At 59.3% G+C, this 227,474-nt stretch carries 206 protein-coding genes, 2 tRNA genes, 1 pseudogene and 2 riboswitches (1 of these 211 running past the window's edge); of the genes and pseudogenes, 130 read left to right on the top strand and 79 right to left on the bottom strand.

The window, feature by feature from the left end:
* From ACYSMN_RS04990 to ACYSMN_RS04970, 5 genes are all read right to left on the bottom strand, one after another.
* A protein-coding gene (locus ACYSMN_RS04990; protein WP_488922743.1) for a hypothetical protein crosses the window boundary here: on the bottom strand, window positions 1-532 show its 5' portion. 332 nt of this gene lie to the left of the window's left edge; only the first 532 of its 864 coding nucleotides appear in the window; it begins with the start codon at window positions 530-532; its stop codon lies off the left edge, out of view.
* A 32-nt stretch (window positions 533-564) separates the two neighbouring features.
* The gene (locus ACYSMN_RS04985) at window positions 565-1,617 is read right to left on the bottom strand and encodes an IPT/TIG domain-containing protein (RefSeq protein ID WP_488922742.1); all 1,053 of its coding nucleotides are present in this window, start codon (window positions 1,615-1,617) and stop codon (window positions 565-567) included.
* A gap of 33 nt (window positions 1,618-1,650) precedes the next feature.
* Window positions 1,651-2,355 carry a DUF1345 domain-containing protein gene (locus ACYSMN_RS04980; protein WP_488922741.1) on the bottom strand — a complete coding sequence of 235 codons (705 nt, stop codon included), beginning with the start codon at window positions 2,353-2,355 and terminating at the stop codon, window positions 1,651-1,653.
* Between the two features lie 15 nt (window positions 2,356-2,370).
* Window positions 2,371-3,174, bottom strand: a complete 804-nt coding sequence (locus tag ACYSMN_RS04975; protein ID WP_488922740.1) for a DUF1223 domain-containing protein — start codon at window positions 3,172-3,174, stop codon at window positions 2,371-2,373.
* Window positions 3,175-3,291: 117 nt separating this feature from the next.
* Window positions 3,292-3,753, bottom strand: coding sequence for an OsmC family protein (locus ACYSMN_RS04970; protein WP_488922739.1), 462 nt, complete (start codon window positions 3,751-3,753; stop codon window positions 3,292-3,294).
* A 308-nt stretch (window positions 3,754-4,061) separates the two neighbouring features.
* Here ACYSMN_RS04970 and msrB point away from each other — a divergent pair, with 308 nt between their 5' ends.
* Entirely contained in the window at window positions 4,062-4,613 is a 552-nt protein-coding gene (msrB, locus tag ACYSMN_RS04965; protein WP_488922738.1) for a peptide-methionine (R)-S-oxide reductase MsrB, read from the top strand.
* Between the two features lie 208 nt (window positions 4,614-4,821).
* Here msrB and ACYSMN_RS04960 read toward each other — a convergent pair whose 3' ends face one another.
* On the bottom strand, window positions 4,822-5,337 hold the full coding sequence (locus tag ACYSMN_RS04960) for a putative immunity protein (RefSeq protein ID WP_488922737.1): 516 nt from the start codon (window positions 5,335-5,337) through the stop codon (window positions 4,822-4,824).
* A gap of 383 nt (window positions 5,338-5,720) precedes the next feature.
* Complete coding sequence (locus tag ACYSMN_RS04955) at window positions 5,721-6,377, bottom strand: DUF2652 domain-containing protein (protein WP_488922736.1); 657 nt, start codon at window positions 6,375-6,377, stop codon at window positions 5,721-5,723.
* Window positions 6,378-6,628: 251 nt separating this feature from the next.
* Here ACYSMN_RS04955 and ACYSMN_RS04950 point away from each other — a divergent pair, with 251 nt between their 5' ends.
* From ACYSMN_RS04950 to ACYSMN_RS04905, 10 genes are all read left to right on the top strand, one after another.
* Window positions 6,629-7,084: a hypothetical protein gene (locus ACYSMN_RS04950; protein ID WP_488922735.1), complete on the top strand. Its 456-nt coding sequence runs from the start codon at window positions 6,629-6,631 to the stop codon at window positions 7,082-7,084.
* A gap of 81 nt (window positions 7,085-7,165) precedes the next feature.
* Entirely contained in the window at window positions 7,166-7,897 is a 732-nt protein-coding gene (locus ACYSMN_RS04945; RefSeq protein WP_488922734.1) for a cytochrome b/b6 domain-containing protein, read from the top strand.
* A 20-nt stretch (window positions 7,898-7,917) separates the two neighbouring features.
* Window positions 7,918-8,781 (top strand): molybdopterin-dependent oxidoreductase, encoded by an 864-nt coding sequence (locus ACYSMN_RS04940; RefSeq protein WP_488922733.1) that lies wholly within the window; start codon window positions 7,918-7,920, stop codon window positions 8,779-8,781.
* Window positions 8,782-9,184: 403 nt separating this feature from the next.
* Window positions 9,185-9,709, top strand: coding sequence for a hypothetical protein (locus ACYSMN_RS04935; protein ID WP_488922732.1), 525 nt, complete (start codon window positions 9,185-9,187; stop codon window positions 9,707-9,709).
* 62 nt (window positions 9,710-9,771) lie between these two features.
* Window positions 9,772-10,359 carry a sigma-70 family RNA polymerase sigma factor gene (locus ACYSMN_RS04930; RefSeq protein WP_488922731.1) on the top strand — a complete coding sequence of 196 codons (588 nt, stop codon included), beginning with the start codon at window positions 9,772-9,774 and terminating at the stop codon, window positions 10,357-10,359.
* 75 nt (window positions 10,360-10,434) lie between these two features.
* On the top strand, window positions 10,435-10,704 hold the full coding sequence (locus tag ACYSMN_RS04925; protein ID WP_488922730.1) for an anti-sigma factor family protein: 270 nt from the start codon (window positions 10,435-10,437) through the stop codon (window positions 10,702-10,704).
* An 80-nt stretch (window positions 10,705-10,784) separates the two neighbouring features.
* A complete protein-coding gene (locus ACYSMN_RS04920) occupies window positions 10,785-11,177 on the top strand; it encodes a hypothetical protein (protein WP_488922729.1) in 393 nt (130 codons plus the stop codon).
* A gap of 275 nt (window positions 11,178-11,452) precedes the next feature.
* Window positions 11,453-11,992 carry a YkgB family protein gene (locus tag ACYSMN_RS04915; RefSeq protein WP_488922728.1) on the top strand — a complete coding sequence of 180 codons (540 nt, stop codon included), beginning with the start codon at window positions 11,453-11,455 and terminating at the stop codon, window positions 11,990-11,992.
* 40 nt (window positions 11,993-12,032) lie between these two features.
* A complete protein-coding gene (gene msrA / locus ACYSMN_RS04910) occupies window positions 12,033-12,713 on the top strand; it encodes a peptide-methionine (S)-S-oxide reductase MsrA (RefSeq protein ID WP_488922727.1) in 681 nt (226 codons plus the stop codon).
* Window positions 12,714-12,797: 84 nt separating this feature from the next.
* Window positions 12,798-13,403 carry a peroxiredoxin-like family protein gene (locus ACYSMN_RS04905; protein WP_488922726.1) on the top strand — a complete coding sequence of 202 codons (606 nt, stop codon included), beginning with the start codon at window positions 12,798-12,800 and terminating at the stop codon, window positions 13,401-13,403.
* 213 nt (window positions 13,404-13,616) lie between these two features.
* Here the strand turns inward: ACYSMN_RS04905 and ACYSMN_RS04900 are convergent, their stop codons facing one another.
* Together ACYSMN_RS04900 and ACYSMN_RS04895 are read right to left on the bottom strand one after the other, a co-directional pair.
* Window positions 13,617-14,297: a class I SAM-dependent methyltransferase gene (locus ACYSMN_RS04900; RefSeq protein WP_488922725.1), complete on the bottom strand. Its 681-nt coding sequence runs from the start codon at window positions 14,295-14,297 to the stop codon at window positions 13,617-13,619.
* Window positions 14,298-14,531: 234 nt separating this feature from the next.
* On the bottom strand, window positions 14,532-14,927 hold the full coding sequence (locus ACYSMN_RS04895) for a winged helix-turn-helix transcriptional regulator (protein ID WP_488922724.1): 396 nt from the start codon (window positions 14,925-14,927) through the stop codon (window positions 14,532-14,534).
* A gap of 166 nt (window positions 14,928-15,093) precedes the next feature.
* On the opposite strand from ACYSMN_RS04895, the gene ACYSMN_RS04890 reads away from it, so the two are divergent.
* Complete coding sequence (locus ACYSMN_RS04890; RefSeq protein WP_488922723.1) at window positions 15,094-15,861, top strand: SDR family NAD(P)-dependent oxidoreductase; 768 nt, start codon at window positions 15,094-15,096, stop codon at window positions 15,859-15,861.
* Between the two features lie 42 nt (window positions 15,862-15,903).
* The gene (locus tag ACYSMN_RS04885; protein ID WP_488922722.1) at window positions 15,904-16,515 is read left to right on the top strand and encodes a Crp/Fnr family transcriptional regulator; all 612 of its coding nucleotides are present in this window, start codon (window positions 15,904-15,906) and stop codon (window positions 16,513-16,515) included.
* A gap of 133 nt (window positions 16,516-16,648) precedes the next feature.
* Here the strand turns inward: ACYSMN_RS04885 and ACYSMN_RS04880 are convergent, their stop codons facing one another.
* The 3 genes from ACYSMN_RS04880 to ACYSMN_RS04870 form a co-directional block, all read right to left on the bottom strand.
* A complete protein-coding gene (locus ACYSMN_RS04880; RefSeq protein ID WP_488922721.1) occupies window positions 16,649-16,897 on the bottom strand; it encodes a zf-HC2 domain-containing protein in 249 nt (82 codons plus the stop codon).
* On the bottom strand, window positions 16,898-17,509 hold the full coding sequence (locus ACYSMN_RS04875; RefSeq protein ID WP_488922720.1) for a sigma-70 family RNA polymerase sigma factor: 612 nt from the start codon (window positions 17,507-17,509) through the stop codon (window positions 16,898-16,900).
* Between the two features lie 377 nt (window positions 17,510-17,886).
* A tRNA-Met gene (locus ACYSMN_RS04870) sits at window positions 17,887-17,960 on the bottom strand.
* A gap of 135 nt (window positions 17,961-18,095) precedes the next feature.
* Here ACYSMN_RS04870 and ACYSMN_RS04865 point away from each other — a divergent pair.
* From ACYSMN_RS04865 to ACYSMN_RS04815, 11 genes are all read left to right on the top strand, one after another.
* Complete coding sequence (locus tag ACYSMN_RS04865) at window positions 18,096-18,509, top strand: START-like domain-containing protein (RefSeq protein WP_488922719.1); 414 nt, start codon at window positions 18,096-18,098, stop codon at window positions 18,507-18,509.
* Window positions 18,510-18,621: 112 nt separating this feature from the next.
* The gene (locus ACYSMN_RS04860) at window positions 18,622-20,055 is read left to right on the top strand and encodes an LptF/LptG family permease (RefSeq protein ID WP_488922718.1); all 1,434 of its coding nucleotides are present in this window, start codon (window positions 18,622-18,624) and stop codon (window positions 20,053-20,055) included.
* Between the two features lie 271 nt (window positions 20,056-20,326).
* The gene (rpsO, locus tag ACYSMN_RS04855) at window positions 20,327-20,602 is read left to right on the top strand and encodes a 30S ribosomal protein S15 (RefSeq protein ID WP_303311492.1); all 276 of its coding nucleotides are present in this window, start codon (window positions 20,327-20,329) and stop codon (window positions 20,600-20,602) included.
* A gap of 185 nt (window positions 20,603-20,787) precedes the next feature.
* Window positions 20,788-22,947 carry a polyribonucleotide nucleotidyltransferase gene (pnp, locus tag ACYSMN_RS04850; protein ID WP_488922717.1) on the top strand — a complete coding sequence of 720 codons (2,160 nt, stop codon included), beginning with the start codon at window positions 20,788-20,790 and terminating at the stop codon, window positions 22,945-22,947.
* Between the two features lie 136 nt (window positions 22,948-23,083).
* Window positions 23,084-23,947 carry a sigma-70 family RNA polymerase sigma factor gene (locus ACYSMN_RS04845; RefSeq protein WP_022823752.1) on the top strand — a complete coding sequence of 288 codons (864 nt, stop codon included), beginning with the start codon at window positions 23,084-23,086 and terminating at the stop codon, window positions 23,945-23,947.
* Between the two features lie 215 nt (window positions 23,948-24,162).
* Entirely contained in the window at window positions 24,163-25,110 is a 948-nt protein-coding gene (trxB, locus tag ACYSMN_RS04840; RefSeq protein ID WP_488922716.1) for a thioredoxin-disulfide reductase, read from the top strand.
* A 125-nt stretch (window positions 25,111-25,235) separates the two neighbouring features.
* Window positions 25,236-26,357 (top strand): peptidoglycan DD-metalloendopeptidase family protein, encoded by a 1,122-nt coding sequence (locus tag ACYSMN_RS04835; RefSeq protein WP_488922715.1) that lies wholly within the window; start codon window positions 25,236-25,238, stop codon window positions 26,355-26,357.
* Between the two features lie 250 nt (window positions 26,358-26,607).
* Window positions 26,608-27,624, top strand: coding sequence for an NAD-dependent epimerase/dehydratase family protein (locus tag ACYSMN_RS04830; RefSeq protein ID WP_488922714.1), 1,017 nt, complete (start codon window positions 26,608-26,610; stop codon window positions 27,622-27,624).
* Window positions 27,625-27,657: 33 nt separating this feature from the next.
* Window positions 27,658-28,020, top strand: coding sequence for a MerR family DNA-binding protein (locus ACYSMN_RS04825; RefSeq protein ID WP_488922713.1), 363 nt, complete (start codon window positions 27,658-27,660; stop codon window positions 28,018-28,020).
* A 164-nt stretch (window positions 28,021-28,184) separates the two neighbouring features.
* Window positions 28,185-28,904 carry a bacillithiol biosynthesis deacetylase BshB1 gene (gene bshB1 / locus ACYSMN_RS04820; protein ID WP_488922712.1) on the top strand — a complete coding sequence of 240 codons (720 nt, stop codon included), beginning with the start codon at window positions 28,185-28,187 and terminating at the stop codon, window positions 28,902-28,904.
* 221 nt (window positions 28,905-29,125) lie between these two features.
* Window positions 29,126-29,572, top strand: coding sequence for a BLUF domain-containing protein (locus tag ACYSMN_RS04815; RefSeq protein ID WP_488922711.1), 447 nt, complete (start codon window positions 29,126-29,128; stop codon window positions 29,570-29,572).
* A gap of 123 nt (window positions 29,573-29,695) precedes the next feature.
* Here ACYSMN_RS04815 and accC read toward each other — a convergent pair whose 3' ends face one another.
* Window positions 29,696-31,204: an acetyl-CoA carboxylase biotin carboxylase subunit gene (gene accC / locus ACYSMN_RS04810; protein ID WP_488922710.1), complete on the bottom strand. Its 1,509-nt coding sequence runs from the start codon at window positions 31,202-31,204 to the stop codon at window positions 29,696-29,698.
* 370 nt (window positions 31,205-31,574) lie between these two features.
* Between accC and ACYSMN_RS04805 the strand changes: the two genes are divergently transcribed.
* Both ACYSMN_RS04805 and ACYSMN_RS04800 read left to right on the top strand, forming a co-directional pair.
* Window positions 31,575-32,825: an aminotransferase class I/II-fold pyridoxal phosphate-dependent enzyme gene (locus ACYSMN_RS04805; RefSeq protein WP_488922709.1), complete on the top strand. Its 1,251-nt coding sequence runs from the start codon at window positions 31,575-31,577 to the stop codon at window positions 32,823-32,825.
* A 242-nt stretch (window positions 32,826-33,067) separates the two neighbouring features.
* Window positions 33,068-33,238: pseudogene (locus ACYSMN_RS04800) on the top strand (histone H1); the annotation flags it as partial.
* A 326-nt stretch (window positions 33,239-33,564) separates the two neighbouring features.
* Here ACYSMN_RS04800 and tyrS read toward each other — a convergent pair.
* Complete coding sequence (gene tyrS, locus ACYSMN_RS04795; protein ID WP_488922708.1) at window positions 33,565-34,881, bottom strand: tyrosine--tRNA ligase; 1,317 nt, start codon at window positions 34,879-34,881, stop codon at window positions 33,565-33,567.
* A 201-nt stretch (window positions 34,882-35,082) separates the two neighbouring features.
* Window positions 35,083-35,862 carry an MBL fold metallo-hydrolase gene (locus ACYSMN_RS04790; protein ID WP_488922707.1) on the bottom strand — a complete coding sequence of 260 codons (780 nt, stop codon included), beginning with the start codon at window positions 35,860-35,862 and terminating at the stop codon, window positions 35,083-35,085.
* Between the two features lie 137 nt (window positions 35,863-35,999).
* Between ACYSMN_RS04790 and ACYSMN_RS04785 the strand changes: the two genes are divergently transcribed.
* The 5 genes from ACYSMN_RS04785 (at window position 36,000) to ACYSMN_RS04765 (ending at window position 39,384) form a co-directional block, all read left to right on the top strand.
* Window positions 36,000-36,341 (top strand): winged helix-turn-helix transcriptional regulator, encoded by a 342-nt coding sequence (locus ACYSMN_RS04785; protein ID WP_488922706.1) that lies wholly within the window; start codon window positions 36,000-36,002, stop codon window positions 36,339-36,341.
* Between the two features lie 186 nt (window positions 36,342-36,527).
* The gene (holA, locus tag ACYSMN_RS04780; protein ID WP_488922705.1) at window positions 36,528-37,604 is read left to right on the top strand and encodes a DNA polymerase III subunit delta; all 1,077 of its coding nucleotides are present in this window, start codon (window positions 36,528-36,530) and stop codon (window positions 37,602-37,604) included.
* Window positions 37,605-38,076: 472 nt separating this feature from the next.
* Complete coding sequence (locus ACYSMN_RS04775) at window positions 38,077-38,538, top strand: Xre family toxin-antitoxin system antitoxin (RefSeq protein ID WP_488922704.1); 462 nt, start codon at window positions 38,077-38,079, stop codon at window positions 38,536-38,538.
* Between the two features lie 2 nt (window positions 38,539-38,540).
* On the top strand, window positions 38,541-39,002 hold the full coding sequence (locus ACYSMN_RS04770; RefSeq protein ID WP_488922703.1) for an RES family NAD+ phosphorylase: 462 nt from the start codon (window positions 38,541-38,543) through the stop codon (window positions 39,000-39,002).
* Window positions 39,003-39,123: 121 nt separating this feature from the next.
* Window positions 39,124-39,384, top strand: a complete 261-nt coding sequence (locus ACYSMN_RS04765; protein WP_488922702.1) for a hypothetical protein — start codon at window positions 39,124-39,126, stop codon at window positions 39,382-39,384.
* A 190-nt stretch (window positions 39,385-39,574) separates the two neighbouring features.
* Here ACYSMN_RS04765 and ACYSMN_RS04760 read toward each other — a convergent pair whose 3' ends face one another.
* The gene (locus tag ACYSMN_RS04760) at window positions 39,575-40,300 is read right to left on the bottom strand and encodes an SH3 domain-containing protein (RefSeq protein ID WP_488922701.1); all 726 of its coding nucleotides are present in this window, start codon (window positions 40,298-40,300) and stop codon (window positions 39,575-39,577) included.
* A 526-nt stretch (window positions 40,301-40,826) separates the two neighbouring features.
* Here ACYSMN_RS04760 and ACYSMN_RS04755 point away from each other — a divergent pair.
* From ACYSMN_RS04755 to ACYSMN_RS04700, 12 genes are all read left to right on the top strand, one after another.
* Window positions 40,827-41,717 (top strand): AraC family transcriptional regulator, encoded by an 891-nt coding sequence (locus tag ACYSMN_RS04755; RefSeq protein ID WP_488922700.1) that lies wholly within the window; start codon window positions 40,827-40,829, stop codon window positions 41,715-41,717.
* Between the two features lie 51 nt (window positions 41,718-41,768).
* On the top strand, window positions 41,769-42,506 hold the full coding sequence (locus ACYSMN_RS04750; RefSeq protein WP_488922699.1) for an SDR family oxidoreductase: 738 nt from the start codon (window positions 41,769-41,771) through the stop codon (window positions 42,504-42,506).
* Between the two features lie 410 nt (window positions 42,507-42,916).
* Window positions 42,917-43,639: a hypothetical protein gene (locus ACYSMN_RS04745; RefSeq protein ID WP_488922698.1), complete on the top strand. Its 723-nt coding sequence runs from the start codon at window positions 42,917-42,919 to the stop codon at window positions 43,637-43,639.
* 385 nt (window positions 43,640-44,024) lie between these two features.
* A complete protein-coding gene (locus tag ACYSMN_RS04740; protein ID WP_488922697.1) occupies window positions 44,025-47,231 on the top strand; it encodes a tetratricopeptide repeat protein in 3,207 nt (1,068 codons plus the stop codon).
* A gap of 234 nt (window positions 47,232-47,465) precedes the next feature.
* Window positions 47,466-49,166: a TonB-dependent receptor gene (locus tag ACYSMN_RS04735; protein ID WP_488922696.1), complete on the top strand. Its 1,701-nt coding sequence runs from the start codon at window positions 47,466-47,468 to the stop codon at window positions 49,164-49,166.
* A gap of 172 nt (window positions 49,167-49,338) precedes the next feature.
* The gene (locus ACYSMN_RS04730) at window positions 49,339-50,469 is read left to right on the top strand and encodes an HU domain-containing protein (RefSeq protein ID WP_488922695.1); all 1,131 of its coding nucleotides are present in this window, start codon (window positions 49,339-49,341) and stop codon (window positions 50,467-50,469) included.
* A 94-nt stretch (window positions 50,470-50,563) separates the two neighbouring features.
* Window positions 50,564-51,295, top strand: a complete 732-nt coding sequence (locus ACYSMN_RS04725; RefSeq protein ID WP_488922694.1) for a MotA/TolQ/ExbB proton channel family protein — start codon at window positions 50,564-50,566, stop codon at window positions 51,293-51,295.
* A gap of 94 nt (window positions 51,296-51,389) precedes the next feature.
* Complete coding sequence (locus ACYSMN_RS04720) at window positions 51,390-51,806, top strand: ExbD/TolR family protein (protein WP_488922693.1); 417 nt, start codon at window positions 51,390-51,392, stop codon at window positions 51,804-51,806.
* Window positions 51,807-51,939: 133 nt separating this feature from the next.
* A complete protein-coding gene (locus tag ACYSMN_RS04715) occupies window positions 51,940-52,824 on the top strand; it encodes a hypothetical protein (protein ID WP_488922692.1) in 885 nt (294 codons plus the stop codon).
* Between the two features lie 213 nt (window positions 52,825-53,037).
* On the top strand, window positions 53,038-54,378 hold the full coding sequence (locus ACYSMN_RS04710) for a bifunctional folylpolyglutamate synthase/dihydrofolate synthase (RefSeq protein WP_488922691.1): 1,341 nt from the start codon (window positions 53,038-53,040) through the stop codon (window positions 54,376-54,378).
* A gap of 95 nt (window positions 54,379-54,473) precedes the next feature.
* Window positions 54,474-55,142 (top strand): tRNA (guanosine(46)-N7)-methyltransferase TrmB, encoded by a 669-nt coding sequence (trmB, locus tag ACYSMN_RS04705; RefSeq protein WP_488922690.1) that lies wholly within the window; start codon window positions 54,474-54,476, stop codon window positions 55,140-55,142.
* A 593-nt stretch (window positions 55,143-55,735) separates the two neighbouring features.
* A complete protein-coding gene (locus tag ACYSMN_RS04700) occupies window positions 55,736-56,560 on the top strand; it encodes a maleylpyruvate isomerase N-terminal domain-containing protein (RefSeq protein WP_488922689.1) in 825 nt (274 codons plus the stop codon).
* A gap of 459 nt (window positions 56,561-57,019) precedes the next feature.
* Here the strand turns inward: ACYSMN_RS04700 and ACYSMN_RS04695 are convergent, their stop codons facing one another.
* Window positions 57,020-57,655 carry a hypothetical protein gene (locus tag ACYSMN_RS04695; RefSeq protein WP_488922688.1) on the bottom strand — a complete coding sequence of 212 codons (636 nt, stop codon included), beginning with the start codon at window positions 57,653-57,655 and terminating at the stop codon, window positions 57,020-57,022.
* Between the two features lie 175 nt (window positions 57,656-57,830).
* Between ACYSMN_RS04695 and mnmA the strand changes: the two genes are divergently transcribed.
* From mnmA to ACYSMN_RS04675, 4 genes are all read left to right on the top strand, one after another.
* The gene (mnmA, locus tag ACYSMN_RS04690; RefSeq protein WP_488922784.1) at window positions 57,831-58,946 is read left to right on the top strand and encodes a tRNA 2-thiouridine(34) synthase MnmA; all 1,116 of its coding nucleotides are present in this window, start codon (window positions 57,831-57,833) and stop codon (window positions 58,944-58,946) included.
* A gap of 14 nt (window positions 58,947-58,960) precedes the next feature.
* Window positions 58,961-59,737 carry a hypothetical protein gene (locus ACYSMN_RS04685; RefSeq protein WP_488922687.1) on the top strand — a complete coding sequence of 259 codons (777 nt, stop codon included), beginning with the start codon at window positions 58,961-58,963 and terminating at the stop codon, window positions 59,735-59,737.
* 172 nt (window positions 59,738-59,909) lie between these two features.
* Window positions 59,910-61,610, top strand: a complete 1,701-nt coding sequence (locus tag ACYSMN_RS04680) for a S8 family serine peptidase (protein WP_488922686.1) — start codon at window positions 59,910-59,912, stop codon at window positions 61,608-61,610.
* A 123-nt stretch (window positions 61,611-61,733) separates the two neighbouring features.
* Window positions 61,734-62,054 carry a hypothetical protein gene (locus ACYSMN_RS04675; protein WP_488922685.1) on the top strand — a complete coding sequence of 107 codons (321 nt, stop codon included), beginning with the start codon at window positions 61,734-61,736 and terminating at the stop codon, window positions 62,052-62,054.
* Window positions 62,055-62,257: 203 nt separating this feature from the next.
* Here ACYSMN_RS04675 and bshB1 (ACYSMN_RS04670) read toward each other — a convergent pair whose 3' ends face one another.
* From bshB1 (ACYSMN_RS04670) to ACYSMN_RS04650, 5 genes are all read right to left on the bottom strand, one after another.
* Window positions 62,258-63,007, bottom strand: coding sequence for a bacillithiol biosynthesis deacetylase BshB1 (gene bshB1, locus ACYSMN_RS04670; RefSeq protein ID WP_488922684.1), 750 nt, complete (start codon window positions 63,005-63,007; stop codon window positions 62,258-62,260).
* 10 nt (window positions 63,008-63,017) lie between these two features.
* Complete coding sequence (locus tag ACYSMN_RS04665; protein ID WP_488922683.1) at window positions 63,018-63,524, bottom strand: beta-class carbonic anhydrase; 507 nt, start codon at window positions 63,522-63,524, stop codon at window positions 63,018-63,020.
* 130 nt (window positions 63,525-63,654) lie between these two features.
* Window positions 63,655-66,288 (bottom strand): M14 family zinc carboxypeptidase, encoded by a 2,634-nt coding sequence (locus ACYSMN_RS04660; RefSeq protein WP_488922682.1) that lies wholly within the window; start codon window positions 66,286-66,288, stop codon window positions 63,655-63,657.
* A 42-nt stretch (window positions 66,289-66,330) separates the two neighbouring features.
* A complete protein-coding gene (locus tag ACYSMN_RS04655; RefSeq protein ID WP_488922681.1) occupies window positions 66,331-67,698 on the bottom strand; it encodes a RagB/SusD family nutrient uptake outer membrane protein in 1,368 nt (455 codons plus the stop codon).
* Between the two features lie 26 nt (window positions 67,699-67,724).
* Window positions 67,725-70,754 (bottom strand): SusC/RagA family TonB-linked outer membrane protein, encoded by a 3,030-nt coding sequence (locus ACYSMN_RS04650; RefSeq protein WP_488922680.1) that lies wholly within the window; start codon window positions 70,752-70,754, stop codon window positions 67,725-67,727.
* Between the two features lie 547 nt (window positions 70,755-71,301).
* Window positions 71,302-71,393, bottom strand: a riboswitch (SAM riboswitch).
* Window positions 71,394-71,893: 500 nt separating this feature from the next.
* On the opposite strand from ACYSMN_RS04650, the gene rpe reads away from it, so the two are divergent.
* Both rpe and ACYSMN_RS04640 read left to right on the top strand, forming a co-directional pair.
* Window positions 71,894-72,601, top strand: a complete 708-nt coding sequence (gene rpe, locus ACYSMN_RS04645; RefSeq protein ID WP_488922679.1) for a ribulose-phosphate 3-epimerase — start codon at window positions 71,894-71,896, stop codon at window positions 72,599-72,601.
* Window position 72,602: 1 nt separating this feature from the next.
* Complete coding sequence (locus ACYSMN_RS04640; protein WP_488922678.1) at window positions 72,603-75,158, top strand: TonB-dependent receptor; 2,556 nt, start codon at window positions 72,603-72,605, stop codon at window positions 75,156-75,158.
* Window positions 75,159-75,180: 22 nt separating this feature from the next.
* On the opposite strand, the gene ACYSMN_RS04635 is transcribed toward ACYSMN_RS04640, so the two are convergent.
* The 5 genes from ACYSMN_RS04635 to ACYSMN_RS04615 form a co-directional block, all read right to left on the bottom strand.
* Window positions 75,181-76,308: a redoxin domain-containing protein gene (locus ACYSMN_RS04635; protein WP_488922677.1), complete on the bottom strand. Its 1,128-nt coding sequence runs from the start codon at window positions 76,306-76,308 to the stop codon at window positions 75,181-75,183.
* A 223-nt stretch (window positions 76,309-76,531) separates the two neighbouring features.
* Complete coding sequence (locus ACYSMN_RS04630) at window positions 76,532-77,815, bottom strand: aminopeptidase P N-terminal domain-containing protein (RefSeq protein WP_488922676.1); 1,284 nt, start codon at window positions 77,813-77,815, stop codon at window positions 76,532-76,534.
* A gap of 94 nt (window positions 77,816-77,909) precedes the next feature.
* The gene (locus ACYSMN_RS04625) at window positions 77,910-78,722 is read right to left on the bottom strand and encodes a DUF6597 domain-containing transcriptional factor (protein ID WP_488922675.1); all 813 of its coding nucleotides are present in this window, start codon (window positions 78,720-78,722) and stop codon (window positions 77,910-77,912) included.
* 136 nt (window positions 78,723-78,858) lie between these two features.
* Window positions 78,859-79,311: an OmpA family protein gene (locus ACYSMN_RS04620; RefSeq protein WP_488922674.1), complete on the bottom strand. Its 453-nt coding sequence runs from the start codon at window positions 79,309-79,311 to the stop codon at window positions 78,859-78,861.
* Window positions 79,200-79,889: a hypothetical protein gene (locus ACYSMN_RS04615; RefSeq protein ID WP_488922673.1), complete on the bottom strand. Its 690-nt coding sequence runs from the start codon at window positions 79,887-79,889 to the stop codon at window positions 79,200-79,202. Before ACYSMN_RS04615 ends, ACYSMN_RS04620 begins: the two co-directional genes overlap by 112 nt.
* A gap of 191 nt (window positions 79,890-80,080) precedes the next feature.
* Here ACYSMN_RS04615 and ACYSMN_RS04610 point away from each other — a divergent pair, with 191 nt between their 5' ends.
* The 4 genes from ACYSMN_RS04610 to ACYSMN_RS04595 all read left to right on the top strand — a co-directional run bounded on the left by ACYSMN_RS04610 (window position 80,081) and on the right by ACYSMN_RS04595 (window position 85,890).
* Window positions 80,081-80,674 carry an RNA polymerase sigma-70 factor gene (locus tag ACYSMN_RS04610; protein ID WP_488922672.1) on the top strand — a complete coding sequence of 198 codons (594 nt, stop codon included), beginning with the start codon at window positions 80,081-80,083 and terminating at the stop codon, window positions 80,672-80,674.
* 442 nt (window positions 80,675-81,116) lie between these two features.
* Window positions 81,117-82,151, top strand: a complete 1,035-nt coding sequence (locus ACYSMN_RS04605; protein ID WP_488922671.1) for a FecR domain-containing protein — start codon at window positions 81,117-81,119, stop codon at window positions 82,149-82,151.
* 34 nt (window positions 82,152-82,185) lie between these two features.
* On the top strand, window positions 82,186-84,885 hold the full coding sequence (locus tag ACYSMN_RS04600) for a TonB-dependent receptor (RefSeq protein ID WP_488922670.1): 2,700 nt from the start codon (window positions 82,186-82,188) through the stop codon (window positions 84,883-84,885).
* A gap of 15 nt (window positions 84,886-84,900) precedes the next feature.
* A complete protein-coding gene (locus tag ACYSMN_RS04595) occupies window positions 84,901-85,890 on the top strand; it encodes a DUF4249 domain-containing protein (protein ID WP_488922669.1) in 990 nt (329 codons plus the stop codon).
* Window positions 85,891-85,900: 10 nt separating this feature from the next.
* On the opposite strand, the gene ACYSMN_RS04590 is transcribed toward ACYSMN_RS04595, so the two are convergent.
* Window positions 85,901-86,845, bottom strand: a complete 945-nt coding sequence (locus tag ACYSMN_RS04590; protein ID WP_488922668.1) for a 2-dehydropantoate 2-reductase — start codon at window positions 86,843-86,845, stop codon at window positions 85,901-85,903.
* 368 nt (window positions 86,846-87,213) lie between these two features.
* Entirely contained in the window at window positions 87,214-88,089 is an 876-nt protein-coding gene (locus ACYSMN_RS04585) for an EamA family transporter (RefSeq protein ID WP_488922667.1), read from the bottom strand.
* Between the two features lie 192 nt (window positions 88,090-88,281).
* Here ACYSMN_RS04585 and ACYSMN_RS04580 point away from each other — a divergent pair, with 192 nt between their 5' ends.
* The 3 genes from ACYSMN_RS04580 (at window position 88,282) to ACYSMN_RS04570 (ending at window position 90,391) form a co-directional block, all read left to right on the top strand.
* Window positions 88,282-88,509 carry a hypothetical protein gene (locus tag ACYSMN_RS04580; RefSeq protein WP_488922666.1) on the top strand — a complete coding sequence of 76 codons (228 nt, stop codon included), beginning with the start codon at window positions 88,282-88,284 and terminating at the stop codon, window positions 88,507-88,509.
* A gap of 39 nt (window positions 88,510-88,548) precedes the next feature.
* Window positions 88,549-89,550 carry a helix-turn-helix transcriptional regulator gene (locus ACYSMN_RS04575; RefSeq protein ID WP_488922665.1) on the top strand — a complete coding sequence of 334 codons (1,002 nt, stop codon included), beginning with the start codon at window positions 88,549-88,551 and terminating at the stop codon, window positions 89,548-89,550.
* A 79-nt stretch (window positions 89,551-89,629) separates the two neighbouring features.
* Window positions 89,630-90,391 (top strand): SDR family oxidoreductase, encoded by a 762-nt coding sequence (locus tag ACYSMN_RS04570; protein WP_488922664.1) that lies wholly within the window; start codon window positions 89,630-89,632, stop codon window positions 90,389-90,391.
* Between the two features lie 300 nt (window positions 90,392-90,691).
* Here the strand turns inward: ACYSMN_RS04570 and ACYSMN_RS04565 are convergent, their stop codons facing one another.
* The 3 genes from ACYSMN_RS04565 to ACYSMN_RS04555 form a co-directional block, all read right to left on the bottom strand.
* A complete protein-coding gene (locus ACYSMN_RS04565) occupies window positions 90,692-91,417 on the bottom strand; it encodes a sterol desaturase family protein (RefSeq protein WP_488922783.1) in 726 nt (241 codons plus the stop codon).
* Between the two features lie 175 nt (window positions 91,418-91,592).
* Complete coding sequence (locus ACYSMN_RS04560; protein ID WP_488922663.1) at window positions 91,593-92,159, bottom strand: Crp/Fnr family transcriptional regulator; 567 nt, start codon at window positions 92,157-92,159, stop codon at window positions 91,593-91,595.
* 84 nt (window positions 92,160-92,243) lie between these two features.
* Window positions 92,244-93,173, bottom strand: coding sequence for a DUF2911 domain-containing protein (locus ACYSMN_RS04555; protein ID WP_488922782.1), 930 nt, complete (start codon window positions 93,171-93,173; stop codon window positions 92,244-92,246).
* 240 nt (window positions 93,174-93,413) lie between these two features.
* On the opposite strand from ACYSMN_RS04555, the gene ACYSMN_RS04550 reads away from it, so the two are divergent.
* The 11 genes from ACYSMN_RS04550 to hisIE all read left to right on the top strand — a co-directional run bounded on the left by ACYSMN_RS04550 (window position 93,414) and on the right by hisIE (window position 102,556).
* Entirely contained in the window at window positions 93,414-93,539 is a 126-nt protein-coding gene (locus tag ACYSMN_RS04550) for a hypothetical protein (protein ID WP_488922662.1), read from the top strand.
* A 187-nt stretch (window positions 93,540-93,726) separates the two neighbouring features.
* On the top strand, window positions 93,727-94,578 hold the full coding sequence (gene hisG, locus ACYSMN_RS04545; RefSeq protein WP_488922661.1) for an ATP phosphoribosyltransferase: 852 nt from the start codon (window positions 93,727-93,729) through the stop codon (window positions 94,576-94,578).
* A 116-nt stretch (window positions 94,579-94,694) separates the two neighbouring features.
* On the top strand, window positions 94,695-95,990 hold the full coding sequence (hisD, locus tag ACYSMN_RS04540; RefSeq protein WP_488922660.1) for a histidinol dehydrogenase: 1,296 nt from the start codon (window positions 94,695-94,697) through the stop codon (window positions 95,988-95,990).
* An 85-nt stretch (window positions 95,991-96,075) separates the two neighbouring features.
* On the top strand, window positions 96,076-97,137 hold the full coding sequence (hisC, locus tag ACYSMN_RS04535; protein ID WP_488922659.1) for a histidinol-phosphate transaminase: 1,062 nt from the start codon (window positions 96,076-96,078) through the stop codon (window positions 97,135-97,137).
* Between the two features lie 8 nt (window positions 97,138-97,145).
* Window positions 97,146-97,595 (top strand): AAA family ATPase, encoded by a 450-nt coding sequence (locus ACYSMN_RS04530; RefSeq protein ID WP_488922658.1) that lies wholly within the window; start codon window positions 97,146-97,148, stop codon window positions 97,593-97,595.
* The gene (locus ACYSMN_RS04525) at window positions 97,585-98,343 is read left to right on the top strand and encodes a tRNA(His) guanylyltransferase Thg1 family protein (RefSeq protein ID WP_488922657.1); all 759 of its coding nucleotides are present in this window, start codon (window positions 97,585-97,587) and stop codon (window positions 98,341-98,343) included. Before ACYSMN_RS04530 ends, ACYSMN_RS04525 begins: the two co-directional genes overlap by 11 nt.
* Before the next feature lie 68 nt (window positions 98,344-98,411).
* A complete protein-coding gene (gene hisB / locus ACYSMN_RS04520; RefSeq protein ID WP_488922656.1) occupies window positions 98,412-99,524 on the top strand; it encodes a bifunctional histidinol-phosphatase/imidazoleglycerol-phosphate dehydratase HisB in 1,113 nt (370 codons plus the stop codon).
* 166 nt (window positions 99,525-99,690) lie between these two features.
* Window positions 99,691-100,278, top strand: a complete 588-nt coding sequence (gene hisH, locus ACYSMN_RS04515; protein WP_488922655.1) for an imidazole glycerol phosphate synthase subunit HisH — start codon at window positions 99,691-99,693, stop codon at window positions 100,276-100,278.
* A 52-nt stretch (window positions 100,279-100,330) separates the two neighbouring features.
* On the top strand, window positions 100,331-101,047 hold the full coding sequence (hisA, locus tag ACYSMN_RS04510; RefSeq protein ID WP_488922654.1) for a 1-(5-phosphoribosyl)-5-[(5-phosphoribosylamino)methylideneamino]imidazole-4-carboxamide isomerase: 717 nt from the start codon (window positions 100,331-100,333) through the stop codon (window positions 101,045-101,047).
* 31 nt (window positions 101,048-101,078) lie between these two features.
* Entirely contained in the window at window positions 101,079-101,837 is a 759-nt protein-coding gene (gene hisF, locus ACYSMN_RS04505) for an imidazole glycerol phosphate synthase subunit HisF (protein ID WP_488922653.1), read from the top strand.
* A gap of 71 nt (window positions 101,838-101,908) precedes the next feature.
* Window positions 101,909-102,556: a bifunctional phosphoribosyl-AMP cyclohydrolase/phosphoribosyl-ATP diphosphatase HisIE gene (hisIE, locus tag ACYSMN_RS04500; protein ID WP_488922652.1), complete on the top strand. Its 648-nt coding sequence runs from the start codon at window positions 101,909-101,911 to the stop codon at window positions 102,554-102,556.
* An 87-nt stretch (window positions 102,557-102,643) separates the two neighbouring features.
* On the opposite strand, the gene ACYSMN_RS04495 is transcribed toward hisIE, so the two are convergent.
* The gene (locus ACYSMN_RS04495; protein ID WP_488922651.1) at window positions 102,644-103,774 is read right to left on the bottom strand and encodes a hypothetical protein; all 1,131 of its coding nucleotides are present in this window, start codon (window positions 103,772-103,774) and stop codon (window positions 102,644-102,646) included.
* A 566-nt stretch (window positions 103,775-104,340) separates the two neighbouring features.
* Between ACYSMN_RS04495 and ACYSMN_RS04490 the strand changes: the two genes are divergently transcribed.
* Entirely contained in the window at window positions 104,341-104,703 is a 363-nt protein-coding gene (locus ACYSMN_RS04490) for a GNAT family N-acetyltransferase (protein WP_488922781.1), read from the top strand.
* 199 nt (window positions 104,704-104,902) lie between these two features.
* On the opposite strand, the gene ACYSMN_RS04485 is transcribed toward ACYSMN_RS04490, so the two are convergent.
* From ACYSMN_RS04485 to ACYSMN_RS04470, 4 genes are all read right to left on the bottom strand, one after another.
* Window positions 104,903-106,048 carry a tetratricopeptide repeat protein gene (locus tag ACYSMN_RS04485; RefSeq protein ID WP_488922650.1) on the bottom strand — a complete coding sequence of 382 codons (1,146 nt, stop codon included), beginning with the start codon at window positions 106,046-106,048 and terminating at the stop codon, window positions 104,903-104,905.
* 153 nt (window positions 106,049-106,201) lie between these two features.
* The gene (gene gyrA, locus ACYSMN_RS04480) at window positions 106,202-108,760 is read right to left on the bottom strand and encodes a DNA gyrase subunit A (protein ID WP_488922649.1); all 2,559 of its coding nucleotides are present in this window, start codon (window positions 108,758-108,760) and stop codon (window positions 106,202-106,204) included.
* 123 nt (window positions 108,761-108,883) lie between these two features.
* Window positions 108,884-109,042 (bottom strand): hypothetical protein, encoded by a 159-nt coding sequence (locus ACYSMN_RS04475; protein ID WP_488922648.1) that lies wholly within the window; start codon window positions 109,040-109,042, stop codon window positions 108,884-108,886.
* 185 nt (window positions 109,043-109,227) lie between these two features.
* The gene (locus ACYSMN_RS04470; RefSeq protein ID WP_488922647.1) at window positions 109,228-109,887 is read right to left on the bottom strand and encodes an HD domain-containing protein; all 660 of its coding nucleotides are present in this window, start codon (window positions 109,885-109,887) and stop codon (window positions 109,228-109,230) included.
* A gap of 392 nt (window positions 109,888-110,279) precedes the next feature.
* On the opposite strand from ACYSMN_RS04470, the gene ACYSMN_RS04465 reads away from it, so the two are divergent.
* Window positions 110,280-110,352 (top strand) — tRNA-Thr (locus ACYSMN_RS04465).
* Window positions 110,353-111,149: 797 nt separating this feature from the next.
* A complete protein-coding gene (locus tag ACYSMN_RS04460) occupies window positions 111,150-111,404 on the top strand; it encodes a hypothetical protein (protein WP_488922646.1) in 255 nt (84 codons plus the stop codon).
* Window positions 111,405-111,520: 116 nt separating this feature from the next.
* On the opposite strand, the gene ACYSMN_RS04455 is transcribed toward ACYSMN_RS04460, so the two are convergent.
* The 3 genes from ACYSMN_RS04455 to ACYSMN_RS04445 all read right to left on the bottom strand — a co-directional run bounded on the left by ACYSMN_RS04455 (window position 111,521) and on the right by ACYSMN_RS04445 (window position 114,956).
* On the bottom strand, window positions 111,521-111,754 hold the full coding sequence (locus ACYSMN_RS04455; protein ID WP_488922645.1) for a DUF551 domain-containing protein: 234 nt from the start codon (window positions 111,752-111,754) through the stop codon (window positions 111,521-111,523).
* Window positions 111,755-111,897: 143 nt separating this feature from the next.
* Window positions 111,898-114,315, bottom strand: a complete 2,418-nt coding sequence (locus ACYSMN_RS04450) for a DUF349 domain-containing protein (RefSeq protein WP_488922644.1) — start codon at window positions 114,313-114,315, stop codon at window positions 111,898-111,900.
* Window positions 114,316-114,383: 68 nt separating this feature from the next.
* Window positions 114,384-114,956 carry a YqgE/AlgH family protein gene (locus tag ACYSMN_RS04445; protein ID WP_488922643.1) on the bottom strand — a complete coding sequence of 191 codons (573 nt, stop codon included), beginning with the start codon at window positions 114,954-114,956 and terminating at the stop codon, window positions 114,384-114,386.
* Window positions 114,957-115,257: 301 nt separating this feature from the next.
* On the opposite strand from ACYSMN_RS04445, the gene pdxH reads away from it, so the two are divergent.
* The 4 genes from pdxH to ACYSMN_RS04425 all read left to right on the top strand — a co-directional run bounded on the left by pdxH (window position 115,258) and on the right by ACYSMN_RS04425 (window position 119,878).
* Window positions 115,258-115,908: a pyridoxamine 5'-phosphate oxidase gene (gene pdxH / locus ACYSMN_RS04440; RefSeq protein WP_488922642.1), complete on the top strand. Its 651-nt coding sequence runs from the start codon at window positions 115,258-115,260 to the stop codon at window positions 115,906-115,908.
* Between the two features lie 180 nt (window positions 115,909-116,088).
* Window positions 116,089-117,423, top strand: coding sequence for a DUF1015 domain-containing protein (locus ACYSMN_RS04435; RefSeq protein WP_488922641.1), 1,335 nt, complete (start codon window positions 116,089-116,091; stop codon window positions 117,421-117,423).
* A gap of 116 nt (window positions 117,424-117,539) precedes the next feature.
* The gene (locus ACYSMN_RS04430) at window positions 117,540-118,127 is read left to right on the top strand and encodes a Maf family nucleotide pyrophosphatase (protein ID WP_488922640.1); all 588 of its coding nucleotides are present in this window, start codon (window positions 117,540-117,542) and stop codon (window positions 118,125-118,127) included.
* Entirely contained in the window at window positions 118,124-119,878 is a 1,755-nt protein-coding gene (locus tag ACYSMN_RS04425) for a hypothetical protein (RefSeq protein WP_488922639.1), read from the top strand. Before ACYSMN_RS04430 ends, ACYSMN_RS04425 begins: the two co-directional genes overlap by 4 nt.
* 121 nt (window positions 119,879-119,999) lie before the next feature.
* Here the strand turns inward: ACYSMN_RS04425 and ACYSMN_RS04420 are convergent, their stop codons facing one another.
* The 7 genes from ACYSMN_RS04420 to sdaAB form a co-directional block, all read right to left on the bottom strand.
* Window positions 120,000-120,434 carry an EamA family transporter gene (locus tag ACYSMN_RS04420; protein ID WP_488922638.1) on the bottom strand — a complete coding sequence of 145 codons (435 nt, stop codon included), beginning with the start codon at window positions 120,432-120,434 and terminating at the stop codon, window positions 120,000-120,002.
* Window positions 120,435-120,439: 5 nt separating this feature from the next.
* Window positions 120,440-120,844, bottom strand: coding sequence for a DUF4259 domain-containing protein (locus ACYSMN_RS04415; RefSeq protein ID WP_488922637.1), 405 nt, complete (start codon window positions 120,842-120,844; stop codon window positions 120,440-120,442).
* A gap of 53 nt (window positions 120,845-120,897) precedes the next feature.
* Window positions 120,898-121,332 carry a hypothetical protein gene (locus tag ACYSMN_RS04410; RefSeq protein WP_488922636.1) on the bottom strand — a complete coding sequence of 145 codons (435 nt, stop codon included), beginning with the start codon at window positions 121,330-121,332 and terminating at the stop codon, window positions 120,898-120,900.
* A gap of 23 nt (window positions 121,333-121,355) precedes the next feature.
* Window positions 121,356-122,345: an NAD(P)H-dependent glycerol-3-phosphate dehydrogenase gene (locus ACYSMN_RS04405; protein ID WP_488922635.1), complete on the bottom strand. Its 990-nt coding sequence runs from the start codon at window positions 122,343-122,345 to the stop codon at window positions 121,356-121,358.
* A gap of 392 nt (window positions 122,346-122,737) precedes the next feature.
* Window positions 122,738-124,135: an efflux RND transporter periplasmic adaptor subunit gene (locus ACYSMN_RS04400; protein ID WP_488922634.1), complete on the bottom strand. Its 1,398-nt coding sequence runs from the start codon at window positions 124,133-124,135 to the stop codon at window positions 122,738-122,740.
* Between the two features lie 99 nt (window positions 124,136-124,234).
* Window positions 124,235-125,773 (bottom strand): TolC family protein, encoded by a 1,539-nt coding sequence (locus ACYSMN_RS04395; protein ID WP_488922633.1) that lies wholly within the window; start codon window positions 125,771-125,773, stop codon window positions 124,235-124,237.
* 92 nt (window positions 125,774-125,865) lie between these two features.
* Window positions 125,866-126,546: an L-serine ammonia-lyase, iron-sulfur-dependent subunit beta gene (gene sdaAB, locus ACYSMN_RS04390; protein ID WP_488922632.1), complete on the bottom strand. Its 681-nt coding sequence runs from the start codon at window positions 126,544-126,546 to the stop codon at window positions 125,866-125,868.
* 201 nt (window positions 126,547-126,747) lie between these two features.
* Between sdaAB and ACYSMN_RS04385 the strand changes: the two genes are divergently transcribed.
* Both ACYSMN_RS04385 and ACYSMN_RS04380 read left to right on the top strand, forming a co-directional pair.
* The gene (locus ACYSMN_RS04385; protein WP_488922631.1) at window positions 126,748-127,728 is read left to right on the top strand and encodes a tryptophan 2,3-dioxygenase family protein; all 981 of its coding nucleotides are present in this window, start codon (window positions 126,748-126,750) and stop codon (window positions 127,726-127,728) included.
* 742 nt (window positions 127,729-128,470) lie between these two features.
* The gene (locus ACYSMN_RS04380; RefSeq protein ID WP_488922630.1) at window positions 128,471-128,833 is read left to right on the top strand and encodes a hypothetical protein; all 363 of its coding nucleotides are present in this window, start codon (window positions 128,471-128,473) and stop codon (window positions 128,831-128,833) included.
* A gap of 109 nt (window positions 128,834-128,942) precedes the next feature.
* Here ACYSMN_RS04380 and ACYSMN_RS04375 read toward each other — a convergent pair whose 3' ends face one another.
* Both ACYSMN_RS04375 and ACYSMN_RS04370 read right to left on the bottom strand, forming a co-directional pair.
* Window positions 128,943-129,512, bottom strand: a complete 570-nt coding sequence (locus ACYSMN_RS04375; protein WP_488922629.1) for a DUF2911 domain-containing protein — start codon at window positions 129,510-129,512, stop codon at window positions 128,943-128,945.
* Window positions 129,513-129,862: 350 nt separating this feature from the next.
* Window positions 129,863-131,182, bottom strand: a complete 1,320-nt coding sequence (locus ACYSMN_RS04370) for an MFS transporter (RefSeq protein ID WP_488922628.1) — start codon at window positions 131,180-131,182, stop codon at window positions 129,863-129,865.
* Window positions 131,183-131,300: 118 nt separating this feature from the next.
* A riboswitch (cobalamin riboswitch) is annotated at window positions 131,301-131,497 on the top strand.
* A gap of 178 nt (window positions 131,498-131,675) precedes the next feature.
* On the opposite strand from ACYSMN_RS04370, the gene ACYSMN_RS04365 reads away from it, so the two are divergent.
* The 9 genes from ACYSMN_RS04365 (at window position 131,676) to ACYSMN_RS04325 (ending at window position 140,975) form a co-directional block, all read left to right on the top strand.
* Window positions 131,676-132,068, top strand: a complete 393-nt coding sequence (locus ACYSMN_RS04365) for an acyl-CoA thioesterase (RefSeq protein ID WP_488922627.1) — start codon at window positions 131,676-131,678, stop codon at window positions 132,066-132,068.
* A gap of 232 nt (window positions 132,069-132,300) precedes the next feature.
* A complete protein-coding gene (locus tag ACYSMN_RS04360) occupies window positions 132,301-132,615 on the top strand; it encodes a hypothetical protein (RefSeq protein ID WP_488922626.1) in 315 nt (104 codons plus the stop codon).
* A gap of 297 nt (window positions 132,616-132,912) precedes the next feature.
* Window positions 132,913-134,490 (top strand): NAD(P)/FAD-dependent oxidoreductase, encoded by a 1,578-nt coding sequence (locus ACYSMN_RS04355; protein WP_488922625.1) that lies wholly within the window; start codon window positions 132,913-132,915, stop codon window positions 134,488-134,490.
* A 126-nt stretch (window positions 134,491-134,616) separates the two neighbouring features.
* Window positions 134,617-134,976: a CoA-binding protein gene (locus ACYSMN_RS04350; RefSeq protein WP_488922624.1), complete on the top strand. Its 360-nt coding sequence runs from the start codon at window positions 134,617-134,619 to the stop codon at window positions 134,974-134,976.
* Between the two features lie 237 nt (window positions 134,977-135,213).
* Window positions 135,214-135,798: an RNA polymerase sigma factor gene (locus ACYSMN_RS04345; protein WP_488922623.1), complete on the top strand. Its 585-nt coding sequence runs from the start codon at window positions 135,214-135,216 to the stop codon at window positions 135,796-135,798.
* Window positions 135,779-136,657: a hypothetical protein gene (locus tag ACYSMN_RS04340; RefSeq protein WP_488922622.1), complete on the top strand. Its 879-nt coding sequence runs from the start codon at window positions 135,779-135,781 to the stop codon at window positions 136,655-136,657. Before ACYSMN_RS04345 ends, ACYSMN_RS04340 begins: the two co-directional genes overlap by 20 nt.
* Window positions 136,658-136,681: 24 nt before the next feature.
* The gene (locus tag ACYSMN_RS04335) at window positions 136,682-137,821 is read left to right on the top strand and encodes an outer membrane beta-barrel protein (RefSeq protein ID WP_488922621.1); all 1,140 of its coding nucleotides are present in this window, start codon (window positions 136,682-136,684) and stop codon (window positions 137,819-137,821) included.
* Window positions 137,822-138,135: 314 nt separating this feature from the next.
* Window positions 138,136-140,484: a PAS domain-containing sensor histidine kinase gene (locus ACYSMN_RS04330; protein WP_488922620.1), complete on the top strand. Its 2,349-nt coding sequence runs from the start codon at window positions 138,136-138,138 to the stop codon at window positions 140,482-140,484.
* A gap of 68 nt (window positions 140,485-140,552) precedes the next feature.
* Entirely contained in the window at window positions 140,553-140,975 is a 423-nt protein-coding gene (locus tag ACYSMN_RS04325) for a response regulator (RefSeq protein ID WP_488922619.1), read from the top strand.
* Window positions 140,976-141,000: 25 nt separating this feature from the next.
* Here the strand turns inward: ACYSMN_RS04325 and ACYSMN_RS04320 are convergent, their stop codons facing one another.
* Window positions 141,001-141,747 carry a TrmH family RNA methyltransferase gene (locus tag ACYSMN_RS04320; protein WP_488922618.1) on the bottom strand — a complete coding sequence of 249 codons (747 nt, stop codon included), beginning with the start codon at window positions 141,745-141,747 and terminating at the stop codon, window positions 141,001-141,003.
* Between the two features lie 35 nt (window positions 141,748-141,782).
* On the opposite strand from ACYSMN_RS04320, the gene tamL reads away from it, so the two are divergent.
* Window positions 141,783-144,302, top strand: coding sequence for a translocation and assembly module lipoprotein TamL (gene tamL / locus ACYSMN_RS04315; RefSeq protein WP_488922617.1), 2,520 nt, complete (start codon window positions 141,783-141,785; stop codon window positions 144,300-144,302).
* 273 nt (window positions 144,303-144,575) lie between these two features.
* Here tamL and ACYSMN_RS04310 read toward each other — a convergent pair whose 3' ends face one another.
* Together ACYSMN_RS04310 and ACYSMN_RS04305 are read right to left on the bottom strand one after the other, a co-directional pair.
* Window positions 144,576-146,768 carry an alpha-ketoacid dehydrogenase subunit alpha/beta gene (locus ACYSMN_RS04310; protein WP_488922616.1) on the bottom strand — a complete coding sequence of 731 codons (2,193 nt, stop codon included), beginning with the start codon at window positions 146,766-146,768 and terminating at the stop codon, window positions 144,576-144,578.
* An 83-nt stretch (window positions 146,769-146,851) separates the two neighbouring features.
* Entirely contained in the window at window positions 146,852-147,091 is a 240-nt protein-coding gene (locus ACYSMN_RS04305; protein ID WP_488922615.1) for a hypothetical protein, read from the bottom strand.
* 483 nt (window positions 147,092-147,574) lie between these two features.
* On the opposite strand from ACYSMN_RS04305, the gene ACYSMN_RS04300 reads away from it, so the two are divergent.
* Window positions 147,575-148,087 (top strand): GNAT family N-acetyltransferase, encoded by a 513-nt coding sequence (locus ACYSMN_RS04300; protein ID WP_488922614.1) that lies wholly within the window; start codon window positions 147,575-147,577, stop codon window positions 148,085-148,087.
* Window positions 148,088-148,097: 10 nt separating this feature from the next.
* Here the strand turns inward: ACYSMN_RS04300 and ACYSMN_RS04295 are convergent, their stop codons facing one another.
* Window positions 148,098-149,126, bottom strand: coding sequence for an MBL fold metallo-hydrolase (locus ACYSMN_RS04295; protein ID WP_488922613.1), 1,029 nt, complete (start codon window positions 149,124-149,126; stop codon window positions 148,098-148,100).
* Window positions 149,127-149,698: 572 nt separating this feature from the next.
* Here ACYSMN_RS04295 and hemF point away from each other — a divergent pair.
* Window positions 149,699-150,655 carry an oxygen-dependent coproporphyrinogen oxidase gene (hemF, locus tag ACYSMN_RS04290; protein ID WP_488922612.1) on the top strand — a complete coding sequence of 319 codons (957 nt, stop codon included), beginning with the start codon at window positions 149,699-149,701 and terminating at the stop codon, window positions 150,653-150,655.
* Between the two features lie 38 nt (window positions 150,656-150,693).
* The gene (locus ACYSMN_RS04285) at window positions 150,694-151,230 is read left to right on the top strand and encodes a phosphatase PAP2 family protein (protein ID WP_488922611.1); all 537 of its coding nucleotides are present in this window, start codon (window positions 150,694-150,696) and stop codon (window positions 151,228-151,230) included.
* 199 nt (window positions 151,231-151,429) lie between these two features.
* Here ACYSMN_RS04285 and ACYSMN_RS04280 read toward each other — a convergent pair whose 3' ends face one another.
* The 3 genes from ACYSMN_RS04280 to ACYSMN_RS04270 all read right to left on the bottom strand — a co-directional run bounded on the left by ACYSMN_RS04280 (window position 151,430) and on the right by ACYSMN_RS04270 (window position 153,182).
* Window positions 151,430-151,636 carry a hypothetical protein gene (locus ACYSMN_RS04280; protein WP_488922610.1) on the bottom strand — a complete coding sequence of 69 codons (207 nt, stop codon included), beginning with the start codon at window positions 151,634-151,636 and terminating at the stop codon, window positions 151,430-151,432.
* Window positions 151,637-151,794: 158 nt separating this feature from the next.
* A complete protein-coding gene (locus ACYSMN_RS04275; RefSeq protein WP_488922609.1) occupies window positions 151,795-152,313 on the bottom strand; it encodes a hypothetical protein in 519 nt (172 codons plus the stop codon).
* A 17-nt stretch (window positions 152,314-152,330) separates the two neighbouring features.
* Complete coding sequence (locus ACYSMN_RS04270) at window positions 152,331-153,182, bottom strand: DUF3108 domain-containing protein (protein ID WP_488922608.1); 852 nt, start codon at window positions 153,180-153,182, stop codon at window positions 152,331-152,333.
* 332 nt (window positions 153,183-153,514) lie between these two features.
* On the opposite strand from ACYSMN_RS04270, the gene ACYSMN_RS04265 reads away from it, so the two are divergent.
* Together ACYSMN_RS04265 and ACYSMN_RS04260 are read left to right on the top strand one after the other, a co-directional pair.
* Window positions 153,515-154,552, top strand: a complete 1,038-nt coding sequence (locus ACYSMN_RS04265) for a sensor histidine kinase (RefSeq protein WP_488922607.1) — start codon at window positions 153,515-153,517, stop codon at window positions 154,550-154,552.
* Complete coding sequence (locus ACYSMN_RS04260) at window positions 154,549-155,280, top strand: LytR/AlgR family response regulator transcription factor (RefSeq protein ID WP_488922606.1); 732 nt, start codon at window positions 154,549-154,551, stop codon at window positions 155,278-155,280. The genes ACYSMN_RS04265 and ACYSMN_RS04260 overlap by 4 nt, the downstream gene beginning before the upstream one ends.
* 20 nt (window positions 155,281-155,300) lie before the next feature.
* On the opposite strand, the gene ACYSMN_RS04255 is transcribed toward ACYSMN_RS04260, so the two are convergent.
* A complete protein-coding gene (locus ACYSMN_RS04255; RefSeq protein ID WP_488922605.1) occupies window positions 155,301-155,891 on the bottom strand; it encodes a riboflavin synthase in 591 nt (196 codons plus the stop codon).
* 158 nt (window positions 155,892-156,049) lie between these two features.
* Complete coding sequence (locus ACYSMN_RS04250; protein ID WP_488922604.1) at window positions 156,050-157,471, bottom strand: sugar transferase; 1,422 nt, start codon at window positions 157,469-157,471, stop codon at window positions 156,050-156,052.
* 201 nt (window positions 157,472-157,672) lie between these two features.
* On the opposite strand from ACYSMN_RS04250, the gene ACYSMN_RS04245 reads away from it, so the two are divergent.
* From ACYSMN_RS04245 to ACYSMN_RS04235, 3 genes are all read left to right on the top strand, one after another.
* Entirely contained in the window at window positions 157,673-158,326 is a 654-nt protein-coding gene (locus ACYSMN_RS04245; protein ID WP_488922603.1) for a protein-L-isoaspartate(D-aspartate) O-methyltransferase, read from the top strand.
* Between the two features lie 115 nt (window positions 158,327-158,441).
* The gene (locus ACYSMN_RS04240) at window positions 158,442-158,960 is read left to right on the top strand and encodes an acyl-CoA thioesterase (RefSeq protein WP_488922780.1); all 519 of its coding nucleotides are present in this window, start codon (window positions 158,442-158,444) and stop codon (window positions 158,958-158,960) included.
* 108 nt (window positions 158,961-159,068) lie between these two features.
* Entirely contained in the window at window positions 159,069-159,899 is an 831-nt protein-coding gene (locus tag ACYSMN_RS04235; RefSeq protein WP_488922602.1) for a hypothetical protein, read from the top strand.
* A 173-nt stretch (window positions 159,900-160,072) separates the two neighbouring features.
* Here ACYSMN_RS04235 and ACYSMN_RS04230 read toward each other — a convergent pair whose 3' ends face one another.
* From ACYSMN_RS04230 to alaS, 5 genes are all read right to left on the bottom strand, one after another.
* Window positions 160,073-161,215, bottom strand: coding sequence for a redoxin family protein (locus tag ACYSMN_RS04230; protein WP_488922601.1), 1,143 nt, complete (start codon window positions 161,213-161,215; stop codon window positions 160,073-160,075).
* Window positions 161,216-161,410: 195 nt separating this feature from the next.
* On the bottom strand, window positions 161,411-162,871 hold the full coding sequence (gene gatB, locus ACYSMN_RS04225; RefSeq protein WP_488922600.1) for an Asp-tRNA(Asn)/Glu-tRNA(Gln) amidotransferase subunit GatB: 1,461 nt from the start codon (window positions 162,869-162,871) through the stop codon (window positions 161,411-161,413).
* Between the two features lie 240 nt (window positions 162,872-163,111).
* The gene (locus ACYSMN_RS04220; protein WP_488922599.1) at window positions 163,112-164,077 is read right to left on the bottom strand and encodes an LIC11966 family surface protein; all 966 of its coding nucleotides are present in this window, start codon (window positions 164,075-164,077) and stop codon (window positions 163,112-163,114) included.
* A gap of 39 nt (window positions 164,078-164,116) precedes the next feature.
* The gene (locus ACYSMN_RS04215; protein WP_488922598.1) at window positions 164,117-164,800 is read right to left on the bottom strand and encodes a DUF1963 domain-containing protein; all 684 of its coding nucleotides are present in this window, start codon (window positions 164,798-164,800) and stop codon (window positions 164,117-164,119) included.
* A gap of 149 nt (window positions 164,801-164,949) precedes the next feature.
* Window positions 164,950-167,835 carry an alanine--tRNA ligase gene (alaS, locus tag ACYSMN_RS04210; protein ID WP_488922597.1) on the bottom strand — a complete coding sequence of 962 codons (2,886 nt, stop codon included), beginning with the start codon at window positions 167,833-167,835 and terminating at the stop codon, window positions 164,950-164,952.
* Window positions 167,836-167,990: 155 nt separating this feature from the next.
* Here alaS and ACYSMN_RS04205 point away from each other — a divergent pair, with 155 nt between their 5' ends.
* From ACYSMN_RS04205 to ACYSMN_RS04195, 3 genes are all read left to right on the top strand, one after another.
* Complete coding sequence (locus ACYSMN_RS04205; protein ID WP_488922596.1) at window positions 167,991-168,464, top strand: MerR family transcriptional regulator; 474 nt, start codon at window positions 167,991-167,993, stop codon at window positions 168,462-168,464.
* Window positions 168,465-168,703: 239 nt separating this feature from the next.
* Entirely contained in the window at window positions 168,704-169,834 is a 1,131-nt protein-coding gene (dprA, locus tag ACYSMN_RS04200) for a DNA-processing protein DprA (RefSeq protein ID WP_488922595.1), read from the top strand.
* Between the two features lie 282 nt (window positions 169,835-170,116).
* Window positions 170,117-170,959, top strand: coding sequence for an aminotransferase class IV (locus ACYSMN_RS04195; protein ID WP_488922594.1), 843 nt, complete (start codon window positions 170,117-170,119; stop codon window positions 170,957-170,959).
* Here the strand turns inward: ACYSMN_RS04195 and ACYSMN_RS04190 are convergent.
* Window positions 170,956-171,156 (bottom strand): hypothetical protein, encoded by a 201-nt coding sequence (locus tag ACYSMN_RS04190; RefSeq protein WP_488922593.1) that lies wholly within the window; start codon window positions 171,154-171,156, stop codon window positions 170,956-170,958. The genes ACYSMN_RS04195 and ACYSMN_RS04190 overlap by 4 nt on opposite strands.
* 135 nt (window positions 171,157-171,291) lie before the next feature.
* Window positions 171,292-172,086 carry a thymidylate synthase gene (locus ACYSMN_RS04185; protein WP_488922592.1) on the bottom strand — a complete coding sequence of 265 codons (795 nt, stop codon included), beginning with the start codon at window positions 172,084-172,086 and terminating at the stop codon, window positions 171,292-171,294.
* Between the two features lie 357 nt (window positions 172,087-172,443).
* Here ACYSMN_RS04185 and ACYSMN_RS04180 point away from each other — a divergent pair, with 357 nt between their 5' ends.
* From ACYSMN_RS04180 to ACYSMN_RS04165, 4 genes are all read left to right on the top strand, one after another.
* Window positions 172,444-172,767, top strand: coding sequence for a hypothetical protein (locus tag ACYSMN_RS04180; protein WP_488922591.1), 324 nt, complete (start codon window positions 172,444-172,446; stop codon window positions 172,765-172,767).
* A gap of 100 nt (window positions 172,768-172,867) precedes the next feature.
* On the top strand, window positions 172,868-174,247 hold the full coding sequence (locus tag ACYSMN_RS04175) for a sensor histidine kinase (RefSeq protein ID WP_488922590.1): 1,380 nt from the start codon (window positions 172,868-172,870) through the stop codon (window positions 174,245-174,247).
* An 84-nt stretch (window positions 174,248-174,331) separates the two neighbouring features.
* Window positions 174,332-174,727 (top strand): response regulator, encoded by a 396-nt coding sequence (locus ACYSMN_RS04170; protein WP_488922589.1) that lies wholly within the window; start codon window positions 174,332-174,334, stop codon window positions 174,725-174,727.
* Window positions 174,717-175,763 carry an adenylate/guanylate cyclase domain-containing protein gene (locus tag ACYSMN_RS04165; RefSeq protein WP_488922588.1) on the top strand — a complete coding sequence of 349 codons (1,047 nt, stop codon included), beginning with the start codon at window positions 174,717-174,719 and terminating at the stop codon, window positions 175,761-175,763. The genes ACYSMN_RS04170 and ACYSMN_RS04165 overlap by 11 nt, the downstream gene beginning before the upstream one ends.
* A 123-nt stretch (window positions 175,764-175,886) precedes the next feature.
* Here the strand turns inward: ACYSMN_RS04165 and ACYSMN_RS04160 are convergent, their stop codons facing one another.
* Window positions 175,887-178,613 (bottom strand): cyclic nucleotide-binding domain-containing protein, encoded by a 2,727-nt coding sequence (locus ACYSMN_RS04160; protein ID WP_488922587.1) that lies wholly within the window; start codon window positions 178,611-178,613, stop codon window positions 175,887-175,889.
* Between the two features lie 98 nt (window positions 178,614-178,711).
* On the opposite strand from ACYSMN_RS04160, the gene ACYSMN_RS04155 reads away from it, so the two are divergent.
* Complete coding sequence (locus ACYSMN_RS04155; protein ID WP_488922586.1) at window positions 178,712-179,311, top strand: HD domain-containing protein; 600 nt, start codon at window positions 178,712-178,714, stop codon at window positions 179,309-179,311.
* Between the two features lie 140 nt (window positions 179,312-179,451).
* On the opposite strand, the gene ACYSMN_RS04150 is transcribed toward ACYSMN_RS04155, so the two are convergent.
* From ACYSMN_RS04150 to ACYSMN_RS04140, 3 genes are all read right to left on the bottom strand, one after another.
* Entirely contained in the window at window positions 179,452-179,688 is a 237-nt protein-coding gene (locus ACYSMN_RS04150) for a DUF2158 domain-containing protein (RefSeq protein WP_488922585.1), read from the bottom strand.
* 320 nt (window positions 179,689-180,008) lie between these two features.
* A complete protein-coding gene (locus ACYSMN_RS04145) occupies window positions 180,009-181,355 on the bottom strand; it encodes a tetratricopeptide repeat protein (protein ID WP_488922584.1) in 1,347 nt (448 codons plus the stop codon).
* A gap of 687 nt (window positions 181,356-182,042) precedes the next feature.
* Window positions 182,043-182,261: a hypothetical protein gene (locus tag ACYSMN_RS04140; protein WP_488922583.1), complete on the bottom strand. Its 219-nt coding sequence runs from the start codon at window positions 182,259-182,261 to the stop codon at window positions 182,043-182,045.
* 265 nt (window positions 182,262-182,526) lie between these two features.
* Here ACYSMN_RS04140 and ACYSMN_RS04135 point away from each other — a divergent pair, with 265 nt between their 5' ends.
* The 9 genes from ACYSMN_RS04135 to ACYSMN_RS04095 all read left to right on the top strand — a co-directional run bounded on the left by ACYSMN_RS04135 (window position 182,527) and on the right by ACYSMN_RS04095 (window position 191,737).
* The gene (locus tag ACYSMN_RS04135) at window positions 182,527-184,827 is read left to right on the top strand and encodes an efflux RND transporter permease subunit (RefSeq protein WP_488922582.1); all 2,301 of its coding nucleotides are present in this window, start codon (window positions 182,527-182,529) and stop codon (window positions 184,825-184,827) included.
* A gap of 62 nt (window positions 184,828-184,889) precedes the next feature.
* Entirely contained in the window at window positions 184,890-185,312 is a 423-nt protein-coding gene (locus ACYSMN_RS04130) for a hypothetical protein (protein ID WP_488922581.1), read from the top strand.
* Between the two features lie 41 nt (window positions 185,313-185,353).
* Window positions 185,354-185,944 carry a hypothetical protein gene (locus tag ACYSMN_RS04125; RefSeq protein WP_488922580.1) on the top strand — a complete coding sequence of 197 codons (591 nt, stop codon included), beginning with the start codon at window positions 185,354-185,356 and terminating at the stop codon, window positions 185,942-185,944.
* A gap of 210 nt (window positions 185,945-186,154) precedes the next feature.
* Window positions 186,155-186,505, top strand: coding sequence for a hypothetical protein (locus tag ACYSMN_RS04120; RefSeq protein WP_488922579.1), 351 nt, complete (start codon window positions 186,155-186,157; stop codon window positions 186,503-186,505).
* Window positions 186,506-186,562: 57 nt separating this feature from the next.
* The gene (locus ACYSMN_RS04115) at window positions 186,563-187,972 is read left to right on the top strand and encodes an SWIM zinc finger family protein (protein WP_488922578.1); all 1,410 of its coding nucleotides are present in this window, start codon (window positions 186,563-186,565) and stop codon (window positions 187,970-187,972) included.
* Window positions 187,969-189,639 (top strand): DUF5691 domain-containing protein, encoded by a 1,671-nt coding sequence (locus ACYSMN_RS04110; protein ID WP_488922577.1) that lies wholly within the window; start codon window positions 187,969-187,971, stop codon window positions 189,637-189,639. The genes ACYSMN_RS04115 and ACYSMN_RS04110 overlap by 4 nt, the downstream gene beginning before the upstream one ends.
* A gap of 134 nt (window positions 189,640-189,773) precedes the next feature.
* The gene (locus ACYSMN_RS04105; RefSeq protein ID WP_488922576.1) at window positions 189,774-190,865 is read left to right on the top strand and encodes an ATP-binding protein; all 1,092 of its coding nucleotides are present in this window, start codon (window positions 189,774-189,776) and stop codon (window positions 190,863-190,865) included.
* Window positions 190,866-190,882: 17 nt separating this feature from the next.
* Window positions 190,883-191,197, top strand: a complete 315-nt coding sequence (locus tag ACYSMN_RS04100; protein ID WP_488922575.1) for a hypothetical protein — start codon at window positions 190,883-190,885, stop codon at window positions 191,195-191,197.
* Between the two features lie 150 nt (window positions 191,198-191,347).
* Entirely contained in the window at window positions 191,348-191,737 is a 390-nt protein-coding gene (locus ACYSMN_RS04095; protein ID WP_488922574.1) for a hypothetical protein, read from the top strand.
* Window positions 191,738-191,820: 83 nt separating this feature from the next.
* On the opposite strand, the gene ACYSMN_RS04090 is transcribed toward ACYSMN_RS04095, so the two are convergent.
* Entirely contained in the window at window positions 191,821-192,948 is a 1,128-nt protein-coding gene (locus tag ACYSMN_RS04090) for an MBL fold metallo-hydrolase (RefSeq protein ID WP_488922573.1), read from the bottom strand.
* 382 nt (window positions 192,949-193,330) lie between these two features.
* On the opposite strand from ACYSMN_RS04090, the gene ACYSMN_RS04085 reads away from it, so the two are divergent.
* The 16 genes from ACYSMN_RS04085 to ACYSMN_RS04010 all read left to right on the top strand — a co-directional run bounded on the left by ACYSMN_RS04085 (window position 193,331) and on the right by ACYSMN_RS04010 (window position 206,746).
* Window positions 193,331-193,906, top strand: coding sequence for an SMI1/KNR4 family protein (locus tag ACYSMN_RS04085; RefSeq protein WP_488922572.1), 576 nt, complete (start codon window positions 193,331-193,333; stop codon window positions 193,904-193,906).
* 94 nt (window positions 193,907-194,000) lie between these two features.
* Window positions 194,001-194,546, top strand: coding sequence for a prolyl hydroxylase family protein (locus ACYSMN_RS04080; protein ID WP_488922571.1), 546 nt, complete (start codon window positions 194,001-194,003; stop codon window positions 194,544-194,546).
* 45 nt (window positions 194,547-194,591) lie between these two features.
* Window positions 194,592-195,227, top strand: coding sequence for an SMI1/KNR4 family protein (locus tag ACYSMN_RS04075; RefSeq protein ID WP_488922570.1), 636 nt, complete (start codon window positions 194,592-194,594; stop codon window positions 195,225-195,227).
* 21 nt (window positions 195,228-195,248) lie between these two features.
* Window positions 195,249-195,731, top strand: coding sequence for a DUF6985 domain-containing protein (locus ACYSMN_RS04070; protein ID WP_488922569.1), 483 nt, complete (start codon window positions 195,249-195,251; stop codon window positions 195,729-195,731).
* A 400-nt stretch (window positions 195,732-196,131) separates the two neighbouring features.
* On the top strand, window positions 196,132-196,950 hold the full coding sequence (locus tag ACYSMN_RS04065; RefSeq protein WP_488922568.1) for an ATP-grasp domain-containing protein: 819 nt from the start codon (window positions 196,132-196,134) through the stop codon (window positions 196,948-196,950).
* Between the two features lie 116 nt (window positions 196,951-197,066).
* Entirely contained in the window at window positions 197,067-199,490 is a 2,424-nt protein-coding gene (locus tag ACYSMN_RS04060) for a DUF5682 family protein (protein ID WP_488922567.1), read from the top strand.
* A gap of 1 nt (window position 199,491) precedes the next feature.
* Complete coding sequence (locus tag ACYSMN_RS04055; RefSeq protein WP_488922566.1) at window positions 199,492-199,986, top strand: hypothetical protein; 495 nt, start codon at window positions 199,492-199,494, stop codon at window positions 199,984-199,986.
* Window positions 199,987-200,066: 80 nt separating this feature from the next.
* On the top strand, window positions 200,067-200,618 hold the full coding sequence (locus tag ACYSMN_RS04050) for a CbrC family protein (protein WP_488922565.1): 552 nt from the start codon (window positions 200,067-200,069) through the stop codon (window positions 200,616-200,618).
* A 130-nt stretch (window positions 200,619-200,748) separates the two neighbouring features.
* Complete coding sequence (locus ACYSMN_RS04045; RefSeq protein WP_488922564.1) at window positions 200,749-201,870, top strand: VWA domain-containing protein; 1,122 nt, start codon at window positions 200,749-200,751, stop codon at window positions 201,868-201,870.
* A 237-nt stretch (window positions 201,871-202,107) separates the two neighbouring features.
* A complete protein-coding gene (locus ACYSMN_RS04040) occupies window positions 202,108-202,983 on the top strand; it encodes an alpha/beta hydrolase family protein (protein ID WP_488922563.1) in 876 nt (291 codons plus the stop codon).
* 166 nt (window positions 202,984-203,149) lie between these two features.
* Window positions 203,150-203,566 carry a nuclear transport factor 2 family protein gene (locus ACYSMN_RS04035; RefSeq protein ID WP_488922562.1) on the top strand — a complete coding sequence of 139 codons (417 nt, stop codon included), beginning with the start codon at window positions 203,150-203,152 and terminating at the stop codon, window positions 203,564-203,566.
* Between the two features lie 88 nt (window positions 203,567-203,654).
* Window positions 203,655-204,293 (top strand): NUDIX hydrolase, encoded by a 639-nt coding sequence (locus ACYSMN_RS04030; RefSeq protein ID WP_488922561.1) that lies wholly within the window; start codon window positions 203,655-203,657, stop codon window positions 204,291-204,293.
* A 79-nt stretch (window positions 204,294-204,372) separates the two neighbouring features.
* Complete coding sequence (locus tag ACYSMN_RS04025; RefSeq protein WP_488922560.1) at window positions 204,373-204,501, top strand: hypothetical protein; 129 nt, start codon at window positions 204,373-204,375, stop codon at window positions 204,499-204,501.
* 33 nt (window positions 204,502-204,534) lie between these two features.
* Window positions 204,535-204,837, top strand: a complete 303-nt coding sequence (locus ACYSMN_RS04020; protein WP_488922559.1) for a hypothetical protein — start codon at window positions 204,535-204,537, stop codon at window positions 204,835-204,837.
* Window positions 204,838-204,998: 161 nt separating this feature from the next.
* Window positions 204,999-205,811: a DUF6597 domain-containing transcriptional factor gene (locus ACYSMN_RS04015; protein WP_488922558.1), complete on the top strand. Its 813-nt coding sequence runs from the start codon at window positions 204,999-205,001 to the stop codon at window positions 205,809-205,811.
* A 77-nt stretch (window positions 205,812-205,888) separates the two neighbouring features.
* Complete coding sequence (locus ACYSMN_RS04010; RefSeq protein WP_488922557.1) at window positions 205,889-206,746, top strand: SDR family oxidoreductase; 858 nt, start codon at window positions 205,889-205,891, stop codon at window positions 206,744-206,746.
* A gap of 46 nt (window positions 206,747-206,792) precedes the next feature.
* Here ACYSMN_RS04010 and ACYSMN_RS04005 read toward each other — a convergent pair whose 3' ends face one another.
* The 8 genes from ACYSMN_RS04005 to ACYSMN_RS03970 form a co-directional block, all read right to left on the bottom strand.
* Complete coding sequence (locus ACYSMN_RS04005; RefSeq protein ID WP_488922556.1) at window positions 206,793-207,791, bottom strand: LacI family DNA-binding transcriptional regulator; 999 nt, start codon at window positions 207,789-207,791, stop codon at window positions 206,793-206,795.
* Between the two features lie 283 nt (window positions 207,792-208,074).
* Window positions 208,075-209,784 (bottom strand): sodium:solute symporter family transporter, encoded by a 1,710-nt coding sequence (locus ACYSMN_RS04000; protein ID WP_488922555.1) that lies wholly within the window; start codon window positions 209,782-209,784, stop codon window positions 208,075-208,077.
* A 119-nt stretch (window positions 209,785-209,903) separates the two neighbouring features.
* On the bottom strand, window positions 209,904-211,103 hold the full coding sequence (locus ACYSMN_RS03995; RefSeq protein ID WP_488922554.1) for an aldose epimerase family protein: 1,200 nt from the start codon (window positions 211,101-211,103) through the stop codon (window positions 209,904-209,906).
* Between the two features lie 307 nt (window positions 211,104-211,410).
* A complete protein-coding gene (locus ACYSMN_RS03990) occupies window positions 211,411-213,051 on the bottom strand; it encodes a family 43 glycosylhydrolase (protein WP_488922553.1) in 1,641 nt (546 codons plus the stop codon).
* Between the two features lie 90 nt (window positions 213,052-213,141).
* The gene (locus tag ACYSMN_RS03985; RefSeq protein ID WP_488922552.1) at window positions 213,142-214,185 is read right to left on the bottom strand and encodes a glycoside hydrolase family 43 protein; all 1,044 of its coding nucleotides are present in this window, start codon (window positions 214,183-214,185) and stop codon (window positions 213,142-213,144) included.
* Between the two features lie 42 nt (window positions 214,186-214,227).
* On the bottom strand, window positions 214,228-215,391 hold the full coding sequence (locus ACYSMN_RS03980) for a glycoside hydrolase family 43 protein (protein ID WP_488922551.1): 1,164 nt from the start codon (window positions 215,389-215,391) through the stop codon (window positions 214,228-214,230).
* Window positions 215,392-215,519: 128 nt separating this feature from the next.
* Complete coding sequence (locus tag ACYSMN_RS03975) at window positions 215,520-217,091, bottom strand: RagB/SusD family nutrient uptake outer membrane protein (RefSeq protein ID WP_488922550.1); 1,572 nt, start codon at window positions 217,089-217,091, stop codon at window positions 215,520-215,522.
* Between the two features lie 36 nt (window positions 217,092-217,127).
* Window positions 217,128-220,250 (bottom strand): SusC/RagA family TonB-linked outer membrane protein, encoded by a 3,123-nt coding sequence (locus tag ACYSMN_RS03970; protein ID WP_488922549.1) that lies wholly within the window; start codon window positions 220,248-220,250, stop codon window positions 217,128-217,130.
* Between the two features lie 855 nt (window positions 220,251-221,105).
* Between ACYSMN_RS03970 and galK the strand changes: the two genes are divergently transcribed.
* The gene (galK, locus tag ACYSMN_RS03965) at window positions 221,106-222,272 is read left to right on the top strand and encodes a galactokinase (protein ID WP_488922548.1); all 1,167 of its coding nucleotides are present in this window, start codon (window positions 221,106-221,108) and stop codon (window positions 222,270-222,272) included.
* A gap of 29 nt (window positions 222,273-222,301) precedes the next feature.
* Window positions 222,302-223,378 carry a UDP-glucose--hexose-1-phosphate uridylyltransferase gene (locus ACYSMN_RS03960; protein ID WP_488922547.1) on the top strand — a complete coding sequence of 359 codons (1,077 nt, stop codon included), beginning with the start codon at window positions 222,302-222,304 and terminating at the stop codon, window positions 223,376-223,378.
* Window positions 223,379-224,479: 1,101 nt separating this feature from the next.
* On the opposite strand, the gene ACYSMN_RS03955 is transcribed toward ACYSMN_RS03960, so the two are convergent.
* Entirely contained in the window at window positions 224,480-225,604 is a 1,125-nt protein-coding gene (locus ACYSMN_RS03955; RefSeq protein WP_488922546.1) for a cellulase family glycosylhydrolase, read from the bottom strand.
* Between the two features lie 308 nt (window positions 225,605-225,912).
* Here ACYSMN_RS03955 and eat point away from each other — a divergent pair, with 308 nt between their 5' ends.
* Window positions 225,913-227,220, top strand: coding sequence for an ethanolamine permease (eat, locus tag ACYSMN_RS03950; RefSeq protein ID WP_488922545.1), 1,308 nt, complete (start codon window positions 225,913-225,915; stop codon window positions 227,218-227,220).
* Window positions 227,221-227,474: the final 254 nt, after the last annotated feature.

Raw genomic sequence — 227,474 nt, 5'->3', positions numbered from 1 at the left:
CGGGTAGCTGGCCCAGGCTGTGCGAGAGAGCGGCGCGCCCCCACACGTTCCATTCGCCGTCGCCGGTGGGCAGGCGCAGAAAAATGTTGGGGTCTTCCTTGTCGCGGCCGAACTTGTTGGGGTCGCCGAGTGGAGCTTCCACGGCCACCCCGACGGCCAGGGGCCACTTACCCGTGAGTACGCCGTAGCGCAAGCCAACTTCCGGGTCGCCGACGCCGCGGCCGGGCGAGAGCGTAGGGAAGGTTGCGCGGCGGTACAGCGGGAAATTCAGGGTGGCCTCGAACCGGTCCGTGAGGCCGTACTCGCCGTAGAGGCTGTACACCTGCTGCCGGAATTGCGCCGTACGAATAGTACCGCCGGTGAGCGGGTGGTAACTATCGGTGCTGACGGTGGTGACGCCGGCTTTCACGTAGCCTTTTTTCTTTTTGCGCGTCCAGCCGCCGCCAGCCATTGCGGGCGCAGTGACCAGAAGCCAAGCGGCCAGGCCAAGTAGCAGCCGGGGGCGCGTACCGAGGGTAGGGGAAGAAAGCATCGGATAAATCAGAGAGGAAGGAGAAAGCTAGCCTACTGTAACTGCGCAGCCCCGAAATTGTACATGGCCGGGTCGCAGTGAATGATGACGTGACTGAAGCCCGTGCTGCTGCTAGGAATGGCCAGCATCTGAGCGCCGTCGCGGGTGATAGTGCCGATGCGTAGCACGCTGCTGGGGTTGGCGGCTCGCTGTACGCGCACTAGCGCATCGGATTGGGCGAGGTACACGCCTAGGGAGCCAGTGTGGAAATCGGTGCGGAAGTTGGCATCGAAGCGCACATATTCAGTACCCGCTGCGTCGCGCTCGATAACCACGGTACCACTGCTAGGCACCCCGCCCTGGGGCATCATGGTGCCAGTGCGCAGCGTCACGGGACCAGCCGGAACCACCGCGAAGGCAGTGGCGCTAGTCGCGGTGCCTGCCGGCGTGGTGACGGCCCAGGGGCCGCTGCCCACCGCAGTACCGGCCGGAATGGTGACTGTAATAACCGAAGCCGACACTACCGTGAAACCGGGCAGGCTACTGCCGCTGAGCGTCACGGCGGTGGCGCCCGTGAAGTTGGCGCCCGTGAGCGTAACCTGGGTGCCTACGGGGCCGCTGGCCGGCTGAAAGCTGGTGAGCGTGGGCAGGACGGAAGCAGGCGGCGCTGTTACAGTCACCGTGCCCGTTACGGCCAGGCTACTTGGGGCACTGCCGGGGCTGCTCACCTCCACATTGCCCGCCACCGTAGCCGGCGCGGTTGCTGCCGCCAGCCGTACGTATATGGCCGTTACAGCACCCGCGGCGGGTGTCAGCGTGACGGTAGCGGTGTAGGCCGCAGTGGGCGACAAAGCCAGCTCGAAGCCCGCGGGGGCCGTGGCGCTGATGCGGCCGGTGAGGGCCGTGCCACTCACGCTGAAGCTTTGCGCCACCGAAGCCGCTCCCACGCTGGCGCTGAAAGCCGGCAGACTAGCCGGAGCCACCGTCAGCGAAGGCGTAGTTGGCGCAACCACTGGATCGGGGTCAATTACTTTTTTATTGCAAGCGCCCAGGCCCAAGACCAGAGCAAGAAAGGTGAGCGGCAGCCAGTGGGTTACAGTACGCATGGGAAATGGAGATAAAGAAGGAAGTCAAAACCGTTACAGCACGCTCACCACGCCGCTAATGCTCACGGCCAGCACGGCGGTGTTGAAAGCAAAAGACAACACGCTGTGCAGCAGCACGGCCCGGCGCAGAGCCCGGCCGCTAATAGTCACGTCGGAGGTCTGGGCCGTCATGCCGATGTTGAAGGCGAAGTAGGCAAAGTCGAGGTAGTCGGGGCGAGGTGAACCGGGCGGGAAGTCCAGCCCGCCCGGCTCGGGGCCATCGTCGTAGTAGAGGTGGGCGTAGCGCAGTGTAAACACCGAATGCAGCAGCAGCCACGCCGATATCACGCCCAGCATGGCCAGGGCCACGTGCACAGTGCGGGTGAAGTCTGGCAAGGTGGGCATCATGCCCGTACTCAGCAGCAAACCCACCGCCGAGAGGCTACAGGCCACGGCCACCGGCACAAACACGAAGGCTACTGCCCGCCCCGGCGACTCAAGAGCGGCTATGGCGCGGGTGTGGCCCGCATCGGCCGTGAATACTATGCACCAAATCAGGGCCAGGGACGTGAGCGCAAAGGCATCCCAGCCCGCCACGGCCCGACCGGCTACGGCCAAATCGTTGGGTGCCAGTAAGTAACCGACTATTCCTAGTGCCAGGGCCGCCCCAAACCGCAGCCGCACCGGCCAGCTGCCGGCCCGCCGCAAAAGGCGAAACGGCAGCGAGCGGCTAGGTGCGTGGGCAACGGACGGCAGCATAGCGAGGAGCAAGGCTTAGTTGCGGGAAGAAAGGCGCTGACCTTCGAGCGGTAAGCTGGCGGCGCCCACAATGTGGTGCGAGGCTTTTTCTTGCACCAGCACCACGGCGCGCAGGTTTTGCGTTTTCCACTGAGCATCCAGATTCAGCGCAGACGAGGCCATGAAGGTGCCATTCGTGATGGTACCCAAAGGGCGCAACGTGCGGACCACGGAGGCATGGCGCAACAAGCGCCCCTCGTTCTCTCCGCGCCCCACCTGGCTCGACAAACCATCTTCGGTCACGGCCAGCAGTACTTCCGCTGACTTAGTGCCGGCCGGCAGATCGGCCACGTTTACAGTTAGCTGGCCGTTGGCGGCACGAGCCAGGCGCACGGTGGCGCGAGGCTCTTTGGCGGCTTTCAGGATGGTTTCGTTGAGCTGCTGGCGGCGGCTGCCCACAAACTCGTAGCGGCCATTTACCACGGCCTGGGGCGTATAAGAGCCTTCACCAAAACCGGCGGCGTAAGTCCGTTGGCGCTCGGTAAAAGCTGCCGAAGAGAACGGGTCTTTCCAGCCCAAACGATTCCAGTAATCCACGTGCTGGCCGAGGGCAATAACCTCCACGCCCGGCAGCGACTGAGTGGATTGTAGCTCGCGCAGAGCGGCGTCGGCGGAGGGGCAACTCGAGCAACCCTCGGAGGTGAAGAGTTCGACTACTACCGGCACAGTAGTGGCGGCCGGGCTAGGCACGATGCCCATGCTGGCCATGCGGGAGCTAATGAGCAAGGCTGCGGAAGCTACGGTAAGGAAAGGCGTGAGGGCGAGGATGATACGTTTCATGGCGAGTGTGTCAGTCAGTGAATGGAAACAGGAGCGTTTCGAGTGGTTAGACGGTGGGAGACGGGCAACCTTACAGCCCAAGTGAAAAATAATGACGTGGCGAAAAGCTTAGGCTTCTTATGCGAGCGTGGTTTCCAGGCTGACGCCCGGCGCCAGAAGTTGCGCTACAGGACAGTTGGCTGCTATTTCAAGCAGGTACTGCCGTTGGTCGCCGTTCAAGTTGCCGAGCAGCTCCAGCCGTAACTCAATACGCTCAAGCAAGCCCCCCGCAGGCGCATCGGACGTGGCTAACACGTGGTGGCTAGCTTGCACGCGCACAAGGTGCAACGGCCAAGCGTGGCGGTTGGCACAGAGGCGTAATGTCATAGCGGCGCAGGTGGTGAGAGCCGCCAGGAGCAGATCATATGGTGCCGGTCCGTGGTTTTGGCCGCCATCCTGCACGGTGGTGTCGGCCCAGAACTCGTGGTGGCCCACTTGCAAGTAGGTTAGGTAGCCGGCGCCGGCTAAGCGGGCCACCACTACAGTGCCCTGGCAAAGTGAGCCGGCCGTAGTGGTGGCGTGAGATGGGGAGAGGAGCATGACAGTTCGAAAAGCAGTGAGTGGAAAGCCGCGCGCCAGCTTAGATTAGGCGTACTCGGTTAACTCAACTGTTCGGTAGACGCCTGTGGGTTCCGGCCCTTACGCCACCAGTGCTTTTTATTACGGTGGGGCTTTAGCTGGGCTGACGAAGACCAGCAAGTCGAATAGAGAGCAAGTCAAATAGAGAGCAGAAAGAACTTGACCCTTGTATGTAAGGGGCGGGACCCACGGGCGTCTACCATCCCGACGACGAAAGCCGCGGTCTAAGGCCGGGCTCGTCGCATTCACTTCACTTTAACTTTTGTACTATGCGCCGCTTCTTTCTGGTGTTGGGTGGTTCTTTTCTAGCTCTGGCGGTTTGGTCGCAGACGCAGCTGACGTCCGTATTTGCTGACCGACCGACTCGCGCTACAACCGCCGCTGCTTCCACCTATCCCCAACCCAAAGCCGTTACGGGCAAGCCCGACGAGTTTCCCGTCCGCAAAACCGACGCCGAGTGGCGCCGGCAGCTCACGCCCGCACAGTACTACATTCTGCGCCAACAGGGCACCGAGCGGCCCTACGCCAACAAGTACTACAACAACCACGAAAAGGGCTCCTACTACTGCGCCGCCGACCACAACCTGCTCTACCGCAGCACGGAGAAGTTCGAATCGGGCACGGGCTGGCCTAGCTTCTGGGCCCCGGCCACCGAGCAGAGCGTGAAAGTGAAGTCGGACCGCAGCTTCGGCATGAGCCGCGACGAAATTGTGTGCGCCAAGTGCGGCGGCCACCTCGGCCACGTGTTCGACGACGGCCCCAAGCCCACCGGCCAGCGCTATTGCATGGACTCCGACGCCATGCTTTTCGAAAAGAACTAAGCTGCAGAAGTGGCCTAGCAAGTTGATAGCGGACTTCTAGCCCACCTGCGCCACCAACAAGTACCCCCGTATTTACGGCCACTGTATAAGGCTGCGAATACGGGGGTACTTGTTGGTGGGCTACAGAACCGTACGCGGTTCACCAAACCAGCACATCAACCTATTGCTTGGTTGACAGGGCGCTGCTTCGAGCAACCAACACGCCCTGTCAGCAAGTGAATACAAACCAGCAGAGGTGATTTCTTAGTTGTTGGTCGTCTAGGACAAGTGCGCGAATCTCATCCGGCAGTTGGTCTCGCTGCCATTGGCATTCCTGCCGTCCTACGGTAGCCTGCTCGTTTTCTTTAACAGACGCGCGTACCGCTCGGATGGCGTAGGCCGCGGCACCCAACTCATGCGCTGCAACGTGCGCCACCGCCACGGCTTGTCCGGCGGCCAAGGCGGCAAACTTGGCTGCCTCCGGCATTCCTTTTGCCGCTGCATTGGCCGTAAACGCCGCTTGGTGCGCCTGTTTCATGGGTATTTCTCCGTTCACCCAGGCGCGGGTCAATTCTATGGCTTGTCGGGGGCGTGTATCAGTAGGATTGGCTTGCTCAAACAGGGGCAAGACGTGTTCGGCACACTGCGCAGCCCACAAGGCCAGCGCCTGATGCGCTGAATCGGTCAGGGTTCCACCCCGTCGGATAGTGATAAATCGTGGGTCTCTTTCCTTTGGTAATATCATGGGCTAAGTAAGGGGTTGGCGAATGAGGGCAGGTATAAAGAAAACGCGCCAGGAAGGTGTAGGCAAAGTTTCTACGCTCCAGTCCGCGGTTTAAGTAGGTAGTTGGTAACTGGGATGCTACAATATTGTGCTACCATGCTTTGCTAGTTGTCCAATACCCCAGTACTTGTCACCTGCCACTTAATCGACAGCTGCCAACGTCCTCCTAACTTCTTGCGCGGCAAAATATCTGGATTCTCCGAGCCAATCTACTAGCCGCCTCAACCGACTGCTACAATTCTCTGCCGGGCTTTACAATACTTTGCAAGCAACGGCCGCTGCCCACGCAAAAAGCCGCCCCGAATGTCGGAGTGGCTTTTTGCGTGTTTTGAGCGTAACGCGCTTTAGTTTAGCAGCAACCGCTCGAACAACATGCTGCGTAGCTCGCGCAAAGTGCGCCGGAATCCTACCTGTTCAGCCGTAGGCCGCAGCGATACGTGTACAAAGCTCACCTCGCCTAGTTCCGCATACGAGGAGGAACTGCGCCGGACGACTGGGCCGAGGTAGCGCGGTGCGGCGGGCGTGTGTTCCATCAGCGCGTCGGTCAGCAGCACGTATTCGTGCGAGGTAATATCGTTTTTGAGCAGGCGGTGCAGCACTACCACGGCCTCGCCGAAGGGCTTGCGCTGCTGGCGCACCGTGGTGAAACCCAGCGGCCCGGCGTGCGCCACCACCTTGAGCGTGAGCTTGCGCACCGATTGGCAGGCCCCGCAAGAACAGGGGCAAGTGGCCACGAAATCTTCGATCCAGTTGTGGAAGGCCGCGAACATGCGGCGGGCCTGGGCCAGCACCTGCTCGGGAGAAGGCAACAGACCTTCCTTGTAGAACAGCACCGCGTCGCCTTCTATTTCAGCCACCGTGAGGCTTAGCTCGTCGGCGTTGATGAGGGTTTCGAGCAAACCCGAAATAATGTGCTGGCTATGCTCCAGCTCCGTTTCGTGGACGAAGGTGGTGAAGCCACTGATATCGGGCATGAAAAGGAGGGCGGCGGCGGTGGTCATGGCGGTGTGTCGATTAGAAGTAAAGGCCGCGGCAACCCGCTGGCAGAGAGGTAGACGCCAGTAGAGCGCCAGCCTTACACTCGCATGGTGAATAGCTAATCAATTGACGTTCAAGGCCGGGCGCGGGCGCAACGCGCAGGCACGACTGCATAGAGGTTGTGGATAAAAAAATTTCTGCTTGGCTGTAAGGTTTCAAATAAGGCAGCGTCTACCGAACCAGTCCGGGAGTTCCGGGCCACTTTACACTCGCCATGAAAACGCCCGCCTTCCTTCTTGTGTGCTTGTTGCTGAACCTACTCACCAGCTCAGTAGTAGTTGCCCAGGGTACGGACCTTGGGCCGGCCACAGGAGAAACTCCAGTTGCTGCGAAGCCTGGCGTGTGCTGCCTAGCGCCCCGTCTCGACGACCCGGCCTGGATGTATCAGGAGCCAATGCAGGCTTCCGCTCGGCGCCTGCCCGAGTTGGCCATCCGGCGGGGCCGCCACGTGCGGTTTGGACCTTCTTACCGGTCTTTGGCCGAGGGGGTGTATAACGATGCTTCGCGAACAACGCCGGTGCGGGGCAGTGCCTTTGCTTTGCCTGGTTTTGGCGCCAGCTACGGCCTGACGTCGCACCTGCGGGCTACTTCCAACTGGACCCACGGCGTAGGACCGTACACGTTTGCCCCGGGCAGCCAGTTCAGCGTCGGCGTCGCCCTCAAATACTGAGGCAGTTCACCGGCCCAGTTATCCTTCATGGGTGGTGGCGCCGGTTCTAATTGGTACCATACTTTCTAACTGCTTACGGCCATGAAGAAAATTGTTGAAAAGCACCCGCTGGCCATTCGCTGGTTTCACTGGGTAAACTTCCCGGTGCTGGCCCTCATGATTTGGAGCGGCGTCCTCATCTACTGGGCCAACGACGTCTACCGCATCGGCTGGGGCGACACAACGGTGCTGCGGTTCTTTCCGCAATCCTTCTACGATGCCTTCCACGTCGACCACAAGCTGGCCCAGGGCATGAGCTGGCACTTTGTGCTGATGTGGGTGTTTGCCCTCAACGGGCTGCTGTACGTGGGCTATACCTTGGTCTCGGGCGAGTGGCGCGAGTTGGTGCCCAACCGCCATAGCTTCGCCAGCGCCTGGCAAACCGTGCTGCACGACCTAGGCATTCGCAAAGAGCCACTGCCGCCGCACAAGTTCAACGGGGCGCAGCAAATTGCTTACACCTCGGTGGTGCTGATGGGAGCGGGGTCGCTGCTGACCGGCATTGCCATCTACAAGCCCACGCAGTTTGGCTGGCTCACCACGGCGCTGGGCGGCTACGAGTGGGCTCGTATCGAGCATTTCGCGCTTACCATCGGCTACGTGCTGTTTTTCCTCGTGCACATTGCGCAAGTCGTTAAAGCGGGCTGGAACAACTTCCGCGCGATGGTAGCTGGCTTCGAAATCGTGGACGAGCCAGCGGAAGCGCCGGCTGTTCCCGTGCGCGGCGCCGCGCTGCCCTCGGCAGCCTCCGCTTCTCCTACTCCTCAGCCCTAATCCTTCTGGCCACCGTTTTTATGGCACACCCCGACACTCCTCACTCGTCTGGTCCTGGCACTGGTGCTTCGGAACCCACACCCGTTGTTTCTGCTTCGGATGAAGCGGTGGACCGCCAAGCCACGCGCCGCACGCGCCGGTCTTTCCTGATTGGCGGTGCCGCGGCGCTGGCCGGCATTGTGGGCTGGAACTGGCTGCTCGATGCGCCGCCGGTCGATGGCCTTTCTGGTCCGCTCCGTAAGGTGCTCGACGTCAATGGCGACCTGGCCACGGCTTATTTTCGCAACACCCGCTTGGCCCCGGAATTTCCCAAAAGCAGCGTCAAACCTATTCGGGCCAACGGTAAGGCCGGGCTGCACAGTGAATTGGACCCGGCCGCCTGGCGCTTGCAGGTGCAAGGCTTCGGGCCCGCCGGGGCTGCACCCCGGGCCCAAGAATTCACGCTAAGCGAGGTGCAGGCCCTGCCCCGCGTGGAAATGACCACCGAGTTTAAGTGCATCGAAGGCTGGAGCACCATCGTGACCTGGGCCGGTACCCGCCTGTCCGATTTTCTGGCCAAGTACCCACTGGCTACCCGATCCGGCCGCCCCGCCGACCCCAACGACCCGCCCGAAGACCTAGCTCCGTACGTGAGCCTGGTCACGCCCGACAAGGAATATTACGTGGGCCTCGACATTGAAAGCGCCCTGCACCCGCAAACGCTGCTGTGCTACGAAATGAATGGCGAGCCCCTGACCGAGGAGCACGGCGCGCCGTTGCGTCTTATCACCCCGCTCAAGTACGGCGTCAAGCAAATCAAGCGCATCGGCACCATCGCCTTCCTCGACCAGCGCCCCGCCGACTACTGGGCCGCCCGCGGCTACGACTGGCACGCCGGGCACTAAACTATCTTCAGTAGAGCGTAGCACTAAGTAGGCTGGTCGGGCCGCGCTACCGTCGTGCGCACGCGGGCCGGTTTGTCGTCGGGCATTTTCAAATCACCCAGCTAGCCAGTCAGCCCTGCCCAATTTGCTGTGTTGCGTGCCGGAACTGGAACGGAGTTGGCCTTATAAAATCTGCATTGGCACGGCAGAAGCTCAAGCTGCCACGTTCTGATTGCTTGTTAGTTTCCCTCTTAAATCTACTTTCCGAAAAGCCGCTCTCGATAGGGAGCGGCTTTTTTAATGCCCTATACAGTGGTGTGGGGCAGCTATTTGCTTAATTGACCGTTTTGTTAATTATTATCTGTAAGGAAGCTGTGAAGGAGGCGTCTGCCTAGGTGAAAACTCCTTGTTTCTCCCTACGGCTATGAACACCCTTACCTCTGTTGCCTCCGCCCCATTTGCTTTTCGCCTCACTACGCTCCGCTTATCTGACGGCCCGGCGGCGAGATACCAGGAAGTTCTGAACTGCCCACTGCCCGCCGCCCGCCTGACTCAACCTGGCCCTACCGCCACGGTGGCGTCCGTGCGGGGGCACCGGTTTCGGCAAACGGCCAGTATCCTCGTCATTGCCGGGTTTCTACTCCTGACGTGGCTCCGCGCTGAATCACTGGTGCGCATGATGCCCCAGCTCGTGGATCTGGGCTTGGGTGTGCTGGCCGGTATTGTCGGCAATACGCTGGGCTACTGGCTGGGTCTGCTTGGGGTAGCGCCCACGCCGGCCTGCACGGCTTCTCAAACCCTGAAGCTGCTCCAGATTGTGGGCGTCCCCCTGACTTATGTGCTGCTGGGCGGCCACATGCTGCTGATGCCCGTGGCGGGTGCATGTGTGGCCCTGGCGTTGGTGCTCATCACGCGCCGCCTGGGCTGGTCGTGTGGCCGCCACCGCTAAACCCGCTTGCCACCGTTTTTGCCACCGGCCCCAACGGCTGGTAATCAGTCCCACTCTATCTCATGGTAACATTTTCCCTTGAGCTGCACCCGCACCTGTGGGTAGACCGCTACGCCGACGAGTTGTACCGTTTCGCTTTGAGCCGGGTGAGTGATGAAGAATGCGCCGAAGAACTGGTGCAAGACACTTTCCTCAGCGCGCTGAACGCAGTGGCCGGCTTTCGCGGGCAGGCCTCGGAACGTAGTTGGCTCTTCGTCATTCTCAAGCGAAAACTCATTGACCACTACCGGCGCCAAGCGCGCCATCCTACCATGTCCCTCAACCATCTCACCTCCGACGGCGCCACGGAAGCCGATTTCTTCGATCCCGAAGATGGCCACTGGCGCGAAACCCAGCACCCAACGAGCTGGGACACCGCCGATGCGCCCTTGGAGCAGCAGGAGTTGAGACAGGTGTTGCAAACCTGCCAGCAGCGGCTGCCAGCCCAGCACGCAGCAGTGTTTGCCCTGCGCTTCATTGAGGAACTCACGGCCGAAGAAATCTGCCAGGAACTCAGCCTCACCCCAGCCAACTACTGGGTCATTGTGCATCGGGCCAAACTGCAATTGCGCCGCTGCCTCGAAAAACACGGCCTAGGCCGCGGAACCTAGGACCAGTGGGCTTCACTTCTCACGCGCTCTTAGCCCGGCCCGCACATTTCATCCCACCCCTTTGCTCTCTCACTCATGCTTAAACTTATTTCTTGTCAACAGGCCACGCAGCTCATCGAGCAGCGCAACGAACAGGCCCTGGGAACCTTGGACCAAACTGCCGTCTGGCTGCATTTGCGCTACTGCCCTCACTGCCGCAGCTACGAGCAACAATCCTTGTTCATCAACCAATTGGCCCGCATAACGGCCCTGCGCAACACGAGCACCGGCTTGTCGGACGCTGCCCGCCAACGGCTGCAACAGCGCCTAACCGATGCGGCCTTTGGCCTTAGTGAATCCGAATAAATTTTCCTGATGCTGTAAGGAATACCTTCTTCCTGCGTCTGCCCCGATGTAACCAACATTCACTCTCTCATTTCAACCCCATGAAAAAGTCAACCACCACCGCCTTGTTCGCCGCCGCTCTTATTGTCGGTTCCTTCCTGGCCACCCCTTTCACTTCGAGCGCCTTGGCCCAAGGCAAACCAAAGCCCCAGACCTCCAAGATGGCTGACAGTAAAATGGCCGATGGTAAAATGAGCGACGGCAAGATGTCGGATGGAAAAATGTCCGACGGCAAAATGAGCGATGGTAAGATGTCCGACGGCAAAATGAGCGACGGCAAGATGGCTGCTGATAAAATGAGCGGTGATAAAATGGCTGGTGACAAGATGAGCGACGGCAAAATGGCGGACAGCAAAATGGCACCCGCTAAACCTGCTAAGCCTGCTGCGAAAGGCAAGGCTACAGCAGATAAGATGAGCCATGACAAGATGTAGTCTTCCGTGGAGAGCCGTCTGAGTGGGAAGCCCTACTCAAGATGGCTCTCTGCGAGACAGGTGAACGGACGAGCGGCTTAGGCCGCTTGTTCTGTTTTATAGATCAATGAACATAGCCAATCCGTAGCTTCAATTTTATATTTGAAAGTTGATTATTATTCTGTAAATCAATTTATTATGAATGTAGTTGGTCATGAAATATATTTTTTAATAAGCTGTAAGGGGTACTAATGGTCACCGTCTACCGGGGAAATAAATCATCAAACCTTACCGTCATGAATTCTTCTTTGTTGGTGGCTGAACCCACTACCCAAGCGCCGATTGCCTTCGGCGCCGAGCCCTCACAGAACGGCGTTTCTACTCGTTCCACCTTCCTCGAACGCGCCGGTACGCTGGTGTTGCGCTACAGCCTGGTTCTGATTGTGCTCTGGTTTGGAGCCTTCAAGTTTACGCCCACTGAGGCTGCCGCCATCAAGCCGCTGTTCACGCACAGTCCTCTCTTTGCCTGGCTCTACGACGTCCTGAGCGTGCAGGCCGTGTCCAATCTAGTAGGCAGCGCCGAAATCATTATCGCGCTGTTTATCGCCGCGCGGCCACTGGCCCCGCGTCTGTCGTTCGTCGGCAGTCTGGGCGCTGTCCTAATGTTCGCCGTCACCGTCTCGTTCCTCGCCACCACGCCCGACTCGTTCACCGTTGTCGATGGCCTGTGGGTGCCCGGTGGGGTGGGGGGCTTCCTCATCAAAGACCTCACGCTGCTTGGCGCGGCCCTCTACACCGCCGCTGAAGCCCGCCGCGCTTATCAAACGGCCCAGTAGTCACTTGCTCTCAACATCTCTCATCTTTTCCCGAATCCCCATGCGATATCGCCCTTTGCTGCTCCTCGTAGCAGCCCTGGCCGGTGGCGGCGCCCTAGCCGTTGCCAGTCCCGATGCTCCCGCCCGGCCCACGCGCTCCACGGCCGGGGCCCCGCCCAAAGATCTGAAAGGCCTAGCCGTAGCCACCTTCGCCGGGGGCTGTTTCTGGAGCTTCGAAGAGACTTTTGAAGAATTGCGCGGCGTGCGCGCCGCGGTATCTGGCTACGCCGGCGGCCGCGAAGCAAATCCTACGTACGAACAAGTAGCCGGCGAGCAAACCGGCCACGCAGAGTCGGTGCAGGTGTATTACGACCCGCAGCAGATCAGTTATCAGCAACTGCTGCAAGTGTTCCTACTCGGCGCCCACGACCCCACCACGCTCAACCGCCAAGGCCCCGATGCCGGCCCGCAATACCGCTCCGTAGCCTTTTACCGCACGCCGCAGGAAAAGCAGCTCATCGAAGCCGCCATCAAGCAGGTAAATGCTTCCGGCCACTACAGCCAGCCAGTAGTAACGCAAGTGGCGCCATACAACCGTTTCTGGCCGGCTGAAGGCTACCACCAAGGCTATTACCGTCTCCACCTCGACGATAATCCCTACCTCGTGCACGTGTCGGAGCCCAAGGTGGTCAAGTTCCGGCATGCTTTTCCAAAGTTGCTCAAGCCAGCAGAAGCGCTGTAACAACTGTGCCGCTAGTAGCGCGGGCCACGTCCGCGCTACTGCTCGCAGCGGCTCTCAGATTTCTCTTTCTTTTTACAGTTCCCAATGAACATTCCCCTCCGTTTGGCCGCCTTCGCGCTGCTCTTGACGCCTTCCCTCTCTCACGCTCAGTCCAAACCAGCCGTTTTAGCAGCCTCGGCGCTCCAAGTTGGCCAGCAAGCTCCGGCCTTCAAGGCCAAAGATGCGCAGGGCCGTGACGTGGAATTGGCTAGTCTGCTGAAAAAAGGCCCCGTAGTGCTGTATTTCTATCGGGGGCAATGGTGTCCGTTCTGCAACAAGCAACTGAGCCAACTGCAAGATTCGCTGCAACTACTCACCCGCAAAGGGGCGCAAATAGTGGTGGTGTCGCCCGAAACGCAGGAAAACATCGACAAGACGGTAGCCAAAACGCAGGCTTCGTTCACCATCGTCCACGACCAGGATTTCGCCATCATGAAAGCCTACAAAACGGCCTTCACCGTCGACGACGCCATCGCGCAAAAATACCAAAGCTTTGGTCTGGATCTGAAGCAGGCCAACGGTGCCGATCAGAATATGCTGCCCGTGCCCGCCACCTACGTCATCGGCCGCGACGGGCGCATCACCTACGCCTATTTCAACCCGGACTTCCGCAAGCGGGCGGCGGTAAAACATGTGGCGCAGGCGCTGTAAAAGCACTTGTTCCTGCTGAAAACCAACAACTTGAAAAGCTTAACGGCAGCAGAGAATAAGATTAAATTAGCCACACTGCATCAAGCGTCAACAGCTGTTGCCCTCGCCAAATGATAGAAGTAGGCACGCCTACAAGGGTGGCCTTGGTTAAAAGTTTGGCCCAGCAGTCGCGTTTAGTAGTAACGGGCAGCTAATGCCCGCCGAGCCAAGCAGCTACGCCTGTTGTTTGTAGGCTACCCAGCCCCGAAATGTAAAGCCGGCGTAGAACAGGCTAACATCGGCAAAGCCCGCTTCTCGCAGCAACGCTTCGTCCTGCTCCGGGGAAAGAACCGGCAACCGAGCACCAATGGCAACTCGTGCGCCATCGGCTTTCGCCCGCTCGACGCCGGATGCCGTAGCGAAGTCGGCATAGCGCAGCAGCCACTTTTCGCGCTCCGCTTTCCCTTGGGGGAAGCTATGATGCGCCACCACAAACGGAGCACCGGGTTTGAGCCGCTGATAGACTTCCCGCAAGGTCCAGCGTCGTTCTTCCAGGGACAGAAAATGCAACGTTAGCAGGCAGGTAGCGGCGTCGAATGGGCCGGCTGGCGCGCTGTCAATGTATCCTTCGTGCAGGTGTACGCGGGCCACAAGCGGCCCCAGCGTGTCTGTGGCAAGCCGTAGCATTTCGGTGGCCGGGTCCACACCATCGAATTGCCAGCCCGGTTGCCCTTCGGCAAAAACCTTCAGTTCCAATCCGCCGCCCGCGCCCAGCACCAGTACGCGCCCGTCGGCCGGGGTATGCTCGGCAAGCAGCAGCAATGTCATGCGTTGCAAGTCAGCAAAGCCTGGCACGAGCCGAGGCGGCCCTTCGGCGTAGCGGGCCACGGCTAAGGGGTCAGAAAATAGCGACATTTTGCTTTTAGTGAACAGGGGCAACTCCAGGCGTAGGGAAGAGTAACCGCAAAATAAGATTTCGCAAGCAAGTCACCCTGTCTAAGATGAATTGCCAGTATTCGATAGTTGACAAGTGCGATTTTTCAACCAAACTTTCAACTAAAGCCAAGGGTGCTTGGAGTTACAGCGCCAAGCCGTGGTACTGTTAGCCGCCTAACTCAATTGTCTGCTTGGTCATCCAACAAGGCCACTTTACCGCTCCACCACCACTTTGCGGCAGTTTGAATCGCTCACGTCTGGCTGGGCGCGCACGTGCTGCGCGTAGTAGCTGCCCAAGTCGTAGAGTTGGTCGAGCACCGGTTCTAGCCGCTGTCCGAACACTGAAAGCCGGTACTCCACCCGCGGCGGCATTTCCGGAAAAATCTCCTTCTCCACCAGTCCATCCAGTTCCAGCTCTTTGAGCTGTTGCGTGAGGACTTGCCGCGTCACTCCGTCAATCAGCCGCTCTAGCTCGCTGGGCCGGTGCTCGCCATTGAGCAAGTGATACATGATGAGAATTTTCCATTTACCGTCTAGCCGGGTAAGTAGGTAGCGGGTAGGGCAGGTTTCGTTGGTGGCGCCCACCAAGTCGTATTTCAATGATTTCATGGGAGATGCAACATCTTTTTTGCCGAAAGCCGCAACCGCAACGGGCGGTAAGTGCCTACGGATCAGTAGTGACGTAAAGTTAAGTCATAGGCACTTGATTCTGCGGTATTGTGGTTGGTTTTCAGCGGGTTTAGTATTGAAACGCTTTCACTAACAGACCTCATATATGCTCCCCACCTTTGCCAGTAAATCAGCTTTAATCATTGGAGGCAGCAGCGGCATCGGTAAAGCCGTAGCCAAGCAGCTGGCCCAGGCTGGTGCCCGCGTGAGCATCGTCGGCAACAACCCGGAAAAGCTTGCCGCTACCGCGCACGAACTGGAGGCCGATGGCCCCGTCACGACCCGCCAACTCAATTTGCAGGACCGGGAGGCCGTCCGGCGCTTCGCCGCCGAATTGGCTGCTGAGCCCGCTCTCGACCTGCTGGTGAATGCGGCCGGCGTGTTTGCCCCCAAGCCCTTCTGGGAGCACACCGAAGCGGACTATGACACCTATCTGGAGCTGAACCGGGCCACCTTCCTGCTGACGCAGGCCGTGGTACGCCCCATGATGCAAGCTCGCCGCGGAGCCATTGTGCAGGTTGGATCGATGTGGGCCAAGCAGGCCGTGTTGGCCACGCCCTCGTCGGCCTATTCCATGGCCAAGGCCGGGTTGCACGCCCTCACGCAGCACTTGGCGATGGAGCTCGGGCCGTACAATATCCGTGTCAACGCGGTGGCGCCGGCCGTGGTAGAAACGCCCATCTACGAAGCCTTCATTGCGCCAGCTGAGGTACATGCGGCCCTGCAAGGCTTCAATGGCTTTCATCCCATCGGCCGGGTAGGCCAGCCTACCGATGTGGCCCAAACCATCTGCTTCCTGCTCTCGGAGCAAGCGGCTTGGGTAACGGGTGCGGTGTGGGACGTAGATGGCGGCGTAATGGCCGGCCGAAATTAGTAGCATACCCAACCCAAGGTTGATTTCAACTCCGATTCATTCATGACCACTGCTTCGCCGACCGTGGCCGCGCACGTGCGCGCCCTGCTCGACCGCCACGTCAAGCCTTCGAACGAGGAATTTGACCAATTGCTCAAGCGTTTGCAAGAGCACCGATTTGCCCCCAAAACCAGTCTGTTCCGCCCCGGCGAAGTTTGTGACCAGCTCTACATCGTGCTCGACGGTTTCGGCCGGCAGTTCGTGGCCAAAGCCGGGCAAGAACACACCACCGGCTTTTCCGGCCCCGGCGACTTGCTCACCGACCTCACCAGCTTCCTAACCCAACAGCCCGGCCAACTGCACCTGGCGGCCATCACGCCCGTACACGCCCTGAGCCTGAGCTACGACGATTTGCAGGCTTTGTACAACGCCAGCCCAGTCTGGGAGCAGTGTGGAAGAAAGCTAGCTGAGCGCCACGCCCTAAGCCTTATCCAACGAGCGTTAGCGTTGCAGCTACAGTCGGCGCCGGAGCGCTATGCTGCGCTGCTGCAAGCCCGGCCAGCTCTTTTCAACGCCGTGCCCCTCAATCAAATAGCATCTTACTTGGGAGTGGCGCAGGAAACGCTAAGTCGGCTCCGGCGGCAGCCAAGCAACCCCAGTGGGACTGACGTATAGCAGCCCGAGCAGCAAGGTCTCAATGGCCCGTTGGGGTAGCTGTAAGCAGCAACAGCCGTGAAGCCGATACCAACAGCACGAGCCAACGCAAACTCAAGGTAGTAGTTGGTAGGGCGTTTCAGACCTTAGTGCTCTAGGTGTTGCCACCCATTTTTTCCTGCAGTCGTTGGTGCAGGCGAGCCTTAAACTCATCCGAAAGTTGGACGCCCGTCAGCTTGGCAGGAGTAACGGCTAGTTTATTGATGAGGCGCGTTTGCTGATCGTAGCGCCGGCAAAGCGGGCAGAGGCGTAAGTGCACACGTAGGCTCAAGAGTGTGCCCCAGCTCAGGGGCTGGTCGGCTCGTATTTCGAGTAAGCGGGTGGCCTGTTGGCAATTAAGCATCTAGTGAAGTGCCGGAGAAATGGTGGTTACAGCCCCAAACCAATGCTTTTCCAAGCAACGGCGCAAATGTAACTTGGCCCGGTGTATAATCACCCAGTAGTTAGCCAACGTCAGGCTAAGTTCCTGGCACACTTCTTCGGCCGAAAGTTCTTCCACGAAGCGTAGCGTGAATACCGCGCCGTGCTGGGCGGTAAGGCGTTGCTGGCAGCCTAGCAACACTTGGCTCAGTTCCGCTTGCTCCTGCGCGTCGTCGGCCCGCACGTTCCAGGCCTGCGGATACTGCGCTTCCCGCCAGTGGCCATCGTTAGGACGGAAGAAGGTGGCTTCGTTGCTTTCGGCATCGGGCGAGGCCTCCAACGGCACCAGCGGAGAACGAGCCTGACGGCGGTAATGGTCGATGATTTTGCGCTTGAGGATCACAAAAAGCCAACTCCGCTCCGAGGCCTGTCCGCGGAAGCTAGCCAAACCATCGAGGGCACTTAATAGCGTCTCTTGCACCAGTTCTTCGGCGCAATCTTCATCGCTCACCCGGCCTAAGGCAAAGCGGTACAGTTCGTCGCCGTAGCGGTCTACCCATTGCGCCGGTTCGGGTAGTTGCACTTCTGAGGACATAGCAATGGCTTTAGGAAGTGAAAGCAACAGGTAATATGCCCTGGCCTCAGACTTAAAGCAACAGGATTGATTGCCTAAATCAAAACTTATGGCATTTTTTTGATGTAAGTCAACACTAACTTCCAGGTATGTATGAGGGCATTCTAAAGTCAATGCACAAAAGCAAAGCGTCTAGACTGCCCGCGCCAAGTGCATCTCAATGGGAGTGGCCGGCTATCAGGCGTCGAGATATTAGTTGCGTTACTGCGTAGAGTGGCCGGGCGGCCAACCAGATCAGGGGTCGAAGAAAGTGCGCTGGCTCCTTGGCCCATCTCGCCTAAAACCTACTCGCCCGGAAATAAAAAATGCCTCCCTGGAAGAAGAAGGCATGTTCTGTGTAGCGGGGACGAGAGTTGAACTCGTGACCTCAGGGTTATGAATCCTGTGCTCTAACCAACTGAGCTACCCCGCCGGGTTTGGTGCTGCAAAGGTAAGAACAAGATTTGTAGTAGCGCAAGCCTATCCACAAAAAAAACCCGTGTATATTGGCCGCCAACCGGCATTCCTTGTTGCGGCCGGAGAGTACATTTCTTAGTCTGTTTTGCTTATGCCCCTTTCTGCCACTCGTCTCAAACACCGGTTTACGGTCGAATACCCCATCAACGCCTCTCCCAAGATTCTGTACCCGTATCTGGCCTCTGCTTCCGGCCTCTCGCAGTGGTTTTGCCAGGATGTGCGCATCGATGAGGACCACCGTTTCAACTTCATCTGGGACAATCAGCCGCATTTTGCCGAGATGAACTCGCACCGCACCAACCGCTCGGTGCGCTACGTTTTCCTCGACCAGAACAAGCGGCCCACGCCGGACGCCAACTACCTCGACTTCACGCTCGATGAGTCGCAGCTAACGCAGGAGGTGTATTTGCGAGTCCTGGATTATTCGGAGGAAACTGACGAGGAAGAGCTGCAAGAAATGTGGGATAGCCTTATTCTTAAGCTGCGCGAACTGGTAGGCGGCTAAAAACGTTTTCCGATTCAGGAACGGAGCGGACGCGAAACGAACAGTACCTTCGTTTCTCGTTCGCTCTTTTTTGTGGCCGGCCCCGTGGTGGGGCTAGGGGAGTTGCGCAAGCATGAAAAAACTCGATAAACTGATTTTAAAGGCTTTTGCCGGCCCGTTCCTCCTCACGTTTGCGGTGGTGCAGTTTATTCTGCTCACGCAGTACATGCTTAAGTACCTCGACGACCTAGTAGGCAAAGACCTCGGCGCCGACATCATTGGGCAGTTGCTGTTTTTCTTCTCCGTCCTGATGGTGCCCGTGTCGATGCCGCTGGCCGTGCTGCTCTCCTCGCTCATGACGTTTGGCACGCTCGGCGAGCACCACGAACTAACGGCCATCAAAACGTCCGGTATCTCGCTCACACGCATCCTGCGGCCTGTTTTTCTGACAACCATCTTGTTGATGGTTTTTGCCTTCTGGTTCAATAATACCATTGTGCCCCAAGCCAACCTCCGGGCTTACAGCTTGCTCTGGGACCTGCGCCAGCAGAAGCTGGCCCTCGACATTCGGGAGGGGGTTTTCTACAGCGGCATTCCGGGCTATACCATCAAGGTGAACCAGAAGCTCGGCGAAGACGGCGAGATTCTGATGGGCATCATGATCTACGACCACACGCAGGGTTCCGGCAGCATGCGCGTCATCCTGGCCGACTCCGGGCGCATGTTCACGCGCTTTGGCGGGCAGTATCTGGGGCTGGAGTTGTTTCGGGGGCAGAGCTACGTGGAGCAGCCCGATGCGCGTAGCCGCTCCGGGGCCACCTTCATCCGGCAGGCCTTCAAGCGCAACATGATTACGTTCTCGCTGGCTTCTTTCGACCTCAACCGGACCAAAGAAGAGCTATTCTCGGAGAATAAGATGATGAAGAATATTCCCCAGCTCGAAGCCTTCATCGACTCGCTTCAAAACCGCCTGCGCACCGAGCGGGGCCAAGTGACCCGGCAAGTAGCGCCCTATTACACCTACCTGCGCTTCGACACCACCGGCCAGGCCCAGAACCGCCGCGTTGAGCAGGTGAAAGTGCCCGACTCGCGGCTGCCCGTCGTGAACGTAACCATGCTCGAACAAGCCACCAACCGGGCCCGTAACTTGCGCGCTTTTGCGGGCAGCACCGGCGAGCGGCTGGCCAACCTAAATAAAGAGCAGGGCAACTACCGCATCGAGATATACCGCAAATACGTGCAGTCGGCGGCTATTCTGCTCATGTTCCTGATTGGGGCTCCGCTCGGCGCCATCATCAAGAAAGGCGGCCTGGGCGTCCCTATTCTGGTGTCCATTCTGTTCTTCATCGTCTACTACATCTTGTCCATCATGGGCGAGAAGTACGGCCGCGAAGGCGTGATGCCCGTGAGCTTTGGCATGTGGATGTCGACGCTGGCGCTGCTACCCTTCGGCCTATTCTTCCTCTACCAAGCCCGCAACGACTCTGGCCTGCTCGACTGGGACCTGGGCCGCTGGCTGCCCGCCAAGCTGCGCTGGCCCTTCCGCGGCTACAAGAAAGCCGTTTAGCTTGGTGCTTGGTGCTTGGTGCTTAGTTATTTTGTTGACTGCACTTTAGCGTGCCGTACTACTAGCAGCTTATTGCATCTTGATCAAGGTTCAGCTTTGCTTTGTTGCCTATACTTTGGCGTGGCAACAACCAACTAAGCACTAAGCACGAACAACTAAGCACCAAAAACACCAACCGAGCACTATTTCCCTTACCTTTGCGGCCACCCCGAGGTGCGGGGTGACTTTTTTCTTACTTTTTTAAATCTAGGACGGGGAAACCTATCTGCCGATGAAACTCACTACCGAAGCAAAACAGGCCATTTTCGAGAAAAACAGCCTGCAAAAAGTGGCCACCGACACCGGTTCGGCCGAAGCTCAAATCGCGCTGTTCACGCACCGCATCAATCACCTGACCGAGCACCTGAAGGTGAACAAAAAAGACTTCTCCACCCGTCTGGGTCTGCTGAAGCTCGTTGGTAAGCGTCGTCGCATGCTGGACTACCTCCAGCACCGCGAAATCAACCGCTACCGCGCCATCATCAAGGAACTGGGCATTCGTAAGTAAGCCCACGGTCCGGAGCAGGGAGCCTTTCCAGTCGAGAGGTTCCCTGCTCTTTTTTTATTCGGGGCCGGCTGCGTGATTTCGGCCGGTTTCGTTGTTTACTTAGAACTCCTAGAGTAAAAGGGAGCCGCGGCTGGCTCCGTTTTTTTGGCTGCTCGCCCGCTGTCGCTTTTCCAAGCAAACTCAAGATGCCCAATTACACCGCGGTTACCAAACACATCACGCTGCCCGATGGACGGCAGATTTCCATCGAAACCGGCAAGCTGGCCAAGTTCTCCGACGGCGCCGTTGTCGTGCGCCTCGGCGACGCCATGCTGCTTGCCACCGTCGTCTCACAGCCTAGCTCGCGTGGCGACGTCGATTTTCTGCCATTGTCGGTAGATTATCAGGAGAAATTCGGTGGTGCCGGCAAGATTCCGGGCTCGTTCCAGCGCCGCGAAGGCCGCCTGTCCGACTACGAAGTGCTGGTATCGCGCCTCGTCGACCGTATTCTGCGCCCTATGTTCCCTAAGGATTATCACTACGAGGTGCAGGTGATGATTTCGCTGATTTCGGCCGATAAGGACGTGCAGCCTGATGCGCTGGCCGCCCTGGCCGCCTCGGCTGCCCTGTCAGTTTCCGATATTCCGTTTGCTGGTCCTATCTCGGAAGTGCGCGTCGCCCGCATCGACGGCAAGCTGCAAATCAACCCCAAAACCGCCGACATTCAGCGCGCCGACATCGACCTCATCGTGGGTGCCACGGCCGACTCGGTGGCTATGGTGGAAGGCGAGATGAATGAAGTGAGCGAAGAGGAGATGGTGGAAGCCATTGCCTACGCCCACGAAGCCATCAAGGAGCAAGTGCGCGTGCAGCAGGAATTGGCTGCTGAAATCGAGAAGTCGCACGTGAAGCGTGAGTATCCCAAGTACGAGGAAAACGACGAACTGAAGCAGCGCATCACGGAAGCTGTTTACCAAGCTGCTTACGATGTTGCCAAGTCAGGCAACACGAGCAAATCGGGCCGCAAAGAAGGCTTTGCTGCCATTAAGAAGCCCTTGCTGGAGCAACTACTGGCAGAAAACCCGGAGCTGGACCAGAAAATGTTCGGCCGCTACTACGGCTCGGCTGAGAAGAAAGCCATCCGCGACATGATGATCAAGGAGCGCACCCGCCTCGATGGTCGTCAGCTCACGGAAATCCGCCCTATCTGGTCAGAAGTAAATTACTTGCCGGGTGCCCACGGCTCGTCCTTGTTCACGCGCGGCGAAACCCAGTCGCTGACCACGGTAGCTCTCGGCACCAAACTCGATGAGCAGATCATCGATTCGGCTATGCAGTCGGGCTACAGCAAGTTCATGCTCCACTATAACTTCCCCGCCTTCTCGACCGGCGAAGTGAAACCCAACCGCGGCCCCGGCCGCCGCGAGGTCGGCCACGGCAACTTGGCTATGCGCTCCTTGAAAAAGGTGCTGCCCTCGGAAGATGAAAACCCCTACACCATCCGCATCGTGTCGGACATTCTGGAGTCGAACGGCTCTAGCTCTATGGCTACGGTGTGCGCTGCCTCGCTGGCGCTGATGGATGCCGGTATCAAAGTGCGCGCCGCCGTATCGGGCATCGCCATGGGCCTCGTGCAAGACAAAGAAACCGGCGACTACGCCGTGCTCAGCGACATCCTCGGCGACGAAGACCACCTCGGCGATATGGACTTTAAAGTAACGGGCACGGAGAAGGGCATCGTGGCTTGCCAGATGGACATCAAAATCCAGGGCCTGAGCAGCGAAATCCTGACCAAAGCGTTGCACCAAGCCCGCGAAGGCCGGCTGCACATCCTCGGCGAAATGGCTAAAACCATTGCCGCCCCGGCGGCCGAGCTGAAGCCGCATACGCCCCGTTCGCACAAAATGCTCATCGATAAAGAGTTTATCGGCGCCGTAATCGGGCCGGGTGGCAAGGTGATTCAGCAGATCCAGAAAGACACCAACGCCACGGTTATCATCGAGGAGAAGGACGAGAAAGGCCACGTGAGCATCTTCGCTTCCAACCAGGAAGACATGCAAGCTGCCATCGACCGGATTCGGGCTATTGCAGCCGTGCCAGAAATAGGCGAAACCTACAAAGGCAAAGTACGCAGCATTCAGCCCTATGGTGCTTTCGTGGAAATCATGCCGGGCAAAGATGGTCTGTTGCACATTTCCGAGGTAGCGCACGAGCGTCTCGCTTCGCTCGAAGGCGTACTGGAAGTAGGGCAGGAGATAGACGTGAAGCTGCTCGATATCGACAAGAAAACCGGCAAGTACCGCCTCTCCCGCAAGGTGCTGCTGCCGAAGCCAGAGCGCGCCGCCGATTCCAACGGCGCAGCATAAAGAGTCCCTGCCGAACTTTCGCGGGTACCGGGGTGTTGCACACAATCAAGCCCGGTACCCGCGTTTGGGTATCTTCCGTACATCGGATTCATAACGACGTTTACTAGCAACCACAACCCATTCTCTCGCGCCCGCAATGAGACAGCTAAAAATCAGCAAGCAGATCACTAACCGCGAAAGCCAGTCGCTGGATAAATACCTCCAGGAGATTGGTAAAGTGGATCTGCTGACCCCCGACGAGGAGGTAACGCTGGCGCAACGCATCAAGGAAGGTGACCAGCAAGCGCTGGAAAAACTGACCAAGGCCAACCTTCGCTTCGTGGTGTCGGTGGCCAAGCAATACCAAAACCAAGGCCTCTCGCTGGGTGACCTTATCAACGAGGGCAACCTTGGCCTGATCAAAGCCGCCAAGCGTTTCGACGAAACCCGCGGCTTTAAGTTTATCTCCTATGCCGTATGGTGGATTCGTCAGTCCATTTTGCAGGCGTTGGCCGAACAGTCGCGCATTGTGCGTCTGCCCCTCAACCGGGTAGGCTCGCTCAATAAAATCAGCAAATCTTTCTCCGAGCTGGAGCAAAAATTCGAGCGGGAGCCTTCGCCCGAAGAAATTGCCGAAGTACTGGAGCTGACTACCTCGGAAGTGGTGGACACCCTCAAGATTTCGGGTCGCCACGTGTCCGTGGATGCTCCTTTCGTGCAGGGTGAGGAAAACCGCCTGCTCGACGTGCTCGAAAACGAGGACGAGGAGTCGCCGGATACGGGCCTGATGAACGACTCGCTCCGCAAGGAAGTGCAGCGCGCCTTGAGCACGCTCACCAAGCGCGAAGCCGACGTTATCACGCTTTACTTTGGCCTGAACGGGGAACACTCGCTCACGCTGGAAGAAATCGGTGAGAAATTCAACCTGACCCGCGAGCGGGTTCGTCAGATCAAAGAAAAGGCTATCCGCCGCCTGCGCCACACTTCGCGCAGCAAGGCGCTAAAGCCTTATCTGGGGTAGTTTTTACCCGCAAATATGTCAAAAACCCCGACCTAAGTGTTGGGGTTTTTTGTTGTTTTAGCGGTGCGGGCATTGGCCTGCTTTCTCTGGTATAAGGCGAAGTGTAGAATAAGGAACGATGGGCCAATGCCCGCGCTACGAGCCACTTCTTACCTTTGCATCCCCAACTCAATTTTTCACGGCGCGAGCATACCGCTTTCGCTACGACCACTCTCATGGCGACTATCACTCCGGAACACATCAAGTGCCTGATTATTGGCTCCGGCCCGGCCGGTTATACGGCGGCTATTTACGCGGCCCGCGCCAACCTGGCACCGGTGATGTACCAAGGCCTGCAACCGGGCGGGCAGCTTACGATTACGAACGACGTGGAGAACTTCCCCGGCTACCCAGACGGTATTATGGGCCCGGAGATGATGGAGGACCTCAAGAAGCAGGCCGCCCGTTTCGGTACCGATATCCGCTACGGCATTGCCACGGCAGTAGACTTCTCGGGCCATCCACACCGCGTCACCATCGACGAGAAACTAGACCTGACGGCCGATACGGTCATTATTGCGACTGGTGCTTCGGCGAAATGGTTGGGGTTGCCTTCGGAGCAGCGCCTGAACGGTTCGGGCGTCTCGGCTTGCGCCGTGTGCGACGGATTTTTCTACCGCGGCAAGGACGTAGCCATTGTGGGTGCCGGCGATACGGCCGCTGAGGAAGCGACTTACTTGGCCAACCTCTGCAACAAGGTGTACATGATAGTGCGGAAAGGGGAGATGCGGGCTTCGAAAATCATGCAGAAGCGCGTACTCGACAACCCCAAGATTGAAGTGCTTTGGAACACCGTGACCGACGAAATCCTGGGCGAGCACGCCGTGGAAGCCGCTCGCGTCAAAAACACGCTCACGCACGAAACGCGGGACTTGGCCGTTGAAGGTTTCTTTGTGGCTATCGGCCACGAGCCTAACTCCAAGATCTTCCAACCCTACCTGCACCACGACGAGCAGGGCTACCTCAAAACGCTGCCTGGCACGTCGAAAACCAACGTTGACGGCGTATTCGCCTGCGGCGACGTGCAAGACTACACCTACCGCCAAGCTGTAACGGCCGCCGGCACCGGCTGCATGGCCGCCCTGGACGCGGAGCGTTATCTGGCTGGGATAGGCGGGCACTGAAATGAGAGAATGGGTGAATGAGTGGATGAGTGAAGGTCGTGCAATGGCTTTTACAGCGTCTACCTATTCACTCATTCACTCATTCCAACATTCACTCATTACATCTCTTGCTCTTGCTGCATTTTTTGAAACACTGGCTGCTGCCGCTGCTACTGATCGGGCTGTTTCTAGGCTTGCCCGGCCAGCTGCACGCCCAGCGCCGCAAAACGCCGGAGCCCAAAGCCAAGGGGGGCTCGGCGGGCAAGCGGAAAGACTTCTTCCGCATCAAATCCCCAACTATTCGCTACGTGCGGCCCGATACTACTATTCTGATTGAAACGGAGGAGCTGCCCGACGAAGCCTCCGACGCGGCCAAGTCCATCTTCTTCAACCCGGCCAAAAAGCTGTCTATCGTGAGTGAGGATACCACCACGCTCAACGAAGGCGAGCAGCAAATTGTGGAGGTGAAGGAAGAGGTGCAGATTGATTCCTCGTGGATTCAGGTGGCGGGCTATTACGCCATCTGGGACACGCACAATATCAACCCATACCGGGTGGATGGCCGCCGTATCCGGGACACGCTCAACCTCAAACTCACGGACCCTGAGCGGCAGCGCTACGCCAAAATGCCCCTCGTCAAAACCCCACTCACTTCTGATTTCGGCTTCCGGGGCTACCGCTGGCACTACGGCGTAGACCTGGACCTGGAAACCGGCGACTCGGTAAAAGCTGCCTTCGATGGGGTAGTGCGCATTACCAAGTGGGACGGCTCCGGCTACGGCAACTACATCCTGGTGCGCCACTACAACGGCGTCGAAACGCTCTACGGGCACTTGCAGAAGTCGCTCGTGACGCCGGGTACCTTCGTAAAAGCCGGCCAGCTCATTGGCTACGGTGGCAGCACGGGCCGTAGCACGGGCTCGCACCTGCATTTCGAGGTGCGCTACGAGGGCAACCCCATCGACCCGGAGCGGATGTACGACTTCCCCGACTACAAGCTCATCAAAGACAACTTCCAGATTACGTCGGCGCTGTTCAATTACTACAGCAAGGCATTGCGGTACCGGGGTGGCAGCGTGCCGGGCGCGGGCAGCCGTAGCGGCTCAGGCCGCCCTTCGGCCGCCCGGCGTACCGTCACCCACAAAATCCGCTCCGGCGACACGATATCGGAAATCGCGGAAAAGTATGGCGTGTCGCAGGCCCAGTTGCGGCGCCTAAACGGCAATGTGAAGACGCTCCGGCCCGGCCGCTCGTTGCGGGTTAAGTAGACAGAGTGACGCGTCTTTATTAACTCAGCCGCACATAAAAGGGGTTATCGATACTGTCGGTAGCCCTTTTTTATGCGCGGTTAAGTTAGCGGCCGAAAGCTGAGGCTGTTTAACAAAGGGTGAAAACGCGCATTCCGTTGCCTGAGGGCACTTTAGTGAAATTATTTTCAAAAAAGGCTTGACCGTGGACTATACTCCACGGTGTTTATTGAGGGCGTTACTTCCAATCACCTCTAAACCCTCAAGTCCAATGAATACTCCTCACTTAGCCCTCGTGACCGGAGCCAACGGCCACCTCGGCAACAATATCGTTCGGGAGCTACTGCGGCAGGGCATTCCGGTACGAGCCGGTGTGCGCAACCCCAAGAATACCGCGCCTTTCACCGACCTCGCCTGTGAAGTGGTGCCGCTCGACATCACCAACGTCGATCAGCTGCGGGCCGCAATGGTGGGCGTGGATACGGTGTACGCGGTGGCGGCTTCGTTTAAACTGTGGGCTAAAGATCCGCAGCGCGAAATCTACGACGTGAACATGGAGGGCACCCGCAACCTGATTGAGGCGGCCGCCGCGGCCGGGGTGCGGCGTATCGTCTACGTCTCGTCCATTGCTTCGGTGAACTACGCGCAACTGCCTACCTCGGAGGCCAACGGCTACAACCCGGACCGGCGCAACGTGTATTACAACTCCAAGAACGACTCCGAAAAACTGGCCCTGGCTTTGTCCAAGCAGCTCGGAGTGGAGTTGGTGAGCGTGTTGCCGGGCACCATGATTGGCAGCGAGAACTTCGGGTTGAATGAGTCGTACCAGATCCTGGCCAATATTTACCAGGGTAAGCTGCCCATCGACCCGAACATTTACCTCAACTGGATTGACGTGAAGGACGTGGCCAAAGCCTGCGTGACGGCCGCCACCCAAGGCCGGCCTGGCGAGCGGTACTTACTGGCTCAGGAGAAGGGCACCAGCATCCGCGACACCATACTGCTGCTCAATAAGCTCTTCCCCGAGCACCCGCTCAAAACCCCGCCGCGCTTGCCCCGGCCGCTGATGTGGGGCATGGCCTGGCTGATGGAAACCGGGGGCAAGCTCGCCGGTAAGGCACCGCTGCTCCAAACATCGTACGTGGATATGTTTTGGGGCCTGCGCCTGGACTACGATATCAGCAAAGCCCGCCGCGAACTGAACTTTGCCCCGCGGCCCGTCGAACAAACCGTGCGCGAAGCCATTGAGTATCTGCGGCAGCACCCGAAGCTGCTGGCCCAGGCGTAAGCTAGAAACCCCAACCATCAGCAACGAGAACCTATGCTCATCGGTGAAATTGTGGAGAAAACCGGCGTCTCGCGCGACACTATCCGGTACTACGAGAAAATGGGGCTGCTCCAGGCAGAAGGTCGCCCTTCGAAGTTCAACAACTACAAAGCCTATCCCGCCACCACCATCACCCGGCTCACGCTCATTCAGCGAGCAAAAGACCTCGGCTTCACGCTGGCCGAAATAGCCGACGTGCTTGATTTGTGGGCGAACGAAGAATTGCCAGCCGCCGAGAAACAGGCGCGCATGGCTGGCAAGCTGGCCGTTATTGATGAGAAAATCCGGCAGCTAGAAGCCATGCGGACCAATTTGCTCCGTAGCATAGATGAGGTGCTAAACAACTGCTATGACTGACAGAGGCTTAAGCCGCCGGAGAGAAGCCGCAGCTACCTTGGCACCAGCGCCCCATAGGCAGGTTGGCTGGGCCGGTGTGCGCTGCCAGCCGTAGAGGCGAAGGTGTTGAGCCAGTTATTTCTTCGACCTTCGCTGGCTGAACACCCATTCCCTCTCTCAAGTACATGAAACTAGATATCCTGGCCCTGGGCGCGCACCCCGACGACGTGGAAATGTCCTGCGCGGGTACGTTGCTGGCGGCGGCGGCGGCCGGCAAGAAAATAGGCATCGTCGATTTTACGCGGGGCGAGCTGGGCACCCGTGGCACGCCGGCCATCCGCGCCGCCGAGGCCGAGGCCGCCAGCCGTGTCCTGGGCTTGAGCGCCCGCGAAAATCTGGGCCTGTCCGACGGCTTCTTCCGCAACGACCGGGAACACCAATTGCCGCTCATTGCGGCCCTGCGCCGCTACCAGCCCGACGTGGTACTCTGCAATGCCATCCACGACCGGCACCCCGACCACGGCCGCGGCTCTCAACTGGCGTCCGAAGCCTGCTTTCTGTCGGGCCTGCGCATGATCGAAACCCTCGGGGCTGACGGCCAGCCGCAGGCGCCCTGGCGCCCGCGCGTGGTGTACCACTACATCCAGGACCGCCAGATTCCGGCCGATTTCGTGGTCGATATCACGGCGCATTGGGCCGGGAAGTGGCAAGCCATCCAGGCCTTTCAGAGCCAGTTTTTCAATCCCAATAGCTCGGAGCCGGCTACTTACCTGTCGAGCCAGGAGTTCAGCAAGTTTATGGAAGCTCGGGCCCGCGAGTTCGGCCACCTGATTGGAGTGGAGTTTGGGGAAGGCTTCACGCGCGAGCGGCCGTTGGGTGTGCGTGAGCTGACGGAACTGCTATAAAGGCCTTTTTAGCTCCTATGCACAGATTTTAGAAGTGGAGTTGCGTGGTTTTGCACCCGCACACTCTGGAAGTTACGTGAGCACGGCGGCCAGGGGAGCGAGAATTTACTGGCTAGATTGAAACGGGGAGCTTACTAATTCCGTTGAGCCTAAACTTATACGCCACACCTGGCCCGTACTCTGTTGTGGGAAGCCCGGCGTCTGCCATCTAACCACCTGCCATGCACCACATCATTTATATGAGTTCAGCGGTACACCCGCCCGTTCCCGATGCCGAGCTGGGCGACTTGCTACGGCAGGCGCGCAATTTCAACGCCGAAAACGGCATCACGGGCGTTCTACTGCACTGCGATGGGGACTTTTTGCAAGTAATGGAAGGCGAGGAGCAGATACTGCAAGACTTGTACGCCAAAATCTGCGTCGATACGCGCCACCAAAGCGTGATTAAGCTCGCCGACAAGGAAATCCGGGAACGTAGCTTTGCCGATTGGTCGATGGCGTTCCAACCCGTATCACCACCCGAATTCGCCAACGTGGTCGGCTACATGGACCCGGCAAAACTCGATTTTCGGGACCAAAACATGGGCGCCGCCGATGCGCTGCTACTCCATCTGGTGCAGTCTTTCGTCCTGAAAATGGAGCCCTCGAGAATAGAGTCCTTGAAGTAAAACAGCGCCTCAAGTGCCAACAAGAAAGCCCGGCCAAACTGGTCGGGCTTTCTTGTTAAAGCGAATCAGTTACGAAAGGCCGTCATGCTTCGGCTTCGCTTAGCATGACGATTCAGTTTGCTTCTACCGTACGCCGAGGCGGTTACGCTTCCAACCCGAGCCGGTCGTCGTTGAGGCTTCTGAAGTGGCCGCCGTGGCGGGTTTCTTTTCTTCTAGCAGCTTGGCTACGAGCACGGCCGCGAGTCGGGCGGTGGCTTCGTCGGGTGCCCCGGCCTTGAGGGTTTCGGGTGTGAAATGGTCCCGGATGAAATTGGTGTCGAAGTTGCCGCTCACGAAGGCCGGATGCCGGAGCACGTAGCTACCGAAGCCGAGCGTAGTTTCAATACCCGTAATCTGATACTCGTCGATGGCGCGCAGCATGCGGGCTATGGCTTCCTCACGAGTGGCCCCGAAGGTGACGAGCTTGGCAATCATGGGGTCGTAGTAGATGGGAATATCCATGCCCTGCTCGAAACCATCATCGACGCGCACGCCGGGACCCTGGGGGCGCACGTAGGTGCTGAGCGTGCCAATGTCGGGCAGGAAGTTGTTCTGCGGGTCTTCGGCGTACACGCGCAGCTCCAGGGCGTGGCCCTGAATGTGGAGGTCGGTTTGCTGGAAGGGCAGGGGCAGGCCCTGCGCTACTCTAATTTGCTCTTTTACCAAGTCGAGGCCCGTGATTTGCTCCGTTACCGGGTGTTCCACCTGGAGGCGGGTGTTCATTTCGAGGAAGTAGAAGTTTTTGTTCTCATCGAGCAAAAATTCCACGGTGCCGGCGCCGGTGTAGTCGCAGGCGCGGGCCACGTCCACGGCGCACTTGCCCATAGCGTCGCGCAGCTCCGGCGTGAGCACCGACGAAGGCGCCTCCTCAATTACCTTCTGATGACGGCGCTGAATGGAGCACTCCCGCTCGAACAAGTGCACGATGTTGCCGTGCTCGTCGCCCAGCACCTGGATTTCGATGTGGCGGGGCGAGCCAATGTACTTCTCGATAAAGACGGCCCCATCGCCGAAGGCCGAGGTGGCTTCCGACACGGCCAGCTGCATCTGCTCCTCAAACTCGTGCTCGGCATTCACCACCCGCATGCCCTTGCCGCCGCCGCCCGCCGAAGCCTTAATTAGAATGGGGAAGCCGACTTCGCGAGCAATGCGCTTAGCTTCTTCCACGTCCGAAATGGCGTCTTCGGTGCCGGGCACCATCGGGATGCCGTATTTCGACACGGCCTGCTTAGCGGCCAGCTTTGAGCCCATCAGCTCCATAGCTTCGGGCGAAGGCCCCACGAAAATCAGCCCCGCTTCCTTCACCATGCGCGCAAAACCGGCATTCTCACTCAGGAAGCCGTAGCCGGGGTGGATGGCATCGACGCCAAGCTGGCGGCACACTTCCAGGATCTTGTCGCCGCGCAGGTAGCTTTCCGAGGAGGCGGGCGGCCCCACGCACACGGCCTCATCAGCGTAGCGCACGTGCAGGGCGTTGCGGTCGGCTTCGGAGTAGATAGCCACGGTTTGGAGGCCCATTTCCTTGGCCGAGCGAAGCACGCGCAAGGCAATTTCGCCCCGGTTGGCGACGAGCAGCTTGGTGATTTTTTTCATGAGAATGGTTTAATGGCTTAATGGCTGCATGGTTAAATGGTTGGTCGTTCAACGAGTCGTTAGAACAAGGTATAGCGGCGGACACCTCCGCGCAGCTTATGGCTCTGGCCGTTCAACGAGTCGTTAGAACAATCAACCATTTAACCATTAAACCATGCAGCCATTTAACAATGCAGCCATCAAGCCCCAAAGAAACGCCATTCCGGCGGCTCCGTAAAACGCGCCGACGTATTTATCGGGCTCCGATTTAGGGCTGGCGGCGCGTATTGCAGTAGCTACGTCCGCAGATTGCCATAACTTTGTACATTACCTGAGAGTTAGGCTTTCACGCACAACGCTCGTTTTCCTTTCACATTCAACCCGTTCCCTCGTGGATCTATTTGAGAAGATTGCCGCCAACCGCGGCCCGCTGGGCAGCCACTCGCACTATGCGCACGGCTATTTCACGTTTCCGAAGCTGGAAGGCGAAATCAAGCCCCGCATGATTTTCCGCGGCAAAGAGGTACTCACCTGGAGCCTGAATAACTACCTAGGCCTAGCCAACCACCCCGAAGTGCGCCGCACCGACGCCGAGGCCGCCGCCGAATTCGGCATGGCCCTGCCCATGGGTGCCCGCATGATGTCCGGCAACTCCAACCTGCACGAGCAGCTGGAAAACGAGCTAGCCGAGTTCGTAGGCAAGCCCGACTGCATGCTGCTCAACTTCGGCTACCAGGGCGTGGTGTCCATCATCGACGCCATGGTGGGCCGCCACGACGTGATTGTGTACGACGCCGAGTCGCACGCCTGCATCATCGACGGCGTGCGCCTGCACCAGGGCAAGCGTTTCGTGTACACCCACAACGACATGGCCAGCCTGGAGAAGCAGTTGGAGCGGGCCCAGCGCATCATCGACGAAACCGGCGGCGGCATTCTCGTGATTACGGAAGGTGTGTTCGGCATGTCGGGCAACCAGGGCGACCTGCGCGGGGTGCTCGCGCTGAAGGAGAAATACCAGTTCCGCTTGTTCGTAGACGATGCCCACGGCTTCGGGACGATGGGCGCTACGGGCGCCGGAACGGGCGAAGAACAGGGCATTCAGGACGGTATTGACCTTTATTTTTCGACGTTTGCGAAGAGCATGGCGAGCATCGGTGCCTTCGTAGCAGGCCCGGAGAACGTAATTGAATATTTGCGCTACAACATGCGCAGCCAGATTTTCGCCAAAAGCCTGCCCATGCCGCTCGTAGTGGGCGCTTTGAAGCGTTTGGAGCTGCTGCGCACCCGTCCCGAGCTGAAGGAAAACTTGTGGACCGTGGTACGCGCCCTGCAAACCGGCCTGCGCGAAAAAGGCTTCAATATTGGTACTACCACCTCGCCCGTAACGCCGGTGCTGTTGCAGGGCCAAATCCCCGATGCCACGCAGATTACCTTCGATCTACGTGAGAATCACGGTATTTTCTGCTCTATCGTGGTGTATCCGGTGGTGCCGAAAGGCGTGATTATGCTGCGCCTGATTCCGACGGCGGTGCACTCGCTCGACGACGTTGCTATCACCATTAAGGCCTTCGAAGCGGTACAGGAGAAGCTCAATAAAGGGCTTTATTCCAAAGCAGAGATTCCTGCCGGACTGCAGGCCTAGTTCAGACTTTGCTAAATACAAAAGCCGGCTCCACGGGTGGGGTCGGCTTTTGTATTTAGTACTATTCCGAGTTGAGGCCTGGCGGCTAGCTCGTTATAGAGGAGTTTATTTAGGTAGAAAAGTGCCCCTCCGAGCTGCAAAACGGGTTTGAGAAAAAAAATAGAAAAATTGCTTGTATTTGAAATCCCTGTATATTAGGCCCGGATAAACTAATTTTTCCACTCCACACAACCCCCTCACTCATGAGCAATTTCAGCCAACTCAAAGACCTCGTAATGGGCCTGGAAAGCGACTTCGAGAAGTTCTACGACAAGAACAACTCGGCCGCTGGCACTCGCGTGCGCAAAGGCATGCAGGAACTGAAGAACCTGGCACAAAGCATCCGTACGGAAGTACAAAACGCTAAAAACAGCGCTGCCGGTGCTGGTGCTTCTACTGGCGCTGCCAAAGCTGCTCCGGCTGCTAAGAAAGCCGCTCCGGCCGCTGCTGCTAAGAAAGCTGCTCCTGCCAAGAAGAAGTAGTCCGGTTCGCTTGTGCGAGCCACGAGCGAGTTGCCTACAAAAAAGGCCCTGCCAGATGGCAGGGCCTTTTTCGTGCGCTTGTGGCGCGACCTTCAGTCCGCCGCCCCCTCTTGGTTGGGAAAGCCGCATACGACGTGGGCGGCAGATTAAATTCCGGGCCACATCCGGCGTCAACCGCAGCCTGAGCGGGGGCAGCGGACTAAAGTCCACGCCACGTTTCACACCAGTTTGATAAGGAAGTAGCTTTTGCCTTTCTGCGCCACCAAGTACTTATCGAGCAACGGGGGTACGGCCGTGGCCTGCTGCTCAACCGTGACTTTCTGGCGATTGAGCTTCACGCCGTTGTTCTGCACCATTTTGCGGGCCTCGCCTTTCGAAGAGAAAATAACGCCGCCGGTGGCCGTGCTCAGCAGCGACACGGCGTCGAGGGTGGCTAGTTCGGCGCGCGGTACTTCCACCTGCGGCTGGCCGGCAAACACGTCGAGTAGGGTGGCCTCGTCAAGGCTGCTTAGCTTGCCGCCCCCGAACAGAACCTGCGAGGCCGCCAGGGCCGCTTCGTAGTCGGCTTCGGAATGCACGCGGATGGTAACGTCCTTGGCCAGGGCCTTTTGCAGCACGCGCAGGTGCGGCGCCTGCTCATGTTCGGCTTCCAGCGCCTCGATTTCCGGCTGCGAGAGAAGCGTGAAGACCCGGATGAGTCTTTTTACTTCGGTGTCGGCGGTGTTGAGGAAGAACTGGTAGAATTGGTAGGGCGAGGTCATGGTGGGGTCGAGCCACACGTTGCCGCCTTCTGTTTTGCCGAACTTGGAGCCATCGGCTTTGGTGATGAGCGGCGTGGTGAGGGCGTAGGCGCGCGCCTCGCTGCCTCCTATGCGCCGAATCAGTTCCGTGCCGGTCGTGATGTTGCCCCACTGGTCGGAGCCGCCCATTTGCAGGGTGCAGTTCAGCTCCTTATAGAGATGGTAAAAGTCGTAGCCTTGCAGGAGCTGGTAGCTGAACTCGGTGTAGGAAATGCCCTCCACGCGCTGCTCGCCCGCCTCAGCTCCATCAGACTCTGCGGCACCAATTCGCCGCTTCACCGATTCCTTGGACATCATGTAGTTTACGGTGAGGTGCTTGCCCACTTCCCGTAGAAACTGTAGGAAGCCGAATTCCTTGAACCAGTCGTAGTTGTTGACTACCACGGCGGCCGTCGGTCCAGGGGTGAAGTCCAGAAATTTTTCGAGCTGGGCCTTGATGCCTGCTTGGTTGCGGCGCAACGCCTCTTCATCGAGCAGGTTCCGCTCGGCCGACTTGCCCGACGGGTCGCCGATCATGCCCGTAGCGCCGCCCACCAGGGCCACCGGCCGATGGCCCGCGCGCTGCAAATGCACGAGCAGCATAATAGTAGCCAGGCTGCCAATGTGCAGCGATACGCCGGTGGGGTCGAAGCCGATGTAGCCGGAAACGGGCTGCTGGGCCGCTAAGTGTTCTGCCGTGCCGGGCATGGCATCTTGCAGCATGCCGCGCCAGCGGAGTTCGTCGAGTAGATTCACAAGGAGTGAATGAGTGGATGAGTGAATGAGTGGGCAACAACAACGCTTCTGATGAAGCATGTGCCGCTCCCGCGGGTCCGGCAAAGGTAGCCAGCAAGCTTCCAATCACCAGAAATGATGTCTGCTGAACAACCCGCTGTATTCCGAACAATGGGTTGAAACCTGCAAAAAATCAACACCACAACGGCGAACACAGGGTAGCTACCCGACTTCCGTACCCGCGCCTGGTTCCAGCCAGTGTACACGGTTAGTCAGCCCGGCCTCGGCAAATACGCGGGCCACTTCCGTGCGGGGCTCCTGAAAATGCGCCCAGCCTTCGTAGTGCGCGGGTACGAGGACGGCGTTGCGGAAGGCTCGGGCGGTTTCCAGTGCTCCGGCCGCATTCATGGTCAGGTCCACGGGGCCGACGGCCTCTACCTGGGCCGCGCCGAGGTTCACCAAGGCGATGCGCACGTCGAAGCGCCGGGCAACTTCGGCCACGCCCTCGTACCAAACGGTGTCGCCGGAGATATAGAGCGCACCTTGGGGTTCATCTTCCCATTGCAGCACGAAGCCCGTTACGTGGCCGCTGAATTGCTCGGCGCCTTCTGGTCCGTGCCGCGCCGGAGTAGCCGTGATGGTGAGGCGCCGCCCATCGGGGGCCGTGAGGTAGGTGGCATCCCACGGGGCCAGCCCTTGCGCGTTCGGGCCGAGGTTGGCGGCGCTTTGCGGCGTGGTAAATACGTGCGCTACGGTAGGCAGCAACTCCCGGCCGGTCTGGTCCAGGTTGTCGCTATGTTGCTCGTGGCTGAGCAGCACCGCATCGAGCGGGCCTACTAGTTCGGCTGCCAGGGCCGGACCGCTCACTTTGTGCAGCGTGACGGGCCCAAGGTGATACTCCCTGCCGGCCGGGTCAAAAGTGGGGTCCGTGAGCAGGCGCAGCCCGCCGACTTCCAGCAGGACGGTGGGCCCGCCGATTAGCGTTAATTTTACGTTCTTCATAACCGGGTTTTAAGGTGAATGAGGGAGTGGGAGCATCTGGTAGTGGGGCCACCTGCTTCCGGTCTTAAAAGTACCGGCGGCTTCTTCGCTTCCTCCAATCGCCACCTTTTGGTGACCTGGATACTTTTCGGTGTCTTATGACTTACAAGGATTTTGAGCGGTGTGCCGTCAACGTAACCGTTGGGATGATAGCGGGCAAGTGGAAGCTGGTCATCATGCAGCACCTGGCAGCGGGCGAAATGCGCTTCGTAGCCTTGTGGCGGGCCCTGCCGCGGGTGTCGAAGAAAGTGCTGCTGGAGCAGCTGCGGCAGCTAGAAGCCGATGGCTTGGTAGGCCGGCAGGAGTACCAGAAGTTTCCGCCCGAAGTGGGCTACCATCTAACGGAGACCGGCCATTCGCTCATTCCCGTGCTGCAAGTCATCGACCACTGGGCCGCTGTGCACCTGCCGGATAAAACGGTCTACCGCCCTGACCATTGAGGTTGGTTTGTGGTTTATGGTTGTTGTGTTGGTTTATGGCTCAGGTGAGTTTAGGATAGGACAAGCTGTAACTAGAACCCAACCACCACAAACAACCTGGCACCCTGCGCCACCACAGTCACCTGCGTAACAGCAGGGAAATACACGAGCCCGCCCCCAATTCTTCATTCTCAATTCCTCATTGCCTTGACTCTTTCGCCCGACGAATTGCTGAAACAGATTCAGCAGCGCCAATTTCAGCCGGTGTATTTCCTACAAGGGGAGGAGCCGTACTACATCGACCTCATCGCCGATCTGCTCGAAAAAAACGTGCTGCAAGAGCACGAAAAGGGCTTCAACCAGGTGGTGCTCTACGGCAAGGACACCGACGTAAACGGCATTCTGGGCCAGGCCAAGCGGTTTCCCATGATGGCGGAACGCTCGGTGGTTATCGTGAAGGAAGCGCAGGCCGTGGCCGATCTGGAATCGGAGAAGGCGTGGCCGTTTCTGGAGGCTTACTTGAAGAACCCGCTGCAAAGCACGGTGCTAGTACTTTGCTACAAGCACAAAACCCTGGATGCTCGCAAGAAGCTCGGCAAGCTGCTCGCCGGCGACAAGAAAGAGCCCGCACCGGCTGGTACGGTGCTGCTCACCAGCAAGAAGCTCTACGACAACCAGGTGCCGCAGTGGCTCACGGGCTATGTGCGCAGCAAAGGCCAGCAAATTACGCCCCAGGCTACGGCTTTGCTCTCCGAGTACATCGGGGCGGAGCTGGGCCGACTGACCAACGAGGTCGACAAGATGCTCATCAATCTGCTGCCCGGCCACGCCATCGACGAGGACCTGGTGCAGCGCATGGTGGGCATCAGCAAAGAGTACAACATCTTCGAGCTGCAAAGCGCCCTCATCCGCCGCGACGTGCTCAAGGCCAACCGCATCCTGCTCTACTTCGAGGCCAACCCCAAGGGCAACCCGCTCATTCCCAACCTGACGCTGCTCTTCAATTACTTCTCGCGTCTGCTGGCTCTGCACCAGTTGCCCAACCCCACCGACGCCGACTGGAAGCGCCTCAACCTGGCCAACGCCTACGCCCGCCGCGACTACCAAACCGGCCTCAAAGTGTTCGATTTCCACCGCACCCGCGACATCGTGCACCTCATCCGCCGCGCCGACGGCCAAAGCAAAGGCATAGACTCCGGCTCCATGACCGACGGCGAAATCCTGCGGGAGCTAGTCTGGCTGATTCTGCACCCGGTCCCACTGCACGCGGTGGTGGGGCTGTAGGGAGGGTTTTCGCTGGTTGCGAGGCAGGTGGCGTGGGCGGTGCGGGTGTCCCAGGGCTGAAGCCCTGGGCTACGGAGCGGGGAGTAAGGGCAAGTGGTAGCCGATGCAGCTATATCATGTTAAGGAGGTCGTAGGTGAAGCCCCAGCAGGGCGACATGTCGGTGGTCAGGCTATTGCCATACCAGTTCAGAGCCCTGTAGGGGCGACACCAATCGGGGGAAGGTTTGTGTCGCCCCTACAGGGCTTTATCTAATATTGCGGGCGGTGGTTCTACCGATATGCCGCCCCGCCGGGGCTAGCTTACGACTTTTCTAATTTAGACGAGGATGTTTCGCTACGTAGCCCAGGGCTTCAGCCCTGGGACCCCGCACCGTCCGCGCCACTCGCGCCACGCCGCACAGAGAACAAAAAGAAATTTTTCTGCGTTACGAAGAAAAATTTCCATAGCTTCGGCAGACAATTCGCAAGTGCCATGGCCACAACTGTAGTAAAAGCAAAAATCACCACTACGCTTCCGCCTTCGTTGCGGAAAAAATGGGCCGCGTGGAGCCGCACCGGGCAAGATTCCTTTGCCCTCGTGATGGAAGCCCGCAAAGGCCTGCCCGCCGCCACCGCCTTCGAGGTGGCCGATGCCTTTCAGCTCCAGGCCAGCCAGTTGGAGGCTATCTATGAGCTGTCGACGAAGACGCTGCGCAGCTACACCCAGGAAAACAAAAACCTGAACGCCTCCAGCAGCGAGAAGACGCTGAAAATAATTGCGCTCTACGAAACCGGCGTGGAGGTATTCGGCGACGCGGCCGCGTTTCTGCGCTGGCTCAGCAAGCCCGCCCACGGCCTCGACCACGAAGTACCGTTGCGCCTGCTCGAAACCAGCGGCGGCATTGATCTGGTGGAGGAGGAGCTAACCCGCATTGCCTACGGCGACCTGGCCTAACGATGCAGGTATACCGCATCTGCCTGGCCAAATACGCCGATGATCTGTTTGCCTCCGGCCGCCGGGCGCGCTGGAACACCCAAGACAAATTCGTGATTTACACGGCTTCCTCGCGGGCTTTGGCCTGCCTCGAAAACGTGGTGCACCGCAGTGGCGAGGGCCTGAGCGAGCAGTTTCGGGTGCTCGTCATCGACGTGCCCGACGACCTGGCCATCGAGGAAATACCGGCCGCCCAACTGCCCGTGGGCTGGGAGAAAGCAAGCCGCTACGCCCTCTGCCAGCCCCTGGGCGACGCCTGGTACGAGCGGCGCCGCGCGGCCGTGTTGCGCGTCCCCTCGTCCATCGTGCCGCAGGAGTTCAACTACATCCTGCACACCCGCCACCCCGATTTCAAGCGTATCCGCATCGTGGCGCGCGAGGAGTTCAGCTTCGACTCGCGGATTAAAGCCGCGCAGCCGGAGTAGCGCGAAGCTCCCGCTTCGCGTATCGTTGCTGACTGCCGCGCCGTACGAACAGCACGCGCCGCTCAACCATCAATCGTTCAACGATGCGCGAAGCGGGAGCTTCGCGCTACAGCTATCTCCCATGCAAGTCCTCGATATCATTCCCATGTCGCCAAAAGAAACCTTCCTTGTGGGCCACCTCGAAGGGCCGGTGCAGCCGGGGCCGTGGGAGCTGCGGGTGAACGGCGAAACGGTGGCGACAGTGGACGTAGTAGGCGAGGCGGAGATTGAGGCCAATACCAAAGGCAAGCTAAAGCCGCCGCGCGTGCTCGTCTGCAAGGGCCGCGTCGATAAGAGCCGCATCGATTTCACCCGCGACGAGGTGACGTTGGTGAGGGAGTAGTGGGATGAAGGATTAAGGATGAGGGATTAGGGTAGTGGGACAAACAGCCCTGGCCCCGCGCGAGTCAGTATGCGAGGCCCAGGCGTAGCTGGTGGCAGGACGGCGGCCAGCGCGGCAGCCGCGTTCAAGAGGCCCGCTGCCTGGGCGTGTAGCCGATGGTAGCGCGTTACGTCGGGCGGCCCGCGGCCCCCTATGTGCAATCGGACGACGAAATAACAAGGGTGCCATTTTTATGGACGGTCAGCTGCAATTCCTGGGTGGCATCGCTGCCTCCAAACCCGCACGTGAACGTGTATACATTTCCTTTTTTGGACACCAGCTTAGGCTGCATTACTTTTTTGCCTTCGAGGCCGGAGTAGCTGCTGATCATGTGATGGTACACCTCGTTTAGCGCCAACTGCCTGAACGCATACACATGATCAAAGCAGCCGTCAAACGCAGTGACCGAGTACGTAGCGTTGGTGTATTCCGTGATGTCCTTGGTCGCATATACACCTGGGACGGGTTTATTTCCGGACGTTGTTTGCTGTTTTATGGTGCGGCTGCTCTTTTCGGCCCCCAGCAAATCGATGTACGGCATTCCGCTGCTGCTCTTTTTGACGGCCGGCTTTCTGGTGGTTAGGTCAGAGCTAAAAACGTAGCCCGTACCCGCCGCCGTTGTCACTTTCAACCAATTGCCCGGCAATGCAAAGTCCGCCCCGATCTGCTTCACCTCATTCGAGGGAATGGTTTGCTGCGCATTCACGGCACTACCGATTGGCAGGCTGCGCACTGTTTTGGAGGCGAAAGAAGGCTTCTCGTGCACCTCGGCCCCCGTGAGGGCCACCACGTAGAATGTTGCGGGGGCCTTGGCGGCATCCGTGGTAGATGCGGCCGGAATCATACTCATCAGAAGGCCGTACAGAAACGTTTTCATAAAACGGGTAGTTGGGTTGATACAAAATTTCTTGCCGCGGCGGGACCCCGGCAGCTTTGAAAGGTAGGCCGGCAAGCTACGCATTGCCTAGCCTTATTCAAGGATTGGCATGTATTATTTTAGTTCAGCTAGTAGCAGAACCAGGCCCGTGGAAGCCATGACTCCACAGGCAGTTCCACTGAAAAGACGAGAGAGCCACGACCAGGAAGCCATGCGCCCTGAAGCATGATGGCGTAGCCCATGCATGCCTGGCGCTGGCTTGTCGGGCGCCCCGCTGCGTGGTTCAGTGCGAATCGCCGCTTTGCGAAGGAACACGACCGAAGAATCTGGCGCGGCTGGAGTTTCTCTTCGGCCTCTACCAGCAGCTCCGCGCCCCGGTACTGGGCGTGGCAGCTAAGGGCAAGCGCCGCTAAACAGCTGGGTTCTACTCTAGATAGATAGTTTGCGGCGGACGTAGCGGTAGTCTTCCGCTGAACTCAGAGACAACGCCGCAGTTGTAGCTACCAAAACCTGGTAGATTTAAGCAATGGCTACCCTACACCTCGACCAGCAAATTCCAGTTTACTCCCTAGCGCCGCCGGATGCCGCCGGCAGCCGCTTATTTCGGTTGTCCCGCGTGGAAGGCACGCCGGGCTACCCCTCCGAGATGCTGCTCCCGCATCGTAAGGATTATTACCTGCTGTTTTTCGTCCGGCGCGGCGGTAGTCGGCACTGGGTGGATATGGCGCCCTATGTGCTGAAAGACAACGCGTTTTACTTCACGACGCCGGGCCAGCTGCAAGTAAAAGAGGAATCCCGGGCGCTGTGGGGCACCAGCCTGGTGTTTACCACCGAGTTCCTGGCTTTGCAGCAGAATGCCTCCCTGGCGAAGCTGCCGCTGCTGCAAAACCCGCAGAACGGGCACGAGCTGCTGCTTACGCCGGCCGACGTGGCTTTGGTGGAAGACCTGCTGGCTAAACTCGAAGCCGAGTACCAGCAGCCCGGCGAGTGGCAGCAGCGCATGCTCACGGCCTACCTCACCGTGTTGCTCACCTACCTCAGCCGGCTGTACACGGAGCAGTTTCCGGCCGCGGAGCCGCCAACCGACCAGTTGCTGCTGCGACAGTACCGGGCCAAGATTGAGGAGTGCTTCCGCGAGCTGCACGAGGTGGGCGCCTATGCCGCCTTGCTCCATGTTTCCGCCCGGTATCTGGGCGAGGTGGTGAAAGCGCAGAGCGGCAAACCAGCCATTGCCCACATTCAGGAACGCCTGGTGTTGGAAGCCCGCCGCCTGTTGTTCCACAGCCCGCAGTCGGTGAAGGAAATTGCCTTCGACCTGGGCTTTGCGGACGCGTCTTATTTCAACCGCTTCTTCAAGCGCGAAACCGGCCTCACCCCGGCCGGGTACCGGGCCAGCAGCCGGAAAATGTACCAGTAATGCCGCCGGATGTGCTACCGGCACGTCGGGAGAGCCGAGTAGCTTTGCCGTATGAAAAAAGCACTCATCACCGGAGCCAACAAAAGCATTGGCTTCGAGACGGCCCGCCAGCTACTCCGCCAAGGCTACTACGTGTACCTCGGCAGCCGCAACCTCGCCAACGGCCAGCAAGCCGTGGCCCAACTGCACGCCGAAGGCTTCCCCCATGTGGAGCCCCTGCAAGTTGATGTGTCGGATAGCGCCTCCATCCAGGCCGCCCGGCAGGCGCTGGGCCAGAAAACAGAGGTGCTCGACGTACTCATCAACAATGCCGGCATCAGCGGCGGGTTTCCGCAAACCGCCCTCGCCACCGACCTCAGCGTGTTCAGGCAGGTGTTCGAGACCAACTATTTCGGCGTGATAGCCATGACCCAGGCCTTCATCGACTTGCTGCGGCAGTCGCCGGAGCCCCGCATCGTCAACGTGACGTCGGGGCTGGCGTCGCTGACGCTGCACAACGACCCGACCTGGAAGTATTACGCGGTGAAGAGCGCCGTGTATGGCCCATCTAAAACGGCCCTGAACGCCTACACCGTGGTGCTGGCCTATGATCTGCGCGACACTCCATTTAAAGTAAACGCCGTGGACCCGGGCTACGTCGCCACCGATTTCAACCATCACCAAGGCCCCGGCACCGTAGCGGAGGGCGCCGCCCGCCTCGTAAAAGCCGCCATGCTAGGCCCTGATGGCCCAACGGGCCAGTTTTTCAGCGATGATAACGCCCCGGAAACGGGCATCAGCCCGTGGTAAATTAAGAATGAAGAGTTGAGAATGAAGAATTGGTGCAACCCGGCCCGGCGTAGGTCGCGTAGCCCATTCTTCATTCGGCTCCGGGCAGGCGGCTCAAAGCCGCCCGCCCGGTCGCCGCCCAAATGAGGACGCTAGAACGAGAAACGTAAATGTCAACTGGCTTCGACCGGGCGGCTTTCCGCCTGCCCGGTCGAAGCCAGAGAACCGAGCTACTGAAGCCGTTGGGCTAACCGAAAAGGGGGTAATCGACTTCAACGAGGAGACGATTACCCCCTTGCTTGCTACAGGCCAAGATGCCGCCACCTAAATGCGGTGGATGTGCGGCACTCCAGCCGAGCCTGATTTACCTTTGACGACGGCAGCCTATTGTCGATCGTTGAAGTGTAAACCCATAATTAAAAAGCATCCGAATGGCGAGTGTTGAAAACGATGTGCTCAAGCAGGCGGTGGAGTCGCTATATACCGTGTTCAGTATTTACCCACTCACAAGGGTGGAGGGGTGCCATTGTTGCGTTACGGAGGAAGACAACGCGGTGCTGTTTGCCAAAGACCTGCGCGACTTAACCGAAAAAGATCTGAGCAGGTATTCGTTCAAAGCCATGACCACGTGGGGAGATACCAACGACTTCAAGCATTTTTTGCCTAGAATCTACGAGTTGACGGCGGAGTTTAGGGAGCCCTGTGATGCGTTTGTCGTCTTCAACAAGCTGGAATACGGTGCCTGGCGGACGTGGCCGGCAGAGGAAATCAACGCATTAGAACGCTACTTTATCGCCCTTTGGAGGCTTCTGCTGGTTAATGAGGAGGGACATTTCTTTAATTATTTTACGCCATTGGCCAATACCTATCCCCGTTTTGATGAGTTGCTTCATATCTGGGAAGAAGCGGAGAGTGATAATGCCTTCGCGCTGTTGGCGGAAGAAATCAATTGGAACAGCGCAAATGTTTTTAGTCGCAAGCATCTTGATGATCCTATCCGTAGCAAAGACTTCCATGAATGGGTGAAATCAAAGAAGGTGAGGGATAGATTATTCGATGCTTTCCATAGTTCCCAGGACGAAGCAGTGGCCGAGAAACTTGGAATGGCATATGACCTTATTGAAAACAATATAAAAGCCAGTCGATCAAGATAGACCAGTAAATCCAGGTTTATAGAGTGGTTTTCTACTATAAACCTTCAGCCGCTACGCGGCTATGCCGCAACTTGGTTCAGCAATAACTCCACACTTCATCTACCAGCTAAGCAAGCAGGAGGAATGTGAAAGCCGCCCGCCCGGTCGCCGCCGAAACGAGGACGAATAAGGCTGGTGCAACGGCAGCTTACTTCGACCGGGCGGGCGGCGGAAAGCCGCCTGCCCGGATTGGCCGGCTCATACTCAACCGCTCCTCACCACACCAAACCAGCTCCTCCTGGCGTTAGGGGAGGCGAAAAGGCCGATTCCGGGGCACCTGCCCCGAACTTTTCGCTACTTTTGGCCCTATCCGGCCCGTGGGGGCCGCTTCCCGTAACGCCAAGCAATGAAGTTTATTCCCCGGATTGCGCTGGCCGCTTCCCTCAGCGCCGTGGCCCCGATAGCCGCTCAGGCCCAGCAAACCCAGGTGTTCGCCTCCGACGAGCGCCACTTCCAGGAAGGTTTGGAGCTGTTCGACCGTGGCAAGTACGGCGCCGCCCAGCAGGCTTTTCAGCGCTACCTCGACCTCACCCAACGCCGCACCGGCGAGCTGCGCGACCGCACCGTCGACGCCGAATACTACTACGCGGTGTCGGGCCTGTACCTGTTCCACCCCGATGCTGAGGACCGGATTCTGGCCTTTGCCACCCAGAACCCGGCCCACCCCAAAGCCGCCGTGGCTTTCTTTGAGCTGGGCAAGGTCTACTTCGATAAGAAGGACTACGCCAAAGCTGCCGACTACCTCCAGCGCGTGGGCGCCGACAACCTCAGCGGCGAGCAGCGGGCCGAAGCCGAGTTCAAGCTGGGCTACAGCTACTTCGCCCAGAAGGAGTTCGACAAGGCCAAGCTACAATTCGACCGCAACAAGCAGGGCGCGCACCAGTACCGCTACGCCAGCTCCTACTACGCCGGCTACCTGGCCTACCGCGCCGGCGACTACGCCGGGGCCCGTAAGGACCTGGCCGTGGCCGAGCAAAACGACGCCTACCGCCCCGTAGTGCCGGCCGTGATGAGCCAGATCTACTATAAGGAAGGCGACTTCGACGGCCTTATTGACTACGGCACCAAAGTGCTGGCCCAGACCCCGCCGCCGCAGTCGGCCGACGAGATTCAGCTGCTGGTGGGCGACGCGCTCTACCAGAAGCAGGACTTCAAGCAGGCCGCCACTTACTTCGATAAGTATGCCGCCGGTCGCAAGAAGATAGACCCGGCGGTGCAGTACAAAATCGGGTACGCCAACTACAAGATGGGCGACTTCAAGGGCGCCATCGGCAGCTTCAAAGGCGTGGCTGCGCGCCGCGACTCGCTGGGCCAGAACGCCGCCTACCACTTAGGGCTGAGCTACCTGCAAACCAATCAGAAGCAGCTGGCCCTGAATTCGTTCGACGCGGCCCGCAAAACCAATTTCGACAAGAACATCACCGAAAACGCCACGCTCAAGTACGCCCAGGTGAACTACGAGCTGGGCAACACGCCGGAGGTAATTGCGGCCCTGCGCGACTTCGGCAAGAAGTACCCGCGCTCCAAAAACCGCGAAGCCGCCGACGATATCTTGAGTGAGAGTTTCACCAACTCCTCCGACTACGCCCAGGCGCTCAACTACCTCGAAAACCTCGACGAGCGGAGCCCCAAGCTCAACGCCACCTACCAGCGCGTGGCCTACCTGCAAGCCGCCACGCTCTACAACAACGCCCGCTATTCCGAAGCCCTGCCGTTGCTCGACAAGAGCCTCAAATATCCGCAGGACGATGCGCTACGCGCCGCCGCGCAGGTGCTCAAAGGCGAAATCTACAGCGTGGGCCAGCAGTACCAGCCCGCCATTACGGCCTACGTGGCCGCCGCCCGCACGGCCCGGGCCGGCGGAGTATCGGCCGACGAGAAGGAGTTCGAGCAGAAAGCCCGCTACGGCCTCGGCTACGCCTACTACAACACGCAGCAGTACGACCGGGCCCGGCCCCAGTTTCAGGCCTACCTCCAGGACCCCGCCGCCAAGCCCACCGACCGCAACTACTACGACGTGACCCTGCGCCTGGCCGATACCTACTACGTGGCTAAAAGCTACCCGCAGGCCCTGGAGCTGTACAACAAGGTGATTCAGGCCAACGCCGCCGACAAAGACTACGCCTACTACCAGAAGAGCGTGACGCTAGGTTTGATGGGCCGCCGCGACGAAGCCGCCCAGACGCTGAGCACCCTGCTGCGCACCTCGCCCAGCTCCCGCTACGCCGACGATGCCGTGTACCAGCAGGCCCAGCTCGACTTCGAAGCCGGCTCCTTCCAGCAGGCCGTGGATGGCTTCACCAAGCTGATCACCAACCGGCCCAACTCGCAGCTCATTCCGCAGGCGTTGCAAAAGCGCGGCGTGGCCTACGCCAACCTGAACCAGCACGAAAAAGCCGCCGCCGACTTCAAGCAGGTGCTCAGCCAATACCCGCGCACCAAGGCCGCCAGCAGCGCCATTTACTCCTTGCAAGAAAGCCTGTCGGCCCTGGGTAAGACCGAGGAGTTCGACCAGTACCTGGCGCAGTTCAAGCAGCAAAACCCCGACAGCAAGGCCACGGAGAGCGTAGAATTTGAAGCCGCCAAATCGCTGTATCTCGCTGAGAAATACGACCAAGCTATTCCCCGGCTGGAGTCTTACTTGAAGCAGTACCCCAGCACCACGTTGGCCGCCGATGGCCGCTACTTCCTGGCCGACGCGCTGCTCCGGACCGGCAAGAAAGCCGAGGCCCTGCCCAAGCTCAAGGGCGTGGTGGAGGAAGGGAAGTCGGAGTTTGTGAACCGCGCCGTGGGCCGGGTGGCGGACCTGGAGTTTGAAAACAAGAACTACCCGGAGGCCATCAAATACTACGGCCGCCTGCGGGAAGTGTCGCAAAACAAGCGCGAAATCGCCAATGCCGGCCTGGGCCTGATGAAGAGCTACTACGAGAGCGGCGACTTCGAGGGCACCCGCCGCGTGGCGCAGGAATTACAGACCCAGGGCGCTTCGCCCACGGCCACCAACGCCGCGCTGCTCTACCTGGGTAAGGCCAGCTACAAAGCCGGCGACTACGACCAGGCCATTACGGAGCTGACCACGGCCGCTACCGCCGCGGCCGCCGACGAAAGCGGCGCCGAAGCCCAGTACTTGGTAGCCGATGCGCTATTTCAGCAGAAGAAATACCCCGAAGCCCTTGACGCCGCCTACAAGACCAACACCTCGAATTACGAGCTGTGGCAGGGACGGGGCTTCCTGTTGATTGCTGACATTTACGCCGCGCAGGGAGAGAATTTCCAGGCCCGCGCCACCCTCAACTCCATCATCGACAACAAGTTTCCGGTGGCTGAAATCGTGACTGGGGCCAAGCAGCGCCTTGCCGCCCTGCCCACCGACTCGCCCGCTGGCACCACTGGCGGGGGCAAACCCACAACCACCAAATCTACCACCAAGCCGACCACCAAAACCCCGCCCAAAGGTAAAACCGCCGGCCGTAGCTCCCTGGTGCCCAGCACCACCGAACCCACCGACACCATCACGAACCGCACCGACGGCCCCGTGGGCGAAGAAGAGTAGCGCGAAGCTCCGGCTTCGCGCATCGTTGCTGAGGTTGAACGACTAGCGTTCAGGCGGCGCGGACGATGCGCGAAGCTGGAGCTTCGCGCTACGGCGCTCCAACCAACGACTTCAACTCTACCTTATAGCGGCCTTACCAACGGTGTACGCCAGGCTCCCCCTCTCTTTGGGAGAGGGGGCCGGGGGGTGAGGCCAACGCTAGAACAACCTGTACACTGCTTAAAAACGCTGTAAATGACCCATTCGCATACGATTTTCGCGGTTTTACTGCTGGCGGCCGTGCCGGCCGCTGCGCAGGCCCAGCCCACCCGTGGCACCACGCCCCGCGGCAAAATTGAAGAAGCCGAAATTGAGATTGTGAAGGAGCGCGTGAACCAACTACCGGAAGCCACCCGCAACTTCGAGAAAATCAAGGTGGAGCCGCCGGCCAAAACGGCGGCCAAGGTGCCCTATACCTACCCCGATTTCCGGCGCCCCGCCGACCGGCTCAACCCCTCGGTGCGTGTGCTTACCATTCGGGCCGAGGAACCCGCCCCGCAAACCGGCAATTACCTCAAGGCTGGCATCGGCAACTACGGCACCTTCCTGGGCCGCGCCCACCTGCACAACACCCGCAGCAGCGACGCCTCTTACGGTCTTGATATCAACCATTTGTCGTCGAGCCGAGGGCCGATTGACAAGAAAAACTCCGGCCAGAGCCGCACCAGTCTGGGCGTGCACGGCGAAACCTACAGCGGCACCACGGCCCTGGGCGGCAAGGTGGACATCGGGCGGGAGCGGTACAACTTCTACGGCTACAACCGCAACCGCCCCGTGCTGCCCGAGGCCGACGACCTGAAGCAGAACTTCTTTCGGGCCGACGCCAAGGTGTACGCCCGCAACCGCGCCACCGACGCCCAGTTTCAGTACGACGTGGCCCTGGGCTTCCGCCACTGGAACGACCGGTTCAAGGCCAAGGAAAACAACGTCTACGCCGAGCTGCGCTCCAGCTACGGGCTCACCGACGCCAGCCGCGTGAGCATCAACGGCGACTTGTCGTTCATCTCCTTCAAAGACTCCCTGAGCTACAGCCGGCCGCTGGTGCAGGTGACGCCCGCCTACGAGCTGACCCTGGACCGCCTGGCCGTGTCGGTGGGGGCCACGCTGGGCTACACCGGCGACACCATCCGCGACGTGTCGCAGTTCAAAGTGTACCCGGCCGTGCGGGTCGGCTACACCGTGTCGGAAGACAAGTTTGTGGTGTACGGCGGGCTGGGCGGGGCCTTGCAGCGCGTGACCATGTACGACCTGACCACCGAAAACCCCTGGCTGGCGCCCAACCAGCGCGTAGCCGACACCCACCGCGGCCCCACGGTGTACTTTGGGCTGAGCGCCACGCCGGCCCGCGCCTTGGAAGTAAACGCCAAGGTGACGTTGAGCAACGACCGGAACCTGTACTTCTACCGCAACTCCCGCCGCGACTCCACCAAATTCGACCTCGTTTACGACAAGAAAGCCACCCAGCTGGTCAACATTCACGGCGAAATCATCTACAACGCCGCCGAGAAAACCCGCATTGGCTTTAAAGCCGACTACAACGGCTACAACGTGAAAACCCTGGCCGAACCCTTCCACCGGCCGGCCTTCCAGTCGGTGCTGTTTGCCACCCACAACGTCTACGACAAGCTGCTGCTGGGCGCGGAGCTCTACACTTACAGCTCCAGCTACGGAACCTTGTACCGCCGGCCCGTGGGAAACCCGGCCCTGTCGGCACGCGAATACGTGCGCTCTACCGACTCTGTTGTTGACCTTAACCTGCGCGGAGATTACCGGATTATGGAAAATCTGTCCATCTTTGTTCTGGGCAATAACCTGCTCGGCCGCAAGTACGAGCGGTTCCTCAACTACCCCGTGAAGGGAATCAACGTGCTGGCCGGGGCGACCTACGACTTTTAATCTCTGCCTTGAGTTGAAGAACTTTCTGTCATCCTAGAACCAGCGCAAAGGACCTTGTCAGCACGGGGCGAAGACGTTAGCTCGCTTCGTTCTGGCCGGACAAGGTCCTTTGCGTTGCTTCCGGGATGAGAGCTGCTTTTACCGCTTCCGCCACGCCTTACACACCGCTACCTTGCCGCTATCCAACCACATCCGCACCCTGCTCCGGGACCATGACTGCGTCATCATCCCCGATTTCGGCGGCCTGATTGCCGACTACGCGCCCGCCCGCATTCATCCGGTGCGGCACACGCTGGCCCCGCCCGCCAAGCGCGTAGCCTTCAATCCCTCGCTCACGCGCAACGACGGACTGCTGGTGGATGCTTTGAGCGTGGCGCTGAACTTGAGCACGGCGCAGGCGCGGCAAATGGTGCGGGAGGCCGTGGCTCGGATGCAGCAAGAGTTGGAAAGCGGCCAGCGCACCGAGTTGGCGGGCATCGGCGTTTTCCGCCGGGGCACAGGCCGGGGGCTGGACTTTGAATACACCGGCGGCGACAATCTGCTACCCGCCAGCTTTGGTCTGCCCGAGCTGGTATCGCGCCCCGTGCGGGCGACGGACGCGCTAAACTCGCGGGAGCGGCAAACCGCTCCGATGTTGGCCGGGGGCCGCGCCAGCCGGGCCGCCCGCGTGTTGCGCGGCACCATCATCACGGCCCTTGTAGGTATGGTGCTGTCGGCCAATTACATGTTCGCGGACCAGTTTGGCTACTTGCCCGAAACATTGCGTTTGCCCGCGCTGGTGCCCGCCGCCCAAACCAGCACCACCGATACGCCCGCGCCAGTACTGGAGCAGCAGGCTGCCCTGACTTCGGCCGACAACTTCGCGGCGGAGCGCCCGGTTGAGAAGGCCGTAGCGGCGCCCAAAGTAGCGGCTAAGCCCGCCGCCAAAGCTCCGGCCAAGGGCGTGCAGACGCCGGCCATGGCTAAAACCAAAGGCAAACCCGCAAAACCCGCCGTGAAAGCTCCCGGCTGGGAAAAAGCCCGCGCCACTAACGCCGTGCCGGTAGCTGAGTCGGCGACAATTAAAACTAAAACGGGCCGTTACTACGTAGTTGCCGGCTCCTACACCAGCCTCGTCAACGCAGAGAAAGGCCGTCAAGCACTGGTGCGACTGGGCCACCCGGCCCGCGTCATCCTCCCTGCCCCCGGCAGCCGCCAGTTCAAGCTGTCCGTAGCCGACTTCGCCGACCGCACGTCGGCCGACCGGCAGGCTACGCTGCTGCGCAAGCGGATGGGTACTTCTCTTTGGGTCCTCAATTATTAAGTTGTTCGTTTTCAGTTGTTAGTTGTCAGGTATCTACATAAAAGCTTGGCTAACAACTAGCAACAAATAACTAGCAACCCCCTGCATACTTAGCATGACCTTTTTGCTTTCCCTGCTGCTCCAGATGCAAGTCGGCAGCACGCCTGCCACCGGCGCCGCCACCGCCGATTCTACCGCTACAGCAGCCAACGCGGCGGCCAACGCCGCCGCCGCTGACCTCTCGCTGATTGACTTGATAGTGAAAGGCGGTGGCATCATGATTCCGCTGTTTCTGCTGTCGTTTGTCTCGCTCTACATCATCATCGAGCGGTACATCACCATCCGACGGGCCGCAGCCGTACCAGAGTCGTTCATGCCGGGCATCCGCAACCTCATGGTGAAAGGCGACCTGCAAGGTGCCAAAATGCTCTGCGCCCAAACGGCCACGCCGCTGGCTCGCATGATCGAGAAGGGTATCCGCCGCATTGGCTTGCCGCTGAAGGACATCGAAACCAGCGTCGAGAACGTGGGCAAGGTGGAAATCGCGCGCCTCGAAAAGAACATCAGCATCCTGGGTATCATTGCTGGTATCGCGCCCATGCTTGGTTTCGTGGGTACCATCATCGGCGTAATCAAGATTTTCTACGCCATCTCGGCCACCGGCGACTTCGGCATTGCCCAGATTTCGGGTGGTTTGTACACCAAGATGGTAACCTCGGCCACCGGTCTTATCGTTGGTATCATTGCCCACGTTGGCTACCACTGGCTCAGCATCATGGTCGAGCGCCTCGTGTTCCGCATGGAAAACTCCGCCATCGAATTCATGGACATCCTACAGGATAACTAAATGAGTGAATGGGTGAATGAGTAAATGAGTGAGTTTTTACCGCTACTCGTTTACTCCGTCAATTCACTCATTCGCTCATTCACCCATTCACTCAATGGATTTAAGCCGCCGCCGTAAGCTTTCTTCGCACGTCGAGACCAGCTCGATGAACGACATCATGTTCTTTCTGATGCTGTTCTTCCTGATTGTGTCGACGATGGTGAACCCCAACGTCATCAAGCTGCTGCTGCCCAACGCCAAGTCCAGCAAGCAAGTGATGAAGCAGCCCATTACCGTGTCGGTAGACGCGGCCGGGGCGTATTTCGTGAACAAGAAACCCACCACGGCCGCCGCCCTGGAAGGGGAGTTGAGCAGCCTAATCCAGAGCCAGCAGCTGGATTTGCCCACCGTAGTGCTCCGGGTAGATGCCTCACTGAACGTGCAGAAGCTGGTCGACATCCTTGAAATCGGCAACCGCCTCAAGATTAAAATGGTGATGGCCACCCAGGCCCAGCAAGCCGCTGGAAAGTGATGTGCTGATTGGTTGATGTGCTAATGTGCTGATTATCGTTTTAGTGGCTTATGCGGCTGCGAAAAACCAATCAACTAGCTAGTACATTAACACATCAGCACATCAGCACATCACTCAATCAGCACATCAAAAAATGGAATACCGCGAAGAACACCGTAAAGAAGCCTTGATTGGGACCGTGCTGTTGCACGCGGTTCTGGCGGCGGTGTTCTTTTTCACCGTCTTTAAGGGGCCCGACCCACCACTGGACGCACTGGGCGGCGACGGGGTAGAGCTGAACTACGGCATCGACGAAGCCGGCTCCGGCGACATCCAAAGCCTGGCCACGGCCAACGACTCCAAGAACCGCGAAGACAGCCGCCCGCCCGCTTCCAACCCCGATCCGCGCCCCACGCCGCAGCCGCAACCCGCTGCTACGCCCGTGCCGCAGCAAGCCGCCGAAGCCCGCACCATCACTTCTGATGCCGAGGAAAGCCCGGTAACCGCGCCGCCCGTGGAAAAACCCGCGCCGGCCCCCAAAGAAGAAGTACGCGAAACGCCTAAACCCGTGGAGCGCCCCCGCACACTCTACACCCCCAAAGGCAGCGCCAACGGCGGTGGCAACGGCGTGAACGGTACCAGCAACGCCCCAACCGGCAACAACAACGGCGACCGGCCCGGCGCCGTGGGTGACCAGGGCGACCCCAATGGCTCGCTCGATGCCAAAGCCCTGTACGGCCAGCCCGGCTCCGGGGGCAGCGGCAGCAGCCCCGGCAGCGGCGGCCTCGAAATGAGCGGCTGGGCCTTCGTAAACCGCCCCACCGCCCCCGCCATCGATGACAACTCGGGCTTCGTGCGCTTCAAAATCAAGGTGAATGCCGACGGGGAAGTGGAGGCCGTGACGAAAGTATCCGGCACGGTGTCGGCGGCGCAAGAGAAAGCCTGCCGCGACGCACTGGAGAATGCCGAGTTCCGCCGCACCAACTCCGCCAGCGGCGGCGGCACCGGCTACTACACCTTCAAGTTCACAGTGCGCTAACGCGTACTTAAAGCGGTTCCGCGGTTGTAGCGCGAAGCTCCGGCTTCGCGCATCGTTGCTGACCGCCGCGCCAGGGCAACGACTATCGTTCAACGATGCGCGAAGCCGGAGCTTCGCGCTACACCCTGCTATCCTGGGCCGCGCGAAGGACCTTCTTACGCTAGAACGACAATCGTAACAACTCTACCGTGATAAGGTCCTTCCTTCGTCAGGATGACAGGTTTTTGGAACGACCACTACCGACATTATCTCACGCACAATATGACCTACGCGGAAACGCTCGACTACCTCTATAGCCAGCTGCCCATGTTTCAGCGGGTGGGGGCGGCGGGCTACAAGCCAGGGCTGGAACGGACAGAGGAACTAGTAGCGGCTATGGGCAACCCGGAACGACGGCTGCGGGCCGTGCACGTGGCGGGTACCAATGGCAAGGGCAGCAGCTCCAACCTGCTGGCGGCGGTGTTGCAGGCCGCTGGCTACAAGGTGGGGCTGTACACTTCGCCGCACCTGAAGGAGTTTACGGAGCGGGTGAAAGTGAACGGGCAGGACTTGGCGCCCGACTATCTGGTGGCGTGGGTGGCGCAGTGGCGGCCCTTGTTTGAGCAGGTGCAGCCCTCGTTTTTCGAGATGTGCGTGGCGCTGGCCTTTTCGTATTTCGCGGAGGAAAACGTGGACGTGGCCGTCGTGGAAGTGGGCCTGGGCGGGCGGCTTGATTCCACTAACATCATTCGGCCGCTGGTGTCGCTCATCACCAACATCAGCTTCGACCACCAAAACCTGCTCGGCGACACGCTACCGCAGATTGCCACCGAAAAAGCCGGCATCATCAAACCCGGCATTCCGGCCATCATCAGCCAGACGCAGCCCGAAGTCCGGGCGGTATTCGAGCAAAAAGCCGCTGCCGAGCAAGCCCCGCTGCTATTCGCCGACCAACACTACCACACCGAGCTACTACGGACGCCAGCTCCCGATGAAGATTTCCAGCAGCTCAGCATCACTCACGACGGCCAGCCGCTGCTAGATAACTTGGCGCTAGGGCTCGTGGGCGACTACCAGCGGCTGAACTTGCCTGGCGTATTAGCCACATTGGACGAGCTGCGCCGCCAGGGCTTCAACATCCCGGAGTCGGCCGTGCGCGAAGGACTGCGCGACGTGAGCCGCCTCACCGGCTTCCGGGGTCGGTGGACCATCCTGGGACGCCGCCCACTGATGATTTGCGACACCGGCCACAACGAGGCCGGCATCCAGTTCATCGTGGCGCAGCTGGCGCGTTTGCCACGGCAGCGGCTGCACTTCGTGCTCGGCGTAGTCAACGACAAGGACGTGAGCAAGATGCTGACGCTGCTGCCGACCGAGGCCATCTACTATTTCTGTCAGGCTAATATTCCGCGGGCGTTGCCGGCCGCTGAGTTGGCCGAACGCGCCGCCGCCGTAGGTCTGCGCGGCACCGTACACGGCCCCGTGCCCGCCGCCGTAGCCGCCGCCCGCGCCGCCGCCCGCCCCGATGATGTCGTGTTTATCGGCGGCAGTACCTTTGTGGTGGCAGAGGTGTAACTGGTTTTTCGTTGTTGGTTTTTCGTTTTTCGGCTTGTTCGATCCTATTGACAAAAACTAAAAACGAAAAGCCAACAACGAAAAACGAAAACCAAGTGAGTCGAATTAAACTGAAGCGCTTTGCCGAGAATGCCGAGCGGCGTGATATTGTAGAGCCGGGCAAGGCCAATTACGAGCAGCTGCGGGGCCGTTGGCACGAGGAGTTTTTCCAGAATACTCACCCGATAACGTTGGAAGTAGGCTGCGGCAAGGGCGAATACACCGTGGGGCTGGCCGCCCGCTATCCGGAGCGCAACTTCCTGGGGCTTGATATCAAAGGCGAAAGAATCTGGCGGGGCAGCAAGCGGGCCGAAGCACTAGGCTTGGGCAACGTGGGCTTCGTCCGCACCCGCGCCCACGACTTACTCCAGCATTTCGCGCCCGGCGAACTGGCTGAAATCTGGATTACCTTCCCCGACCCGCGCCCCCGCGACCGGGACATCAAGCGCCGCCTCACGTCACCGCGCTTTCTCAATTTATATGCGCAGCTCCTGCGCCCCGGCGGCCTCGTTCACCTCAAAACCGACAACGAAGGCCTGTTCGACTACACGCTGGAAGTGCTGCACGAGCGGCCCGGCACCACGGTACTAGCTCACACCAAAAACCTCTACGCCACCCCCGAGCTGCTGCCCCACGCCGAAGACATCGAAACCAACTTCGAAAGCAAGTACCGCGCGCAAGGCGTCCCCATCAAGTACGTGCAGTTTCAGCTTGGTGAGAGGTGAAGGGTGACAGGTTTTTGGGTGACAAGTGACAGGTGATAGGTAAAGGGTGAGAAGTGAGAGGTTAGAAGTCTAAAGGGAAAGGCAGTGGCTTCCGGCTCTGCCGACTAAGCTTTGGACGTTATTAACTCATCTGCTTAGGACTTCCGTCCAGTGGCCTCTTGGAAGCCCCGTAGGGGCGGCATATCGGTAGTACCCCGTTGCTTAGATGCCCCCAAAGCCCCGTAGGGGCGACACGTCTAGTCTACCTTACTAGGTGTCGCCCCCACGGGGCTTGGTTCTTCTCTACTATTCTATTACTACCGATATGCCGCCCCTACGGGGCTTCCAAGAGGCCACTGGGCGGAAGATATGCTGCGGACAATGCCGACCTATCTTTAGACAGCGCCGACTTTGCTTCTGAAATTACCAACCCGGTTTCTAACGCGTTGCCGACTCGGCTTCCGATATTGTCGAGGTGATTTCCGGCGTTGCCGACTTCGCTTCGGACGGTCCCAATTCGCCTTCGGACACTATCGACACCCCAAGCACTAAGCACCAAGCACCAAGCACTAAGCACCAAGCACCAAGCACCAAGCACCAAGCACTAAAAAGCCATGCTCGCCACCGCACATCTGTTCCCGGTGCTCGATACGCATCTGATTACGCTGCTTCGCTCGCTGGCGCCGGAAGATTGGGAGCGGCCCACGCTGGCCCCGCGCTGGCGGGTGCGCGACGTGGCCCTGCACCTGCTCGACGGCAGCCTGCGCACCTTGTCGATGCTGCGCGATGGGCATTTTGGGAGCGGCGGGCCGGCCAGTCCGGCTTACGATGATGTAGTGAGCTACCTCAACCAACTCAACAACGATTGGGTGGCCGCGGGCCAACGGCTCAGCCCAGCTATTCTGACCTGGCTGCTGGAGCTGAGCGGGCCGGCCTACAATGCGTATATCAACTCCTTGCCGCCGTTTGAGCCGGCCGTGTTTTCGGTGGGCTGGGCCGGGGAAGGAACCTCGCCCAACTGGTTTCACGTGGCCCGCGACTACACCGAGAAGTGGCACCACCAGCAGCAAATCCGGCAGGCGGTGGGGCAGGAGGGGCCGCTGCTCACGCGGGAGCTGTATCATCCGTTCCTGAGCACCTGCCTGCGCGCCTTGCCCCACCACTACCGCGCCCTAGCCGCCGCGCCCGGCACCGTCCTACAGCTCACCATCACCGGCGCCGGCGGCGACACCTGGTATCTGCGTCGCCTGGAAACCGCCTGGGCACTGGAAACCAACTACCCCGGCCCAGCCACCACGCACATCACCCTCAACGGCGATGTAGCCTGGCGGCTGTTTATGAAAAGCCTGCCGCGCGAGCTGGCCACCGAACATCTGCAAGTCGAAGGCGAAGCGGCGCTGGCGGAGCCGCTCTACAGCCTCGTCACCGTGATGGCCTGACGCGGCCGCGACGCGAAAGTAACGCAGGGGCTTAGTGGCGGAGAGGGTGGGGGCACGGTGGTTGTAGAGCGTACCACGCGCGAAATACACTGCCGTACGTGGCTACTCTGGAGCATTCCATATTTCAGAATGCCGCAAAACAAGCACCAGGCACCACTCCGAAATCTGGAATGCTGGAAAAAAGCCGTCAGATGGCATTCCGAAATGTGGGACGTCAGAAAACAACCGTCGAAGGCCGTTCCGAATTTTGGAACGCGGGAAAACACGCGTCGGGGAGCATTCTGGAATGTGGAACGCGGGAAAATACGCGTCAGAAGCCATTACGGAATTTGGAACGCAGCCCCGGTGGTATACAATGCCAAGTCGTGAACCATACAGCCTAGAAATTTAGCATCTAGTTCCCCTCCTTGGAAAGGAGGGGAACTAGATGCTAAATTTCTAGGCTGCAACTTGAGATACCTACTCTTCCAGCGCCTCAAACACAGCTTCCAGCTCCGTGAAGTCGCGCAGACCGGGCTTGATTTCGTTGCCGCCTTCGAGCACCAGGCCGGCGGGGCGTACTTCGGCCAGCAACGCGGGCAGGGTTTCGGGCGAAAAATCTCCGCTGAGCCACAGCGGCGCGTGGGCGGCGGCGGCGGCCATGAGTTGCTGCGCTTTAGCGGCGTCCGAGCCTGGCTCTAAGGCTAGGGCGAGCAGTTCGAAGCCGGCGGGAAAAGCAGACCGGAAGCTTTCCACGAACCGTTGCTGGTAGTCGCCATCGAAAGCGGCCAGCTGCGGAATTTTTACAAGGGCCGGCACGGTGAGGGAAGCCGTATCGGCGGCGGGCTGGGTTACGTCGCGCAGCAATACCCGGCGCAGGCCGCATTCCTCTACCAGACGGTTGATTTCTGAAACGGGCATGCCCGCGTCAAACTCCCCAATCAGCTCCACGCCGGATACCCAGGCGGCCAGTTCCTTCACGGTGGCGGCATCGACGGCGGCGGGCAGGGAGGGGTCGAGGGTGAAGATGAGGCCGTCGGCGCCCATACCGGCGCAATAGCGGGCGTCGGAGAGGTTGTTGATGCCGCGCACCAGCACGGAGGTAAGCAGAGCCATAAAGAAAGAGGTTGAGGGCGCGAAACTACGCAATCCGGCGGGGCCGGCGAACCGCTACCGCCCGCCATGTGTTACCTTTGCCGCCGTGGCCGCGGACCTTGACTCCGTGGGCACTACCCATATGACGCAAACTGCATCTTCCACGCCCGCCGTTCGCGGGCGCGTCCTCGTCGCGATGAGCGGCGGCATTGATTCTTCCGTAGCGGCCGTGCTCCTGCACGAGCAGGGCTACGAGGTGGTTGGGATGACCATGAAAACCTGGGACTACGCCTCGGCCGGCGGCTCCAAGAAAGAAACCGGCTGCTGCTCGCTCGACAGCATCAACGACGCCCGCCAGATTGCCGTGGAGCTGGGCTTCCCGCACTACATCATCGATATCCGCGACGAGTTCGGCGACTTCGTCATCTCCAACTTCACCGACGAATACCTGGCCGGCCGCACGCCCAACCCCTGCGTGCTTTGCAACACCCACATCAAGTGGGACGCCCTGCTGCGCCGCGCCGACCAGCTCGGCTGCGAGTTCATTGCCACCGGCCACTATGCCCAGGTGCGCCACGAAAACGGCCGCTACGTGGTCAGCAAAGGCATAGATGAGAACAAAGACCAAAGCTACGCGCTCTGGGGCGTGAGCCAGGAAAGCCTGGCTCGCACGCTGTTTCCGCTGGGCCAGATGCGCAAAACCGAAATCTACGACGAGGCCCGCCGCCGCGGCTTCACCGAACTGGTAAACAAGCCCGAGAGCTACGAAATCTGCTTCATCCCCGACAACGACTATCGCGGCTTCCTGCGCCGCCGGGTGCCGGGCCTGGAGGAGCGCGTGGCCGGCGGCAAGTTCGTGCTGCGCGACGGCACCGTGCTGGGCACCCACGAAGGCTACCCATTCTACACCATTGGGCAGCGCAAAGGCCTGGGCGTGGCGCTCGGCTTCCCGGCCTACGTCACCGAAATCCGCCCCGATACCAACGAAGTGGTGCTAGGCAATTTCGACGACCTGGCTAGCACGCGCACCGTGGTGGGCAAGCTCAATATGGGCAAATACGCCTCGCTGGAAGGCCGCGGGCTGGTGGCTAGCCGCACCAAAATCCGCTACAACCACAACGGCGGCGCAGCGGCGTTCCTGGAGCAGATCGGCGACAAAATCCACGTCTACTTCGAGGAGCCCGTGCACGCCGTCACGCCCGGCCAAGCCGCCGTGTTCTACGAAGGGCAGGATGTTATTGGCGGCGGCTGGATTGAGCGCCACACCATTGGCGAAACTCCCGTATCTTCGGCGGCTGCCGTCACGCTCTAATTCAGCCTCGTCCTATGTTCCGCTTTGCTACCTTCTTTTCGGCCCGATTAAACTACCGCCGCTGGCTGGCGCCGGCGCTGCTGGCCTTGGCCGTAGCGGGCTGTAAGGATGAAGTGGAAAAGGCCGAACCCATTGACACCAGCTATTACCCGATGCAGGTCGGCGACTTCCGCATCTACGAGGTAGCGGATACCACCTGGCTGCGCAACGTCAAAACCATTACGCGCTACCAAGTTCGGGAACGGGTAGAAGAGCAGTACCTGGACGCGACGGATAAGTCACCTTCGTTTCGAGTGGTACGCGCCAGGCGCAACACCCCGGCCGACGCCTGGCGCGACGACAGCGTGCTAGTAGTAAGCCCTGCGGCCGCCAACGTGCAGGTAACAAACAACAACCGCCGGACCGTGGAATTGGTATATCCGGTTCGCCCGGATTACTTCTGGAACCAGAATGCTTTCAATGCAGCGAGTGCAATAGACAGAACCAAAAGCGACATCCACTACAAGAAGGTGGGGGAGCCTTTCACCGCAACTACCGCGGCCGGCGAAACAAAAACCTACCCGAATGCAGTGATGACGGCCTTGCGCGAAACGGTTGCGGAGGGAGGAGATATTCACATCAATCCTTTCTACTACTACCGCCTCCGGCAGGTATATGTCTCTGGCATTGGCCCAGTGTACCGCAGCCGCCGCCGGTTTATTTACACTGAGAATGGTGGCATGACCCCTTCGCCGGACTACATTTTCAGTGGATCGACCCGCTCCGAGATTCTGCTCGAATCAGGACGTTAACAAGAGGGCAGTTGCTTCTGCCGCGCCAAGATTTTTTAAAAGCCGCTCTGTACATCGTACGGAGCGGCTTTTTGACTTTTGGGCTAATAGCAGGGGCACTTGATGGAGTGGACATAAGCCAGAGTGCGAAGCTAAATTCGTATCTTCCGGCACGTACTTTAGCCCTATTCCCATGCGTTTTTCTTACCCCATTCTGCTAGCCGGGCTGGCCGTTGCGGCTGCTACCTCACTCGCGCCCACGGCGGTGCAGGCCCAGACCGGTACCGTGCGCCAGCATCTCGTATATTTCCGCGATAAAGCCGGTACGCCCTTCACCACGAGCCAGCCCCAGGCATTTCTCTCGGCGCGGGCGTTGCAGCGCCGCACCCGCCAAAACATTGCCGTGCAGCCCCGCGACCTGCCCGTGACTCTGGCCTACGTTACGCAGCTGAAGGCGGTGCCCGGAGCGCAGGTGTGGTACACGTCGCGTTGGTTCAATGCCGCCGTGGTTTCCTGCGATTCGGCCACGCTTCGCAACCTGCAAGCGCTGCCTTTTGTGCGTAGCGCCCAGACTCTTAACCGTGGCGGAGCCGTGGGAGCAGGCCGTCCGCGACCCATTATTGGTAATACGCCGGCGCCACCGCAACGTACGGAGAGCGACCCTGTTTACGGCATCGCCTATGAGCAAGCCCTCATGATTGGGGCCGTGCCCATGCATAATGCGGGTTTTCGGGGCGAAGGAATGCAAATCGCCGTGTTTGACTCCGGTTTTCCAGGGGTAGACCAAACATCGCCTTTCGCTGCCTTGCGCAACGAGGGCCGGTTGGTAGATGCCTACAACTTCGTGGAGCGCAACACCAACGTGTACGCCCGCGACAGCCACGGCACCAACTGCCTTTCCACAATGGCGGCCAGCGAGACCGGCACCTTCGTCGGCACCGCGCCCAAAGCCACATTCCGCCTGTACCTCACCGAAAATACCGTAGGAGAAAACCCCATCGAGGAAGTGAACTGGCTGCTGGCCGCCGAGCGGGCCGACTCGTCGGGAGTGGACGTAATCAGTTCCTCGCTTGGCTACAATACTTTCGATGTGCCCTACGCTAACTACGCCTATACTGATCTGAACGGCCGCACGGCCATCTCGACGCGGGCCGCTACCATCGCGGCGCGGGTGGGCATGGTGGTCGTCAACTCGGCCGGGAATGAGGGAAGGGAAGGCAACACTTGGCGCTACATTCTGGCGCCCGCCGACGCGGATTCCATCCTGGCGGTAGGCGGCGTAGATGCCGCCCGGAACCGGAGCAGCTTCAGCTCCATCGGCCCTAGTGCCGATGGCCGCATCAAGCCGAACCTGGCAGCTCAGGCCACTCAAACGGCCATAGTAAACGTAGCCGGTGTACCGGCGCGGGGTAATGGTACTTCTTTTTCTTGTCCCGTATTAGCGGGCATGGTGGCTTGTTTTTGGCAGGCCAACCCCACGCTTTCGGCCCAGCAGGTGATTGACTTTTTGCAGCGTTCCGGCTCGCAAGCTGCTTCCCCCGACAACCTGCTCGGCTACGGCATTCCCAACTTCGTGACGGCCTACAACTTGGCTAATCCCAGCACGCCCTTGAGCGCTACTAGCCCGAAATCAAAGCAAGGCCAGCTCTTTGTGTACCCCAACCCGGTGAAAGACAATGAGCTGTATTTGCAGCTGAGCGAGGCATTCTATGGCAAGCCTTTGCGGGTACGCTTCTACGACGCCCGCGGCGCTTTGGTAGCCGAGCAGACGCTGGCCGCTACATCGGTGGCCGGAGTGCGGCTTACGCCCGGCGTCTTGCCCAAAGGAGTGTACACCTGCGATGTGTCGGCGGGGGAGAAAATCCGGCGCACCGTGCGCTTCGTGAAACTGTAAAAGCGAAATTTTTTAGCATGCGAAGCAAATATTTTTAGTACCTTGGAGGGGAATTCGGACGAGCCGAGTTCCTTTCTTTCTTCAAGGGATAAACTTCCCAAAAGCCGCAATACCATGTTGCAAATGATGATTTCGAAGCGTCTGGGGCGTCGCCAGTTCCACTTCACCGTGCAGGGAGCTAATCTGCACGAAGTTGTATCCGAGTATGAGCGGCTCAGCTTTCCGGATGTGGCCAAGTGCGGCATCTGCGGGTCCGACAACCTCGACCTGACGGCCCGCGTGGCCCAGGACAAGTTCAAGTACACCTCGCTCCGTTGCCTCGACTGCCGCGCCGACGTCACGTTCGGCAAGCGCCAGGAAGATGATCAGACCTATTTCCTGCGCAAAACCGAAGACGGCAAGCTGGATTGGAAAGCCTGGGACAAGGAGAAAAGCAATAGCTGAGCTGATAGGCTTAGTGAACTACACAATAGAACGGGTGCCCTGCGTTTTCGCGGGGCACCCGCTTTCTTTTGTCCGAAAGGTTGGTTTAGGCTACAGTCAGCAACGTTCTGAGTTGAGCAAAGAGCCCAGGGTACTCGTTTAATAATACCCCAAATTCCTTCCTGCGGTCGGAATGACACCTATACGCGGAGCTGAAAACGGCTCTATTTGAGCAGAAATAAATCATCCAGGCCAAAAGGCCGGCGGCAGGTGTAGCCTTCGGCAAAGGTGGCACCGATGTAGCTGCCCAGTTCCCGGGCGCGGGCTTCGAGAATACGAAGAAAGTCTGGGCTGGAAATGTAAGTATGGGCGTCGCCCGGTGGGTATTCGGGGTGGTAAAACTGACTTTTGAAGGCAGTGAGTGATGCCAGCTTCTGCTCCCAAAAGGCGGAAATATCCACCACGATATCCGGCCGGACGTAGCTGTGGTGAATGGCTTGCAGCAGTAGCCGAGGCCGCCAAGGAGCCTGCGGTACGCCATCCCACTCGGTTTGTATTTTGGGCAGGCCGGCTAGGAAGGCAGCATCGTGCACTAGGTCGGCGGCGCGGCCGTGGTCGGGGTGCCGGTCTACAGTGGGGTTGGTCAGGATCAGGGCGGGCTGAAAGCGGCGGATGACTTCGATGACGCGGCGCTGATGGACTTCATCATTCACGAAAAAACCGTCGCGCAGCCGCAGGTTCTCGCGCACGTGCAGGCCTAGAATACGGGCTGCATCTGCCGCTTCCTGGTCGCGTAGCTCCGCCGAGCCGCGGGTACCCAGCTCGCCCCGGGTCAGGTCAACGACCCCTACGCGCCGGCCCGCGGCCGCGTGGCGCAGCAAGGTGCCCGCGCAGCCCAGCTCGGCATCGTCGGGGTGAGCGGCTAGCATCAGCAAATCCAGCTTCGTTATCCTGTTAGCAACTGGCGTCATCATACAAGTAGCATTAGCTATGACGGCCCGAACCGTGGTCGGCAGGGGTGGGTACCTCGATAAGCTGGTTACGGCGCACATCATACACGTACCCAAATACCAACACGCTGGCGGGCACCTGCGGATGCTCCCGGATGCGGGCCAGATCGGCGGCTACGGCGGCCGTTAGCTCAGAGAAGGAAGCTCGTACTGGTACACCCGATACAATGGCGGGTACTTTGCTGGCTAGTACAGTTGCCACCTGCCGGTCATGGAGCCGTACGCCGCAATCGGTGTGCTGAACAAGAAACCATTCGCGGGTGCCTAGCACTTGGTGCGACAGAATCAGGGACTGAATGGATTCTTCGCTAGCTCGGCCGCCGACGTTGCGGATAACATGGGCGCTGCCTTCAGGCACACCGAGGAGCTGGGTGGGAGCAAGGCGCGCATCCAGGCAGGTGAGAATGGCGAAACGGCGGGCGTCTGACCGGGTTTGTGACGACCCGGCCAGTGCAGAAGGTCCCGCAGGAATTTGACTCATAGCTGGAGAAAGGTAGAAAAGTGAAATAGGGCGGATAAAGCAGTTAACCCCGGCCCGAAGGCTGCTACGCTAGATCAGCCAGGGCCTAAACTGGACACGGACGTATTGGTCGGCGGGCCTAGGGTGAAGTCTATTCTTCCTCGCTGGATATGGCGGTCTGGCCTTCGGGCAGACTCAGCAGCGGCCCCAGCAGCAAGGCGTTGGTAAACAAGCGTGAGGTACCGTGCCAGTAGTGCCGGAAGTTGGGGTCGTCGGCGAAGAGCACGACCCGGCCGGACCCGGCCTTGCTCACTACCACGGCCGCCGAGTTGCTAATTTGCCGGAGGTTAGCCTTCGACACGTAGCCGCTGACCAGGGGCTTAGCCGTGTACTGCGCCACCGTGGCGTAGGGGTTGCGGCTGGGCCGCAGGAAGGTGGTGCCGTTGCGGAACACGTACAGCCGCCGGCTCGTCAGCCCGAAGCCAATGGGGTTGGTGATGTCGATATCAGCTTGGTAGATGGAACCGGCAATGGCGCGGGTGCCTTCCTGTTCCTGGGCCACAAAATCGGTGCGGCGCGCCGTGGCTGGCTTGCCTTTGGCGGCGGTGGTATCAGCCCAGCTGCCGTTGGCCGGAATGAGGAGTTTCTCTTGCACGATGGCCTGCTTGATAGCCCATTCCGAGGCGTTTTTCAGGGTGATGAGCGTGCCGCCGTCCTGCACCCAGCGGCGCAGCTTATCCACGGCAGCTTTGTCGAGGGCCACGTACGAGCCGCCTACCAGCACCAGGCTGGTATAGCGGCCTAGCGGAGCCCGGCCGAAGTTACTCACTTCAATCCGGCTCAGGGGCAGGCCCAGGTGCTGGCTGGCCACAAACCAAGCCTCGCCCACTTCCGACGAGTTGGTGCCCGCGCCCACCAGAATGGCCGCTTTGGTTTCCGGCACTGTCCGCACGTTGTTGGAGCCCAAATCAATGCCGCCCAAATTGAAGCCCGTACCGACGCTCGCAAACGTCACCTGCTGCTGCCGGCTCACCCGGCTCACAATCTGGAACACCGAATCGGCGGGCAGTTTCTGGGCCGCCACGGGAATCACGAGCGTGCCGTAACTGAAATCGGTGGCCTGCCCGGCCGTACCAGCCCGGAAGGGCTTGAAGCTGATTTTGGCCACCACGCCGGCCCGCTGCAAGGCCGTCAGGGCCCGTGGAGCGTTGTAGTCGGACCAGGAGAGGAGGTAGGCGTAGCCGCTCTGGCCGCCACGCACGGTGCCGGCCAGGCTTTTGGGAGCCGCGACGGGCGCACCTTGTACCAGGTTGGTATTCTTCTGCTTCGATACGGCCAGTCCGTAGGCGTGGGCCTGGCTCCAACCCGTCACGTCGTAGAACACGCTGTCGTGAAAGGTGGTCAGCTCCTCAAACAGAGAGTTGATGATGCGGTACTGCGGCTGCGCCGTGGGTACCACGTAGGCTTTGCCCTTCTCAAACGTCTGTTTGTCGAGCGTGGCATTTTTACCTAGCTCGTGCACCTCGATCTTGTGTTGGAGCAGCAGGGCCAGGAATTTGTTGGTCAGGGTTTCGTCCTGGGCATTGCCGAAGACGTAGGCCTTGGTTGGGAATTTGCGGGCATTGGTGAGGGCCGAGGTGAAAAAGTCGCGCTGGTGGCGCAGGTACAGGTCTTTTTCTTCCACGGCGCCGCGCACGGTGGCTAGGCCCGTAGCCACGTGGTTGCGGATGGTGAACGGAAACGTAACCACGCCGTTGCTGCCCTCCTGGGCCAGCCCGCGGGAGCTGCCCACTTCAAATGTCACGCCCACGCCGCCCTGGAAGTCAGGGTAGGTGGAGCCGTAGATAGGCGAGAGGTTGTCGAACTGCTCCTTGGTCCAGTACAAGGAGCCGAGCTTATCGAGGGCCTGGGCGTGGTACTTGGCCAGATGCACGTTCAGTACCTCGTAGGTGGCCCGCGGAATCAGGTCGTTTTCGGTGCTGAAGGGCTTGGAAGGTTCGAAGTAGTAGGTGCCGTTGGTGCCCATCTCGTGAAAGTCTATCATCACGTTGGGGTACCACTCGTGCAGAAACGCCATGCGGGCGCGGCTTTCGGGTTGGGTCAGGGCCAGCCAGTCGCGGTTCAGGTCGGTGTAGAAGTGGTTGGTGCGCCCACCCGGCCAGGCCTCGGTGTGCTCCCGGTCCAGCGGGTCCGTCACGTTGGGCCACGACTTATTCTGGTCGAACCAGTGCGAGGCCCGGTCGCGGCCGTCGGGGTTTTCCAGCGGGTCGATGGTGACAACGGACTGCGAGAGCCACTGCGTGGTTTCGGGGCTGGTGGAGGCCGTCAGGTAGTAGGCCAGCAGCAGCGCCGCTTCCGACGAGCTGCTTTCGTTGCCGTGCACCCCAAAGTTGAGGCTGACCACCACGGGCAGCCTGCGGTAGTCGGGGGCGGGCAGCTTGGGGTCAACCAGCGCCCGGCGCTCCTTTTGCAGGGCCGGCAGGTTCTGCTGGTTTTGCGGGGCCGTGATGGTAGCCACCACCTGGGGCCGCTCCTCGATAGTAGTGCCCAGCACCCGCACGCTCACTTTGTCCGACACCCGGTCCAGCTCGCGCAGATAGGCTACAATCTGGTCGGTGCGGGTGTAGTGCGTGCCAATGGGGTAGCCCAGGAACTGCTCCGGCGTGGGCACGGCCGGGTCGAAGGAATCAGCCGGGGCGGCCGGGAAGAAATAGCTGTTTTGCGCGCTGACGGCACTGGCCAAGCCCAGCGCGAGAAGAGTCGTGGAAAGGAAAGATTTCAACATGACGGAGAAGTAGAAAGGAAGAAGCCGGGAGTCGGCGGCGAGTTAGTAGCCGGGGTTTTGCTCGAGGTCAGGGTCGGCGACGAGGTCGTTGAAGGGCAGCGGGAACAGCCAGCGGCGCTGGTCCGTGACGCCGAGCACAGCGCCGGCGCGGCCGGTGCGCACGAGGTCAAACCACCGGTCGGCCTCGAAGGCAAACTCCACCCGCCGCTCGTTTTCGATGGCCCGCAGCAGCTGCTCGGCCGTAGCGGCAGTGCTGGCGGGCACACCGGCGCGGCTGCGCACGGCATTCAGGTCGGCCAGGGCCTCCGGCAGCTTGCCCAGCCGGGCGCGGGCCTCGGCCCGGATGAGGTACTGTTCGGCCAGGCGCAGCACGTAGCTCGGGTCGTCGCGCTGGGCCGAGCGGCTGTAGAGGTTGCCGTACGTGACGTTGCTGCCCCCAATGACCGTGCTGGCCAGCAGGGCCGAGCGGCTGCCGCCCACGGCGGGGTCGTTGAGCAGAGCCACGGCGGCGGGCACCGGCTGAAAGTTGAACTGCCCGCCCAGCGCGCTCGGAAACCAGTTGTTCCACATCGCGTTGATATCGGAGTTACTAAATGTCAACTCAAACACGGATTCCTGGCTCAGGAAGGGTGCCGTGGCGAACGAGCGGTACGGCGTTACCAAGCGGTAGTTGCTGCTGCCCAGCACCTGGGTGGCGTAGGTTTCAGCCTCGGCCCACTGCTGGCGGTAGAGGTGCAGGCGGGCCCGCAGGGCGCGGGCGGTAGCCCGTACGGCGCGGTTGCGGGTGGTGCCATCGGGGAGTAAGGTCTCGGCCTGGGTGAGGTCGGCCAGCACCTGGTCGTAGGTTTCGGCCTGGGTGCTGCGCCGGATGCCTCGGCCGTTTTCCTTGGCGCGGGTGGGCGTGAGCACCAGCGGCACTCCGCCCCAGCCCCGGCCCAGGTCGAAATACACCAGGGCGCGCAGAAAGTAGGCTTCGCCGAGCAGCTGGTTTTTCTCGGCTTCGGGCAGCAGCGGGTCATTGATGCCGGGCAGGGCGGCAATGACGTTGTTGGCCCCGTTCACGGCCTGGTACATTTGGCTCCAGGCTTCGGTGATGAGCACGTTATCGGCGCTGAGCTGGTTCTGGTCGATTTGCAGAAACTGGTTGAGCGTGCCATTGAAGCGTACGTTCTCACCGGGCAGGAAGCCCAGCACCGGCCAGTTGAGCTGATAATAGGCCTGCACCCGGTCGTAGACCCCAATGGTGGCGGAGCGGGCACTGCCGGCGTCGGTAATGGCTTGGTCATCGGGCAGCTGCTGCACCGGCGTGGGGTCCAGCAGGTCGTCACAGGCCGTGAGGCTCAGGGTAGCACTTAGGGTAGCGGCGGCCAGCAGCACCGCCGAAAGAAGGGAGTGAAGCGTCTTTTTCATCGGAAAAATCAAGGACTTAGCGACAATTAAAGACCCACCGTGAGGCCTACCTGGAAGGTGCGGGGCTGGGGCACGGTGGCCCAGTCGAAGTTTTTGGTATTAGCCACCCCACTCTGCGAGTTCACCTCCGGGTCGAGGCCGGAATAGGGCGTAATGGTGAAGAGGTTGGCGGCCTGCACGTACACGCGCAACGAATGCAAGTGGGCTTTGGCCGCGGCTTGTTTCGGCACGGTGTAGCCGAGTGAGAGCGTGCGCAGGCGCAGGAAAGAGCCATCTTCCAGGTACCGGTCGCTCAGGTTCTGCACCACGCCGCCGTAGTTGTTGCTGGCCGGGTTGGTGGTCAGGCGCGGAATATCGGTTTGGTCGCCGGGCTGCTGCCAGCGGTCCAGCTGCTCGCGCAGGTAGCCGATATTGCTCTGCGTGCCGCCGTGCACGAGGAAAAAGCGGTTCATGTTCATGATTTTCGCGCCCTGCTCGAAGTTGAGCGTGAAGCCAAAATCCAGGCCCTTGTAGCTCACTGAGTTCGTGACGCCCCCGAAGTAGTCGGGCCAGGCGTTGCCCACCAGCTGGCGGTCGGCCACGGTGAGGCGGCCGTCGCCGTTCACGTCTTCGTACTCGGCGTCGCCGGTTTCGGGGCTCACGCCGGTTTGCCTGTAGAGCCAGAAGGAGTAGAGCGGGGCGCCTTCTTCGAGCCGGAAAATGTCGCGCGAGCCGGTGCTGATGGGCGCGGCCAGTCGCTCGATCTTGTTCACGTTGCGGGCCACGTTGAAGGCAGTGCTCCACTGCACGGCCGCCGCCTTGGGCAGCCAGTTGGCCGTGAGCTGAATCTCAAAGCCCTTGTTGCTGACGGCCCCGAAGTTTTCCACCACCGACGCAAAGCCCGTTTTGCGCGGTACTGGCACGTTCAGCAGCAGGCCCGAAGTGTACTTGTCGTAGTAATTCAGTTCCAACAGCAGGCGGTTTTGGAGCACGGCGGCGTCGAGGCCCACGTTCCACTGCCGGGTGCTTTCCCAGCTCAGATTAGGGTTGGCCAGCTGCAAAGGCGTCGTGCCTGGCAAGTCGAGGTAGTTGGCACCGCCCTGCACCAAACCCCGGGCCGCGAAGTCGCTGATACCGGCCTGGTTGCCCGTCCGGCCAACGCTGCCGCGCAGCTTCAGCTCCTGAAACACGTTCAAATCCCGGATAAAAGCCTCTTCGCCCAGGCGCCAGCCCAGGCCCACGGCCGGGAAGTAGCCCCAGCGCTTATCGGCCCCAAACCGCGACGACGCATCCGCGCGCAGACTCACATCGGCGGTGTAGCGCTGCTTGAAGCTGTAAGTGGCCTTGCCAAAGAACGACACCAGCCCGGCCTCGGAGCGACTCGACGAGCCCGTTTGGGTAGCGGCCGAAGCAATGGTGGGAAGGTCGTTGCCGGGAAACTGCTGGCCCGCCAGCGTGGTGCGCTGGAAGGTGTTTTTTTGCACAGTATTGCCCACCAGCGCCTGTAGCGAGTGGTCTTCGCCGAAATCCACGCTGTAGTTCAGGGTCTGCTCGTTGAGCAGGGTGATGTCGCGCGAAAGAAACGAGGAAGCGGTGCCGCGGGGCTGCCCGGCCAGGATGAGCGTGTTGTTGAAGTTGTTCTCGTACATGTCGTTGAAGTCGATGCTCCAACTGCTGCGCAGGGTCAGGTTCTTGAGCAGGCGGTACTCGCCATACACGTTCGAGATGACGCGCGAGCCCACCGCGTCGTTGTTCAGGTTGTTGATGAGGGCCAGGTGGTTGTCGAACGAGCCGTATTTGGCGTACGAGCCATCGGGGTTGAAAACGGGCAGGTTGGTACGCGGAAACAGGGCCGAATTGATGACGCCCACCGGGTTGTTATCGTTGCTGCTCACGTTGCGGCGGGTGCGGGTCAGGGCCGTGCTCGTGCCGATGCGCAGCTTGTCGGTTGCGGAGTGGTCGAGGTTGACGCGCAGGCTGTAGCGGTCGAACTTGCTGGGCCGGGCAATGGATTCCTGCTCGAAATAGCCGCCCCCAATGTAAAACTGCGTTTTGGCGGAACCCCCGGCGGCCGACAACTCGTAGTTTTGCGTGCGGGCCGTGCGAAACACGTCATTGAGCCGGTCGTAGGTCTGCTGCTCCTCCGGCAACCCGCGCCCACCCGCCGCTACGGCGCGGTAGGGTAGCAGGGCGGGGTTGCCGCCGTCGTTGAGGAAACGCTCATTCTCCAGTTCCGCCAGCTCGGGCCCGCTCACCAGCTTGTACTGCTTCGGCGCCTCCGACCAGGCCTGGTAGGTGTTGAACGTGAGGTGGGTTTTTTCGCCCGCCTTGCCGCGCTTGGTCGTGATGAGCACCACGCCGTTGGCCCCACGCGAGCCGTAAATAGCCGTGGCGTTGGCGTCTTTCAGGATTTCGATGTTTTCAATGTCCTGCGGATTGAGGTCGGCCAGTGGGTTGGAGGCCACTTGGTTGCCGAGGCCGGTGTTGATCAAGTTGGTGTTATTGATGAACACGCCATCGACCACGTAGAGCGGGTCGTTGCTGGCATTCACGGAGTTGCTGCCCCGGATGCGAATGAAGATGCCGCCGCCCGGCACACCCGAGTTGGCCGACACCTGCACGCCCGGTGCCTTGCCTTGCAGCAGCTGGTCGGGACTGGCGGCCGGAATGTCCTTGAGCGCGTCGCCGTTTACGGAGCTGATGGCGCTGGTGAGGGTTTTGCGGTTCTGCTCGCTGTAGCCCGTCACTATCACTTCCGAAAGCTTCTGCACGTCGGCTTTCAGGGCAATGCTCAGCGGGCCAGCAGTCGCGTTTACGCTTTGGCTTTCGTAGCCGATGGCACTAATGAGCAGGGTAGTGCTGCCACTAGGCAGCGTGAGGGAAAACTGGCCGTCGGGGCCCGTAGAGGCCCCGAGGGTGGTGCCTTGCACCACCACCGTCACGCCCGGCAGCGGGCTGCGGTCGGCGGCATCCGTCACGGTGCCCGTCACGGTTTGCGTGGTGGGCGTCTGGGCAAAGCCCGGCGTTGCCAGGGCCGCCACCACTGCTGGCAGGCTCAGAAGCGTAGAGGATTTCATAAGTAGGAAGGAAAAATGAAGGTGTGTGCGGGAGAATGTCCTGCGCTACGCCTGCCTGCTGCCCGTTTAGAGCCTCTCTTATAGCACCCCGCGCCCGATTACCGCCGAAGTATTCAGCAGCAATCTGCTTCGTTGTCGGGCACGGAGCCACGGAACGAGAAAAAGAGGGTTCAGAAAATGAGGGCTTCTGCTGCTGCGCTCCTGGCAAACCCAAGGGTTCAACCAGCGCAGCCAGCAGAGAAAAAACAACAGGAGGGTAGCCGGCAGGCGGCGGAGTAGGGGCGCTTAGGCCCAGTAGGCCGCAGTAGCGCCGCTATTCAGGCGACGAGTGAAGCCTGAGCAGGAGGGGCGGCAGGACAACACGTGCCCTGGCAGCCCGGTGAGCAATTGAGGAAGGGAAAGAAGGAAACGCCTTGCTCCCTAGCAGCCCTGGCCCACCATCTGCATACAGACGTCGGTACACATCATACCACAACACCCATGCTGTAGGGCAATGGCGGCAGCGGATACGGCGGGGGTGCTAGTGAAGGACTTCACGGCGTTGTTGTTTTTATATGGTCAGGACTTGGCACCGTTCCGGAGTTTCCGGGGGTTGCCGGCGTTTCATAGAGCCTGTCTCTCCACGCCTCTGTATAAAAACAATCCTTTGGGGGGTAAAGAATTGGTGCGACAAATGTACTAGCGCGTTTTTTAGAAATGCAAATTTTTGTTTGCCGCCGCAGATTGCACCGGCCGCCGTGCAGAGCAGTTAGTTAAGTGTAAAACCAGCCTGAGGTGCGCTGTAGGCTGTATTTTGCCTCTCGTTGGTGTGCTCTGGTGTAGTATAAATTTGCAGTTAACCCGCCAACAAATAGCGGGTCATTCTTGGCCTGACTCACTTCTTGCCGCACTAGTTGCTCGTCTGAGCGGCCGGGGCCATCAGGCAGAGAGCCGCGTTACGGAGTACGGGCCGGGCGCCCCGGACTCAGCAATAAGTAGGCGTGCCACGCACTACCAAGCGTACTTCGGTCGTTTCCTGCGCGGCTCATCAGAAGAAGGCCCGCGCGGCCTTGGGGCCCGCGCATTCCAACTGGAAGTATCTGCACCGTTATGGCTCTGAAGCCTGTTACCCGTCTCCTAAACCTGCTTACCTTCGCGGTATGACTCTTACCCGCCGCCGGGCGCCGTTGCTGGCACCTTCTCTGCTTGCCGCCGACTTTGCCAACCTCCAATCCGAAACCGAGCGCCTCGCGGGCAGCGCCGCCGACTGGCTGCACTGCGACGTAATGGACGGCCGTTTCGTGCCCAATATCTCGTTCGGCATTCCGGTGCTCCAGGCCATTCATCGCCACGCCCAGCAGCCGCTCGACGTGCACCTGATGATAGAAAATCCGCAGGACTACCTCGGCGCCTTCCGCGACGCCGGGGCCCGCAACATCACGGTGCACTACGAAGCCTGTCCGCACCTGCACCGCGTCATTCAGCAGATCAAAGCCCTGGGCTGCCACGCGGGCGTGGCCCTCAATCCGCACACGCCGGTCTGGGTGCTCGAAGACGTGGCCGCCGACCTGGATTTGGTGTGCGTGATGTCGGTGAATCCGGGCTTTGGCGGGCAGGCTTTCATCCCGAACACGCTGCGCAAAGTGGCGGCCCTCAAAGAACTACTCATCGACAGCGGCTCCGAGGCGCTGATTGAAATAGATGGCGGCGTAAGCAGCGACAACGCCACAGCCCTCGTGGAAGCCGGGGCCGACGTGCTGGTGGCCGGCTCGTTCGTGTTTCAATCGCCCGACCCCGTCGCGACGCTGGCTGAGCTGCGCGCCCAGCTGACGGCCAGCGTGAGTGCCGATGACCAAGCAGAATTTTAGCATGCGGCACTTTTCCTCCCGAGTTGGCCGCTTGCCCCTGGCCCTGCGTCTGGGTCTGCTGAGTTTGTTGCCGCCCGCCGCTACCGTGCTAGCCGTACTGCCAGCCGCCGCGCAACAGACCGAGCGAATCACTATTACGGGCACCGTGCGCGATGCCGCCGGCCAGCCGTTGGAGCTGGTGGGTGTGGGCGTGGAAGGGCAGCCGGGTGGCACCTCCACCGACGCCAAAGGCCGATTTACCCTGAGCGTGCGGCGCACCGGCCGGCCGGCGGTGCTGGTGGTGCGGAGCCTGCGCTACCGTCCGTTGCGCGTGCCGCTCACGCTCGTCGAAAACCAGCCCGAGCTGAACCTGACCATGCAGGCCGACACCCGCGCCCTAGGCAATGTTACGGTGCGCGCCCGCTCCGACGACGCTAATACCCGCGAACAGGTGAGCATGATCAAGCTCGACCCGCGGACGGCCAAGGTGCTGCCCTCGCCCTTTGGCGACTTCAACGCCATTCTCAAAACCCTGCCGGGCGTGCAGTCTACGAACGAGCTGACGAGCACCTACTCCGTGCGGGGCGGCAACTACGACGAAAACCTGGTTTACGTCAACGGCATCGAGATTTATCGGCCGTTTCTGGTGACGGCCGCTCAGCAGGAAGGTCTGAGCTTCGTGAACCCCGACCTGGTGAACAAGGTGGAATTTTCCACCGGCGGCTGGCAGCCCAAGTTCGGGGACAAGCTTTCTTCGGTGCTCAACATCGAGTACAAGCAGCCCACCAAATTCGCGGCTTCGGCCACGGGCAGCCTGGTGGGCGGCGCGGCGCACGTGGAGGCTACCTCGCCCAATAAGCGGCTGAGCTATTTGGCGGGCGTCCGCTACAAAAACGCCACCTACGTGCTGCGTTCCTTGGATCAGCAGCAGGGCGGCTACAACCCCACGTTCTACGACGGCCAGGCCTATATCAACGCCAACCTTGGCCCGAAGGGTAACGAGGACCGCACGTCGCTGGGCTTGCTGACCACCTTTGCCCACAACGACTACCGTTTCACGCCCGAAACCGGCCAGAGTACCTTTAATACCGGCCTCACGGAATCTACGCGCCTTTTCATCGTGTACGACGGGCGGGAGCGGATGCAGTACGACATGTACCAGGGTGGGCTGAACCTAAAGCATAACTTCTCGCCCAAGTTTCAGACCGAGCTGCTAGGTGGGCTGGTGTACTCGCGGGAGCTGGAATACCGCGACGTGGAAGCCAGCTACAGCCTGGCCGACATCAACCGTGACCCCGACAAGCCCGACTTCAACCAGCCCGTGCGCCAGCGCGACGTGGGCTCGCGCTTCGACAACTCGCGCAATACCCTCACGGCCCGCATTGCCACGGCCGAGGCCCGCGCCCGCTGGACGCCCGGCCCGCGCCATACAGTGCGTTTCGGGGTGAAGACGGGCCGGGAGCGGATCGAGGATGTGCTCAACGAGTACAGCTTCGTCGATTCGGCTGATTACGTGCCCGATGCCCGCCGCACCCGCCTCGTGGCGGATCTGGACTTGCAGAGCACTCGTACACAGGGTTACGCGCAGCATACCATCGAGCTGGATTCGTTGCGCACGTTCACCTACGGGGTGCGGGCTCATTATTGGTCCGTGAACCAGCAACTGGTGGTGAGTCCGCGGCTGCAATACTCGTTCATTCCGCGCCGGCGCCCCAACCATTCGTATAAAGTGGCGGCCGGCGTGTACTACCAGCCGCCGTTCTACCGCGAACTGCGCAACCAGCAGGGGGTTGCCGAGCGGGGCCAGCCACTCGTAATCCAAGCCAGCCTGAACCCGGAATTGCGGGCCCAGCGCGCCTTGCATTTCATTGCCGGCAATGAGATTCGCTTTGAGAAGGGCGGGCGGCCGTTTCGCTTCACCACCGAAGCCTATTTCAAGTATCTCACCGACGTCGTGCCCTACGACATCGACAACGTGCGCCTGCGCTACTTTGCCGAAAATCTGGCCACCGCCTACGTGGCCGGCGTAGATGCCCGCCTTGGCGGCGAGTTTGTGAGCGGGGCCGAGTCGTGGTTTAGCCTGGGCGTGCTCACGACCCGCGAAAACCTGCGCGGCGACTCCCTCAATATCTTCAACGCCACCGGCGACACCCTTGTGGGGCGGGAAGCCAAAGGCTACATCCGCCGGCCCCAAGACCAGCGCCTCAACCTGAGCATCTTCTTCCAGGACCATTTGCCCGACAACCCCTCGGTGCGGGGCTACGTGAACTCGGTGTTCGGCACGGGTTTGCCCTTCAGCCCGCCCAACAACGAGCAGGAGCGGGGCACCACCAAACTCACCCAGGCCTACTGGCGCGTGGATCTGGGCTTTTCGAAGGTGCTGGCCCTGAACACGCAGAAAGAGCGCCGCGTCGGGCAGCTGGAAAGCCTGTGGCTGGGGCTAGAAGTGCTTAACGTCTTGCAGCGCAACAACGTGGCCGGCTACAGCTACATTCAGGACCTGAACGGCCGCACCTACGCCGTGCCTAACTACCTCTCGCAGCGCGTCGTGAATCTGCGCGTTATCGCGCGGTTCTAAAAGCAGCGGCTGGTTTCGCATACTATTTAAGATAGCGGGCCAGCGCTTCTTGCAAGTCGTTGCCTTTCAGGTTGGCCGCCACAATCTTGCCTTTGGGGTCAATCAAGAAATTTTGTGGTATAGCCTTCACATGGTAGCGCTTCGCGGCCTCGCTCTCCCAACCGCGTAGGTCCGACACTTGCGTCCAAGCCAGTTTATCCTCCGCAATCGCCTTCAGCCACTTCTCGCGAGATTTTTCATCGTCGAGCGATATACCTAGGATGGTGAAATTACGGCCTTTGAACTGATTGTATAGTTTCGTCATGGCAGGGTTTTCCTCACGGCAGGGGCCGCACCAGGAAGCCCAAAAATCGATGAGCACGTACTTGCCCCGGTAGTCGCTGAGCGACACTTCTTTGCCCTCAGGGGTTTTCTGGGTGAAGTTGGGGGCCTGTGCCCCGACGGCAACATCTTTGAGGGCTTTGAGCAACTCGCCGTACTCGCGGCCTTTCGGGCTATTCTTAAGAGCTGGGCTTAGGGGTTCGTAGAGTGCGTCTAGCTCTTTGTATTGCGGAATATCTGCGACCATGTATCGCAGCGCATCTAAGCTCACCCATGAATTTGGATTTGCTTTGACAAAGGCCACCTGGGCTTGCTTGAATTCCTTGTTAATAACTTCGAATTGCGCCCTCGTCCGCTCCACGAACTCAGGAGCCTTCCGCTGCTCCTCCGATAGCTTCTGTAACTCGGCACCGATCGCCTTGGCTTTGTCCTCAATAGGTTTCAACGAAGCCTGTAGCTTTTGGTATTCCACCATTAGTGGCGAGCCAGTGATGTTGGCATTCTTCAGTGAATCGGGGCTAGTCAGTACGATTGGGCCTGGCTCCAAAAAAACCGTGATTCCCTCTCTATTGGGTGCGAAAATGTTCAACGGCTTACCGTTGCGTTGTAAAAGCAAAAACGCTCCTTCAGGAGCCTCGGCGGTACCTTTTAATTCGAACGCACCATTTTGCAACGCTGTCGAATCAATAGATTGGTCACTGTGCAGCAGGTAAAGTTTAGCGGGCGCGTTCAACTGGCCAATCCTGCCTTTCAAGGTGAAGGATATAGGCTTTTGGGCCTGAGCCAGCCACGGAGCCAATAGTAGAATACCAAGCAAGTACTTTTTCATACGAATGGATTGAGAGGTAGAAAGATGAGGAGTTGAAATTCAGCTTAATATATAGAGCCTCAATTTATCTTCAATAGGTATGGTTCTATGCATCTCTCCTCAGCGCTTCACCAGCTCCACTCGCCGGTTCTGCGGGCGGCTTGCTTCGGGCGCACTGTTGAACGAGGTGTGATACGGAGAGAGGTGTACGCCAAACGTAGCGGCCGCCGAAGCGTCAAAGCACCTAGCCTCCGCGCTGCATAAGCGCCTCGATTTCGTCGGCCTCGATGGGAATGCTTGCCATCAGGTCCTCGGTGCCTGCTTCGGTGAGGAGTAGGTTGTTTTCGAGGCGCACCCCAATGCCTTCTTCCCGGCAATAGATGCCCGGTTCGTTGGTGAGGACGGCCCCGGCGGGCAGGGGTTCATCGTGGTACCCAACGTCATGCACATCGAGGCCCAATAGGTGCGAGAAACCATGGTAGCAATAGCGGCTCAGGTAGACCTGCGGGCCGTGGGCGCGCACGTCCTGCGCGGAGCACAAGCCCAGGCCCATCAGCTCCTCCACCAGCAGTTCGTTGCAGATGGCTTGCAGCTCCGGCAGGCGGCGGCCCACGCGCACTTCCTGTTGCATCTGCTGGTGTACTCGTAGCACAGCATCGTAGTAGGCGCGCTGGCGGGGGCTGTAGCGCCCATTTATGGGAATGACGCGCGTGAGGTCCGCATTGTAGTAGTGCCAGGCGGCAGCCGCGTCCACGAGCAGCAACTCGCCGGCCCGGCACTCTCGGTTGTTGGCCCGGTAGTGCAGCGCGCAGGTGTTAGCACCGCCGGCCACGATGGGGTCGTAGTCGGCGCGGTAGGCACCGCTCATACCGTACTCGTGCAGCAGCTCGGCCTCCACCTGGTATTCCATCAGGCCGGGCCGCACGGTGCGCAACAGGCGCCGAAAGCCGGCTTCGGTCACGGCGCAGGCCTGGCGCAGGGCGGCCACCTCCGCCGTGGTTTTGACGGTGCGCTGCCGGGCCAGCAGCGGGTAGAGCCGGTGGTACTGGTGCAGCGGATAGGTGTGGCGCAAGGAAGCCAGCAGCCGGTCATCGGCGGTGGGAACCTGGTTTTCGGAACGCGGGTGCTCGTTGGTATACAAGTAAAGGTGCTTCGCGGCCACCACTACCTGGCGCAGCACCGCCGCCAGCTCGTCGAAGTAGCGCACCGTGTCTATGCCGGACCGCACGGCGGCTTCCTCGCGCGTGAGGCTGGCTCCAAACCACTTCTCGTACAGCTCGTCGGTGCGCTGAATGAACACGACCTCCCGCAACTCTTCGCGGGCGTGGTCGGGGAAGAGCACCACGGCCGTCTGGGGCTCCGCTAGGCCCGTTAGGTAGACGAGGTTGACATTGGGAAAATAGGGCAAGGTGCCATCCGCGTTGGTCGGCATTACATCGTTGGCCACCAGCACCACCACGGAAGCGGGGCGGAGTTGGGCGGCGAGCAGGCGACGGTGGGTTCGGTAGGTTTCGGCAGGTAGTAGCATGCCCCAAACCTAGCTGCCGGGGCCCTTGAGGCTGCTGTAAAAACACGACAATCGGACGCGAACCTACTTTACCTTCCCCTTACAAAGTAGAAGCTCACTGGCCGAAGCGGTGGTAGTCTTTCAGGAAGTGGGAAAAGTCGTGGTAGCCGAGGGCTTCGTAATCGGCGCGGTAGCCGAGGCGGGCATACGCGGGCAAGGCCTGCCGAAAGCGGGTAATGCGCAGGCAGGTTTTGGGGGGCAGGTCGAGGGCGTAGGCGAAATAGCGTTCCAGGGTACGCGGCGTCAGGCACAAGGCCTGGGCGAGGTCTGTCAGCCGGTAGCGGGCCTGCGCCAGCAGAGCCGGGCTACACGCGCGGTGTACGGCCACCAGCCGGGCGTCCCGAGTCCCGCGCAAGGCCTGCCGCACCAGCCCATCCAGTTCGCGTTGCACCACTGCGGCCGAAGCAGTTGCGTGCAGGCGTTCTTCCAGAGCGGCTATGCCCGGTAGCAGCGCGTCGGCCGGTACCAGGGCGGCGGGCCACTCCGCCGTACGCACCCCAAAGGCCCGGTGGAAGGCCGCGGGGTGAAACTTGATGCCGATCAGAAAGTTGCCGTCCGCGTGCCGGTACGTGAGGGGGTGGGGCTGGTGGCCGATGCACACACTCCGGGTGCAGGCGTAAGCTGCTTGCCCCGGCAAGCCATAGACGTCGAAGGCGGTACCTAACTGCAGCACCAGCGACGAGTGCAGCGTAGCAAATATCAACTCCCGAAACTGCCTCGCTGCAAAACCCGGAGCCCGCAAGTCGAGCTGCCAGTAGCATTCCACGTACGGGCGCAACTCCTCTGCCGGGGCCAGGAACGTGTACTGCCGGGCGAAGTACGCCGCATTGAGCAAATCTGAGTGGGTAACGACCGAGGAAGCCGACATGCCAGGCTAGCGAATGGGAGACATGAGACTGTGAGAGGTGAGACTGTGAGAGGTGAGACTGTGAGAGGTGAGACTTTCGTTCTATTGGCCCGGTCGCAGAACGAAAAGTCTCACTTCTCGTAGTCTCACTTCCAAATCAACGCTTCACTAGCTCCACGCGGCGGTTTTTGGCTTTGCCGGCTTCGGTGACGTTGTCGGCGAGGGGCTTGGTTTGGCCGAAACCGGCGGCTTGCAGGCGCTCGGCGGCTATGCTTTGGGTGGTGAGGGCCGCTACTACGGCCTGGGCGCGGGCTTCGGAAAGCTGCTGGTTGTGGGCGGGCGTACCGGCGTTGTCGGTGTGGCCCTCCACGGAGAGCCGCAGGGCCGGGCTACCCTGCAAGAGCTTCACTACCTCGGCCAGGACTGGCTCCGAGTCAGCTTTGAGGCTGGCCCGGTCGGTGTCAAAGTTGATGTAGAGCGTAGCCCGGCCTTCGGTGTCTAGTTTTTTTTTAACTCCTCGGCCTTCAGCGTGGTGGCTTGCAGGGCCATGGCGGCGCGCTCGGTCACGTTCAGGCGGTAGTCGCTGCTGCCAGGCTCCATTTGCAGCCACACTTCCTTGTCTTTCTGCCGAATCACGTAGGCGTGCACGGGGCTGTTCTGGCCGTCTATGTTCCCGTTGTGCTTGAAGTACTCACTGTCGCCGCCAATTTTTTCGATGGCTTCCTGGGGTACTTTGCCCACGAATACTTTCACCGCGCCGAGCTTGCGGAACAACTCCTCGTAGTTGCGCTGTACCATTAGCTCCGAGCTCTTTTTGTCCTGGTCGTCGGCGTCGAAGAGGCGGCGCGACACTTTCCCTTCCACGGCAATGATGTTCTGGCCGTCGTAGATGTAGGAGCGTTCAAAGTCGAAAGCCTCGCTATTGGACGTGTTGAGGTGGTAGCCCGGCAAACCGGCCAGGTAGGGGTACATCCCCAGGTCGGCGCTCGACTCGGGCACGCTGCTCAGGTCGAACGTGGCGGCGGGAGTGGTAGTGGCCGGAGTGGTAGTGGCCGGAGTGGTTGCTGTTTCGGTGGTGGCGGGGGTGGTTTGCGCGGGTTGCTCGGTGGCTTTTTCTTGGCTGCCGCAGGAAGAAAGGCTGCCCGCCAAGGCTAGGGCCACGAAAACCGAACGATGAGTCAGAAACATAAGAAAGGGAAAGAAGGAGAATATTGGTGCCCGCAAATAAAGCTATTATTGGCGGCTTAGCGCCGAGCTGGCTCCAGTCCGGGGCTGTGGCTAGAGTGGTTGAAAGGAGAGAAGAAAAGGCTCAGTCTAAAATTTAGAACCTTTGCCCTCGTTTACACTGGCAGCACCCATCTACCCTCGTAGTCCTTGTAATGACCAATCCCACGGATGAAATAGGGGTATTCTACCGGCTTCAGCAGGGTGATGAAATAGCTTTTCAAGCTGTATTTGAGCGTTACCACGTGGAGCTGTTCCGGTTTGCGCTCAAATATGTGCGCCTACAGCAGACCGCCGAGGATATCGTGCACGATGTGCTGCTTTACTTGTGGGAGCGGCGGCAGGACATTCAGCTGACTACCTCCCTGCACAGCTATCTGTACGCCGCCGTTAAGCACCGCGCTCTGGATTATCTCAAAAGCCAATACGCGAAGCAGGTGTACGAGAGCGAGATTCCGGCAACGCTGCCAGCCTCGGCGCAGACCGATGCGGACGTGCAGCTAGAGCAGCTTACGGAGGCCATTGAAGCCGCTGTTGCCCGGCTCCCCGAGAAATGCCGCCTGATTTATACGCTCAACCGTAGCGCAGGCCTGAGCTACAAGGAAATTTCCGAGCAGCTGGACCTCTCGCCCAAAACCGTGGAAGCGCAAATGGGCATTGCCCTGCAACGGCTCCGCAAGTATTTGCAGCACTACTGGATGGTAGGAGTAGGGTTGCCACTGCTGCCGTTTTTATTCAAACAATTTTAGTCCCGAACCTAAGCAGATTTTACCCCTGTCAGGGTGGTGGTTGTCTGGCTTCAATCGGCAGACTACCTGTTTAGCACAGGTTATATACACTGCTTTATTTTTAGCCCCGGCGGGGCGAGATATTGGTAGTAATTCGTTGATATAAAGGTCTAAAGCCCCGGCGGGGCGGCACTTCTAGACCACTTCAATTAGGGGCGCCCCGCCGTACATAAGTCCTGTAGTAGAAGAGATTCTGAGTCCGATTTATCCCTTCGGCCCTAGCGACACAGAAGTAGGCGCTGAGGTGCGCCTGAAATTTTTTTGCTGCCTCTTTAGGGGTACTGCTCCGGTTTATCGCCTTAGCTACAGAACCCGGATATGCTGGTCAACCAAGTGGCCACGGTAGCCGGGGCGGCGCGAAACGGTTGTTGGAAGTCGTTTCGCTTATTCAACTTGCTTGCACATGCACGACGAGGCCAATTGGGAGTTGCTGGCCAAATACCTGGCCGGCGAATGTACGGACGCGGAGCAGCAGCACGTCACGGCGTGGCTGGCGGCCGACGTGCGCCATCAAGAGCTACTCCAGCAACTGGCCCAGGTCTGGGCCCAGTCATCGGCCAACCACTCGGTGGCGCAGCCCAATTCGGCGGCGCTTTGGCAACGGCTGCAAGCCAACATCCGCGACCGTGAGCAGCCCCCGCTCATGACCGTGACGGTACAAACGCCGCCCCAACTCCAGACGCCGACCCGGACGCTCTGGCCGGAATGGGGCCTGCGCATCGCGGCTTCGATCCTGCTCGTGCTGGGTTTGAGCGTGGCCGTTTATTACTGGCAGCAACCCGCCCTCGTGACGCAGCTCACCCAGACCCGGCAGCAAAAAGCCCTGACCCTGCCCGATGGCACCAAGGTCTGGCTCAACGAAGGCAGCAAACTCTCGTACCCCGCGGCCTTTGCGGCGGAGCGGCGGGAGGTGACGCTGGAGGGCGAAGCTTACTTTGAAGTAGTGCACCTGCGCCAGCATCAACCCTTCATCATCAAGGCTCACGGCAGCGAAACCACCGTGCTTGGCACCTCCTTCAACGTGGCAGCCCATCCCGAAACGGGCGTGGCGGTGAGCGTGGTGGCGGGCCGGGTGAAGCTGGCACCGGCCGGGCCCGCCAGCCCGAACGTACTGCTCACCAAAGGGTGGACCGGGACCTACAACCCGAGCACCCGCGAAGTACAGCGGGACTCGACCCGGGACTTGAACTTCCTGGCCTGGAAAACCGGGGTGCTCACCTTCCGCCGAACTCCCATGCAGCAGGTAGTGGCCACCCTGACCAAGCATTATCACCGCGAAATCCGCCTTCAGAACCCGGTACTCGGGGCCTGCCACTTCACGGGCACCTTCGCGCAGCAGCCATTTGACAAAGTGGTGCAGGTGCTGAGCCTCACGTTCGACACTACGCCTACTACTCAGGCGGGCATCACCACCCTGGAGCGGGGCGGCTGCCAGTAGATTCTCTCTTCTCCCAAGCTATTTCACCTACTTCATGTTCACTGCTGTAGTGGGCAGGCTACTCCGGCTCGTACTCCTGTTCGGGTGCTGCCTGAGCCTGGCCGACCCATGCCACGCCCAATCTTCTTCGGCTGCCCTGGCGCAGCCCGTGCGCCTGCGCAACTCCAACGGCAGCCTCGGCGGCGTGCTGGCCGACATCAGCCAGCAGACGCGCTTCACCTTCGTCTACAGCGACGACGTGGTGGTGGCCTCCACGCCGGTAAAAGTACCGGCCGGCCCCCAAACTGTAGGCAGTATCCTGGACGCCGTGCTGCCGGCCCAGGGCCTCACGTACGTGGTGCTGGACCAACAAATCATGATTCGGCGGAAAGCGGCGCCCAAGCCGGGGGCCGGCACCAGCTCCGGCAGCCCAAGTGGCTCCTTCACGGTGAGCGGCTACGTGCGCGACCGGGACACGGGCGAAAACCTGATTGGCGTGGCCGTCGTGAACCCGGCCACTGGCCAGGGCACGGCCACCAATACCTACAGTTTCTACTCGCTCACGCTGCCCGCCTCTGCTGATTCAGTGCAGCTGCTGGTGAGCTACCTTGGCTACCAAAAGGTGCGCTGGACCACGCCGGCCACGGCCAGCACCACCCACACGTTCCGGCTGCGGGCCGTGAGCAGCGAGCTGGGCGGCGTAGAAGTGGTGGGCCATTTGGAGGAAAAAATTGCGCAGACCACGCGCATGGGTACCATCAACGTGCCCATCGTGCAGATCAAGAGCCTGCCCAAGCTCTTTGGGGAAACCGACGTGCTGAAGGTCTTGCAACTGCTGCCCGGCGTGCAAAGCGGCGGTGAAGGCAGCTCGGGCCTGTACGTGCGCGGCGGCTCGCCCGATCAGAACCTGATCCTGCTCGATGGCACACCAGTCTACAACGCCACTCACTTGTTCGGCTTCTTCTCGGTGTTCAATGCCGACGCCATCCACAACGTGGAGCTGATTAAGGGCGGCTTTCCGGCGCGCTACGGCGGGCGGCTGTCGTCGGTGCTCGATATTTCGATGAAGGAGGGCAACATGCAGGAGTTTCACGGCGAAGGGGCCGTGGGGCTGGTTTCTTCCAAAATCACCCTGGAAGGCCCCATCAAGAAGGATACAGCCTCGTTCCTCATCTCGGCCCGGCGTACCTACCTCGACTTGCTGGCCCGGCCGCTCATCAAGAGCCAGCTGCGGAACGAGGGCAAGAAGGGGCGGGTCGGCTATTATTTCTACGATCTGAACGCCAAGCTCAATTGGAAGCTGAGCAGCCGCGACCGACTTTACCTGAGCACCTACACCGGCTACGATAAGTTCTACCAGCGCACCAACGAAGAAAACGAGAAGGTGTACGAAGAAGACCGCTCGGACCTAGGCTGGGGCAATCTGACTTCTTCCCTGCGCTGGAACCACGTGCTCAACGACCGGCTGTTCGTGAATACGCATGCCTCCTACAGCAAGTACCAGTTCGACGTGGGCATCGACAAGGAAGACCAGTACCGCGACCCGAATGATGAGCCGCGCACCGACAAGTTTACCCTGCGCTACTTCTCCAACATCCGCGACTTTAGCCTCAAAACCGACTTCGACTACGTGCCTTCGCCTGACCACTACATCCGGTTTGGCGGGCAGTACATCCTGCATTCGTTCCGGCCGGGAGCCACCCAGCTCACCGACGAAACCAGCGAGGTGAACAACAATATCAACTCGGGTACCCGCACGCTGGGCCACGAAGCTTCGCTCTACGCCGAAGACGACTACCGCCTCACGGACCGGCTGAAGGTGAACGGCGGCCTGCGCCTGAACAGCTTCCGGGTACGCGGCACGTTCTACCCCTCGGTGGAGCCGCGCCTGGCCCTGCGCTTTCTGCTCACCGAAGACTGGGCGCTAAAAGCCTCCTACGCCCGCACCACGCAGTACGTGCACCTGCTCGTCAACAGCGGCATCGGGTTGCCCACCGATTTGTGGGTGCCGGCCACGCCCCGCATCAAGCCCCAACGGGCCCAGCAGGTGAGTCTGGGGGCGGCCCGCACGGTGCGGTTTCAGGACGAAGACTACGAGCTGAGCTTCGAGAGCTACTACAAGCCCATGCGCAACCTGGTGGAGTACCGCGAGGGCGCCAGCTTTCTGGGCACCAGCGACAGTGACTGGGAAAGCAAGGTGACCAGCGGCAAGGGCTGGGCCTACGGGGGCGAGCTGTTCCTGCAAAAGAAAACGGGCCGCACCACCGGCTGGATCGGCTACACGCTGGCCTGGAGCAAGCGCCGCTTCTCCGACCTCAACCAGGGCCGCACCTTCCCCTATAAGTACGACCGGCGCCACGACATCTCGGCAGTGGCCATTCACAAGTTCAACGACAAGCTCACGCTCTCCGCCACCTGGGTCTATGGCACCGGCAACGCCATTACGCTCTCGCAGGGCCGTTATTTGATTGACAACTACGAACGGTACGACGACTACGGCGAGCGGAATTCCTACCGCATGCGCTCCTACCACCGCTTCGATCTGGACCTGAGCAAAACCAAGAAAAAGAAGTGGGGCGAAATCGTCAACAGCTTCAGCCTCTACAACGCCTACAGCCGCCGCAACCCCTATTACGTGGACTTCGAAAGCGCTGTGACGGACCCGAACAGCAATAGCATCATCAAGAAGGCCCGCTACCGGGAAGTGTCGCTGTTTCCTATCATTCCTTCTTTTAGCAAGGCGTTCCGGTTCTAAATGCACGACAAGCTCATGAAAAAATCTACCGCTGGCCTGCTAGCCCTGGCTTTGTTGACGGGCTGCTATACGGATAGGGAGGTACCCGAGCCGGCCCACACGCCCCGCCTCGTGCTGACGTACACACTGAGCAATCGGCCCCCGTACAATCAAATAACTTCCCCGCCTTTTGCTGATGCCAACGACGGGTTTTTATTCTTCAACCGGCAGCCTTTCGTCAGCAATAGCCAGCGCGTATTTGCTGTCGAGGGTTACACCGAGCGTACCGATGCGACTGTGGAAGTCCTGGATGCTAGCGGCAATGTAGTCGAGCAGTTCCAGTTCCGGCCGACGCCCGGAGGCGTATCATTTGACCCCGGCGAGTACCGGCCGACGCGAGGCCTGGTAGGGCAGCCCGGTGCCACGTACCAGCTCCGGGCGGCGGCGCCAGGGTTTGAAACCGTGGAAAGCTCATTGACGCTGCCGGCGCTACCCCTTATTGAGCAGGCTACGTTTGTTAGGCAAACCGGCGGGGGAAACATGGGCTCCAATAGAGTAAGAGGGCGCTTGATTATCACCATCGCTGACAATGCCGCTACCACCGACTACTACCTCGCTTATGCCAGGCTGGTCGATGGGCAGGGCTATGCCAATTCAGTATATATTATCGAAGACGACAACAGTACCATTCCCGTGACGGATACTCGGTTTCGTCTTTCCGATGGATACAAGGTCTATCCTTACGCCGATACGGACGTCAACGGGCAGCGCCTCGTACTCAACGCCGACATCGAATACTACACCTCGTGCGTTTCCTCGGCCCCCTGCCCCGCCCCGCCTTATATTGATGTCACCGTGAGCAGCATCACGGCCGCCACCTACAACTTCCTTCAGTCGCAACAGCGCTACGACAACACCCGCGACAACCCCTTTGCCGAGCCTGCCCCGCTGGTTTCCAACATCCGTAACGGCTACGGCATGTTCGGCGGCGCCACCGACGCTACCTATCGTATTCGCTTGCAGTAGCAACGGGAGATCAGGAGGCATCTGCGGGTCGGGGCCCCCGGGCGGCCACCTCTTGCGCATGTAGCGTGGCGTAGAGGACGTCGTGCACCGGAGTGGGCACGCGATGCTGGCGGCCCAGACGCACGACGGCGCCCGTTTGGGCGTCCAATTCGGAAGGGCGGCCTGCCATCAGGTCGCGTTGCATGGACGACGTGCCGCCGGAGGGTGTCTGCTCGTACAGCTGCCACACCCGCGCCACCGACGCCTCCGACAAGGAAATGCCCTGCGCGGTCCCCACCGCCATTATTTCGGCCAAGCAGGCGGCCAGCAGGGAGCGTGTCTCGGGTAGCCGGAGCATGTCGCCGATGGGGGCACGGGCCGCCGCGCCAACCGTGCCGAAGGGGGAGACGAACAAGAATTTTTCCCACAACGCCAGCGGGAAGTCAGTGGGCTTTTCGACCACAACGCCGGCCCGGCGGAAGGCGGCTCGCAATGCAGTAACGGGGCCGGTGGGGGAGCCCTGCAGCACCCCAAAGGCCACCGTTGGTGCTATCCCTGTGTGCCGGAACCTACCGGGGGCGGTCTGCTGGGCAATCACCCGGCAGAATCCACCGAGCACGTGGGCCCAGCCTAGCTCCGCCGCGAGCTGTTCGGCGGCTTCCACCCCGTTTTGCAGCGGTACGACCAGGGTGCCGGGGCGGAGCAACGGTCGGATCTGCGGCGCTATCTCGCCCACTTGCCAGGCCTTGACGGCGACCAGCACGGCATCGGCTGGTCCAACGTCGGCCAGCGTATCGGTGGCGCGTACCTGAGGCAGGTGAAAGTCTCCGGCGATACTCTCGATGTGCAAGCCATCCTGGCGCAAGGCCCGTAGGTTGGCGCCGCGCGCGATAAAGGTGACTTCCTCCCCAGCTTGCGCCAGTCGGCCGCCAAACAGAGCGCCTACTCCACCGGTCCCAAAAACAACGATTTTCATGAGTTTCACAGCGTTGTTGTAAGGACGCAAGGTAAGGCGTAGCCAATTCAGTCAGGAACCCGTGCGGGTAGCGGCGCTTGGCCAGCTCAGGTGCCACTTACGCTGCCTCCCGTGTTTCCCTATCTATTAAATAACAGGGTGACCTAAGTGGAGGAGTGGCCGCGTAGAGGCAGGAAGGTTTGCAGTATCAGACCCGTAGAATGTCCCGCGCCGCGGGGTACGTTCAGCGGCAGCAGGCTACTCCTCCGGCCGCTCGCGGCAGAAAGGGCTCGCCGCTGCGTGGAGCGGGGTAGCATAAGTAGACAGCTTCTCAGGAAACGGCAGCTAGCGTGCGGTACAGAATACAGAACGGTAATACACCGCGGAGTCTATTCACCTTGGAGCGTTGGGTGAGGCCGCCGGCTCGTGAGCGTAGCACCCGCGCTGGCCAACACAATAAAACCCACGGCCAACCATTGCCCGGCCGTTAGCTGTTCATCGAGCAGCAGCCAGCCCGAGAGCGCCGCCGCGACGGGCTCCAGACTCATCAAAATACTGAAGGTGCGGGCCGGCATGGTGCGCAGGGCCTGCATTTCCAACGAGAAGGGCAGCACGCTCGAAAACAGCGCCAAGCCCGCACCCAGCAGCAGCGAATGAGGCGTTAGATGCAGCAAGTTGCCGCTGGCTACCCCAAACGGCAGCACGAGCAAGGTGGCGAAGAGCATGCCGACCGTGACGGCCAACGAGCCGGGCACTACGGCGGCCGTGCGCTGGCCCAGTACAATGTAGAGGGCCCAGCACGCCCCGGCCGCCAACGCGAAAGCCATGCCCAGCGGGTCGATCCCGTGACCGCTCCAGGGCGTGATGAGGGCAATGCCGGCTCCCGCCAGCACCACCCAGGCCCCATCGACCCAGCGCCGGGAGCCGGCCAGCGCCAACCCCAGCGGGCCCACAAATTCCAGGGTCACGGCCAGGCCGAGCGGCACGCGGGTCAGTGCGCAGTAAAAGAGCAGATTCATAGCACCCAGCGTGAGGCCGTAGGGCATCACGGCCCGCCACTGCGCAGGCTGCAACTGCCCCAGCCGCGGCCGCACCACCGTTAGCAGCAGCACCGCCGACAAACCAATGCGCACGCTGGCCGTGCCGGCGGCTCCCAGGAGCGGAAACAAGCCCTTGGCAATAGCGGCTCCGCCTTGCACGCTCACGATGGAAAGCAACACGGCCGGAACCGCCGGCAGCAAAAAGCGGGAAACCTTGGGCATCATAGCAGATCAGGAAGGCCGCGTTGGCCCCACCGCCTTCCCCGCGGCAAAGGTCGACTAAGCCGGGACACGAACACCGATACCGTCCCAGATTTCCTAACAGTCTCGTCGGGTTGGGTTAGGTACTGACGATCAGAAGAAAGAGTAGTAAATAGCAAAATCGCGGAACTGACCACCTCGCTGGCCGGCCAGCCGTTGGGCACCGAGAAACACCGCCGCACCGACGAGGAACTGACCGATGCGCAGTATGAGCAAAAGAAGCTCACCTTCCGCCAGCAAGACCGGGGCCCCGTGTACCTGGTGTTGCGCGAGGCCGACCCGCACAAGGCGTGGGCTTTTTCGTGTTCCTTTGATAAGGGAGAGTGGAGTGTAGCACTTGGCACAGCTCAGATTATCGGGCGCGGTGATAGGATAGGTGGGTGAGCCAATGGCTACTTTGCGAGCCGACCTTATAGCTCCCGGATGGAACTGCTTTTTACGCCCACTGGCGCGGTTAATTTTCTGCACGAATTTGCGACGCTCGTGCAGGTTGCTCCGGCGGGCAATGTCCTGGCATTGCCCGCCACCCTGGGCCAGGGGTGCTTGCGGGCCCACGTGCTGCAACCCGGCCTTGAATTGATTACCCATCACTACACGCTGTGCGCCCCGCTCACGCTGCACCGGGTGCCAGCCGTGCCGCGCACGGATCTGGTGTGCATCATTTTTTACCTGAACGAGTTGCCCATTGCCCAGAAATTCGGTGGGGCCAATGCCAGGCATTCGGGCCGGCCCGCCGCGGGCATCACCCTCTCCACCGACGACATGGGCGGCGAATTCACCTTTCCCGTGGGCGTGGAAATTTTCGTGGGCATTCTCACCGTCCGGCTGGCAGTGCTGCGCGAGCTGCTAGGAGCGGGCACCGAGCATGCGCTGCTCACCGAAATTCAGGCCGGGGAAAAGTCGTTTTTCGTGTACGAGGACGCCGGTGCCGATACGCTGACCGTGCTTCGGCAGCTGCGCCAGCCCCCGGCGGCCCCCGCCCCGGCGTTGGAATCATTGTATTACCGGCTGAAGGCCCAGGAACTGCTGTATTTGTTTCTGGGGCGGCTGACGGGCCGGCCAGCGCAGGCCCTGCCGGCCATGCACCCGGCCGATGCCCGCCAACTCATGCAGGTGCGCGGCCGGCTGCTGGCCGACCTGGCCCACCCACCCACCATCGCGGCGTTGGCCACGGCGGCCGGATTCAGCGAAACGCGCCTGAAAAAGCTGTTCCGGCAAGTATTCGGGCGCAGCATCTACGAGTACTACCAGCAGGCACGCCTGGCCGAAGCCCAGCGCTTGCTCCGCGACCCGGCCCTGTCAGTGGCCGACGTGGGCGAGCAGCTGGGCTTCACCAACCTCAGCCACTTCGCCCGCTTGTTCCGCGCGGCGTTCGGTACTACACCCAAGCGGTTTGCCACCACTGCGAAGGCCGGATTGAACTGATTTTGGGTCTGAACCGGCTATTTTAAGCAGGGGTAGAACCGTTGATTTGCAAAACCAAACGGCTCTTACTCTCTCTTTAATGGACGCAACCAATCATACGGTGCTTATTACCGGCGGTGCTACGGGCATCGGCCTGGCGCTGGCTCGCCGCTTTGCCGGCGCGGGCAACACAGTTCTTATTTGTGGGCGGCGCGCTTCCGCCTTGGCCGAAGCCCAACAACTAGAGCCCCGGCTGCACACCTTCGTAGCTGATGTAGCCAACCCAACCGACCGCGCCGCGCTGGTCGCCTGGGCCCTGCGCGAGCACCCCAACCTGAACGTGCTCGTAAACAACGCGGGCGTGCAGCATCGCATCGACCTGCGGGCCGGCGAAGCGGCCCTGGCGGCCGCTGACACCGAAATCAGCATCAACCTGACGGCCGTACTGCATCTGACGGCGCAACTGCTGCCGCACTTGCTTTCTCGCCCCACGGCGGCGGTGGTGAACGTCGGCTCCGGGCTGGGCATCGTGCCGGTGGCGGCCATGCCGGTGTACAGCGCCACCAAAGCAGCTTTGCACGCCTACACCCGCTGCCTGCAGCAGCAGCTGCGCGGCACGCTGGTGCAGGTGTTTGACGTGCTGCCCCCGGCCGTAGACACCGACCTCGACCACGGGGCCCGGGCCGCCCGTCACGAAACTACCGCCACCATTTCCCCCGAGGCTGTAGCCAACGCTTTCTGGCAAGCCTGGCTGGGCAACCAAACGCTGGTGCCCGTGGGGATGGTGAAACTGCTGCTGCGAATGAGTCGCTTAGCCCCTGCTTTCATCTTCAAGAAGCTGAACGCCAAGGTGCGGCTGTGAAATCTGGAAAGCACTTGGGTTGACCGTCGTACTTGCTCTCTATGCCGCAGTTCCTGTCAGCGGTAGGCGTCTACTGAAGGGCTACATCGCCCCTAAAAAGCTGTTTAAGTTAGCTTCCGAATGTCATGCTGAGCTTGTCGAAGCATCTCTACCGCTTCATCCGGCTAAAATCGTTCGGTAGAGATGCTTCGACAAGCTCAGCATGACGGTCAATAGGAGTTGGTTAGCTAACTCAAACAGCTTCTAAGAGACGACATGGACCTGAGAGCCCTTATAGCTCACTGCTGCACCAACCATCGTCTACTTCTCGTTCTCGTGGACGTCTCGGAACAGGAGCATAGGCAGCAGTTGCTGTTCTTTCTCATCGTCGAAGCCGCAGCTGGCGCGGAACTCCCGCGGGTTATGATAGGTGCCAAACAGCCAGTCCCAGAGAGGCAGGTCGCCGTAGTTGTGGCTGTGCTTCTGGTACTCGTGATGAACGCGGTGCATTTCGGGCCGCTGAAACACGTAGCCAATCCACTGCGGCGTACGTACGTTGGTGTGGTAGAAAAACTCGCCCAGTGCCGTGCAGAGCGTGTACACTGCCCCGGCCGCCGGGCTCAGCCCTAGCAAGGTGTACACCAGTAGGCCCCCAATAATGGAGTTGACGGTCATTTCCAGCGGATGTTTGTAGAAAGAGGTGATAACCTCGATGCGTTGCGGGCTGTGGTGAATCTGGTGAAAGTGCCGCCACAGAAAGTCCATGGTGTGGCGCCAGCGGTGCCACCAGTAAAACACGAACGTAGCCACTACGTAGGCCAGCACGCCTCCCGCCACTGGTCCCACGTACGCAGAAAGGTGAAACACCGAGTATGCCGACAACCATTTTTCCCAGCTCAGCCCCGCCAGCAGTACCACCCCCAGCTGGGCCAGGTTGATAGCCAGCACCCGAAAGGGCCAACTGGCCACGCGGGGCAGTGGCCAGCCAGGAACAAGACGTTCAAGAATGAAGCAGCCGACAAATGCCAGGAGAATGTAGCCCAGCATGGGTGGTAATGCCACGGAAGGCAAAGAGAAGCTGGGAAGCAAAGCAAGCAACAATGAAGGGGTAGGCATGAGGCAAAGGGCTAAGTGAAACCATGCCCAAAGGTGCCGCCCCTGTACCGACTCTCTCTTGATGTAGATCAAGAATGTAGCCGGACTGATAACCTGGCGGAAAGTATCAGAGAATACGGCGGCGCAGGCGGCTGAGCGTTTCGGGCGTCAGGCGCAGGTGGCTGGCAATGTGTTTGAGTGGCACGTGCTGGAAGATGGCAGGGAAGTCGCGCAACAGGAGTTGATACCGCTCGGTGGCCGGCAGCATTCGCAGGTGCAGCGCGCGTTGCTCACTGAGCACGTAATACCGCTCAGTAAGCACCCGACCCACAAAGTTGAACTCCGGGAACTGCCGGTACAGCTGCTGCATCTGCTCCCATGACAACGACCACAGTACGCAGTCGGCTAACAGCTCGACGTATTCGTGCGAGGGTTGCCGCGAGAAAAAGCTCAGAATAGACACCACAAAGTCTCCTTGCCCCATAAACCACGACGATACCTCCTTGCCCTCGTGCAGGTAATAGCCCCGCACCACGCCCGTCTCCACAAAGTATAGCCGCCCGGCCACCTGCCCTGGGTGCAGCAGCACCTGGCGGCGCGGGTAGGTCTCGCGCCGCACTAAGGCCCGCAGCGCCTCCCGCAACGGCTCTGATAACGGATGAATCGCCTCACATACTTGCAGAAAAGATTCCATACGGGGATAGTTTAAGCCAGAAGAAACGAAAGAGCAGGCCTTTGGCCTGCTCTTTCTTCCGGGTTAGTAGTCTGTCTACACTCGTTAATACGCCTTGCCCTGCCACTCGATCAAGGAGACGCGCATGGACGGCAACTGGGATTTGAAGTTGGCGTCGTCTTTGTCGCCGAGCTTGATGGCCTTGCGGCCGTAGACGATGGCCGTGTCAAAATCGAGCTTGGAAGCCAAGAGGCGGGCTTTGATCCAGTTGTTGGTGTACACGTCGCGCAGCCGAATAGACTCGTTGATGAAGTAGAGCGCGCGTTCGGGGTGCAGGTTGTTTTGCACGAGGTAGTCGGCGGCCTGGGCCAACAGCTGCCAGTCGCCGGGCCGCTCGGCCACGGCCTTTTCGATGGCGGCGGCCACGCGGTTTTGCACGTCGGTGTCAATGACGAAGCTAACCGTCTTTTTCTCCCAGCTCAGGTTGAGGTGGGCGCTGCCCGTTTTCACGTCGGAAAACCAGTAGAGTAGCGTTTCGTGGAAGTCAGAAGCCTCGGGCACCACCGGCACGCGCAGCACGTCGTCTTTCTCGTCGTAGCCCTCCGTGCCCCAGTGCGTGGTAACCCGGTTGAATACCAAGTCCCAGTCCTGGTCGGAGCGCGCGAAGATGTAGAAGGAATACTTGCCGGCCGGCAGGGTCTTGCCATTAATGCGCACGGTATCCGAAAAGGTGATGACCGTGTTTTCGTTGGCCCCCGCTCGCCAGATCTGGTTGTACGGTACCAGCCCCTCCCAGATCACCCGGTTCCGGACGCTGGGCGCGTGGTAATCGACGGTAGCCTCGGACAAACCAATAGTATGAGTGAGCACCACGTGCGGACTGGCTTGGGGCAGCGGCAGGAGGGAAGCCGGGGGTTGCGCCATGCCTGTAGCTGGGGCCGCGGAGTTGGCGGGCGCGGTAGTTGGGGTGGGTGTGGGTGGTGTGGGGGTGCTGGGAGTTTGTCCGTACGCGACGGAAACGGCGCCGAAAGTCATCAGCACGCTACAGACACCAGGCAAAAGAGAGCGAAAAAGCGGACCAAGCATAAGGGCAATAGGCGTAGGAGAGAAATAGAACGGCCAGAAAAACCGACTTTGGACGCTGCAGAAACAATGATGCCAAAAGTCGTTGGTCACCCAACGGGCGCGTAAAGGTCCGGGTTCCGGCGAATTTTTTCCGGATAAAATTTCGTTTCGCGCGTTTACCGTGTAGTTTTGCCCCGCAACTCTGCTTCTATGCCCGCATCGGCCGCGCTTTTCTTCAGCATCACCAGCCCCCTGGCTGCTTCCGCCCACGGCGGAGCTACGGTTGGGCTGCGCGCGGCGCATCATCATCAGCACGGGCACCATTCCTCTTTTTAGAGGAATAACACACGCATATTGTCCCGTTGGGCGAACCGCTTTGGTTCCCCGGCCCCCGCAACCAGGTGGCCCCGGCAGCGTATTGCCGCTACCCAACCCCGCCGAGCTTGCTCCCCAGTAGTTTCCCAGCCCCCCGAATTAGAAAAGAGAAGTCAATTCCTAATTCTTCATTCTTCATTAAACGCATATGCTCCGTCTGGCCATCCAGAAGTCCGGCCGCCTTAGCGAAGACTCCCTGAACCTGATTCGGGAGTGCGGTATCAGCTTCCTGAGCTCGTCGTACAAGCTCAAAACCGAAGCCACCAATTTCCCGCTCGAAATCCTCTACCTGCGCGACGACGATATTCCCGGCTACGTGCAGGACGGCGTGGCGGACCTGGGCATTGTGGGCCAAAACGTATTGGTGGAAGCCGGCCTGCCCCACCTGGAAATCGAGGGTCTGGGCTTCAGTAAGTGCCGCCTGAGCCTGGCCGTACCCCGCTCCGCCGCCTACGATTCCGTGCAGGATCTGCAAGGCAAGAGCATTGCCACCTCGTACCCCGAGATTCTGGGCAACTACCTCGCCGAGCGGGGCGTGCGGGCCAACCTGCACACCATTAGCGGCTCCGTGGAAATAGCGCCCAGTATCGGGTTGGCCGAAGCCATCTGCGACATCGTGAGCAGTGGGTCCACGCTGCTCGGCAATGGCCTGCGCGAAGTGGAAACCGTGTTCCGTTCCGAAGCCGTGCTCATCGCGCATCAAACCCTGAGCGCCGAAAAGCGTGAATTACTGGAGCAGTTGCAGTTTCGAATGCAGGCCGTGCGCCGCGCCCGCCGCAACAAATACATCCTGCTAAACGCGCCCGCCGCGTCACTGGATGCCGTGAAGGCCCTACTGCCCGGCATTAAGTCCCCAACCGTGACGCCGCTGGCCGAAAAAGGCTGGGTGTCGGTGCAGTCGGTGGTGAACGAGGACGATTTCTGGCACATCACCGGCCAGCTCAAAGCCGTCGGCGCCGAGGGCATCCTGGTCCTGCCCATCGAGAAGATGATTAGTTAAATGGCTTAATGGTTGAATTGTTACATGGTTGGCCGTTCTGACGGTCCGCTGAATAAGCATTCAACCGTTGAATAATACAGCCATTTAACCATTCAACAATGCAACCATTTAACTCCATGCAACTTTTTCAATACCCGGCGCAGGCGGAATGGCCGACCTTGCAGCAGCGGGCCGCCACCCAGCAGGCCCAGGATGTCGAGCAGCGGGTGCGGCAGATATTCGAAGACGTGCGCCAGCGCGGCGACGCGGCCCTGGTGGAATACGCCCAGCGCTTCGACGGCGCCGACGTGTCCGGGGGGCTGCGGGTGAGTGCCGACGAACTGGAGGCCGCCGCGGCGCAGGTACCTGCCGAGCTCCAAAATGCCATTCGACAGGCCCACGCCAACATTCTACGCTTTCACGAAGCCCAGCGTCCGCAGGAAGAGCACGTAGAAACTATGCCCGGCGTAATGTGCTGGCGCCGCGCGGTGCCCGTGCAGCGCGTGGGGCTCTACATTCCGGGCGGGACGGCGCCGTTGTTTAGCACCTTGCTCATGTTGGGGGTACCGGCCAGGTTGGCGGGCTGCCCGGAGGTGGTGCTCTGCACGCCTCCGCAGCAGGACGGTTCCGTGAATGCCGTTATCCTGTTCACGGCGCAACTGCTAGGTATTACCACCATCATCAAGGCCGGTGGGGCGCAAGCCGTGGCGGCGCTCAGCGGCGGCACGGAGTCGGTGCCGGCCGTGGATAAGATTTTCGGGCCCGGTAACCGCTATGTAACGGCGGCCAAGCAGCTGGCCACCCGCTACGGGGTAGCTATTGATATGCCTGCGGGTCCTTCCGAGGTGCTTATCATCGCCGATGAATCGGCTAACCCGGCATTTGTGGCGGCGGATTTGCTCAGCCAGGCCGAACACGGTCCCGATTCCCAGGTGATTCTGCTCTCCGATTCGAGCGCCGTGCTGGAAGCCACGCGGGCCGAAGTAGCGCGCCAGCTGCGCGAACTGCCCCGCGCCGAAGTAGCCGCGCACGCCCTGCAGGAAAGCCGGGCAATTCTGTTGCGCACGCCCGAGGAAATGCTCTACTTCTCCAATCAGTACGCTCCCGAGCACCTCATTCTGGCCGTCCGCAACCCGGAGGACTTGGCCGCGGGCGTCACCAGCGCGGGCTCGGTGTTCCTGGGTCACCTCACCCCGGAAGCCGCCGGCGACTACGCTTCGGGCACCAACCACACGCTGCCCACCAACGGCTACGCCCGCAACTACAGCGGCGTGTCGCTGGATTCCTTCCTGAAGAAAATCACTTTCCAGCGAGTTTCCGCCGAAGGCTTGCGTACGCTAGGCCCGGTGGTCGAAATCATGGCCGAAGCCGAGGGCCTGCGCGCCCACGCCCGCGCCATCACGCTCCGTCTGGCATCCTTGGAACAGAATTGATTGACTCACTCCGGCACAGTCGGCTGCCCTATTGCTGCCCTCGAACGAGTCTAACTTCTCACGTCTCATTTCTCCTGTCTAGATCATGTCTACAATAGATAGCCTGGTGCGGCCCAACGTCCGGGCCATGAAACCGTATTCCTCCGCCCGCGACGAATTTCAGGGCGAAGCCCATGTCATGCTCGACGCCAACGAGAACAGCCTAGGCAGCGCTGGCCCCGAGCGGTTCAACCGCTACCCCGATCCGCAGCAGCGCGCCGTGAAAGCCGAGCTGGCCCGGCTGAAAGGAGTGGAGCCCGCCCAGATCTTCCTCGGCAACGGTTCCGACGAAGCCATCGACCTGCTCGTGCGCCTGGTGTGCGTACCCGGCCAGGACAGCATCCTGATTCTGCCGCCCACCTACGGCATGTACGAAGTGGCGGCCAACCTCAACGACGTGCGCATCGAGCGGCTGCCCCTGACGCCCGACTTCCAGCTTTCCCCGGCAACCGTAGCCGGCATTGTGGCCTCCGACGCTAAAATCGTGTTTCTGTGCTCGCCCAATAACCCCACCGGTAACCTGCTGCACCAGCAGCCCGTGGAGGAAGTGTTGCGCGGCTTCCGCGGGCTGGTAGTCGTGGATGAAGCCTACGCCGACTTTGCCACCTCCCCAAGCTGGACCACCCGTCTAACTGAGTTTCCCAACCTGGTCGTGCTCCAAACTTTCTCCAAAGCCTGGGGGCTGGCGGGTCTGCGGCTCGGTATGGCCTTCGCCTCGCCGGAAGTCATCGGCTATCTCAATAAAATCAAGCCTCCTTATAATGTGTCGGAGGCGACGCAGCAACACGCCCTCCAGGCCCTGCACGACGCGCCACGCTTTACGCAGATGCGCCAACAATTGCTGCAAGGCCGCGACTGGCTGGCCGGGCAACTACCCGCCGTGCCCATCGTGGAGGAAGTGTTTCCGTCCGATGCCAACTTCCTGCTGGTCCGTTTCCGCCCCGACGCCACGGCGGTCTATGACTACTTGCTCGGGAAAGGCATTGTGGTGCGCAACCGGACCACCCAGCCTGGCTGCGCCGGCACGCTCCGCCTCACGGTGGGTACCACTCAGGAAAACGAGCAGCTGGTGGAAGCCCTGCGCACGTTCGACGTTTCGGCTGGCTAATCACTCGTATGCAGCTTATCCTTTTCTGCGGTATTCAGGCCACGGGCAAATCGACCTTCTACCAGCAGCACTTCTTCCATTCTCACGTGCGCATCAGCTTGGATCTGTTGCGCACGCGCCATCGGGAGCGGCGGCTGTTGCAGCTGTGCCTGGAAACGCAGATGCGCTGTGTAATCGACAATACCAATCCCTCCCGCGCGGAGCGGGCCCTGTATCTAGAGCCCGCTCGCGCCGCCGGCTTCGAAATCGTCGGTTACTTTTTCCAGTCGGTGGCGCGGGAGGCATTGGAGCGCAACCAACTACGCCCCGCCGAGCGGCAAGTGCCCGATAAAGGCATCCGCGCTACTCGCAACCGCCTGGAGGTACCCACGCGCGCCGAAGGCTTCGACCGGCTGTACTTCGTGCGGGCCCTGGGCAATCAGGAATTTGAAATCAACGACTGGCAAGATGAAATTTGACGACCTGGACGCGCGGCTGCGCGTGTTCGAAACCGCCCACGACCATTGCGCCCTGCCCGGCCTCTACCTAGTAGCCCGCTTGGACGGCCGCGGCTTCACGCGCCTGACCAAAGAAATCCACCCTTTTGAGGCGCCCTTCGATGAGCGGATGCGCGACCATATGACCGAAACAACGCACCACTTGTTGGAATGTGGCTTCCGCATGGTGTACGGCTATACCCAGAGCGACGAAATCTCTCTGTTGCTACACCCCGACGAAGACTCTTTCGGCCGCAAGCTGCGCAAGTATATTTCGGTGTTGGCAGGGGAGGCCTCGGCGCGGTTCTCTCTGCTGCTCGGTTCCATGGGCGTATTCGACTGCCGTATTTCCCAGCTACCGCGTCAGCAGGATGTCGTGGATTATTTCCGCTGGCGCCAGGAAGATGCCGGCCGCAACTCGCTCAGCGCTCATTGCTACTGGTTGCTGCGCAAACAGGGCCAGACGGTGGCCGAAGCAACGGCCAAGGTTACAGGCCTGAGTACAGCCAATAAGCACGAGTTGTTGTTCGGCCATGGCATTAACTTCAATGACTTGCCGGCCTGGCAGAAGCGAGGAGTCGGGTTGTACTGGGAGGCATATACCAAGGAAAGTATAAACCCAATCACGCAACAACCAGTCGAAACGAGCCGGCGTCGTCTGACCAGCAACCTCGAGCTGCCGTTGGGTGAAGCCTACGATACGTTCGTCCGTTCTCTGCTCACGGCCTAGGGTTTGTTTTTTACTCTACGTTTTCTCCGCCGGTTTTCTTTCCTCCATCCAGCGGTACCTTTCACCCCATGAAAAAAGTCCTCTTCATCGACCGCGACGGCACCATTCTTATTGAGCCGCCCACGGATTTTCAGGTTGATTCCCTGAGCCGCGAGAAGTTTCAGTTTGTGCCCGGCGCTATTACCGGCCTAGCCCGTATTGCCCGCGAGCTTGACTACGAGCTGGTATTGGTGAGCAACCAGGATGGCTTAGGCACAGCCAGCTTTCCAGAAGATACGTTCTGGCCGGCACACCACATGATGCTGGACATCCTGCGTTCCGAAGGCGTCGAGTTCGTTCGGGAACATATCGACCGCAGTTTTCCGCACGAGAATCTGCCCACTCGTAAGCCGGGCACCGGCATGCTCCAGCAATATCTCGGCGAGGCTAGCGGCTACGACCTGCCCAATTCCTTCGTTATTGGCGACCGGCTGACGGATGTGGAGCTAGCCCAAAACTTAGGGTGCCAGTCTATTTTGTTGCGCCCGGCAGGGGAGGAGGATGCGCGAGCGGCTCTTACTACCATGAGTTGGGACGCCATTTACCAATTCCTCCGCCTGCCCGCCCGTACGGCCCTGGTCCAGCGCGATACCAACGAAACCAAAATCCGCATCGAACTCAACCTCGATGGCAACGGCCGCCCGCAGATGCACACCGGCCTCGGTTTCTTCGACCATATGCTCGACCAACTCAGCAAGCACTCCGGTGTCGATATGAATATAACCGTGCAAGGCGACCTGCACATCGACGAGCACCACACCATCGAAGACACTGCCATTGCCCTGGGCGAAGCCTTCACGCAAGCCCTCGGCGATAAGCGGGGTATGGCGCGCTACGGTTTCCTGCTTCCCATGGATGATGTGCTAGCGCAAGCCGCCATCGACTTCTCGGGTCGGCCATGGCTGGTATGGGAGGCAGAGTTTAAACGAGAGCGGGTAGGAGACATGCCCACGGAAATGTTTTACCATTTCTTCAAAAGCTTCTCCGATGCGGCCCGCTGTAACCTCAACATTAAAGCGCAAGGACAAAATGAACACCATAAGATTGAAGCCATTTTCAAAGCCGTGGCCAAGTCCATCAAGATGGCGTTAGTACGAGACGCCAGCCGCATGGAAATACCGAGCACGAAAGGCGTTCTATGATTATTACCCATTTGTTTAAACATATGAGTAAAGTCCCCTGTAGGTTGATTACGGGTTATTTGTCGAATACTACAGATGGCTTCAAAAATATAAATAAAGGAGCCTCTCTTTGTTATACAAATGAATAAAGTAGCATCAGCTTTCGCTTCTTAAGTTGTTTCTCCAAATGAAAATAGCAGTCATTGACTACAAAGGTGGAAACGTGCAGTCGGTGCTGTTCGCGCTGGAACGGCTAGGTATAGCGGCTACTCTCACGGCCGATTCCGAAGTCATTCAAACGGCCGACCGAATCTTGTTTCCGGGTGAGGGCGAAGCTTCCTCCGCCATGCGTGAACTACGCGCCCAAGGTCTCGATAAGCTCTTGCCCACCTTGAAGCAACCCTTCCTCGGTATCTGCCTGGGTATGCAGTTGCTGGGCTGCTACAGCGAGGAAGGCCAAACAGACCTGCTCGGCATCCTTCCCTTCGACGTAGTGCGCTTTCCAACCGTTCCCGACTATAAGGTGCCGCACATGGGGTGGAACAATCTCCAAGCCCTTCGCTCGCCCTTGTTCGCTGGACTAGCGGAGCAGGATTACGTGTATTTCGTGCACAGCTACTACGCTCCTGTAGGCGACTACACCATCGCCCAGGCGGAGTATCCCGCGCCCTTTAGTGCCGCCGTGCAGCACGAGAATTTCTACGCCGTGCAGTTCCACACCGAGAAGAGCGGCCCCGTAGGAGCCCGTATTCTGGAAAACTTTCTGAAGCTGTAGAAAGAAGGGAAGCACCAAGCGGAATCCTAATTGCCTTACCTAAGACACCCTCATGGACATCATCCCCGCCATTGACTTGATTAATGGCCAGTGCGTGCGCCTCACCGAAGGCGACTTCGCCCAGCAAACCACCTACGACAACGACCCTTTGGCTGTGGCCCAGCGCTTCGAGCAGCAGGGCGTGCGCCGCTTGCACCTAGTGGACCTGGATGGGGCCCGTGCCCGCCAGCCCGTCAATCTACCCGTGCTGGAGCAGATTGCCCGTCATACTAACTTGGTCATTGACTTCGGGGGGGGGCTCCAAAGTGAAGCCGCAGTGCGCCAGGCCTTCGACGCCGGGGCCAGCCAGATTACGGCCGGCAGCATCGCCGTCCGGGAGCCCGAGACGGTGGGGGGGTGGCTCCGCTCCTTCGGCCCGGAGCGCATCATCGTGGGAGCTGATTTCCGCGACAATCACATTTCCATTAACGCCTGGGCCGAGCAGAGTGAGCGCACCTTGCGTGAGTTCGTGGCCGACTACCTGCACCAAGGCGCTACAACCTTCATTTGCACTGATGTCAGCAAGGATGGCAAGCTACAAGGCCCTTCATTGCAGGCGTATGAGCAGTTGCGCCAACAGTTGCCCCAGTGCCAGCTTATCGCCAGTGGTGGGGTAACTACGGTAGCCGACTTGGAAGCTCTGGCTGCCATTGGCATGCATGGAGCCATTGTCGGCAAAGCCATCTACGAAGGCACCATTACCCTGAGTGACTTACAGCCCTGGCTCTAAAAACAAGGTCCAGAACGAAACCACTGATCTTATGTTAACCAAACGAATCATTCCCTGCCTCGACGTGAAAGACGGCCGTACCGTGAAAGGGATCCGCTTTGAAGGTTTACGCGACGCTGGTGACCCGGTGGCCCTGGCTGCCCGCTACGCCCGCGAGGGGGCCGATGAGCTCGTATTTCTCGACATCACGGCCACCAACCAGAAACGGGCCACGTTGGTAGCCCTAGTGCGTGACGTGGCCCGCGAGCTGGACATTCCCTTCACGGTGGGTGGGGGTATTGGGACGGTGCAGGATGTGGAGGCTCTGCTACTCAATGGCGCCGATAAGGCCAGTATCAATTCCGCCGCTTTGGCCCGTCCTGAGTTGATTGATGAGCTGGCTACTCGCTTTGGCTCCCAGTGTATCGTGGTGGCTGCCGACGCGCGCTATAATGATGCCGACGGCTGGCAGATATACACCCGTGCCGGCACCCACAACACCGGCCGCGACGCGCTGGCTTGGTGCCGGGAGGTAGCCGACCGGGGCGCGGGCGAAATCTTGCTCACCAGTATGAGCAACGATGGTACCAAGGGCGGCTTCGCCCTCGACCTCACCGGTGCCGTGAGCCGGGCCGTATCAGTGCCGGTGGTGGCTTCCGGGGGGGCTGGCTCTATTCAGGATTTCACGAACGTATTTCAGCAGGCCCACGCCGATGCCGGATTGGCGGCCAGCATCTTTCACTTCGGCGAAGTAGGAATTCAGGCCCTCAAGGAACAGCTACGCCAGGAGGGTATCCCAGTACGTCTGTAATAGGTAATATAAGCACGCACCTTCCCGGCGGATCGAACACTCCGTCTTCAACCTTACGAATTGCTTGTACGATGCAACCTGATTTCCAGAAAATGCCCGATGGCCTCATTCCCGTTATCGTGCAGGACGCACAGACTGGGCAGGTACTTATGCTGGGCTACCAAAATGAAGAAGCCTTGCGCATCACGCAGCAAACGGGGCGAGTTACCTTCTTCTCCCGTTCCCGCCAGCAGCTCTGGACCAAGGGCGAAACCAGCGGCAACTACTTGACTGTAGTGAGCCAGCATCTCGATTGCGACCAGGACAGCCTTCTCATCCGCGCCATCCCCGACGGCCCAACGTGCCACCGGGGTACTACCAGCTGCTTCGAGCAACGGGATCAAACGGCTTACCCGGCCGCTCCGGTTGGTTTCGTTGCCGAGTTGGAACGGCTGATTCAGCGGCGGCAGCAGTTTCCCCAGGAAGAACCAAACTCGTACACTGCCTCGCTATTTCGCAAGGGTATCCCAAAAATTGCCCAGAAAGTAGGAGAGGAGGCCGTAGAAACCGTTATTGACGCTGTGGCTGGTAACCGTGAAGGACTCACAGGAGAAGCGGCCGATCTGCTTTACCATTTGTTGGTACTGCTGGCTGCTTCCGGCTTGTCATTAGAAGATGTGATAGCTGTGTTGCAGGAACGACACGGAACCATCTCCCAAGGCTTGCGTAGAGAAAACTAATATTGTGTGAGCAGCTATTTATAAATCCCCGGTTCATTTTGTGAACCGGGGATTTTCTTATTAACCATTATATCTAAAATACAATTATCAGGAATTGAGCTGTTTACGAATCTTCTCCAGCAGAATTCGGACTATCTCTAAATCATCGACATCTTGAATTTGGAGTTGCGTATCCACTCCTGGCCCACTGATACGCACCAAATAGCTTGGTGCGGAAGCCTCCGGTAAGGCTGCACTCGGCTCCTGAGGAGCTTGGCGGGTAGGTGGTGCCGATTGCCGCGGCTGGGAGGACAAGTTATCGGGAAGAGTCGCAGTGGGTCCTCTAAATACTTCTGCTGGTCCTGCTGTTGGCTGAGAGCGAACGGTAGAGGGCGATGCGGAAGAGTTTAAGCCAAATAAAGCTGATACTGGGTCATGGTCTTCGGCATCCTCTGCAGGGTGGGATTGAGGAGTAGGTTGGGGTACAAACTCCTGGCTTGAGGATATACTAGGAGCCGTTGCTTTGTTGGGTTGGTCTAAGATGGGGTTAGAAACTTGTGCTAACGTGTTGGGTAAGCTGGCAGGAGTAGACAGATGGGAAGTGTCGGTGCCCTTAAATAGGTTAAGGGGCATCTCACCGGCTGCCAACTCCCGACGTGGGCCTTGTTGAGCGGCGAGCTGGTCGACATCAGCGATTACATTGCGCTCATCTATAATACCAGCCATCCGAGCTCCCTCTACGAAAGCCTTTGCGACGTTTTGGGCATTAATCTCCTCCACGCCAAACTCTCGAATAAGCATTATATCGAACATGTGCACCGGTAGTTCGCGATTACGAAACTTGCGGCATATCTGAGTGAACAATGGCGGGTGCAGAAACGCTTCTCTGTGATAAAGCATCTCTTCCTGTTTGTCATAAGCGTGCTTAATGCGTCGGAAAAGATTCGTGGTAGTAAGTAACTCCCGTTTGCTAGTCAGTAGGCCAAACTTGACAGCAGAGCCAAGGATAGCTTTGAATGACCCACTAACCTTGCGATTCAGTTTACGGGCACAAGTTTCCAGTGAGCATTTCCCTCCAGTATCATCAACAACTTCTGCTACTTCCCAAGCACTCTGGTAACTAGTGCGGGGATAGTCAATGGTCTTGGGCATAAGAAGACGAGTAAGTACAAAAGTAAAGGTAATAAATATAACAGCATGAAATAGTAGTATAAAGTATAATAAAGTATAAAAACGCATACAAAAGTTATACTTTATTATACCTTTTGTACTTTTTTATACTTTGAATTACTTATTATTAAAACAACCCCTATTTATACTCACATAATAACACCGCCAGCCCTTCTTAATTTATATACCAAACTAACGTTGGGGCGGGCTAGGGCAGGAGGTAGGCGCCATTGATACGATTATAGCATCCTTTATCGGCTCACTGAAACAGGAACAAAGCTTGATTCCTGGTTTGCTTACTCAAATTTCTACATGATGCTATGAAGGCTAAATAGGCCTTATAAAAGCACGTCCGCAACAGGAGTGAAGCAAATAGCAGGAGCGAGGCCCGTGGCATTACTTAGCCTTTCATTACTTTGTCAATAATCAAATCTTGCTAATCCTATAATATGGAACTTCAAACCACACGTCTATACTTGCGGGAACTATCCTTGGCTGACTTAACCTCGGTTCACGAACTACACTCTTCACCAGAGGTAGACGAGTTCAATACACTAGGCCTTCCTGATAGCGTAGCAGCAACTGAGCGTCTGTTAAGTGACTAGCTTGTTCAACAACACGTATTTCCTCGACCCATCTACGTTTTCTATGTTCAGCGTTTAGACACCAATGAATTTATTGACCTAATTGCTTTGATCATTGGAAAGGCACATCTTAAAAATGCAGAGGTCTGGTATAAAGTTTTGCCAGCTCATTGGGGCCAAGGATTCACAACCGAAGCACTAACTGAGCTACTGAAATTCGGGTTTCACCAGTTGCATCTTCCCCGTATTGAAGCCGGCTGTGCTGTAGAAAATGTGGCCTCCATTCGAGTGCTGGAAAAAGTTGGTATGACGAGAGAAGGATGCAAACGGAAAGTCTTACCCATTAGAGGAAACTGGGTGGATAACTATTTCTTTGCCATTTTAGAAACGGATTTGCGACAAACAAATCAATGACCTAGTAGTCGTGTGAAGAATCTTCAACGTATAGTAACTGTCGAGCCGCAGAACACAGACGAGCTACTATACTTACGAGGGGTCCTCCAGGTTCCTTTATTATTGTCTTATAATTTACATTATGTTAAGTAATATATTATAAAACAACCCGGATTGTGGCCCGGGCTGTTTGTATCTCTCCCCTATTTAAACAAACAGGTTATTTTTTGTTTAGTGCATCAAGCTTTGCGTTCATACGCTCAGCATCAGCATTGCGACCTAACTTAGTATATACCTTGCCAAGTGAAGTGATGGTAGCCTTGTCTTCTGGCTGAGCGGCCAACGCTTTTTCGAAGTACGGTAACGAGTCTTGGAAATACTTCTTCCCATCCGCCTCGAACTTCTTGCCTGACTTCTGATACGTTGCCAGGTCCATTTTGCTGGCCTTCGTGTACAGGTCGGCGGCTTTGTTGTAGTTGTAGACACCCAGGTTGAAGTTTGCGTCAAAGTTATTCGGGTCCACTTCCACCGCTTTGCGATATGCTTTCAACGCTTCCTCCGGCTGCTTATCTTGATCCAGAATGGAGCCTTTGACCGCGTATAAATTGGAGTTGGTTGGGTCGGCCTCAATTGCCCGGTCTATTTTGCTCAACGCCTCCTTGCCGCGGCCGGCGCTCAGGTACATGTTGAGTTCCTCCAACATAAACGCTTTGTTGTTGGGATAAGCTTTCAAAGCTTGCTCCACAACTTTCATAGCTTCTTGGTCATTCTTCTCTTGTCGCGCGATTTGCAGCATCCGACCGTACATCTGCGGCGACTTATAGTTCATGGCTACCAACTGCCCATAAGTGGACTTGGCCCCAGCGAAGTCCTGCTTAGCCTCAGCCGCGTAAGCAGCATACAAATACGCCGTCGTGTCTTGCGGACGAATTTGCTGGGCCATTTTGTAAGCTTTGATGGCTTCGTCGTAGTTTTTGCCGTTGTAGTTTTCTACTCCGGCATTGAGGGCCATACCATATAGGTTGTCGAGTTTACCGGTAGCTTGCTTACCGAACTCGCCATCTTTCCCATCGAGTTCGATGGCTTTTTTGTAAGACTCAAAAGCAACTTTGGTACCTTCACCCGCACTCAGCGACTTGCTGTAAATGGGGCTAGCAGCCATAGCCTCGTAAATCTCGCCGCGCGTGTACCAGGTTTTGGCTTTAGTCGAGGTTTTCTCGTTCTGAACAGCCTTGTCAATATCGGTGCGGGCTTTGTCGAGCAGGCCCTGGCGCTGGTTCAGGATGGCATTGGTAACGGCCGAGTTCTGGGCCGAAGCGGAAGTAAGAGCCGCCGCGGCGACAAGCGTCAGAAGTAGCTTCTTCATAGGGAGGTTTGTCTGAAGAATGTTCAGGTGAAAAAGAAAGGAAGGAATTGTTCAGGAAACGGGAAAATTTAGCGTGAAGTTCGGTTGGCCTTCGCTTCAGCTTTTCAAGCGAGAGGCTGGTCTTACAACCAGCCTCTCGTCTTGTATCATCAGTTAATTGTCGCTCAGAGCATCCGTATCGGTGAGCGAAGTTAGCTCATCTACCGTCGCCACTCCATCCGATGCGGGTACAACGGTTTCATCGCCCACTATAGCGTCAAGCTCTTTATCATCCTCAGCGGCCACTTTCGCCACCGACGATATTTCATCGCCTTCGCTGATCTTCAGCAGCCGTACGCCTTGCGTGGCCCGACCAATGATGCGCAAATCAGCAACTCGCAGACGAATAGTGATGCCCGATTTATTGATGATCATCAAATCATCGGTATCATTCACGTCCTTAATAGCAACGAGGGCACCCGTTTTTTCGGTGATTTTCATCGCCCGAACACCTTTGCCACCCCGGTTGGTGATGCGGTATTCTTCCAACTCCGACCGTTTGCCGTAGCCATTTTCAGACACTACCAACAGTTCCTGGGTTGGATCTGACACACAGACCATACCTACCACCCGGTCCGTTTCGTCGGCCAGCGTGATGCCGCGTACCCCAGCGGCAGTGCGACCCATAGAGCGCACCTTGCTTTCGGGGAAGCGTACGGCCCGACCGGAACGTAGCGCTACCACGATTTCGGAGTTGCCGTTAGTTAGTCGCACATCAAGCAGCCGGTCACCATCATTGATGGTGATGGCGTTGATACCCGCCGCACGCGGCCGCGAATAAGCTTCCAGGGGCGTTTTCTTCACCGTACCTTGCTCCGTGCAGAACATCAGGTAGGTGTTCTCCAAATAATCTGGGTCGCGGAGGCCGCGTACGTTGAGGACAGAACGGATGGAATCTTCGCGCGGAATCTCGATGAGGTTCTGAATAGGACGACCTTTGGCAGCCTTCCCTCCTTCTGGTACTTCGTAAACTTTCAGCCAGAACACCCGGCCCAGCTCCGTAAAGAACAGCAGGTATTCGTGGGTGGTAGCTACGAAAAGGTGTTCGGTGAAGTCATCTTGCTTGGAAGCCGCGCCCCGCGCACCTACCCCGCCCCGCCCCTGCGAACGATATTCGGCCAAAGGCGTGCGCTTGATATAGCCGTCGTTGGAGATGGTGATAACCATGCTCTCGTCGGCAATCATATCTTCCATCGAGAAATCGCCACCGGCGTATTCGATAGCTGTCCGGCGCTTATCACCGTACCGCTCCCGAATATCAATCAACTCATCCTTGATGATCTGCCGCTGCAGTTCTTCCGAGGCCAGCACCGACTTCAGATAGTCAATGAGTTTCATCAACTCATCGTACTCCTGCACGATCTTGTCGCGCTCCAGCCCTGTGAGGCGCTGCAGACGCATATCCAAGATGGCGCGGGCTTGCACTTCGCTGAGGGAGAAACGCTCAATGAGCTGCATCCGGGCAACTTCCCCGTCGCGCGAACCACGAATGAGCGCGATAACCTCATCCAAGTGATCTAGTGCGATGAGCAGACCTTCGAGGATATGGGCTCGCTTTTGCGCTTCCGCCAACTCAAAACGAGTCCGACGCACTACTACGTCGCCGCGGTGCTCTACGAAGTGCTGAATCAGATCTTTCAGGTTCAGCGTCATCGGGCGACCTTTTACCAGGGCCACATTGTTGACGCCAAACGACGACTGGAGCTGCGTGTAACGGTAGAGCTGGTTGAGCACCACATTCGGCATGGCGTCGCGCTTCAGGTCATACACGATGCGCATGCCGTCGCGGTCCGACTCGTCGCGCAAGTCAGAAATGCCTTCAATCTTCTTCTCGTTGATGAGGGCCGCTGTCCGCTCAATCATCGCCGCCTTATTCACCATGTAGGGAATTTCGGTGATGATGATCTGCTCTTTGCCGCTAGGCAAGGTTTCGTAGTGGGCTTTAGCGCGCACTACCACCCGGCCGCGGCCGGTTTCGAAGGCTTGCTTCACTCCTTCGTAGCCATAGATAGTACCACCCGTCGGGAAGTCCGGCGCCAGCACGTGCTCCATGAGCTCAGCAATGGTAATGTCGGTATTATCGAGGTAAGCAATAATGCCGCTTACCACTTCCGTCAGGTTATGGGGCGCCATGTTGGTGGCCATACCCACGGCAATACCCGTCGTACCGTTAACGAGCAGGTTGGGAAATTTGGCCGGCATCACGCTCGGCTCTTCCAGTGAATCGTCAAAGTTCGGCTGGAAGTCAACCGTATCCTTGTCAAGGTCGCCGAGCATCTCGTCGGCTAGCCGCTTGAGGCGGGCCTCGGTGTAGCGCATGGCGGCCGGCGAGTCGCCATCGATGCTACCAAAGTTACCTTGGCCGTCTACGAGTGGGTAGCGCAGGCTCCAATCCTGGGCCATGCGCACCATCGTATCGTACACGGAACTGTCGCCGTGGGGATGGTACTTGCCTAGCACCTCCCCCACAATACGGGCGGATTTTTTGTAGGACTTATTGTAGGATACACCCAGCTCGCTCATGCCGTAAAGCACACGCCGGTGCACGGGTTTGAGGCCGTCGCGCACATCGGGCAGGGCCCGGGAGATGATAACCGACATCGAGTAATCGATGTAGGCGCCGCGCATCTCGTCTTCGATGTTAATCGGAATGATTTTTTCGCCTTCCGCCATAGGGAGAATTTGAGGAGGCCGGCCACTGCGCAAACGCAGCTCCGGCACCGTGAATGAAGGTTGCGTTAAGCCTGCAAGATAGGCAAAAAACCCTGTTTTTCCTAGATTTTACCCCTATTAAGCCTAATGTAACGGCTTACTTTTATCGGCCTTGTGCTTGCCGGATTTGGGGTTGTAGGTTTTGATTTTTTCGCCGATAGCCGGGTTCTGCTTTTTGAATAATGGTTGGCCCCGGTATTTTACGCCGTCGTGAAAATGCACCTTGCGCGTATGGCACGACATGATGGGACAATTGCGGCAAGAGGAAACAGCGACCAAAACAAGCAACGGTAGCAGCAACCGGGCGATAAGTAGGCGAAATGTCATGCAGCAAAGATATTGGTTACGCAGTGGGAGTTATAAATTGTTGCTTACCAGTTGCGCCAAACAAACTCCTAACGCCTAGCACTCCACCTGGAGCAGTCTCCTCAAACCAAGTCCCTTCCCTCCCACTCGCGCAAAAACTGCGTCAGAAACGTTTCCATGAAAGCATGACGCTGCTCGGCTACGCGGCGAGCCGCTGGGGTATGCAGCCGTTCCCGCAGATGCAGGAGTTTCTCGTAGAAATGATTGATGGTAGGCGCGGTGTTCCGCTTGTAGCTCTCAAACGACGCGTGCTCAACCGGCGCAATAGCTGGGTCGTGAAGCGGGCGGCCTTTATGACCACCGTAAGCAAAAGCCCGCGCCACACCAATAGCCCCAATGGCATCTAGGCGGTCGGCATCTTGTACTAGGGCTCCTTCAACCGTACTCATGGGAGTAGGCACTCCTAGGCCCTTGAAGCTGACCTCACGAATAATCTTTTCGACAGCCTGAATAATGCTCTCCTCGGTTTGCTGGCTCTCCAGCCAGGCCCGAGCTGCCCGCGGGCCAGCCTCTTCGTCGCCGTCGTGAAACTTCCAATCGGCGACGTCGTGGAGCAACGCCCCTAGCTCAGTGATTGTGACATTAGCAGTTGGCGTGTTTTGCGCTAGACCGCGGGCCACTTGCCATACTCGGCGAATGTGTTCCCAGTCGTGGCCGGAGCCTTCGTGCAGGAACTTCTCACGAACGAAATCTGCGGTACGAGCAATCAGATCAGTATTCAAGCTACAGAAGGATAAGTGAGAAAAGAGGTGTCGGGTATTACAAAGCAACAACACGAAGACCAGAAAATTAACCTCCTCTCCTACTCGGGTGCTTACCCACAACATAGCTAGCTCATTATCATGGTAATCTGGCAGGCACAATACTATAGATTCTTATTCTACCACACCCAATCATTTCTAAAAAGTATCACTACACCTAAATTGATTGTCATTATTCACACTCGGCGCTGCGTCAGCAAGAAAAGCCATTCTTGCTATTTCAAGACTTTCGCAACGGTGAAACTGTGCCTACACATTTACTTTTTACTATTAAGGCGATAAAGAATTTTCAAATTTTTTTTCATTGGAGACTTGAAAAAACGGCAACAGCCTGTAGTTTTGCAGCACCATTCGCCTCCTTAGCTCAGCTGGTAGAGCAACTGACTTGTAATCAGTAGGTCGCTGGTTCGATCCCGGCAGGGGGCTCTTTTACTGAATTTAAACGCCCAAAACATCTCTTCGAGAAAAGATGTTTTGGGCGTTTTCTGTTTAACCACACTCGCAGCTGTATCACTAACCACACTTACACTACGAAAGAAGAATCCTTGAATTATTTTGTTCAGTGAAGGTAGAAACGGGCCCGTATAACGACAGACCTAGTCTACTACTAGTAAAAAAACTAGCTCCGCAGTTGACATTCTAGCTACAACTAGAGATTATACTTCATATTAATTCAGTTCAAGTTCTCTATTGGCTAGACAATACCTTCTTGATGGTTTAAGAAACGTTAACAGAAGAAGGAACACCTACACCTCGGCAAGTAAAAAAGCAGTACTACACACAGAAACCAAGCGATAATGTGAGCGTTTTCCCGCCATTCAAGAATAGAGTCAACTGGTGGTTGTAGTATAACTCGTAGATTTTATCACATTATTTTATTTGACAAATAGACTCCACAAAGCGACCCGTTTAGCTCACTTTTGCTTCGTAACGAAGCAAGGATGACAACTTATTCATAGATTTTGTGTTCATCGATACAGGCTCATTAGCTGCTTTATGCATCAGCGTATGATTGTTACAAAATCAGAATTGAAGACGTATGACTGCTTTTCTCAGCGTATTTTTTCTTATGTAACTATGGCTTGGGGCGATATTAGCGGCATTTTTTAAAATAAATTATAACCAGAACTTACGCGTTTGGCGTAATAAAAAATATTCCGGTAGGTTTGTACCGGACGCAATTAAAACCAACGTCTCTCCTTCACCTCTTAATTCACTGCACCATGGCATTAGACCTTAGCCAACTCGAAGAAGTCCTCAAAAGCGCTAAAAATAGCGACATCGTAAAGAAAGACCTTCGCAAGGCTCTACGCGGCGTTTCAGCTGCCATTCGCACTCTCAACCAAGCCGTAGAAGAGATGGATAACATCCTAGCTGATGACTATCAGCCAGTGGTGAAGGAGCGTAAACAACGCACCGTAACGCCTGGTGGAGCTAAGCGCGGCCGCAAGCCTAAGAATGCAACCCCAGCTGCATAACAATACACATCAACCAGGAATAAAAAAAGCGTTGCACATGCAGCGCTTTTTTTATTCCTGGTTGATGTGTTCAAGTTCAGTGCTTCAACTGTTACTGCTATTTTGTGGAGGAAGTTCTATTGCAGAAGTGGTGGAGCTGGCAGAGGCATCCAATGCGTTACGCCTTTGATATAACGATTTATTCCTTGGTGGTCGGGTTTTACAAACATGTGTTTTGCGCCACCGTTGTCGGGTTTATAAGTGGCCACTGTGATATCCTGCCACGAAGAAGGAGCATACACGAGCACCTGCTGATTTGGCTCCGGTAATTGAGCAGTCCGCAAAATCCAAGGTTGACCGGCAAAAGTCATGAGAAGTCGCGTTTCAGGAAATGTATAACCGTTCGTATTCACTATTACCGCCGACAACTTTATTTCAATTCGGGAGCAGCAGAAAGGGCATCGAACTACAAGCCCGATGCCCCTCTACGCCTAAGTGACAATCTAAGTTAAGCTTAGCTGCGCACCGCTCGCAATTGCTTTTTTAAGGCTTCAATGCGGCGTTGTGCTTCGTCGATGCGGCCTTGATATTCCTCGCGGAGCTGAGCTGCATTTTTAGAACGAGCAAAAAACTCTAGATTGGTTTTGAGAGTGGAAATATCATTTTCCAACTCGTTTATTTCACGACGCAACGCTTGTTCCTTTTTATACAATTGTTGCTGCGCGTCAGGACTGGCTTTGAGGCGGTCCACTTGCAAGTTGAAGAGCAAGGTAGCACGTTCGTCGTAAGGCAGCCCCGGAACGGTGTCGAGGTACTTGCCCATGAGGCTTTGAAAACGTTCATCGGCCCGCTCGGTGGCCCCGAAGGCCTGCCATTCCTGCACATGTTGCCGGAATCCTTCGAGCGTACCCGGCTCGTCGGTGGAAAGCGCGGCAATGCTTTCGGCTAATTGAGTGAGGTAATTCGTTTGCTCCTGGTTGAGCTGCTGAACTTTTTCCTGGCGCTGCTTCTGCTCCTGGTTTTTGCGGTCGAAGAAGGCGTCACAAGCCGTACGGAACCGATTCCATACTTTGTCGGACTGCTTTTCGGGCACGCGGCCAATGGTTTTCCAATCTTTTTGGAGACGAATTACGATTTCACGGCCCTGCTCCCAGTCCGGATTGGCTAGCGCGGCCTCGGCTTGTTCTATTAACTCCAGCTTGCGCTTAAGATTGGCGTTTTTCTCTTCGTCGAGGGCCTTAAAGAACTGGTTTTTGCGCTGGAAGAATCCTTTGTAAGCCCCCCAGAACTGCTTGTTCATGACTTCAGCCTTGTCGCGAGGTACGAGGCCAGCGGCGTCCCACTCTTCCTTGAGCTTTTGCAGCTCGTCGGTTTTAGCGCGCCACTCGTTTACGCGCTCGGTATGGAATTCACCGAAGGGCTTGATTTGATCCAGCAATGCAGATTTGCGGGTGAGGTTGGCATTTTCCTGCGCCGAGCGACTGTCGAGAAATTCCTTTTTACGGTTGTGTACTTGCTCAGAGGCTTGCAAGAACCGCTGCCACAGTGGCTCCCGCTGCTCGTTCGGCACGGGCCCGATGTGCTTCCACTCCTCGTGGAGCTGCCGCAGATCGGTGAGGGCTTTGTTGATGCTCGACTGCCCGGCCAATGCCTCGGCCCGCGTAATAAGTGCCTCTTTGGCTTCGAGGTTGCGGCGGCGGTCTAGCTCCTTCATTTCGAAGAACAGGCCGCGGTTGTTGTAGAAGATATCAAGCAGAGCGTGGTAGGAATTCCACAGCTCCTGCGCATCTTTCTGCGGCACGGGGCCAGTGGCTTTCCAGTCGTTTTGCAGGGCCTTGATGCGGGCCGAGCTGTCCTTGGTTTCGGACGACTCCACCAACGTCCGCAATTGCGACAATAAGTGCTGCTTATGTAGCAAGTTACGGGCCCGCTGTTCATCTTCCGCTTTCGCATCGCGTACCCGGCTGTCGCGGAACTCCTGCATGATTTTGCTTAGCTCCTGATGGCCTTCGGGACCAGCGTAAGCAGAGTCGTCGCCCTCGTTGCCGGCTTCGACGAAGCGCTGCCGAGTGGCATTGCGGTCGGCCTGCACCGCCGCGTCGTACTGGCGGTAAAGGTCGGTGATTTGCTTGCGGTTCTGACGGGCGTCGGGACGGCGTAGCAGCGTGAGCAGGTAAGCACTCTGGGCGGGCAAATCGAGCGTGGCGAAGTCGGGAGCTGCTGTTTCGGGCACGAACTCCTCTTCCTCTTCGCTGGTATGTACTGCCTCGGGAGCGGTATTTTCGGGTGTGGCCGGGGTTTCCGAGGAAGTAGGCAGCGTAGCTATGCCTTCGGGCGCTGCTTCAATTTCCGTAGCCGTGTGCAGGTTAGCGGTAGGCAGATCGGGGTCGGGAGTATCGGTTACATTAGCTGTAGGCTCGGCAGAACCGGCTAAGGCTTCTGGCTCTGGAGTAACGGCAGATGCAGTTGGGGCTAGAGCTTCATCATTGAAAACCAAGACTTCGGATTCCGGCGTTGTGGCCGGCGTTTCGGCAACGGAAGCCGCCGAAATAAATGGCAGAGCCTCTTGAGCGTGGGCGCTGGCCACGCCCGGGTTGGCTTCGCCGTAATGGTCTTCAGCCCGAGCCTGCGACTCGGAGACGGATGCGTCATGAGCGGGAGCGGGTGGAGCCACAGACTCTGGCGTAACGGAGGCTGGCTCGGCCGTGGGAGCTGCCTGCGCGGGCGTTTCGGCGGTGCCGGCCCCGGCGGGCTGCTCTGGCTGCGGATAGATTTCGGTGGCGGGCCGTTCGGTGATGTCGGCGGGTGGTGGCGTCGGATTATCTTCCTGGTTGGACCGGATTTCGGCCAGGCGGCGCTCCAGAATACTCATCGGCGACTCCGCGTTAGCGTCGGAGTTCGTGGGGGCGGGGTTGTCGTTTTCAGGTAGCATGGATTCAGGAGAAAAGGCCCGACCAGTTTGTGGAAAGTGAGGGTGGCGGACAACGGGGAAGAAGCAGGTTAGTTTAAACGCGGATCAAGCGGATAATTGGAAAGGGCCCGGTAACGGCCGCCTTTCTCACGCAAAATAGCCTGCCAGAAGGCATCATTGTCCAAAGTAAAGACTTTCCCGGCAGCATTCGGATGCACAATCCAAACATTTTCCCCGACTTCGGCCGCCAGTTGCCCCGCTGTCCAACCCGAATAACCAGCATAAAACCGCACCTCTTCGGGAGCCAACTCCCCACTGAACAGTAGGCCGAGCAAGACGCCGAAGTCTCCGCCCCAGTACACATCCTGGCCCAACGGGAGGGCTTCGGGAATGTCGGGGCGCTGGTGCAAGTAATGGAGCGTATCGGGCTGGACGGGGCCACCGAGCAGCAACGGCAGCTGCGCCAGGATGGCATCGGCATCGTCGCCGCCGGATACTTCTAGTACGTCGCCAAGGGTGAGATTGGAAGGACGGTTGAGCACCAGTCCGAAGGTGCCATCTTCCTCACTGTGGCGGCAAACCAAAACTACGGTCCGCTCGAAATTAGGGTCTCCTAGAAAGGGTTGCGAAATCAGCAGGCTGCTGGAACGAATAGACGGCATGGTGGCAAGCGAGAATGAGCAATGAAGAAGATAATCCCCGGTAGGAACCAGCTTGTATGGCCGGACGTGCAAAACGAAGAAAATGGCCATCGTCACTGAAACCTTGTTCAGCAACTAGCAGAGGGCCTCACGTGCAGTACGTCAGAGAAGTGGCCCCAGGTTCCGGCATGCCAGCATTATGCTACCTTGCGGCGCGAAATGCAGCGAACAATACGAACGCGCCAGTGCCTACAGGGGCCGTTTCAGCTAGTGCCGGAAGTCCGCTTCGCTCCTACTCGCCTACTTTTTTTGTTGCTCCTGGATGATAGACCCGCACTTAGCTGATTTGCGCAAGACGTACGCTCAACGCACCCTTTCGGAGGCCGACGTACTGCCCGAGGCCGTGCCACAATTCCGACGCTGGCTCGACGAAGCGTTGCAGGCCCAGCTGGATGAGCCCACCGCCATGACCGTGTCGACGGTGCGTGAGGACGGGCAGCCTTCGGCCCGCGTAGTGCTACTTAAGGGCCTGCCCGATGAGGATGGCTTTCTGTTTTACACGAATTATGAGTCGCGCAAGGGACGGGAGCTGGCGGCCCATCCGCTGGCGGCTCTCACCTTTTTCTGGCCGGGACTGGAGCGCCAGGTGCGCGTAGAAGGAAGGATAGAAAAAGCGCCGGCTACGCTATCGGATGAGTATTTCCAGAGCCGGCCACGCGCCAGCCAGATCGGAGCCTGGGCCTCGCCGCAGAGTCAGCTGATTGGCAGCCGGGAAGAACTGGAGCAACAGGAAGCGGCTATGCTGGACCATTTTGGCGCGCAGGACCCGCTGCCGCGCCCCGAACATTGGGGAGGATACATTCTGCGTCCGCACCGGGTGGAATTCTGGCAGGGCCGCCCGAGCCGCCTCCACGACCGTATCGTGTATGAGCGGACGGGCGAGACCTGGACGCTGAGCCGGCTGGCACCCTGATGGTTGTTGGTTGTTCGTTGTTCGTTGTTCGTTTTTTTGTTCGCCTATTGTGAGGTAGGGAAGCTCCATAAGAACGACGTTCTTCAACAACGAAAAACGAACAACCAATAACTAAAAACCAACAACCAAAAACCATCAGGCAGCCAAAACCCAAAAACGAACAACCAAAAACCAACAAGATTGGCTGAAATTCAACCTTTGCGTGGCTGGCGCTACAACCCGACGCTGAGCCGGGATATTGACGAGTACGTATCGCCGCTGTTTGATGTGGTATCGGCGAAGCAGCGGGAAGCGCTGTATCGGAACCCGCTCAACAGCATTCATCTTTCAGTGCCGCGCGGCGACGATGCGGCGGGCGAGGCCCTGCACCGGCTACGCGAGTGGCAACAGTCCGGCGTACTGCGCCAAGATGAATTGCCGGGCATTTACGCCTACTACCAGTATTTCCGGCTGCCTGGCAGCACCCACGAATATTGCCGCAAAGGTTTCATGTGCCATATCCGGGCTTATGACTGGGCCGAGGAAGTGGTGTTGCGCCACGAAAATACGCTGCCCGCGGCCGTCAATGACCGGGCCGAGTTGCTGGCGCGCACCGAGTTTCAGACCAGCGCCACCCACGGCCTCTACCGCGACGATGAGTTCGAACTGGAACGCCACCTCGACGAGGCCATTCAGACGCCGCTTTACCAAACGGAAGAAGACTACCAGGGCGCCCGCGACGTACTGGCCGTCATTCAGGATGCGGCCGTGATTCGGCGGTTTCAGCAGGTGCTGGCGGCGCGGCAGGTGATTCTGGCCGATGGTCATCACCGCTACGAAGGCTCTTTGGCTTACCGGCAGGCCCAGCTAGCGGCCGACCCGCAGACCACTGGCCGGGAAGGTTGGAACTATCATCTGATGTACCTCACCAACTCCGCCGCCGACGACCTGCGCATCCTGCCCACGCACCGGCTGCTCCTAGAACTACCCAATGGCCTCACAGACGCGGAGTTATTGGCCCGACTGGAACCCTACTTCACGGTGCTACCCAAGGAAGACCCGTACGACTTGCCCGAGTTGATTGCCGGTAAGCGCTGGGCGTTTGGGCTATATCTGCAAGATGGGGAAGCTTATAAGATCCGGCTGCGGCCAGAGGTGCACGAGCAGCTAAGCTGGGCAACGACCCCGGAAGTGAAGGGGTTGGATCTAACAGTGCTGCACTTCTTCGTGCTCGAAAAAGTGCTCGGCATTGTGGGGCCTGATGCGCAGCGGCAGTGGCCGGGGGTCGCCTACGTGCGCAACTTTCCCGAGTGCCTGCAGCGCGTGGACCGTGGCGAGGCCCGCGCGGCTCTCATCACCAACGAAGTAACGATGAGCGAGGTAGAGCGCGTCTGCCACTCTGGCGCCGTGATGCCCCCCAAATCCACATTCTTCTACCCCAAAACCATTGGTGGCTTCCTCTTCAGTAGCGTCCACGCCGATGAAACCACGCATCCTTTTCTAGCGGAGTTTAAATCAATGAAGAATGAGGAATGAAGAATTTGTGGACGGCTTTGTCGCTGTTCAGTCTTTTTTCAGTTAAGATTCCTAATCTAATTCTCCGTCTTTTTCCCAAACCAACTCCTCATTCTTAATTCTTCATTCCATCACGCATGAATCTGGTTCTGGCTTCTAACTCGCCGCGGCGCCGACAGCTTCTTTCTGATTTAGGGTTGCGCTACACGGTGCGGCTGCAGGACGTGGATGAGTCGTTTCCTGAGCATTTGCGGCGCGCCGAAGTGGCCGAATACCTGGCGGCCCATAAAGCCGCTGCTTACCGCGCCGGCTTGGCCCCGAATGAAATAGTCCTCACGGCTGATACCATCGTCTGTCTTGGTGAAGACGTGCTCAACAAGCCCGCCGATGACGCAGAAGCTATCCGAATGCTGCAACGCCTGCAAGGCCGGGCGCACGACGTATTTACGGGCGTATGCTTGCTGACTGGCGACGGACGGCAGGTGGTTTTTTCGGATCAAACCCGCGTCTATTTCCGGGCGCTGACGGACGCCGAAATAGAATTCTACGTGCGCCAATATCAGCCGCTGGATAAAGCCGGGGCATACGGCGCGCAAGATTGGATTGGGATGGTGGCCGTAACGCGGCTGGAAGGCTCCTACTTCAACGTGATGGGCCTGCCGGTGCACCGCGTATGGGAGGAACTTGCCAAATTGGTCGGCAACGAGTTGCTGCCTAGCCTATGAGTTCGACCGCCGAAGAAGCTGCGGCGCCGTCTTACCGTTTCTTCCTAGCCCTCGGCCTGGTGCTACTCTTGTTCCTAAGCCTGGGCTTGGGGCTCATATTCGGCTCGAGCAACTACGCCGACATTGAGCATCTACGCCACATTCGCTACCACGACAGTACTTTTCGCTACCTCAGCATTGGGTTGCAGCCAGCAAGCTACGCGCTGGGCAAAACTTTGCTCTTGGCGTTGTTGGCGAGCCTCGGGCTGATAGTTCTGTGGCAGTTTTGGGCGAAAGGTCCGCTTTACCGGGAGCTAGCTACGTTACGGCGCGAGTGGCTGACGGCGCCGTCTCTACTGGCTCCGTGGTGGGCATTACGGCCCGTGGAGCGCCGCACAGCACTAGGATTGCTGTGTGCGCTGCTGCTGGTGCGCGGCTACTACGTGGTACACTTTCCACTCTACGGCGACGAACTGGTGACTTACTTGTCTTTCGTGCGCGAAGGCGGGCTGGCCGCCACAAGCTTCTACCCTATTCCCAACAATCATATCCTGTATAGCGTTGTCTGCTGGCTGTTCAGTCTGCTGAGTGAGAATTTTTATTGGGTGATGCGCGGACCCGCCCTGCTTATCAGTACGGCCACTACCCTGCTCGTAGGCCTGCTACTGCTGCGCCAGCTGCCTTTTCGGGTGGTGATGCTAACAATGGGCCTGTTTGGGTTCTTCCCCTATGCTCTGTTTCAGGCCGTGGTAGGACGCGGCTATTTCCTGCTGGCTGGATGTAGCCAGGTGGCTTTTTTGGCTAGTTTAGCCTTGCTACGCGGCACGAAGTGGCCACGCCTGGCCTGGACGATTTTGGTTGGTGCCAGCGTGGTAGGCTTCTACACCATTCCTGCTTTTCTACTGGTTTTCGTTGGGCTGGGAACGGGTATGGCGGTTGGCTTTCGGCGGCAAGCGCACCAGCTAGTGCGCTTGGTTGGGGCCGGGCTGCTTACGGGTTTGGCCACGCTCCTGCTTTATTCGCCCGTGCTACTGATATCGGGGCCCGCGGCACTGCTCGGAAACGCGTTTGTAAAGCCCGGTGCTGGCCGTACACCGGATATAAGCCTGTTCACGTACCCCGTTCTTACTGAAGGCCAGCTGTTGGGGCTCGGTCCGATAAGCCTGCCTCTGCTGCTACTGCTGTGCCTGCTGGCTTTGCTGGCAGTCCGCTTTTGGCCTGCTACTACGCATCTTCTTCGGCAATCACTCTGGCTGCTACTGGGCGTACTCTGGCTGCCGTATCTGGCACTGAGCGTCCGGGGAGTGTATCCGCCCGCGCGAGTACTGTCGTTTCGGGCGTTTTTCGTTTTCCTGCTTGGAGCTTTGCTATTTGATGCACTATTGCGGCAGTATGCGCGGCCTACATGGTGGCAAAAACCGGCTCTGACCATCGTGGCGCCGGTGTTGCTGTGGGCAGCGGTGGTGCTGATTCCGTTTCAGCGCCGCGCTATCCTCGAAGCCGGCCGTAATGCCCGCGTGGAGCACGTGTATAGCTGGCTGCGCCAGCACCAGGCCCACGCCATTGTAACCACGCACACGCATTATCAACTATACCTACTTTTCTTCAGCGAAACCGACCAGTGGCCGCTCACCATCGATGCCACCCAACAGCCCGGCACGCGTTACGACTTTCAACTCCTCGATAAAGAAGCGGGAGAAAAGATATCCGGAGCGGCCCCCGTAGCTTTCGAAAACTCCGACGTTCGTATCTACCAACTGCCGCAGCCTTGATTTGCAGACTGGCAATCCGCCCCCAACCAGCAGAACCAGCTCGATACCGGGTCGACTGGCGCCAAGGCGCACGATTCACCGTTGGCTCGTCGTAAAACAGATTCCCGCACTACTACGGAGCTTAGTGTCCGCGCGCCAGCAACGCCACGCCCGCTACGATAAGCAGCATGCCCAGGCCCTGCGGCCAGCTAAGCGTTTCGCGAAACACTAATACGGCTACCACTGCCGTGAGCAGTACTGAGCCGCCCACAATCAGCGGAGTGCCAACGGAAGCGGGTGCCCCTTTCCCGTACACGGCAAACGTTAGTATTTCCGCTAAGCCAATGCTCACGCCTGCCAACGCGGCCAGCGTGAGGCCTTTAGGCGTGGCCAGACTAGCGGGCAGTGCGCCGCGCAGGTAGAGTACCAGCAGCAGCCCTGCTCCTATCAGGGCCGCTACTACTTGCAGCACTACGGCGCCAACCATAGCATGTAGCTGGCCAGCAGCAGCTTTGATAAATACGTTGTAGAGCGCCATGCACAGCGCGGCGCAGGCCGCTAACACGAGCCAGTTCATAGGCGCTATTCGTCTTCTTGGAGGCGGGCTAGCAAGTTCTGCTGTAGTTGCTGCCAGTTGGCATAGTCGGTCCGGGCAGCCCACTGCTCCCGCAGCTCCGACCTTTCTAGCACGGCCGTCACGGCTTGCTCGGCCAGCTCGCGCAGGTCTTCGCTGTCGCCGGCATCGAGGTGCACGATGGCGGGGAGCAGGCCGGGCGGAATGTCCTCGGCGGGCTTACCTAGGATGCCGGCTACTATCTCGGCGGCGGCCAGGGCTTGGCTGGCTTCGGCTGCTTCCAGTTGGCCTTCTTCCTCGGCCGCCGTGGCCAGCGCCTCATAGAGCATAGCCTCGTTTGGGCTGCTGCGGAAGTCCTCGGCGAAGTCCGCCGCGGCATCGTTATCGAAATTGTAGTAGTCCCAGGTGCTCATGGTTTCATGTTTTGGGTAGTTACAATCAACGGTGGTTCGCTGTGAATAGGTTGTCAAAGTATAGTTTGAGGACCTAATGCTGACTCTATAACACGCCACCGCGCTTGCTTAGCAGCAATCCACCGGTAATCATTCCTGTCAGGTGAATCAACATTCCAATCTAAGTCTTCGGCCCAATACAGCGTATCCTCTTCCCATCGACAAACTGCTTGCAAAATGATGCTTAGCCCCGGATCAGCATTCCTTTCATCTTGCACCCAATTGAAGTCAACTACATCTTCAAACAGAATTTCTATTGCTGATGCTTTGGTAAACTGACTTTGAAACAGCATTTGCACAAAGGTTCGATTATCAAAATGCATGGACAACCGTTCATCTACAAACTCACGTGTTTGTATTGCCACCTCCTTGATACAACTGTCATGGAAACCTCTGAACACCTGCATTAGATGGTCAACATCAGTTTCGCTTCGTATAGCTATCCACATGTTTTACTGTCATAAAGCAATACTCATCTAAACTTCTCCTTCAGCAACTCTATCTCCACGGCGGGTGAGATTTTCTCGTAGAGGATGTGGTAGGCGGCGGAGGTGATGGGCATGTTTACTTGCAGCTTCTTATTCAGCTCGTAGATGCTTTTTACGGCGTAGTAGCCTTCGGCAATCATGTTCATTTCCATCTGCGCCGATTTTACGGAATAGCCGCGGCCCACCATGTTGCCGAAGGTGCGGTTGCGCGAAAACTGCGAGTAGGCCGTCACCAGCAGGTCGCCGAGGTAGGCGGAGCCGGACAGGTCCCGGGGTTGGGGATTGAGGGCGTGCACGAAGCGGCGGATTTCCTGCACCGCGTTGCTCACCAGCACCGCCTGAAAATTGTCGCCGTAGCCGAGACCGTGGGCGATGCCGCTGGTGAGAGCAATTATGTTCTTCATCACGGCGCAGTACTCGATGCCGTCGAGGTCGGCGGCGGGGTTGGCTTTCACGTAGCGGTTGCGCAGCAGCTGGCAAAAATCCTCGGCCAGCACCGGATCGGGCGAGCCGATGGTGAGGTAGCTCTGCTTTTCCAGCGCCACTTCCTCGGCGTGGCAGGGCCCGGCTATCACACCAAGCCGCGAGGGCGGCAGCCGGAAACGGTCGGCCACGTAATCGGTCACAAGCTGGTTTTTGCCCGGAATCATGCCTTTGATGGCCGAAATAATGCGCTTGTGCTTTAGCGCGTCGCGGTCCAGCTTGTCGAGCACGCCTTGCACGAAGGCGGCCGGCACCCCGAGCACCAGCCAGTCGGCATCGCGCACGGTATCTTCCAGATCCGTGGAGGGCGATACGCGCGTCAGGTCGTGGGCCACCGAGGAGAGGTAGCGTGGGTTGTGGCGGGTGGTGCGCAGGTGGTAGACGTCGTCTTTGGAACGTAGCCACCAGCCCACGCGGGCCCCGTTTTCGGCTAGAATCTTGGTGAGTGCAGTAGCCCAGGAGCCGCCGCCAATCATGGCTATTTTTTCCAAGGGAATTTTTTAGTGCTTGGGTGGTAGTGCGTGGTGCTTAGTTGGTAGTGCTTAGAGCCTATGCGAATAGGGTCTGTCATTCCGACGCAGGAGGAATCTGAAGGAAGTCGTTGGAGTAGATAACTCAGATTCCTCCTACGTCGGAATGACAAGGGCTTGGCCTAGTCGGACAGGCTCTTAGTGCCCGGCTGGTAGTGTTTGGCGCTTGCAGCTCAAAGCTTGCGGCCTAAATGTGCGAAGTTTCTTTTACAGACAAGCCCTTGACGACAACGCGGACGTCAAGGGCTTGCGGGTTTAGGTTGGCTTGTCGCTTGGCGGAGGAAGGATTGCCACGGGCTGCGCCCTCGCAATGACAGCCAACTAGGCACTAAGCACCAGGCACTACGCACTAATTACTTGCCGTCTTTCAGGGTTTCCTTATTGAGGCTTTTCGCGTCTTTCACCACCACGGGCTCGCCGTCTTTCAGTGTTTTGGCCACGGCCCGGAACGGACCACTCACCACTTGGTCGCCGACTTGCAGGCCGCTCAGGATTTCGATGTTCTGGAAGTCACTGATGCCGGTTTTAACGGGCGTGATGACGGCCTTGCCGTTGCGAATGACGAACACCACTTCCTGCACATCGGTGGGTTTCTTGGCTTCGGATGCCTCGGCCGGACCACCGCCCCCGCGGCTCACGCGCACGGCGGGTGCTTTGTTATCGGCATTGCCGGCCGCCATAACGCTGTCGGAGCGGGTAGTGACGGCGGCGAGGGGCACGCTCAGCACGCCCGTTTTGCGGTCGGTGATGATGTCGACGGAGGCCGTCATGCCCGGGCGGAAAGGCACCACGGTGCGGCCGTTGACGGTGCGCAGCAAGTGGCGGTACGACTCGGGCAGCAGCCGGATGCGTACCTCAAACTCGGTTACGGCTTCGGCCGTGAGGGCGTCTTTGGCCGTGTTGGCAATGCTGGTCACGAGGCCGCGAAACTTCTCGTCCTTGCTGGCATAGGAGTCCACTTCCACCAGCACCGAGTCGCCGAGGTGCACGTTGATGATGTCGTTTTCATTCACGTTCACGCGCACTTCCATCGAGTTGAGGTTGGCGATGCGCATGATTTCGGTGCCCGACATCTGCAAGGTGCCCACGACCCGCTCGCCCTTCTCCACGTTGAGCTTGCTCACGGTGCCGCTCACGGGCGCGTAAATGGTGGTCTTGTTCAGGTTACGGCGGGCATCATCGAGGCCGGCCTGGGCGCTCTGCACGTTGCTTTGCGCCGCCCGAATGCTGGCGCGGGCGCTATTGAGTTCCTCCTGCGAGGCGTCGTAGGCGGCTTTGGCGGCTTCATAGTCGGCTTGCGAAATCACCTTCTGCTTGTAGAGCGAGGCGTTGCGGCGGTAGGTGAGTTCGGTTTGCTTGGCGTTGGCAATGAGCTGCTGAAGCCGGGCCTGGCTTTGCCCCACGTTGGCGCGCTGCGTGTTCACGAGCGCCGACTGCTGGCTGACGAGGGCCTGGTAGTTGTCGGGGCGAATGCGGAGCAGTAGCTGGCCTTTCTTCACGGAGTCGCCTTCCTGCACGTACAGCTCAATGATTTCGCCCGACACGTCGGGCGAAATTTTCACTTCCGTTTCGGGCTGCACCTTGCCCGAGGCACTCACCTGCTCCACGATGTTGACGGTAGCGGCTTTAGCGGCCGTTACCTCGGTGCCCGCCGGCTTGCCCCACCAGCCTTGTTTCTTCCCCACCACGTAGCCTCCAATCATCACGATCAAGAAGGCTAGCAGGATATACAGTAAGCGGTTATTCTTCATTTAGATGAATGCGTGAGTGGGTGAATGGGCAAATGAGTGAGTGGCTAAGCGGGCCAAAGTTATTCACTCATTCGCTCATTCACCCATTCACGCGTTGAACTACAGCGCCAGTGGCCGGCCCTCGTAGAAGTCCAGGACTTTGCGGCGGAAGATAAACTCGTACTTGGCCTGAATCATGGTTGATTCGGCGGCCGTGAGGTTGTTTTTGGCGATGTTAAACTCGGTACCGTTGAGGAGGCCGTTGTTGAAGCGGATTTCGGCGTTGCGGTACGCCGTAGTAAGGGCTTCCACCTGGCGCTTGGCCGAACTGAACTTGCGCTGCGCCGCCAGGGCGTCGGCATAGGCCTGCTGAATGCTCTGCCGGAGTGTGAGGCGGGCCTGCTCGGCGTTTACCTCGGCCTGCTGCACGCTAATGAGGGAGCGTTGCACGTTGGTGCGGGCCTGCAAGCCGTTGAGGATGGGAATATTGAGCGTAAACTGCAACTGGCGCCCCAGGTTCTGGTCTAGCTGGTCCCAGTAGCTCTGCGGCAAGCTGGTGGTGTTGCGCTGGTAGGTGCGGACGGTGAGCGGGGTTTCGCCACCCGTCGGGTTTTGCACGAAAAACGTGGTGGTCCGGGGAATGGAATCATTGCCAATGGAAGTCACGGTGCGGGCCGAGGAATAACCCGAGAAGAGGCTGGCGGCAAAGGTCAGGCGGGGCAGATAGCCGCCGCGGGCCACGTCGACCCCAATCTGGGCGCTGCGCACGCGCATGTCGGCCGTCTTGATTTCCGGCAGCCGGCCCAGTGCCGACTGGTACAGGTCGTTGAGGTTTTCGCTGAGCGGGGCCTGCTCGTCGGGGTCGGGCAGGTCGGGCACCTGAATCTGAAAGCCGGCCTGCTCGGCTGGGTCCAGGTTGAGGAGCTGCATGAGTTGCAGGCGGGCAATGTCGCGCTGGTTCTGGGCCGTAATAACGTTCAACTCGTCGGACGCCTGCTGGGCCAGAATATCGAGCAGGTTGCTTTCGGCCACGCTGCCCGCGCGCAGCAGCTTGCGCGTGCGGTCCACCTGCTGCACGTCGCTGTTGACGCGCACTTGGTTGGTGCGCACCAATTCCTCGCTCAGCATGAGCTGGAGATATTGCGAAGCCACGTTGAGCGAGAGGTCGTTGCGCGACTTCTCAATGTCGCCGAGGCTGGCCTGGTAATCCAGCGTGTTGCGCTTGATGGTGTTGCGCAGCTGAAACCCCTGAAACAACACAATCTGCGTGTTTCCCGAGAAGTTGTTGGAGCGGGTCGTCTGGTTTTGAAACTCAAACGTCAGCGGGTTTACGCTCTGCCCATAGTTCCAGGTCTGAGTGCCATTCAGGCCAGCCGTGGGCAACAAAGCAGCTTTGCTTTGCCGGAGCACGGCGTTGTTGTTTTTGGCCGTAAGCTCGTCTCGGCGCACGGTCAGGTTGTGTTCCAGCGCATAATCCACGGCCCGTTGCAGCGTCCAGGGGCCGCCGGCGGGAGTTGGTTGCGCCAGCGCCCCGGCCGGCGGCTGGGTGGGCGCGGTAGTAGGCTTGGTTTGGGCCGCAACGGGCTGGGCGGCCAGCAACAAAGCGGCCAGCCCGGCCAGGGCCAGGGTACGCGGCAGCAGCGTAGCGGTTGGTTTCATAGGATGGTGGCTCTTGAAGTCGGGTGTGGTGTGAGACGGCGCGGCGTAGCTAGGTCTACCTTATATAGGTAACGTAACGCGGCCAAGGCGCCTTAATCAATCGTGGGGATGTAGGTGACGCGGTGCACCCAGCTAAGCTGGCGCAGGTATTCGAGGGTGATATCCTTGATGGCGGAGTCCATTTCGATGAACTGCCGGGCCACGTCGTTCTTGCCTTTCCGCGATACGAGCATGGTGGCGATGTTGCAGTCGTCGTGGGCGATAACCGAGGCAATAAAGGCAATGGAGCCCTTGGCGTCGTCGGCGTCGAGGATGAGCGTGTGCAGGCTGCCGGAGAAATCGGCCGGAAACCCATCCACTTCCACCACCCGAATCACGCCCCCGCCCCGGCTCTGGCCTAGCATTTCTACGGCCTGGCCGGTGCGCTCGTCGCGCAGCTGCACCCGAATGGTGTTGGGGTGCATGGTGGAGGCATTGCCCACGCTCTGAAACGTGTACTGCAACCCGGCTTCTTTGGCGTGGTCGAAGGCTTCGCGGATGCGCACGTCGTCGGTGTTCATACCCAACAAGCCCGCCACGATGGCGCGGTCGGAGCCGTGGCCTTCGTAGGTGCGGGCGAAGGAATTGTAGAACGTGATGGTGGCGTGGGTGGGCACACTGCCCAGGATACGAATGGCGGCCCGCGCGATACGGACGACACCGGCCGTGTGGGACGAGCTGGGTCCTATCATGACGGGCCCAATCATGTCGAATATGCTGCTTTTCTCGGCCATAGACGGCGGTAAAGGTAGAGTATTAGGGCTGGAAAGCAACGCGTAAGCACCCACCAGTTGGCCCCAGGCCAGCCTGCTTGGGCGGTACTTCGCTCAAAGATGCCGCCACCCGGCCGGGGGTTGCCTGGACTTGGCAGATTCACTGGGTTTTTCGTTCCTTGTAGGGAATTCCCCACCCCCTTTCCACCCACTCCACCCCGCATGTCCACCCCCGAGGACGAATTTTCGCCCGCCGTTTTTGAGCAGCTGCGCCGATTGCAGGCCAAGTATGCCGCTGATAGCCAGGATCTGGCCGCCTACCTCGAAGGCCTCTACTACGCCGACTACATTAATTATTGGGATTACATCGGCCTCGACACGCTGCTGAGCCTGCAACGCCCGCTCACGAAGATTCCCGACGAGAAAATCTTCATCATGTACCACCAGATTACGGAGCTCTACTTCAAGCTCTGTCTCTGCGAGTACGAGCAGATCGGCGACTTGCAGCAGCCCACGCTGGAGGAGCTGACGCTGCGCCTGGGCCGCATCAACCGCTACTTCGAGAACCTCATCGACTCGTTCGACGTGATGGTGGACGGCATGGACAAGCAGCAGTTCCTGCAATTCCGCATGGCGCTGATGCCAGCCTCTGGGTTTCAGAGCGTGCAGTACCGCATGATCGAAATTGCCAGCACCGACCTCAACAACCTGCTCGACAAGGAAAAGCGCCGCCTGCTGGGCGAAGCCGCCGCCCACGACGAGCTGATGGGCTGCATCTACTGGAAGGCCGGGGCCACGGTAGAAGACACTGGCGCAAAAGCCCTTACCCTCATTCAGTTCGAGCAGAAATACACCCAGCAGTTGGTGGAGCACGCCGCCCAGTTCCGCCACCGCAACGTGTGGAGCGTGGTGCAGCGCCTGCCCCTGGAGGAGCAACAGCACCCCCGCCTGCTGCGCCTGCTCAAGCAGCTCGACGTGAACGTAAACGTGAACTGGCCGCTGATGCACTTCAAGTCGGCGGTGCGCTACCTAGAGCGCCACCCGACGGCCGTACCCGCCACCGGCGGCACCAACTGGAAGAAGTACCTGCCGCCCAAGTTCCAGCGCCGCATCTTCTACCCCCAGCTCTGGACGGAGAAGGAGCTAGAAGACTGGGGCAAAGGCTGGGTGGAAAGCATTCTGGAGGACACCGTGCGGACGTAGGCCGTAGCGCGAAGCTCCGGCTTCGCGCATCGTTGCACGATGTCGTTGAACAGGCATTATCCAGGCGGCGCGGACGATGCGCGAAGCCGGAGCTTCGCGCTACGGCCTACCTCCAAGTTGCAAACCCAGGCAGCGCATACACCACCGCTCAGCCCCGGAGGGGCGGCATATCGGTAGAAAGAAAGTAGCAGAGAAGAACCAAGCCCCGTAGGTAGGGGCGGCACAAGTCGTTGGACGGTTGGTGTCGCCCCTACGGGGCTTTACCCAACCGCACAATCTTATTTTCTACCGACATGCCGCCCCGCTGGGGCTACGGCCGGGCACCGCAGGGTGCATGAGCCGACGGGAGCCCTGAGTGCAGCGGCTAACGTCGGGCAGCCGCCAAGTTGCAGACACAAGTTGGGCGGTAGAGCGTTGAAGAAGGCAACTTGGGTGTTCAAGTTGCCTTCTTCAACATTAAATATGCCTTCTTATACGCTTAAGTCGGCGTCTTGAACACTAAAGTTGCCGTCTTGGACGCTCAAGTCGCCGACTTGAACATCAAATATGCCGTCTTGAACACTAAAGTTGGCGACTTGAACACTAAAGATGCCAACTTGAGTGTTCAAGTTGGCATCTTTAGTGTTCAAGTCGGCGAATTGAACGTGAAAGATGCCGACTTACATATTCCGAGTGGGAACTTGGTGAATATCAGCAATAGCCATATATTCAACTCATTCATTCACTTCACCCCCTACTTCCTATGGCCAAAGCACGTATTCCTTTGCCTACAAATCCTGAGCAACAACTGGAGCTGGGCGCCGCCATCTACGCCAGGCACCAGGCCGACGGCAGCAGCTCGCCGCTGGCTGGTATCAATGCCGAATGGGCCGCCCTCGGCCCCAAGCTGACACCGGCCCTAGAGGCCCACGAGCGGGCCGAGCGGCTGCGCAAGCAGATGGAAGCCGCCTACGAAGAGCGCGACAAAGCCGCCGAAGAAACCCTCCGCCTCATTCAACGCTCGCGCGACATCCTCGAAGGGCACTATGGTCCCGACAACGTCCGCAAGCTCGGCGACCACGGCTTCACCGTTGATGATTCCCGCCGCACCCCCACCGATACCTGAGTTGGCGCGGCGGCTTTCAGCCCGCTACTGTTCACGAAAACGCCCCGGTTGCTACGAGCAGCCGGGGCGTTTTGCTTGGTGGCGAGAAACCGTTGCCAAAGGTAAACTCCTACTTGGCAGCGCCGCTAATGGTGAACTCCGCCTGCGTGTTTTCCCAGGCCAAACGGATGGGGCCGCTGGCGTTGGCGGTAATGAGAAACTGCTCCACGGGCTGGGCCAGCTTGGTGGGCTTCACCTTGATGCGCAGCGCGTCTTCGCCTGATTTATACTCGTATGCGCCCCACTGCTTGAACTCCCGATTGAAGATGATGGTCCACTCGTCGGGGCCAGGAATGGTGAACAGGGCGTACTGGCCGGCGGGCAGGGTTTGACCGTTGATGAGGGCAGCTTTTTCCACTTTGATGGTAGTAGCCTCGTTGGCGCCGGTGCGCCACACTTCCCCGAAAGGCACCAGCTTGCCGAACACCGGGCGGCCCTTAACCGACGGCCGGCTGTAATCGATGGTAACCGGCACGCCGTTGACGGTGGCCGTGACGGTAGCGGGCGGGCTGGGCCGTTTGGACTTGTCTTCGGGCTTCTTGGCAGTGGTCTGGCCCTGCGCGAAGGCCGGGCCAACCAGCAGCAGGAGCGCCAACAGCCAGCAAGCGGAAAGCAGACGGAAGAGAGCAGGCTTTTTCATGGGTAGAGAGTGAGAGTGAAGGGTGATGAAAAGAGAAAGGCGCGTACGGCGGAATTGTTCAGATGAGCTTCTCTTAATCGCCAGATGATAAGGAGCGAAAACGCCAACGAGTGCCGGGCAGGCGGCTTTCCGCCGCCCACCCGGTCGAAGCAAGCTGACGTTGGGCCATCCTCAATCTAGCGGCCTCGTTCAAACGGCGGGCGGCGAGAAGCCGCCTGCCCGGATGAAGCACTACGGCAACCCCATCGACGCCCGAAAAAAGAAACTGTTGCTTCCGCTTCCCCCGAAGCCTTCCCCGCAGCCCAGTCGCCCCCAAAAGAGCCGACCGACAATTCTTCATTCCTCATTCTTCATTCTTCATTCATACGCGACGTGTCGCGGGTGTCGGGCATGCGTAGGTACACCAGCAGCGAAATAGCCGCGCAGGCCGTAACGTACCAGTAAAACCAGCCCTCCACGCCCCGGCTCTTGGCCAGCAGGGCCACGTACTCGGCCGAGCCGCCGAAGAGGGCCACCGTGAGAGCGTAGGGTAGCCCCACGCCCAACGCCCGGATTTCGGTGGGAAACAGCTCAGCCTTCACCACGGCATTGATAGACGTGTAGCCGCTCACGACCACCAAGGCCAGCACCAGCAGCCCAAACGCCACGCCGGGGGTGGCGGCCCGCCCCAGTGCCGTCAGAACGGGCACCGTGCCGAGCGTAGCGCCCACCCCAAAAAACAGCAGCACCGGCCGCCGCCCCACCCTATCCGACAGCGCCCCCAGCAAGGGTTGCAGCAGCATAGCCACGCCCAGCGCCCCAAACGAGACGAGCGTTGCCTGGTCTTTGCTGAAGCCGGCCGTATTGACCAGAAACTTCTGCGTGTACGTCGTGAACGTGTAGAACACCACCGTGCCGCCCAGCGTGAGGCCCACCACGGTCAGCACCTCGCGCGGGTGGCGCAGCAGTATGGTGAGTTTGCCGGGCGCGGCGGCCGCTGGGGCCGTGGCTTGGGTGGTTTGCTGGGTGAAGGCGTCGGTCTCTTCCATCGTGCGGCGCAGATACAACGCCACCAGCGCCGCTCCGGCCCCAATAGCAAAGGGCACGCGCCAGCCCCAGGCTTGCAGCTCAGCGGGGCTCAGTACCTGCTGCAAGCCAATCTGCACGAACAAAGCCAGCAGCTGCCCCGCAATCAGGGTTACGTACTGGAAGCTGGAAAAGAAGCCCCGGTTGCGTTGGTCGGCCATTTCGCTGAGGTAGGTGGCCGAGGTGCCGTACTCGCCGCCCACGCTCAAGCCTTGCAGCAGCCGCGCCAGCACCAGCAGCACCGGCGCCGCCACCCCAATCTGGCTATAGGTGGGCGTGAGGGCAATGAGCAAAGAGCCGCCGCACATGAGCAGCACCGAAGCCAGCAGCGCAGCTTTGCGCCCGGCCCGGTCGGCGTAGCGGCCCATGAGCCAGCCGCCGAGGGGCCGCATCAGAAAGCCTACCGCGAAAATGGCCGCCGAGTTGAGCAGCTGCGCCGTTTGGTCGCCGGCCGGAAAGAAGGCCGGCGCGAAATACAGCGCGAAGGCCGAGTACACGTACCAGTCGTACCATTCCACCAGGTTGCCCACGGAGCCACTGAAGATGGAGCGGATGCGGGAGGCCATGCTGCGGCCCGTCGGCGCGGGAGAAGACGTCGTGTGCATGGCGCAAAGTAGCACTCCGCCGTGTAGCATAAGGCTCATTGGCCGCTTTTCTCATAAACTGGCCGCCCGCCACTCTACCGCCGCCTGCGTACCTTCGGGCCGCTGTTCTTTGTTTGATTTCAGTCAGACGGCGTAAGGTTTTCGGGTAATACCGGAATGAAAAGGGAACCGGGTGCGAATCCCGGACAGACGCGCTACTGTAAGTACCCTACGGTTTTCACCTGCTACAGCCCATTGGCTGGCCCGCCAGGCCAGCTGAGAAGGGCGGTGACAACTGGTACGAGTCAGGAGACCTGCCTTCCGCTGCGTTGATGAGGCTGCCTGCGCGATACAGGGTCTTATCGGGTACTTACGCGCTGTTGGGGCGCGGCTTGCGGGGCAGGCCGGGGCCGGAGTGTGTCTATGGTATTCGGATAGTCCTGGTTATGGCGAGGTAGCGCGAAGTCAGGCGGGGCCGGTGGTTTCCTCCGTCTTTTCACCTTTCCTTCTTCTTATGACTTCGCTCGACGAAAAAATTGCCGCCGCCGAAACGCGCATCTTCAAAGCTGTTTTCCCCAACACCACCAACCACTACGACACCCTGTTCGGCGGCACCACCCTGCACATGATGGACGAGGTAGCCTTCATTACGGCCACCCGCTTCAGTCGCCTCAAAATGGTAACCGTATCCTCCGACAAAGTGGATTTCACCCACCCAATCCCAGGCGGCACGCTCGTGGAGTTGATTGGCCGCGTGGAGCACGTGGGCAATACCAGCCTCAAGGTGCGCGTGGAGCTGTTCGTGGAGCAGATGTACTCCGAAGAGCGCGTAAAGGCCGTTTCCGGCCTGTTCACCTTCGTCGCCATCGACCACGATAAGCGCCCGGTGCGTATCCTGCCGGGCTAGCCGCTAGTGACAGTTAGCTGGCTTGGTTGGGCGGTGTTTGGGGCCGACGTGAACCGGGAAAACTCTTTAGATAATCCCTGGGGGCGTGGGCTGCGTATAAGGCCTCACGCGAAACCTCAGCAATAAAAGTCCCGTTTCACAACACAAGCTTATTTTAAGCACTCCGGCTGAACCTTCTGGCTAATGAGCTGGGTTTAGAGTGCCAACCGTCACCTGACTTCTCCTCTACCCAATGGATCAGCAGCAGAACGACAATATCACTGCCCGTTTGGAACAATCATTTAAAGAGGCCGATCAGGCCCGCGAAGAGCTTACCGAATCCACCTACAACTCCATAGCCGCCAACTGCGACCTGCTGCACCACGGCTTGGTTAGCGCCAAAGGCCTCGAAACCACCACCGAGATGTACCGCTACATGCTCGGTAAGCTGTTGCGCAACAATTCCGGCGAGGTGCGGATTCAGGTTCTCGAAACTTTCAACCAGGCCATGGAACAGTTCTGGCCGCACAAAAACAACTCGAACGGCGCGGCGGAACTACCGCAGTAGCCGGCCCTGTTTTCCTGCTTAAGCATGCCCGCCTTTCTGCACTAGCTGCGGAGAGGCGGGCTTCATTATGTGGGCTAATGATTTGGCAAAACAATGTGGCACGGACTTCAGTCCGTCGCCGTGTACAGTGCGCAAAAGGGAGAACCAAGGGAGTGGGTTGTTCTGTTACTTGGGCGGGTAAGGGGCTACGGACTGAAGTCCGTGCCACACACGCTAGGCACTTCCCCGGCCGGCTGCTTACTTTTGTAATTCCCGTTTTTGCTTCGGTCAAAAGGATAACCACCTTTCACCTTCTTCATGTCTGCTTCCCTTTGTGAGATTGAAGTGCTGCTGCCCCCGGCCGTAGCCTACGACGAATTTGCGCGCTACCGCGCGCTACTAGAGGCCGCCGGCCTCCAACCCGGCCAAGCCGATTTTGTGCACCTGCGCAAACGCTCCATCGACGCGCGCGGCCGGCAGCCCCTGGTGCGCCTGCGGGCCGATATCTACCAAACGCCCCCACCCGCTGACCTGTTTGGTCCCTGGTTTCAGTATGCCGATGTAAGCAAGGCCCGTCGCTCCGTACTCATCGTGGGGGCTGGGCCGGCTGGTTTGTTCGCGGCCCTGCGCTGCATAGAGCTAGGGCTGAAACCCATAGTGCTGGAGCGCGGCAAAGATGTCCGCACCCGCCGCCGCGACCTGGCCGCGCTCAACAAAGAGCACCTCGTCAACCCCGATTCCAACTACTGCTTCGGCGAAGGCGGCGCGGGCACCTATTCCGACGGCAAGCTCTACACCCGCGCCACCAAGCGCGGCGACGTGGGTCGCATCTTGCGCCTGCTGGTGCAGCACGGCGCCACCCCCGATATTCTGGTCGATGCCCACCCCCACATCGGCACCAACAAGCTGCCCTACGTGGTGGCCGCCCTGCGCGAAAGTATCCGGCAGGCCGGCGGCGAGGTGCGCTTCGATACGCGGGTTGATGACCTTATCCTGGAAAACAACCACCTGCGCGGCGTCGTCACGGCCCGCGGCGAGGCCCTGGAAGCCGATGCTGTGATTCTGGCCACCGGCCACTCGGCCCGCGACATTTACGAGCTGCTGCACCGGCGCGGCGTGCTCATCGAGGCCAAGCCATTTGCGCTGGGCGTGCGCGTGGAGCACCAGCAGGAGCTGATTGACCGCGCGCAGTACCGCCTCAGTGAGCGGGGCGCACTGCCAGCGGCCTCGTACTCCTTGGTGCACCAAACGCAGTGGCAGGGCAGGCAGCGGGGCGTATTTTCGTTTTGCATGTGCCCCGGCGGCTTCATTGTGCCGGCGGCCACGGCGCCCGGCGAGGTGGTGGTAAATGGCATGAGCCCCAGCCGCCGCGACTCGCGCTTCGCCAATTCGGGCATTGTGGCGGCCGTGGAGCTGGAAGATATGGACCTGCGCCAACACGGTGCTTTGGCTGGGCTGCGGCTGCAACAGGAAATAGAGCGGCGCGCCTGCCACGTGGCCGGTGGTACGCAGCTCGCCCCCGCCCAACGCCTCGGCGACTTCCTAAAAGGCACCGTCTCGCAGGAACTGCTGGAAACTTCCTACCAACCCGGCCTGGTGCCCGTGGCGATGGACGAGGTGCTAGGCGCTGGCTTGGCGGAGCGACTGCGGCAGGGATTTCAGAATTTCGGGCAGAAGATTCCGGGCTATGCTACCAACGCCGCTCAGATAGTAGGTGTGGAAAGTCGCACCTCTTCCCCCGTCCGCATTCCGCGCGACCGGGACACGCTGCAACACCCCATAGTACGCGGCCTGTTTCCCTGCGGCGAAGGCGCAGGCTACGCGGGCGGCATCGTATCGGCGGCCATGGATGGCGAGCGGTGCGCCGAGGCGGTGGCGGTATTGCTTAATGGTTAAATGGTTGCATTGTTAAATGGTTGACTGTTCAACGAGCCATCAGAACGACCAACCATTTAACCATTAAGCAATGCAATCATTCAATACGCCATTTAACAATTAAGCCCTTTAGCCGTTAAATATCCCATGAAAAAGACCCTCGTTCTTGGTGCCAGCGACAACCCGGCCCGCTATTCCTACCGCGCGGTGCACCAACTCAAAAACCACGGCCACGAGGTAGTGCCCGTAGGTATCCGGAAAGGCCAGGTGGCCGGGCTCGACATTCATACCGACCGGCCCGTGGATGCTGATGTTGATACCGTGACGCTCTACGTAGGCCCGCAGAACCAGCCCGCTTGGTACGACTATATTCTGGATCTGAAGCCTAACCGCATCATCTTCAACCCCGGCACCGAAAACCCCGAATTGGAGCAGATGGCGCAGCAGCGGGGCATCCGGACGGAAGAAGCCTGCACGTTGGTTCTGCTTTCTATTGGGCAATACTAGCGCCGGCAGCACGGGTTCCAACCTGTGCTGGCCACCGCAAAAAAGCCTCTGCACGCAGCGTGCAGAGGCTTTTTTCATGAGCTAAACTTATCTGTATGCCAGGGACTTGCTCTATTGATTCAGCATAAAATGAAGCCTACGTCGCTTTTTTTCTCGTCGTGAGGCAACCCACCCCCGAAAGGTTGCATCTTCCCCGCCAAACGCCCTGCTTTTGTTCTGAACTCTACTCAACCAACCGTGACTGAAGCTGACCTCATCGCCGCCTGCCGCCAAGGCAGTGGCCGCGCCCAGAAGCTGCTCTACGAGCGGTTTGCGGGCCTGATGCTGGGGGTATGCCTGCGCTACCTGCGCCGCCGCGAGGATGCCGAAGAGGCCATGCTCGGGGGCTTCGCCAAGGTATTTCGGGCCCTCGACCAGTACCGGCACGAAGGCAGCTTCGAGGGTTGGATTCGGCGGATTATGGTGAACGAGGCCCTTGGGCAGCTGCGCCGCAAGGAGCCCCTGCACCTGGCCATCGACGACCTCACCTACGACGTGCCCGCCACGGCCGCCGAAGCCGAAAGCCAGCTCAACGCCGCCGACATGCTGGCGCTGCTGGCCGACCTGCCCGCCGGCTACCGCACGGTATTCAACTTGTACGCCCTGGAGGGCTACACCCATCCCGAAATCGGCGAGCTGCTCGGTATTTCGGAGGGCACAAGCAAGTCGCAGCTCAGCAAGGCGCGGGCCATGCTCCAGCGCCGCCTCGTGGCGGCCAGCCAAACCGCCGCCTCATCTTCTACCTCCTCACCCAAAGAGCTTTATGCAACCGGAAGATATTGATAAGCTGTTCCGGGACCGTCTCTCGGACCACGCGCCCACTCCCCCGGCCTACCTCTGGAACCAACTCGAAGGAGAGCTGCAACCCGCCCAAAAGCGCCCCGTGCTCTGGATGTGGGCCGCCGCGGCCAGCGTCGTGCTGCTGCTCGTGACGGGCGTAGTGTGGCTGCAAACTGGTTTTGTAGCCAGCAACGGTACGGGCACAATAGCCACGAACTCCCGCCCAGCGAAATCCGGGCGGCCCCACGCGATTCAGCCTGACGCCGCGCAACCCGAAAAAAATTCGGTGGCCGCCACACCCCAGGCAACCCCATCTCAGCCGCTGGTATCTAACCCCTCAGAAGCCGCCGCAGCCAAGGCCCCAGTGAAACAAGAATTGGAGGCGCGCCCCCCGAAGACGCAGCAGCTGGCCACTGCTACGGTTCCCGGCAGCCGCTCCCGGCGCGTAGCTCCCACAACAAACGCTGCTACTCGCCGCGCCACGCTAAAGAATGTAACGGCCCCCGAAGCAGTGGCGGCCCTCGCGCCGAAGACGCAACCGGAGCGTCCTTCGCCCGCGCTGGAACCGCTGCCCGAACCCCAGCAATTACCCACTATGGCCCTGGCCGCCGCGCCGGCGCCCGTACCCGCTGGAGCTATTGAGGTAGAAGTTCGCCGCAGCAACGAGTCGGTGGCCGTGGCTACTACGACCGATTCCCGGGAAGCTAGCTCGCGGCCGAAGCTAGGCAGCTTACTGCTCCGACAGGCCCGCAACGCGGTGTGCGGCGACCGGGTGAGCCTCACGGAGGCTGGCCTGCCCGAAACGGTGACGGTGCAAGCCCGCGTGGCGGGTCGCACGCTCACCAAAGTAATTCAACTCTAACTCTCTCCTTTGTTTTTCTTCGTCATGAAACGCCTCCCCGCTCTGCTGGCTGCCTTGCTGCTGCTGGCCATAGCCGTGCCTTCTGCGGCTCGCGCTACCCACCTCGACGACACGATTCTGGTGAAACTGCCCAACCAGGCCACCATGACCTTGTTCGTAAAAAACAAGCAGCAGCTCCGCGAGCTGCGCAATTACCGCCTCGACTCGCTGATGATTCTGCTCGACCAGTACATCACGAAGGCCGAAGCCGCCGGTAAAAACTCCACCTCGGAGCAGGTGACGATGGAGTTTTATCCGGCCAAAGACCAGCCGGGCAAGCAAGTGCCAGAACAAATCCGCATTACGGTGCGCGGCGAAGACAACACGCCCCGCCGCGGCGACAAGGTGGAAGTGAGCATGGGCCGCCTGTTTGGGGTGAAGGTGGAAGAAAACAGCGACGGCAAGGGCAGCGACCGAGTGTCGGTGCACCTGGGTAGCAGCGCTAAGGACGACTCCCTGGCCAGAGCCCGGCGCCAAGCACACTCGGACCGCTCCGGCCACGGCGACTTTGGCATCGACCTGGGCCTGAACACGCTGGTCAACAAGCAGGAGATGGCGGGGGAACCGGGGTTTGACCTCCGCAGCACCGGCTCCCGCTACATAAGCTTGAACTGGCACTACATTCAGCGCATTGGGGGCCGCCGCAGCCCACTCTACATCGTAACCGGTCCGGAACTGTCGTTCAACAACTACATGCTCGACAACAACGCGCGCTTCCTGGCACCCGACAGAGTCACAACAGTCAGCAAGGAGCCGGTGTTAAGCCTGGAAAAAAGCAAGCTGGCGACTACCGTCATCAACCTGCCCATCATGCCGGTTCTCAACTTCCACGACGACAAGCACAACAGCACCTTCCGCGTTGGGGCCGGCGGCTTTGTGGGCTACCGCTTGGCCTCGCACACCAAGCTTAAATACGAAGACGAAGGCCGCACCCGCAAAGACAAGGACCGGGGCTCCTTCAACCTCGAAGACTTCCAGTACGGCGTGCAGGGCGTTATTGGGTTACGTAGCGTCACGCTCTTCGCCAAGTACAACCTGAACGAGCTGTTCAAGGAAGATCGGGGCCCGCAGGCCCAGACATTCAGCTTCGGTCTTTCCCTCATTTCCTTCGGACGTTTCGATTAAGAAAGAGCCGTATTCCGCCTGCGAGGCTTCTGCGTGGCCACTCTGCCGCTGGTAAGCCAAGTTTCGTTTCCTAAACCACTACGCCCTTGATATCCGTGCTGATGTCAAGGGCTTAGTGATTTTTTAGGTGGTAGATAAAGCTAATAACGTGTAGGGCGAGCTCAGGAAAATGCCCGTGATGCAGCAACGTTGCGCAGCAAGTACGTCCTGAAGGCGGAGCAATTGCTTGTTGCTGCTATGTTGCTTGCGGGCTGCTTTAGAGTAGTGCGCATGTTGTATCTTGCTTGTCCACGTGGCTCTCGATTTTTACGCCGTTGAACGTTCAGCTTCCTTCTGCCCCCGATTCTTCTTCCCCAGCGCAGGAGTCGGAAACCCTCTACCAGGTCTTCGAGCAGACGCCGGCGGCTATTTGTTTGTTGCGGGGGCCTGAACATCGCTTTGCGTACTACAACCGAGCCTACCAGGCCTTATTTCCCGGCCGCACTATGCACGGCCGTTCCGTGGCCGAGGCGCAGCCCGAGGCCGTTACCCAGGGCTTCGTGGCTCTGCTCGACCGCGTGTACCAAACCGGCGAAACCTTCTTCGGCCAGGAAATGCTCCTCGCCATCGACCCGCGCGACGGCGGCCCGCCCAAGGAGATATATTTCAATTTCACCTATCAAGCGTACCTCGAGAAGGGCCACATCGTGGGCATTTCCGTGTTTGCTTACGACGTGACCGAGCAAGTGCGCAGCCGCCAGGAAGCGGAAAGCCAGCGCCGCCTGCTGCACACACTCTACGCCGAAGCCCCCGTGCCCATCGCCGTGTTCGACGGGCCTACTTGGATCTACCAGCTGGTCAACCCGGCGTACCAGCGGGTGTTTCCCGGTCGCGCTTTGCTAGGCAAACCCCTGCTCGAAGCGCTGCCCGAACTCGCCAACTCGTCGATACCCGCTATTCTGGAGCAGGTGTACCGCACGGGCGAAGCGTTTTCGGCGCGGGAGATGCCGCTTTGGCTGGCCCGGCACGACGGGGCACCCCCCGAGGAAATCTATGGCTCGTTTACCTGCCAGCCCCGCCGCAATGCCCAGGGAGAGGTTGAAGGGCTCGTGTTTTTTGCCACCGACGTCACGGAGCAGGTCCGCGACCGGCAGCAGGCCGAGCAGAGCGAAGCACGCTTCCGCCGGCTGGCCGAAGCTACCCCGCTGGTGGTATGGGAGGCCGATGCGCAGGGCCGTACCACCTACCTGAGCCCCCGGTGGGAGCAGGTTGCCAGCACGGCCCACGGGCAGGGCCTCGGCTGGCAGCACTTCACGCACCCCGATGACCAGCAGCCGGTGCTGGAAGCGTGGCTGGAAGCCGTACGAACCCACCAGCCTTTTCAAGCGGAGGTGCGCCTGCGCTTAGCCGCCACCGGCGAGTACCGCTGGCACCTCGACCGCGCCGTGCCCGTGCGCGATGCCGCCGGCCAGGTTGCGCAGTGGGTGGGAGCAGCCATCGACATCCACGAACTCAAGCATTTGCAGCAGACCCTGCTGGAAAGCGAGCAGTATTTCCGGCAGATGGCCGACCACGTGCCCGCCATGCTCTGGGTGACGGACCCTCAGGGGCAGTGCACCTACCTCAACCAGCAATGGTATGCCTTCACTGGTCAGAACGAAGCCGAAGCCCTCGGTTTGGGCTGGCTCACGGCCGTGCACCCCGACGACGTAACCGCCACGGCCAACACCTTCATGGAAGCCAACGCCAACCGCGCGCCCTTCCGGCTGCTGTACCGCTTACGCCGCCGCGACGGGCATTATCGCTGGACCCTCGATGCGGCGCTGCCGCGCTTCAATGCCACCGGCGAGTACGAAGGCTTTGTTGGGACCGTGCTGGACGTGCACGAGCGCCAACTCGGCGAGCAAGCCCTGCGGCGGCTCACGCAAAAGCTCCGTACGGCCCGCGACGAAGCCCAGGCGCTCAACCACGAACTGCGCACCACCAACGAGCAGCTCGTCCGCACCAACATCGACCTGGATAACTTCATTTACGCCGCCTCCCACGACCTGAAAGCGCCCATCGCCAACCTCGAAGGACTGGTAGACGCGCTGCACACCCAACTGCTGACCGACAGCACGCCAACTCCGGAGGCCGACACCTTGCTGGGCATGATGCTCGGGTCGGTGGACCGGCTCAAGCGCACCATCGACTACCTAACCGACGTCACCAAGCTGCAAAAGGAGCACGACCAGCCCTTTACGCAGGTCGATTTGCACGCTATGATTGAGGACGTACGGTTGGACCTCCAGTCGCTCGTGCAGCAAACCGGCGCCCAGCTCGACATCAACCTGGGGGACTGCCAGACCGTGGCGTTTTCGGCCCGCAATCTGCGTTCCGTGGTGTACAACCTGCTCAGCAACGCCCTCAAGTACCGCCACCCAGACCGGCCACCACACGTGCAGTTGCGCTGCCACGAGCAGGAACACTACACGGTGTTGTCGGTGCAGGATAATGGGCTGGGCCTCACGCCTACGCAGCAGGCGGAGCTATTCGTGATGTTTCGGCGCCTGCACGCCCACGTCGAAGGCTCCGGCATCGGCTTGTACATGGTGAAGCGCACCGTAGAGAATGCTGGAGGCAAAGTGGAAGTGGCGAGCGAACCAGGCGAGGGCTCCACGTTTTCCGTGTACTTCCGCCGTTGAGGTCCGTATAGTCTGGTGCGCTGCCTACGAGCCCGGCAAATAGCGGGCAGCGAGCAAACAGCCTATTCATGAAGAAATTGTCCAGCGTCTTGTTGGTCGACGATGATCAGACGACCAACTACTTGAACGAGTTGTTGCTCCACCGCTTGGATGTGGCCGAGCATATTTTCGTGGCCCTCGACGGCCAGCAGGCCCTCACGCAGTTAGCACTGCGCTGCGAGCCGCCCACTCCCACGTGTCCGGCGCTCATTCTGCTCGACGTGAACATGCCCGGCATGAACGGCATCCAGTTTCTGGAAGCCTACCAGCACCTGCCCCTGACGCACCGCCAGGCCATCATCGTCGTGATGCTCACCACCTCACTGCACCCGCACGATGTGGAGCGGGTGAGCCAATTCCCCATCAACGGGTTTCTGAACAAGCCTCTGAACGCCCAAAAAGTAAACGACCTGCTCCAGCAGCACTTCGGCTGGGACCCCTCGGCTTCGTGAACCAAGCCCTGGCATGGCTGAGGGCTCACCCATTCCGATGAAAATTATCCAGCAGAATGGCGGCCGAAATGGCGACGTTGAGACTTTCGGCCTGGCCGCGGCCGGGAATGTGCAGGCGCTGCGTGAGGCAGGCTTCCACTTCCGGCGTGAGCCCGTGCGACTCACTGCCCATCACGAGCACGCCTTGCGGCTGTAGCGCCAGCGCGTGCACATTATCGCCGTGCAGGTCGGCGCCATAGACGGGCAGGCCAGCGGGTAAGGTGCCGAGCCAGGCGGGTAAGTCGCGCTGCCACACCGGCACGCGGGTGAAAGAGCCCATGGTGGCGGCCACGGTTTTGGGGGCCCAGGGGTCAGCGCAGGTGTCGCTGAGCACCACGCCGGGCAGGCCGTACCAGTCGGCCAGGCGGATGAGGGTGCCGAGGTTGCCGGGGTCGCGCACTTGGTCCAGTGCCAGCAGCAGCCCCGTGTTGGGGCCGGGCAGCAGCGGCGGCTCGGCGGGCAAACGCGCAATAGCGAGAGCCGTGTTGTTGGTGGCGAGGGTGCCGAGGCGAGTCAGCTCGTCTTCGCTGAGCACTTCCACGAGGCCGGCAGGGAGCTGCGGAGGTAATTTTGGGGCAAATTCTGCCGTTACGAACACGCGTTCCGTTGGAAGTGCGGAACTTAGCAGCTCCAGCACGCTTTTGCCGCCTTCCACCAGAAAGGCACCGTGCCGGAGCCGATACTTTTTCAGGTGCAGCGCGTGTACGTATTTTGCCACTGCTTTTGAGACCATACGCTTTGCTGAACAGACGCCCTACGGGGCCTAAGGTGAAACATAAACCGAACCGCCAAGCCACGGTTGGGCTAGCTGTGCTGCTACTAGGGCTGCTGGCGAGCTGTTCGCCGTTGCGCCTGCTGGGCCCCAAGCAGCAGCTGCTCAGCCGCATCGAGTTGAAAGGCGTGAAGCAGGCCGACGCCGAGAAGATTCAGGCCCTGTACCGGCAGAAGCCCAATAGCAGCTTTCCGCTGCCAAAACTAACAATCTACCAGCTAGGCCGCAGCTTCTACAACCCCGCCCGGCTCCAACGCAAGCTCGACGCCACCAAAGCCCGCTTCGACCAGCGCATGCAGGCCGCCCGCCCCGATTCGGCGAAAGTGGGCAAGCTCTTCACCAAGCGCGAGCGGCGCACCAGCCGGCTCCAACTGGCCCTCGACAAAGGCAACGCCATTATGCGCCTCGGCGAGCCGCCGGTGATTTACGACTCGGCGCTGACGCGCCAAACGGCGGAGCAGATTGCCACTTTTCTCAAATCGAAGGGGTTTTTCCGCAGCCGCGTGCAGTACACCGACACGCTGGCCGACCGCCGCTTCTCGCTGGGCCGACTCTTCGGCGGCTCCGATAGCCTGCACCAGCGCCGCGTGCTGGTCACGTTCCGCATCACCGAAAACACGCCCTTCCGCTACTCCCAGCTCGACTATGACATTGCCGACTCGGCGGTGGCGCGGCGGGTGCTGGCGGCGCAGCCGGCCACGCTGCTGCACGTCGGCGACCGGTACGATGAGGAGATAATCGACCAGGAGCGGGCCCGCTTCGATGCGCTGCTCAAGAACGATGGCTACTTCGACTTCCGCCAGCAGTACATCACGCTCGAAGCCGACACCAGCTTTGCGCCCGCCACCGTGCGCCTGCGCACTATCATCGCCTCCCCCGCTTCCGGCGAGCCGCACCCGCGCTACACCATTCGGCGGGTGCGCGTTATTACCGATGCTGGCACCGTCCGCTTCGGGCAGAAGCGCGACACCGTCGTGGTGGACTCCACGTATTATCTGGCTTTTCGGCACCGCATCAGCACCCGCTTGCTCAGCCGCAAACTGGCCATCCACGCCGGCGACTACTATAATATCACCAACACGCAGACGACGCAGCGCCAACTCAGCCAGCTCGATATTTTCCGCTTCACCACGATAAACTACGTCCGCGTGCGGCCCCGCACCGCCGAAGACAGCCTACGGCATCAGCTAGACGCTGTGGTGGCGGCCTCGCCAGCCAAGCGCTACCAAGAAACGGTGGAGTTTGGCGGTACCTACGTGGCTGAGCGGGCGGGCCCCTTCGGCAACCTGCGCCTGAAAGCCCGTAATCCATTTGGCGGCGCGGAAGTATTGGAGCTGGGCCTGCGGGCCGGTTTCGAAGGCCAGTACGAGCTGGTGAACAACGACAACACCGGGAACCTGCGAAGCACGCTCACCACGCAGCTTGGGGCCAACTTAAACCTGATTCTGCCCCAGTTTCTGGTGCCGTGGCGCCCCAACCAATTCCTAACTCGTTACAACCCGCGCACTCGCTTTACCATCGGCTACAACTTCGTGAGCCGGCCCGAATACGCGCGCACCAACCTGGAAGGCACCTTTGATTATATCTGGCAACGCTCGGCGTTTCACCAGCTGGTTTTTACGCCCGTTGATCTGAGCCTGGTCAACACCACCGGGCTGGATACGGCCTCGGTTTTCTATAAGACGTTGCGGGCCCAGTTTCCTAACCCAGCGGCGGCCGATTTTACCTTCAGCCGCCAGTTCGTACCAAGCTTCAGCTTCACGTCGCTCTATAATTCCAACGATTTCAACGAGACGCGGGATGCGCGGTATTTGCGGCTTTTCGCGGAAGTGGGCGGTATTACGCGGTCCTTGTACCAGGAAACGCTAAACCGGCAGGGCATCCGCGTCACGGACTTTTACCGGTTGAATGTCGATTACCGTCGGTATCATAAGCTGGGCCCCAGGTCCTTCCTGGTGTACCGGCTGAACGGGGGGCTGGTGCAGCCGCTGCGCCCCGGCAACAGCGTTATCCCGTACGACAAATACTTTTTCGCGGGCGGCAACACCAGCGTCCGGGCCTGGAAACCGCGGCGCCTTGGGCCGGGCGCCTACACCTCGTACGTGCAGAACAGAGCGGGCAACGGCGACTCTATTACCACTAATGGGCAGCGCATCCGCAACTTCAACGTGGAGCAGCCGGGCGAGGTGCTACTGGAAGGCAACGTGGAGTACCGCTTTCCGCTGTTTAGCTTCATCAACGGCGCCATTTTCACGGACTTCGGCAATGTCTGGGTCTTGCAGTCCGACCGCCGACCCGGCGCTCAGTTCGACCCCAAGAGCTTCTACCGTGAGTTTGCGGTGGGTTCCGGCTTCGGCTTACGCTTCGACTTCACCTTCCTCATCCTGCGCCTCGACATCGCCACGAAAGTATACGACCCCACGGCCCCCGGCAACAAATGGGTGGTGCGCAAGGCTAGCTTGTTTAACAGCCAAGACCAAACAGCCTTCAACCTCGGCATCGGGTATCCGTTTTAGAGCTTAGAATTTAGAGCCTAGAACTTAGGCCCTTGGTTAGTATCATTTTGCAGTTAATTACCGCCCATTTGAAAGTCGATAGTTGAGCCCCAGCGGGGCGGCATGTCGGTAGAAGACATGAGCGTAACGGTAAATAAAGCCCCATCGGGGCGACACAAACGGTCCAACGATTGGTGTCGCCCCGATGGGGCTTTCAAACTATGTGTGGGGCACCTCAACTACCGATATGCCGCCCCGCTGGGGCTCAACTATTGACTCCTAAACGTGGGGTGCTCAATACGCCAGCAGCTCGGCGAGGGCGGCGGCTACTTTGTCGGGATTGGGGAGCATCTGGCGTTCCAGGTCCACGTTGAGGGCAATGGCGGGCAGGTTGGCGGCACCGAGCGTGAAAACCGGCGCGTCGAGTTGCTGGAAGCAGGTGCGCTGAATGCGGCCGGCCAGGCTTTCGGCGAAGGAATTCATGAGCGGCTCTTCCGTCAAAACTAGCGCCTTGCCGTGGCGGCGCACGGCCGCCTGTACAGCGTCGAAATCGAGGGGGTTGAGGGTGCGCAGGTCCAGGATTTCCACTTGGCCCGGAAACTGCCGGCTGGCGGTTTTGGCCCAGTACACGCCCATGCCGTAGGTCACGACCACGCAGGTTTCGCCGTTGCGCAGCTTCTCCTCGTCGGCTTGTTGCGCTACGGCGGCTTTGCCGAGCGGAATTACATAGCCGGCGGCGGGCTCGATGGTTTTGGCGTCTTCGGTGCCGGGCACTTTGCTCCAATACAAGCCTTTGTGTTCGAGCATCACCACCGGATTGGGGTCGAGGAAGGCGGCGCGCATCAGCCCCTTCATATCGGCGGCGTTGCTGGGATACACCACTTTGATGCCGCGGATGGTGAGCAAGGTGCTTTCGATGGAGCCGCTGTGGTAGGGCCCGCCGCCGCCATAGGCCCCGATGGGCACCCGGATCAGGCTTTGCACCGGAAACTGGCCGTTGGAGAGGTAGCAGGACTTGCTCAGCTCTTCCACCAGCTGGTTGAGGGCGGGCCAGATGTAGTCGGCAAACTGGATTTCGACGATGGCCTTGGCGCCCACGGCGCTCATGCCAGCCGTGCTGCCCACGATGTAGGCCTCCTGGATGGGTGTGTTGAAGACGCGGGCATCGCCGTACTTCTTGGCCAGCAGCGCCGCCTCCCGAAACACGCCGCCCAGCTCGCCGCCCACGTCCTGGCCGTAGAACAGGGCCTCCGGGAACTCGCGCAGAATGTCGTCTATCGTGTGCAGGGCCGCATCTACCATCAGCGCTTTTTCAGCGCCAGCGGGGCTGCGCTCCCCGGCTTCTTCGGTCACGGCGGGCGGGGCAAACTCGTGGTCGGCGAAGGTGGCGGGGTCGGGCGCGGGGGCGGCCAGGGCGCGCTGGTAGTCGGCTTGCACGGTGGCGCGGGCTTCGGCGGCCAGTACGCTCAGTTCCTCTTCCGAGAAGCCCAGCTCTAACAGTTGCTGATGGAAGCGCGGGAGCGGGTCGTTGAGGGTGTGGGTGGCGAGGTTGTCGCCGCGGTACCACTCGCGGCGCACGCCGCTGGTGTGGTGGCCGAGCAGCGGGCACTTGGCGTGCACCAGCACTGGGCCGCGCGTGCGGCGCACGTACTCGGTGGCTTCCTGCATCGCGGCGTAGCTGGCCAGGAAATCGGCCCCGTCAACCTGCAACCGGTGCAGGCCTTTGAAGCCGGCCGCAAACTCGTAGGCATCCATGGCACGCATCTCCCGGCCCGTAGCCGAAATGCCCCAGTCGTTGTCTTGCACCAAATACATAATGGGCAGCTGGTGCAGCACGGCCATTTGCAGCGCCTCCGACACCTCCCCCTCCGTCATGGCTCCATCCCCAATCGAGCAGAGAACCACGCTTGAATTAGTAATTAGTAATGAAGAATTAAGAATTGTTGCTTGGCTGCTATGGCCGTTGGCGTCGGTAGTAGCGGCGTCGGTATCAGTAATTCTTAATTCTTCATTACTAATTACTAATTGATTTTCCAGATACTTCACGCCGTGGGCCATGCCGGTGGCGGGAATGGCTTGCATGCCGGTGGCGGAGCTTTGGTGCGGGATGACGGGGAAGCCGGGCCGGCGCAGGGAGGGGTGGCTGTAGTAGGTGCGGCCACCGGAAAAAGGGTCGTCGCGCTTGGCCATGAGCTGGAGCATCAGCTCGTAGGGCTCCAGGCCGAAGCCCAGCAGCAGGGCGTCGTCGCGGTAGTAGGGCGCGGCGTAGTCGGTGGGGCGCAGTTGGAAGGCGGCGGCGAGCTGGATGGCCTCGTGGCCGCGGGCCGTGGCGTGGACATACTTGGCCGTTACGGCTTTGTTTTCTTCGTAGAGGCGGGCCATTTCGTCGGCCGTGCGCATGAGGCGGTAGGCGCGGCGGAGGGTGGCGTGGTCGGGCTGGATGGTGGTAAAGTCGGGGTCGAGGGTGGGGGCGGCTTGCGGGAGCATGAGCGGGAAATAAGTACGAGAGCGAAATTACGGCTTCGGCAGAGAATGCGGGACCGGGCGGCTCCTTGCGGAACAGGCCGCTTTTAACCGCCTGCCAGCCGGTATTCCGGGTAGACCAGAACTTGGGAGCCAAGTAGGTGGGCGGGAGCCGACAGCAACCAAGTAACCGACGAAAAGGTGCCTTCCCGGTCTTTACGGGTGTGTTCCGACGCCGTTCGGTCCACTTCCCAACGGGTTCGGGGCGCTTCCGAAGCTGTTCGAGGTACTTCCGAAGCTGTTCGGGGTACTGCGCGGGGCTTCCCTCCCACTTCCTGGGGCTTCATGGGCACTTTCGGAAGTGTTCGGTTCACTTCCGAAACCATTCGGGCCACTAACCTTTCATCCGGGGTGCTAACTTTTCATCCGGGGTGCTAACCTTGTGGCCGGCTAAGCTCGTTCTTTCTTTGCACCGACCAATAGCGTCTGCTATGTTGAGGCATGGCTTCGCTCACTAGTTCGTTTTTAGCCCCGATGGACCCTTAACATCCCGTTGTTCTGATGGAAAGCTCCAACAGAGCGACACTTCCAAACCGCCGCAACGGGCGTGTCGCCCCTACGGGGCTTGGTTCTTTTCTACCCTCATTTTACTACCAATATGCCGCCCCTCCGGGGCTTTTGGGAGGCCTAGGCGCGCAAGTCCTGGGACAATTACCGCGCCTTCATCCACTCATTCACTCATCCACTCATCCACTCATCCACTCATCCACTCATCCGCTCATTCACTCATTCACTCATTCACTCATCCGCTCATTCACCCACTGCCCCACATGCTCACCATCTCCGCCGCTACTCCCTCTGATATTCCGGCTCTCGTTGCGCTGGTAAACCGCGCCTACCGGGGCGAGGCCAGCCGCCGCGGCTGGACCACCGAAGCCCACCTACTCGACGGTCTGCGCACCGATGCCCACGAGCTAGGAAAGCTGCTGAACACGCCCGGCGTTACTTTTCTAATGGCCCGGGACACGGATGGTCAGCTGCTTGGCAGCGTGTACCTGGAAATCAAGCGGCCGGACCTGTACCTCGGCATGCTCTCCGTGGACCCCGACCAGCAGGCGCGCGGCGTGGGGCGGCAGTTGCTGGCCGCGGCCGAAGAGCACGCCCGGCAGGTTGGGTGCAACGGCGTACTCATCTCCGTTATTTCGGTGCGCACGGAGCTGATTGCCTGGTACGAGCGGCTGGGTTTCCGGCCCACCGGCGAAACCGTGGCCTTTCCGGAAGAAGCCAAGCTGAGCGTTCCGAAGCAGGAACTGCAATTGCTGTTGATGCGGAAACGGCTGTAAGGCCCAGTGCCTAGGCAATATCCCACCACTCCGTCCGCAGGGCGGGCTCTCCCAAGGTGTACGGCTCCCCAATGCGCGGCACCGTGACGGGTATTCCCAGCCGGTCGGCTTCGGGGAGCAGCAGCTGGATTGGCTCGTTCCAGGGGTGGTAGCCGAGCGTGAACTTGGCCCAATGCACCGGCAGCAGCATCCGGGCCCGTAGTTCCTGCGCAGCGCGGGCCGTTTCGGGGGGCAGCGTGTGCACGGCGTGCCACAGCTCGTTGTACTGGCCGTTTTCGAGCAGTGCCAGATCAAACGGGCCGTACTGCTCCCCAATGGCGCGGAAGTGCGCGCCGTAGCCACTGTCGCCACCCAGGAACAGGCGGTAGCCGGGCAGCTCCAGCACGTACGAGGCCCATAAGGTGCGCTGCGGCGCCACTCCCCGCCCCGACATATGCTGCGCGGGGGTGGCCGTGAGTCGGGTGTCTTCGGCCAGTACCGTCGTTTCGTGCCAGTTCAGCTCGGTAATATTATCCGCCGCAAAGCCCCAGTAAGCAAGGTGGCTGCCCACGCCCAGCGGCACGATTACGCGGCCAACGCGGTCCTTGAGTTGCGTAATGGTCTGGTAGTCGAGGTGGTCGTAATGGTCGTGGGTGATGACGAGCACATCAATAGGCGGTAGGTCTTCCACGCTGTACTCGTTGGCGCCGGGGTAGGCTTTCACCGAGAACGAAAACGGCGAAGCGTAACCGCTAAACACCGGATCGACGAGAATACGCAGGCCGCGCGACTGAATGAGGTAAGACGAGTGCCCGAACCAGACCACCGTGGGCGTCTCAGCAGTCAGGCCCCACAGGTCCGTCCGCACCGAGGGCATGCGCTGGGAAGGCGTCACGGTGCTGGGCTTGCGCAGATAATCGAGCAGGATGCGGCCCAGGCGGGCTTCGCGTAGGCTCACACCGCCGCCTTCCAGGTTATGAAACTGCCCTTGACGGTAGTTGGCCAGCGCCGCAAATTTTTGCTGGGCTTCGGCGGAAGGGTTTTTACCCGAAATTCTCATGAGAAGAAAAGTCAGCGGAATAGTCAACAACAGCGGTGCGGAACTCAGTGGGGAGCTAGGGGCTGCGTGCTGCCTTAGACGAGATGAGCGGACTTATACTTTAGGCCCTACGGATTTCGCCACGCAGTTTTCACCCGGCCAACCCAAGTTGCGAACTAGAGTTAGGAGCTAGTTCCCCTCCTTTTTTAAGGAGGGGCTAGGGGTGGTTGACTGGTGTTGAACGACTACTAGACCTGGTTCTAAAAACCGTTCTAGTGTCCTTAACCACCCCTAGCCCCTCCTTAAAAAAGGAGGGGAACTAGTTTTAACTCTAATTTTTAGTTGTCTGCAACTTGGGTTGGCCACGGCTTGCACTCTGGGCTAGGAAAATAAGACCTTGGCTGATACCTGGCCGCAACTTTTCCGCTCTGCTCCCGGCTATACCCTGACGGCAAAACGGCGGTGGTAGCGCGGTGGCAATTGGGCAATCCTGTACCTTCGCAAAACGAAACGGCGGCAGCACCGGACCTGGCCTTTTTCCGGGTTCTCCTACTCCACCCGCTGCCCCTGTATCGGCCGTTTTCCTTCTTCTCATGCTCACCTCCTCGCCTGCCTTTCCCGCGCCCATTGCTGCTCCCACGCCCCGCGATACGGTAGCCGACTGGATGCGCCAGTTTCAGGATTGGCTTTGTCAGCAGCTCGAAGCCACCGACGGCCAGGGCCGCTTCCGAGAAGACCCGTGGGAGCATCATGGCGGCGGTGGCGGCCGTAGCCGCATCCTCACCGACGGGCGCATCATCGAAAAAGGCGGCGTGAACTTCTCGGCCGTATCGGGCATCATGAGCGAGCAGGCGGCCCGCGTGCTGCTCATGCCCAACCCCGACTATTTTGCCACCGGCGTATCGGTGGTGCAACATCCGCGCAGCCCGCGGGTGCCTATTTCCCACATGAACGTGCGCTACTTCGAGGCCGGCAATGGCGAGGCTTGGTTTGGCGGCGGGCTCGATCTAACCCCGATTTACGTGGACGAGGCGCAGGCCCGTTGGTTTCACGAGCAGATAGCTGAAGTCTGTCAGCCGCACAATCCTGGGTACTACGCCCGCTTCAAGCAGTGGGCCGACGAGTACTTCTACCTTCCGCACCGCCAGGAAACGCGCGGCATTGGCGGCATTTTCTTCGACCGCCTCGCCGTGGGCAAGGAAGGCTCATTTGACGAGCTATTCGCCTTCGTGCGGGCCGTGGGCGAAGTGTACGGCCGCACCTATTGTGAGCTGTTGCGCCAGAACGCCGACCTACCCTACACCGAGCGGGAAAAGCGCTGGCAGCTTGTGCGCCGGGGCCGCTACGCGGAATTCAACCTCGCCATCGACCGGGGCACCCGCTTCGGGCTCGAAACCGGGGGCCGCACCGAAAGCATCCTGATGAGCCTGCCGCCCCAAGCCGAGTGGCACTATAATCTCCAACCTGAGCACGGCTCGCCCGAAGCTGCCACCCAGCAGTGGCTGCGCCAAGGCGTCGACTGGCTCGCCCAAACCTCACCCACCGCTTGATCGAAGCGCTACACTCGTTTGACCGTTGGCTTTTGCTAATGGCCAATAGCCACCATACCCGCCTGCTCGACCGGTTCATGCTGTTTTTCACGAATCGGGAGGTTTGGTTTCCAGCCTATGCGGTGCTGGTGGTAGTACTCATTTACCTGATGAAACGCCGGGCCGGGCTGCTGCTCCCACTGCTGGGGCTAACCGTGGCCCTGGCCGACAGTATTTCCAGCCGCCTGTTCAAGCCCTACTTCGGCCGGCTGCGCCCCTGCCACGACCCGCTGCTGGTGGCTAAGCTAAATCTAGTGGATGGTTGCGGTGGGCAGTTTGGTTTCATGTCGTCGCACGCCGCCAATGCTTTTGCCTTCGCCGTTTTTATGGCCCTGGTGCTGCCGCCGCGCTACCAAGTGGGCAAATGGCTGCTGCTGGCGTGGGCCGTGTTGGTCAGCTACAGCCGCGTTTACCTAGCGGCCCACTTTCCTTCCGATATAGTGGCCGGGGCGGCGCTGGGCAGCTTGTTGGCCTGGGGTAGCGCCATTGTCTACCGGCGCCTCACGGCCTCTGGCCCCTTAGCTGAAGTTCTTTGAGCCAGGCAAGCGGCCGTAGCCTTGTTTCCGACTACTTCCTCGGTACATGAAAAAAGCCGCTAACAAGGTCTTGTCAGCGGCTTTTTTGGCTTGAAAAATATTATCAAGCATTCATTTACAAGTACAAGGCTTATGAAGTCTCAGTCAATTACTTATTATAATGCCAACACCGAACAGCTAAGCCCTAAGCACTAACAATTTACTTAGCCGGCTTGCGGCTGCCGGTGTGGCCGTCCCCCCGGTCGCCCTGGCCCGGTTTGCTGGTGCGACTGGAGTTGTGCCGGTCGTCCTGCGAGAGGGAGCGGTTCAGGTCGACTTCGCTGGTAAACTGGCCTTTTTCGTTGCGGCGCACGTAGCGCTTGTCGCCGGACGTGGGTTCTATGAGTTCGCGCTTGGACTTAGGCATGACGTAGAAGATTGGGTGTATTCCGCTCTACGCACTACTGTTCAATGGGTTGGCCATATACCACTTCATCAACCATCCCGGGCAGACTATCGGTGCCGGAAAGCTTGCCTGCTACTAAGACTTGAGTAGCAAATGCCCGTTAGAAACGGGACAGGCAGTTATTTCTTGGTGAACACTAGGTAGTCGCCCCACTGCCAGCCGCGGCCGTCGTGCCGGTCGCGTTCATAGGTCATTTTGAAGGTAGTAGGCGTTAATTTTTCAAATACAAAACGCTCCCCAAGCTTCGCCGGCTCGTCATCAGTTTCCTGCTTCTCAAGCACCAGCTGGCTCGCCTGCCAACCCGAAGCGTAAAATTGGCGGACGCCGCCGAAGTTATCGTGCATCACGGCCGTAAACCAATTCTTCTTTGAATCGAAGCGCCACAACGACAGCGCCTTGAAAGTATTCGGCAATCGGTCGGTATGGCGGTACAGCAGCACTTTCCCATCCAGATCAAGCGCAAACAATACGTCGGCTTCGATGGCGCGGCCCGAAGCAAATACGCCTTTTCCACTCCACTCGCCCAGAAAGAACTCCAAGCCTGGCAGGCTTACTGCGGGTGCTTGTGAGGGTTGGGCAACGGCCGATTCACCGAGCAACAACACAACCACGGCACCCATGTAAGAGAGGATTCTCATTGTTTAAAACAGCTCGTTCAGAACACCTGGGCGCCGGGACCAAGCTCAATGGCAGGAGTGGCTAGCTTAACCTTGTAGCGCACGATGTTGTTGTAGTGCTCTTCCATTTTCAGTACCTCTCGGGTTTTGGCAGCTATCCAGAAAATGGCGTAGTTTTTTGCTTCGTAGTCAATGCGCAGCTTCCAGCACTTGGTTTGCTGATTGCCGGCTATGAACAGGTCTTCCTGGCCCGTGACGTAGTACAGATAGCCCTTAGGCGGCGTCTTGCCACCGGGATGATAAAAGCGCAGGTAAAATTTCTTTCCCGGCGCGTAGTCCAGCTGCTCGAACGCTTCCAGATCTAGCTCCCAGTTGAGGGTTGGGCCGGGCAGGGCCACGGAGAAGCCCCGCTTACTGTTGCCAGCCACCGAATCGGCTCCTACGACAGCCGTGGGCGTAAAATTGAAAGCTTCCACGCTGCCCTTGCGGTTCTGCGCGCGGTGGTACAAGGGCGAGAAATCGGCTAAGCGACAGATAGAAAAGATATGGCGGTTGCGCAACGTGTCGCCGCCGAGCCAGTCCTGCGTGATGCGCACCTCGCCGCGGGCCTTGTCTACCTGCACCCGCCGCACCCAGACAGACGACGAATTGAACCGGGGCTGGTCGGGCCGCAGGATGCTCACCAGGTATTGCCTGGTGCCTTCGCGGAGGGTGCGTAAGGGCTGGCCCGGTAGAACGCCGACCGTATCGGCAGGCGTAGATGGCGGGCGGTAGTCGGGCGCGGCCAGCCGCTGAACGGCGGCGTTGCTTGCTCCCTGACCCAGAACGCAGAGGCCGCCGAGCAAGCCAAGCAGCAGTACCCGTTTGGCTTTTTGATGAAGTCGTACCATGTGCGAGAGCCGTTTTAATTTGCTGGATGAGAGGAAGACCGTGCTTATTGGCGCCGCAACCCTTGGCAAAAGCCTTGCTTGCAGTCACCCAGAAGCCGAAGAATAAGACAAAGGAAGCGTCGCTCTCCATCCCACGGCCACCTTTTCGACACTTGCCCTACTTTGTTCGACACGAACTCGGATTCGAGCCGCAACCCGGCCGATAGTGGCTGGTTCTAGAGTGGAATTTTCGCCACAGTCCTGGCCCGGAAGGTGCTAATTCAGTGGGGTTGGTGGAGTCGTGACGGTGCGAGCGGTATATTTCGGTGCGCTCACCCTACTCCGTCTTGAGCATGGCTGCATTTATTCGGCGCTACCGCGTGGCGCTGCTGCACTTCTTTTTCTGGACGGCCTACTTCTCCGTCTATTGGTATCAGTACCAATCCGAGGCTCAATACAATGGGGCACAGGCCGCGGCTTTTGTGCTGGTGCCACTGGTGTGCCACTGGCTTATTGCGTACTTCAATTACTTCGTGCTGTTGCCGCGCTGGCTCCAGCACCAGCGCGCCTGGCAGTATGTGCTAGAGTTTATCGGGCCGTTTGGGCTGGTGGTGGCCCTACGGGTGCACGCCGTGCGCTACCTCGCCGACGATTATTCGCACCGGCTCGACTATCTCTACACGCCCACCTTCTGGGTATCAGTGGCGGCGTCTACGTTTTTTATCGTGCTGTTCGTGGGGATGCTGCGCTTTGCGCTGGGCTGGTTTGAGTTGGAAGCCCGCACCAAAACGCTGGAAAACGCGCAGCTCACGGCCGAGCTTAAGTTTCTTAAAGCCCAGATCAACCCGCACTTTCTTTTCAATACGCTAAACAACCTTTATTACTTAGCCTATACTCAATCGCCTAACACCACCGAAGTCATTCTAAAGCTCTCCCAAATGATGCGCTACATGACAGATGATTCCAACCACCAGCAAGTGCTGCTGAGCAAGGAAATCGAATACATGCAGAATTACATCAGCCTGGAGAAGCTGCGGCTGAACCACGAAACACCGATCCGGCTGGCGATAGAAGGCGACCCGGCGGGCCTGCGTATTGCGCCGCTGGTGCTCATCACGTTTCTGGAAAACGCCTTCAAGCACGGGGTTAGCAACAATACGCCCGAAGCTTGGATTGATGTTCGCCTTGGTCTGACGGCCCAACACTGCTCCTACACCGTGGAAAACAGCAAGCTGCCGCCCAACCAACAGGCCAGCGGAGAGCCATCGGGGCTGGGCCTGCAAAACGTGCGGCGGCGGCTGGAGCTGAGTTATCCAAATCGGCACGAGCTGCACATAGAAGACCACCCCAACCGTTACCGCGTGCATCTCACATTGGCCTTGGCTTCATGAGCTCGACAACCGCTACGCACTCCTGCCTCATCGTCGACGACGAGCCGTTGGCCCGCAAGCTGCTGGCCGAGTACGTGAGCAAAGTGCCGTTTCTGCGCCTGTACGGTGCCTGCGCCAGCCCACTGGCGGCTCTCGACATCCTACGCCAGCACCCTATTGACCTGTTGTTTTTGGATGTGCAAATGCCCGAACTCACCGGCATGGCCTTGCTGCGCGCCTTGCCCCAGCAGCCACTGGTTATTTTCACGACTGCTTACTCAGAATATGCGTTGGAAAGCTACGAGCTGGACGTGGTGGATTACTTGCTCAAGCCCATTGCCCTCGACCGGTTTTTGCGGGCCGTGCACAAAGCGAGTCAGCGCCTCACGGCTCCGGGGCCCACGCCAATAGCGCCGGCGGCCTCTTTCCTGTTCGTAAAGGATGGCACCAAGCTGGTCAACATCAATCTGGCCGATCTGCTGTACGTGGAGGGTCTTCGAGACTATGTGGCCCTGCACACGCGCCAGCAGAAGATTGTGAGTCTGCAACGGCTTAAAACGCTGGAAGCTCAGTTGCCGGCCCAGCAGTTCGTCCGTATTCACCAGTCCTATATTGTGGCGCTGGCTGGCATTGAGGCAGTATATAAAGACAAAGTACAGGTGGTGGGTGGCCGGCTGCTTCCCATCAGCGACACCTACCGAAAGCCATTCTGGGAGTGGATAGAGCGCAGCCACCTCCAGCCGGAGTAGCTAAATCAACTACATAAACCCTATTTGCCAAGGAGTTTGGCTACGTACTTGCCCACAATGTCAAACTCCAGATTCACTTGGTGGCCGGGGCGCAGGTCCTGGAAGGTGGTGTGCTCGTACGTGTAGGGAATGATGGCCACGCTGAAGCCGTCGTCGGTGCTGTTGAAGCAGGTGAGGCTGGTGCCGTTGATGCAGATGGAGCCTTTCTCGACGGTTACGCGGCCGGGGCCAGGCTGGTGCCGGAAGCGGTACACCCAGGAGCCGTTCTGGTCTTCCACACTTTCGCAGGTGGCCGTCAGGTCCACGTGGCCCTGCACGATGTGGCCGTCGAAGCGGCCGTTGGCGGCCAGGCAGCGCTCCAAGTTCACGCGCCGGCCGGGCTGCCAGTGCGCCAAATTGGTTTTTTGCAGCGTCTCGTCAATAGCCGTCACCACGTGCGTGCCCGCCGGAGCATCTACGGCTACCACCGTCAGGCACACGCCATCGTGCGATACACTCTGGTCGATTTGCAGCTCTGCCGCGAAAGGGGTAGCAACAGTAAAATGGCGGTTCGTGCCTTCCGTCCGCACCGCCGTAATGGTGCCCAGGCCTTCTATGATTCCAGTGAACATTGTCTGATGTGCTGATTGGTTGATGTGCTAATGTGCTGATTCATTGACGCAGTGATTGTTGTGCTTATGTGTATGTGGATTGAGCGTGCTTTCAATCCTAAAACAGCCCATCGACAAATTAGCACATCAACACATCGACCAATCAGCACATCAAAAAATCACTTCCCCCGACCTTCAATGATGATTTTGAGGGTGTAGAGCAAGACGCGGAAATCCATGGCCAGGCTCATGTTTTCGATGTAGAGGATGTCGAATTTAAGGCGCTCCACCATTTGCGGTACGGTTTCGGCGTAGCCGTATTTCACTTGGCCGAGGCTAGTAAGGCCGGGCCGCACGCGGTGCAAGTGGCGGTAGTGGGGCGCAATTTTCACGATTTGGTCGATGAAAAACTGCCGCTCCGGGCGCGGCCCCACGATACTCATATCGCCTTTGATGACGTTCCAGAACTGCGGCAGTTCATCGAGGCGCACCTTGCGCATGAAGCGGCCCCAGGGCGTGATGCGCGGATCGTGGTCGGAGCTGAGCGCGGGGCCCGTCTTCTCGGCATCGATGTACATGGAGCGGAATTTATAAATGCGGAATGGCTGCGCATGGCGCCCAATTCGCTCCTGCGAGTAAAACACGGGCCCCGCCGAGGACAGCTTCACCATAATAGCCGTGAAGGCGTACACCGGCCAGGCCAGCAGCAGAAACAGCACCGAGGCGCCCACATCAATTACGCGCTTGAGCACCTTCTGCCACACCGGCAGTAAGTCCTGCTTGATTTCGATGAGCGGCGTGCCAAACACGTGGCTCACTTTCACGGAGCCGAGCAGCATCTGGTACAAGTCGGGCAGGATGCTGACGCGGGCTGGCGTGCCTTCGAGCAGGGTCAGGATTTCCTCGATCATGCGGTGCTCGGAGGGCTCGATGGCAATAATAACCTGCTCGATTTTGAGAGCCCGGATAAGGGCCGGCAGTCGGCGGTAGGAACCGCGGGCAGGCAGTTCCGCCGCCAGGGCTGCATCCACAGTGCCATCGGCTATGGGCGTAAAACCCACCAGCTTCAGGCCTAGGTGGCGGCCCGTGCGCCGTAGCTCGTGCAGCGTATCTAGGGCCAGCGTGCTGGAACCTACCAGCAGCGTATTGAAGAAAATGGTACCGTTGCGCACCAGATGCTGCACGCTGCTCACGGCCCAGGTGCGCAGAATAGCCGTGAGCGTGAAGTGTAGCAGGAAATACGCGGAAATGGTTTTGTAGTAAGCCCGGTAGTTCTGCACGCCTTCGTCGTCGAGCAGCAGCACAAAGAAAATCACCAACGCTCCCAGCACCGACACGCGGGCCAGCCGGATAATCTCCGCCAGGCGCGACTTGCGGAAAATGTCGCGGTACTCGCCGATTAGCGCGTACAGCATGGTCCAGAAGAAGGCTATCATCAAGGACGAGCCCGAGAGGAAAAACAGGGCCCCTTCGGTGAAGCGGTAGCCTTCGGTTATTTCCTGGAGCAGGTATTTGCGCAGCAGAAAGAAGCACACCCAAGCCAGCAGGGCCGCCACAAAATCGGCAGCTATCAGCTTCAGTTGTTGGAAGGTGCGAATCAAGGGCAATATAATCGGGCCGGCTAGGGGAGCCGGCAAGTGGTTTTATGGGGGCGAATGGGTAGTTTCGCACCAAGAATAAATGCCTCAACGGGCCCATGAGGCCCGTTTTGGAGCGCGGCAAAGGTAGAGCAATAAACCGGAATCCACTCAACCCCATTCCTTCGTACCGAACGCCCCATTCAGCTCCGAGCCAGCCCCATCATGCACGCCGACACCTACCGACACCGTGGCCAGCGCCGTACCCTCGTGGAAGAGCTGCGTCGCAAAGGTATTCGCAATGAGCGGGTGCTAGCAGCGTTGTTGGCCGTACCGCGCCACGCTTTTTTTGAGCCGGCTTTCCAGGCTCACGCTTACCAAGACAAGGCCTTCCCCATCGGTGAGGGGCAGACGATTTCGCAGCCTTATACCGTGGCTTACCAAACCGAGCTGCTGGCGCCGGAGCCTCATCACCGCGTACTCGAAATTGGCACGGGCTCCGGCTACCAGTGTTGCGTGCTACTGGAGCTAACGCCGCACGTGTACAGCATTGAGTATCAGTCGGTATTATTCGAGCGCACGCGCCGCCGCCTGGCCCACTTGCACCGGCCGGCCCAGCTGTTTTGCGGCGATGGTTCAGTGGGTTTGCCCGAGCACGCCCCCTTCGACCGAATTCTCGTAACGGCCGGTTCGCCCACCCTACCCCGGCCCCTGTTGCGGCAGTTGCGGGTGGGTGGCAGCCTCGTTATTCCCGTTGGCGACGCGCAGGTGCAACGCATGGTGCGCGTCACGCGGGTGAACGAAGAGGAATTCACGCGCGAAGAGTTCGAGGAATTTCGCTTCGTACCGTTGCTGGGACAAGCTGGTTGGACAAGCTAGCTCGGCTTGCAACCGTGCGGCTAGTAGCGGGCGAGGGCTGTTAGCAAGTTCTTCATGCTTCAACATACCCCCTACCTATCTTTGCGGCTTCTCATCTGATTCTCCTTTCCGCATGATGCGCAAACAGAAGCCCGTCAAAGATTCGTTCGTGATAATGACCGAACTGGTGCTGCCTAATGATACCAACACGCTCAACAACCTGATGGGCGGCCGCATGATGCACCTGATGGACATTGCCGCCGCCGTGTCGGCGCAAAAGCACTCCAACCGCATCGTCGTCACGGCTTCCGTGGATAATGTGTCGTTTCGGGAAGGCATCCGCCTCGGCAACGTCGTGACGCTCCAGGCGCAAGTGACCCGCTCCTTCAGCTCCAGCATGGAAGTGCACATCGATGTGTGGGCCGAGGATATTCCGAGCGGCACGAAAGTCAAATCCAACGAGGCCTTCTTCACCTTCGTGGCTGTCGACCAGTCGGGGCGGCCGATAGATGTGCCAGAGGCAATGCCTGAGACAGAAGAGGAAATCCGGCTCTATGACGGGGCCTTGCGCCGTCGGCAGCTGCGGCTGGTGCTCGGGGGCCGCATGAAACCCGAAGAAGCCACCGAGCTCAAGGCGTTGTTTGCCATGGAGTAGCATGTAGCACGGGCTTCAGCCCGTAGCTCCCCACGGTAGCGCGGCTTTGCCTAGGTTTCCCCAAAACAGGAGCTGCGGGCTAAAGCCCACGCTACATTTTCTCTTACTATGGATACTGCCGCCTCCCTGGCTTTCTTTCAGAACTTCTACACCGATGTGTCGCTCTACGTGGTGCCGGAGCCAGCCGCCGCCTCGCCGCAAGCGCCAGACGTAGTTCCGGCGCCAGTTGCCGCTACGGCAGCAGCCCCAGTGGCCGCCAGCATACCCCCCGTTCCGGTTCCACCAGCCGTTGCTGCTCCAGTAGAAGCCGTTGCCGCAACAGCGGCTCCCGTGGTGCCTCCAACACCAGGTGTTCCAGCCAGTGAAGCTCTAACCAAGCCAACGGAGCCTGCTGTTGTGGCTCCCGTCGCAACTCCCGCCCCGGTTGAGTTAGGCCCACTGTTTACGGTACTGACGTTGGCCGAACTGCCGGCGGCTCCGGCGGCGCCTCCTTCGCAGCCGGGCCGCATTCAGCCTACGCCTACGCAGTCGCCGGTGGCGCACATTCCGTTTGCCACGCTGGGCAGCAACGCCAAGGGCCTGCTGATTTTGGTACGTTTGTCGGCGGAGGAGTTTCGCAAATTGCCCCGCAATGTGTTCCTCAATAACATCCTCAAAGCCATTGGGCTGGTGATGGAAGACGTGGTGCTGGTGAACGTGGAGCACGAGAAATTTCCGGTGGCCTTGTGTTCACTACGGCAACACCTAGCGGCCAAGCAGTTCCTGGCTTTCGGAAAAAACCTGCTCGACGTGGCCGTGTACACCACCCAGCCCTACGAGCCCGTCCTGCTCTACGGCGACACCGCCTTCCTCGGCGCCAGTGAGGTCAAGATGCTCGAATACGACGCGGGCCGCAAAAAGCAGCTCTGGCAAGCCATGCAACGCATGTTTCTGGGTTGAATGGTTGAATGGTTGAATGGTTAAATGGCTGCATGGTTGAATGGTTAAATGGTTGGTTGTTCAACCAGACAAACGCCGAAGAAAAGAAAACGGCCCGCTCCCTAAAAGGAAGCGGGCCGTTTTCTTGCAGAACGACCAACCATTTAACCATTCAGCCATTTAACCATTCAACCCTACTTCAGCACCGAGGCCAGCTTGGCTTCCAGGGCCTCACCGCGCAGGTTTTTGGCAATGATGCGGCCTTGTGGATCGAGCAGAAGGGAGGCGGGAATGGACTTGATGCTGTAAGTTTGGCCGGCGGCGCTTTCCCAGCCTTTCAGGTCCGAAACGTGTTTCCAGATAAGGCCGTCGGCTTGGATGGCTTTGAGCCATTTGTCACGGTCTTGGTCGAAGCTCACGCCGTAGATTTCGAAACCCTTGTCTTTGAACTTGTTGTAGGCTTTCACCACGTTGGGATTTTCGCGGCGGCAGGGTCCGCACCACGAGGCCCAGAAGTCGATGAGCACGTACTTGCCACGCAGACTGCTCAGCGGCACGGCCTTCCCATCGGGGGCCGCCAGACTGATTTCTGGCGCGGCGGCGCCCACGGCCGTGGAGCGCATAGGCTCCACTTTGGCCACGAGGGCCTTGGTGTAGCGCGAGTCGGGCAGCGTGGTTTTGAACTGTGTAGTCATCGAGTCGATGAAGCCGAACTGCTCTTCCGGGTTAAGCAAATTAGCCACCACGAAGGCCGAAACCACCGACTTCGGATTCTGGCTCACCAGAGTCTTGACGCTGCCCGTGCTGCGGGCCTGCGCGGCGTAGAACTGCTTCTCAATGGTCTGCATGGAGTCGGGGCGGTTGGCCTCCACGTTCTGCTTGTAGCGCGCTTCCAGCTTGGTCATTTGCGTCTTCGACTGCTGCATGGTGCGGCTAAGCTGCTGCAATAGCTCCGAGTCTTTGGAGCCTTTCACGGCGTAGGTATCGCTCAATTTCTGGGCGTCGCCGGTGATTTCCACGCTGCCGCCGTTGCTCAGGGCTACCAGCACTTGGCTTTGGTCGGTAGTTTTCACCTGGTAGAGGCCAGACTCGGGCACGGTGCCCGTGAAACGGAACTGGCCTTTCTCGTCGACGGTGGTGGTGTCGCGGGAGATGAACTGGGTTTCGCCTAGCTCGGCCAGGTACACTTTCGTGCCGGCCGGGGCATTGGTCAGCTGGCCGCTGAGCTGGTAACCGCCCGTAGTGGCTCCGCCCGTGGTAGGCGTCGAGTTTTTAGTGCAGGCATTGGCCATGCACAGCACAGCCCCAACAAACAGCAGACTTTTCATTTTCAGCATATTCAGTGGAAAACCGGCAGCGCGCCGGCATAGGTTTCGAGAAAGACAAGCATTACAACCACAAGTTGCCGGAAGCATACGGGGCCAGGAAAGAGCCCGGCCAAAGCTGCCACCCCGTCTGGGCTATAACACGCGCGAGGCAGCATCGTTCAGCAAAGCATTCTGAGCCGTAAGGACCTCGGCAATGAGTTCCGGCTAAGCGTCGAGCTTCTGGCGCAGGAGCTGATTGGCCAGTTTGGGGTCAGCTTTGCCACCGGTTAGCTTCATCAATTCGCCCATAAACATACCGGTGAGCGACTTTTTGCCGGCGCGGTACTCCTGCACCTTGGCCGGGTTGGCGTCCAGCACCTGCTGCACCATCGCCTCCAGCGCCCCGGCATCCTGGGGCTGCTGCAACAGGCCCTGCGCTTCGGCCGCGGCGGCCGCAGTTTGCGTGGGGTTGTCGAGCAGGTAGGGAAACAGCTGCTTGCTGGCTACCGAGTGACCCACCTTGTTTTCGTCGATGAGCTGAATGATGTCGGCTAGGTGTTGCGGGGTGAGCGGGAACTGGTCCAGGGTGAGGGCCCGCTCGTTGAGGTAGGCTTTCACGGGGCCGGTCACCCAGTTGGCGGCGGCTTTGGCATTGGGCGTGAGGCGGGTCAGCTCGTCGAAAAACAGCGCCGTATCCTTCTCCGCCGTCAGCACCGTGGCATCGTAGTCCGACAAGCCTAGCTCGCCGGTGAAGCGGGCGTAGAGCTGCTGCGGTAGGGCCGGCAACTCGGCCTGTACGCGGTGCAGCCAGGCATCGTCGATGATGACGGGTGGCAGATCCGGCTCCGGGAAGTAGCGGTAGTCGTTCATCGTCTCCTTGCTGCGCTGCCCGCTGGTGGTGCCGGTGGCCGCGTCGAAGCCGCGCGTTTCGCTGTCTATCGTTTCGCCGGCTTCGACTAGCGCAATTTGCCGCTCAATCTCGTATTCGATGGCCCGCTGCACGTTGCGGAAGGAATTCATATTCTTCACTTCCACCTTGGTGCCGAACTTCTCGGCGCCCTTCCGCATCACGGAAATGTTTGCGTCGCAACGGAGCGAACCTTCTTCCATGTTGCCGTCGCAGATGCCCAGGTACTGCACCAGCTTCTTGATTTCGGTGAGGTAGGCGTAGGCTTCCTCGGCCGTGCGGATGTCCGGCTCCGACACAATCTCAATCAGCGGCACGCCGGCGCGGTTCAAATCCACGAGCGTTTCCACTTCGCCGGCCAAGTGCATGCTCTTGCCCGCGTCTTCCTCCATGTGAATGCGGGTGATGCCGATTTTCTTGGTGGAGCCGTCGGAAAGGCGGATATCGACGTGGCCGCCGGTGCAGATGGGCGTTTTGTCCTGCGTGATCTGGTAGCCCTTGGGCAAGTCGGGATAGAAGTAGTTTTTGCGCGCGAACAGGTTGTCGCGGCGGATGTGACAGTTGGTGGCCAGGCCCATTTTCATGGCATACTCCACGGCCGTGAGGTTCACGCGGGGCAGCGTGCCGGGGTGGCCCAGCGTGATGACGCTCAGGTTGTTGTTGGGCAGCGCGCCGTACTCGTTCTCATCCGAAGAATACATTTTGCTGCGCGTGAGCAGCTGCGCGTGCACTTCGAGGCCGATAACAGGCTGGTAGTTGGCTTTGATACTTTCGTCCATGAATCGCTGATTGGCGCAGATTACGTGGCTGCGCGAATGGTGCCGCAAGTTAAGCACTATTCAGCCGGAGGCGGCAACGCCAATTTTCGACTGAAGCAGGTTAATAAAACGAAGCCGGTCGGCCCGCTCTTTTCAGCAGACCGACCGGCCGCGGTAAGCGAATCTTGCTTCGTCACCGCGTTCTAGCGGCGCAGACTTTCGTTAGTCAAACAGCGGAAAGGTCGCCGGACGGAGTTGCGTTTAGTCGTTGAAGACCGGGATATAAGCCGACTGGAAGTTGTTGCCGGCGCGATTGTAAGCGTCCAGTAGCTTGCGGCTTTGGTTGTTGAGCGCGGTAATGTAGCCATTGAATGTATCCACATCTACTTTAGTGAGGTGGTCTTTCTGCTCGATCAGCTCGGTCATTTTTTTGAACTGATTGGCACTCCAAATCACGTAGAACTTTGCATAGTCGCGGGCGGCATCACGGTACTGAACATCCTTGCCGCGAAAGGCTGGTACGGCCTCCAATTCAACCAGCGCCTTATCGGTTTCGACGGCCAGTTGCGCGCGAGCATCTTCAAAGGCTTTGGCGTTCTGCGCGTTCAAGCCGTCGGTGAGTTTAGCGCTGGCTTTCTCGACGCGAAAAAACGCAAGAAATACCTTGTGCTGGTAGGTGTTAACCTCCGACACCTGCCGAATAATGGCGTTCATTTTGCGCGTTTCGGGTGCTTCGGACACCGTCATTTTGAAGCGGGCCGCAAACCGTTGCTGGGCCATTTCTACGCTGTCGCCGGCCACTTCCAGCTTAGCCTCGGCCACCTCCAGCGCATCGAAATAGCGCTGCATGGCTTCTAGGCTCTGCGTGCGGCTGGCGGCCAGCGAGTTCACCTGCTTGTAGTCTACGGAATACACGGCCAGCATCTGCTGGAACGCGGCCTTGGCTTTGTCCCGGAATTCGGTGTTGCCCTGGAAGCCCGGCATGTGCGAGATTTTCGCCAACGAAGCCTTGTTCTGTTCCACCACGTCCTGGCGGCGGGCTTCAATCTTGCGTTCATTCTCGCTGTGCGCCGACTTGCTGATATAGCGCAGACACTTCTTCTGCATAATCAGCTGCTCAGCCACAATGGCGTTGTTGTAGGCACCGGGGTCGGTGAAAGCCTGGGCCCGGGCAGTGGTAGTAAAAGCGGCCAGCAAAGCAGCCGTGGCAAGAGTAAAAAGACGCATGGGCAACAATAAAAAGGTTAAGTGATACTTGGCCGCGTGTTAGCAGCATTGAAGTTGAAAGGAAATATGCGTTGGGTTTTCCGGGTCGGAGAAGAAGTAAAGCAAGCCGGCGTCGCCCCAGGAAAAGTCTTCCGTGCTATCGAACTGCAACCAGAAATTGCCGGTTGGGTGGGCGCCTTGCAGCCAACGAGCGTAGCCGCCCACCCATGAGCCCAGGTTCTGCTCCCCGATTAGCGCCTCCACGGCTTGATTGTAGACGGCCTGCCAATCGTCAGGCGCTATCTGCTGGCAGAGCTTCTCCGTTTCCGGGCTGATGTACTCCAATTCATCATCGTCTGGCAACGAGGGTTCGGAACGCACCATTATGCGGCTAAACTGAATGGGCGGCAAATTGGCCGGCCGGGTCAGCAGGATCTGTTTCTCGGGCTTTATCGTTGGATAGAGCTTCAGACAGTAGTCTTTGGGCTCGTGGCTCTCATCGAACGGCAATTCACCCTCATAATAGTTGTGGTAAAACTGTAGTATCTGCGCTGAAAAAGGCCAATTCAGGTTACCCTCATTCACCAGCTGGAATATCAATTCCAGCGGCTGCTTGGTGTCAGGATTTATCGGCCACTCCTCCCCGATTTCAAAATACGGGTCGCCACCGATGTGTGATAGTAACTGCGTGGCAGCCGGCTGCTCCTGCCTCGTTAGAATAAGCGTACTTCTTTGCAGAAGCAAACGCTCCAATTGCTGACGTAATAACTGTTCAGATTCTAGCTCATTCATAAACACGGGCTGAAATAGGAATATTATTTCTTCATAAAGAAAAAAAGTCAAAAAAAAGCCGGCCCCTCAACAGGGCCGGCTTATACTTACGCTGATACTTCTTAGACTAGACTCTTCCCCACCAATTCCTCGGCCTTCGCAATAGCGGCTCCTAGCCCGGCTACGTTCTTGCCGCCGGCCGTGGCGAAGAACGGCTGCCCGCCGCCGCCGCCTTGGATTTCCTTGGCCAGCTCCCGGACCAGCGTGCTGGCGTTGAGCTTGCCGGCTTTAGCCAGTTCGTCATCGAGCATGACGGCCAGTTGTGGCTTACCGTCGATTTCGGCGCCGAGCACGGCTACCAGGTTGGGCACCGTCTGGCGGAGGTTGAAGGCCAGGGTTTTGAGGCTGTCGGCGGAGGAAGCCTGCACCTGAGCCGCAAGGAAGCTGACGCCGTGTAGGGGTTTTACTTGGCCGGCCAGCTGGTCTTTCTGCTGGTTGATGCTCTGCTGAGCAAACTGCTCGATTTGCTTGCGCAGGCTGGCAACTTCCTCGGTCTGTTTTTCGAGGCTGGTGAGCAGGTGCTGCGGATTGCCCAGCGCCTCGCGCACCTGTTGCAGCAGGTCGAGCTGCTGGTTCACGTAGGCTTCGGCGGCTTCGGCCGTCACGGCTTCTATACGGCGCACGCCGGCACCCACGGCGCTTTCCGACGTGATTTTGAAGAAGCCGATGTCGCCGGTGGTGCGCACGTGGGTGCCACCGCACAGCTCCACCGAGAAGTCCCGGTCGAAGGTGATGACGCGCACGAACTCACCGTATTTCTCCCCGAACAGCGCCGTGGCGCCCAGGGCTTTGGCTTCGGCAATGGGCACATTGCGGCGCTCATCCAGCGGAATTTGCTGCCGAATGCGGGCATTCACGAGAGTTTCCACCTGGCGCAACTGGTCGTCGGTTACTTTGGTGAAGTGCGAGAAGCCGAAGCGCAGCAGCTTCTCGTTTACCAAGGAGCCTTTCTGCGCCACGTGCGGGCCCACCACTTCGCGCAGGGCGGCTTGCAGCAGGTGCGTGGCGGTGTGGTTGCGTTGAATCTGGGCGCGGCGGGTCGCATCAAAACGAGCCGTGAAAGTAGCCTCCAAATCCTGGGGCAAGTCCAGCACGGTGTGTACGATGAGGTCGTTTTCCTTCTTGGTATCCAGCACACGCACCTTGCTCAGCCCCGATTCGAGGTAGCCCGTATCCCCAATCTGCCCGCCCGACTCGGCGTAGAACGGCGTTTGGTCGAGCACCACCTGGTATTCGGTTTTGCCCTTAGCGGTGATCTTGCGGTAGCGCAGAATGTGGGCCGGCGCTTCCTGCTGGTCGTAGCCCACGAAAGCGGGCTGTTCCTCGGAAGGCGTTACGATGGTCCAGTCGCTCTGGTCGGTTTCCTGGGCGTTCTTGCTGGTCTCTTTTTGGTGTTCCAAGGCCTTCTTGTAGCCTTCCTCGTCCACGGTTAGCCCTCTTTCGCGGGCAATAAGCGCCGTGAGGTCCAGCGGGAAACCGAAGGTGTCGCTCAATTCAAAAGCGGTTTTGCCGCCGATAATCATTCCTTCTCTCTTAAATGTATCGAGCGCTTGCTGATAATATCCTTCTATGTGATTATCGTAGCTAACATCCGTGAGCAGATCATGAAAATTACTCAGACGTAAGTCCTTAGCTAAATCTTCATAAAACTTCTGAACAATATTCCTTCTAATTTCTTCAGGACCCTTACCCGAAGTAAATACAGCAATAGGAACCATAGAACTCAATTCTTTGAATCTATCTACTATTAGGCCATGTAGTCTATGCAAACCTTTTTCCAGCGTCTTGAGGAAGGAAATTTCCTCTTCCTCAACCACGCGCTGCACGAATTGCGTCTGTTGCTTCAACTCGGGAAAAATGCCCTGCATCTGGTCGGCCAGCACAGGCACTAGCTTGTAGAGGAAGGGCTGCTTCTGGTTCAGCGAGGAGAAGGCGTAGCGCACGGCCCGGCGCAAAATGCGGCGAATCACATAACCAGCCTTCACATTCGAGGGCAGCTGGCCGTCGGCAATGGTGAACGAAATGGTCCGAATATGGTCGGCAATGACCCGGATGGCAATGTCCGTCTTCTCATTCTCCGTGGCTGGCTGGTCGGTCACCGTGGCAGGCGCGGTGCCATGATATTCCAAGCCCACTTCCTTGGCAATGAACTGAATAAGGGGTTGGAACACGTCGGTGTCGTAGTTGGACTTCACGCCCGACACGGCCATCATTAGGCGCTCGAAGCCCATGCCCGTATCCACGTGCTGGGCCGGCAACTTCACCAGCAACTTATCGGCCAGGCGCTGAAACTCCATGAACACGTTGTTCCAGATTTCCACTACCTGCGGGTGGTCGGCGTTCACCAGCTCCCGGCCAGATTTCTGCGCTATTTCGTCCTCGTCGCGCAGGTCGATGTGGATTTCAGTGCAGGGGCCGCAAGGGCCGGTGTCGCCCATTTCCCAGAAGTTGTCCTTCTTGTTGCCGGGCAGAATCCGCTCCTCGGCCACGTACTGCCGCCAGAGGGCCTGCGTTTCGGTGTCGGCGGCCAGCTTGTCGCCCTCGTCGCCCTCGAAGTAGGTGACGTAGAGGCGGTCTTTAGGCAATTTATAGACGTCAGTGAGCAGTTCCCAGGCCCAGGCAATGGCTTCCTTCTTGAAATAATCGCCAAACGACCAGTTGCCTAGCATCTCGAACATGGTGTGGTGATAGGTGTCGTAGCCTACCTCTTCCAGGTCGTTGTGCTTGCCGCTTACGCGCAAGCATTTTTGGGTGTCGGCGATGCGCTTGAACGGGGCGGGCTTGTTGCCGAGAAAATAATCTTTGAACGGGGCCATGCCCGAGTTGATGAACAGCAGCGTCGGGTCGTCCTTCACCACAATCGGCGCCGAGGGCACGATGTGGTGGCCTTTAGAAGCGAAGAAATCGAGGAATTGCTGGCGGACGTGGCTGGCGGTAGGGAGTGACATGGGCAGAAGTAACGCCAAGCGCCGGCTTGGCGGGTCGTAAGGGTCGTTAAGTATCACCGGCTCGACCATTGGAATTGGCAACGGCCGGTATTTTGGCTACTTTTCGCAACGCATTGTAGGTGCGTAGTCGGCAAAGGTAGCCGGCTTGACTTGGAATGCGAAACGAAGAGCAGCACCACGAAGCTCCAGCTTGGTGCCTCGTTCGTGTCGTGCTACTGATGATGTTCAACGATGCGCGAAGCTGGAGCTTCGCGCTACTGCTCGCCCCCATGCCGTACAAAGAGCGCGAAATCGAGAAGCAATACTTTACTATTGGCGAAGTGGCGGCGCAGTTCAACGTGGCGCCGTCGCTGATCCGCTTCTGGGAAACCGAGTTTGAGGAGCTGCGCCCGCGCAAAAGCAAGAAAGGCAACCGCCTCTACACGCCCCAGGACGTGGATATCTTCCGCACCATCTACCACTTGGTAAAAGAGCGCGGCTACACCATTCCCGGCGCCCGCGATATGCTCAAGCAGAAAGGCCCGCAGCTCAAGGAGAAAATCGATGTAATTCAGAGCCTGGAGAAAGTGCGCAAGTTCATGGTGCAGATGAAGAAGGAGCTGGATGAAATTGGCAAGACGCCGGGGTAGACCTCACCCCCTAGCCCCCTCTCCAAAGGGAGAGGGGGAACTAGCTCTAGTTCTAGTCCAACTCCCCTCCTTTTTTAAGGAGGGGTGGCCGCAGGCCGGGGTGGTAAACTCGTTGAACGACTCCTAGCTCTACATTTAATTCTACCAAATTTAATTCTACCAACCCTCAACCACCCCCTAGCCCCCTCTCCTAGGGGAGAGGGGGCTAGGGGGTGAGGCCACCGTAAGGCCACTTATATATGAACGATACCGATACCCTCCTCCACGAAGTCGCGCTTACTCTCTTTTCTGGCGTTGGGCCGCAACTTACGCGGCAGCTGATGAGCTACGGCGGCTCGGCCCGGAACGTGCTGCACCTGCCGCCGGGCAAGTTGCGCAAGATTCCGGGAGTAGGACCCGCCACAGTGGCTGTACTTACGGGTGCGGAACGTAGCACGGCGCTACGGCGAGCGGAGGAGTCGGTGCGGAAAGCGGAGAAAGACGGCGTGCAGTTGCTGTTCTACACCAGCAAGCAGTTCCCGGCGCGGCTCAAGCAGCTACCCGACGCGCCCGTGCTGCTTTACTACCAAGGCACCGCCGACCTCAACCATCCCAAAACTGTAGCCCTCGTCGGCACCCGCCAGGCCACCGACTACGGCCGCGAGCAAACCGAACGGCTGGTGCAGGGCATTGCCTCGCACCAGCCGCTAATTGTGAGCGGCCTGGCCTACGGCATTGACATTGCCGCCCACCGCGCCGCTTTGCAAGAAGGACTGGAAACCGTGGGCGTGATGGCCACCGGCTTGGACGTCATCTACCCGCACGCGCATCGCAAAACCGCCGAGAAAATGCTCACCCAGGGCGGACTGCTCACGGAATTCCCTTTCGGCACCCCGCCCGACAAATACAACTTCCCGGCGCGCAACCGCATCATCGCCGGCCTCGCCGATGGCACGGTGGTAGTGGAAGCCGCGAAAAAAGGCGGCGCCCTCATCACCGCCGACCTGGCTCAGGGCTACGACCGGGACGTGCTGGCCATCCCCGGCCCGCTCGGCTCGGCGGCTTCCGAAGGCTGCCACGAGTTGATCAAAACCAACAAAGCCGCGCTGTATTCCGAGCCACGGGATTTGGAGGAACTGCTCAATTGGGACGCGGCTCTGCATCTCAACGGCAAGTTCAAAGGCCCTACCAGCTACGACCCGCTGGATTTCACAACTGAAGAGTTTGGCCTGCTCACCGTGCTGCAAGCTGCCGCGGCCCGCGAAGAACACCTCGACGCGCTGGCCTGGAAAGCGCAGTTGCCCGTGCATCAAGTGGCCTCGCTCCTGCTGGGCTTGGAGTTTCGGGGGTTGCTTAGGGCGCTGCCCGGTAAGCGGTTCGCGTTGGTGTGAGTTGTATTCTTTCAGCTACCCCACGTTTCGGAATAGCCGCGTAGCGACGACAGGTTTGTAGCCTCAGATCGGTTCTAGAGGTAGCGCCGCGTAGCGGTGCCAGAGACGCCCACTGATCTGGCACCGCTACGCGGCGCGAGGTCGTTTTAGACCTGGGTTTCTACAATCCTTGAGCCGCTATGCGGCTGCTCCGAAACTGGAGTTAGCTAGAACTCCCTCGCAAACGAACGTTATACCGCAAGGAAAACAACAAACGACATTAAGCACCCGCACTCAACACTGATGCTTCTCTACAACGGCCAGTTGCTCCCTGAATCCGGCTTTACTCTGCCTCTGCCCAATCGGGGGCTGTTTTTCAATGATGGGTTCTTTGAGACGATGGTGTGGGCTGGTGGTGGCATCCGCTACCTGCCACACCACATAGCACGAATGCAGCAAGCCGCTGCCGCGTTGGGCCTAGAACTGCCTGCTACCCTAGCTTCAGCCGAAAGCCTGACGGGTACGCTGAACCAGCTGGCTTCAGCTACAACGGAGCAGCCGGAGACTAGCAGTTCCTACCGAATACGCTTGCAACTATGGCGCGCCGGCGGTGGGCTGTACGCACCCGAAACGTCGGCCGTGAACTGGCTGGCCACCGTCCGACCTTTTCAGGCTAATGATAGTATCATTTCCACCGCTGACTTTGCCCAAACCGTCCGCATCCAACTTTCACCGGTATCCTTTTGTAAGGGGCCAAACAGCTTGATCTACGTGCTAGCGGCACGGGAGCGGCAGCAGCGGGGGCTTGATGAGCTATTGTTGCTGGACGCGGCGGGCCACGTAGCGGAAAGCGTAGTGGCGGCGGTGTTTTGGATTAGGGACGAGCATCTCTTCACGCCACCGCTTGCCACTGGCTGCGTGGCCGGGGTGCGGCGGGCACATCTGCTGCAAGTGGCCCGGCAGCGTGGTATTGTAACGCACGAAGTACTGGCCGGGCCGGAAGAGCTAGCGGCAGCTGAAGCAGTGTTTACGGCCAATGTGGCCGGTATCCGGGTCGTTCACCGGCTGGGGTCAATAGTACTGGAGCCAGAGCACGAGCTACTAATGCAACTGCGGCACTGGGAGACGAAGGAACAGCAGCCTTAGCGCGTGGGGGCGGTCGGGCGAGAGCGTAGTTTCAGCCAGCCTTCCTCAAATTCGACTAAATCTTCTTCTGTTACATCGTTGATAGCTAACACTTCGGCTCGACTTTGCTGCTGCGCATCAAGAGAATAAAGTGCTATCCAGGTCCGATGCTGACGCGACAACGGCTTGGGTTCAATGGGACTGGTACGGTGATTCATAGCCGCAGCTACGCAGCTACGGTCGAGTTTAGATTTTCAAACTGATATTAAATTTTTCGGTGATATAGGTTCTTGGTTCGATCTAATAATGTCGAGCTTAGTAGGAGCTTGGCGGTGGGCTTTGCATCCTGATATTTACACGGCTACCGGTGCCTTAATGGCGGGGTGCGGGTCGTAGTTTTCCAGGCGAAAGTCCTCGTACTGAAACCCAAAAATATCCGTCACTTCGGGGTTGAGGTGCATTTGCGGCAGCGCGCGGGGTCCTCGACCAAGCTGGGTGCGGGCTTGCTCCAAGTGGTTGCTGTAGAGATGGGTGTCGCCGCCGGTCCAGATGAACTCGCCGGGCTGCAAGCCGGTTACCTGGGCCATCATCAGCGTGAGCAAGGCATAGGACGCAATGTTGAATGGCACGCCCAGGAACACGTCGGCGGAGCGCTGGTAGAGCTGGCACGAGAGGCGGCCATCGGCCACGTAGAACTGAAACAGCGCGTGGCAGGGCGTGAGGCGCATTTGCGGCAGCTCGGCCACGTTCCAGGCAGATACCACCATGCGGCGCGAATCGGGCTGGGTACGGAGCAGGCGCACCATTTCCGCAATCTGGTCGATGTTCTGCCCATCGGGGGCGGCCCAGCTGCGCCATTGCTTGCCGTAGATGGGTCCCAGGCTGCCGTCGGCGTCGGCCCACTCCCGCCAGATGCTCACGCCCACTTCTTCGAGCGAGTTGTTGTTGGTATCGCCGCGCAAAAACCACAGCAGCTCGTGGATGATGCTCTTCAGATGCACTTTCTTGGTGGTGACGAGCGGAAAGCCTTCCTGCAAATTGAAGCGCATCTGGTAGCCGAATACCGAGAGCGTGCCCGTGCCCGTCCGGTCGGTTTTGCGGGTGCCGTGGTCGAGAATGTGCTGGAGAAGAGCGTGGTACTGGCGCATGAGCAAGAGTAAGGAAAGACGAAAGCAGGAAGCCCGGCTGCTGGTAGAGCACCCGTCGCGAAGTCAAAAATAGGGAAAGCCAGCCGTTGCCACAGCTCACCCCGCAATTCTAGCTGTCCGAGCTGGCTTGTGCTATTTTTCTGGTTGCTGACCGTGGTGTTGCATCTTGGACAAGCGGCGTTTCACTTGCTATGGCTTGCCAAACCCTAATGAGCAACAGCAGAAACTTGGCGAGAACAGGTTTACAAGTGGTGGCCTGCCGTAAGCACACCCGCTATTTGCTGGCATTATCTGAAGCAAAAACTGTCTCTTAATCTCCCTACTTAATAGCATCTTTAGGCCCCCAACTATCCTTCAATGGCCCTTCGTGCACCTGCGGCGCTGCTTATTATCCTGCTTATCAGCACGAAAGGATGGGCGCAGACGGCTACCGGTGCCGACCCCGCTAAGCCACCCGCCCCGCCGCCGCAACAGCAGCTGACCGTGCGCGTGACAGTACCGACGTTGGTTGGGGTGGTGAGCGACTACGCGCAAATCCTGCTCTCCCGCGAAAAAAACAAGCTAAAGACGCTCACCAGCAAACGCGAGTCGCGGACCGCCAATCCGGTGATTGTGTTGACGGTCAATCTTCCCAGGGGCTGGGGACCGAAGAAACGTGAACCAGGCTCCGAAAAAAAGTAACTTAACCCGCCGTGCGCTTCAGGGACCGAGCTAAATAGTAGGTTCCGGTTCGTTTCGCACTCTTCTCTCCTTCCATACTGCGTCTGCACAGGTTCTGCTTATGAGCGTCGACGGTACCGTTTTTTTCACTGTTCTGGTTGGACTACTGATCGTGCGGGCGCTGCGCCGGTTTTTCGATCTGCCAACTCGTATGCCCCGGTTGAACGCGCTGCTCAATTGGATCTGGGTACCGGGCTTGTTGCTGTACCTTTTCGCGCTGCTGATTCGCTGGAAAACCGACCAGTTGGATGAAATCTACCTGCTCTTCGTCCTGGGCGTGGTGGTGGCGATAGTGCTGCGGATTCTGAGCTATCGGCCCGCCCGCTCCATCCTGCTGGCGGTGCTACCCTTCATGCTCGTGGTGTCGGTGGAGCTAATCTTGGAGCTGGCGCGCAGCTCTTGGCTGAAGGAATACGATGATGGCTTCGACACGGCCGGTGCATTTTCCGTCTTCTGGCTAATTGCTTTCATCTTCATTGCCCGCAACCAGAAGAAGCATCTGGAAAAAGAGCGTCTGCTGCGGGAGGAGGAAGAGAAAGCCAAGCGACTCATTGAGGCACAAAATATAGAGCTGGAGCGGCTAGTCGAGGAACGAACGGCCACCCTTACCCAGCAAGCCGAAGAACTGCGCCGGGCCCTGGACGAACTCAAAATCACCCAGACCCAACTCATTCAAAGCGAGAAAATGGCCTCCTTGGGTGAACTCACGGCCGGGATTGCGCACGAAATTCAGAACCCGCTCAACTTCGTCACGAACTTCTCCGACGTGTCGGCGGAGCTGATTGAGGAGCTGGAAGAGGAACGCCAGCAACCCAATCGGGACCCGGAACTGGAAGCTGAGCTGCTAAGCGACCTGAAACAGAACTTGCAGAAAATAACGCAGCACGGGCAGCGGGCGGCCGGCATTGTACGGGGCATGCTCGAACACAGCCGGGCCAGCACCGGCGAGCGGCAACCCGTGGACCTGAACACATTGGCCGACGAGTACCTGCGCCTAGCTTACCACGGCCTGCGCGCCAAAGACAAAACCTTCAACGCCACGCTCACTACCAACTTCGACCGGGAGCTGGGCACCATCAACGGGGTTTCGCAGGACCTAGGCCGGGTGCTGCTGAATCTGTTTACCAACGCGTTTTACGCGGTGCAGAAGCAGAAAGAGCGTCACCCGGAAGGCTACGCCCCCACCGTGAGCGTGACCACCTGCCGCAATGCGGCGGGCAGCGTTGAGGTGCGGGTGCGCGACAACGGCACTGGCATTTCGGAGGAGGTACGCCAGAAAATCTTCCAGCCTTTCTTCACTACCAAGCCCACCGGCGAAGGCACTGGCCTGGGCCTCTCGCTGAGCTACGACATCATCACGAAAGGCCACGGTGGCACCCTCACGGCGGAATCGAAGGAAGGCGAAGGCACTGAATTCATTATCACGCTGCCACCTGGCTAGCCAGGGAAATAAGTGAATTCAGGTTTTCCGCTTCCGCTAACTCAGCCATTCTCCCAACACCTATTTCAACTAGCTTTGTCACTGATGAAAATACTGGTAGTAGACGACGAAACTGACGTACGCACGCTTTTTGAGCAGCGCTTCCGGCGAGAAATTCGCAGTGGGCAGTTTTCCTTTTCATTTGCTTACTCCGGCGAAGACGCGCTGACCTACTTGCACGAGCACGCCTCGGAAGTGGTGCTCATTCTGTCCGACATCAACATGCCGGGTATGAGCGGGCTGGAGCTACTCAAGCGCATCAAGCAGGAATATCCGGCCCCGCCCCCCACGCCCCCGCAGGTGATGATGATTACGGCGTACGGCGACGATGAGAGCTACCAACAAGCCATGCAGCTTGGGGCCAACGATTTCCTCACCAAGCCCGTCGACTTTGCCGCCCTCAAAGACAAACTGACCTCGCTCGCCAGCCATGAAAACTAAGATTCTGGTCGTAGATGATGAAGCGGATTTGGAGCTGCTCATCAAGCAAAAATTCCGGCGCAAAATCCGGGAAAACGTGTACGAGTTCGTGTTTGCCAGCAACGGCCAGGAAGCCCTGGACACCGTGCACGCCCACCCCGATCTGGACATCATTCTCTCCGACATCAACATGCCGGTGATGGACGGCCTGACCTTGCTCAGCAAGATGCCCGAGGCCAACCCCATCGTCAAGACCGTGATGGTATCGGCCTACGGCGACATGGAAAACATCCGCACGGCCATGAACCGCGGGGCGTTCGACTTCGTGTGCAAGCCCGTGGATTTTCAGGACCTGGAAGTAACGATGGAGAAAACCGTGCAGCAGGTGCGCCAGCTGCGGGAAACGCTGCAAGCCATTCAGGAAAACAACATCCTGAAGATGTACGTCGACGAAACGGTGCTCAACTTCATGGGCCGGCCGGGCTTCGAAAACAAGCTCATGGCCAGCGAAACGGTGGAAGCCACGGTGGTCTTCATCGACATTTGCGGCTTCACGGCGCTGTCGGAGATACTGGCGCCGGCCGACGTGGTAACTATGCTCAACACCTACTTCGACCAGATGGTGAAGGAGATTATCGCGCAGGGCGGCTACGTGGATAAGTTCATGGGCGACGCCGTAATGGCCGTTTTCCGCGGCGACTACCACCTCGACCGCGCCGTGGATGCCGCCCTGGCGGTGCGCGCGGCGGTGCACGCCAACCAGGACACGCTACCCGACGGCAGCTCGTACCAGCCGCAGGTAAGCATCGGCATCAATACCGGCGAAATGGTGTCGGGCAACATCGGCTCGGCCTCGCTCAAACGCCTCGATTACACCGTCATTGGCGACACCGTAAACGTGAGCCAACGGCTGCAATCGGCGGCCCAGCCCGGCCAGATCATCGTCACGGAAGCCACGTACCAGCAGCTGAAAGAGTCGTTTCAGTGCCGGCCTATCAAGGAAGTTACCTTGAAGAACAAAGCGCAGCCCGTCATGATCTATGAGGTAGTGGCGTAAGGCTGAGCCTCTAGATGTAGCGCGGCAATCCGTTCCGCACATGAGCTGTAGGTGAGTTCCTAGGCGGTTGCGCTAGTGGCGCGGGTGTAATTGTTCAACGATGCGCGAAGCTGGAGCTTCGCGCTACTGGGGGAACTGCATTTTCTCGTTTTGCTGGCGCAGGCGCTTGCAAAGCACCCGCAGGATGTTGCGGAGCACCTCGCTCCGCTCTTCCATCACGTCGTAGAAATCCTCTTGGTCGAGGCGAAACGCTACGACGGAGCTTTGCGCGACGGCCGAGGCGGAGCGTGGTTCGGCGTCGAGCAGGGCCAGTTCTCCGAAAAAGTCGCCCGAGCGGAAGGTGGCTAGCTGCTGCGCGCCGTTGAAGATGCCAACCTCCCCTTCCTGCACGATGAAGAGCGAAGTGCCCAGGTCGCCTTTCGCAAAAATCTGCTGGCCTTGCTCAAACGACACCTCTTTCATGATGGGCGCGATGCTGCTGAGCACGTTTTCGGGAGTTTCGGCGAAAAGAGCGGTGTGCTTGAGCAGGGCAATCTGCTCCGTGGTGGAAACGCGGGAGGTGGTGGCGTGGTGGCTCATGAGCAAAGAGGATAAAGAAGGCTGCGCGGCCAGCAGTTGCTGGTACTCCTGGGGCGCGGCTTCGGCGAAACGTTCTAGCGCGGTTACGGCACTCTGCTGAATGAGGCGGTTGGGGCTCTGCAAGTGGGGCAGCACCTGGCCCACGGTATGCAATTGCGGCTCCCACTCACTCAGAGCCGTACTGATGGTCCAGTCGGTATAGGCCTGCTCGCCCCGGTCGATGATGCTGGGCACGATAGGCGTGGGCGGGTTGGGCGGACCGAGCAGCACTTCGAACCGGCGCGCTTTCTCGGTGGTAGGCGCCACGTCGAGCAGGGTTTGCAGCCCTTGGTACACCGGCCGCGGAATGAGGTTGTCGAGCATTTCGAGGGCGTTGGCCTGCCGCTCGCGGGTGGCGTGGAGCACGCCCCGCTCGGTGTCCGTAATGATCTGGGAGGGGTAGAGCCGCCGCAACAAACCAAATATGCGCTGCTGGTTCCGGCTCAGCTCATAGTCCAGGCTCGTGCGTAGGGTTTCGCTGGCCGTGGTAGCCTGTCCCCGCACCAAGTGCTGAGCCAGGCGCATTTCTTCCTGCACCAAGGATCTGAATACTGGCTCATCGGCCCCAACTGGCTCGAAATCGCGCAGGGCCCGTAATGCGGCTTCCCGGCGAAATAAGTGCGGCAACTGCGCCAGCGAAACCAGCGCGGCGCGGCTGGCGGGCTGCCGCACGTGTCCGCACAGCTGCGCTACCCGCCGAATCAGGGCCTCGTCGGTGCTGGTGCGCAGGGTGTGAGTGAGTTCGGGCAGGGCCGCTTCTCCTAGTTGCAGTAGCTGCTCGGTGGCGGCGGGGCGGGTTACTTTGGTACTGAGGGCCTCAATGAGAGCCTGAATGGCCGCTGAATCGGGAATGGCGAGGGGCGGCTCGGTAGCGCCGTCGATACTTGCTTCTTGCGATGTACTGGCTACCTCATCGGCCGGGGCGAAACGGCGGCCGACGGCGTGCTGAAGCTCGGCGAGGTAGTGGTTGTAAGTGCGGTAGAGCAGGCCTAGTGCGGCAACCGTCAGCAGTGCCATCCACCCGAACGTGAACTGCTGGTTGAGCGCCGGCTGCTTGTGGAAAGCCAGCAGCAACAGGCCGGCCAAAGCCATGCCTAGCGGCTCATAAACGCCTTTGGCCAAGGTGTGCGCCTGCAACCGTTCTGCGGCGGGCAAGGGCTGAAACAGGATCAGAAATACCGGATCGAACACGGCCCGGCGCAGCACTTCCAGCGCCAGGAACAGGCCGCAGAAATACAGCATCAGGCTGTCTTCGGAGCTGCTTGATGGCAATAATGGCAGCAGCCCGAACAAGCCCAGGCCCAGCAGCAAGGTACCGGGCAGCGCCAGCAAGGTGCCCCGAATACCTACCCGGTCGAGGGTTTGGCTGGTGAGAAGCAGCTTGAATACGAGGGCCAGCAAGTACGTCAGGCCCAGCACGCTGCTCACGTAGCGCATCACCACCGACTGGTCGTGGAACCGGTGCTTAACGTTGACGAAGAAAGAGTACTCGATGCCGATGGTGACGGCCGCAATGGCCATCATGCCCAGGCACATGGACAGCACCAGGCGGCTGCTTCCGAACCACCGTTGCAAGCCGGGCGCAACGGCCTGGGCGCGTTGGCCGCGGGCCGCCGAGCGGGCTTCTACCACGTGGGAGCGGCCGGTGGCTTGCAGCACGAGCAAGGCGCCCATATAGGCCCCAAACGCCGTGAGCAGCAGCCACAGCAGCTCCGTATGATGATGAATAAGTACGGCCAGCACGGCCCCCAGCGCCTTGGCGGGCATGTCGCCGGAACTGATGACGCTGAACAGACGCCGGCTCTGCCGCACATCAAACACCACCGCCGAAACGCCCCAGAACTCCAGGTTGGTGAGCAGATAAATAACGCGGTACCCCGCCATGATGGCCACGGCCGCCGCCACCGAATGGCCCACGAATACCAGCACGCCCAGCACGCCGGTAAGCGCCACCACGGCCAGCAGAACCCGCACGGCCACGCGCTGCAACCCCCAATGGTGCTCGTAATGGGCGTACACTTGCCCCGCTCCTATCATCAGCAATGCCGCCACCGCGTAGGCCAGGGGTAAATTCCGCTCGGGGTTGTTTTCAAGCAGAATCACGTTGGCCGACACGTAGACCAGGATGGTGCCGATGCCCAGCAGGAAGTTGTGCAGGAAAAAAAGGCCCACCGTACGTCCCTCTTCGGGACGAATCCCCAGCAATTGCTGCCAACGTGCAAGTAGTGTCATCCTAGAAAAGCAGGTAGAAGCCGCAAGATAGTGGCCGGACGCGGCAGACACGGGTTTTTTCCTGTAATTACGGCCCTCTACTCCTGCTTACCCGCCCGATGGACCACCAACGCGCCGAAACCTACGTGCTAGCCCAGCTTCGCCAGCACCTCTCACCGGCCCTCACCTACCACGGCCTGCACCATACCCTCGACGTAACGGAACAAGCTAGTTCCCTGGCCGCCGCCGAAGGCATCACAGATGCCGAAGAACTAACCTTGCTGCGTACCGCGGCCCTCTACCACGATTCCGGCTTCCTGACCACCTACCAGGGCCACGAAGCCGCCAGCTGCGAACTGGTCCGCCAGGTGCTGCCCGGCATGAACTACTCACCCAGTCAGATCGAGTTGATTTGCCGCCTGATCATGGCGACGCAGATGCCACAAAGCCCCGCCAACCTCCACTTGGCCCAAATCCTCTGCGACGCGGACCTGGACTACCTCGGCCGCCCCGATTTCTGGCCCATCAGCCAAACGCTCTTTGCGGAGCTGCACACCCGCGGAACAGTCCCGGACGAAAAGACCTGGTACCAGATTCAGGTGAAATTCCTCAGCACGCATCACTATTGGACGCACACGGCCATCGCCCGTCGGGAAACGGCCAAACAGGTCCGCCTAGCCGAGGCGCAGGAACGGCTAGCGCAACTGGAGCTAGGATAAACCCACTTCTTTTCTGTCATCTTGACGAAGGAAGGACCTTATGGCGTTAGAAGAGCGTGCCTATCAGCGCCTCGTTCTCATCTCCTAAGGTCCTTCCTTCGTCAGGATGACAGCACGTAGAAACCCACTCGCTCCGTACGCTAAGCGTAGCCAAACTTGCTGTTTTCCCGGGCCTCGTCCGTGGGTTTTTCGGGGTTCTCGTCGGGCGCGGCGGGTTGCAGCGTGTCTTGCGGAAACACCAACGGCTCCGAAGAACCGTGCGCTTCGGCGCTGTTGAAATACATGCACGTCACCAAGTCGCCGTCCTGGGCCTGGACCCGCATGAGAGGGCCGCCCGTCGCGAGCCGCACCGTATCCCCGATTCTAAAAGCAGCCATATTATAATGTTGTTAAGAGCGGCAAAGCCATTCGCCATACGCTGCCCCGGCAATCCAACCTCCACGGTGGGCCTGCCGGGGCAGTTTTTCATACGAGCGAGAATCGTCTCGGTTAAGAACATGGTGCTTGAAACCTACGGCTACCGCTTAAATAGCAGCAGCGGCCCGTATTGGAGCCGCTGCTGTTTTCTTCTTGTGCTGTTCTACTGCGTTTTAGACAGCAGGGGCTTCTTGCGGCTTGTTTTCGTGCCGCTGCACTGCCACTCGAATGCGAGACGCCAAGCCGTATAGGCTATCGAAATTCCTGTTTGTAGCAGATTTTACTGGCCTTCGCGCACTAAGGGGCGAGAGTTGCGGTCCGCTTTTTTCGAGGGGGTGCGCTTGTTGGCTTTCATAAAATCCTGCGCCTCTTCGTAGATATCCGAGTCATGGTCGGCGGAAGCTAGTACGGCTTGGTAGTGGCGGCGGGCTGCCCCGAGGTCGTTTTCATCCGTCGCGATGTTAGCCAGGTTGAGGTTGGCGTATTGGTAGTAGCCGCTCTTCACCTGGTTCGTGCTTTCGGAAAAGACGATGCAGCGCTGGAAATAGGATTTGGCCTTGTCCAGGTCCTTATACTTGTTCTGCTGAATGAAGCCGAGATAGTACGTGGCGTAGCGGCCACTGAACCCATCGTAACCGGTTTGTCCCTGGTTGAACTTGTCCATGATTTCCAGGCTCACCCGCTCGCACTCCCGGAAGTCGCCCCGGTTGAAGCACTGCATGGCGTAGAGCCGCTGGAAATACGGGTTGTCGGGGTAGTCTTTGGCCAGGTTGGTGGTGATGGGAAAAGCGGCTTCGGTTTGGCCTTCCCGCTCGCTGGTCAGAATCTTCATTAGGAAGAACTTGGCTTCCGGGGCCGTATACACGGCATTATCGGCCACGTTGCGCAGTTGGAGCAGACCGAGCTCCTTATTGCCTTTGGGGAAAAACAGCAGCACCGGCCGCAGCCAGGGATATTCCTCCCCGATCCAAACGGCGTAGTAGTTGAACAAGGCTTGGCCGAAGAGAAACTCCGGGCTCAGGCCATTGGCTTCCTTGCTTTTTTCGAGGTAGCTCAGGGCCCGCTTGGCTTCCACCGTGGCCCGCGTCCAGTCGTGGCGCTCGGCGTGCAAGCGGGACGAAAAGCCGTAGGCCGCCGAGAGGAAGAAGCAGGCCTCGTAATTTTTGTGGTCTTGGTTGTACAGGGCTTCCGCTTTCGTGGTGGCCGTGTCCATGTAGGCGAAGAAGACCTTGTCGTACTGCTTGGTGGTGACGTTGGTGGGCAAAATTTTCCACCAGGCGCTGAGCCCCATCATAAAATACGGCAGCGGGTGCTGCCCGTAGCGCCGGCGCAACGACCGAAACTGCCGCTCGGCTTTGTCGAACTTGAAATTGTAGAGGTTAGTGACGCCCCCTTCGAGCTCGGTTTTGATGTCCGGGTTCATGAGTAGCCAGCCGCGGGTATCCACGGCGGAAGGTGCCACGTCCACGTTGGCCAGTTCGATGTTGCGCATGCTGGCCTTGGTGGTATCGGGCTGCTGCGCGAAGGCCGCCGCCGGGCTCAACAGGAAGAAAACTGGCAGGACGACCAGCCAACATAGTTTCCTAGCGAGATGTAGCAACGAAGATGAAGTACTAGGCAAGCTCATAGATAAGTAATCAATCTGGCACGGGCAGTTGGTGCAACGGTGGCGGTTAGCCTTGGGAGAATGGCAAGGAAAAACAAAATTGTACTAACTCCAGCCAAGCCGCGCTTGCTAAGACCACTAAAATACGTGATTTCACGACTTCCCCGGATATTCTCATCCGTTTGCCATCAACACGTTTCAGCGGGTTCCCAACTACACAACCTTACGGTTGCAGCGCGTGACGGGGTTGTGCTCAAACAAATAAAAGATGGGCGTGCCGTGCGACAAAGCAGATTTGGTTGGTTTCACCAAAAATTCGCCGCTCAACTAACACCCCTCAGTTACCCGCTGCTAAATTAACTAACTTCAACCGTTCAGCTAGCATCCTTCCCAAATTAGTACCGTGTTGCCAGGCAGAAACTCATCTTAGGATTGTTTCGGGAAGACTAGCTCTTCTGAGCAACTGCTACAGCAGGCCGTGTTCGCCGCCCGCGTGTGGCACGGACTTCAGTCCGTAGCCTCGTAAAATGAAAGTTTGCATTCCGCACCAAACTCTGCGTTTGGCATCAGCAAGTGACCTACGTCATGGACGCCAGACTGACGGGCTACGGACTAAAGTACGTGCCACACGCGGGCAGCCAATGGGTACTCGAAAAACAAAAAGTCCTGCCTAACGGCAGGACTTTTCTTCCAAAGTGCAGACTCAATTTACAGCGACTTCGTGGCGGGAGCCACGGCCGGCGCGGGCGTTACGGCGGCGGTTTTAGCTCCCTTCTTGGCGCAGCACGAAGGCGTGCCACCAAGCGTTTTCGCTTCGGCGGAGCATTGCTCTTTCTTCTTGCCTTTCTTAGCGGCCTTGTCGCCCTCATGGGCAGAGGCGGTACCAACGAAGGCAAACAGAGCGAGGGCGAGCAGGGCGTTTTTCATGAAGACAGAAGTTGAGATGAATGGAAACAAATGCTGGAAAACAGTGGTTGGCTTTCGGCCGACTCTAAGGTAACAAGTAATTGGATACAAGTACTCAGTAGCTAGACCCTGATTATATCGTCGACCTACCTACTCAATACCAACGTCTCGCTACTTAGAAAAAGCGCGAAGCTCCAGTTCCGTGCTGTAGTTGGCTGGGCCACCCGGCCTGTTTTCCGCTCCTTTCGTTAACGAAGCGCGAAGCTGGAGCTTCGCGCCACCGTGTATGCCGCTTCGTCGCCTCAGTTACCTTACCCTACTCGCGCTGGGCCTGCTTTCGGGCCTGGCGCTGTTTTTTGTGGCGCAGCTGCGCTTCAACTACAATTTCAACGACTTCTACCCCGCCGGCGACCCTGACCTCGACTACTACTTACAGTATTCCGGGCGCTTCGGCAACGACAACGACTACGTGCTACTGGGCCTCGAAGCCCCGGCCGGCCAAACCGTATTCGAGCCCAAGTTTCTGACGCGGGTAGATTCCCTGACGCGCTTTGTGCAGCAGCGCCGGCATGTGGTGCACGTCACGTCGCCGACCAACGCCACCAACCCCGTCGTGGAGGGCCTGGGCGTGTTCAACGTGCCGTATCTGCATCCCGAAGACCCCAGTCGCCGCGCCGCCGATTCGGCGCTGGTGTACCGCACGCCGGGGCTGGTGGGCAACCTTATTGCCAAGGACGCGCGGGCCGTAACCATCCTCTTCCAAACCACGCCCAACCTCAGCAAGCCCCCCGGCGACTCCCTCCTGACGGCCGTGCGCACGGAGCTGGCGCGGCAGGGCTTCGCCGAAAGCCAGGTGCACCTGGCGGGCAAGATGGTGGCGCAGTCGGTGTTTGTGGACCGCCTGCAAATGGAGCTGGCCGTGTTTATGAGTTTATCGGTGGTGCTCGTGACGGGGCTGCTGTGGCTCACGTTTCGGACCTGGTGGGGCGTGGTGCTGCCGCTGGTGGTGGTGCTCGGCGCCATTGTGTGGGGCCTGGGGCTGATGAGTGCCTGCGGCGTGAGTATCGACCTGATGACGGCCCTGCTGCCGGTGATGCTGTTCGTGGTGGGCATGTCCGACACCATTCACATCATCACGCGCTACGTGACGGAGCTAGGCTACGGGGCCAGCAAGAAAGACTCCCTGCTCATCGCGCTCAAAGAATCGGGCTTCGGCTCGGGGCTGTCGGCCCTTACCACCAGCATCGGCTTCTTCACGCTGATGACGAGCACCATCCGGCCCATCTACAACTTCGGGCTGTTTACGGGCATTTCGGTGCTGCTCACGTTTGTGCTCAGTTTCACGCTGCTGCCGGCCATGCTGCTCCTGCTGCGCAAGCCGCAGCTGCGGATTCCGCGCCAGGAAGGCCACAGCTGGGACGGCGTGCTGGGCCGCCTGTTTCGGACGGTGCTGGCTCGCCGGCACTGGGTGGTGGGCGCGGGCGCGCTCATTCTGATTCTGTCGGTGGCTTCGGCTTCCCGCATCCGCATCAACTCGGCCTTGCTCGATGACCTTTCCAAAAACGACCCGGTGAAGCTGGATTTCGCGTTTTTCGAGCGGCAGTTTGCGGGGGTGCGGCCCTTCGAGCTGGACTTGAAGCCAGCCGCGGGCCGCGATATCTACGACCTGGCCGTGCTGCGCGAAACCGAGCAGATTGAAGCCTATTTGCAGCGCACGTACGGCCTTAACTTCGTGGCCTCGCCGGTCACCATTATCAAGTCGGTGCGCAAGGCGCTGAACGGCGGGTTGCTGAGCGAGTACCGCCTGCCCGACTCGGAGGCCGAGCTGGCCCGGCTCACGCGCAAGGTGAAGCTGTTTCGGAAGAAGCCGGAGTTTCGGGCGCTGGCCCTGCCTGATGGTACTGAAGGCCGTCTCACCGGCCGCATGCCCGACGTGGGCAGCATCCGGGCCGACGCGCTAAACGCCGACCTGCGCCGCTTCCTGCGGGCCGAAGTCGACAGCACCGTGCTCCGAACCCGCCTCACCGGCTCGGCCAACCTCATCGACAAAAACAACGAAAACCTCACCCTGAACATGATTACGGGCATGAGCATCGACATCGTGATGGTGACGCTCATTGTGTTGGCGCTGTTTCGGAGCCTGCGCATGACGGCGGTGGTGCTCATTCCCAACCTGGTGCCCATCCTGATTGTGGCGGGCGTGATGGGCGCGGCCGGCGTCAACATGAAGGTGAGTACCAGCATCATCTTTACCATTGCCTTCGGCATTGCCGTCGATGATACCATTCACTTCATCAGCAAGCTCAAACTGACGCTGGCCAAGGAAACGAGCCTGTTTCAGGCGGTGCGCAAAACCTACCTCATGGCCGGCAAGGCGGTTATTGTGACGTCGTTGATTCTGGTGGGCGGGTTCTCGACGCTGATATTTTCCTCGTTTGACGGGACATTTTACGTGGGGCTACTGATTGGCCTGACGCTGCTGTTTGGGGTGGTGGCCGAGCTGACGCTGCTGCCGATTCTCATTCTGTGGTTTTACCGACATCGGCCCAAGGAGATTCGGCAGCCGGTACCGGCTTTGGAAGGATAAAAGTCTTGGCTGAGGCACGCCGCTGTACGACCTTTACGCCACCACCCGCCCGATTACCTTCCATGTCGAGAGCCGCCGCCCTGAAACAGATACTAATCTACGCCGGTAAGTTGGCCTACACGGTGGCTGTGCTGGCTCTTTTTATGTTTGTCCTCAAGCGGATGTGGGGCGACGAGCTGGTGGAAGTGGATGCCTCTACCGCACTAAAAGGGCAAATCACGAAGTGCGACGTGAATCGCCAGCACTACTACTGGTACTTGAACAACGAGCCGGTGCGCTACGACTTGTGGTCGTTTGTGGCCGGCGATTCGGCTACCCGGCAGATGCAGCGCGAAGTGCTGGCCCGCAACAAAGACAACATCTACTATTACAACACGCTGGCCTACTACCTGAGAACCGGCGCGCGGCTCCGAAAAACGGCTAATTCTCCCCTCATCACCGTAGTGCAGGATAATAAAGTCACGGTGTGGACGTACGAGCGGTAGTTGCTCGTCCTTGAAAACCCTGCATCCGCCATCTTTGCTGCATGATGAAATGCCTGTTGCCCGCGCTGCTTACCCTTTGCTACTCCGTGGCCGTTGCCCAAACGCCCGCCGACTCCTTATCTGCCGACCCGCTGACGCCGCTTATTAGGGAGCGGGAGCTAATGGTGCGGCAGTACGAAGCCGCCAACGCCCAGCGCAACAGCCTCTTCGGCAACAAGCCCAGCAAGAAAGACCTGCAGGAAGTAGTCGATGCCCTGAAAGGCATCATCCGCAAAGACACCGAAATCGTGCGCGCCGTGCAGGCCAGTTCCTTGCGCCGCACGGCTGCCGTAGTGGCCGAAAACCAGCAGGCCAAGCAGAAAATCGTTGTGGCCCAAACTGACCAAAGCAGCACCCAGCAACGCTTCTACGATCTGGAGAATCAAATTCAAAACCTTGAAATCCGCGACAAGCAGCGCCAGAAGAAAATGCAAGAGCTGCAAGCCACCGCCGACGAAGCCACCGAAGCCCGCAGCAGCCGCGAATTATTAGCCACCGGCCTGGCCATATTGTCGGCAGGCTTGCTGGCGTACGTGGTGAAGCTGCGTGGCCAGCGCCGGCCAGTAGCCGCGAAGCGCAGGATTAAGGATTAAGAACTACCACTTGAGCTAGGAAACTAGCTCCCCTCTTTTTTTAAGGAGGGGTGGCCGCAGGCCGGGGTGGTTGACTAGAGCTAAAGAATTAGATCTAGATACCGTTCAACGACTTTACCACCCCGGCCTACGGCCACCCCTCCTTAAAAAAGGAGGGGAGCTAGTTTTAGTTTCTAATCCTGAACTTAGCCTCTGCCGCCTCACTACCCAATGCTCACTCCCGTCGCCGATTTTCTGACTTACGCCGAGGCGGTGGAGCTATACCACGCGTTACAGGAAAATGGCGTTACGGCTTTAGCGAAAACCTGCGGGCCGCCATCCTTTCCCTACGGTGATGGAATGTACTATCAACTGCTCATCGAAGAAGAGCAGGCGGCCGAGGCGCGGGAAGCCGTGGCCGAATTCAAGCAGCGCCGCGCCGACGGGCCACCCCTTCGCTGCCCCCGCTGTAGAGCGCTGGAAGTGAAGTTGGCAACGCGGCCGGCCTGGTGGAAACGGCTATACTACGCCGGCACTACCCTCTACAAATGCCAGAATTGCGGCGCGGAATTTCCGGTCTGAACTGCTACTTTGCCCGCGTATACCGTTCCGCTCCGGCGGACCTAACCGTGCTCCGAGTTGACCTGGACCGAAGAACAAGCCCGCGCCCTCATTACCGACTCCGGCACCCTGAAACGGGGCCAGGAATTGGCGGCCCCCGCCAAGTGGAGCAACCTGGGCCAAACCGACACCGCCGCCTGGGGCGAGTGCAAAGGTTCCGGCGCTAAGCCCTACCAAACTGGCATCGACCTCACGGAGCCAGCCTTCAAATGTTCCTGCCCTAGCCGGGTGTTTCCGTGCAAGCATGGCGCGGGGCTGCTTCTGCTACTGGCCCGCCAACCCCAGCTGCTGAGCGACACCACCGTACCGACGTGGCTGGAAGACTGGCTCACGAAGCGGCAGCAAACCCAGGAAAAGAAAGTCACCAAAGCCCCTGCAAAAGCGGCCGACACCACCTCCACTGAGTCTGGGTCAACGGCAACGGGCACTGACGGGCAGGCACCGGGAGCTGATGCGGTGGCCCGTCAGAAACGCGAAAAGCAACGGCTAGCCCGCATGATGACCGGCGCGGCCGAGCTAGAAGCCTGGCTGCTGGACCTCATGCGCGCCGGCTTGGCCGTGGCCAAGGGCCAGCCCCGCAGCTACTGGGAAGGCCCGGCCGCCCGGCTCGTCGACAACCAACTGCCGGGCCTGGCCGCCATTGTGCGGGAGCTGCCGGCGCTCTGCCACGTGGGAGCCGATTGGCCGGAGCGGCTGCTGGGCCGCCTCGGCGAGCTGTACGTGCTGGTGCACGCCTTTCAGCGGCTGGAAGAGCAAAGTCCGGCCGCGCGCGAGGAAATCCAGCAGCAAGTGGGCCTTACCATCAAGAAAGAAGACCTGCTGGCCCGCCAGCCCGCCGTAGCCGATGAGTGGCAGGTGCTGGGCCTACACGTGGAGGAAGAAGAGCGCCTGACCGTGCGCCGGGCCTGGCTGTGGGGCCGCCACACGGGCCGTTACGCGCTGGTGCTCGAATACGCGTTTGGCGGGCAAAGCTTCGCGACGCCGCTGGCACCCGGCGCCTGCTACAATGGGGAACTGGTGTACTACCCCGGCCTGCTGGAGCTGCGGGCCGTGCCGGTTTCCTGGACGCTGGCGCACACTTCAACTCTCGGGGTGCCTCCCGGCCAAAGCCTGACTGAATTGCTAGACACCTACGCCACGGCCCTGGCCCGGCACCCCTGGCTGCGCGAGTGGCCCGCCACGCTCACCAACGTGCTGCCCACCTACCTTCCCGACGGCACCTGGGTCTTGCACCACGCCAACGAGCCGGAAGCCCTGCCGCTGCGCGTGGCCGAAGACTCGGCCTGGCAGTTACTGGCCCTGAGCGGCGGCCGCCCGGTCTCCCTGTTTGGCGAGTGGGATGGCCGGGCCTTCCGCCTCCTGGCGCACTGGCTACCGGAAACCGAAGCTTCTTTCGTTCCCGTCGCAGAATCTGAGTTGACCCCATGATGCCCTCAACCTCCCCTCCCACGGCTAACCCGGCTTTGCAGTGGCCGTCGTTGCTGCGTGTGGCCTTGCTTGGCACCCGCCAAAGCCCGGATTCGGTCCCGGCGTTCCTTGGTACGGCCACGCCGGAGCCGGTTGCGGCCACTGATGGTCGGGAGCAGCAGTTGCTGCTAAGTGCTGGTGCGTTGGCCTTGATGCGCCGCGCCGGCTACCAGCCACCCGTAGCGCCCGAACTTGCTCCGGCGCCCGCCAAGCCCGACCCGCAGCCTACGTTGGGTTCTTTAGGCGCCGACTGTTTGCGCCGCATGGTGGTCGATTCCATGTTCCTGGATTTTCTGCCCGACTATTTGCGGCAGGTGGCTGCCATTGGCCGCCGCGTGCCCAACGACCTGCTGGCTCCCTTGCTGCGCCACGCCACTCGTTCTCCCGAAACTACGGCCGCGCTGCCGCCGGTGCTGGGCGTACGAGGTCGGTGGCTGGCGGCCCTCCACCCCGAGTGGCGCAATCTGCTCGGCCCACCCGCCGCGCCGCCCACTGCTGGCCCAGATACGGGCCCGGACCTCAGCACCTGGGAAACCGGCACCTTGGCCCAGCGCCGGAACTGGCTGCAAGAGCAGTTTGCCCAAGACCCCGATTCGGCGCGGGCCCTGCTCCTGGCCACGCTGCCCACCGAGCCCGCCAAAGTGCAGGAAGCCTTCCTCGAAATCCTGGCCGACCACCTCCACCCCCATGCCGAGCCCGTGCTGGAAACGCTGCTGCGGGCCCGAGGGCAGGAAGTACGCCGGCAGGCAGCTACCTTACTCGTGCGTCTGCCCGGCGCGGCACTGAGGGAGCGGCTCTGGGCCCGAGCTGAGCACCTGCTCCAGTTGAAGCGCGGCGGGCTGCTGAACCTGGGCAAATCCTCTTTGGAAGTCACGCTGCCTACTACCTGGGACAAAAGCTGGCTGGCCGACGGTATTGAAGAGCAGAACATCCAATACGCCTACCACGCCGGCGGCCCTAAATCGGTGCCGCTGGGGCCGAGTGGCATTCGCCTGGGCAACCTGCTGGCCCTGCTGCCCCCGAACCGCTGGACCACCCATTTCGACCTCCCGCCCAGCGAGCTGCTGGAGTTGGCGTTGGCCTCGGAGTGGGCGGTACCGCTGCTGCCTTGCTGGGCGCAGAGCACGCTCTTGCACGCCGATGTTGATTTCGCGGCGGCTTTTGTGAGTCTGTGGCTGCATAAGCGGCCCTCGTTGCAAAAGGCGCGAGTTGACCGCAACATCGGCTGGGCCGCGCTGACGGAGCTGCTGCCGGCGCCAGCTCGGCAAAACTTGCTGCTCAAGCCCATGCTGCTGCGCGTCCGGCGGCAGGAGCCCAATTGGACAGACGACCTGCTCCAAGTGCCCACGCCCTGGCCCCGCGAACTGACGGCGGAAGTCGTGCAGACCATCGGCGGCAAGCTGGCCAACTCCGCCTCCGTCGAGCGGTTTCACACCGACTTCTACCAGATCAGTTATTTCCTCAGCCAGCACCTGGCCCCGGCCGTGGATACTGCCGATGCCGCCTGGGTGGAAACCACGCTCCTGGCTCTACCTGAAGTTCACTCTACCTTTCAAAATAGCCTGCAAGCCATGCTGCAAACCCTCAACTTCCGCACCGATTTGGCTAACTCGTTGCTGGAAAGTTAGCCCATGTATGATGCCATTCCGAGCAGGTGGCGCATCAAGCCCGTGGTGAGGAATCTGGGGTTCCTGGCTGGCATTGCCTCAGATTCCTTGTGCTGCTCAGAACGAGAGTTCCAATCTTCAAAATCCTTCTTCTCATGTCCGAAACCACTGTACTCCGCCCGCACGCCGAAGATGTATACGCCGAAGAGTTGGCTGCCTTGCGCGCCGCCGACCATAGCCGGCCCAAGCCGCCGAACTGGCACCTCTCGCCCTGGGCCACCGTCACGTACCTGCTGGGGGGCAAGCTCGATAATGGCTTCGAGGTAGAGCCCAAGTACATTGGGCAGCGGCGACTGATGGAAATTGCCGTGGCCACTCTCGCCACCGACCGCGCCCTGCTGCTGCTTGGTGTGCCGGGCACGGCCAAAAGCTGGGTGTCGGAGCACCTGACGGCGGCCATTAGCGGGCGTTCCGACTTGCTGGTGCAGGGCACGGCGGGCACTTCCGAAGACGCCATCCGCTACTCCTGGAACTACGCCCGCCTCATTGCTGAAGGGCCTTCGCTGGGCGCGCTGGTGCCCTCGCCCCTATTCAAGGGCATGCAGGAAGGCCGCCTCGTGCGCCTAGAAGAGCTGACGCGCATTCCTTCCGACGTGCAAGACACGCTCATCACCATGCTCTCGGAGAAAGTACTGCCCATCCCGGAGCTTTCCACCGAGGTGCAGGCCGTGAGCGGCTTCAACGTAATAGCCACCGCCAACGACCGGGACAAGGGCGTAAACGAGCTGAGCAGCGCCCTGCGCCGCCGCTTCAACACGGTGGTGCTGCCCCTACCCAACTCGCTCACTGAGGAAGTGCGCATCGTGCAGACGCGGGTGGAGAAGCAGGGCAAGGCCCTACAGCTGCCAGTAGAAGCGCCGGCCCTGGAGCAGATTAGCCGCCTGGTTACCATTTTCCGGGAGCTGCGCGGGGGCGTAACCGAGAACGGCAAAACCAAGCTCAAAAGCCCTAGCGGCACGCTCAGCACCGGCGAAGCTATTTCGGTGATGAACAGCGGCCTGGCCCTAGCCGCCTACTTCGGCGACGGCAGCCTACGCGCCAACGACCTGGCCGCCGGCCTCACCGGCGCCGTGCTCAAAGACCCCGTGCAGGACCGTATCGTGTGGCTCGAATACCTGGAAACCGTAGTAAAAGAGCGCGATGGCTGGAAAGATCTGTATAGGGCGTGCCGGGAAGTGGTGGAGTAATAGATAATGACCCGCTGATGGCCCGCCTGCGGGAACTGGGGCCGCTACCAGACGCTGGTACACCAAATATTGACAATTTCCCACTGGACGAATTCGATGAACTGCTCCAACAATTCACCGAACCGCTCACGCTGGCGCACGGCATTGAACTCATCAACCTTGGTCCTCCAGCCAACACTGGAAGCCACGGAGTGGAATGGGCCTTGATACACCTCGTAGAGCTTCTTCCGATTGACCTTCTTCAGGACGCAATTTTGCTTTCGAGCGATACAGAAGTCAAGAGGCTTTTAGAAATCAGGCTGGCTAATTATCTCGAGAGCAGTAGCGAGTGATTGATGCATTTACGCAACTCACGAGATGTGGAAGGCATCGGTGAATTTCAATACTTAGAAACTCACAGTGGAAGCTTACAGTACCTGTTGACGCTTTGGTTAGCATAAGAACACAAGCAGTGGCAAACTGCATCCTTTACTATTCTGTCAATGGAACCCATCCAAACCTATTGGACAGCAGTAGCCAATGTTGTTGCCGAGCGCCCATTTGGACCAGGCGGCTTAGAAACCCGGCACGGAACCAAGCATTTCCGGCCGGGGGCCAAAGTGTATATCATTGATTGGTTTCCGGGAACGGCTACTGCTGTAACAGTTATCGGCCATCATCGCAAATCAAAGCAGTTGATGAAGTTGGTTGTTCGGGTCGATGTTTTGGAGCAGTTCCGCTCGAAAGTGTGTTACGCGCCAGCCGTTAACAGGCTAATTGCAGAACATTTCGCAGCAGAAGGCGGTCCGCATCGACTCACACGCGAATTTGTGGAGGAGTTGTGTGAAGTCTTACCAAAATGGCAAACCCCTCGGCAGCCTAGCAACCTTTAGCTGCTGCCTTCACTGGGAGGGGCTGTACCTTATTTTTCTAAGACAAAAAAATAAGGTACATCCTCTCTCACTGCTTGCGCGAGCTACTGCCACCACGCAACTTGGGGCAGCGGGCCGGCGCCTAGCATGACGGGCTGGCCGAGCTGGGGTGTGGTCATGGGGAGCAGGAGGCGGGCGGCTTCGATGGTGGCGCGGCGGATAGGGTCGTTCCAGGCGTGGTTGGCTTCGGTGAAGGCGCCCCAATGCACTGGCAGCATCACCCGCGCCCGCACGTCGAGGGAGGCTTGCACGGTTTGCTCAGGCAGCATGTGGATCTGGGCCCATTGCCGGTCGTACTGGCCACATTCCATCAGGGCCAGATCGAAGGGGCCGTGCTGGGCGCCGATGGTTTGGAAATGCGGGCCGTAGCCCCCGTCGCCGCTGTAGAACACGCGCTTATTAGCCGACTTCATCACCCAGGAGCTCCAGGAAGTGGAATTGCGGTTGGTGAGGCCGCGGCCGGAGAAGTGGCGGGCCGGTGTGCTCACGATGGTCAGGCCCGGCAGCTGCACGGAGTCGTTCCAATCCAGCTCCCGGATGCGCGCGGGCTCCACGCCCCAGGCCAGCAGGTGGGCTCCCACGCCCAGCGGCACGTAGAAATGAGCGGCTTTATCCTTGATGCGGCGGATGGTTTGGTAGTCGAGGTGGTCGTAGTGGTCGTGGGAAATCAGCACCGCGTCGATGGCCGGGAGCTGCTCGGCCGTGATGGGCACCCAGGGGTTGTAGCGGTTGGGCGTCAGCCAGGAGATAGGGCCCATTTCCTGACTCAGCATGGGGTCAATTAGGATGTTCTTACCCGCCAACTCCACGAGACTAGCCGAGTGCCCAAACCAGGTCACGCGCACCATATCGGCAGTTTTGCGGGTGATGCTGAGCGAATCGAGGCGCTGCATGGGCAGGGGTGCGGTGGGTTTTCTATCGGCGGATGATTTGCCGAACAGAAACTTCCAGAGCAGCGTGAAGGTGTTGCCTTCCGTGGTGAGGACCGTGGGAATAAGGTTTTGAAACTCGCCATCCAGATAGTGGCCCGATTTAGCGTAGGCTTCGCGCTGGGCTTTGGTGGGTTTGCCACCCAGCTGCGGACTCAGGTTGGCGAAGGCCACGCCTCCGACTAGCACGGTAGCGACTACAGTGGCGACCAATCGGCCCACTACTTTCAGGGTTTTGCTCATACTTACTCTAACGGGAAGGACACAAGAACCACGAGCCGCGGCACCATTGGACAGACGAAATGGTACGACGAATATTTTAACAAGTGGGCGTTTGGAGTGCGCTTGCTCCTTCTGCCGTACGTAGGAGTTTATCTCCCGCTGCAACCCTAGCCCTAGAACTGTAGCGCGGAAATCCGTTCCACGACGAGCAACGCGAGTTCCCACGGGGCGCAAGTGGCGCAGTAATGCCTACTCGCTTCACTCGTCGCGGAACAGATTTCCGCGCTACTCTCCAACTGGCTTACTTGAAAAGACAGCCCACGCCTCTGCTGCTCAAGAGCCACTATTACCCTTGTACAAGCAGCCTAGACCGGATACCTTGTCCCTTTCTTATCCCTTACCAATGGATGTCGCCCAGCTCCTCGCCCGCCTCGATGCCCTGCTGCAACAATGCCGGCCGGAGTATTACGCCACGCTCAGCCCGCCCGCTACGGAGGCGGAAATAGCGGCTCTCGAAACCGAGTTTCAACTGACGCTGCCGCCGGAGCTACGGCTGTGGTTTGGCTGGCACAACGGGCAGAAGGAATTTGATAGCTTCTTCGAGAACAATATGTTGCAGTCGGTGAGCAGCGCGGCGGAGACTATGCGCGTGAACCGCGAGTTGCTGGAAGCCGGGGAGTTTGAGCTGGAGAACTGGTGGGCTCCCGGCTGGGTGCCCTTCCTCGAAAACGGCGCCGGCGACCATGTATGCCGAGACTTGGAAGGCACCTTCACGGGCCAGCCCGGCCAGATTGTAGAGCACTGGCACGACTGGGAATTACGCAGCATATCTTTTCCCAATCTCACGGCTTGGCTAGCGGCCGTAGTCCAGGCTTACGAGCAAGCCACTGCCGCGGGCCAGCAACTCTCCGAAGACCAAGTTGTAGACCTGGAACCAGAACATCCGGCTGGGTTTCCGCAGGATTTTAAAGCGGGCTGACTTCTGCTACCCACATTACCGCTCCGTAGCCCAGGGGTTAAACCCTGAGCTATTTAGAGGGCTGTTGATCATCATTCTTTCTCTTTACGTCTCTATGGAAGCCCATTACCTCACCGATTCTATCCTTGAAATTCCCAATTTCCTCTCGCACGCGGAGTGCGAAGAGTTGATTGCGCGGAGCGAGCAGCTTGGCTTTGCCGAGGCCGGCGTATTCACTGGCACGGGCACGCAGATGATGAAGGGTATCCGCAACAACTACCGCCTGGAGTACCCCGACGCCGCGCTGGCCGCTACGCTCTGGCACCGCCTGCGAGAGTTCCTGCCCACCGAAGCCGATGATGCCCCCGCCGTGGGTCTCTACGAGCAGTTCCGTTTCTACCGCTACGACGTGGGCGAGCGGTTCAACAAGCACAAGGATGGCCGCGTTCGACAAAGCGAGCAGGTAGCCAGCCGGTGGACGTTTCTGCTGTACTTGAACGAGGGTTTCGAAGGCGGCGAAACGGAATTTGAGACGCTTAGCGTGGCCCCGCGGCAAGGAGCGGCCTTATGTTTCCGGCACGAACTACGCCACAAAGGCTGCCCCCTACTTGCGGGCCGCAAGTACGTGCTGCGCACCGACATACTGTATTTTGGCCAGTAGCCTGGGCCCGGTGCCGCTTCCGGCATTATTGCTTTTCTTGCCGCTATGCTGAACGATTCTCTGGGCCGCATCGAGCAGTGGCTGGCCGCTAATGCCCCTCGTATCTTGCAAGAGTCGCTGAACCCGGGAGCCCCGGAGGCGCAACTTGCCAACTTGGAAACGGCCGTGGGCCAACCCTTGCCCGACGACTACAAAGCCCTGTATGGCCGCTACGATGGTCTTAATGAGGAAGCCGACAACTTAGGCAACTTCTTCTACGGCATGAGCTTTCTGCCTTTGACGGAAGTCCTGACCCACTTCCAGCACCGGCGCCAGTACCCGGCCGGGGCCGCGCTGAAGCAAGTTGGTCCCGGCCTGAAAGCCACCAATCAGCTGACGCCTTCTTGGCTGCGCCTCGGTTTCGATGGGGCACATACCTGGCTGTGCGTAGACCTCGATCCGGCCCCGGACGGTATCTATGGGCAAGTCATTCTTGTGGATGAAGAATATGAAACAGCCTTTCGCGTGGCCGATTCCGTGACGGCGTTGCTAGCCGACTTCGCCCAGGACTTGAAGCAAAACCTGTACGAACTGGACCCCGACGCCGAGGAAGAAGGCAACCATTTTTTAGCCGTCGATGCCATTATCGACTTGGTAAATTGGCAGCGGGCCGCGCGTTGGCAGACAGCTCTCAACCTGTAATTCCGACAAGCTACATTTCCAATGCTAACGCATCCTTTCTGGGGCACGGTAACTGAAGACTGGGCCGGGCTGGCCGCTGAGCACCCCGTTATGCTACCCTTCTTCGAGAAAGAAGTCACGGTTTTCCTGGGCGAGGAGCTGTTCGAAGAAGAGGACGAATATAGCCTCACGCCCGCTCAGCTCGACGAATACGCCGACACGTTGCGCGCCTTCCTAGCCCACGCCCCGCGCCTCGTGGCCGACATCAAGCAACGGAGTTTCGAGCGGTACCTGGAACTGTACGCTTCTCATTACGAAGACCCCGCGCAATCAGGCGCATCGGCCCTGGGCCTCACCACGGCTGAGCAGCATTTCTCTTACTTGCAGGATGCAGGCTACCTCCGCATTACCGGCAACCACACCCTGCGCCTATCCATCCACTACGGCCTCGACTCGGAGCACGGCCTGGAAATCAAGTTTGAAAACAACGTCTTGGTGGATATCGGCGGCATCGCCGAAACCTGATGCAGCTCAGTGTTATGTCGGAGTTTCGTTGCTTCTAGAACAGTCATACAGAGGCGGAGCATCTCGCTAGGGTGGTAATTCATAATTAACCCACGTTGGGGACTAGCCGCGTAGCGGTTGAAGACTTGTAGAACACCCGGCCTAAAATGCCACTGCGCCGCGTAGCGGTGCCAGAAGCGCCAGCCGATCTGGCACCGCTACGCGGCGCTGTTCCCCGAACCGACTAGAGGCTACAAACCTGTCGCCGCTACGCGGCTACTCCGCAATATGGGTTGATTACCTCCACAACGTCAGTACGCGAGATGCTTCGGCTCCGCCTCTGCATGACCGCACTGCTTATCCGATATCTGTCTGCAAAGCCATATAATACCGTTGGCAAACCACAGTTTTCTTTCTCTTAATGAATATACTACCACAACAAGAGGTGCATTGGGTGATACAGCAGAACCTGATGCCGCCCAAAACCCTGCTGGCGTTTCGGACGGCTTTTGCTGAGCATTCGATTTCCTACGAAGAAGTGGTATCGGTTCCTTTTTCCCGGGAGTTGCCCGCGTTGCGCAAGCCGGAAGCCCGTTGCGTGTTTTACGGCTCCACCACGCTGCTTCTCAACGCCTACCGCTCCCCCACGTATGCTGCCGGGGTGTTTTATGATGAAGCAGCTTTCACGGTGGCAAACTACTTGGCGCGGTGGCCCACCCGCCTGCTAAACCACGATACGCAGGTGCAGACCTTAGCCAGCTTCGTGGCTCTGCCGCACGCCGCCGACACGCGCTGGTTTGTGCGACCCAATGACGACACCAAAACCTTTGCCGGCCGGGTGCTGTCCTTCGCCGAGCTGCGGGAGTGGCAGCAGCAGCTAGCGCAAGTACCCGATGCTGACCTGACGCCGGATTCGCTCCTAGCCTTCAGTTCGCCCAAAACCATTGAGAAGGAATGGCGGCATTTCATCGTCGGTGGCCAAATCGTTTCTTCGGCGCGCTACCAGCTGCACGGGGAATTGAGCGTTTCCAGCACCGATATTCCTGCTTCCCTGCTGGCTTTCGTGGCCTACTGCTGCACCGCCTACCAGCCGCACGCCGTCTTCGTGCTCGACACGGCCCTCGCCAATGGGCGCTACGCCATCGTGGAGTGCAACTGCTTCAATGGCACCGGATTTTACCAGACCACGGAAATTGCCGATGTTGTGGTGGCGGTTACCCGGCTGCTCCAGCAACAGTAGTTTGATGTGAAACCTAATGCCTTTACTTACTGCACCGCGTTTCAGCGGCCATTCCGGGCTCACTAGCCGCTTGTTAGCTTGTTCTTTCGGTTCGTTCGCAGTCAATATCTCGCTCCATGCCCACGCCTGACCTTCGCCTCTTCGGCATCCGCCACCATGGCCCCGGCAGCGCCGCCAGCCTCGTGCACGCGCTCAACGAGTTCCGGCCCGACATCCTGCTGCTCGAATGCCCCGCCGATGCCGAAGCCACCCTGGCCGCCACCCGCCCCGGCCTGGTGCCGCCCGTGGCTTTGCTGCTCTACAATCCCAAGCAGCACCAGCAAGCCTCTTTCCTGCCCTTCGCCACCTTCTCGCCGGAGTGGCAGGCCATCCACTGGTGCCACCAGCACGGCGCCCACCTGCGCTGCTTCGACCTGCCTGCAGCGTTGCGCTTCGGAGTGGCCTCACCCCCTAGCCCCCTCTCCTTCAGAGAGGGGGAACTAGCTACTAGTTCTAGTGTAGAAGCAACCGGCGAAGATCAGTCGATAGAAACACCCACGGAGCAACTAGAGCCAGAAAAAGAACTAGAGCCAGAAGAAGAGCTGGAGCTAGAGAAAGAACCAGAGCTAGAAGAAAATCTAGCAGCTAGCCCCCCCTCTCTGAAGGAGAGGGGTCTAGGGGGTGAGGCCCCCCAGCGCGACCCTATCTCCTACCTGGCGGAGCTGGATGGCTATGCCGATGGGGAGCGGTGGTGGGAGCTACGGCTAGAACACGCGCCCGGCCACGCCGATACTTTCGCGGTGGTGTTGGACATGATGACGGCGCTGCGCGAGGAACTGTCCCTGCCCGAATCGGAGGAAACCCTGCTTCGAGAGGCCTTCATGCGCGAAACGCTGCGGGCCACTTTGCAGCAGGGCTACCAGCGCGTGGCTGTGGTATGTGGGGCCTGGCACGCGCCGGTGCTGCGCCCCGAGCTGCTCAAGAAAGAAGACAAAGCCCGCCTCAAAGGCTTGAAGAAAGTATCCACTGCCGCCACCTGGATTCCCTGGACCTTCGAGCGGCTTTCCTTTGGCTCCGGCTACGGTGCGGGCGTGTTGTCGCCGGCCTGGTACGAGCTGCTGTTTGAAACGCCCCGCGCCGAGGTTGTAACGCACTGGATGGTGCGCGCCGCCCGCCTGCTGCGCACCCGCGATCTGGACGCTTCAGCGGCCCACGCCATTGAAGGCGTGCGGCTGGCCGAAACCCTGGCCGCGGTGCGCGGGCGCGAGTTGCCAGGCATCGAGGAGTTGCAGGAAGCTGCGGTGGCCATCTTGGGCGGCGGCTATGAGGAAGCTTTGAATATGGTGCAACGCGAGCTGGTGGTAGGCGAGCGGCTGGGCGAGATTCCCCCGGACACGCCCGCCACGCCCTTGCAGCAGGACCTCCAGCTCTTGCAGAAAGCCACCCGCCTCAAGCCCGAACCCACCGCCAAGACCCTGGACCTGGACCTGCGCAAGGAGTTGGACCTAAGCCGCAGCCACCTGCTCCACCGCCTGCGCCTGCTCGATGTGCCCTGGGGCGAGCCGCGCCGGGCGCAGGGCAAAGCCGGTACCTTCCACGAGCTGTGGGAGCTGCAATGGCAACCCGAATACGCCCTGAACGTGCTCGATGCCGGCCGCTGGGGCAATACCGTGCTGGCCGCCGCTGCTGCCCGCAGTGCCGCCCGCGCCGCCGAAGCCCCCGACCTCGAAACCGTAAGTCAGCTGCTGGAAGAGGCTCTGCAAGCCGACCTTGGCCCGGCCATTGGCACGCTCGTGACTCGCCTCGAAACCCTTTCGGCCGGCACCCGCGACGCCACGCACCTGCTGGCCGCGCTGCCGCCGCTGGTGAACGTGCTGCGTTACGGCAACGTCCGCCGCACCGAAACCACCCAGGTAGCCACCGTGGTGCATCACCTAGTGCCGCGCCTGTGCATCGGGCTGCCGCAGGCTTGCACCGGCCTCGACTACGAAGCCTCCCGTCAGCTCCTGCCCCGCCTCGAAGCCACCCACCAGGCATTGCGGCTGTTGCAGGATGAAGCGCAGGAAGCAGATTGGTACGCGGCTCTGGGCATCGTGCTGCGCAATCCGGCCTCCTCGGGCTTGCTGGCGGGCATGGCGGGTCGTTTGCTTTTCGATGCCCGGCAGCTGGATGCCGAAGCCGCCGCTACGGCCCTCGGCCTGGCCCTGGCTCCCGCCCAGCCCACTGAGTACGCCACGGCCTGGATAGAAGGCTTCCTCAGCGGCAGCGGCTTGCTGCTCCTACATCACCGCCCGCTCTTCGATTTGCTCGATACGTGGCTCGGCCAGCTGCCCGAAGACACGTTCCGCGAAATCGTGCCCCTGCTGCGCCGCGCCTTCACCGATTTCAGCCTGCCCGAGCGTCGCCAGCTGCTGGACCTCTCCCGCCAAGGCCAGCAGCCCACGGCCACTCTCACCGCCGCAGGAGAAACCGATTTCGACCTTGAACGGGGTTTGCGGGTGCTGCCCCAGTTGCGAGAGCTGCTGGGCTTGGCGGTTGCCGCTGACCAGCCAGTAGTCTAATATGCTGTATCCTCACCTGACCCTGGACGCCCACGAGGTGCTGCTCTACGCCTACTCCGATGGCTGGACGGAACGTCTGCTCTGGGCCACGCTAGTGGTAGATGAGGGCTTCAACTACTACGCCACGCTGCACTACTACAAGCCGCAACGGCAACAAAGCACCGAGCACGAGCATCGGTTTTGCGACCAACTGCCGGCAGCTGCCGCCCAGGCCATAATCGCGCTGCTAGCCCGGCCAGACGTTGGCGGCCTAGCGGATCGATATCTGTCTTATTTCGATGATCTGGGCAGCCGGTTTTTCCTGCTCAAAACCCCGACGGGTGAGCGGCGCATTGAGGTGGAAGAGCCTTATGGGCGCGGCATTCCTGACACTCCAGGCCCACCCGCCACAGGACCGGAACAGGCTTTGCTGGCAGTCCGAGCCTGTCTGGACGATTTAGTACTTGACCTTTACAGAGCCGCCCTGGCCCCGCCGCGCATATTAGGAGCCGGCTAACGAGGACGAACAAGACCTTCAACCCACCTAGAAATCGGCTAAACCGCTGCAATTCTTACTCTACGCATACTCCCAAAGCCATGCCTACGCCCGCGCCGCCGCATTTTCCTTACAACCCTAACGCCTACGCGCTGGGCCTTATCGAAACCAAGTCCATCGTGTGTGAGTGCTGCGAGCAGCAACGCTCCTACGCCTACACGGGCCCCATCTACAGCGTTGAGGAGGTAGCCGATTTGTGCCCGTGGTGTATTGCGGATGGCTCGGCGGCCCAAAAATTCGAGGCCGAATTTCAAGACTGGGCTTCCATCGAAGGCAACTCCCCCGACCCGGCCGTTCCGCCCACCACAGACATCGACCTGGCCGCTATAGACGAGGTGATACACCGCACGCCGGGCTACAACTCCTGGCAGCAAGGCGTTTGGCTCACCCACTGCCACGACTGCTGCGCTTTCCTAGGCTACGCCGGATCCGAAGACGTACGGCCTTTGCTGGAAGAAATAAAACCCGACCTGCAAGCCTTCGGCGGCGCAGAGCATGTGCTGCGTTATTTGTCGCGCGATGGCAGCGTAGTAGGCTACCTATTCCAATGTCGCCATTGCCAGCAGCACCGCCTACACATTGATGTGGATTGATAAGCCGCGTGTGCGTCAAGCCGTAAGCTCCTAGCCACAAGCTGCAAGCACGAAGAACTAACCCCTAAGCCACAAACACCACCAACTAAGCACCAAGCACTACCATCTAAGCACTACCCCTTAAGTACTAATGAGCGAAACCACTGCCACCCGCTGGAAACTTGTACTTGGCTCGGCTGCTGATGCCGACAACCAACTCTCTTTCGATGCCGACTACCAGGGCATGGACCAGGTGCTGACCGCCCTCTACGATGGTGAGCGAAAGGCAGGCCTAGGCGGCTCCGCGCCGCGCGTGAGCCGCTGGCTGGGCGACATCCGCACGTATTTTCCGTCGGAAGTGGTGGCCGTGATGCAGCGCGACGCCATGGACCGCCTGGGCTTGCAGCGGCTGCTGATGGAGCCCGAAATCCTCCGTACTGTGCAAGCCGACGTGCATTTGGTGGGCACGCTGCTTTCTTTGAGCCGGGTGATGCCGCAGAAAGTGAAGCACACTGCCCGCGAAGTGGTGCTGAAAGTGGTGAAGGAATTGGAGCAGAAACTCGCCAACCCCTTGCGCCAGGCCGTGCAGGGCGCCCTAAGCCGGGCCGTGCGCAACCCGCGCCCCCGTTACCGCGAAATCGACTGGGCCTCCACCATCCGGGCCAACCTCAAGCATTATCAGCCGGCCCAGCGCACCATTATTCCGGAGAAGCTGGTAGGCTTCGGGCGGCGCGGGCAGGCGCTCAAGGAAATCGTGTTGTGCGTGGACCAAAGCGGCTCCATGGCCTCGTCGGTGGTGTACGCGGGCGTGTTTGGGGCGGTGCTGGCGTCCATTAAGGCGGTGAAAACGCACATGGTGGTGTTCGATACGGCCGTCGTGAACCTGAGTGAAAACCTGCAAGACCCCGTGGATTTGCTGTTCGGTGTGCAGCTCGGCGGCGGCACCGACATCAACCTGGCCCTCGGCTACTGCCAGCAGCTCATCACCCGCCCCACCGATACCATCCTGGTCCTCATCAGCGACTTGTACGAAGGCGGCAACGAGCGAGAAATGCTCAAGCGAGCCGCCGCCCTGCGCGCGGCCGGCGTCACGGTAGTAGCCCTACTGGCCCTCGCCGACGATGGCGCCCCGAGCTTTGACCGGGGCGTGGCCGAGCAGTTTGCCGCGCTAGGCATTCCCAGCTTCGCCTGCACGCCGGCTCAGTTTCCAGAACTAATGGCGGCGGCCATTCAGGGGCAGGATTTAGCGGCGGCTTCCCCAGCGGCCCGGTAGCTTACGAAACCAGCCGAGCCGCTGTACCGGCTTTAGCGGTAGCCGGTGGCGTCGGCGGGTTTGCCAGGGGCCTTTACTTCGCGCAAGTAGCGCCAGCAGTCCGGGCGGGAGCCATCCAGGTCCGTGAAGCCGTGCACCTGCGCCTGAAATCAGCCAGCCGGACCAGCGTAATTCGTTGCGCATCGCTGGGCAAAACCAGCTGATTGACATACTTGCGGGCCTCTAAAGCACACGTATATGCAGGAATTTGCGGGCTATTGCCGGGTTGAGGTGGTCGACAGCGAGCTGGATTTGACCTTCCCAATGGTGGTTCTGTACCCAACCCGCACGCCCGCTGCAGCCACCAGCGTGGGGCTCTATACCTTGGATGTAGCCCCGGACGCGCCGCTCCGAGAAGGCTTGTTTCCGGTGGTGCTTATTTCGCACGGCAGCGGCGGGTCGGGGTTGGTGTACCGGACGTTGGCTCACTACCTGGCCCGCCACGGGTTTGTGGTTGGGCTGCCGGAACATCCTTTCAACAACCGCGACAACAACACCTGGGCCGATACCGCCCAGAACCTGACGGCCCGGCCGCGTCATTTGCAGTTGGCCCTCAACTACTTGTTTGGGCACCCCAGCTTCGCAGCTTCCCTCAAGCCCGACACAGTGGCCCTCATCGGCCATTCCATGGGCGGCTACACGGCTCTAGCGCTGGCCGGTGGTGTTGCTACTTCTATTCCGAGCAAATCGGCGAACAGGCAAGCGCAGCATATTCCTAGCGTGACGGACACGAGAGTGAAAGCCTTGGTGCTACTGGCACCGGCCACGCCGTGGTTTTGGGCACCGGAAGCTCTCCGCAACGTCACGGTGCCCATTTTACTGCTCGAAGCGGAGAAAGACGCTCTGACCTCGCGCGAGCATGGGCAAATCGTGCTGAACGGGGTGCCGGATAAGGGCAAGATTGAACACCGGGTGGTGGAAAACGCGGGGCATTTCTCTTTCCTAAGTCCTTTTCCCGAGGCCAGAATCAGCCCAGCGTTTCCACCTTCTCAGGACCCGCCCGGCTTCGACCGGGAGCGTTTTCACGAGGAGCTACACGCGGAAGTCCTGACCTTTCTGACGCGTCATCTATAAGTCCGCGGCTAGCAGGACAGCGTTAGTCGCATCCTGCTAGCAGCCAATGCACTGCGAGAAGTTTAGAGTGTATAGGATGCGGGCTCCCAATAGAGCAAGCAACTCAACCGTCGACCTTACAAAACAGGGCATTTACTGTTAGTACGCCGGACCTAAACCAAACGCCATGAACAATTCGCTTCAGCAAGCTACGGACGCCATTTATGCCTACACCTACGGCATGGACACCAACAACTGGCAACACGCTACCAGTCGGTTTGCGGCAGAAATTGAGGTTGATTACAGTCAGGTAGGCGCCCCGAAGGCCAAGATGTCGAACCAGGAGTTGCAGGACTTTTTGCGGGGCCTGCTGGGTAAGCCTGAATTGCGGGTGCATACCGCTATTTCGCAGATTCTGGCCAATCCGACTGATCCTACTGAGTTCATTGCCTACTACTCGGTCCGGCATTACAAGGGGACTCCCGGCCAGGCCGAAAGCTTCTTTGTTTTCGGCTGGTATGCGTACCGGTTGCAGGAAGGCAACGTGACGAGCCTAACCATTCACGTCCAGGCTCTGGAAGGCAACCCGGCCGTGCTGGCCTGATGTAGAGTTACAGCAGTCAGCGGCCCGGGAGTGGCGAATTGTAGCTTTGGTTGTTGTATTTTCTGCTTTCAATCTAGCTCTCAGTGCTATGAACCCTCCTACTGACTGGCTCAGCATCGCGCAACGCCTGCAAGCTTTGGCGCAAGCGGGCCTGGCCTACAACCCGAATGAGTTTGATGCGGAGCGTTACCGGGAAGTGCATGAGCTGAGTATGCAAATGCTAGCCAACCTGACGGGCGAACCAGTAGGCCAACTGAGCGCCTTATTCGCGGCCGAAATCGGCTACCCCACCCCAAAAGTGGACATACGAGCCGTGCTTTTTCGGGGCACCGATGAGATTCTGCTGGTGCAAGAAAAAGTCGATGGCCTCCGCTGGTCGTTGCCGGGCGGCTGGGCCGACGTGGGCTATACTCCTTTTGAGGTGGCAGTGAAGGAAGTGCGGGAAGAAACTGGCTTGGAAACCCAAGCGGTACGCTTGCTGGCCTTATTTGATAAAAAACGGCACCCGCACCCACCCCAGCCCTGGTACGTGTACAAAACCTTCGTTTTGTGCGAGGTGGTTGGCGGCACGTTGCAAACCGACACGACGGAAACCGCGGGAGTACGCTGGGTGCACCGGACGGAGCTGCCCCACCTGCCGCTATCCACCGACCGGGTAACGCAAACCCAACTGGAGCAGCTACTGGACTTTGCCTTACACCCCGATTTGCCGACCCTTTGCGATTAAGACCTCTAGTGCCTCGGTGATTAGGTGATTGGGTGAGAAGTCCGCCGCTTCCGGCACGGCCCACGTTGCCGACCTCACTTTGGACAGTCCCGACCTGGCTTCGGACAGTCCCGACCTGGCTTCGGACAGTCCCGACTCGGCTTTGGACGCTCACGACCTGGCTTCGGACGGTCACGACTCGGTTTCGGACATCCAGGACTTCTCTTGAGACACCCCCGACATAGCTTCCGACGCTGCCGACATGGCTTCCGACACGGCCGATTTGCCTTCCGACATTCCCGCCCCCGTTTCCCACACGGCTGACCTATCTTCCGAGGCTCCCGACATGCCTTCCGACACTCCCGACGTGGCTTCCGAGGGCTCGACAAGTATTCTTACCCGCTTCTCACTTCCCATGCAACAACCTGCCAAAGCCTTCCGCGTACTCTACCGTCACGGACTACACCCGGCTTTTCGACTTGCCGGCTCCCGCGCACCCACTGTCACACGCAACGACTTGGCTAAGTGCCAGGACTTGCCGCGGGCGACGACGCCGGTGATATAGCAGCTCTACCTGCCGCTATCCACCGACCGGGCAAGGCGAACCCACCTGGAGCAATGCGGGATTTCGCCCAACCTCCCATTTGTCAACGCTTTGCGCTTGAACTTGCATAGCCTTCTCAGACCGTCAGACTTCGAATAGTTTCTATTACGCCCCCTGCTCGTATGCGCCTGCAACGCTTCACTCCGGCTCCGACACTAGCGGGCTACCTGGACGCAATTTGGGCGTTTGAAGAACCTCACGGCGTCCCGCCTGATGAGCTGAACCTGGGCGTGCCAAATGGCAAAGGCAAGCTGCTGCTGCCATTCCAAGGCAGTCTCACCATCCTACTCTCCGGCGAATCAGCCCGCGTTCTTCCCGAAGCCACGCTCTCTGCCGTTGGAGTGCTGGAACGGCCGGTAACCCTGCACGCGACGGGCGCGGTTGGGTTGTTAGGAGTTGATTTCAAGCCAGGAGCCGCGCACCATTTCTTCCCGGTACCCATGCACGAGCTGACGGGCCGGGTGCTGCCGGGCTCCGACCTGCTCGGTGCTGCTGGCCATCGGCTGCAACAAGGGCTGGCCGAAGCCCCGAACATAGCGGCTCGTATTACGCTTATCGAAAACTTCCTTCTAGCTCGCCTGACGCTTTCTTTGTCCTCTAACCCTCATTGGCTCGTACCCTACGTCACAGCCGAGTTGCAGCGGTCCGCGGGCCAGATCCGCATTGAAGAGCTGGCCCGTAAGACTGGCTTTTCCCGCCGCTACTTAGCCCAGCGTTTTGCGGAGCAAGTTGGTGTAGGGCCCAAGACATTAGCCCGTATTCTACGTTTTCAGCGTTTTTACCGGGCCTTGGCGGGCCGGCAGAATAACGTGGATTTCTACGAGTGCTACCACGACCAAGCTCATTTCATCAAGGAGTTTCGACACTTCGCCGGCCATACTCCCGCCGCCTACACGCGGCAGACCAATACTTTCGGGGAGTTATTTTACCAGTAGCGCAGTTCCCATTTCTACAATTTTCCGTTTGTGAAGCCCGGTAGGTTTGTCTGGTTGAAACCAACGAACAAGCTACTATGCAACTACAAGGGAAAATTTGCCTGATTACGGGGGCCACGGGTGGTATGGGCGAAGTTACGGCCGAGGCGCTGGCGCGTGCAGGAGCTATTACGGTCCTCGTGGGCCGCAACGCCGAACGGGGCCAAGCGGCGGTGGCACGTATTCAGCAGGCAACCGGCAACCAGCAAGTGGAACTGCTGCTCGCCGACCTGTCCTCGCAAGCTGCTATTCGCCGCCTGGCCGCGGAGTTCAGCGCCCGTCACCCGCGCCTCGATGTGCTGGTAAACAACGCTGGTGCCGTTTTCAGCAAGCGCGAAACAACCGTGGATGGCATCGAAAAAACCTTTGCCCTCAACCATCTAAGCTATTTTTTGCTGACGCACTTGCTGCTCGACCGGCTGCGGGCCAGCCCGGCGGCCCGCGTCATCAACATCTCATCGGCCACGCACCAAGCGGCTAAGGCCAGCGAGGTTACGGACTGGCAAAGCGCCCGCTCCTACTCCATGATTCAGGCCTACCACCGCTCCAAGCTGGCTAACTTGCTGTTCACGTACGAACTGGCCCGCCGCCTGCATGGCACCAGCATCACGGTAAATGCCGTGAAACCAGGTTTCACTAAAACCGGCCTGGGCCAGCATAGTGGTGGACTAACGAGCCTGTTTTTGCGCCTGGTGTCGGCCCTGATGGCTCAAAGCGCCGAGAAAGGCGCGGAAACCGCCATCTACCTGGCTACGGCCCCGGAAGTAGCGGCCGTAACCGGCAAGTACTTCGACCGTCAGCAGCCCATAGAATCGTCGGCGCTGTCGCACGATGCGGTTCTTTCCGAGCAGTTGTGGCAGCTCAGCGAGCAGCTCACTCGCGTAACCACCCAGTAAACAGCGCGAAGCCGACGACTATGGCTACACTCGCTGGGTTTCGGCTCTACTCCGGTATCCGCATGGAAGATTCCCGAATCAGCACGTCGGGTTGGAGCACGATGCGGCGGGGCGAAAACCGGCCCGTGGTATCATTCACCATATCCAGAAACAGCCGCACCGCCGACTGCCCCATTTGCTCGCAGCGCTGGTCGACCGAGGTGAGGCGCGGCTCAGTGAGGGAGGTGAAGGTTTCGTTGCTGAAGCCGGCCAGGGCAATGTCCTGCGGCACCCGAATGCGGCGCTCCTTGAGCACCTGCAAAGCCCCAACGATGGAAAAGTCGCTGGACGAGAACACGGCATCGGGCGGGTTAGACAGACGCAGCATCTGGTTCATGCCCTCCGCTCCTTCCTCCAGAGTCATGTCGCAGGTGAAAATCAGGTCCTCGTCAATAGGCAGGCCGTAGGTGCGCAGGGCGTCGAGGTAGCCTTGCTGCCGGTGCTTATAGATGTTGAGGTGCTGCGGGCCGGCGAAGTGCGCAATGCGGCGGTTGCCCTGCTCGATGAGGTGGCGCACCACTTGGTAGGCGCCTTGGTGGTCGTCGAGCACGACGGCGCTGCCGTGCAAGCCCTCCAGCATTCGGTCGAAGAACACCAGCGGAATGCCGCGCTTGTGCACCTTCTCGAAATGGTGGGAATCGTGCGTGGTGCGCGCTAACGACACCAGAATACCTTCCACCTGGGCATTGATGAGCGTGTCGATATTGTTACGTTCACTGGCCACGTCCTCGTTCGACTGGCACATCATCACGTTGAAACCAGCTTTGCGGGCCACCTTTTCGATGCCGTGCAGCACCGACGAGAAGAAGTGCCCGTCGATGTGGGGTACCATCACGCCAAGCAGGTTGCTACGGCCTTTGCGCAGGCCCGCCGCCAAGTGATTGGGTTGGTAGTTCAGGTCTTGCGCCAGTTGCCACACCCGTTTTCTAGTGGCTTCGCTGATGCTGGTATGGTTGCTGAGCGCGCGCGAAACGGTGGAGACGGACACGTTAAGCGCCTTAGCCAAATCGGTAATAGAAGCCCGAGTGCGTGCCAATGAAAAAGCGAAAAAGGTGAAACAGGCAGACGTAAACTCGTCGGTAAACCTAAGGATATTACCCTGGATAGCCAACTTCCTATCCTTTAGTCAAAGCCCTAATACTCACTCGCGCCCCGCCTTTCCAGGGCGCAGCAGGATCTTCTTCCAACTTCACTTCACGCTGTTATACGTCGCTTCTCCCCTAGCCCACCAGCTACTCCGGCTTCATGACTCAGACCATACCACAAAGCCGGAGTAGTCTGCGCGAGTACTACCAAAACTTCACGTAAAGCGCCGTAATCAGCAGCAGAATCACCACGATGAGGGCCGTTTGGCGGGGCGTTACCCGGAACATGGCCGTATCGAGGTCCAGCGACTTGGGGTTGATGCGCGGCCCGGCCAGGCTGATGAGCACCATGAGCAGCCCAGTCAGGAAGAATGACCAGCCCATGCTCACTAGGAACGGCACTTCGTACACGCCGTTGGAATTGCGAAAGGCCGAGTACAGTAGCGTTTCGGGCCCAAACAAGCGCGGCGCGAAGTCGTTGAATAAGAGCGAGAAGCCAAAACCGGCCAGAATGCCCACAATAGCGGCGGTGGCGGTGGTGCGTTTCCAGAACATCCCGAGCAGGAACACGGCCACAATACCGGGCGAGATGTAGCCGGTGTACTTCTGCACGAAGGTGAACCCGCCTTCGCCGCCCACCCCGAGCAGGTCTTCCCAGGTGAAGCCCACGGCCAGCAGCATAGCCACCAGAATAGTCACCCGGCCTACCCACACCAGCTTCTTCTCGTCGGCTTCCTTGTTGAGGTAGCGCTTGTAGATGTCGAGGGTGAAAATGGTGGAAATGGAATTCGCTTTGCCCGCCAGCGAAGCCACAATAGCCGCCGTGAGGGCCGCCAACGACAGTCCTTTCAGACCGTTGGGCAGGAAGGTAAGAATGGCCGAGTAGGCGTTGTCGGGGTTGAGGCTGCCGCCAGCACTCATTTCCGCTTGCAACGAGCCTTGCTGGTGCAGCACGTAGGCCGCAATGCCGGGCAGTACCACCACTACGGGCATAATCAGCTTCAGAAACGCCGCGAACAGGATACCCGTGCGGGCCGTGGGCAGGTCGGCGCCGAGGGCGCGCTGCGTGATGTACTGGTTGCAGCCCCAGTAGTTGAGGTTGGCCACCCACTGTCCGCCCGCGTACATGGCCAGGCCCGGCAGCGCCAGGTATTTATTCACATAGGCCTGCGACGAATCGGGTTCAGGCTTGTTGAATATCATGTGGAAATGGTCATCGGCGGCACTCATCAGGGTTTGAAAACCAGCCAGCACGTTGTTGCCGAGGCCGAATTTCTGGCTTACCAGCACTAGGGCCAGATAGCTCGTAGCCAGGCCGCCGAGCAGCAGCACCGTCACCTGCACCACGTCGGTGTAGCCCACCACTTTCATGCCGCCCAGCGTGATGATAACCGCGAATACGGCCAGCCCGAGCAGAATGAGATGGAAAGTACCCCCGCCCGTGCTGCCTACCAGGTTGTTGATGGCCAGGGCCCCGAGGTAGAGAATCACGGTCAGGTTGACGAGCACGTAAAGAAAGAGCCAAAAGATGCTCATAATTAGGCTCAGCGTGGAGTTGTAGCGCTGCTCCAGAAATTGCGGCATGGTGTAGATTTTCTGCCGCAGATAAATCGGCATGAAAAACACGGCCACGAAAATCAGAATGAGGGCGGCCACCCACTCGTAGGCGGCCACCGCAACCCCCTGCGTGAAACCAGCTCCGGAAGCCCCAATAAACTGCTCCGCTGAGATATTGGAGGCAATCATACTGGCTCCAATGGCCCACCACGTCAGGGAGCCTTCGGCCAGAAAAAAATCTTTGGAGTCGGTCTGAGCCTTGTGTTTGCGCCGGTAGATGTAGTAGCCGTAGAGCGAAACCCCCACGATGTAAAGCAGAAAAACAATCAGGTCGACCAGAGCGAGTTGGTTGCGCATGAGTACGAGTTGGGCGGGGTGAATGAGGAGCTAGGAGATAGGAGTTGGAAGCTAGGAGTTAGCAGGCTAGTTCCCCTCCTTATTCAAGAAAGGAACTGGCCTACTAGCTCCAAATGGCACTATTTTCTAACTCCAAACTTGTAAAGCGTGGTCGAACGGAAGGTTTCGCCGGGCTTAAGCACGGTGCTCGGGAAGCTAGCTTGGTTGGGCGAATCGGGGAAGTGCTGGGTCTCGAGGCAGAAACCGTAGTTTTTAGCGTACGTAGTGCCGCCTTTGCCCTTGAGCGTACCATCAAGAAAGCCACCCGCATAGAATTGCACGCCGGGCTGGTCGGTGAGTACTTCCATGGTGCGGCCCGAAGTAGGCTCATACACCGACACGGCGGAGCGCATGCCTTCGCCGTTCAGGGCCCAGTTATGGTCGTAGCCGCCGGGCACCTGCGCAATTCGCTCACCAATGGCGTGCGCCGTACGGAAGTCAAACGGCGTGCCCGCCACCGATTTCAGCTCGCCGGTGGGAATGAGCGTGTTATCAACCACTGTGTAGCGGTCGGCTTTGATAGTCAGTTCGTGGCCGAGGGCATTTTTAGCTGGCCCGTGGTTGAGGTTGAAGTAGCTGTGATTGGTGAGGTTAAGGGGCGTGGCTTTATCAGTGGTGGCAGTGTAATCGATGCGCAGGGCATCTTCGCCGGTGAGCGTGTACACCACCGTCACGGTCAGGTTGCCGGGGTAGCCTTCTTCGCCATCTTTGCTCGTGTAGGTGAGCCGCAGGGTTTGGCCATCGACCGATACTCCGGGCTCGGCCTGCCACAGCATTTTATCGAAGCCTTTCTTGCCGCCGTGCAAGTGGTTGGGTCCGTTGTTGGTGGCCAGCGTGTAGGTTTTACCATCGAGCGTGAATTTGCCCTTGGCAATCCGGTTGCCGAAGCGCCCAATCAAGGCCCCGAAATACGGCCCCGACTTCAGGTATTCCGGGCTCTGGTAGCCTCCCACGTTATCAAAACCCAGTACTACATCGCCTAGCTTACCCGTTTTATCGGGTGCCAGGATGCTGGTCACGGTGCCGCCGTAGTTGGTGATGCGCACTTGCAGGCCGTTGGCGTTGGTGAGGGTGTAAAGCTGAGCTTCAGTGCCGTCGGTGGTTTTGCCGAAAGAAGCGGAAGTGGGCATAGCGGTGGAAGTCGTAGCGGTTTGAGTGGTATCCGAAGCGCCGGCGGCCGCCGTTTGCTCACCGGCCGGTTTGTTTTGGGAGCAGGCCGCCAGCAGCAGCAGGCCCGCCACGCCGCCAGTCAGCCGGTTTACAGGAAAAGAAGACATCATATACAAGTAGAAGTGAGATGTGAGACCTTAGAAGTTAGAGCAGATGAGGCGAAGAGGCCCCTCAAACGTCAGATAGGTATGAGCCCATGCGCAGGTGGGCCGTCAATCTACCGACAAGCTAGCTTTTCTGAGGCGATACTCGCCGGGCGGGCGGAGGCTGGAACGCCGCGGGGCCATCTGCCACGGGCGAAATGTAAGCTGGTGCAGAACGTTGAAACGGGCCTGACCAACTGGTAGCAACAGACAAGCAATGCGGAGAGAGTGCCAGCGCGGACCGCTCAGGTCGCCCGCGCGGGCTCCTGTGCCCTTATTGATTATCGAGCCCAAACCGCTCAAACAGTGCCGTAGCGGAGGCCGGCCCTTTGGCTAGGACGCCCACTCGCACGCCCCGGTCCCAGGGTGGCAGGTAAGTGCCATCAATGGCCGCAGCACCAGCGGCGGGCAAGTTTTTCCAGGTCTGGCCCGCATCGGAACTCCAGCTAAAACGGTACTGGTTGCCGCCTTCCACCTGCACGCGCAGAGCCAACTCCTTGGCAGCGGCAGGCAAAGCCATTTCGCTCACTATCTGAGACTTACCCGCCTTTATTTGCCGTAGGCGCAGCTTGCCGCCGCCCGCCACCAAGGCCAGCGTATTGTCGGGGTCGCCGTGGGCGGCAAGGCCGGCTTCGGTGCCGGCGGGCAGGCCGGCGGGGCGCAGCAGCGTGGTGGTAGCCGTGTAGCGGGCGGTGGTGGTTTGCACGCCCAGGGCCGCGCCAGCATGGTCGGGGCGGGCGCTGAGTTGCAGTTGGCCACCTTGCACCCGGAACTGCGGCTTCTGCTCAACGGGCCACTGCCAATTGATGCCCAGCGCGGCACTCGTAAATTCGTCGGCTACGTTGCGGCGGTCCACCGAGGGCGTGGGCGTCACGGGCACGCTTTCTTCGGGCAGGAACTTCGGCCAGCCGTCGGCCGTCCAGGAAAATTGGCTGATGACGCCCTGCCGGCCCACAAACTCGAAGCTTTTGCTGTCGTAGGCGTGGTGCAGCATGTACCACCGGTCGCCGCGGTTGAAGATAGTGCCGTGGCCGGGGCAGGCCCACTTTTCATTTTTGGTGAGTATGGGGTTCTTTTCGTACTTCTCCCAGGGGCCCAGCAGATTTTTGGCGCGCGCTACCCCGATACCGTAGGTGCAGTTGTGGCCGCAGCAGCCGTTGCCGGCGTAGAAGGAGTAGAAATAGTCGCCGCGCTTGATTATGCTCACGCCTTCCACGAGGTTGCCTTCCCAGGCCACGGTGTTGCGGAACAGTTCTTTTTTCTCGCCTATCAGCGCCGTACGCTCGTCGTTGAGGCGTTGGGCCCAGATGGGCGTGGGCAGGTTGCGGCTGTTACCGTCCTCCTTCCAGATCAAATACATCTCGCCGTTCTCGTCGCGCATCGGGAAGCCGTCGATGGAGCCAGCCTCCTGCCCTACCAGCGGGCCGTGGTCGCGGTACGGGCCTTCGGGACGGTCGGCGCTGGCCACACCCACGCACAGCGAGCCGCCTTTCTTGTGGGCGGTGTAGTAGACGTAGATTTTACCGTTTTCCTGGCTGATTTCGGGGGCCCAGAAGTAGTAATCGGCCCAGGCGGGCAGCTCGTTCGGAAATATGTGGCCGGCCAGTTCCCACTCCGTCAGGTTGGTCGACTTCAAGAGCGGAAACGCTGGGCCCCAGTTCGAGGAAGTGGCCGTGGCCCAGTATGTGTCGCCCACTTTAGTGATGGACGGGTCGGCGAAGTCGCCGGGCAGCACCGGGTTCACGATGGAAATGGCGGGCATCTCGGCTTCCGCTTTGATTTCTGCCTTCACTTCGGCCTTGGTTTCGCCCGTGACAGTAGGCGTGCGCACGGTGGCCGGTGCGGGCCGTTGGCAGGCGGCAAGCAGGCCTAGAGCGAGGCCGCACAGCAGGTTGGTACGAGAGGGTATTACCATGCAGAGAGAACTATGGCCAGCGGGTGGACCAGCCTAGTTGGAGTTGTTTTTGAGGTTGTTGGAAAGGTTTCATGCGCGTTGCCGGTGGTACTACTCGCCACCCGGTTCCGGCAGCTCCACGCCGATTGCGGCGGGGGTACCAAAGTTAGGGGTGCCGTTGGCGTTCCACGTAAACGGCTGCATACGCGGATTGCGTACATCGCCGCAGCCTTGGTTGGGCCCAGAGTTGGCGTGGTACAGTATCCAGTCCTGCTGCCCGTTTTTGGACTTGAAGAAACTGTTGTGTCCCGGCCCGAAGGCGCCACCAGCGGAATTGGAAGTGAAAACCGGCGTGGTCGATTTCGTCCAGGCGGCCGGGTCCATAGGATCGGCGGTGCTGCTGGCGCTTAGCATTCCGAGGGCATAGGCATCAGTGGTACAGTGACTGGCCGAATACACCAGGAAAGTTTTACCGTTGTGCTGCAATACTTGCGGCCCTTCGTTCACGGGCACCGGCCCTACCGTCTCCCAGCCGTACTGCGGGCGCGATAGTTCGGCGCGGGCCCCAGTGAGCGTCCAAGGATTGCTCATGCGGGCAATGTAGAGCCGCTGTTCCTCGGTAGTAGCAGTGGCGTGGCCCGACCACAGTAGGTAGCGCCCGCCGTTCTGCTCCAAAATTGTAGCGTCGATGGCCCACAAATCCTGGCCTGGCACCGCAATCTGGCCTTTCTCCGTCCAGGTGCCGGTGGTAGGATCAGCGGCGGCGTTTTCGAGCACCCACAGGCGCTGCCCGGTGCAGCAAGGACCCGGCCCCGCCGTGAAGTACACGTACCACTTGCCATCCAGAAAATGTAGCTCGGGCGCCCAGATATCGCGCGAGTTAACGCCACTGGCCGGCGGTGTCCAAATCACCTTGCTCACAGCCGAGCCCAGCTCCGACATCTTAGCCGTTTTGCGCAGGGTCAGGTTGCCGCCCGTAGTAGCCATGTAATAGTAGAAACCATCCTTCTCCACCACCCACGGGTCGGGCCCGGAAGCCAGCAGCGGGTTGCGAAAGGTGGTGGTTTCGGTGGGCGGGGTGACGGGTGGGGCCGACGGCGCCGCCTTGTCTGATTTGCACCCCAGCAAAACCAGCAGTAGTAAGGGGAGCAACATACGAACGGGAGCAGGTCTCATAGCAAAGGAAGGGGGTGGAAATCAACGGGAACTGGCCTGGGTGGCCTTCGTCGGTTTAGGGCGCGGCGGCCGGCCCGCGCCACTGGCCGGCCCCGCCACAGTCTTTACGGAGGGCGTACCGGCGTTGGGCACCACGCGGGGCCAACCGTCTACATACTCCAGCCGGTCCAGCAGCATCACGCGCCGCGAATAGTCGGCCGAGGCGAGGGTGCCGGAGCTAGTGGGGTGCGCCAAGCTAATGGCGTGGTAGGCCAGCCAATCCTGGCCGGCCGCATCGGTTACCACCGAGTTGTGGCCCGGCGCCAGCCACCGCTCATTGCGCGTCAGGATGGTGCTGTTGGGCCGGCCGGTAGCCTGGGCCAGGGTCTGGAAGGGGCCGGTAGCACTGCGCGAGCGGGCCACCATCACGGCGTAGTGGGCCTTGTCGCCGCAGCAGTTGTCGCCGGAGTAGAACAGGTAATACCAGCCGTTGCGCAGTGTCACCCAGCTGCCTTCCACCAGCCGCTGGTAGTTGTCGGGGCTGTCCGTTTTGTCGGGCTGCACCAGCGCAACGGCCTGGCTGCCGGGCGCGAAGCGGAGCCGGTCCGGGGTGAGTTCCCGCACTTTCAGCGGCTCAAAGCCCGAGCCCCAGTACAGCAGCTTCTTGCCCGTGGCCGGGTCGTCGTACTGCATGGGGTCGATGTTGACGAAGCCCGGCCCGCAGGCCAGCGGCTCGGCGGCCGGCTTAAACGGGCCTGCCGGGGAGCTGGCCGTAGCCACGGCCAGGCACAGGCCCTGCTCGTCTACGCCCGGGCGACTAGGCGGCGAGTTATTGGGTTTGGCCGAGAAGTACAGGTAATACGTGCCGTTGGCCTCGCTCACGTGGGGCGCCCAGAACTGCTGAGTGGTATCGGCCCAGACGGGCTTCACGGGCAGGGCGTCGCCGAGATGGGTCCAGTGCACGAGGTCGGCGGAGCGGGCCACTTGCAAGTTCAGGAGCTTGCCCTGGCGGCGGGTCTGAGTGGCGTAGGCGTAATAGTACCCGTCACGGGCCCGAATAAGCGTGGGGTCGGCAAAATCGGCGTCAAGCACGGGGTTGGTGTACGCGGGGGCCGGAGCCGGCTTTTGCTGAGCAGTAGCCGGACCTACCCCCCCTATCAGCAGCCCAACCAACAATCCGGTAACGCGAGACAATGCATCGTCCATAGGATTTCAGGAAAGAAACGACAATTTTAAAAAGGTCAGTCAGCGGCACGGCGTGAGTTGCAAACAAACAGCCACCCGGCCCCAGGACCAGGCGGCTGTTTGCGTTTGATCAGCGGCTGCTCACTCGCCTAGTACCCCGTATTCTGGGTTAGGCCGAACAGGTCCACGTCGGCTTGTAGCAGCGGCAAAAAGCGCGAACGGTCAGCCCGGAAGTTGTTGAAATCAGGGTCGCGGGCCTTCAGCCGATCAATATCCGCTTGGTTGTTGAGCAGTCCCCAGCGTTGCAGGTCGAACCAGCGCACACCTTCACCCGTTAGTTCGGTCACCCGCTCGTGCATGAGTTGCATGCGCAACGTAGCCTGCGTGAAGTCAGTCGCCCTCAACGGTGCTAGGCCGGCGCGCTCCCGCACCTGGTTGATCAAAGGAATGGCTCCCGACGTGTTGCCTTGCTCGTTCAACGCCTCGGCTTGCATCAGCAGCACGTCGGCGTAACGCATCACCCGGTGGTTGATGGGCGAGTCGAAGTCTTCCAAGGTCCGGTAGTAGTCGGTCTGGTACTTGCGCCAGTACACGCGGGCTCGGTTGCGCGTGTCGGCGCCGTAGCGCGTCAAGAAGCCCACTCCGTATACCAAGGTATCGGCATCAGATGGCAGGGCCGTAGGAAACTGGGTTTGGTCGCGGCGGTTATAAAACACCGTAGCCGCTAAGCGCGGATCACGCGCTCCGCTTGCCGTGGGTTCTTGCAGAAACTCACGCACCACCCAGGGCCTTACCTCCCCGTCGTTGAATCCATAACCCGGCACTCCCCAGAACTGCGAGCGTTGCCCGCCCTGCGAGGAGGTAGCATCCGGCCCGCCGCCCGAATCATTGCCGCCTCTCCTCTCGTCCGAAAACTGCACTTCAAATATCGACTCCGAATTGTTTTCCGTCGTGTGCCGGAAGTTGTCGGTGTAGACTGGCGTTAGGCTGTAAGTACCCGAACTGATAACCTGCGCGAATTGCGCCTGCGCATCGGCCCAGCGCCGGTTTTGCATGTAAGCTCTGCCGAGCAGCGTAGTGGCCGCGCCCTTAGTAGCCCGTCCTACGTCGTTGCCGGTGTAGGCGGCCGGCAAATCAGGCTGGGCAGCTTGCAAATCGGTAATTACCTGTTCCCATATCTGTGCTTCCGTCGCCTGCGGATAGGCTGTCGTCAGATCGGTTGGAGGAGCCAGAGTAAAGGGCACATTACCATAGAGCGAAACTAGGTTAAAGTAGCTAAGTGCCCGCAGAAAGCGGGCCTCAGCCAGCACCCGCTTTTGCAGCGTGGCGTCCATTTGAATACCAGGCACGTTGGCTAACACCTGGTTGCAGCGGTAGATGGTACGATAATGGTCGCGCCAGAGGTCGTTCGAAACCTCGAAGTTGTAATTTGTGTGCAGGAAACGGGTAAAATCAGCCAGTTCGCCCCAGGGGCTTTGGCTAAAGCCGGTATCGTCGCGGAGGTCGGTAGCGAAGTGGATCCAGCGCCGGTACATACCTAAACCTTGCAAGCCAGCGTAGCAGGCCGTGGAGGCGCGCACCGCATCGTCGCTGCTTTTCCAAAATGTTGTAATGACGGGCTGATTAGGGTTGGATTGATCAAGCAGATCTTTCTCGCAGGCAGTAGCGCCTAGCAACAACGTTCCGACCAAGCCGAGCCGAGTTAAAAAAGAGAATTTCATAGGAGTCGGGGGACTAAAATCAGTGAGAAAAGCTCCTTAGAAGCCGGCTTGAATGCCGAGCGTAAACGAGCGCAGGTTGGGGTAAGCGCCATTGTCGACACCTCGGGCCAAATTGTTGGCCAGCGTGTTAAAAGAGCCGCTGGTAGCCGTGTTGGCGTCATAACCAACGCTGCTGCCCACCGTTTCCGGATCGTAGCCGCTGTAGTCGGTTATCGTGAACAGGTTCTGGGCAGTGGCGTAAATGCGTAAAGAGGTCACGTATTTAGCGCGCTCCAGCACTGGCTTGGGCACCGTGAAGCCAAGCTGTAAGTTTTTCAGGCGCATGTAGGAGCCGTCTTCCAACCAACGGGTAGTGGTGAACCGGTCGTTGTAGCCGGGCGTGTTGCCAGCGTTACCACCGGAGAGTAAGGCGCGAGGCGTCGTGGTAGACGGATTGGAGGGAGTCCAGGGGCTCAAATCGGCCAGGTAGTTGCTGTTGTTGCTGGTCTGTGTATACCAAAACTTCGTCTCGTTAAATACGTCGTTGCCCTGCACTCCTTGTAGGAAAGCCGTCAGATCGAAACCGCCGTAGCCCAAGCTCAGGTTGAAGCCATACTGGAATTTAGGGAATACCCGACCCACGTGAGCCCGGTCTCTTTCTGTTATGGCTCCGTCGCCGTTGAGGTCCTTGTAGCGTACGTCCCCGGGCTGTAGTCCGGCCGGAATGTTCTCACCGGTTTGGTAAATGCCATCAAACTGGTAGAGATAAAACGAACCGACTTCGTAGCCAACCTCCGTGCGGGTAATGTCCTGTGGACCGCCATTAAAGAAGTTGCCGGAAGAACCTTCTGCGCTTCCCGCTGACGTACCTAGATCCAACACTTTGTTTTCGATGGTGGTCAGGTTAGCCGTGGCACCATAGCGGAATGGTTTGCTCGTTTCGTTGTAGCCAAGTACAAATTCAAATCCCTTGTTTTCGAGCTTGCCCAAGTTACGGTACGGGTTAGGGCCAGCATTTCCATAAGCTACAGGTAGATTCGGGTTGATGAGCGCGTTAAAGGTCTGCGACACGTAGTAGTCGGCCGAGAGCGTCAGCTTATCAGCCAGGAAGCCTGCGTCGAAGCCCACATTGGTGGTGCGTCGGTCTTCCCACCGGATGCCCGTGCTGGCAAAATTGGTATTAATCGCTCCGTTTTGAGCGGTTCCCCCACCCAGACCATAGTTGACATTGGTATTGATGAGACCCTGTGTCTGGTACGCACCACCGTAGAGGCCGCCTAGTTGGTCATTGCCCAACCGGCCATAGGAAGCACGTAACTTCAAGTCAGAGATAGCGCCTACGTTCTCGAAGAATTGCTCCTTGGAAATACGCCAGCCTAACGAGGCCGCCCCAAAATTTCCCCAGCGATTGTCAGGCTCAAAACGCGAGGAGCCATCGCGGCGGAACGCAGCTGTTACGAGGTAGCGCTGGTCGTAGTCGTAGGTAACCTGTCCAAAAAATGACTGCTTGGCCCAGACATACGAGGAACCAAGCACTTGCGGCGTCTGGCTGCCTGCATCCAAAGCCCAATAGTAAATGGGCCCCTGACCATATTCAAAATTCACGCCCCGCGTGAAATCTCGCTCGAAGCGCTGCTGACTATGTCCGGCCACCGCCGTTAGATTGTGCTGTCCAAAGCTTTGGTCGAAGGTCAGCGTGTTTTCCACCATGCCAAATAGCTCATTGCCTTGGCTTTCGCCAAAGGAAGACGGCGTTACCGGGTCGTTGAGGCGCCATACGCCAAATTGACGCCGCTGCTGGTCGCGGAAGCTGTTGTACTCTGTGGCCAGGTTGAGGCGGTAGCGTAAGAAGTCAAATATGGATACCTCGGCGTACACATTGCCCTGCACCCGGTTCGAAATGCCCGTATCATTGCGTAGGTCTTGCAGCGCGATGGGGTTGGTAGCGAAGGTCCTGGCGTTGTTGTTACCAATGCCGTAGCCGCCGGGCGTGTTAGGGTCGCGCACCGGCGTCACGGGCAAGAGCTGCGGGATATTGACGAAGGGAGAACCCGTGAGTGGTCCGTAATTGAGGCGGGTCTGATTGGAGCGTGTGAGCAGCGCGTTTTCGCCAACACGCAGCCGCCCCCGATTAAAGCTTGTGTTTACCCGAAAGCTGTACCGGTCGAATTTAGGACCTACTACAGTACCACTTTGACGGAAGTAGCCGCCTGTTACATTGTAGGTGGAGTTTTCGCCACCACCCGAGAAGCCCAGGTTATAATCTTGCACTGAGCCCTGTTTGAAAAACTCGTCTTGCCAGTCGGTGTCGATGCCCGGCAGGTTGGCTGCGTACGGCTGGCGCATCTGCCCGGTGTTGTCGTATGCCTGGTTGTTGATGGCGGCCCATTGCTGCGCGTTGGCTAGATCTAAGCGCTTGATGATGTTTTGAACGCCACCGTTGGCGTTGAAGCTGATTTGAGGCGGGCCCGAACGACCTTTCTTGGTGGTGATGATGATAACCCCATTGGCGCCTGAAGCGCCGTAAGGAGCCAGTGATGCCGCGTCCTTGAGCACCTGTACCGATTCTACGTCGGCCGGGTTGAAGTCGCGCTGGCCGTTCTGGTTCTGCACCCACAGCCCGTCGATGACGTAGAGTGGGCCGCTGCCGCTGGCAATGGTGCCTAGGCCCCGGATGTTAATATTAGGTGCCTGCCCCGGCTGGCCGGAGTTGGTCACCGTCACGCCCGGTACACGGCCCTGAATGGCTTCGCCCACCGAGGCTACCGGTGCCCGGCGCACATCCTGCGAGCTTACCGAGGCCACCGAGCCGGTTACATTTTGACGCTCTTGCGTTAGATAACCCACTACCACTACTTCGTTCAGTGCCTTGGCATCGGGCGCCAAACTGACATCTATGGTGGTTTGGTTGCCTACGGCTACCTCACGAGTAGTGTAGCCCACAAACGAGAAAACCAGCGTCGCGCTGCTGCTGGCTACGTTTAGCGTGAAGCGGCCATCGGCGCTGGTGGTGACGCCGTTACTGGTGCCTTTTTCGAGCACCGTAACGCCGGGCATGCCTTGCCCATTCTCGTCAAGCACTCGGCCTGAAACTGGTACTTCGGGCTGCGCTACCGTTTCGTGCAGGGTAGCTGTTGCAATGGTAGTGGAAAGAGGGCTGGCGCTGACCGCCGCAGGCAAGCAGCATAGCAGTGCCGGTAAAGCAAGGCGCCTACGTTTTGGTACCTGGTTTTTCATGGGAATTTGGGTTGGGGATGAAATGGAAAGAGCTTGGGAATACCGCAAACGTTTGCATTTTGAGGCAAATTGTATTGCTTGCGGGGTGTTTTTCAGTCCATATAAACTAAGCTGCGGTAAAAGCGGCCTTATTTTGCTTGGGAAAGCACTGCTGAGCTTTGCACCTACTCGGCAGCGAGTATCCAGTTCTAGATTTATTGAAGAAAACCTAGGTGAGTAAGCACTAACAAACAGTTGTTCTGCGTAAGGATAACAGGAAATTAAAATAATGTCAAGGTATATGGCACTTATATGGAACGTGACGAAATCTTACTACCTCATCTTACAACCAGTATTTTACAACATATAAACCTGTAAATCAGCTAGTTACTATAACTTCGTCAGATAATAAGCTGAATAAATTCGACGGAAAAAACGTTTGCATTTTTATTTCAGACAAATGATGAAAAGTTGAAGTCGAAGAAAAATATCTCGTTTTGAAGTAGCTGGCAATAATAATACTGCTCAAATTTCCGATCGAAGCATCTAATGCTGAATTATATTTCGACAAAATCATATCTATCAACAGATTGTCAAATCTATTATCTGCTCAGCTTCGCCCTCATATGCTCGTTCATTGACCTTCTGCTCAGTAGTTCTGGTGCCGCTTTAAAAATTCGTTTTGCGCAAATTAGACGGATACTACTAGCACGTTATTCTGCTTCTTGATTTGCAAACGTTTGTCTTTCTTTCAAACAATTATCACCTTCGACACGCCATTTTCTGTCTTCCCTCCACCCACCACAACCCCACGCCACTATGTTAGCGCAGTCCATTGCCGAGGATTTTCAGCGTCGTTTCGGGTATGAGCCGCTGCTGGTGCGGGCACCGGGCCGAGTGAACCTGATTGGCGAGCACACCGACTATAATGAGGGGTTCGTGCTGCCCGCCGCCATCGATAAGGCTATTTATTTTGCTGTAGGTTTAAATGGCGGCACTGCGGCCCAGCTGGTTTCTTACGATAAGGGCGACACCTACACTGCTCCTCTGGAAAATATGCAGCCCGGCCCCCTCGAATGGGCCAACTACCTGCTCGGCGTAGCAGCGCAGTTTCAGCGGCGCGGGATTACGGTGCCGGGCTTCGACTGCGTGTTTGGGGGTACCGTGCCAATGGGGGCGGGTTTGTCGTCGTCGGCGGCGGTAGAGTGCGGGCTGGCGCTGGCCCTCAACGAGCTGCTGGGAGTCGGTTTGAAACGGATGGAACTGGCCCGGCTGGCGCAAGGCGCCGAGCACGAGTACGCCGGCGTGCAGTGCGGCATTATGGACCAGTTTGCGAGCTTGTTTGGGCGGGCCGGCCACGTTGTGCGCCTCGATTGCCGCTCCCTCGCCTACGACTACTTTCCCTTCGATAGCTCGGCCTGCCACCTAGTGCTCTGCAACTCCGGCGTGAAGCACTCCTTGGCCAGCTCCGAATACAACACCCGCCGCGCCGAATGCGCCAGCGGCGTAGCCGTGCTGCGGGGCCACTACCCCACCGTGCACAGCCTGCGCGACGCCACTACCGAGCAGCTCTGGCGCCACCGCGCCGAGCTGGGCGAAACCGTGTACCGCCGCTGCCGCTACGTGGTGGAAGAAAACCTGCGGGTAGAAGCCGCTTGCCAGCACTTGCTGGACGGCAACCTGGCGGCTTTCGGGCAGGAAATGTACGCCTCGCACGCTGGTCTGCGCGACGACTACGAGGTGAGCTGCCCCGAGTTGGACGTGCTGGTAGAAATAGCCCAAGCAGCGCCGGCAGTGTTTGGGGCCCGCATGATGGGCGGCGGCTTCGGCGGCTGCACGATAAACCTGGTGGCCGCCGATGCCGTTGACGAGTTTATTGATCATGCCACCGCACACTACCAACAGCGCCTGGGCCGGCCACTGGAAACCTACCGCGCTACCATTGTGGGCGGCGTAGAGGTGTTGCACCCGGATCTGGCGCGCTGATTTACTCCACTCCCGAATCGTTATCGTTCATGGCTGCTTTCGATACTGCCGAGCATTCGCACCGGCGCTACAACCCCCTGATGGGCGAATGGGTGCTCGTGTCGCCACACCGCTCCAAGCGGCCCTGGCAGGGCCAGCAGGAAAAGGCGGAGCCCGACGTGCGCCCCGCCTACGACCCCACTTGCTACCTCTGCCCCGGCAACACCCGCGCCAACGGCGCCCAGAATCCGCCCTACGCCAGCACCTTCGTCTTCGACAACGACTTTGCTGCGCTGCAAGCCGACGTGCCGGTGGGTTCCGTGGAAGTGGGCGGCTTGCTGCGGGCCGAGGCCGAATCCGGCATCGCCCGCGTCATCTGCTTCTCCCCGCGCCACGACCTGACCCTGCCCGAAATGGAGCTGCCCGCTATTCGGAGCGTGGTGGACGTCTGGGTGGACGAGTACCAGACGCTCGGCCAGCGGCCCGACATCAACTACGTCCAGATCTTCGAAAACAAGGGCTTCATGATGGGGTGCAGCAACCCCCACCCCCACGGCCAGATCTGGGCCCAGCGCACCGTGCCCGCCGATCCGGCCAAGGAAACCGAGCGGCAGGCGGCCTACTTCGCGGAAAACGGCCGCAGCCTACTCACCGACTACCTCGCCATTGAGCTGCGCGAACAAACGCGCATCGTGTTTGCCAACGAGCATTTCGTGGTGCTGGTGCCGTTTTGGGCGGTGTGGCCTTTCGAGACGCTGCTGCTGCCGCGCCGGCACGTCACGTCCATTGAGCAGCTGACGGATGCCGAGAAGGACGCTTTTGCTGAGGCCCTGCGCCAGATCACCATCCGCTACGACAATCTATTTCAGATTTCGTTTCCCTACTCCGCTGGCCTGCACCAGCGCCCCACCGATGGCCAGGAGCACGCCAGTTGGCACCTGCACATGCACTTTTTCCCGCCGCTGCTGCGCTCGGCTACGGTCCGCAAGTTCATGGTCGGCTACGAGATGCTCGGCAACCCTCAGCGCGACATAACCCCCGAATTCGCCGCCGAAAGACTCCGCAGCCTGCCCGACGTGCATTACAAGCAAACGGAGGAGTTGAATTTCACCGAAAGTAAGCTTTAAAGCTAGACGTTATAGTTAGTTCTTCTCCTCGAGAAATGCCGCAAGCGGCGCGGATTGCTTCTGGCTAGTAGCTCGTTCTGCCCTGACTGTCCAGCCATTCTCACTCGATTAGGTTCACTGATTTGAGCAGAGAGGAAGCGCACCATAGTTCAAGGGCTTAGACTAGTATGTGTCGTCTACTATGGCAATAGATTCATGGAGTGCCACTACGCATCAAAAATTTTCAAAATAAATATGAGTTGTTTAAGAAAAACTGTAACTTGTTCCTAAGCTGGCGTAGCCGTTATACAAGCTTTATTCTTAATGCCGTCGCAAATCTTACAACTACAATGGTACTAGTCCATCGACTACTCTTGCTATTGCTTTTTGCAAGCGTTATAAACGCGTGTAGCAAAGGGCCAACGGAAGGCCCAACGTTAGTGCAAGGGCAGGTAATACAAAGTCATAGCCGTGAGCCGGTAGGTAATGCCTCTATACAGGTATATCATATAAAGCCAGGGGGCGGCTATGTACCTGAGGGGGATGCCTATCCATCAGATGAGGAAGGAAAATTTTCATTTTACTTCGACGCCAAAGACAAGAATGGTTATATAGTATTAGCCACTGCTCCCCCTGGGTACTTCACAAACTGGGCTTCAGCTCCAAGCTTGGTTGCGGGACGCAAAAATAGAGATTTAAGCATCCCTGTGCTAGCCCCGGCTTGGCTCCGTCTACAATTCGTGGATGAGCCGCCCCGAAGTAGAGCTGTTATTAGCATACACGGCTATACAGGGCCAGGTGACGTACTGTATTACCCTAGGGACACGGTCTTAATCAGGCCTATAGGTTCAGGATTTAGATCTGCTTTATTATGTAGTGTAAACGCTGAAGGCAGAGAGGTGGCTTCCAATTATTTCGTTTCTCCTAGTCCACTTGACACCGTGACGATACGCATTGTGTTTTGACGTGCTTAGAAAACAGGCTGTCGCAGAGGTTTGCGGCAGCCTGTTTTCATTCACTGTATTTATTTGCGACCTGTCCTCCGTCACCCATATGTTGGTCAACCCTTACTGACACATTATCGCTGCTTTTTGCCATCAATTCAGATGCAACGCAGTTTTCCTAAAGTCCTACACTTTTCAGAAGCGGCTTAGGCACAACCGGCGTACTGTTCAACCGCTTAATCAGCTCCGTCTCATCTTGCCGGTAGGGCGTGCCGTCTTTGCGAAACACCTCATGGAACCACTCCACCGGCTCGCTACCATCGGCTAACGGGGTATCCCAGGCGTATTTCGTGTTGGTTTTGCCATCAACGAGGCCCCAATTGATGGCCCCGACGTTTTCCTTCTTCAGCAGCGGCATGATGGTGGCGAAGCGGCTGTTGCGGATGCGGGCCATGTACTCAGTGCAGATGAGCGGCCGGCCCGTGAGGCGCAGCAGGTCTATCATCCGCTGGTGCGTGACAATGTCTTCGTAGTTGTGATAGGTGATAATGTCGGAATGGGCGGCCTGGAAGGCGTTGAGGTACTGAAAATCCCAGGCCCACAAGCCCACGCTCAGCGGCTGGTCGGGGTTGACGGCCCGCGCCCACCGGAACACGTTGCGCAGCAGCGGCAGTGAGGACTCTTTCTTGTTGGAATTGCCGGGCTCGTTGTACAAGTCCCACAGCAGCACCCGCTTGTCGTGCTTGAAGTGCGTCAGCACGTCGGTCACGTATTTCTCCAGGCCCATAAACTTGGTCGAGTCACGAGAAACGGGCTCGCCGGGGTCTTGCAGCCAGCCGGAGTTGTGGACGCCGGTTTTAGGAGCCGGCTGCGGCCCAATCTTGGCTTCCTTGTTCCAGCAGTCATCGAAAAACACGAACATGGTCTGGATGTGGTGCCGGTCGGCGATGCGCAGGTACTCGTCCATGCGCTGCTTGAAGCCCTGCGGGTCCTGCTCCCAGGCGAGGTGGTGCAGAAACACCCGCATAGTGTTGAAACCGATGCTTTCGGCCCAGCCCAGCTCCCGGTCGATGGTCTGCGGATCGAAGGTGGCAGCCTGCCACATTTCCAGCTGATTGATGGCGGTGCTCGGAATGAAGTTGGCGCCCGACATCCAGGCGTGCTTGCGGTACCAGTCGTTGGCTTTCTCCACCGACCAGACCGTACCCGACGCGGTTTTGCTCGGTTTGGCTTTGCGGCCTTGGGCCAATGTGCCGTCGATGGACAGCTGGAGCAGCAGTAAAAGAAGCAGCAGTTTTTTCATAGGTAAAGGGTGGGATTTGGAGCGTGTACTACCGCCAACTGTCGCGGATGTAGGATTAGCATCGACTTCGCTATGCGTGCCGCCGACCCGGTACAACGGATGAGCAGTGGGCGGTTGAGTTGCCGCAAGCTAAAATTTACCTGTGACTAGTGCAAACGTTTGCGAATGTGACGCACCGATAGGGTTCATAGAACCGCCGCATCATGCGGCTTCGTGCGCGGGGAAGGAAGTGCCACCCGGAACCGAGCGGTGCTAGGCTTCCGCGTTTATGTGATACATTAGACAGTGCCAACCCTCTACTGCTGCCCATGACCAAGGACGCCCCCGCGCTCAAGAAAGTATTGCAGCCCCTGCACCTGTGGGCACTGGCCGTGGGGCTGGTTATCTCCGGCGAGTACTTTGGGTGGAACTATGGCTGGGACGTAGCCGGGCCGGTGGGTTTTCTGGTAGCCACCTTGCTGGTTACGGTGCTCTACGTCACCTTTATTTTCAGCTTCACCGAGCTTACGGCCGCCATTCCGCACGCGGGCGGGCCCTTCGCATATTCTTATCGGGCTTTTGGGCCGTTGGGTGGCTTGGTGGCCGGCTACGCCACGCTGGTGGAATTTTTGTTTGCCCCACCCGCCATTGCGCTGGCGCTGGGCAGCTACGGGCACTTTCTCAATCCGGCGGTGCCGGTGCTTGGCACGGCCTTAGGCTGCTACGTGCTTTTCATCGGCATCAATCTGCTCGGCATCCGCGAGTCCGCGCGGTTTTCGCTGCTCGTGACGCTGCTGGCCGTGGCGGAGTTGCTGCTGTACATGGGTTTGGTGGCGCCGCACTTCAAGGCCGCTAACTTTCTGGCCCATCCCGTGCCTCTTCGTGCGGCGGGTATTTTCGCGGCCCTGCCGTTTGCCATTTGGTTTTATTTGGCCATCGAAGGCGTGGCGATGGTGGCGGAAGAAGTACAAGACCCCAAACGCACCATTCCTAAAGGCTACCTCTACGGGCTCGGCACGCTCGTTCTGCTGGCCTTAGGGGTGATGATTCTTACGGGCGGCATCACCGACTGGCGGCGCCTGAGCACCATCGACTACCCGCTGCCCGAAGCTCTGGGCGTGGTGCTGGGCCGCCACAGTAAGTGGACGCAGCTCTTCGCCAGCATTGGTCTGTTTGGGTTGGTAGCGTCCTTTCACGGCACCATCATCGGCTATTCTCGGCAAGTGTACGCCCTGGCCCGCAGCGGCTACTTACCCGGCTTCCTGGCCCGAGTGAACTCCCGGTTCCAGACGCCGCACTGGGCTCTGGTGGCCGGGGGCGTGGTGGGCGGCGCGGCCCTACTCACCGGCACTACCGCGCAGGTTATCAGTCTCTCGGTACTAGGCGCCATCGTGATGTACGGCATGAGCCTGCTCAGCCTGTTCGCGCTCCGCAAGAAAGAGCCGCACCTGGAACGACCTTTCACGGCGCCGCTCTACCCTTACTTTCCCCTGCTAGCCCTGGGCCTGACAGCTCTTTGCCTCGGCGCTGTTGTGTATTACAACTGGTGGCTAAGCGTCCTGTTCTTCGCGGGCCTAGGCGGCGCGCTGGCCGTATACATGCTGCTTGGTAAGGAGCAAGGGACAATGAAGAATTAGGAATTGAGAACGTCCCGGTCTGTCCGCTTTTTCGGCGGGCTGACCGGTCGAAGAACGCGCCAATTGTTCAATGAGGAATTAAGAATGAAGAATTGAGGCGAACTAGCAGTCGGAACACCGTCAGCTCGCCGAAAAAGCGAGCAGACCGGAAACAACGGCAATGAGCAATGAACAGTTGTCGGGCTAGGCCTTTAGGAAGTTGTTCATTGTTCATTGTTCATTGTTCATTGTTCATTGTTCATTGTTCATTGTTC

Source organism: Hymenobacter sp. M1-2 (assembly GCF_057808495.1).
This window is presented reverse-complemented; position numbering and strand designations above follow the sequence as displayed.

Excerpts from the sequence above, each read along its gene's own strand:
- ACYSMN_RS04985 (WP_488922742.1), bottom strand. The coding sequence starts at position 1,617 with ATGCGTACTGTAACCCACTGGCTGCCGCTCACCTTTCTTGCTCTGGTC.
- ACYSMN_RS04980 (WP_488922741.1), bottom strand. The coding sequence starts at position 2,355 with ATGCTGCCGTCCGTTGCCCACGCACCTAGCCGCTCGCTGCCGTTTCGC.
- ACYSMN_RS04975 (WP_488922740.1), bottom strand. The coding sequence starts at position 3,174 with ATGAAACGTATCATCCTCGCCCTCACGCCTTTCCTTACCGTAGCTTCC.
- ACYSMN_RS04970 (WP_488922739.1), bottom strand. The coding sequence starts at position 3,753 with ATGCTCCTCTCCCCATCTCACGCCACCACTACGGCCGGCTCACTTTGC.
- msrB (WP_488922738.1), top strand. The coding sequence starts at position 4,062 with ATGCGCCGCTTCTTTCTGGTGTTGGGTGGTTCTTTTCTAGCTCTGGCG.
- ACYSMN_RS04960 (WP_488922737.1), bottom strand. The coding sequence starts at position 5,337 with ATGATATTACCAAAGGAAAGAGACCCACGATTTATCACTATCCGACGG.
- ACYSMN_RS04955 (WP_488922736.1), bottom strand. The coding sequence starts at position 6,377 with ATGACCACCGCCGCCGCCCTCCTTTTCATGCCCGATATCAGTGGCTTC.
- ACYSMN_RS04950 (WP_488922735.1), top strand. The coding sequence starts at position 6,629 with ATGAAAACGCCCGCCTTCCTTCTTGTGTGCTTGTTGCTGAACCTACTC.
- ACYSMN_RS04945 (WP_488922734.1), top strand. The coding sequence starts at position 7,166 with ATGAAGAAAATTGTTGAAAAGCACCCGCTGGCCATTCGCTGGTTTCAC.
- ACYSMN_RS04940 (WP_488922733.1), top strand. The coding sequence starts at position 7,918 with ATGGCACACCCCGACACTCCTCACTCGTCTGGTCCTGGCACTGGTGCT.
- ACYSMN_RS04935 (WP_488922732.1), top strand. The coding sequence starts at position 9,185 with ATGAACACCCTTACCTCTGTTGCCTCCGCCCCATTTGCTTTTCGCCTC.
- ACYSMN_RS04930 (WP_488922731.1), top strand. The coding sequence starts at position 9,772 with ATGGTAACATTTTCCCTTGAGCTGCACCCGCACCTGTGGGTAGACCGC.
- ACYSMN_RS04925 (WP_488922730.1), top strand. The coding sequence starts at position 10,435 with ATGCTTAAACTTATTTCTTGTCAACAGGCCACGCAGCTCATCGAGCAG.
- ACYSMN_RS04920 (WP_488922729.1), top strand. The coding sequence starts at position 10,785 with ATGAAAAAGTCAACCACCACCGCCTTGTTCGCCGCCGCTCTTATTGTC.
- ACYSMN_RS04915 (WP_488922728.1), top strand. The coding sequence starts at position 11,453 with ATGAATTCTTCTTTGTTGGTGGCTGAACCCACTACCCAAGCGCCGATT.
- msrA (WP_488922727.1), top strand. The coding sequence starts at position 12,033 with ATGCGATATCGCCCTTTGCTGCTCCTCGTAGCAGCCCTGGCCGGTGGC.
- ACYSMN_RS04905 (WP_488922726.1), top strand. The coding sequence starts at position 12,798 with ATGAACATTCCCCTCCGTTTGGCCGCCTTCGCGCTGCTCTTGACGCCT.
- ACYSMN_RS04900 (WP_488922725.1), bottom strand. The coding sequence starts at position 14,297 with ATGTCGCTATTTTCTGACCCCTTAGCCGTGGCCCGCTACGCCGAAGGG.
- ACYSMN_RS04895 (WP_488922724.1), bottom strand. The coding sequence starts at position 14,927 with ATGAAATCATTGAAATACGACTTGGTGGGCGCCACCAACGAAACCTGC.
- ACYSMN_RS04890 (WP_488922723.1), top strand. The coding sequence starts at position 15,094 with ATGCTCCCCACCTTTGCCAGTAAATCAGCTTTAATCATTGGAGGCAGC.
- ACYSMN_RS04885 (WP_488922722.1), top strand. The coding sequence starts at position 15,904 with ATGACCACTGCTTCGCCGACCGTGGCCGCGCACGTGCGCGCCCTGCTC.
- ACYSMN_RS04880 (WP_488922721.1), bottom strand. The coding sequence starts at position 16,897 with ATGCTTAATTGCCAACAGGCCACCCGCTTACTCGAAATACGAGCCGAC.
- ACYSMN_RS04875 (WP_488922720.1), bottom strand. The coding sequence starts at position 17,509 with ATGTCCTCAGAAGTGCAACTACCCGAACCGGCGCAATGGGTAGACCGC.
- ACYSMN_RS04865 (WP_488922719.1), top strand. The coding sequence starts at position 18,096 with ATGCCCCTTTCTGCCACTCGTCTCAAACACCGGTTTACGGTCGAATAC.
- ACYSMN_RS04860 (WP_488922718.1), top strand. The coding sequence starts at position 18,622 with ATGAAAAAACTCGATAAACTGATTTTAAAGGCTTTTGCCGGCCCGTTC.
- rpsO (WP_303311492.1), top strand. The coding sequence starts at position 20,327 with ATGAAACTCACTACCGAAGCAAAACAGGCCATTTTCGAGAAAAACAGC.
- pnp (WP_488922717.1), top strand. The coding sequence starts at position 20,788 with ATGCCCAATTACACCGCGGTTACCAAACACATCACGCTGCCCGATGGA.
- ACYSMN_RS04845 (WP_022823752.1), top strand. The coding sequence starts at position 23,084 with ATGAGACAGCTAAAAATCAGCAAGCAGATCACTAACCGCGAAAGCCAG.
- trxB (WP_488922716.1), top strand. The coding sequence starts at position 24,163 with ATGGCGACTATCACTCCGGAACACATCAAGTGCCTGATTATTGGCTCC.
- ACYSMN_RS04830 (WP_488922714.1), top strand. The coding sequence starts at position 26,608 with ATGAATACTCCTCACTTAGCCCTCGTGACCGGAGCCAACGGCCACCTC.
- ACYSMN_RS04825 (WP_488922713.1), top strand. The coding sequence starts at position 27,658 with ATGCTCATCGGTGAAATTGTGGAGAAAACCGGCGTCTCGCGCGACACT.
- bshB1 (WP_488922712.1), top strand. The coding sequence starts at position 28,185 with ATGAAACTAGATATCCTGGCCCTGGGCGCGCACCCCGACGACGTGGAA.
- ACYSMN_RS04815 (WP_488922711.1), top strand. The coding sequence starts at position 29,126 with ATGCACCACATCATTTATATGAGTTCAGCGGTACACCCGCCCGTTCCC.
- accC (WP_488922710.1), bottom strand. The coding sequence starts at position 31,204 with ATGAAAAAAATCACCAAGCTGCTCGTCGCCAACCGGGGCGAAATTGCC.
- ACYSMN_RS04790 (WP_488922707.1), bottom strand. The coding sequence starts at position 35,862 with ATGAAGAACGTAAAATTAACGCTAATCGGCGGGCCCACCGTCCTGCTG.
- ACYSMN_RS04785 (WP_488922706.1), top strand. The coding sequence starts at position 36,000 with ATGACTTACAAGGATTTTGAGCGGTGTGCCGTCAACGTAACCGTTGGG.
- ACYSMN_RS04775 (WP_488922704.1), top strand. The coding sequence starts at position 38,077 with ATGGCCACAACTGTAGTAAAAGCAAAAATCACCACTACGCTTCCGCCT.
- ACYSMN_RS04770 (WP_488922703.1), top strand. The coding sequence starts at position 38,541 with ATGCAGGTATACCGCATCTGCCTGGCCAAATACGCCGATGATCTGTTT.
- ACYSMN_RS04765 (WP_488922702.1), top strand. The coding sequence starts at position 39,124 with ATGCAAGTCCTCGATATCATTCCCATGTCGCCAAAAGAAACCTTCCTT.
- ACYSMN_RS04760 (WP_488922701.1), bottom strand. The coding sequence starts at position 40,300 with ATGAAAACGTTTCTGTACGGCCTTCTGATGAGTATGATTCCGGCCGCA.
- ACYSMN_RS04755 (WP_488922700.1), top strand. The coding sequence starts at position 40,827 with ATGGCTACCCTACACCTCGACCAGCAAATTCCAGTTTACTCCCTAGCG.
- ACYSMN_RS04750 (WP_488922699.1), top strand. The coding sequence starts at position 41,769 with ATGAAAAAAGCACTCATCACCGGAGCCAACAAAAGCATTGGCTTCGAG.
- ACYSMN_RS04745 (WP_488922698.1), top strand. The coding sequence starts at position 42,917 with ATGGCGAGTGTTGAAAACGATGTGCTCAAGCAGGCGGTGGAGTCGCTA.
- ACYSMN_RS04740 (WP_488922697.1), top strand. The coding sequence starts at position 44,025 with ATGAAGTTTATTCCCCGGATTGCGCTGGCCGCTTCCCTCAGCGCCGTG.
- ACYSMN_RS04735 (WP_488922696.1), top strand. The coding sequence starts at position 47,466 with ATGACCCATTCGCATACGATTTTCGCGGTTTTACTGCTGGCGGCCGTG.
- ACYSMN_RS04725 (WP_488922694.1), top strand. The coding sequence starts at position 50,564 with ATGACCTTTTTGCTTTCCCTGCTGCTCCAGATGCAAGTCGGCAGCACG.
- ACYSMN_RS04720 (WP_488922693.1), top strand. The coding sequence starts at position 51,390 with ATGGATTTAAGCCGCCGCCGTAAGCTTTCTTCGCACGTCGAGACCAGC.
- ACYSMN_RS04715 (WP_488922692.1), top strand. The coding sequence starts at position 51,940 with ATGGAATACCGCGAAGAACACCGTAAAGAAGCCTTGATTGGGACCGTG.
- ACYSMN_RS04710 (WP_488922691.1), top strand. The coding sequence starts at position 53,038 with ATGACAGGTTTTTGGAACGACCACTACCGACATTATCTCACGCACAAT.
- ACYSMN_RS04700 (WP_488922689.1), top strand. The coding sequence starts at position 55,736 with ATGCTCGCCACCGCACATCTGTTCCCGGTGCTCGATACGCATCTGATT.
- ACYSMN_RS04695 (WP_488922688.1), bottom strand. The coding sequence starts at position 57,655 with ATGGCTCTGCTTACCTCCGTGCTGGTGCGCGGCATCAACAACCTCTCC.
- mnmA (WP_488922784.1), top strand. The coding sequence starts at position 57,831 with ATGAGCGGCGGCATTGATTCTTCCGTAGCGGCCGTGCTCCTGCACGAG.
- ACYSMN_RS04685 (WP_488922687.1), top strand. The coding sequence starts at position 58,961 with ATGTTCCGCTTTGCTACCTTCTTTTCGGCCCGATTAAACTACCGCCGC.
- ACYSMN_RS04680 (WP_488922686.1), top strand. The coding sequence starts at position 59,910 with ATGCGTTTTTCTTACCCCATTCTGCTAGCCGGGCTGGCCGTTGCGGCT.
- ACYSMN_RS04675 (WP_488922685.1), top strand. The coding sequence starts at position 61,734 with ATGATGATTTCGAAGCGTCTGGGGCGTCGCCAGTTCCACTTCACCGTG.
- bshB1 (WP_488922684.1), bottom strand. The coding sequence starts at position 63,007 with ATGATGACGCCAGTTGCTAACAGGATAACGAAGCTGGATTTGCTGATG.
- ACYSMN_RS04665 (WP_488922683.1), bottom strand. The coding sequence starts at position 63,524 with ATGAGTCAAATTCCTGCGGGACCTTCTGCACTGGCCGGGTCGTCACAA.
- ACYSMN_RS04660 (WP_488922682.1), bottom strand. The coding sequence starts at position 66,288 with ATGTTGAAATCTTTCCTTTCCACGACTCTTCTCGCGCTGGGCTTGGCC.
- ACYSMN_RS04655 (WP_488922681.1), bottom strand. The coding sequence starts at position 67,698 with ATGAAAAAGACGCTTCACTCCCTTCTTTCGGCGGTGCTGCTGGCCGCC.
- ACYSMN_RS04650 (WP_488922680.1), bottom strand. The coding sequence starts at position 70,754 with ATGAAATCCTCTACGCTTCTGAGCCTGCCAGCAGTGGTGGCGGCCCTG.
- rpe (WP_488922679.1), top strand. The coding sequence starts at position 71,894 with ATGACTCTTACCCGCCGCCGGGCGCCGTTGCTGGCACCTTCTCTGCTT.
- ACYSMN_RS04640 (WP_488922678.1), top strand. The coding sequence starts at position 72,603 with ATGCGGCACTTTTCCTCCCGAGTTGGCCGCTTGCCCCTGGCCCTGCGT.
- ACYSMN_RS04635 (WP_488922677.1), bottom strand. The coding sequence starts at position 76,308 with ATGAAAAAGTACTTGCTTGGTATTCTACTATTGGCTCCGTGGCTGGCT.
- ACYSMN_RS04630 (WP_488922676.1), bottom strand. The coding sequence starts at position 77,815 with ATGCTACTACCTGCCGAAACCTACCGAACCCACCGTCGCCTGCTCGCC.
- ACYSMN_RS04625 (WP_488922675.1), bottom strand. The coding sequence starts at position 78,722 with ATGTCGGCTTCCTCGGTCGTTACCCACTCAGATTTGCTCAATGCGGCG.
- ACYSMN_RS04615 (WP_488922673.1), bottom strand. The coding sequence starts at position 79,889 with ATGTTTCTGACTCATCGTTCGGTTTTCGTGGCCCTAGCCTTGGCGGGC.
- ACYSMN_RS04610 (WP_488922672.1), top strand. The coding sequence starts at position 80,081 with ATGACCAATCCCACGGATGAAATAGGGGTATTCTACCGGCTTCAGCAG.
- ACYSMN_RS04605 (WP_488922671.1), top strand. The coding sequence starts at position 81,117 with ATGCACGACGAGGCCAATTGGGAGTTGCTGGCCAAATACCTGGCCGGC.
- ACYSMN_RS04600 (WP_488922670.1), top strand. The coding sequence starts at position 82,186 with ATGTTCACTGCTGTAGTGGGCAGGCTACTCCGGCTCGTACTCCTGTTC.
- ACYSMN_RS04595 (WP_488922669.1), top strand. The coding sequence starts at position 84,901 with ATGAAAAAATCTACCGCTGGCCTGCTAGCCCTGGCTTTGTTGACGGGC.
- ACYSMN_RS04590 (WP_488922668.1), bottom strand. The coding sequence starts at position 86,845 with ATGAAAATCGTTGTTTTTGGGACCGGTGGAGTAGGCGCTCTGTTTGGC.
- ACYSMN_RS04585 (WP_488922667.1), bottom strand. The coding sequence starts at position 88,089 with ATGATGCCCAAGGTTTCCCGCTTTTTGCTGCCGGCGGTTCCGGCCGTG.
- ACYSMN_RS04575 (WP_488922665.1), top strand. The coding sequence starts at position 88,549 with ATGGAACTGCTTTTTACGCCCACTGGCGCGGTTAATTTTCTGCACGAA.
- ACYSMN_RS04570 (WP_488922664.1), top strand. The coding sequence starts at position 89,630 with ATGGACGCAACCAATCATACGGTGCTTATTACCGGCGGTGCTACGGGC.
- ACYSMN_RS04565 (WP_488922783.1), bottom strand. The coding sequence starts at position 91,417 with ATGCTGGGCTACATTCTCCTGGCATTTGTCGGCTGCTTCATTCTTGAA.
- ACYSMN_RS04560 (WP_488922663.1), bottom strand. The coding sequence starts at position 92,159 with ATGGAATCTTTTCTGCAAGTATGTGAGGCGATTCATCCGTTATCAGAG.
- ACYSMN_RS04555 (WP_488922782.1), bottom strand. The coding sequence starts at position 93,173 with ATGACTTTCGGCGCCGTTTCCGTCGCGTACGGACAAACTCCCAGCACC.
- ACYSMN_RS04550 (WP_488922662.1), top strand. The coding sequence starts at position 93,414 with ATGCCCGCATCGGCCGCGCTTTTCTTCAGCATCACCAGCCCCCTGGCT.
- hisG (WP_488922661.1), top strand. The coding sequence starts at position 93,727 with ATGCTCCGTCTGGCCATCCAGAAGTCCGGCCGCCTTAGCGAAGACTCC.
- hisD (WP_488922660.1), top strand. The coding sequence starts at position 94,695 with ATGCAACTTTTTCAATACCCGGCGCAGGCGGAATGGCCGACCTTGCAG.
- hisC (WP_488922659.1), top strand. The coding sequence starts at position 96,076 with ATGTCTACAATAGATAGCCTGGTGCGGCCCAACGTCCGGGCCATGAAA.
- ACYSMN_RS04530 (WP_488922658.1), top strand. The coding sequence starts at position 97,146 with ATGCAGCTTATCCTTTTCTGCGGTATTCAGGCCACGGGCAAATCGACC.
- ACYSMN_RS04525 (WP_488922657.1), top strand. The coding sequence starts at position 97,585 with ATGAAATTTGACGACCTGGACGCGCGGCTGCGCGTGTTCGAAACCGCC.
- hisB (WP_488922656.1), top strand. The coding sequence starts at position 98,412 with ATGAAAAAAGTCCTCTTCATCGACCGCGACGGCACCATTCTTATTGAG.
- hisH (WP_488922655.1), top strand. The coding sequence starts at position 99,691 with ATGAAAATAGCAGTCATTGACTACAAAGGTGGAAACGTGCAGTCGGTG.
- hisA (WP_488922654.1), top strand. The coding sequence starts at position 100,331 with ATGGACATCATCCCCGCCATTGACTTGATTAATGGCCAGTGCGTGCGC.
- hisF (WP_488922653.1), top strand. The coding sequence starts at position 101,079 with ATGTTAACCAAACGAATCATTCCCTGCCTCGACGTGAAAGACGGCCGT.
- hisIE (WP_488922652.1), top strand. The coding sequence starts at position 101,909 with ATGCAACCTGATTTCCAGAAAATGCCCGATGGCCTCATTCCCGTTATC.
- ACYSMN_RS04495 (WP_488922651.1), bottom strand. The coding sequence starts at position 103,774 with ATGCGTTTTTATACTTTATTATACTTTATACTACTATTTCATGCTGTT.
- ACYSMN_RS04485 (WP_488922650.1), bottom strand. The coding sequence starts at position 106,048 with ATGAAGAAGCTACTTCTGACGCTTGTCGCCGCGGCGGCTCTTACTTCC.
- gyrA (WP_488922649.1), bottom strand. The coding sequence starts at position 108,760 with ATGGCGGAAGGCGAAAAAATCATTCCGATTAACATCGAAGACGAGATG.
- ACYSMN_RS04475 (WP_488922648.1), bottom strand. The coding sequence starts at position 109,042 with ATGTCGTGCCATACGCGCAAGGTGCATTTTCACGACGGCGTAAAATAC.
- ACYSMN_RS04460 (WP_488922646.1), top strand. The coding sequence starts at position 111,150 with ATGGCATTAGACCTTAGCCAACTCGAAGAAGTCCTCAAAAGCGCTAAA.
- ACYSMN_RS04455 (WP_488922645.1), bottom strand. The coding sequence starts at position 111,754 with ATGACTTTTGCCGGTCAACCTTGGATTTTGCGGACTGCTCAATTACCG.
- ACYSMN_RS04450 (WP_488922644.1), bottom strand. The coding sequence starts at position 114,315 with ATGCTACCTGAAAACGACAACCCCGCCCCCACGAACTCCGACGCTAAC.
- ACYSMN_RS04445 (WP_488922643.1), bottom strand. The coding sequence starts at position 114,956 with ATGCCGTCTATTCGTTCCAGCAGCCTGCTGATTTCGCAACCCTTTCTA.
- pdxH (WP_488922642.1), top strand. The coding sequence starts at position 115,258 with ATGATAGACCCGCACTTAGCTGATTTGCGCAAGACGTACGCTCAACGC.
- ACYSMN_RS04430 (WP_488922640.1), top strand. The coding sequence starts at position 117,540 with ATGAATCTGGTTCTGGCTTCTAACTCGCCGCGGCGCCGACAGCTTCTT.
- ACYSMN_RS04425 (WP_488922639.1), top strand. The coding sequence starts at position 118,124 with ATGAGTTCGACCGCCGAAGAAGCTGCGGCGCCGTCTTACCGTTTCTTC.
- ACYSMN_RS04420 (WP_488922638.1), bottom strand. The coding sequence starts at position 120,434 with ATGAACTGGCTCGTGTTAGCGGCCTGCGCCGCGCTGTGCATGGCGCTC.
- ACYSMN_RS04415 (WP_488922637.1), bottom strand. The coding sequence starts at position 120,844 with ATGAGCACCTGGGACTACTACAATTTCGATAACGATGCCGCGGCGGAC.
- ACYSMN_RS04410 (WP_488922636.1), bottom strand. The coding sequence starts at position 121,332 with ATGTGGATAGCTATACGAAGCGAAACTGATGTTGACCATCTAATGCAG.
- ACYSMN_RS04400 (WP_488922634.1), bottom strand. The coding sequence starts at position 124,135 with ATGAAGAATAACCGCTTACTGTATATCCTGCTAGCCTTCTTGATCGTG.
- ACYSMN_RS04395 (WP_488922633.1), bottom strand. The coding sequence starts at position 125,773 with ATGAAACCAACCGCTACGCTGCTGCCGCGTACCCTGGCCCTGGCCGGG.
- sdaAB (WP_488922632.1), bottom strand. The coding sequence starts at position 126,546 with ATGGCCGAGAAAAGCAGCATATTCGACATGATTGGGCCCGTCATGATA.
- ACYSMN_RS04385 (WP_488922631.1), top strand. The coding sequence starts at position 126,748 with ATGTCCACCCCCGAGGACGAATTTTCGCCCGCCGTTTTTGAGCAGCTG.
- ACYSMN_RS04380 (WP_488922630.1), top strand. The coding sequence starts at position 128,471 with ATGGCCAAAGCACGTATTCCTTTGCCTACAAATCCTGAGCAACAACTG.
- ACYSMN_RS04375 (WP_488922629.1), bottom strand. The coding sequence starts at position 129,512 with ATGAAAAAGCCTGCTCTCTTCCGTCTGCTTTCCGCTTGCTGGCTGTTG.
- ACYSMN_RS04370 (WP_488922628.1), bottom strand. The coding sequence starts at position 131,182 with ATGCACACGACGTCTTCTCCCGCGCCGACGGGCCGCAGCATGGCCTCC.
- ACYSMN_RS04365 (WP_488922627.1), top strand. The coding sequence starts at position 131,676 with ATGACTTCGCTCGACGAAAAAATTGCCGCCGCCGAAACGCGCATCTTC.
- ACYSMN_RS04360 (WP_488922626.1), top strand. The coding sequence starts at position 132,301 with ATGGATCAGCAGCAGAACGACAATATCACTGCCCGTTTGGAACAATCA.
- ACYSMN_RS04355 (WP_488922625.1), top strand. The coding sequence starts at position 132,913 with ATGTCTGCTTCCCTTTGTGAGATTGAAGTGCTGCTGCCCCCGGCCGTA.
- ACYSMN_RS04350 (WP_488922624.1), top strand. The coding sequence starts at position 134,617 with ATGAAAAAGACCCTCGTTCTTGGTGCCAGCGACAACCCGGCCCGCTAT.
- ACYSMN_RS04340 (WP_488922622.1), top strand. The coding sequence starts at position 135,779 with ATGCAACCGGAAGATATTGATAAGCTGTTCCGGGACCGTCTCTCGGAC.
- ACYSMN_RS04335 (WP_488922621.1), top strand. The coding sequence starts at position 136,682 with ATGAAACGCCTCCCCGCTCTGCTGGCTGCCTTGCTGCTGCTGGCCATA.
- ACYSMN_RS04325 (WP_488922619.1), top strand. The coding sequence starts at position 140,553 with ATGAAGAAATTGTCCAGCGTCTTGTTGGTCGACGATGATCAGACGACC.
- ACYSMN_RS04320 (WP_488922618.1), bottom strand. The coding sequence starts at position 141,747 with ATGGTCTCAAAAGCAGTGGCAAAATACGTACACGCGCTGCACCTGAAA.
- ACYSMN_RS04310 (WP_488922616.1), bottom strand. The coding sequence starts at position 146,768 with ATGCTCCCGCAAGCCGCCCCCACCCTCGACCCCGACTTTACCACCATC.
- ACYSMN_RS04305 (WP_488922615.1), bottom strand. The coding sequence starts at position 147,091 with ATGAAGCCCCAGGAAGTGGGAGGGAAGCCCCGCGCAGTACCCCGAACA.
- ACYSMN_RS04300 (WP_488922614.1), top strand. The coding sequence starts at position 147,575 with ATGCTCACCATCTCCGCCGCTACTCCCTCTGATATTCCGGCTCTCGTT.
- ACYSMN_RS04295 (WP_488922613.1), bottom strand. The coding sequence starts at position 149,126 with ATGAGAATTTCGGGTAAAAACCCTTCCGCCGAAGCCCAGCAAAAATTT.
- hemF (WP_488922612.1), top strand. The coding sequence starts at position 149,699 with ATGCTCACCTCCTCGCCTGCCTTTCCCGCGCCCATTGCTGCTCCCACG.
- ACYSMN_RS04285 (WP_488922611.1), top strand. The coding sequence starts at position 150,694 with ATGGCCAATAGCCACCATACCCGCCTGCTCGACCGGTTCATGCTGTTT.
- ACYSMN_RS04280 (WP_488922610.1), bottom strand. The coding sequence starts at position 151,636 with ATGCCTAAGTCCAAGCGCGAACTCATAGAACCCACGTCCGGCGACAAG.
- ACYSMN_RS04275 (WP_488922609.1), bottom strand. The coding sequence starts at position 152,313 with ATGAGAATCCTCTCTTACATGGGTGCCGTGGTTGTGTTGTTGCTCGGT.
- ACYSMN_RS04270 (WP_488922608.1), bottom strand. The coding sequence starts at position 153,182 with ATGGTACGACTTCATCAAAAAGCCAAACGGGTACTGCTGCTTGGCTTG.
- ACYSMN_RS04265 (WP_488922607.1), top strand. The coding sequence starts at position 153,515 with ATGGCTGCATTTATTCGGCGCTACCGCGTGGCGCTGCTGCACTTCTTT.
- ACYSMN_RS04260 (WP_488922606.1), top strand. The coding sequence starts at position 154,549 with ATGAGCTCGACAACCGCTACGCACTCCTGCCTCATCGTCGACGACGAG.
- ACYSMN_RS04255 (WP_488922605.1), bottom strand. The coding sequence starts at position 155,891 with ATGTTCACTGGAATCATAGAAGGCCTGGGCACCATTACGGCGGTGCGG.
- ACYSMN_RS04245 (WP_488922603.1), top strand. The coding sequence starts at position 157,673 with ATGCACGCCGACACCTACCGACACCGTGGCCAGCGCCGTACCCTCGTG.
- ACYSMN_RS04240 (WP_488922780.1), top strand. The coding sequence starts at position 158,442 with ATGCGCAAACAGAAGCCCGTCAAAGATTCGTTCGTGATAATGACCGAA.
- ACYSMN_RS04235 (WP_488922602.1), top strand. The coding sequence starts at position 159,069 with ATGGATACTGCCGCCTCCCTGGCTTTCTTTCAGAACTTCTACACCGAT.
- ACYSMN_RS04230 (WP_488922601.1), bottom strand. The coding sequence starts at position 161,215 with ATGCTGAAAATGAAAAGTCTGCTGTTTGTTGGGGCTGTGCTGTGCATG.
- gatB (WP_488922600.1), bottom strand. The coding sequence starts at position 162,871 with ATGGACGAAAGTATCAAAGCCAACTACCAGCCTGTTATCGGCCTCGAA.
- ACYSMN_RS04220 (WP_488922599.1), bottom strand. The coding sequence starts at position 164,077 with ATGCGTCTTTTTACTCTTGCCACGGCTGCTTTGCTGGCCGCTTTTACT.
- alaS (WP_488922597.1), bottom strand. The coding sequence starts at position 167,835 with ATGTCACTCCCTACCGCCAGCCACGTCCGCCAGCAATTCCTCGATTTC.
- ACYSMN_RS04205 (WP_488922596.1), top strand. The coding sequence starts at position 167,991 with ATGCGAAACGAAGAGCAGCACCACGAAGCTCCAGCTTGGTGCCTCGTT.
- dprA (WP_488922595.1), top strand. The coding sequence starts at position 168,704 with ATGAACGATACCGATACCCTCCTCCACGAAGTCGCGCTTACTCTCTTT.
- ACYSMN_RS04195 (WP_488922594.1), top strand. The coding sequence starts at position 170,117 with ATGCTTCTCTACAACGGCCAGTTGCTCCCTGAATCCGGCTTTACTCTG.
- ACYSMN_RS04190 (WP_488922593.1), bottom strand. The coding sequence starts at position 171,156 with ATGAATCACCGTACCAGTCCCATTGAACCCAAGCCGTTGTCGCGTCAG.
- ACYSMN_RS04185 (WP_488922592.1), bottom strand. The coding sequence starts at position 172,086 with ATGCGCCAGTACCACGCTCTTCTCCAGCACATTCTCGACCACGGCACC.
- ACYSMN_RS04180 (WP_488922591.1), top strand. The coding sequence starts at position 172,444 with ATGGCCCTTCGTGCACCTGCGGCGCTGCTTATTATCCTGCTTATCAGC.
- ACYSMN_RS04175 (WP_488922590.1), top strand. The coding sequence starts at position 172,868 with ATGAGCGTCGACGGTACCGTTTTTTTCACTGTTCTGGTTGGACTACTG.
- ACYSMN_RS04170 (WP_488922589.1), top strand. The coding sequence starts at position 174,332 with ATGAAAATACTGGTAGTAGACGACGAAACTGACGTACGCACGCTTTTT.
- ACYSMN_RS04165 (WP_488922588.1), top strand. The coding sequence starts at position 174,717 with ATGAAAACTAAGATTCTGGTCGTAGATGATGAAGCGGATTTGGAGCTG.
- ACYSMN_RS04160 (WP_488922587.1), bottom strand. The coding sequence starts at position 178,613 with ATGACACTACTTGCACGTTGGCAGCAATTGCTGGGGATTCGTCCCGAA.
- ACYSMN_RS04155 (WP_488922586.1), top strand. The coding sequence starts at position 178,712 with ATGGACCACCAACGCGCCGAAACCTACGTGCTAGCCCAGCTTCGCCAG.
- ACYSMN_RS04150 (WP_488922585.1), bottom strand. The coding sequence starts at position 179,688 with ATGGCTGCTTTTAGAATCGGGGATACGGTGCGGCTCGCGACGGGCGGC.
- ACYSMN_RS04145 (WP_488922584.1), bottom strand. The coding sequence starts at position 181,355 with ATGAGCTTGCCTAGTACTTCATCTTCGTTGCTACATCTCGCTAGGAAA.
- ACYSMN_RS04140 (WP_488922583.1), bottom strand. The coding sequence starts at position 182,261 with ATGAAAAACGCCCTGCTCGCCCTCGCTCTGTTTGCCTTCGTTGGTACC.
- ACYSMN_RS04135 (WP_488922582.1), top strand. The coding sequence starts at position 182,527 with ATGCCGCTTCGTCGCCTCAGTTACCTTACCCTACTCGCGCTGGGCCTG.
- ACYSMN_RS04130 (WP_488922581.1), top strand. The coding sequence starts at position 184,890 with ATGTCGAGAGCCGCCGCCCTGAAACAGATACTAATCTACGCCGGTAAG.
- ACYSMN_RS04125 (WP_488922580.1), top strand. The coding sequence starts at position 185,354 with ATGATGAAATGCCTGTTGCCCGCGCTGCTTACCCTTTGCTACTCCGTG.
- ACYSMN_RS04120 (WP_488922579.1), top strand. The coding sequence starts at position 186,155 with ATGCTCACTCCCGTCGCCGATTTTCTGACTTACGCCGAGGCGGTGGAG.
- ACYSMN_RS04110 (WP_488922577.1), top strand. The coding sequence starts at position 187,969 with ATGATGCCCTCAACCTCCCCTCCCACGGCTAACCCGGCTTTGCAGTGG.
- ACYSMN_RS04105 (WP_488922576.1), top strand. The coding sequence starts at position 189,774 with ATGTCCGAAACCACTGTACTCCGCCCGCACGCCGAAGATGTATACGCC.
- ACYSMN_RS04100 (WP_488922575.1), top strand. The coding sequence starts at position 190,883 with ATGGCCCGCCTGCGGGAACTGGGGCCGCTACCAGACGCTGGTACACCA.
- ACYSMN_RS04095 (WP_488922574.1), top strand. The coding sequence starts at position 191,348 with ATGGAACCCATCCAAACCTATTGGACAGCAGTAGCCAATGTTGTTGCC.
- ACYSMN_RS04090 (WP_488922573.1), bottom strand. The coding sequence starts at position 192,948 with ATGAGCAAAACCCTGAAAGTAGTGGGCCGATTGGTCGCCACTGTAGTC.
- ACYSMN_RS04085 (WP_488922572.1), top strand. The coding sequence starts at position 193,331 with ATGGATGTCGCCCAGCTCCTCGCCCGCCTCGATGCCCTGCTGCAACAA.
- ACYSMN_RS04080 (WP_488922571.1), top strand. The coding sequence starts at position 194,001 with ATGGAAGCCCATTACCTCACCGATTCTATCCTTGAAATTCCCAATTTC.
- ACYSMN_RS04075 (WP_488922570.1), top strand. The coding sequence starts at position 194,592 with ATGCTGAACGATTCTCTGGGCCGCATCGAGCAGTGGCTGGCCGCTAAT.
- ACYSMN_RS04070 (WP_488922569.1), top strand. The coding sequence starts at position 195,249 with ATGCTAACGCATCCTTTCTGGGGCACGGTAACTGAAGACTGGGCCGGG.
- ACYSMN_RS04065 (WP_488922568.1), top strand. The coding sequence starts at position 196,132 with ATGAATATACTACCACAACAAGAGGTGCATTGGGTGATACAGCAGAAC.
- ACYSMN_RS04060 (WP_488922567.1), top strand. The coding sequence starts at position 197,067 with ATGCCCACGCCTGACCTTCGCCTCTTCGGCATCCGCCACCATGGCCCC.
- ACYSMN_RS04055 (WP_488922566.1), top strand. The coding sequence starts at position 199,492 with ATGCTGTATCCTCACCTGACCCTGGACGCCCACGAGGTGCTGCTCTAC.
- ACYSMN_RS04050 (WP_488922565.1), top strand. The coding sequence starts at position 200,067 with ATGCCTACGCCCGCGCCGCCGCATTTTCCTTACAACCCTAACGCCTAC.
- ACYSMN_RS04045 (WP_488922564.1), top strand. The coding sequence starts at position 200,749 with ATGAGCGAAACCACTGCCACCCGCTGGAAACTTGTACTTGGCTCGGCT.
- ACYSMN_RS04040 (WP_488922563.1), top strand. The coding sequence starts at position 202,108 with ATGCAGGAATTTGCGGGCTATTGCCGGGTTGAGGTGGTCGACAGCGAG.
- ACYSMN_RS04035 (WP_488922562.1), top strand. The coding sequence starts at position 203,150 with ATGAACAATTCGCTTCAGCAAGCTACGGACGCCATTTATGCCTACACC.
- ACYSMN_RS04030 (WP_488922561.1), top strand. The coding sequence starts at position 203,655 with ATGAACCCTCCTACTGACTGGCTCAGCATCGCGCAACGCCTGCAAGCT.
- ACYSMN_RS04020 (WP_488922559.1), top strand. The coding sequence starts at position 204,535 with ATGGCTTCCGACACGGCCGATTTGCCTTCCGACATTCCCGCCCCCGTT.
- ACYSMN_RS04015 (WP_488922558.1), top strand. The coding sequence starts at position 204,999 with ATGCGCCTGCAACGCTTCACTCCGGCTCCGACACTAGCGGGCTACCTG.
- ACYSMN_RS04010 (WP_488922557.1), top strand. The coding sequence starts at position 205,889 with ATGCAACTACAAGGGAAAATTTGCCTGATTACGGGGGCCACGGGTGGT.
- ACYSMN_RS04000 (WP_488922555.1), bottom strand. The coding sequence starts at position 209,784 with ATGCGCAACCAACTCGCTCTGGTCGACCTGATTGTTTTTCTGCTTTAC.
- ACYSMN_RS03995 (WP_488922554.1), bottom strand. The coding sequence starts at position 211,103 with ATGATGTCTTCTTTTCCTGTAAACCGGCTGACTGGCGGCGTGGCGGGC.
- ACYSMN_RS03990 (WP_488922553.1), bottom strand. The coding sequence starts at position 213,051 with ATGGTAATACCCTCTCGTACCAACCTGCTGTGCGGCCTCGCTCTAGGC.
- ACYSMN_RS03985 (WP_488922552.1), bottom strand. The coding sequence starts at position 214,185 with ATGTTGCTCCCCTTACTACTGCTGGTTTTGCTGGGGTGCAAATCAGAC.
- ACYSMN_RS03980 (WP_488922551.1), bottom strand. The coding sequence starts at position 215,391 with ATGGACGATGCATTGTCTCGCGTTACCGGATTGTTGGTTGGGCTGCTG.
- ACYSMN_RS03975 (WP_488922550.1), bottom strand. The coding sequence starts at position 217,091 with ATGAAATTCTCTTTTTTAACTCGGCTCGGCTTGGTCGGAACGTTGTTG.
- galK (WP_488922548.1), top strand. The coding sequence starts at position 221,106 with ATGTTAGCGCAGTCCATTGCCGAGGATTTTCAGCGTCGTTTCGGGTAT.
- ACYSMN_RS03960 (WP_488922547.1), top strand. The coding sequence starts at position 222,302 with ATGGCTGCTTTCGATACTGCCGAGCATTCGCACCGGCGCTACAACCCC.
- ACYSMN_RS03955 (WP_488922546.1), bottom strand. The coding sequence starts at position 225,604 with ATGAAAAAACTGCTGCTTCTTTTACTGCTGCTCCAGCTGTCCATCGAC.
- eat (WP_488922545.1), top strand. The coding sequence starts at position 225,913 with ATGACCAAGGACGCCCCCGCGCTCAAGAAAGTATTGCAGCCCCTGCAC.